Origin of the sequence: Massilia sp. GCM10023247 (assembly GCF_042653325.1) — a bacterium.
Classification (GTDB): Bacteria; Pseudomonadota; Gammaproteobacteria; order Burkholderiales; family Burkholderiaceae_D; genus Telluria.
In genome coordinates this window covers 110,483-327,321 of record NZ_JBHSIB010000022.1, presented here as the reverse complement: position 1 = coordinate 327,321, position 216,839 = coordinate 110,483, and the positions used below count along the sequence as shown (strand labels likewise).

Sequence of the window (216,839 nt, the reverse complement as noted above, 5' to 3'; positions counted from 1 at the left end):
CATCCGCGCCACCCGCCGCGCCGCCGCTGCGCCCCACGCCGCCACCGAGCCCGCGGCCGCCGCAGGCGGCGCCACCCGCGCCGCTGCTCGACAACGGCATCGGCGGCTTCAGCGCCGACGGCAGCGAATACCTGGTCCGCACGGCGCCCGGCCGCGGCACGCCGCAAGCGTGGCCGAACCTGCTGGCCAACCCGGCCTTCGGCAGCTGCCTGTCCGAGAGCGGCGAGGCCGCCACCTGGGGCCCGGCAGGGCAGTGCTTGAGCGCGCCCGGCGGCGAAGCCTTCTACCTGCGCGACGAGGCCAGCGGCGCGGTATGGTCGCCGAGCGCGCTGCCGGCGCCGTCCGGCGGCGCCTACCTGACGCGCCACGGCTTCGGCTACAGCGTGTTCGAGCACAGCGCGCACGGCATCGGCTCGGAGATGACGAGTTTTGTCGCGCTGGCGGCGCCGCTGAAATACACGGTGCTCAAACTGCGCAACGACGGCAGCGCACCGCGTCGCCTGTCCGTCACCGGCTACGTCGAGTGGATGCTGGGCGCGCTGCCGGGCGAGGGGCGGGCGCAACTGGCGCCCCACATCGTCACCGAGCTTGACCCGGCCACCGGCGCCCTGTTGGCGCGCAGCGCCTGGCATGGCGATGCGGACCGCGCAGCCTTCTTCCACGTCGACGCCGAGGCCGCTTTCACCTGCGACCGCCAGGAGTTCATCGGCCGCAACGGCCAGCGCGGCCAGCCGCAGGCGCTGGGCGGCACGCCGCTCTCGGGCAGCATCGGCGCCGGCTTCGATCCCTGCGCGGCGCTGCAGGTGGCCTTGGTGCTCGCGCCGGGCGAAGAGAAACAGTATGTGTTCATGCTCGGCGCCGGCCGCGTTGATGGCATCGGCGGCATCGGCGAGCTCGTTCGCACCCACGCCGACGCCGCCGCGGCGCTCGCCCAGGTGCGCGCCTGGTGGCGCGAGACCCTCGGTGTGCTGCGCATCGAGACGCCCGACCCCGCGCTCGACCTGCTGGCCAACGGCTGGCTGGCCTACCAGGCAATTGCCGGCGGCATCTGGGCGCGCGGCGTGCGAGCCGGCTGGCGCTTCGGCGACTGCCTGCAGGAAGCGATGGCCCTGGCGCAGACGCGCCCGCAACTGCTGCGCGAGCAGGTGCTGCGCTGCGCTGCCCACCAGTTTCTCGAGGACGTGCCGGCGCGCATGGGTGACGGAGCGGTGCCGCGTGCGGTGCGCATGCGCGATGCCGCCGACCTGCTGTGGCTGCCGCTGGCGACCTGCCGCTACCTGGCCGCGACCGGCGACGCCAGCCTGCTCGACGAATCCATCCCCTGGCTCGAAGAGCGCGCGCTCGATGCCGGCGCGCACGCCCACGGCAAGCTCTACGAGCACTGCGTGCGCGCGATCCGTCACGCGCTGCGCGTCGGCAGGCACGGCCTGCCGCTGGCGGACGGCGAAAACGCCGGGGGCGCCGAAAGCGTGTGGCTGGGCTTGTTCATGACCGAGGTGTTGCGCCGCTTTGCCGAGGTGGCCGAACGGCGCGCCGATTACGGTTTCGCGACCACCTGCCGCGCCGGCGCGCTGGCGTTGGCCGCCCGCATCGCGCAGCACGCCTGGGACGGCGAGCGCTATCGCAGCAGGCTCGATGCGCAGGACAAGGACGCGCCGCTCGATGTGGCCGTGCAAGCCTGGGCCGTGCTGTCGGATGCGGCCAGTCCGGGACGCGCCGCCTGCGCCATGGCGGCCGCCGACGCCTGCCTGGTGCGCGACGGCGCCGCGCGCACGCTCGATGCGGTCTGGGCCGCGATGGCCTTTGCGCGCCTGGGCCAGGCCGAGCGCGCCTGGCAACTGCTCGACCAGCTCAACCCGGCACGCCCGGACGTCCACGCGGGCGGTGCCGACGCCGGCCAGGCCCCCTATCTGTTGCGCGCGGCGCTGCCGCCGGCGCCGCTGTTGGGGCCGGCCGGTGCGAACTGGTACACTGGCGCCGCCGGACCGCTGCTGCGCCTGGTCGTCGAATCGCTGCTCGGTGTCGAGCGTGTCGGCCAACAGTTGCTGCTGGCGCCACAGTTGCCGCAACACTGGCCGGGTTTCCGGTTACAGTACCGCTACCGCAGCAGCGTCTATGCGATCGAAGTCAGCGCCGCCGAGGCGGCACTGCTGCTGGTCGATGGGCAGCCGGTGGCCGGCAACGCGGTGCCGCTGGTCGACGATGGCGCCACGCACCGCGTCGAGCTGCATGTCGCGCGCCGGCAAGGGCCCGCCGTTTCGGCGGAACAAGAAGAAACCCAGTCAAAAACCATTCCATGACGAACAAGATCACGCTGGCGGCCTGCGCCACCCTCCTGCTCACCTGCGGCGCTGTACAAACAGCCCAGGCCGCCGACTGGAGCGATACCTCGATCAGCTGGCGCTACGGCACCCGTTTCGCCGAGCCCTTCAATCCCGAACACATCAAGAAGCACATCTTCGCGCTGACCCATGCCAGCGGCTACAAGTACGGCAGCAATTACTTCAACGTCGACCTGCTGCAGTCGGACAAGAGCGACCCGGCTTCGCTGACCCAGTCGGAAGGCGCGCAGGAAGCCTATGTCGTCTACCGCCACACGCTCGACATCGGCGCGCTGCGCGGCCAGGAGATCCGCTTCGGCGCAGTGAAGGGCGTGGGCGCGACCTTCGGCTTCGACTGGAACACGAAAAACGACGTCGGTTACAACTCGCGCAAGCGCATGCTGGTGGCCGGGCCGACCCTGATGTGGGACGTGCCGGCCGGCTTCCTTAATACCAGCCTGCTCCTGCTGCGCGAAAGCAACGCCCCGAGCGGTGCCTTCCCGCCGATCTCGAACGTCAACGGCCGCTACACCTACGACACCCACGCGATGCTGTCCGTCACCTGGGCGATTCCCGTGATGGAGCGCCTGTCCTTCGAGGGCTATGGCAACTACATCGGCGCCAAGGGCCGCGACGAAGTCGGCCAGGACACCGGTCCGGAAACGAACATCGACATGGCGCTGATGTACGACGCCGGTTTCCACTTCGGCCAGCCGAAGAACCGCTTCCGCGTCGGCCTCGAGTACCAGTTCTGGAACAACAAGTTCGGCAATACCCGCGCCACCACGGGCGGGCGCGGCCAGCGCGCCAGCACGCCGATGGTGCGCGCCGAGTACCACTTCTGACCGGCGCCTGATCCTGTCTACCGTGCCGGGCTATTGCGCCTAGGAATGGCATAATACTTCGATAATTTTTCGGGTAGTGCTGTCAGCAATGGCTGGGCCGGTGAGAGGATACAGATGCAAGTCGTAAAAGATATCAAGCGTGCCTGGGCGCACCTGCGCTCGGGGAAGGGCGGGCACGCCTACCTGCCGTTCTGGCGCCAGTCGCTGGAGATGGGCGCCCTGTTCCTGCTGCGCGGGATCGGCCCCGGCTATTACCTGCAGGCGCGCTGGTGGCGCCCCTCGGTGCCGTTTACGGACAAGTGGGAACACGTCAACAAGAAGGAATACAACGCCTTCATCGACCGCTGGAACCGTCCGGGCTACCAGAAGAGCTCGCAGCACAAGGTGATCGAGAAGGCGATCCTGCAACTGGTCGGCGTGCCCACGCCCGCATTCATCGGCTACCTGCACCCGCAGCGCGGCGCGCGTGCCGATGGCGTCGCCTTGCGCGACGCGCGCGACCTCGAACAATTGTGCCGCAGCCTGATGGGCAAACGGGTCTGTTTCAAACCCGTCGAGGGCTATGGCGGCGCCGGCTTCTCCGCCTTCGAGATCGGAGACAAGGGCGGCCAACCCGTGTTGCGCCACCCCTTGACCGGCGCCGAAACGACGATCGGCGACTGGTGGCAACTGGCGAGCCAGAACCGCGAGGGCTATATCGTCGAGCACTACCTGGTCCAGCACCCGGTGTTATCCGGCATTCACCCGAATTCGGTCAACACCCTGCGCATCTGGCTGTACCAGGCGCGCGGCGAATGCCGGATTGCCGGCGCTTTCTTGCGCGTGGGGCGCAAGGGCAGCATGGTCGACAACACCAGCCAGGGCGGCATCTTTTGCCCGGTCGAGCTGGAGACCGGCATCCTGACCCATGCGGCCAACGCCAAGAACCCGCTCGAGACCATGGACGCGCACCCGGACACGGGCGGCCAGATCAGCGGCGTGCAACTGCCGTACTGGAAAGAATGCCAGGAAGTGGCGAAGCAGGCCTTGCGCGCCTTCCCGCACGTCAACCTGGCCGGGGTCGATGTCGCCATTGCGACCGATGGGCCCCGCATGATCGAGCTCAACGTGCGTCCGGACCAGATCGGCTGCGCGCGCCTGAACCTGCCGTTGAAGCAGGTCGATCGCTGGATGCGGGCGGGATAAGAACCGCGTCAGTGCAGGCCGCTGTCCTTTTGTCAAAAAAAGTATAAGTATTAGCAACTTTCGCGGGCGCTAGCGCAAGTTGCCATCATGATGCAATTGCAACAATTGCATCATGAAAACCTCAATCCTGCCCCCATTCCGCCTCGCTCTTCTTCTTCTGTGCTGCGCCCCGGGCGCGTTTGCCGGCATCGACGAACACCGCGAATTCGAAGCCACCCTGCACGCGCCCTACCGCGCCGCCAGCCCCGGCATGTCCGAGGCGCGCACGTTCACGCTGGCGTTCGACTTCCCGAACGCGCAGGCGCCCCAGGTCGTCGACTGGCAGCTCGAGATCATCCACCCGCACGGGCGCGTGGTGCGGCGCTGGCAGGGCAGCACGCCCATGCCGCAGGGGCCGGTGTCGGTGGCGGTGCCCTGGTCCGGGCTCGACGCCGGCAAGCTGAGCCCCGGGAGCTACGCCGTGCGCCTGCGCGCCGCCAGCCGCGACGCGGGCGCGGACACACCCTCTACCGACCTGCACGAGCAGTCCTGGCAAATCGAAATCGGCCCGCCGCGGTCGCCGCGCCTGCCGCGCTTCGCGCCGCTCCCGGTCAACCGCGCGCCGCGTGCCGCCGCGCCGGCAACCGGTTCCCTGCCCTACACCGTCTACTTCGGCAACCTGCACAGCCAGACCAACCACAGCGACGGCGGGGCCGAACTGTCCGACTGCAAGGGCGCCAAGGAACCCCTGAGCGCGAAATATGGCCCGGACGATGCGTTTGCCTATGCGCGCCGGCACGGTCTCGACATCCTCGTTGCCTCCGAGCACAACCACATGTTCGACGGTTCGGACGGCACGCAAGTGGAAGCCGATCCGGCCACGGCCAAGGCCCTGTACCGCAAGGGGCTCGCCAGCGCGGCCGGGTTCAATGCCGCCCATCCGGATTTCCTCGCCGTCTACGGGATGGAGTGGGGCGTCATCAACAAGGGCGGCCACATCAACATTTTCAATAGCGACCAGCTGCTCGGCTGGGAAAAGAACGCGAAGGGAGAATTGCTGGCCGACCTGAACACGCCGCGCAGCGACTATGCGGCGCTGTATACCCTGATGCGCGAGCGCGGCTGGGTCGGCCAGTTCAACCATCCCTCGCTGAGCGGCCAGTTCGACATTGGCGGCAAGGCGCTCGGCTATACGCCCGACGGCGACGAGGCGATGGCGCTGTGCGAGGTCGTCAACAGCACCGCGTTTTCCAGCAACGACAAGGAGGGCGAAACCCGGCGCAGCAATTTCGAGATGGCCTGCAACAAGGCGCTCGAGGCGGGTTTCCACGTGGCCTTCAGCACCAACCAGGACAACCACTGCGCGAACTGGGGCACGGCCTACACCAACCGCACCGGCGTGCTGATCCCCAACGGCCTGCCCTTGAGCCAGGCCAGCTTCATCGACGCATTGAAGGCGCGGCGCGTGTTCGCGACGATGGACAAGGGTTCGCAGCTGGTGCTGACCGCCAACGGGCGGATGATGGGGGAGCGGTTTACCAATCGCGGACCGCTGACGCTGGTGGCGAATTTTGCCAGCAGCAGCGGCAAGCAGGTCGCGTCGGTCGCGATCATGGAAGGGGTGCCGGGGCGGGGCGGGAACGTGACGCAGATGTCGAGCGAGGCGACGCTGACTTTCACCCCATCGATCGGGGCGCATTTTTATTATGCGAAGGTGACGCAGGCGGACGGCAACGTACTGTGGTCGGCGCCGGTGTGGGTGACACAGGAGTGAGGCCGCATCGTATGGCGGGCGCAACCGGCCCGCCATACGGCAGGGTGTTTATTCCACCATCTGGCTCTGCAGGTAATTCTGGATGCCGACCTTGGTGATCAGGTCGAGCTGGGTTTCGAGCCACTCGATGTGCTCTTCGGTGTCTTCCAGGATTTCGAGCAGCAGGTCGCGCGAGACGTAGTCGGCGGCCACTTCGCAGGCGGCGATGCCTTCCTTGACGGTCAGCTGGGCGGCGCGCTCGAGCTTCAGGTCGGCGGCCAGCATTTCCTCGGTGTTCTCGCCGATCAGGAGCTTATGCAGGGCTTGCAGGTTCGGCAGGCCGTCGAGCATCAGGATGCGGTCGATCAGGCGGTCGGCATGCTTCATTTCGCCGATCGATTCGTCGTATTCCTTCTTGCCGAGCTTGAAGAAGCCCCAGTGGCGGTACATCCGCGCATGCAGGAAGTACTGGTTGACGGCGGTGAGTTCGTTGGTCAGCTGCGCGTTGAGCAGCCGGATGACGTTGGGATCGCCCTTCATGATATGCCTTGTTGTGGTTGTTCGTTACCCACCATCATAGCAAAGGGCGACAGGGTGCGCGGCGCGAACGCCGGCACGCCGGGAAAATCGGATCAGGCCAGTTGCGAGGCGCGGAAGCTCAGTTCGGTGACAACGGTCTTGCTGTCGAGCGCCTCGTGCAGCACTTCGCGGGCGTAGCTGACGCACTTGCCGCAGTCGGTGCCCAGGCCGAGCTCCGCGCGCAGTGCGGCGATCGAGGTAATGCCGAGGTCGACCGCCTGGCGGATTTCACGGTCGGAAATGTTGTTGCAAACACAGACGATCATCGAAGTAGTTCCCTGGCATTGTCAGTAGAATAATGAGAATCGTTCTCATTCGTGTTCTATTCTGCTGAATCTTTTGGAGGAACGCAAGCAGTTTTGTCGTGTGATCGATTCTGCAAATAGAAATAATTCGCATTTAGGTTTATGATGTTCGTATCTGTCTCATCAGCGCTACATCACCGGACCGCCGCCATGACCCTAGCCCCAACTTTGACGACACTCGATACCCTGAAGGCCGGGCAGAGTGCCACCGTGATCCACCTCGCGCCGACCGCCCAGGGCGGCGCGGACGTGCCGCGCCGGCTGATGGAGCTCGGCTTCGTGCCGGGCGAGCGCATCCGCATGCTCAAGCGCGGCCTGCCCGGCGGCCCGGTTGCCGTCAAGGTCGGCGAATCGACCTTCGCGCTGCGCAAGTTCGAAGCTGCGCTCGTCTCAATCCAGCCGGAATAATCGATGGGTGTCATGGAACAACAGGTGGCGGCGAAGTCGCCCCTGATCGCATTGCTGGGTAATCCGAACTGCGGCAAGACCGCGCTGTTCAACCGCCTGACCGGCGCGCGCCAGAAGGTCGCGAACTACGCCGGCGTCACCATCGAACGCAAGGAAGGCAGTTTTGTTTCGCCGGCCGGCCGCCCGCTGCGCGTGCTCGACCTGCCGGGCGCCTACAGCCTGTCGGCCCAGACCCCGGACGAAGCGATCACGCGCGACGTGATCGCCGGCCTGCGCGCCGGCGAAAAGGCGCCGGACGCCGTCATCTGCGTCGTCAACGCGACCAACCTGCGCCTGAACCTGCGCCTGGTGCTGGAAGTCCAGCGCCTCGGGCTGCCGATGGTGCTGGCCCTGAACATGGTCGACGTCGCCAAAAAACGCGGCATCGAGATCGACACCGCGAAGCTGGCGCAGGAACTGGGCATGCCGGTCGTCGAAACGGTCGCGATCCAGGCCGGCGGCGAAGCGCCGCTGCTCGCCGCCCTCGACCGCATGCCGCTCGACAGCCCGGTCGCGCCGCAGCCGCTGGCCGCGATCGACGCGGTGCCGGTCGAACAGACCCAGCGCGAAGTGCGCCGCATCCTGGAAGCCTGCACCAGCTACGCCCACGACAAGGGCAACCTGTCCGAAAAAATCGACAACGTGGTGCTGCACCCGGTCATCGGGCCGATCCTGCTGGCCGTGATGATGTTCGTGATCTTCCAGGCCGTGTTCAGCTGGGCCGAGGCGCCGATGGACCTGATCACCTCGACGGTGGAAGGGATCGGCAGCCGGATCGGCGACCTCATGTCGGAGGGACCGCTGCGCAGCCTGCTCGTGGACGGCATCATCGCCGGCGTCGGCGGCGTGCTGGTATTCCTGCCGCAGATCCTGATCCTGTTCTTCTTCATCCTGATCCTCGAGGACATCGGCTACCTGCCGCGCGCGGCCTTCCTGCTCGATCGCATGATGGGCGGCGTCGGCCTGTCCGGCCGCGCCTTCATTCCACTGCTGTCCTCGTTTGCCTGCGCGATCCCCGGCGTGATGGCCGCGCGCACCATCCAGAATCCGCGCGACCGCCTGGTGACGATCATGATCGCGCCCCTGATGACCTGCTCGGCGCGCCTGCCGGTGTACGCCCTGATCATTGCCGCCTTCATTCCCAATCGCGACGTCGGCATCTTCAACCTGCAGGGCCTGGTCCTGTTCGTGCTGTACGCAATGGGCATCGTCAGCGCCATGGGCGTGGCCTGGTTCATGAAGCGCCGCAGCCGCAGCGGCCAGCACCCCCTCATGATGGAACTGCCCGCTTACCACTGGCCGCACCTGCAGACGCTGGCGATCGGCCTGTGGGAACGCGCGATGATCTTCCTGCGCCGCGTCGGCACCCTGATCCTGACCCTGATGGTGCTGGTCTGGTTCCTGTCGAGCTTCCCGGGCGCCCCGGAAGGCGCGACGCAACCGCCGATCTACTACAGCATCGCGGGCATGCTGGGCCGCGCGCTGGCCGTGATCTTCGAGCCGATCGGCTTCGGCTGGCAGATCTGCATCGCGCTGGTGCCGGGCATGGCCGCGCGCGAAGTGGCGGTCGGCGCGCTGGGCACCGTGTACGCGCTGGCCGGTTCCGGCGACGACGTCGCCAACACCCTGGGCCCGCTGATCGCCGGCTCCTGGTCGATCGCCACCGCGCTGTCGCTGCTGGCCTGGTACGTGTACGCGCCGCAGTGCCTGTCGACGCTGTCGGTGGTGCGCCGCGAAACCGGCAGCGCCAAATATGCGTGGATGATGGCGGGCTACATGTTCGCGCTGGCCTACCTGGCGTCCTTCATCACCTACCGCGTCGCGCTGGCGCTGGGCGGAGGCTGAGCATGTGGCAGGAACTCGTCGTCGCGCTGGTCGTGCTGGTGGCGGCCGTGTATATCGGCGCGAAATACCTGCCGGCCGCCTGGCGCCTGCGCATCGTCAACCGCTTGTCGAGCGGCGGCACCGATTCGAAACTGGTGCGCTGGCTCGACACGGGCGGCAGCTGCGGCAGCGGCTGCAACACCTGCAACACCTGCAGTACCGACGAGCCCGCCGCGCCGACCCCGCCTGCCGGCAGCAAGCACCGCGTGATCAAGCTGCACGAGAAGCGCTGAACCCGGTCCGGCCGGGCGAAATCGCGTCCGGATTGACCTGACACATCCGCTGGCGCGCGCCGCCGCACTACGATGCGACCATGACGTCGCGCTCCCGCTCCCCGCTCGCCGGTTCCACCTATTTCTTCACGATCGTCGCCCACCAGCGGCGGCCGATCTTCTGCAACCCCATCATCCGCACCAGCCTGGCCAAGGCGGTGCAACTGGTATGCGCCAGCCGGCCCTTCATCGTCGACGCCTGGGTGCTGCTGCCCGATCACATGCACTGCATGTGGACGCTGCCGGAAGGCGACCTCGATTACGCCGCGCGCTGGCTGGCGATCAAGCGCTATGTCGCGAGCGACGTCGGACGGCGCCTGCAGGAAGCCGCCTTTGCCGACCCGTCTCCCCATCACCGGCGCGAAGTGACCCTCTGGCAGCGCCAGTTCTGGGAACACCCGATCCACGACGACCACGATTTCGAACGGCACATGGATTACATCCATTTCGATCCGGTCAAGCACGGGCAGGCCGAGCGGGTCCGGGACTGGCCGCATTCGACGTTTCACCGCCACGTGCGCGAGGGCAGCTATCCGCCAGATTGGCATGGCTCCGAGGACATCGCCAAGATGCTGCTCGGGTAAACGCTGCACACCGCCTGCCGCCGCCCGATTGAGCTAACGCATCCACCCCCGCGCGCGCCGGCTTTACGATGCCGCACCATGCCACGCTACCGCCGCCAATTCACGGGCTCGACCTACTTTTTCACGGCCGTTTCCTACCGCCGGCGCCCCATCTTTTGCCTCCCGATCTTGCGCGCGGCCCTGCACCAGGCCGTTCACAGCGTGCGCCTGACCCGGCCCTTCGTCGTCGATGCCTGGGTGCTGCTGCCCGACCATATGCACTGCATCTGGACGCTGCCGGCCGGCGACCAGGATTACCCGACGCGCTGGAGCGAGATCAAGCGCGACGTCGCGAGTGCCTGCCGAAGCACCCTGCATGACCCGGCGCTCCTGACCAACGTGGGCAGGCACCGGAAGGAGTCGACGATCTGGCAGCGGCGCTTATTGGAGCACCGGATCCGCGATGAGCGCGATATGGAGCGGTATGTCGATTACATCCACTTCAATCCGCTCAAGCACGGGCTCGTGCGCAGGGTGGGGGACTGGCCGTTTTCGACGTTTCACCGGTATGTGCGCGATGGGGTGTGTCCGGGTGATTGGGCGGGAGCGCCGGAGATTGCGGAGTTGGAGTGGGAGTAGGAGCTGCTGGTACGCGGGCTTTACGCGTGGAGTCGGGGACGCCACCCTACGGCAGGCCGAGGGCCGCGATCAGGCGCAGGGCGTCGTAGGGGGCGTGCACCTTGATGTCGTTGTCGAAGTAGCAGTACACGTCGCGCCCGCCGCTGTGCCAGGCGCGGATGCGTGCGGCCCACAGCGCGATGGCCTCGTCGTCGTAGCCGCTCGCATACAGCTCCTTGTCGCCGTGCAGGCGGATGTAGGTAAAATCGGCCGTGACCTCGTCGATGTAGGGCCAGCGGCCGGCCGTGTCGGCGGCGACCAGGGCGATGTTGTACTCGCGCAGCAGGTCGATGAAACGCGGGTCCCGAAAGCTGTCGTGGCGGATTTCGACCGCATGGCGCATCGGGCGTTTGGCATCCAGCGCCAGCGAGATTTTTCCTTCCATGCGCGGCTCGTAGCGCGAGGCGAGCGCCAGCGCCGCCTCTGTGTCCTGGGGCAGCAGGCGGAAGAAGCGCTCGAAGCGTTCGGGGTCGAAGCGCACCATCGGCGGGAACTGCCACAGGAAGGGGCCGAGCTTGTCGCGCAATTCGAACACGCCCGAGGCCAGCACATTCGCCAGCGGTCCCTCGACCTCGTTCAGCTTGAGCATGTGGGTAATGTAACGGTTGCCCTTGACCGCGAACAGGAAGCCGGGCGGGGTGGCGCGGTACCACGCGGCATAGCTTTCGGGACGCTGCAGCGAATAGAAGGAGCCGTTGATCTCGATGGTCGGCAGCTGGCGAGACGCGTAGTCGAGCTCGCGCGCCTGCGCCAGCCCGTCCGGATAGAACACGCCGCGCCAGGGCGCGTAGCGCCAGCCGGAGATGCCGATGTGGATCTTGCCCATGAACGCATCATAGAAGGGGCTGCCAGGCAGCTCGGTGCGCTGCCGTACCGTGCCGGCGCGCCCCTGCCTTTTTGGAATGCCGTAACAGTGCTAAGCTAGCGTTCTACACCTCCAGTCCAGCCTTTCATGATCACCGTCCATCACCTGAACAATTCGCGCTCGCAGCGCATCCTCTGGCTGCTCGAGGAGCTGGGCGTGGAATACGAGATCAGGAAATACCAGCGCGACCCGAAGACGATGCTGGCGCCGCCCGAGCTGAAGGCCGTGCACCCGCTCGGCAAATCGCCGGTGATCAGCGACGGCGACGTGGTCGTCGCCGAGTCCGGCGCGATCGTCGAATACCTGGTCGAGCGCTATGGCCAGGGGCGCCTGGTGCCGCCTGCCGGCAGCCCGGACAAGCTGAAATACAGCTTCTTCCTGCACTTCGCCGAAGGCTCGGCGATGCCGCCGCTGCTGATGAAGCTGGTCTTCGACCGCATCGAGAACGGCCCCATGCCTTTCTTTGCGAAACCGATCGCCCGCGCCATCGCGCGCAAGGTGAAGGACAGTTTCGTGAACCCGAACATCAAAAGCCAGCTCGACTACCTCGAGTCCGAACTGGCCACGCGCGACTGGTTCGCCGGCAGCGACTTGAGCGCCGCCGACATCCAGATGAGCTTTCCGCTGGAGGCGGCCGCCTCGCGCGGCGGGCTCGATGCGCAGTACCCACGCCTGTCGAACTTCCTGCAGCGCATCCACGCGCGCCCGGCCTATGTGCGCGCCCTCGAACGCGGCGGCGAGTACGCCTACGCCAGGTAAGCCGCCATGCCGAAGCTGCTCGCGATCGACGGCCTGAACATCGTGCGCCGGGTCTATGAGGCCAGCCCGGAGCCCGACTCGGATTTAAAAGCCGGGATCGCCCTGCGCCACGCGTTCTCGTCCTTCCGCAACCTGCTCGAGGCGCACGCGCCGACCCACGTGCTGGCCGCCTTCGACCATGGCGGCGAGACCTGGCGCCACGCCCTGTACCCGCGCTACCGCGAGCACCGCGACGCGATGCCGTCCGAGCTGCGCGCGGCGCTGCCGGAATTCCAGGCGCGCCTGCAGGGCGCCGGCGTGCCGGTGGTGGTGGTGCCCGAGGTCGAGGCGGACGACGTGCTCGCCACCTGCGTGATGCGCTGGCTGCAGGAAAACCGCGGAGAAGCGATCGTCGCCACCACCGACAAGGACCTGCACGGGCTGATCGCGCACGGCGCCCTGGTGTGGGACCATTTCAAGGGCGAGTGGCACGACGACGCCTGGGTCCGCAACAAGTTCGGCGTCGCGCCCGAGCAGCTGCACGACCTGCTGGCGCTGATGGGCGACGCCACCGACGGCGTGCCGGGCGTCTCCAAGATCGGCATGAAGACGGCCGCGCGTCTGCTCGGCGCCTACGGCAGCCTGGACGCCGTCATGGCCGGCGCCGGCATCCTGAAAACCCCGCTGGGCGAGCGCCTGCGCGCCGAGCGCGACATCCTGTATCTGTCGCGCCGGCTCGTCGAGCTGAAAACCGACGTGCGCCTGGGCGTGACGTGGAAGATGCTGGCCTACGAATCCCCATGAATGCACCATGAAACTGACGATGACACCGGGACGGACAAGGCCATGCTCAAGGCAGTAATAGTCGATTCGAGCGCGGTCTCGCGCGGCCTGTTGAACACGGTGCTGCAGGACGGCGGTTACGAGGTCGTCGGCCAGGCCCATACCGCGCACGGCGCGCTGCTGCTGGCCCATAAATTCCGCCCGCAGATCGTGTGCATCGCGCGCGAGCAGGTCGAGGACGGCAGCAATGTCGTCGAGCAGCTGCGAGAAACGCTGCCGAAGACGCTCGTCTTCATGGTCTCCGCCACCTTCGACGCGGCGACCATCGAAGCGGCCATGGCGCGCGGCGTGCACGGCTTCATCGTCAAGCCGTTCAAGGCCGACACGGTACTCAAGACCATCCGCAACACGGTGCTGGCCCTGGTGCGGCGCCAGCAAGCCGGAAGCTCTAGCGGCGCCTGATTTCCTCGGCCGCGATCGCCGCCAGTTCGCCGAGCGCGCGCAGTTCCCGCTCGCGCAGGCGGCGCGGTTCGAGGTCCATCACGCACAGCGCGCCGATGCGCTGGCCGCTGCGGGTGGCCAGCGGAAAACCGGCGTAGAAGCGCACGTGGGGCGCGCCGACGACCAGCGCGCTGTGCTGGAAACGCCGGTCGAGCCGGGCGTCGGGCACCATCAGCGCCCCGTCCTGGGCGATCGTGGCACTGCAAAACGCGTCCTGGCGCGGCGACTCGGCCAGCGCGATGCCGACCCGCGACTTGAACCACTGGCGCTGCGCCGTCACCAGCGTGAGCAGGGCGATCGGGCAGCCGGTGACCTCGGCGGCGAGCCAGGTAAGGCGGTCGAAGACGGCTTCCGCCGGGCTGTCGAGCAGCCCGGTGGCCTGCAGCGCGGCCAGGCGCGCGCGTTCGTGGCGCGGCAGGCTGCCGCCGGACTGCGGCGCAAAGTCGTCCGGCCCGGCCGCCGGCGCGAGGCCGCCCCGTGCCGCCAGCAGCCGGTTGACCTCGCTCAGGCGCACCCGGCGATGGCCGCCCGGCGTCTTCCACGCGGCCAGCGCGCCGTTTTCGATCCACAGCTGGGCCGTGCTCACCGCAATCCCCAGCAGCCTGGCCGCCTCGCGCGTCGTCAGGACAGGATCGCTCGCCTCGTCGGGGTAGGGCGCATGCATGATATTTTTTCACCGAATCAGTAAGTGCCCGCATTCTACTGGAGGAATCAATTAAATGCCGGATTTGATGATGCAGTGTGGGTAAATTTGTCAGGCTGTTCAGAAATCGCCACAATGCGGCGGAAAATACCGAGAAATTAGTTGACTTAAGGAAATTTGACGAACAGAATGTGCGTTATTCGTCATTTTCATCAGTTGATAATCGGCTCGCTGCCGGCAGTTACAAGGACACCCATGAGTCACCAACCGCCGGTGCGGCCGGAAGCGGCCCGCCTCGATGCACTGCACAAGCTCGACCTGCTCGATACGCCGCCGAACGAGGCGTTCGACCGCATCACGCGCATGGCGGCCCAGCTGTTCGGGCTGCCGATCGCGGCGGTGTCGCTGACCGATAGCGACCGCCAGTGGTTCAAGTCGCGCGTCGGGGTCGCGCACTGTGCGATTCCGCGCGAGCGCGCCCCCTGTGCCCAGGTGGCCGGTTCCGCCCGCACGCTGGTGATCCCCGACCTGCAGGACGACCCGTTCTACCGCGCCAGCCACCTGGGCGCGGGCGGCGTGCGCTTCTACGCCGGCGCGCCCCTGATGACGCGCGACGGTTACTGCCTGGGCGCGATGTGCGTGCTCGGCCTCGAGCCGCGCAGCTTCAGCGACGCCGAGCGGGCGGCACTGGCCGACCTGGCCGCGATGGTGATGGACCAGGTCGAACTGCGGCACGCGCTGGGCAGGGTCGATCCGGTCAGCGGCATCCCGAACCGCATCCAGTTCGTGGACGACCTGGCCGACCTGGCGATCGACCGCCCCGCGGGCGAAACGCGCCTGGCCGCGCTGGTCAACCTGGCCACCATCGAGCAGTTGAGCAATGCCGTGCGCGCGATGGGCGTCGGCTACCTCGACGAGATCGCCTGCGAGGCGGCGCGCATGCTGCGCGCTGTGCTGGGCCCCGGGCGCCGCCTGTACCACGTGGGCGTGACCCAGTTCGCCTTCCTGGCCGAGCCGGGCACCGACATCGAGCGCCTGTGCCGCTGGCTGGGCACCTGGCTCGACCGGCGTGCGGCCGACACCACGTCCCGTTTCGTCACCACCAGTACCTTCGGCGTGGTGCCGTTCGAGGTCGGCAGCGTGCGCCCGCCCGAGCTGCTGCGCGACCTGTACGGCGCGGCGCTCGACGCGATCGACGGTCCCGAGCGCGTGCGCGTCTTTTCGGCAGAGCAGAACCTTGCCGCGATGCGGCGTTTTCGCATGGTCAACGAGTTCGGCGGCGCGCTCGAGGACGATACCCAGCTGCGCCTCGTGTACCAGCCGAAGGTCGAGCTGGCGACCGGGCGCTGCGTCGGCGCCGAAGCGCTGCTGCGCTGGCGCCATCCGGACCTGGGCGAGGTGTCGCCCGGCGAATTCTTCCCGGTCATCGAGCAGACCCTGCTGGCGCGCGCGACGACGCGCTGGGTGATCGAGCGCGCGCTGCGCCAGCTGGCGCGCTGGCACCGCGCCGGGCTGGCCCAGCAGGTGGCGGTGAACGTGTCGGCGGTGAACCTGCTCGAGCCCGATTTCTGCGCCTGGGTGCTGGGGCGGCTGGGCGAGCACGGCTTGCCCGCCACGGCGCTGGCCATCGAAATCACCGAGAGCGCCCTGATGAGCAAGCGCCAGCAGGCCGCCGCCACCCTCGACGGCCTCGCGCGCGCGGGCGTGCAGCTGGCGATCGACGATTTCGGCAGCGGTTACAGCAGCCTGGCCTACCTGCAGAGCGTGCCGGCGAACGTGGTCAAGATCGACCAGGGTTTCATTCGCGGGCTCGACCAGGACGCGCACAAACGCGCGCTGGTGGCCACGATGATCAAGCTCTCGCACGAGCTGGGCCACCTGGTGGTGGCGGAAGGAGTGGAAACGGCGGAGGAGGCCGGGTTCCTGCGCGGCGCCGGCTGCGACCAGGTGCAGGGCTACCTGTACGGGCGCCCGATGGCGCCCGAGGACTTCGAGCGCTGGATCTGCGCGAAATGGACGCTGCCGCGCCCGCGCGCCGCGCGCCAGCTGGAAGCAGCCTGCGCTTGATCCGTAGGGTGGACGGCTTTGCCGTCCACGCGTTCAACAAACGGGTGCGCCGCCGCGACAAGACAAGCGTCCTGGTTCCGGGTCTTCGGCGATCAAAAAAGAGGGAGAAAAGTTCAGGCGCTGGCTGAACGCGTGGACGGCCGAGCCGTCCACCCTACGGCTGCATGCGCTTCAGATCCCGCGGGCGCCGTCGATGATGCCGCCGCCCAGGCAGATATCGCCGTCGTACAGCACGGCCGACTGGCCCGGCGTGACCGCCCATTGCGGGTCGGTAAAATCGAGCGCGAAGCGTTCCAGCCCGCTTGCTGCCACCGTGCAGGCGACATCGGCCTGGCGGTAGCGCGTCTTGGCCGACAGCAGGCCCGGTGCCGGCGCCTCGCCCGCGACCCAGCTGGCCTGGCCGGCCTCGAGGCGGCTCGAGAGCAGCCACGGGTGGTCATGGCCCTGCACGATGTACAAGGTGTTGTTGGCGATGTCTTTTCGCGCCACGAACCACGGCTCGCTGGTGCCGTCGGCGTTCTTGTGCGACTTCAGGCCGCCGATGCCGATGCCCTTCCTTTGCCCCAGCGTGTAGAACGACAGGCCGATGTGCTCGCCGACCGTCTGGCCGTTGTCGAGCTTGATCGGGCCGGGCTGGTGCGACAGGTAGCGGTTCAGGAAATCGCGGAACGGGCGCTCGCCGATAAAACAGATGCCGGTCGAATCCTTCTTTGCCGCGTTCGGCAATTTGAGCTTTTCCGCGATCTGGCGCACCTCGGTCTTCGGGATCTCGCCGAGCGGGAACAGCGATTTCGACAACTGCGCCTGGTTCAGGCGGTGCAGGAAATAGCTCTGGTCCTTGGTATGGTCGAAGGCTTTCAGCAGCTCGAATTTACCCGCTGGGTTTTCCCGCACGCGCGCGTAGTGGCCGGTCGCGATCAAATCGGCGCCGAGCTTCATCGCATGGTCGAGGAAGGCCTTGAACTTGATTTCGGCATTGCACAGCACGTCCGGGTTCGGCGTGCGGCCGGCCTGGTATTCGCGCAGGAATTCCGCGAACACGCGGTCCTTGTATTCGGCGGCGAAGTTGACCGCTTCGATGTCGACCCCGACCACGTCGGCCACGCTGGCCGCGTCGATCCAGTCCTGGCGCGACGAGCAGTATTCGGAATCGTCGTCGTCTTCCCAGTTCTTCATGAACAGGCCGACCACGTCGTAGCCCTGTTCCTTCAGCATCCAGGCCGCGACCGAGGAGTCGACTCCGCCCGACATCCCGATCACGACTTTTTTCTTGCTCATGTTACGTCCGGTTGGTTTCAAGCCCGTCTTCGAATACCGACGGGTGGGTGTACAGCAGATCGAGTTCGGTGCGCTTGCCGGCCAGGTAGTCGTCCACGCACTGCAGCACGATCGGGCTGCGGTGGCGATCCGCGCTGGCGGCGATTTCCTCGCGCGTCATCCACAGTGTACGCAGGATGCCGTCGTCGAGCGGCTGGTCGTACTCCCGGCCGGCCGTGCCGCAGAAGGTGAAGCGCAGGTAGGTGATGTCGGCCTTGCGCGACTTCGAGTAATAGCGCGACATGTACATCCCGACCAGTCCGGTGGGGATGAATTCATGGGCCGTTTCTTCCATCGCTTCGCGCACGACGGCCTGCTCGAGCGACTCGTTTTCGTCGAGGTGCCCGGCCGGCTGGTTCAGCTTGATGCCTTCGCTCGTCTCTTCCTCGATCAACAGGAAACGGCCATCGCGTTCGATGACTGCGGCAACGGTGACTGACGGTCTGAAGGTATGGGTCATGCGCGTCCTCGACAAATGAGCCGGTATTTTACAGCGGCGCGCAAAGGGTTGCTCGCAGGTACGTGTGCAATGCAGCAAAAAAGCAGCACTTGTCCTGATTTGATACAAAAAAACGACCCATCTTGCCTCTTCCGTATCGTATCGGCATTAAAAGCCACGGAAGAGCTCACCTGGTATTTTTAGGTAGCTAAAGGAGCATGTTTACGTGTTAGATTGTAAACACAACATAAAAAGCAAGGAGAAAGGCATGAGAATTGGCATTCCGGCCGAAACACGGCCGGGCGAAACCCGCGTAGCGGCAACGCCGGAGACGGTAAAGAAACTGGCAGGCAAGCACCAGGTCGTGGTCCAGACCGGCGCCGGCCTGCATGCCGCGGTGACGGACGAGGCCTACGCGGCCGCCGGCGCCACGGTCGGCAGCGCCGACGACGCGCTTGGCTGCGACATGGTCCTGAAAGTACGCGCCCCGAACGAATCCGAACGGGGACGCATGCGCCCCGGCACGGTCGTGGTGGGCATGCTCAATCCTTTCGACAGCGACAACATTGCCGCCATGGCGGCCAGCAGGCTGACCGCCTTTGCGCTGGAAGCGGCGCCGCGCATCACGCGCGCCCAGTCGATGGACGTGCTGTCTAGTCAAGCCAACATCGCCGGCTACAAGGCCGTGATGCTGGCGGCGAACACGTATCAACGCTTCATGCCGATGCTGATGACCGCCGCCGGCACCGTCAAGGCCGCGCGCGTCTTGATCATGGGCGTCGGCGTGGCCGGCTTGCAGGCGATCGCCACCGCCAAGCGGCTCGGCGCCGTGATCGAGGCTTCCGACGTGCGCCCGCCCGTCAAGGAGCAAGTCGAGTCGCTCGGCGCCAAGTTCATCGACGTGCCTTTCCTCACCGACGAGGAGCGCGAGATCGCGCAAGGCGTCGGCGGCTACGCGCGCCAGATGCCGGCCGACTGGATGCGGCGCCAGGCCGAACTGGTGCACGAACGCGCGAAACTGGCCGATATCATCATCACCACCGCGCTGATTCCCGGCCGCGCGGCGCCGACCCTGATCCATGAGGAAACCGTGCGCGCCATGAAGCCCGGCTCGGTGATCGTCGACATGGCGATCGAGCAGGGCGGCAACTGCCCGCTGACCGAACTGGGCAAGACCGTCGTCAAGCACGGCGTCTACCTCATCGGCGAGCCGAACCTGGCGGCGCTGGTGGCGGCCGACGCCTCGGCCCTGTACGCGCGCAACGTGCTCGACTTCCTGAAACTTGTCTTCGACAAGGAAGACAAATTCTTCATCGATCGCGAGGACGAGATCGTGCGGGCCACGCTGCTCTGCCACGAGGGCGAGGCGTTGCGCGGCGACGCTGCGCGCACATAACAAGGACACCGTCATGGAAATCAGTCATACCATCATCAACCTGATCATCTTCGTGCTGGCGATCTACGTCGGCTACCACGTCGTCTGGACCGTCACGCCGGCGCTGCACACGCCGCTGATGGCGGTCACCAACGCGATCTCCGCCATCATCATCGTCGGCGCCATGCTGGCCGCCGGCCTGACCGAAGGGGCGCTCGGACAGTTCATGGGCACATTCGCCGTGGCGCTGGCCGCCGTCAACGTGTTCGGTGGCTTCCTGGTCACCCAGCGCATGCTCGAGATGTTCAAGAAGAAAGAGCCAAAGTCCGGCGCCAAGACGGCGCCGGTGACGGCCAGCAAGGAGGGGGCATGAACTACATCAGTATGAATATGGTCACGCTGCTGTATCTCGTGGCCTCGGTCTGCTTCATCCAGGCCCTGAAGGGGCTGTCGTCGCCCTCGTCTGCACGCATGGGCAATACCTTCGGCATGGCCGGCATGGCGATTGCCGTGGCGACCACCATCGCCCTGATCTTCAAGATGCAGGCCGAGTTCGCCGCATCGAGCGATGCCGCAAGCGGCGGCGGCGGCCTCGGCTTCCCGCTGGTGCTGCTGGGGGTGGTCGTGGGCGGGGCGATCGGCGCCTATGCCGCCAAGAAGGTCGAGATGACCAAGATGCCGGAACTGGTCGCGGCGATGCACTCGCTGATCGGCCTGGCGGCGGTCTGCATCGCCGTGGCGGCCGTCTCCGAACCCTGGGCTTTCAATATTGCCGAGCGCGGCGGCGCGCTGCCTTTCGGTAACCGCCTGGAACTCTTCATCGGCACCTTTGTCGGCGCGGTGACCTTCTCCGGTTCGGTGATCGCCTTCGGCAAGCTGTCGGGCAAGTACAAGTTCCGCCTGTTCCAGGGCGCGCCGGTGCGTTTCGGCGGCCAGCACATCCTGAACCTGGTGATCGCCATCGCCATCATCGGGCTCGGCCTGGTGTTCTGCTTCTCCGATGCAGTGGAGCCGGCCTGGACGCCGTTCGTCATCATGGCGGTGCTCTCGTTCATCCTGGGCGTGTTGATCATCATCCCGATCGGCGGCGCCGACATGCCGGTGGTGGTGTCGATGCTCAACTCCTATTCCGGCTGGGCCGCGGCCGGCATCGGTTTTTCGCTGAACAACTCGATGCTGATCATCGCCGGCTCGCTGGTCGGTTCGAGCGGCGCGATCCTCTCGTACATCATGTGCAAGGCGATGAACCGCTCCTTCTTCAACGTGATCCTGGGCGGCTTCGGCGGCGAAGCGACGGCCGCCAGCGGTGGCACCCAGGAGCAGCGCCCGGTCAAATCCGGCTCGGCCGAAGACGCCGCGTTCATCTTGCAGAATGCCGAGTCGGTCATCATCGTGCCGGGCTACGGCCTGGCCGTCGCCCGCGCCCAGCACTCGGTGAAAGAGCTGGTCGATAAGCTGACGGAACACGGCGTCAACGTGCGCTACGCGATCCACCCGGTGGCGGGACGCATGCCGGGCCACATGAACGTGCTGCTGGCCGAGGCCGAGGTGCCCTACGACCAGGTGGCCGAGATGGAAGACATCAACGGCGAATTCGGCCAGACCGATGTCGTGCTGGTGCTGGGCGCGAACGACGTCGTCAACCCGGCCGCGAAAGATCCGAAGTCGGCGATCGCCGGCATGCCGATCCTCGAGGCCTACCGGGCGAAGAGCATCATCGTCAACAAGCGTTCGATGGCCTCCGGCTATGCGGGCCTGGACAACGAGCTGTTCTACCAGCCGAACACGATGATGGTGTTCGGCGACGCGAAGAAGGTGATCGAGTCGATGGTGAAAGCGGTGGAGTAAGCCGGTCGTAGGGTGGGCTGCGTCATTGAGGCCACTGGCCTCAATGACCCCACGCGTTACGTATGCATTCCCGCAACGCGTGGACTCGGGAGTCCACCCTACGAACCTAAGCCTGCCGATGCGGCAGCAAGGCCGAGCCGCCCCGTCTGCCGTACATCATGAGTTCGGCCAGCAGGGTGCGCGCCGGTTTCACGGCGTCGAGGGTCGCCAGGCCGAGTCCGAGCACCGATTGCAGCGGCCCGCTGCCGACAAAGGCGCGCGCCATCGCATCGGTCAGCGCGATCGTTGCCTGGCGGTCCCGGGCGCGTTCCTCGATGAAGCGGCCGATCGCTTCCGGTCCGGCGCAGCGCGCCAGCAGGCGGGCCAGCACGGCCGCGTCGCGCAGGCCCAGGTTCAGGCCCTGGCCGGCGACCGGATGCAGGGTCTGCGCCGCGTTGCCGATGGCGACGGTGCGGGTGGTGGCGCGCGGCTCGGCGTTCAGGCCGAGCGGGTAGGCGAAGCGCGCCGACACCCTGGTGAAGCGCCCGAGGCGGGCGCCGAAAGCCTCGTCCAGTTCAGCCAGGAAGCGCTCGTCCTCCATCGCCTGCAGCCGCTCGGCGCGCTCGGGACGCACGCACCAGACCAGCGCATACGCGTGGCCGTCGGGCCCGTCCTGGGGCAGCAGCGCCAGCGGGCCCTCGTCCGTAAAACGTTCGAAGGCGCGGTGCGGAATCGGGCTGCTGGCGCTCACCCGCGCGATCACGGCGCTCTGGCCGTAGTCGCGCGTCTGCGCCTTGTCTTCCTGCGCACCGAACACGCCGCCCTCGGCGCCGACGACGACCTGCGCCGTCAGCGCGCGGCCGTCGTCGAGCGCCAGCGTGACCTGCTCCGCCGTTTCGTCGAGCGCGGTCACGCGCGCCGGCCGGATCACCTGGACGCCCGCGCGCTCCACGGCGCGCGACAGGGCGTCGACCACCTCGCCGTAGCGCGTCACGTAGCCGAGCGCATCGAGCCCGTGTTCGTCGCGGTCCATCAGGCTGCGCCCGAACTGGCCGCGGCGCGAGACGTGGATCGTGTGGATCGGCGTGGCCGAGCCGGCGTCGGGCAAGGGCCAGGCGCCGATTTCCTCGAGCAGCATGCGGCTGCCCCAGGCCAGCGCGATCGAGCGCGGGTCGGAGATGGCCTGGCCGAGCGCGCGCGCGTCGATCAGCGCGATGCGCCGGCCGTCGACGCCGCGCCGCGCCAGCAGCGCCGCCAGCGCCAGGCCGACCGGTCCGGCGCCGCAGATCGCGACGTCGAGATTGTCCTTGTGCTGTTCCATGTTCTTACTTCCTCATCAGCGCTTCGATGTCGCGCACCGTTTTGGGCGCGCCGTCGGTGAGCACGCGCGCGCCGGCGTCGCCGACGATGACGTCGTCCTCGATCCGGATGCCGATGTGCCAGTAGCGTTCCGGCACGCCCGCGGCAGGGCGCACGTAGATGCCCGGTTCGACCGTCAGCGCCATGCCCGGGGCCAGCAGCCGCGAGGGCTTGCCCTCGCGCGTCAGGTCCCGATAACTGCCGCTGTCGTGCACGTCCAGTCCCAGCCAGTGGCCGGTGCCGTGCATGTAGAAGGGGGTATAGGCGCGCTCGGCCAGCACGTTGTCGACGTTGCCCCAGGTCGCCTTGTCGAGCAGGCCGTGGTCGAGCATGCCCTCGGACAGCACCCGCAGCGCCGCCTCGTGCACGCCGCTGTAGGGCCGGCCCGGCACGATCGCGGCCAGTGCCGCCGCCTGGGCGGCGAGCACCAGTTCGTAGAGCTGCTTCTGCGGCTCGCTGAAGCGGCCGTTGACGGGGAAGGTGCGCGTGATGTCGGCGGCGTAGCTGTCGAATTCGCAGCCGGCGTCGATCAGGACCAGGTCGCCGTCCCGGGTTTGCGCATTGTTGGCGCTGTAGTGCAGGATGCAGGCGTTGCCGCCTGCGGCCACGATCGCCGGATAGGCCGGGAACTGCGCGCCATTTTTACGAAATTCGTAGAGCAGTTCGGCTTCGAGTTCGTATTCGAACATGCCCGGTCTGGCGGAGCGCATCGCGCGCGCATGGGCCTGGGCCGAGATGGCGGCGGCGCGCTGCATCAGCGCCTGTTCGCTCTCGTCCTTGAACACGCGCATCTCGTCGAGCAGCGGCAGCAGGTGCTCGATGCGCGAGGGCGCCGCGACGCCGCTGCGGGCGCGCGCGCGCACGGCCTGCAGCCAGCCGGCGGCCCGGGCGTCGAGCGCGCCGTCGCGGGCCACGGCGTAGTACAGGGCGGGCGCGTCGGCCAGCAGGCAGGCCATCTGGGCATCGAGCTCGGCAATCGGATAGGCCTCGTCGACCTCGATGGCGTCGCGCGCGGCCAGCGGGCCGTGCCGGAAGCCGTCCCAGATCTCGCGATCGACATCCTTTTCGCGGCAGAACAGGATCGACCGGGCCGGCGCATCGCCGCGCGCGGCGACGACCACCAGCGCGCTTTCCGGCTCCGTAAAACCGGTGAGGTAATAAAAATGGCTGTCGTGGCGGTAGGGATAGTCGCTGTCGCCGTTGCGCACCACTTCGGGCGCGGTGAGCAGGACCGCCACCGCGCCCGGCGCCATGCTTGCCGCCAGGCGTGCGCGGCGGGCGGCGTGGGGAGTCAAGCGCCGGCCCGCCTGGTCAGCGGCGCGTTCAGTTCCTCGAGCTGCTCGACCGTGCCGACGTTGACCCAGGGGCCGTGATAGAGCTCGCCGCCGACGCGCTTTTGCTCGATGAACTTGCGCATCAGGGGACCGAACTTCAGGAATTCGCCGGCCTTGATGCCCTCGAACATTTCCGGGCGATAGACGCCGATGCCGGCGAAATTCCACTTCGGGTCGCCGTCGTTGGCCAGCGTGTACATGTCGAGGCCGAAGTCGCCGTTCGGGTTGTGCCACGGGTTCGGTGTCAGGTAGAGCCAGGCGATGTCGCGCTGCCCGGCCGGGATCGGCTGGCCGAGCGCATCGTTGTCGGGCAGGGCCTCACGCGCCTGCGCGAAGTCGAAATAGGGCGCGTAGATGTCGCCCGACACGGCCAGGAAGGGCTCGTCGCCCAGCAGGTGCAAGGCGTTGGCGATGCCGCCGGCCGTTTCCAGCGGGGTCGGTTCGTGCGAATACACGATGCGCGCGCCGTACTTGCTGCCGTCGCCCAGTTCTTCCTCGATCATGTGGCCGAGGTGCGAGTGGTTGATGACGATGTCGGTCAGGCCCGCACGCACCAGGTTCAGCACGTGCCAGGTGATGAGCGGACGGCCGCGCACCTTGAGCAGGGGTTTCGGGCAGCTGTCCGTCAGGGGACGCATGCGCTCGCCGCGGCCGGCAGCGAAAATCATGGCTTTCATGGGCGTCTCTGGGAAATGAACTGAGCAGGCTCAGAAGGTATAGCCGACTTGCGGCGCCTTGCCCTCGAAGGCGTCGAGCAGGCGCAGCAGGGGCTTGAGTTCGGGATAGCGGTTGGCGGTCTTGCGCACGTAGTCCAGCACCGTCGGCAGGTCGCCCATGTAGATCGGCTTGTTGTCGCGGTAGTTCAGGCGGCAGAAGATGCCCAGGATCTTGAGGTGGCGCTGCAGGGCCATGAACTCGAAATCGCGGTAGAAGGCGTCGATGTCGGGGTTGACCGGCAGGCCGACCTGCTTGGCGCTTTGCCAGTAGCGCACCACCCAGTCCAGCACGATCTCTTCGTCCCACTGGATGTAGGCGTCGCGCAGCAGCGAGCCGAGGTCGTAGGTGACCGGGCCGTAGACGGCATCCTGGAAGTCGAGCACGCCCGGGTTGCCCTGGTCGAGGAACATCAGGTTACGCGAGTGGAAGTCGCGGTGCATGAACACCTGCTGCTGGGCCAGCACATTGGCGGTGATCGCTTCGAACACCTTGTCCAGTTGCGCCTGCTGTTTCGCATCCAGCGTGACGCCCAGGTGGCGGTTGATATACCACTCCGGGAACAGGTTCATCTCGCGCAGCACGAAGGCGCGGTCGAACTCGGGCAGCACGCCGGGCTGGCTGTGCAGCTGGAACTTGATCAGGGCATCGACCGCGTCCGAATACATGAAGGCGGCGTTGTCGGGATCGAGGCGGGCCAGGTAGGTGGTGGTGCCGAGGTCCGACAGCAGCAGGAAGCCGCGCTCGACATCGCGCGCGACGATCGCCGGCACCGTGACGCCGGCCTCGGCCAGCAGGCCGGCCACGTGGATGAAGGCCGGCACGTTTTCGCGCTCGGGCGGCGCGTCCATCGCGACCAGGGTGTCGCCGAGCTTGGCGCGTAGCGCCGGCACCACATCGAGGCGGAAATAGCGGCGAAAGCTCGCATCGGACGAGGCCGGACGGCGCGAACCGGCTTCCACCAGGCCGAGTGTGCCCAGCCATTCGGTGAGCAAGGCCAGGCGTGCATCCTGAGCGGCGGAAGTGGGGGTGTTTTGATACAAAGAAGACATGAAGCGTCCAGGAGAAGCCGGTTGAGAGAGACAATTCCCATATAATAAGGGATTCAATCCAAAAAATCGCCCTTTATGGTGCAGCCACAGATTCCATGAGCTGGTTTACGGCCCTACCATTCCCACGGCGGCGGGCATTTGCCTTGTCCGCCCTCGTTACCGTGGCCGCGGGGCCGGTGCATGCGCAAGTTGCGCCGGCCGCGTCTCCGGCCGACGAAAAAGACCTTCCGATTACGGTCAGCGCGGAGGAGATCGACGGCCGTCCCGACCGCGAAATCAATCTCAAGCGCAATGTCGAGATCACGCGCGGCCAGTCGAGGCTGGTTGCCGACACGGCCTGCTACCGCCTGGTCGAAGACGAAGTCACGGCCAGCGGCAACGTGCAGATGTGGCGTTTCGGCGACCGCTACCAGGGCGATTCGCTGCAATTGAACCTGTCGACCCAGCGCGGCTGGCTGCTCAACCCGCAGTACAAGCTGCAGGCGAATAACGCCCAGGGCCGCGCCGACCGCATCGACTTCCTCGGCGAGGGGCAGGCGCTGGTCCTGGACGGCACCTACAGCACCTGCGAAGGCACGAACCCCGACTGGTACCTGAAATCGAGCACGCTGCGCCTGGACTCCGGGCGCGACGTCGGCACCGCCGGCAAGACCGTCATCTATTTCAAGGACGTGCCGATCCTGGCCACGCCGGGGATGTCGTTTTCGCTGTCGGGCGAGCGCCGCTCGGGCTGGCTGCCGCCGACCATCGGTTTCGGTTCGAAGGGCAATTCCGAGATCATGGTGCCGTATTACTTCAACATCGCGCCGAACCGCGATTTGACGGTCTTCCCGCGCCTGATGTTCGACCGCGGCCTGCAGATGGGCGCCACCGGACGCTATATCGGCGAAACCGCGCGCGGTCCGTATGGCGGACAGACCCACCTCGAGTACCTGAGCAACGACCGCATCACCAGGACCGACCGCTGGCTGGTCAATTCGGTGCACAACCAGACGATCGGGCCGGGCTGGAACTATGGCTGGAACGTCAACGGGGCCTCGGACGACGAATACCCGAGCGACTTCTCGCGCACGGTGGCCATCAGCGCCGAGCGCCAGCTGGTGCGCGAGCTGTTTACGAGCTACGGCACGCCATACTGGAGCCTGACCGCGCGCGCCCAGGGCTACCAGATCCTGCAGGAGCCGGCGGCGGTGGCCAATCCGGCGCTGCGCATCCCGCGCCCCTACGACCGGCTGCCCCAGATCCTGTTCCACTCGGGCCGCTACGACGTCAAGGGCTTCGACTGGGCGTTCGACGCCGAGGCGACCCGCTTCGCGCACCCGACTTTCGACAACGGCAACCGCCTGGTCGCCGTCGGCCAGGTCAGCTATCCGTGGATCCGTCCGGGCTATTACATCACCCCGAAGCTGATGCTGCACGCGACCAAGTACAGCATGGACACGAATGCGCGCGGGGCGACCAGCCTGTCGCGCACGCTGCCGACCTTTTCGATCGACAGCGGGATGGTGTTCGAACGCGATGCAAAACTGTTCGGCAGCGCCGTCACCCAGACCCTCGAACCGCGCCTGTTCTACGTGCGTACGCCGTACAAGAACCAGGACGAGTTCCCGATCTTCGACACCAGCGAGGCCGGCTTCAGCTACGCCCAGTTGTTCAGCGAGAACCGCTTCGTCGGTCCCGACCGCGTCTCGGACGCCAACCAGCTGACCGCGGCCGTGGTGTCGCGCTTCATCGAGGCCGACGGCGCCGAGCGCCTGCGCATGGCCTTCGGCCAGCGCTTTTACCTGACCGAGCCGCGCGTCGGCCGCGTGCAGGGACAGCAGCAGGGCCGCTCCGACCTGCTGCTGGCGGCGTCGGGCCGCATCGTCAACAACTGGAACTTCGACAGCAGCGTACAATATGACGCGATCGGCGACAGTTTGTTTAGCCAGAGCCATGGCGTGCGCTGGACGCCGGGACCGATGAAAGTGCTCAATGCGGAGTACCGCTACGTGCGCGACAGCTTCCGCAACGCCGATATTTCGGCCCAGTGGCCGCTGTCGAAGCGCTGGTACGGCGTCGGCCGCGTCAGCTATTCGCTGCGCGACCGCAAGGTGCTCGAGAGCCTGGTCGGGCTCGAGTACAAGGCCGATTGCTGGGTGTTCCGGATGGGCGCGCAACGCTTCGTCACGACGGCCCAGCAGACCTCGACGCCGATCTTCTTCCAGCTCGAGCTCAACGGCCTGTCGCGCCTCGGCCTCGGCAATCCGCTGGAGTCGTTTTACAAGAGTATTCCCGGCTATACGCGGTTGAACAATAATATTGGCCGTCCCTGACCGGGCGCCCCAGCCGGGCGTCCCGCATGACCAGAACCATGGATTTTGACCTGAATGAGTGCCTTCCAGATTATGCGTACTACCCGTTTGCATCACTTTAAGCTCGCAGCGGCGCTGCTGTGCGCGCTCTCGGCGAATGCCGCCCTCGGCCAGGCAAGCACCGGCACTGCCGCGGCCAAGCCTGCAGCCGCGCCCGTCGCGACTGCCGCCAAGCCTGGAGCCGGTTTCCTGCCGCCGGCGGCGAGCAGCGCCAACGTCATCGATTCGATCAAGGTCGTCGTCAACGACGAAGTCATCACGGCCAACGAACTGCGCAATCGCGTCGGCCAGATCACGGCCCGCCTGCGTGCCCAGAACGCCCAGCTCCCGGCCATGGCCGACCTCGAGCGCCAGGTGCTCGAAGCCATGATCGTCGAGCGCGCCCAGCTGCAGCTGGCGCGCGAGATGGGCGTGCGCGTGTCCGACCGCGAACTCGACATGGCCATCATGCGCATCGCCGAGGGCCAGAAGATGACGGTCCAGGACATGCGCAACCAGATGGAAAAAGAGGGCCTGACCTTCGCCCAGTTCCGCGAAGAGATCCGTAACGAGATCATGATGCAGCGCCTGCGCGAGCACGAGGTCGACAGCAAGATCCAGGTCTCCGATGCCGAGGTCGACACCTATCTCGCCGCCGAAAAGGCGGCTGCCGCCGAGAAGGTCGAGATGGACCTGTCGCAGATCTTCGTCGGTATCCCGGCCAATGCCACGCCCGAGCAGATCGCCGCGCGCCGCGCCCGCGCCGACGAAGTGATGCGCCAGCTGCGCACCGGCGCCGACTTCGCCCGCATCGCCACCACCTATTCCGACGCGCCCGACGCGCTCAAGGGCGGCGCCATCGGCTGGCGCGACGCAGACCGCCTGCCGCCGCTGTTCGCCAACGAACTGCGCAAGCTCAGCCCGGGCCAGGTGACGCCCGTGATCCGGACCAATACCGGCTTCTACATCCTCAAGATGGCCGACAAGCGCAGCCTGGCCAAGACCGCGCCGGAAGAGGCCGTTGTGCAGCAGACCCGCGCGCGCCACATCCTGCTCAAGGCGACGCCGACCATGCCGGCCGCGGAAGCGAAACGCAAGCTGGCCGAGATCAAGGCCAAGATCGACAGCAAGGCCGCCACCTTCGAGGACATGGCGCGCCAGAACAGCGTCGACGGCTCGGCCATCAAGGGCGGCGACCTCGGCTGGCTGGAGCCGGAAGACGTCCCGGCGGAATTCACGGCCGCGATGAATGCATTGCAGCCGGGCCAGCTGTCGGACGTGGTCGAGACGCCGTTCGGCTTCCACCTGATCCAGGTTACGGAACGCAAGACCCAGGACGTATCGAAGGAAAGGGAGCGCCTGCAGGCACGCCAGGTGATCCGCGAGCGCAAGCTCGGCGAAGCCTTCGAGGACTGGGCACGCCAGGTGCGCGACCGCGCCTACGTCGAGTTCCGCGAGGAAGGGTAAGCCGTGGCGGGACCGGCAGGCGTTCGCCGCAGCGTGCGTCCGACCCTGGCGCTGACCGTCGGCGAGCCCGCCGGCATCGGCCCCGAGATCGCGATCCGCGCGGCCTGGGCGCTGCGCGAGGCGGCCAACTGCGTGCTGGTCGGCGACGCCGCCTTCCTGGCGCTCACCGCCAGCCTGATCGACCCGTCGATCCGCCTGGCGGCCCTGTCGACCCAGGCGCTGAGAAACGGCGGCCTGCCGCACTTCGGCCACGACCGGCTGGCCGTGATCGACGTGCCGCTCGCCGCGCACGTGGTGCCGGGCACCCTCGACGCCCAGAACGGCCGCGCCGTGCTGGCCACGCTCGACCTGGCGATCGAGGGCGTCGCTGCCGGCTGGTTCGACGCCATCGTGACCGCCCCCCTGCAAAAAAGCACCATCAACGAGGCCGGTATCGCGTTTTCCGGCCATACCGAATACCTGGCCGAGAAAACCGGCACGCCGAAGGTCGTCATGATGCTGGCCGGCCAGCCGGCCAACGGGCAAGCCTATCTGCGGGTGGCGCTGGCGACCACCCATTTGCCCCTCAAGGAGGTGCCGGCCGCGATCACGGCCGACGGCCTGGCCCAGGTCCTCGACATCCTCGACGCCGACCTGCGCAGCAAATTCGGCATCGCCGCGCCGCGCATCCTGGTGACCGGCCTGAACCCGCATGCGGGCGAAAACGGCTATCTGGGGCGCGAGGAGATCGAGGTCATCGAGCCCAGCCTGGCGGCGGCGCGCGCGCGCGGCATCGATGCGCGCGGTCCGTATCCGGCCGACACCCTGTTCCAGCCGAAATACCTGCACGACGCCGACTGCGTGCTGGCGATGTACCACGACCAGGGCCTGCCCGTGCTCAAGCACGCGACCTTCGGACGCGGCATCAACGTCACCCTCGGCCTGCCGCTGATCCGCACCTCGGTCGACCACGGCACCGCGCTCGACCTCGCCGCGCGCGGCCTCGGCCTGGCCGACTGCGGCAGCATGGAAGAGGCGATCCGCGCCGCCATGCACATGGTCGAGGCCAGCCAAGCGGCGGCCGCCCGCGCCTGAACCCAATTAACGAAAGCAATAATGAAACACGTCGCACGCAAGCGCTTCGGCCAGAATTTCCTGACCGATAAACTGGTCCTGAACAGCATCATCGAAGCCATCGGCCCGCGCCGCGGCGAAGCGATGGTCGAGATCGGGCCGGGCCTGGCGGCGATGACGGCGCTGCTGCTCCAGGAACTGGACCACATGCATGTGGTCGAACTCGACCGCGACCTGGTGGCGCGCCTGGAAAAAGCCTACCCACGCGAAAAACTCACGATCCACTCGGGCGACGCCCTGAAATTCGATTACGCCTCGATTCCGGTACCGCCAGCGCAGAAGCTGCGCATCGTCGGCAACCTGCCGTACAACATCTCGAGCCCGCTGCTGTTCCACCTGGCCGAGTTCGCGCACCTGGTCGAGGACCAGCATTTCATGCTGCAAAAGGAAGTGGTCGAGCGGATGGTGGCCGAACCAGGCACCAAGGCCTACGGTCGCCTGTCGGTGATGCTGCAATGGCGCTACGACATGGCGCTGCTGTTCGTCGTCCCGCCGACCGCGTTCGATCCGCCGCCCCAGGTCGACTCGGCCATCGTGCGCATGGTGCCGACCCGGCGCCCGCTCGCCGCCGACGGCCCGACCCTGGAAGCCGTGGTGCAGAAGGCGTTTTCCCAGCGCCGCAAGGTGATCCGCAACTGCGTGGCCGGCATGTTCACCGAACAGCAGCTGGCCGAGGCCGGCATCGATCCGGGCAGCCGTCCGGAAACGGTCAGCCTGGAACAGTACGTGGCGCTGGCAAACCTTCTCAAGCCGGTATAAACCCCTCGTCGGGCGCCGCCCGACGGACGCAACCGCCTTTTACCTCATCCGTGATGCGCCGCACAACACGCGTATAACACGGTATATCGCCCCTCCACGCGCTTCGTCGCGCGCTTTTTGCAGTTCGTCGCAGGCCGCTGGAGGACGCATCGGCCGATTGCTAAAGTACTCCCATCGAAAGCCCGAACGCACCCAGCGACGGGCACCAACCAACCGAAGGGAGTACTGAAATGAACGTCCTCAAACACATGGAAGCCCTGTTCGTCGTCGCCGCACTGGTCGTGGGCGTCAGCACCTATGCGAGTGCCGAGAGCTACAAGGCGCAAGTGCGCGCCGATGCGATGGTCGCCGTGGGCAGCGAAAAAGTGGCGGTGGTGAAGGTCAGCGCCAAGCGCCTGGCAACCGATACCAAGATCGGCTGAGGATTTGCGGCATCACTTGGAACCAGCCGGGAACAGCGCGGGCAAAAAAAAAGCCCGCCGTTGCGGGCGGGCTAAATCCAATTCTTTTCTGAGGAGAGTTGGAGGAGACAGAAGCATTATGCTGCACCACAGCATATACGTCTAATTTTCTTTGAGAATGTTCGACATGCTTGTGGTGAATATCTGTCTCTAGCCGTTATCGCGGCAGGTCACGGCAATCGTGTCGACCTTGACGTCGCCCATGGTGCCTGCGCCGTTGGTTACCGTGCAGGTCTGGCCGGCCGGTTGCTCCAGCACCGTCACGCCGAAGGTGCGGCCGTAGGTCACAGGCTGCTCGAAGGCGAAGCTGGTAGCGCCCTTGGCAACCGGGAGCTTGCCGCCGATGCCGCCGGTACTGCCGTTGATGAGTACCAAGCCCTCGCCGGTAAGGCCGGTGACCGGGCCGCCGATCGTGTTGCTGACCAGCACGCACGTAATGACGGCATTGATGACGGACAGGCGTCCTGCCGTGTCGGTGGTGCCGCCGGACTGTCCACATTGCTGGTGCGCCGGAAACGCCTTGATGGTGACATCGTAGGGGTCGCCGTAATCGACCTTGTTTTTGAACGCATAGGTGACGTCTTTCGGTGTCGGCACGGTCGAGCCCGACAGCGTTTCATAGCCGGCCGGGCCAAGTGCCAGGTCTTCGCCATTGTTCGACAGCACCAGGCCAGGATATTCGAGGCCGGTGACGACGCCGCCGATGGTATAGGTCGAACTGCCGCCGCCGCAGGCGCTCAGGCCGGCCGCCAGGGCCAGGGTCAGCGCCGACAGCGCCAGGGTCGATTTCTTCACATTAGTCTCCAGGATCATGGGGTGCAGCGCACGACGATGCTCGCAACGTCGCCTGCCGGCATCGTGCCGCTGCCGTTCTCCACGGCGCAAGTACGCCCAGCCGGCTGTTTCAGGATGGTGACGCCATAGGGCGACTCTTCGGATACCTTGGCCATCTTGAATGCGGTGGCATTCGCCGGGATCTCGACCTTGTCGGTGCCGTTCACGAGGGTGAGACCGGACGCATCGCCCAGCCCGATGATCGTGCCGCCCAGCTCGCGCTGGCGGATCGTGCACTGGACAAACACGTTATTGACATTGAAGACAGCCCGGCCGGTGCCGTTGACCACGACACATTTGTCGATGCCCTCGACATTCGGCGGCACGCTCTTGACCTTGACGTCGTAGCGCGAATCGGTTTCGACGAGGTCCTTGAAGATGAAGGGACCCGATGCGTCGACCGCGAGGTCGGAACCGCCGTTGTTCGTCAGCACCAGGCCCGGCTTGGTAATACCGGACGCCGTGCCGGCGACGTATATGTCGCCGTCGCTGCCGCCGCAGGCCGACAGGCCCAGCGCGCATGCCAGCGCGATGCCGGCACGCAGGGGGGAACGAATCATCATTTCTCCAAACATTAAAAGGGAAGGCTGGCGCGCAACCGGATGGCCACGCCGCACGGTGGAAGTTTGCCCATCATTTTAGAGCATTTGACAAGGCCCGGGCTCATTGGCCTGTGTATCAGGCTGTAACGCTCACGCTGTAACGCTCAGGCCGTAACGCGCGGCACCGCAGGCCGGCTGCGCCCCGCACGCGAGCGCGATTGCATTTCACCGCCGGCCTCGCTATCCTTGGCTCGCCTTCCATACAAGCGCTGACGATGACGCCCACCCACCGCCGCCCCTGGCCCAAAGCCGTTCTGTTCGACCTGGACGATACCCTGTGGCCGATCGCGCCCGTGATCTTGCAGGCCGAGCAAACCCTGTTCGCGTGGCTTGCCAACAACGCGCCGCGGGTGGCGCAGCGCTTCACCATCGAGAGCCTGCGCCAGGCCCGGCTCGAACTGCTGGCGCGCAAGCCCGAGTTCCAGCTCGACCTGGGCGCCCTGCGCCGCGCCGGCCTGGTGGCCGCGTTCGAGCAGGCCGGCGAAGACGCTGCCATGGTGGAGCTGGCCATGACCGAATTCTTTGCCGCGCGCAATGCCGTGATTCCCTACGATGACGTGCTGCCGGGCCTGCTGCGCCTGAAAGGGCGCGTGCTGATCGGTTCGGTTACGAACGGCAATGCCGATTTGCAGACGATCGGCCTGGCCCACCATTTCCACGCCTCGGTGTCGGCGCCGGCCTTCGGCCGCGCCAAACCGGACCCGGCGATCTTCCACGCCGCCCTCGATGCGCTCGGCGTGGCGCCGGGCGATGCCGTTTATGTGGGCGACGACCTGGTGCTGGATGTGCAGGGCGCCCAGCGCGCCGGCATGCGCGGCGTCTGGATGAACCGCACCGCCAGCCGGCGCCACTTGGAAGAGGGCATCGCGCCGGATGCGATCGTGGCCGATTTCGATGGGTTGCTTGCCTGGCTCAAGCGCGAACACGCTTGAGAGCGCCTAACAGAACCGCCATGACGGCGTTGCGTCGTCTCGCCGTACCAGCGTACTGTCTTCGACGACGCGCCTTGTCCTGACTGTTCTGTTAGACGCTCTACGCCCACAGGCGGCGGGCGAACGTGCATAATAGGTGCAGAACCATTCTGCCCGCTTTCCGCCCCCATGCAACTTGAACCCCGTGCCCAAACCCTCCTGAAAGCCCTGGTCGAGCGCTATATCGCCGACGGCCAGCCGGTCGGGTCGCGCGCGCTCTCGAAAATCTCGGGCCTCGACCTGTCCCCGGCCACGATCCGCAACATCATGGCCGACCTCGAGGAAATGGGCTATGTCGCTAGTCCCCATACCTCGGCCGGGCGCGTGCCCACGCCGCGCGGCTACCGCCTGTTTGTCGACACCCTGCTGACGGTCCAGCACCTCGATGGCCAGCATGGGGTCGATCCCGAGCGCATGCGCCTGGCCGCCCAGCACCCGCAAAAGTCCATCGCCAACGCGGCGCAGATGCTGTCCTCGCTGACCCAGTTCGCCGGCGTGGTGCAAAGCCCGCGCCGCGAATCGGTGTTCCAGCAGATCGAATTCCTGCGCCTGTCCGAGCGCCGCATCCTGCTGGTGATTGTCGACCCGCGCGGCGACGTGCAAAACCGCCTGCTGCTCACCGAGGTCGACTACACCCCGTCCCAACTGGTGCAGTCGGCCAATTACCTGAACCAGAACTACGCCGGCCTGAGCTTCGACGAAGTACGCCGGCGCCTGGGCAGCGAACTGCGCCAGCTGCGCGACGACATCGGCGGCCTGATGCAGACGGCGGTGGAGGCCGGCACCGAGGCGATGGCCGAGCAGGGCGACGGCATGGTCATTTCCGGCGAACGCAACCTGCTGTCGGTGTCCGACCTCTCCTCGAACATGAGTTCGCTGCGCCAGCTGTTCGAGATGTTCGAGCAAAAGACCGGACTGATGCAGCTGCTCGACGTATCGAGCAAGGCCGGCGGCGTGCAGATCTTCATCGGCGGCGAATCGAAGCTGGTGCCGATGGACGAAATGAGCGTGGTCACCGCGCCCTACGAGGTGAACGGCAAGATCGTCGGCACTCTCGGCGTCATCGGGCCGACCCGCATGGCCTACGAGCGCGTGATCCCGATTGTCGACATCACGGCGAAATTGCTGTCGAATGCGCTGAGCCATTCCTGAACCGCGTGCGGCATACACCCAATAAAAAACGGCGCCATCGGCGCCGTCGCTCTTTCAAGCAGGACCGGACTCAGTTCCCGCTGCGGTGCGGGCAAGCCGGCTTGACGCAGTTGCCGTAGATCGCCAGCGCGTGCTCGGCGATCTTGAAGCCGCGCTCGACGGCGATCTTGTGCTGACGCGATTCGATTTCGTCGTCATAGAACTCTTCGACGTGGCCGCAATCGAGGCAGACCAGGTGGTCGTGGTGCGAACCGGCATTCAGCTCATAAATGGCCTTGCCGGTTTCGAAGTGGTTGCGGTTGAGCAGGCCGGCTTGCTCGAACTGGGTCAGCACCCGGTAGACGGTCGCCAGGCCGACGTCCATGTTATCGGCCAGGAGGATTTTGTACACGTCTTCCGCCGTCAGGTGCCGGACATCGCTGTTCTGGAAAATTTCCAGAATCTTCAAGCGTGGCAGAGTCGCCTTCAGGCCGCTCGCCTTCAGGTCGGTAGGGCTGTTACTCATGTTTGTTACTCGTAGATGGGCGGAGTGCTTTATGATATAGCGTTTTGGAAGCTCCCGCTTAATCGTTTTGAGGTTACTTATGCGCATCATTGATGCCGTTGTTCATCGTTCCTATGCCCGCGCTGCACTTGCCGCGGGCCTTGCATGCACGCTACTGCTCTCGGGCTGCGCATCATGGCGTCAGCAGGGCGCGCCGGCCGAACCGGTGAGCACCTCCCCTCAGGCAGCGGAAACCGATGCCAATGCCGGCGCGCAAACGGTCCAGGCTACCAAGCTGCAGAAGTTCCTGTGGATCTTCTCGCCCTACCGTCCGGACATCCAGCAGGGCAACTTCGTCTCCCAGGAAATGCTGTCGCAACTGAAAGTGGGCCAGACCCGCGACCAGGTGCGCTTCCTGCTGGGCACCCCGCTGTTGACCGACATGTTCCACGCCGACCGCTGGGACTACCCGTTTTATCTGGCGCGCGGCAACGGCGAGCTGACCACCAGCCGCGTCACCGTGTATTTCAAGGATGGCGTGGTCGAGCGCTTCGACGGCGGCAACCTGCCGACCGAGCGCGAGTACATCGCGCGCATCGCCGGCCCGATCAAGACGGCGAAGAAAGAGGCCGCCGCCGAGAACACCAAGCCGGCCACCGCCCCGTCGGTCGTGCCCGCCACCTCCACCCAGACCCGGTAAGCGCATCATGACGCACTTGAACATCGCGGTTGCCGGCGCCAGCGGGCGCATGGGCCGCATGCTGATCGAAGCGATCGCCGCCGCGCCCGACATGCAGCTTTCGGGCGCGCTCGACGTGCCGGGCTCGCCTGCCGTCGGCCAGGACGCGGGCGCCTATGCGGGCCAGTCCACCGGCGTGACCATCGAGTCCGACCTGGCGCGCGCGCTGGCGGGCGCCGATTGCCTGATCGATTTCACGCGTCCGGAAGGCACGCTCGAGCACCTGAAGTATTGCGCCGCGCACGGCATCAAGATCGTGATCGGCACCACCGGTTTCGACGAGGCCGGCAAGGCGGCGATCCAGGCGGCGGCCGACAAGACGGCCGTCGTGTTCGCGCCGAACATGAGCGTGGGCGTCAACGTCACCCTGAAACTGCTGGAACTGGCCGCCAAAAGCTTCGCCGAAGGCTACGACATCGAAATCATCGAGGCGCACCACCGCCACAAGGTCGACGCGCCCTCGGGCACCGCCCTGAAAATGGGTGAAGTCATCGCCGACGCGCTCGGACGCGACCTGAAGGACTGCGCCGTCTACGGCCGCGAAGGCGTGACCGGCGAGCGCGATCCGTCGACCATCGGTTTCGCCACCATCCGCGGCGGCGATATCGTCGGCGACCACACCGTGCTGTTTGCCGGCACCGGCGAGCGCATCGAAATCACCCATAAATCGAGCAGCCGCGTCACCTACGCCCACGGCGCCCTGCGCGGCGCGCGTTTTATCGCCGCCAAGGCGAGCGGCCTGTACGACATGCAGGACGTCCTGTCCTTGAAAGGATGATGCAATGGCAGTGGCAGAACTGAACGGCGCCGCGATCGTCAACGAAGCAAGCTTCATGGCCGAGAGCCGCCGCGCGTTCGGCTTTCACACCGCAACCGGCGACACCATCGACACCTGGGTCGATTGCCTGAGCTACCTGCGCGACGACGAGAACATGACCAAGTTCCGCCTCAAGCCGGACGAGGTGCTGGAAATCGTCATCACCGAAAGCGCAGGCCTGCGCGCGCGCCTGCCCGACCTGGTCGACGAAATCACCTTCTGCGTCGGCGGCATCAACGAGCGCTACGAGGATTACGGCGAGAAGCCGGCGCTCGAGCTCGTGCTGCGCTAAGCCAGGGGTGAAGCGGTTCGGCAAGACGGCGCTGTGATCCACGGCGCTGCTGCTGGCTTACCTCGCCCTCGCGGCCCTTGTGGGCGGCACTGTCGATTGACGCGCTGCTGGCGCGGCAGCCCGCCGCACCCGAACTGCCGCTGTCGCCCCGCCAGCGCGACATCCTCCTCAACATCGAAGACCCCACTTTCTTTTCCCACCTCGGCTTCAGCCTGGCCGACGGCCAGGGCGTCGCCACGATCTCGTCGAGCCCACCTGCGGCCGGCGCCCTCGGCTGGCGATGGCAAAAACCGGCAGCCAGGCTGCGCTGGCATGGCTTCGCCGCAGTGCAAGACGAAACAGTATAATGTTCTGCTCAACCCCTCCAACATCGTCCGCCGAAGATCATGCAAGATAAATATAGTCCCGCCGAAGTTGAACAGGCCGCCCAGGCATACTGGAAGTCGATCGACGCCTATAAGGCCGTCGAGCATGACCCACGTTTCCCGAAGGGCAAGTACTACGCCTGCTCGATGCTGCCTTACCCATCCGGCAAGCTGCACATGGGTCACGTGCGCAACTATACGATCAACGACGTGATGTACCGCTACCTGCGGATGAACGGCTACAACGTGCTCATGCCGATGGGCTGGGATGCCTTCGGCATGCCGGCCGAGAACGCGGCGATGGCGAACAACGTGCCGCCGGCCGAGTGGACCTATTCGAACATCGCCCACATGCGTGGGCAGATGGAGTCGATGGGCCTGGCCATCGACTGGTCGCGCGAGATGACCGCCTGCAAGCCGGAATACTACAAGTGGAACCAGTGGATGTTCCTCAAGATGCTGGAAAAAGGGATCATCTACCAGAAGACCGGCACCGTGAACTGGGACCCGGTCGACCAGACCGTGCTCGCCAACGAACAGGTCATCGACGGGCGCGGCTGGCGTTCGGGCGCGCCGATCGAAAAGCGCGAAATCCCGATGTACTACGTGCGCATTACCGACTACGCCGAGGAACTGCTCGATTTCGTCGACAACAAGCTGCCGGGCTGGCCGGAGCGCGTGCGCACCATGCAGACCAACTGGATCGGCAAATCGACCGGCGTGCGCTTCGCTTTCCCGCACGTGGTCATGAACGAGTCCGGTGAGCTGATCAACGAAGGCAAGCTGTACGTCTTCACCACGCGCGCCGACACCATCATGGGCGTGACCTTCTGCGCCGTGGCGCCGGAACACGCGCTGGCGCAGCACGCGGCAAAAAACAATCCGGAACTGGCGGCCTTCATCGCCGAGTGCAAGCTCGGTTCGGTCATCGAAGCCGACATGGCGACGATGGAAAAGAAGGGCATGCCGACCGGCCTGTTCGTGACGCACCCGGTGTCGGGCGAGCAGCTGCCGGTCTGGGTCGGCAACTACGTCCTGATCACCTACGGCGACGGCGCCGTGATGGGCGTGCCGGCCCATGACGAGCGCGATTTCGCCTTCGCCAAGAAATACGATTTACCCATCAAGCAGGTCGTCGAGGTCGAAGGCCAGGAATTCTCGCTCGACGGCTGGCAGGAGTGGTATGGCGACAAGGAACAGGGCCGCGTCGTCAATTCGGGCAAGTACGACGGCCTGGACTACATCGCCGCCGTGAATGCCGTCTCGGGCGACCTGGCCGAACAGGGCCTGGGCGACAAGAAGGTCACCTTCCGCCTGCGCGACTGGGGCATCTCGCGCCAGCGCTACTGGGGCACCCCGATCCCGATGATCCACTGCGCCGAATGCGGCGTGGTGCCGGTGCCGGAAGCCGACCTGCCGGTCGTGCTGCCCGAGCACCTGGTCCCGGACGGCAGCGGCAATCCTTTGAACAAGGACGAGGCCTTCCTCAAGTGCGATTGCCCGAAATGCGGCAAGCCGGCGCGCCGCGAGACCGACACGATGGACACCTTCATCGACTCGTCCTGGTACTACATGCGCTATACCTCGCCGGGCTCGAACGACGCCATGGTCGACGCGCGCAACGATTACTGGATGCCGATGGACCAGTACATCGGCGGCATCGAGCACGCCGTCATGCACCTGCTGTACGCGCGCTTCTGGACCAAGGTCATGCGCGACTTCGGCCTGGTGAAATTCGACGAGCCCTTCGTCAACCTGCTCACGCAGGGCATGGTCCTGAACGAGACCTATTACCGCGAAGACGCGTCGGGTAAAAAAACCTGGTTCAACCCGGCCGACGTCGAACTGGTGTTCGACGACAAGGGCCGCCCGCAGAGCGCGACCCTGAAGGCCGACGGCCAGCCGGTCGAAATCGGCGGCACCGAAAAGATGTCGAAGTCGAAGAACAACGGCATCGATCCGCAAGCCCAGATCGAGCAGTACGGCGCCGACACCGCGCGCCTGTTCACGATGTTCGCCTCGCCGCCGGAACAGACCCTGGAGTGGTCGGACAGCGGCGTCGAAGGCGCCAGCCGCTTCCTGCGCCGCGTGTGGGCCTTCGGCTATGCCCAGCGCGAGCGCATCGCCGCCGCGTTCGGCGCCCAGCAACAGGGCAACTTGGAAGAAGCCCACAAGACGCTGCGCCGCGAACTGCACAAGATCCTGCAGCAGGCCGACTACGACCTGAAACGCATCCAGTACAACACGGTGGTGTCGGCCTGCATGAAGATGCTCAATACGCTGGAGTCGAGCAAGCTGCCCGAAGGCGCGGCCGGTGACGCCGTCATCGCCGAAGGCCTGTCGATCTTCCTGCGCATGCTCAACCCGGTGGCGCCGCACATCACCCACGTGCTGTGGCAGGAACTCGGCTACGGCAAGGCGCACGGCGATATCCTCGACGTGCAGTGGCCGGCAGTCGACCCGGCGGCGCTGGAGCAGGCCGAGATCGAGATGATGGTCCAGGTGAACGGCAAGCTGCGCGGCTCGGTCAAGGTGGCCAAGGATGCCGACAAGGCCGCCATCGAGGCTGCCGCGCTGGCGTCGGAGGCGGTCCAGAAGTTCGTGGAAGGCACGCCGAAGAAGGTCATCGTGGTGCCCGGCAAACTCATCAACATCGTGGTGTAACCCATGCGCGCTTTCAACCCCTTCCTGGTGCGCGCGGTCGGCGCCCTGCTGCTGGCCATCACGGTGGCCGCCTGCGGCTTCCAGCTGCGCGGCTCGAACGGCGCCTACGACATGCCGTTCTCGAGCATCTTCCTGGGCTTCCCGGACACCTCGCCGCTCGGCAATGAGCTCAAGCGCAACCTGCGCGCGGGCGACCGGGTGGTGGTCACCCCGACCCAGGAAGGCGCCCAGGCCCGCTTCGAGGTGATTTCGGAAGCGCGCAACAAGGCGATCCTGTCGCTGAACAACCTGGGCCGCGTGCGCGAATACCTGCTGACCTACACGCTGGTGTTCCAGGTGCGCGACGCCAGCGGCCAGCTGCTGCTCGGCCCGACCGAGATCACGCTGCGCCGCAACCTCGCCTTCAGCGAAGAAGCGGTGCTGGCCAAGGAAGGCGAGGAAGCGCTGCTGTACCGCGACATGCAGTCCGACCTGGTGCAGCAGGTGATGCGCCGCCTGGCGGCGATCAAGCCGCAGTAAGGCGGGAAGCATCGATGCAACTTCGGCCTGAGGCGCTCGAGCCCCACCTGGCAAAAGGGCTGGCGCCGCTGTACGTCATCACCAGCGACGAGCACCTGCTGGCGCTGGAAGCGGCGGACAAGATCCGGCGCGCCGCGCGCGCGGCCGGCCACACCGAACGCGAGGTCCTGACCGTCGAGCGCACTTTCAAATGGGGCGAACTGCTGGCGGCGAACCAGGCCTTGTCCCTGTTCGGCGACAAGAAGCTGATCGAACTGCGCATCCCCGGCGGCAAGCCGGGCAAGGACGGCAGCGCCGCCCTGCAGGCCTATGCGAAGGACCTCAGCCCCGACAACCTGACCATCATCACCCTGCCCAAGCTCGACTGGCAGACCGCCAAGGCGTCCTGGGTCGCCTCGCTGCAGCAGGCGGCGGTGTATATCGAGATCCCGAACGTCGAGCGCGCGCAGCTGCCGGGCTGGATCGGGATGCGCCTGGGGGCCCAGGGGCAGAGCGCGGACCGCACCGCGCTCGACTTCATCGCGGACCGGGTAGAAGGCAACCTGCTGGCGGCGCACCAGGAAATCCAGAAACTGGGCCTGCTGCACGAGCCGGGCAAGCTGAGCTACGAGCAGGTGCAGGACGCGGTGCTGAACGTGGCGCGCTACGACGTGTTCAAGCTGTCGGAAGCGATGCTCGTCGGCGACGCGGCGCGCCTGGCGCGCATGCTCGACGGCCTGAAGGGAGAGGGCGAGGCGCTGCCGCTGGTCTTGTGGGCCGTCTCCGAAGAAATCCGCACGCTGTTAAAATTGAAAGCCGGGATGGCGCAGGGGCGACCGCTCGGGGCACTGATGAAGGAATACCGGATCTGGGGACCGCGCGAGCGGCTGATGGAGCCGGCGCTGCGGCGGGTCTCGCTGGCCACGCTGGACGCGGCGCTGCAGGAAGCGGCGCAGGTGGACAAGATGGTCAAGGGCCTGCGCGCCAAGGCGTTTGCCGGCGATGCGTGGGATGCGATGCTGCAGCTGGCCTTGAGGGTGGCACGGTAGGGTGGACGCGGCCGGCGTAGGCGCCTGTGTCCGCGCGTGGACCATGAGCAGACGCGACGCGCAGTGAAGGCCAACACGACGCATGCTTTACGCGTGGGCACAGGTGCCCACCCTACGGTGACGTTGAAACACGTATCCCCCCGCTTAATCGCAACGCTCAACGCAACTGGAATCAACAATGGACATCACCGACTACATGCACACGCTGGGCCGCCAGGCCCGCGCCGCGTCGCGCGCGATGGCGCGCGCCGATGGCGCTACCCGCAACCGGGCGCTGCTCCTGATTGCCGAGGCCATCGAGCGCGACGCGGACGCGCTGACGGCAGCCAACGCGCGCGACCTCGAGGCCGCGCGCGCCGCCGGCCTGGCGCCGGCGCTGCTCGACCGCCTGGCGCTGTCGTCCGGCGCGATCACGACCATGGTCGAGGGCTTGCGCCAGATCGCCGCGCTGCCCGACCCGATCGGCGAAATCTCGAACATGAAGTCGCGCCCGAGCGGCATCCAGGTGGGGCAGATGCGCGTGCCGCTGGGCGTGATCGGCATCATCTACGAAGCCCGCCCGAACGTGACGGTGGATGCGGCCGGCCTGTGCATCAAAAGCGGCAACGCGGCGATCCTGCGCGGCGGCTCGGAAGCGATCCACTGCAACCGCGCGCTGGCGAAACTGGTCACCGAGGGCGTCACCAAAGCCGGCCTGCCGGTGGACAGCGTGCAAGTGGTCGACACGACCGACCGCGCCGCCGTCGGCGCCCTGATCACGATGCCGCAGTACGTGGACGTGATCGTGCCGCGCGGCGGCAAGGGCCTGATCGCGCGCCTGATCGAGGAAGCGACGGTCCCGATGATCAAGCACCTCGACGGCATCTGCCACGTCTACATCGACGACAAGGCGGACCTGGCGAAAGCGCTGCCGATCGCCTTCAACGCCAAGTGCCACCGCTACGGCACCTGCAACACGATGGAGACGCTGCTGGTGGCGCGTGCGATCGCCCCGAGCGTGCTGCCCCGGCTGGCCGAGCTGTACAAGGCGAAGGATGTCGAGCTGCGCGCCGACGGCGAGGCGCAGGCGATCCTGGCCGGCTACCCGCATTTGAGCGCGGCCGTCGAGGAAGACTGGAGCACCGAATACCTGGCGCCGGTGCTGGCCGTCAAAGTGGTGGCCGGCATCGACGAGGCGATGGACCACATCGACCGCTATTCGTCGAAGCACACGGAAGCGATCGTCACCGAAGACTACAGCGCGGCCCTGCGTTTCCTGCGCGAGGTCGATTCGGCCTCGGTGATGGTGAACGCCTCGACCCGCTTCGCCGACGGTTTCGAATATGGCCTGGGCGCCGAGATCGGCATCTCGAACGACAAGCTGCATGCACGCGGGCCGGTCGGGCTGGAGGGACTGACTTCTCTCAAGTACGTCGTGTTCGGCCATGGTGAAATCCGCAATTAGTCAATAACAAGGAACCGCATGTACCTCTGGATCAAAGCCTTCCACATCATTTTCATCGCAGCCTGGTTTGCCGGCCTGTTTTATTTGCCGCGCATTTACGTGAACCTGGCGCAGGAGACCGACCAGGGCGCCATCACGCGCCTGCTCGGCATGGCGCGCCGCTTGTTCCGTTTCACGACGATCCTGGCGGTGCCGGCGGTCCTGCTGGGCCTCTGGTTGTGGATGGGCTTCGGTATCAAGGGCGGCTGGCTGCACGCGAAACTGGCGCTGGTGCTGCTGACGATCGGCTACCATCACGCCTGCGGCTCGCTGCTCAAGAAATTCGAGCGCGGCGTCAACCAGCGCAGCCATACGTGGTTCCGCTGGTTTAACGAAGTGCCGGTGGTGTTGCTGGCGCTGATCGTGATCCTGGTGGTGGTCAAGCCGTTCTGACGGCGCGGTCACATCAGGCGTTGCGGCTCGCCGGGGCATAACCGGCTGATCGTTGCTGGCCGGACCGCACGGCCTTATCGCAAAACAAACGAATTATCGGCCGAAAGCGCAGGCGCTTTCGGCCTTCCTCTTTTTTACTAACGGACAAAGGGTACTCCCATGACCTCCTACTTTTGCCCATGCCCGCGCGGCATGGAAGCGGCGCTGGCCGAAGAAATCGCCGAAATCGCCCAGCAGCACAGCAGCACCCTGAAGGTGCACAACCAGGTGCCGGGCGGCGTGCACTGCTCGGGCACGCTGGTCGATTCCTACCGCATCAACCTGCATTCGCGCATCGCCTCGCGGGTGCTCATGCGCATGGGCCAGCGCAGCTACAACAACGAAAACGACATCTACGACCTCGTGCTCGAGCAGCCGTGGGAAGACTGGTTCGGCGTCGACCACACGATCCGGGTCGACGTCACGGCAGTGAAGTCGCCCCTGAAAAGCCTCGAATTCACGACCCTGAAAATCAAGGACGCGATCTGCGACCGCTTCCGCGACCAGTTCAATAAACGTCCCTCGGTCGACACGCGCGAGCCGGACATGCGCATCGTGGGTTTTCTCGACCAGCGCAACTTCATCATCTACCTCGACACCTCGGGCGAAGCGCTGTTCAAGCGCGGCTGGCGCGAAGAGACGGGTGATGCGCCGCTGCGCGAGAACCTGGCCGCCGGCATGCTGCGCGTGTCGGGCTGGAAGCCGGGCGTGCCCCTGTTCGACCCGATGTGCGGCTCGGGCACGATCCTGATCGAGGCGGCGCAGATGGTGCAGGGCATTCCGCCGGGCGCGCGCCGGCGCTTCGCTTTCGAACAATTCGCCGACTTCGACCGCGCCGCCTGGCAGGAAATGAAGGCCGCGATCAAGGCCAATCCGCTGCCGGCGGAACCATCGATTTTCGGTTCCGACATCTCGGGCGACATGGTCGAGATGACCCGCCATAACCTGAAAATTGCCGGCATCCTGTTCGAGGTGCCGCTGAAACAGATCGAGGCCCAGCACGTGAGCCCGCCGACCAGCCAGCCGGGCATCCTGCTGACCAATCCGCCGTACGGCGAGCGCATCGGCGTGCGCGGCGACTCCACCGTGCCGCAGGACGAGATGGCGGTGAGCTTCTATTCGGCGCTGGGCACCACGCTCAAGCAGCGCTTCGCCGGCTGGACCGTGTTCCTGTTCACGGCCGACCTGTCGCTGCCGAAACTGCTGCGCCTGAAGGAGGCGCGCAAGACGCCGTTCTTCAACGGCGCCCTCGAGTGCCGCCTGTTCCGCTTCGACATGGTGGCCGGCTACAACCGCCGCGAGGAAGCCAAGCCGAAGAGCGCGGAGTAAACACACCCATGCTGCCACCGATCGAACCCGACCAGCTGCCGAAAGACCCGGTGATCCCGGTGCCGCTGCCGGCGCCGCATAAAATCGTCATGCTCTCGGCCGGCGGCCTGGCCACGCTGCTGGCCGCGCTGTCGATGCTGGGCCCGTTCTCGATCGACGCCTACCTGCCGGCCTTCCCGCAGATCCGGGCCAATCTCGGCGCCTCGGCGATCGAAGTGCAGCAGACGCTGACCGCCTACATGCTCGCTTTTTCCGGCATGGTGCTGTGGCACGGCGCGCTGTCGGACGCCTTCGGGCGGCGTAACGTGATCCTGGTGGCGCTGGTCGTGTTCGCGATCGGCACCCTCGGCTGCGCGGCGGCCTCGAACGTGCATTACCTGTGGGTGTTCCGCATCATGCAGGGGGTGTCGGCCGGGGCCGGGGTCGTGGTCGGGCGCGCCATCATCCGCGACCTGTACTCGGATGCGCCGGCGGCGCGCCTGCTGTCGATGGTGACGATGATCTTCTCGATCGCGCCGGCCCTGGCGCCGGTGCTGGGCGGCTGGATCGTCACCTGGTTCGACTGGCGCGCGATTTTCCTGGCACTGTTCGGCTATACGCTGGTGCTGGGCTGGGTGTGCTGGCAGCACCTGCCGGAGACGGTGCCCAAACCTCAGCGCCAGCCCTTCAATCCGCGCTTCCTGGCGCAAAGCTATGGCGCCATCTTCAGCTCCTTCCTGTTCAACCTGAAGGCAGGCATCACGGCGTTCAACTTCGCCGGGCTGTTCCTCTACATTACCGCCTCGCCGGTGCTGCTGCCGGTGCACCTCGGGCTCGGGCCCTCGCAGTTCGCCTGGCTGTTCGTGCCGACCGTGAGCGGGATCTTCCTCGGCTCGATGGCGGCCAACCGGACGGCCGGCAAATGGAGCTTCGCGCGCCAGATCTGGACCGGCTTCGGCTTCATGCTCAGCGCCGTCGCCTTCAACGTCGGCTACCACTTGTTACAGCCGCCGGCGCTGCCGTGGACGGTGCTGCCGATGTTCTTCTTCACCTTCGGCAGTTCCCTGATTTCTCCGGGAGCGACGCTGCTCGCGCTCGACCTGTTCCCGCATATCCGCGGCACGGCCGCCTCCTGCCAGTCCTTCATCACGACCCTGTTCGGGGCCATCGTGGCAGGCGTGATCTCGCCGATGCTGTCGCATTCGGTGCTGGCGCTGGCCCTCGGCCAGGCCGGGTTCGCCGTGATGGCCTTGAGCCTGTGGCTGGCCGCGCGGCGCTACCGCCGGGTGCGGGCACGCCGCGCTGGCTGAAACGCTGGCCGGCATCCTGGTGTGGTGATTATTACATGTTTTTAATGCAATAAAGTGTACCCCGGGTGCATCAATCTTCCGGTATAGGACATACTTTTGATTGAAAGTATTGTTCCTGATCAGAAATGTATATATGCTAAGACGACTTTTTTACGATGGAACAAACGCAGGAAGTTCCTCCTGTTCCAAAGATTGCATGAATGTCATGTCGTGGTAGCCCCGAGGGGGAGCCACCCCACAACCTCGTTCAGTGGCGTCCTCGCTTGAGACAATGCACCAACCAGACCAGGATATCCGCAATCGGCTGCTGATCGCCCGCCTGCCGGCGATGCCGCAGATACTCATCAAGCTGCTCGGGCACCTGCAGGCCGACGACCTCGGCATGCCCGAACTGGCTGCCCTGATCGCGAACGATGCCGGCATCACCGGCAAGCTGCTGGCCGTGGCCAGCAGTTCGGCCTACCACCGGACCGGCCGCGGCGTGAACCTCGAGCAGTCGCTGGTGGCGCTCGGGACCGACATGATCAAGACGCTGGTGATCAGCGATTCGGTGTTCCAGACCTTTAACAGCTTCCCGCATTCCGGCAGCACCGACCTGCGCGCCTTCTGGAAGCGCTCGCTCGCCGCCGCCGTGCTGGCGCGCGACATCGCGCGCCGCATCGACTATCCGCACCTCGAGGAAGCCTATCTGGCGGGCCTGCTGCACAACGTCGGGCGCCTGGCCCTGCTGGCCACGGCGCCGAAGGAATACGCCTTCAATTTCACCGCGCGCGACGACGAAGACCTGTGCGCGGTCGAGCAGCGCACGCTCCAGATCACCCATGCCGAAGCGGGCGCCTGGCTGGTCGAGCGCTGGCAGCTCGATTCCTTCCTGGCCGACGCGGTGCTGTACCACCACGAGTCGAGCGAGCGCCTGGAAGCGGCGCATCCCCTGATCCGCATCGTGCGCCTGGCGCATCTGATGGCCTGCCACGCCGACGACCATGTGGCGCTGCGCGAGGGCGCGGCCCTGTGCGGCATCGAAGAGGGCGAACTCGACGCGATGCTGGCATCGAGCGCGCGCCAGGTCGACAAGGCGGCGGTCCACCTCGGCATCGATCTCGCGGGCGCCGACGACATCCCGACCCCGGCCGCCTATGCCGCGCCGGTGCTCGACCCGGTCCAGCAGCGCCTGTCGGAAGAAGTGCGCAACCTGGTGCTGGTATCCGAAGTCGGCCAGACCTTCGCGCGCCAGCAGGGAGAGGGCGGCCTGCTCGAATCGATGACGCGCTCGGCGCGCATCCTGTTCGACTTCGACAACACCGTGATCCTGCTCGAGAACCCGACCGGCCAGACCCTGGTCGGGGCGCCCGGCGCGGCCATCGGGCGCGTCGCCGAATTCACCATCCCGCTGGGCCGCGGTGGGCGGGTCGCCGAAGCGGTGCAGCAGCGCCGCACCGCGTTCATCCGGCGCGACGCCGAAGCGCTCGCCCTGCCGGAAGAGCAGCTGTTGCGCATGCTCGGCACCGACAGTATGGTCTGCCTGCCGCTGGTGGCGGGCGGGCGCTGCCTCGGCGTGCTGGTCGGCGGCATCCACGCCTGGCAGGAAGGAAGCTGCAAGAAGCAGGAGCGCTTCCTGCAATCGTTTGCCGCGCAGGCGGCCAGCGCCCTGGAAACGGCCCTGTTCGAGAAGAACAATGCGCGCCGCCAGCTGGCCAGCGTGGCCGAGGAATACCGCGAAGCCTCGCGCCGCGTGCTGCACGAGGTGAACAACCCGCTGTCGATCATCAAGAACTACCTGAGCGTCCTCGACAGCAAGCTGACGCGCCAGGAGCCGGTCGCCACCGAGATGTCGGTCCTGAACGAAGAGATCGACCGTGTCGGCCAGCTGATCGGCAGCCTGGCCGAGATCAAGCCCGAGGCCAGCGGCCCGCGCCCGGTCGACGTGGCCAAGGTCGCCGACGAGGTGGTGCGCCTGTTCCGTGCCGGCCAGTTCGTGCCCACCAGCGTGCAGATCGTGACCAGCATGCAGGACGAGGCGCGCCTGGTCGAAGGCGAGGCCGACCTGCTCAAGCAGATCCTGGTCAACCTGGTCAAGAACGCGGTCGAGGCGCTGGCAGGCAACGGCAGCGGCGGCAGCGGCGGCGGACGGATCGAGATCGTCAACCGCGGCATCGTCCATCGCGAGCGCAAGCTGTACCTGGAACTGGCCGTGACCGACACCGGTCCGGGCCTGTCGCCGGAGGTGATGGCCAACCTGTTCTCGGCGGTGCGCAGCACCAAGGACGGGGCGCACCGCGGCCTCGGCCTGTCGATCGTGCACGGCCTGGTGAACAAGCTGGGCGGCCAGATCGCCTGCCGCAGCGGCCGCGGCGGCACTGCATTTGAAATCCTGCTGCCGGCCTGGTCCGGCGCCAACTCCAGTTCCAACCCGGCCCCGGCGATCCCGGTGCGTGCCATCGGTTCTGTTTAAGGTCATCATGAACGAGTACTGCGCCAGTGGCGATCCCGCCGGGCATGCCGATACCGAAGACCAACCACGCCTGCTGCTGGTCGACGACGAGCCGCGCCTGTTGTCTTCGCTCTACGAACTGCTGCGCGACCGCGGCTTCCACCTGACCACGGCCAGCTCCGGCACCGAGGCCATTGCCCACCTGTCGCGCTTCCGCTTCGACCTGGTCCTGCTCGACCTGCGCCTGCCCGACATCGGCGGCCACGAGATCATGGACTTCATGAACGAGCGCGCGGTCGGCGCCGACGTGATCGTGATGAGCGGCGAGGTCGGGATCGAGGCCGCCATCGGCGCCCTCAAGCGCGGCGCCTACGACTACCTGCGCAAGCCCTACAGCCGCGAGGAGCTGCTGAAAACGGTCGGCAACGCGCTCGAGCAGCGCCGCCTGGCAAGCGCCAATGCGCGCATCGCCAACCAGCTCGAGAACTCCGAGAAGATGTACCGCTACCTGGTCGACAGCTCGCCGGACATCATCTACACGCTCAACCACGAAGGACGTTTCACGTTCGTGAACGACCGCGCCTACCAGCTGCTGGGATTCTCGCGCGACGAGCTGATCGGCAAGCACTATTCGATCCTGGTGCACGACGAAGACCTCGAGCGCGCGCGCTATGTCTTCAACGAGCGCCGCGTCGACGAACGCGCCTCGCGCAACGTCGAACTGCGGCTCAAGTGCAGGGGCGCCAAGAGCAGCAGCGGCGAGCGCACGTTCAACAATACGCTGATGACGATTTCGCTGAACTCGATCGGCATGCACGTGCCCGACGGCGAAGTGAGAAAACTCGAGTTCTTCGGCACCTACGGCGTGGCGCGCGACATCACCGACCGCAAGCGCGCCGAGGAAGTCATCTCCTACCAGGCCTACCACGACATCCTGACCGACCTGCCGAACCGGATCCTGTTCAAGGACCGCCTCGGGCTGGCCGTGATCCAGGCCAAGCGCAAGCAGACCGAGCTGGCCGTGATGTTCATCGACCTGGACCGGTTCAAGCTCGTCAACGACACCCTCGGCCATGTGAAAGGCGACGAGCTGCTGCAGCAGGCGGCGGTGCGCCTGAAGGACTGCCTGCGCCGCGGCGACACCATCGCGCGCCAGGGCGGCGACGAATTCACGATCGTGCTGCCCGAACTGCGCGACCGCGACGATGCCCGCATCATCGCCGACAAGTTCCTCGAGAGCCTGCAGCGCCCGTTCGACCTCGACGGCCACGAGGTGCACATCTCGGCCTCGATCGGCATCGCGATCTACCCCGGCGACGGCGAATCGATCGACGAGCTGCTGCGCCATGCCGACATCGCCATGTACCAGGTAAAAGCCCTGGGCAAGAACGGCCACAGTTTTTATCACGACTCGATGCTCGACGTGTCGCACCAGAAGATCGCGCTCGAGCAGGCGCTGCGCCGCGCGCTCGAACACAACGAGCTGGAGATGTATTACCAGCCGCAGATCGACTCGACCAGCGGACGCATCGTCGGCGCCGAAGCGCTGATGCGCTGGAACCATCCGACGCGCGGACTGCTGTCGGCGGGCGAATTTTTACCGTTCGCCGAAGAGAACGGCCTGATGCTGCCGATCTCGGACTGGATGATCGGCGCCCTGTGCCGCGACATGCTGCAGTGGAACCTCGCCATCGGCCAGGCGATCGGCGCGGCCAGCGGCCCGGAAGTCAAGCTGTCGCTCAACCTGTCGCCGCAATACCTCGACCGCGGCGACTTCTTCGAGAAGATGCGCGGGGCGCTGGTGCGCTACGGGATTTCGCCGGCCCAGATCGAGGTCGAGATCACCGAGAACATCTGCATCCGCAATCCGCAGTACGCCATCGAGCAGCTCAATAAACTGTGCCAGCTGGGCGTGTCGGTGGCGATCGACGATTTCGGCACCGGCTACTCGTCGCTCTCTTACCTGCACCGCTTCCCGATCCACACGATGAAGATCGACCAGTCCTTCGTGCAGGAGATTCACGACGCGGACGGCCACTATCCGGTGATCCTGGCGATCATCTCGATCGCGCGCGGCCTGAACCTGAACCTGGTGGCCGAGGGCGTCGAGACCGAGACCCAGGCCGATTACCTGCGCGCCAACGGTTGCGAGACGATGCAGGGCTACCTGTTCCACCGCCCGATTTCGCTGTCGAACTTCATCGGCGTGCTGCGCGCGCAGGCACCGGCGGGCCAGGCGCGCCCCGCGGTGCGCGCGCTGAGCGCCTGAACCCCCGATGAACAGCGTGCCCGCCAGCGGCGAACGCCACACGGCCGAGTACCTGCGCGTGAAAAGCCTGGCCGAGCGCGGCAACGCCAGCGCCCAGCACAGCCTGGGCTTCATGTACGTCAACGGCCAGGGCGTGCCGCGCGACGAAGCGATGGCGGTCAGCTGGTACCGCAAGGCCGCCGGCGCCGGTTTTGCGCAAGCCCAGTACAACCTCGGCGTCATGTACCAGAAGGGGCAGGGCGTGGCGCGCGACGACGCCCAGGCCTTCCACTGGTACGCCGAGGCGGCCGAACAGGGCTATGCCCCGGCCCAGTACAACCTCGGCTGGCTGTATGCGAAGGGCCAGGGCGTCCAGGCCGACGTCGGCCGGGCGCTGCACTGGTTCCGCAAGGCCGCCGAGCAGGGCGATCCCGGCGCCCAGCACAACCTCGGCATGATGTACGAGGGCGGCAAGGGCGTGGCGCAGGACGCCGACACGGCGCTCGGCTGGTACCGGCGCGCGGCCGGCCAGGGCTATGCGCGGGCCCAGTTCGCGCTGGCCCTGCGCTACGACAGCGGCCAGGGCGTCGAGCGCAATCCGGACGAAGCCTTGTCCCTGCTGCGCCTTGCGGCGCAACAGGGGCACGCGGGTGCCCAGTTCAACCTGGCGCTGCGCTACGATAAAGGCGAGGGCCTGGAACAGGACAGCCGCCAGGCGATTGCCTGGTACGAGCGCGCCGGGGCCCAGGGCCACGCCAGCTCCCAGTTCAACCTCGCGCTGATCTACGACAGCGGCCACGGCGTGCCGCGCGACGAAGCGCAAGCGCTCACCTGGTACCGCCGCGCGGCCGAGCGCGGCCATGCGGCCGCCCAGGACAACCTCGGGCTGCGCTACGAACACGGGCAGGGCGTCGAGCGCGATCCCGTCCAGGCCGCGCACTGGTACCGCCAGGCCGCCGCCCAGGGGCTGCCGGCCGCGCAGTATCACCTGGCGCAGCTGTTCGATGCCGGCAGCGGCGTCGAGCAGGACCCGGCGCAGGCCGTCGCGTGGTACGCGCAGGCGGCCGAACAGGGCCACCTGCGCGCCCAGTTCGACCTCGGCCTGCGCTACGAGAACGGCCTCGGGGTGGAACAGGATGCGGCGCGCGCGCTGGCCTGGTACCGGCGCGCGGCCGAGCAGGATTACGCGCCGGCCCAGCACATGGTGGCCACCCTGCTCGACCGCATCGAGACGGCCGACCCGCTCGAGGCGACCGGCTGGTACCGCAAGGCGGCCGACGCCGGCCACGCGCTGGCCCAGTTCGCGCTGGCGCTGCGCTACGACAGCGCGATCGGGGGCGAGCGCGACTACGAGGCGGCCCACTTCTGGTACCTGTGCGCCGCGCGCCAGGGGCATGCGCGCGCCCAGTTCAACCTCGGCGTGATGTACGCGACGGGGCAGGGCGCGCTGCGCGACCCGGTCGCGGCCTGCGAGTGGCTGGCGCGCGCGGCCGGCGCCGGCGTGGCCGCGGCCGGGCCGTATCTAAAACGGGTGGCGGGGCGGATGACGGCGCTGCAGCTGGAACAGGTCCAGGGACTTGTCCAGGAAGCGGCGTAGCGGCTGTCCTGGCGCTGGTCGCATGCATATCCGAAAGGGGGCAAAACCTGTCCCGGCCTCGACAGCGCGCCTGTAAAATACCGCGCACAACAACTACACCGCTCGCCGGAGACCCATGAACAAACCGCTTCTCGCTGCGCTGGCGCTCGCCTTCGCTTCGACCGCCGTGCTGCCTGCGCACGCCGCCCCTGCCACCGCCGCCAAGGCGGGAGGTTTCGACCGCCAGGCCTACACGATCGACGCCAAGAAATTCGTGCTGCCCAACGGCCTGACCCTGGTCGTGCACGAGGACCACAGCGTGCCCGTGGTCGGCGTGAACATGTGGTACCACGTCGGCTCGCGCAACGAGAAACGCGGCAAGACCGGGTTTGCCCACCTGTTCGAGCACTTCTTCTTCAACGGCTCCGAAAACTACCCGCACGGCTTCCGCGAGGCGATGGACGACCTCGGCGCGAACAACCGTAACGGCACCACGAATACCGACCGCACCAACTTCTTCGAGGACGTGCCGGTGTCGGCGCTGGAGCGCACGCTGTTCCTCGAATCGGACCGCATGGGCTTCCTCGGCAACTACATCTCGAAGGAGATGCTCGAGCGCGAGCGCGGCGTGGTGCAGAACGAGAAGCGCCAGGGAGAAAACCAGCCCTATGGCCGCGTGCGCAACGAGATCAGCGCCAAGATGTACCCGTATTCGCACCCGTATTCGTGGTCGACCATCGGCAGCATGGAAGATTTGTCGGCCGCCTCGCTGGAAGACATCCGCGAGTGGTACCGCACCTATTACGGCCCGAACAACGCGGTGATCACGCTGGCCGGCGACATCACGCCGGAAAAGGCGTATGAACTGGTGAACAAGTACTTCGGCGCGATCCCGCCGGGCCCGCCGCTGCCGCGCACGGAACGGTGGATTCCTGCCCTGGACCGCAACATCCGCGACGAGATGGAAGACCACGTGCCGCAGGTGCGCATCTACCGCAACTGGCACGCGCCGGGCTGGCGCGACGCCGACACGCCGCGCCTCTCGCTGCTGGCCGACGTGCTGGCCGGCTCGAAGAGCGCGCGCCTGGACAAGCGCCTCGTCTACGACAAGGGCCTGGCCACGAATGTCTCGGCCTACTTCGACGACCGGGAACTGGCCGGCGTGTTCAGCATCGTCGCCACCGTCAAGCCGGGCGTCGACCCGCTGCTGGTGGAGCGCGAGATCGATGCCGTCGTGGCGGAACTGCTCGACAAGGGGCCGACCGCCGCCGAGCTGGCGCGCGTGAAGACGCGCGGCCTGGCCGGCTTCTCGCGCAGCATCGAACGCCTGGGCGGCCGCGCCAACCTGCTGGCCGAGAGCACGACCTACGGCGGCGCGCCGGACACCTATCTCACGCGCCTCGAGCAAACGGTCAAGGCCGGCGCGCCGGAGGTGAAGGCCGCAGGTAACAAATGGCTGCGCGCGCACCATTACACGATGACGGTGCGCCCGTTCGCGAAACTGGCCGCCGTCCCATCGACGCTCGACCGCAAGCTGCTCCCTAGCCTCGGCGAAGCGCCGGATGTGACGTTCCCGGCGATGCAGCGCGCCCAGCTCAAGAACGGCCTGAAAGTCATCCTGCTCGAGCGCCACACGGCCCCGATCGTCAACGCGACGCTGGCAGTCGATGCCGGCGCCGCCTCCGACACCGTCGCCCGCGCCGGCGCGGCCTCGCTGGCACTCGACCTGCTCGACAAGGGCACGAAGACGCGCGACGCCTTCGCCCTGTCGGACGCGCTGGACAACCTGGGCGCGAGCCTGTCGACCGGCACCAGCGCCGACCAGTCGCTGGTGCGCCTGCAGGCAACGTCAGCCAACCTGGCGCCGTCACTGGCGATCATGGCCGAGGCGGCGCTGGCGCCGAGCTTCCCGCAAGACCAGTTCACGCTGCAAAAGGGCCGCCGCATGGCCCAGATCGGCCAGGAAAAGGCCCAGCCGAGTATCCTGGCGGCGCGGCTGGTCCCGGGCCTGCTGTACGGCCCGGAACACGCCTACGGCAAGCCGGCCAGCGGCACCAGCGCCAGCGTCGAAGGCATCACCCGCGACGACCTCGCCGCCTGGCATGCGGCCTGGTTCAAAGCGGGCAGCGCCACCCTGGTCGTGGCCGGCGACACCACGATGGAGAAGCTGCTGCCGGCACTCGAGGCCTCGTTCGGCCGCTGGGCCCCCGGCACCGCGCCGGCCAAGCAGACCGCGGGCGCAAATGGCGCCGCCGGCCGCAAGGTCTACCTGGTCGACAAGCCGGACGCGCCGCAATCGACCATCGTCGCCGCCCACCTGTCGCAGCCCTACGGCCAGCCCGAGGACCTCGCCATCGAGCCGGTGATGCACAACTTCGGCGGCATCGCGACCTCGCGCCTGAACCGCAACCTGCGGCTCGACAAACACTGGAGCTACGGCACCAGCGCGCGCCTGACCGAAGTGCGCGGCCAGCGCAGTTTCATGACGGTCGCGCCGGTCCAGACCGACAAGACGGTCGAGGCGATGCGCGAAGTGGCGAAGGAGATCAAGGGCGTGGCGGGCGAGCGTCCGCTGGTCGGAACCGAGTACGAGAGCATCATGCGCAACATGACATCGCGCCTGTCCGGCCGTTTCGAGACCCTCGGCGCGCTCGAAGGCGCGGCGCTCGCCAGCATCAACCTCGGGCTGCCGGAAAACTACTGGAACAGCTATTCGGCCAACCTGAAGGCGCTGACGCCGGCCCAGTTGGGCCAGGCCGCCGGCAAATTCGTCAAGCCGGACGAGGTGACCTGGATGGTGATCGGCGACTTGCGCAAGGTGGAGGCGGGCATCCGCGCGCTGGGCTGGGGAGAAGTGATTGTGCTGGACCAGGACGGCAAGCCGGTGCGCTAAACCTGTGTGGCGGCACCGGCGCCCACGGCGCCGGATGGACCGCCACGAACCGCCTTTGTCCCGCTATCCTGCGGGGTCCGTGCCCCGACCCCATCGTGGCTGGTTTATACTGTACGCCCATACAGTTTCGCCACCCCGATGAAACTTTCCGACAAGCTCGAAATCCTGGCGGACGCCGCCAAGTACGATGCCTCCTGCGCCAGCAGCGGCGCGCCGAAACGTGCCTCCGACGGCGCCGACGGCGGCATCGGCGCCACCACCGGGATGGGCATCTGCCACAGCTACACGCCGGACGGCCGCTGCGTGTCGCTGCTGAAAATCCTGCTCACCAATTTCTGCGTCTACGATTGCCAGTACTGCGTCAACCGCCGTACGTCGAACGTGCCGCGCGCCCGCTTTTCGGTGGAGGAAGTGGTCAAGCTGACCCACGATTTCTACCTGCGCAACTACATCGACGGCCTGTTCCTCAGTTCCGGCATCATCCAGTCGAGCGACTACACGATGGAGCAACTGGTCGCCGTGGCGCGCACCCTGCGCGAAGTGCACAATTTTCGCGGCTACATCCACCTGAAAACGATCCCCGACGCCGACCCGCTCCTGATCGCCGAGGCGGGCCGCTATGCCGACCGCCTGTCGGTCAACATCGAGCTGCCGACGCACGACAGCGTCACCCGCCTGGCGCCGGAAAAGAACGTGCACACCATCAAACTGGCGATGGGCTCGATCCGGCGCAAGCTCGACGAAAAGGCCGAGGAACCGAAGGCGCCAAGTTTCGCCCCGGCCGGGCAGAGCACGCAGATGATCGTCGGCGCCGACGCCAGCGACGATCACACCATTTTGAATACCGCCGAAACCCTGTACGGCAGCTATAAACTCAAGCGCGTGTACTACTCGGCCTTCAGCCCGATTCCCCAGAGCCCGGACAGCGTGCCGCTGGCGCCGCCGCCGCTGCTGCGCGAGCACCGCCTGTACCAGGCCGATTTCCTGCTGCGCGGGTATGGCTTTACGGCAGGAGAGTTGATGCCGCAGTCGGGCAACCTGGCGCTCGACGTCGACCCCAAGCTGGCCTGGGCGCTGGCCAACCGCGAGCATTTTCCGATGGACCTGAACCGCGCCGAAGCCGAGATGATCGCGCGCGTGCCCGGCATCGGCCTGCGCAATGCCAAGCGCATCGTCGACCTGCGCCGCCTGCGCCGCGTCCGCTGGGAAGATTTATCGCGCCTGCGCTGCAGCATGAAGAAGATCGCGCCCTTCGTCGTCACGGCCGACTACAAGCCGGCCCAGGGGCTGGCCAGTTCCGACCTGCTGCGGCGCCATCTCGGCGCGCCGCAGGAGCAGATGAATTTGTGGCCGGAGCTGAAGGCGGCATGAGCGCCGCTGCCGCCGCGACCGTCGCCGGCGGCCGGCCGCTGGTGGTTCGCAACTTTGCCGAGTGGCGCGAGGCCGCGCGCGACCTGCTGCTGCACGAGGTGGCGCCGGAGCGGGTCACCTGGAGCGAGCCGGGGGCGCGTGCCGACGACCTGTTCTCGGGTGCGCCGGACGCGGCGCCTTCTGCCGATAATGCTCCTGCCGGGCTCACGCCCATAACACAAGCTGCGCCGCATAGACTATCCGTCCCCCGTGCGCTGATGGAGATGCTGCAGTCGGCCGCCTGCTGCCGGGTGCCCGACCGCTGGGCTTTCCTGTACCGCGTCATCTGGCGCTGGCAGCATGGCGAGCACGACGTGCAATCGCCGGCCGACGCCGACGGCGCGAAACTGCATGCGATGGTCAAGGCGGTGCGCCGCGAGGAGCACGACATGCATGCCTATATTCGATTCCGCGAGCGTCCCGAATCCGCCGGTCCGCCGCGTTTCGCCGCCTGGTTCGAGCCGCGCCACGACGTGCTGCCCCAGGTCGCCGAACATTTTAAGGACCGCATGGGCGGCGTCACCTGGATGATCGGCACGCCCGAGGCCAGCGTCCTGTGGGACGGCGCGACCTTGCACCACGCCGGTCCCTTGATGTCGAGCGCGGCCGACCTGATTGATACCGGCGAGGCGCTCTGGCTCACCTATTACCGCAGCATCTTCAATCCGGCACGCGTGAATGCCCAGCTGATGCAAAGCCACATCCCGTCGCGCTTCTGGAAAAACCTGCCGGAAGGCGCGATCGTCCCCGCCATGGTCAGCAATGCGGAACTGGGCGCGCGCAGCACCGGCCAGGCCCAGGCCGTCGGCAAGAAGAGCGGCAGCACGATCCCGATCGCCCCGGCCGACGCCCAGCCCGAGCGCCAGCAACCCTCGAAGCTCGACGAATGCCGGCGCTGCGAGCTGTGGCAGTTCGCGACCCAGGCCGTCCCCGGCGCCGGGCCGAAGAAGGCGCCGATCATGCTGGTCGGCGAGCAGCCGGGCGACCAGGAAGACCTGGCCGGCGAAGCCTTTATCGGGCCGGCCGGCAAGCTGCTCGACCGGGTGTTCGAGGCGGCCGACCTCGAACGGCGCGCGATCTACCTCACCAACGCCGTCAAGCATTTTAAATGGGAGCCGCGCGGCAAGCGGCGCCTGCACAAGACGCCGGCCCAGCGCGAAGTCGAGGCCTGCCGTTACTGGCTGGAGAAGGAGCTGGCGACGGTCAAGCCGACCGTGATCGTGGCGCTCGGCGCGACCGCCCTGAAATCCGTGCTCGGCACCGGCAGCGCCAAGCTCGGCGACGCGCTCGGCAAGGCGATCCGCCACGAGGGGCGCTGGGTCGTCACCGTCTACCACCCGTCCTACATCCTGCGCGTGCCCGACGAGGAGGCCAAGCGCCAGGCTTTCCACGTGATGGTGGAGGGGCTGAAGCTGGCGAAGAGTTTGTTGGAGCGCCCGCCCGAAGAACCGCCGGCTTGAGGATTACCGGCCCGGCGCCACCGCCACGTCGAAACGCACCATGTCTCCCGCACTCACCTGGCGCGCCGCCGCCGGCGGCGTCATGGTGGCGATCGAAAAGCCCGGTTGCACCTGCACGATCGACACCGTCCCCAGCGGCGACTCGACCGTCCCGAGCGGCACCAGCGGATCGTTCCCGTACACCTGCTGGCGCGGGTCGAGCTTATACATCACCAACTGGTCGCCCGGCGTCACCGCCGAGGTGCTGCCGGCGTCGATGAAGATGCGCTCGCCTTGCACCTGAACCACCTTGGCCATGAAGGGCAGCGGGGCGAGGTCCGCCATGATGCCGGTAACGCCCTCGTCGAGCGCGCGCAGGATGGCGCCGCCGAAGGGCGTGGCCGCGAAGCTGGCGCTGCCGAAGGGCTTGTCGCGCCCGACGCGCTGGGTGCCCACCTGTTCCACGGCGGCAGTGCGGCGCGCCAGCAGGGCGCCGGTCAGGCCGTCGTGGACGAAGAATTCGATCTCGATGCGGCGCGCCTTGCGCCCGGCCAGGCCATACAGGACCGGCTTGTCGAACGGGCTGGCGTCGACGATCTCGCCCGAAATCACGAACTGGCTCTCGTGCATCGATGCCAGGCGGCGCACGGCCGCCGTGTCGCTGCCCGGTCCGCTCGTACCGGGAGCGATCACGTACGGGCTGGTCTTGCCGAGGAATTTGCCGGTGCCGGTCAAGCGGCGCAGCAGTTCCTGGGGCAGGCGGGTGGCGATCTCGTCGACATCGTCGAGCTGGGGCGAGCGGCGCAGGTGGAACGGGGTGACGACGATTTTTTTCTTGTAGCCGAGGTTGACGCTGCCCTTGGGGCGCGCGTCCTGTTCCTCCACGGCGAGGCGCACGTGCAGCATCGGGCCCGATTGCCACTCGCGCACCACGCGGTAGCGCTCGAAATCATAGGCCGGCTGGACGCGGCTGCTATCGAAGGCGGCGCGGCCGGCGCCGGCGGCGAGATCGACGCGGGCGCCGGCGCGCAGGCCGAGCTGCTCGAGCGCATCCTTGATCGCCAGCTGGCGCGCACGCGCGGCGCCGCCGTCGGCAATCACCGCCACGCCCTCGGCCTCGATCGGCGCGGCCAGGCCCGGCTGGGACAGGCCCAGGAACAGCGCCAGCAGGACGGCGCAGCCAGCGTGGAACTTACTGGGCATGGTAGAACGAGGCGCCATAGGCGGCGCCGGGACCGGCGCTGCCCGGCATGGCGCGCGCCGCCATGGCTGCCTGCGCCGGGCGCGCCTGTGCCTGCGGCCGGGCCGCCCGGGTGTCGAAATCCATCTCGACCGAAGTCTCGTAGCTGCCGTCCTCGCGCTGGGCGACGTTGGTGACGCGCGCGCCGCGGATGAAGGCGTCAATATAGACCTTGAAACTGTCGTCTTTCAGCACCAGCGAACCGACCGTGCTGCCGCCTTCGATGCGCAGGCCGTAGACCTGCTCGGCCATCGCCCGATAGGCGTCCAGGCGCGAGGCGCGCATCGCCAGCAGCTTGCGCTGGGCCGTCGAAATGCGCTCGCACTGGCCGGCGCAGACGCTATTGTTGACGGCGCCGTAACCGGTGGCGCTCAGGGTGACGACGGCAGGCTGTGCAGCCTGCCGGGCCGGGCCGGGCGGGTGCATGGTGCCGCAGGCGGACAGCAGCGAGGCGCAGGCGAGGGCGAAGACAGCGACGAGTTTCATGACAGATCCGGTAAAAATGCGGTGCGCGAAGGGCGCGGTATCAGTCAGGATAACGGCCGCCGCCCGCGGATCTTGATGGACGTACGGAAATATTTAGCGCAAACAGCGCGAATCGCGTGGCGTGCCTGGCGTATCGGCCATCCCTGGCGCGCCGGACAAGGCGTCACGACGAGGACAGCACGAACTGGTTGCCGTCCGGATCTTTCATGATGGCGAAGATGCCCCATGGCTGCTTTTGCGGCGGAGACAGGAACTCGACGCCGCGGTTCGACAGCTGGCGGTAGGTCGCTTCCACATCGTCGCAGGCGAGCGAGCCGTTGAAGGCGCTGCCGATCCGGTCTTCCTGCCCGTTCGGCGTGAACAGCACGAAGCGCGTGTCGGACGCGCCGACCCGCAGCTCGATCCAGCGCTGCTTGCCGTCGAAGGGCTGGTCGGTGATGACGCGAAAGCCGAGTTTGTCGGTGTAGAACGCGAGCGCCGCGTCCTGGTCGCGGGTCGGAATGCTGACGAATTTGATATGGGTGATCAAGCGGGTCTCCTCTGGTCTTGTGTGGCCGGCATTCTCGCATGGTCACCGGGTCTGCTATCATCACCATGACTATACTCTTCACGATGACAGTGACCACCCTCGACCCCTACGTGCTCGACGTCCTGATGCCCGACCTGGTCGGCCACGAACATTCGCCGGCCGCCTTCGTCGTCTACCTGTATTTGTGGCACCGGGTCGAGGCGGGAGCGGGCCGTGCCGTGCAGTGCAGCTATGCGACGATCGCCCTGGAAACGGGCCTGTCGCGCGTCACCGCCCAGCGCGCGGTCGCCTTGCTTGAGCGCCGGCAGCTGATCGGCGTCAGTAGCGCCTCGCGCACCGCGGTACCGAGCTACCGGGTGCTGCGCCCCTGGGCGACGCGCAAGCGTCCAGAATAAGCTTCCGGCAACGGCGCGGATAACCAGTCATGCATATCTCGCTGTAACATATTGTTTCTTGCCTATATTGCTAAACGTAAAGACAATACCCTTCAGTCACCAAAACAACCGAAGGGATGTCACGATGTTCAAGCGCGTATGGCCGATCCTGGGCCTGTGTTTGCTGAGCCTGCCTGCCTGGGCACAGGTCGAGGCGCCGTCCGCGGCACCCGCCGCGGACGCCACGGCGGCCACGCCAACGCTCGACAATGGCGATGCAGTTCCGCAAACCATCCTCGTGTCCGGCAGCCGGCCGGGCCCGGGATTGTGGAAGGTGTCGAAGGGCGAGCATGTGATGTGGGTGTTCGGCGCCTATTCGCCGCTGCCCGCGGAGATGGAATGGCGCTCGACCAGGGTCGAGAAGATCATCGCCAATTCCCAGGAATACCTGAAGCCGCCCGGCGTGTCGATAGGCGTCGGGTGGGGTGGCCTGGCTGCGGTCCCCTTCCTGATCGGCATCAAGAAAAATCCGGACGGCGCCGAATTGAAGGACGTATTGCCGCCCGAGGTGTATGCGCGCTGGCAGCCCCTGCGGGAAAAATATTTTGGTAAAGACAGCGGGATCGAACGCGAGCGTCCCACCTTCGTGGCCGGCGAACTGTACAGCCGTGCGCTGAAGGAGGCCGGGCTCTCGAAAGGCGACGAGGTGCGCGCCACGATCGGAAAGCTGGCAGAAAAACACAAGCTGAAGTTCACGGATGCGACCTATCACGTCGCCATCAAGGACCCCGCCAAGGCGGTGCGCGAGTTCAAGAAGTCGGCCATGGACGATGCTCCTTGCTTGATGAAAACCATCGAAAGTCTCGACACCGACGTCGAGGTCATGCGCAGGCATGCGAATGCCTGGGCCGTCGGCGATCTCGACGAGATCCGCAAGCTGAACTTCGATGACCGGGCCAATGCCTGCATCCACGGATTTTCCACCGGCTCGCTCGGCAAGAACCAGCCCGAACTGAAAACCGCGCAGGAAACGGCGCTCGCCCGATGGGTCGAGGCCGCCGAGAAGGCGCTCGCGACCAACGCCAGCACCTTTACGGTCGTGCCCATCAAGGAGATCCTGAACCCGAAAGGCGTCATCGCCACCCTGCAAGGCAAAGGCTATACGGTCGAGCCACCGAAATGAGCGGCAGGGGCCTTGGTCGTCAGCGCGCAACAGGCGGTGGAAATGCCATTTCTCGTGCGCCCAAAAAATTGATAATTGGATATTATCTGAGGCGCTGTTGCTGGTAGACCGATAACAAACCGCAGCGCTCAGGCCAAAAAATCAGTTCACAAAGGGATGCACGATGAAGTTGTCACACGTACTGAATGTCGCCTCGGAATACATGCGTGCCGAGTTGTATGCGATTTCGTCAATCAAGCGACTGTCGGACGTGCACTTGCTGTGGGGCCCGATCCATGCGCGGCTCAACCTGGGCCTGGGCGCCAAGTTCTTTTCCCTGTATAGCCTGGCGGAGGTGCCGAAGCGTACCTGGGGCGACTACCTGGACAACGAGCCGATGAAAAAACGCTATGCCGCCATCACCCCGAACGAGGCGCGCCTGCTGGCCGACGACAAGATCAAGTTTTTCGAACACTGTAGCGCGCACGGCATCGCCACCGCCAACATCGTTGCCCTGATCACGAAGTCGGACCCGAATGGCAGCACGATTCCGCATGTGCTGGCGCCGGACGAACTCGAAAAGCTGCTGGTGCCCGGCGAATACTTCGTCAAGCCGAGCCACGGCTCGCACGGCAAGGGCACCTTCTCCCTGAGCGTCACCCCGTCCGGCCTGCGCTGGAGCGGCGGCAACACCGGCTCGTTCGCCGACCTGGCCCGCTATTGCGAGGCGGCGCTGCAGTTTACGCGCGCCCTGATCGTGCAGCCCAAGCTGTCGAACCACCGCGTGATCACGGACATCACCCAGGCGAAGGGGCTGTCGACGATCCGCGTCGTCACCATCCGCAAGGACGGCCAGATCGAAGTCATCGCGGGTGCGGTGCGCATCGTCGTCGGCGAATCCGATGTCGACAGTTTCCAGCATGGCGCCAGCGGCAACCTGGCGGCCGGCGTCGACGTCGAGACCGGCAAGATGATCACCTCGATCGGTTCCAAATCAAAGACCTGGCCGGTCATGAAAGACGTGCCGGTCCATCCGAAATCGGGCGCCTCGATCATCGGCGTGCAACTGCCGTGCTGGCCGCAAGTGCTCGACCTGGTCAAGCGCGCCCACGCCACGATCACCGGCCTGCACACGGTCGGCTGGGACGTTGCCGTCCTCGAAAGCGGCCCGGTCATCGTCGAAGCAAACTGGCGCTACGATATGGACCTCCTGCAAGTGGCCTACAAAAAAGGGTTTAAACCGGTGATCGAGGCCAAGATCGCCTGCTGATCCTGCCGGCCTGCCGGCCTGCCGGGCAGGCCAATGCCATGTTGTCATTGCCGGGCAAAACCGCGTAGAATGCGACACACGCGGGTGTAGCTCAATGGTAGAGCAGAAGCTTCCCAAGCTTACGACGAGGGTTCGATTCCCTTCACCCGCTCCAGTCAAACGGCGCACCGAGCGCATCCCTGCGGCACCCTCCCTCCCCAACACTGATTAAAACGGCAGCGGCTCGTCCTTCGCCGGCGGCGGCAGCGCCAGGTCGATCTCGCGCAGCGCCAGGCTTTCCAGTTGCAGCAAGGCCAGCAGCTGCCCCGTCTGGAACGGCGCATAAGCCCGAAAACCGTTCGGCTCGAGCGAGACCAGCATCACCGGGCGCGTCGGGAAGTGCGCCTCGACCTGGCGCAGCACGGCCTCCCCGGTGCCGTCCAGCGTATAGCGCGACTCGACGATGGCGACCACGATGGTCGAGCCATGCGGCGCGAATTCGGTGACCTGTACCTTCATCAGATGCGATCGCTTTCCCTGCGCACCACGCGGCCGATGATCAGGCAGCTGTCGCCCTCGCAGGCGCGCCGGTAATAGGTGCGCTGGTCCGGGTTGTCGGAGGCAAGCCACCAGCGCCCGCCATCCTTCTGCATGCGCTTGACGACCGGCTCGCCATTGAAATTGACGGCGAACACTTCGCCGGCCACCGGCTTGCGGTCGGCGGTATTGATCACGACGATGTCGTCTTCGTACAGCGTCGGCTCCATGCTTTCTCCCTTGACCAGGATCGCCAGCAGGTGGGCGGGATTCAGGCGCTTGCGTTCGATCCAGTCGCGGCGCATGCCGACGGTGCCGCCGTCGTGGTGCTCGGGCTCGGTCTGGAAACCGGTGACGCCGGCCGACAGGCGCAACTTGACCATCGGTACCTGCACGAAGGCGTCGTCGTTGGTGTCCGAGATCACGACGCGCATCGCGCCCGGGAGCAGGGCGGCCGGGCTTGAACCCTGCAGGCCGGCGATGATGGCCGGCGGCAGGCTTTTGCCGGTGACCTTGGCAATCGCCAGCAATTGCTGCAGGTTCGGGCTGTGCTTTTCGGTTTCCCAATGCGAGATGTTGGCCTTGGTATGGCCACGCACCGTGCCCAGCTCGAAGGCGAGCCTGGTTCCGAGCGCTTCCCCGGACAGGCCGGCATCCTTCCTGGCTTCCTTGAGCCAGTTCGCAATCATCGTTTTGAGTTCCATCGCAGTAGTGTATAAGAAGGGGCGCACGAATGTATAGAAAAACTTGACCTCAAAGTATAGAATAACTATACTAAGTTTAATTAATGTCAATGTTTCACGTTGCTACAGCCACACAAGTGAGGAGACCATGCGCACCCCAACCTTTCCCGACATAACGCACACTACCGGCGCGCTCGCCTCCTTCTTTACCTTCTTCACCCTGGCCGAGTGGAGCGTCCTGGCCGGCATCGTGACCGCGCTCGTCACCTGCATCGCCAACGTCGCCTACATGCGGCGCAAAGACGCGCGCGAGCAGCGCCAGGCCGAGCTTGCCGAGCGCGAAGCGCTGGCGCGGCTGGGGGGCGAGAAGCTGAAATAGGGTCAAACCTGGTCCGGCAGGGCGAGCACGCTTGAACCGCGCCCCGAACTGTGCTGACATGGGCTCATGATCGGTTCAGCTCAGACGGAGTCCACCATGGGAATTGTTTCCCGCCAACGCCGCCTGTTATTGCAGGCCTCGCTCGCCGCGGGCGGCTTGGCCGTGACGGCACGCGGCGGCGCGGCGCCGTCGGCACAGCCGGGTAGCCTGCTTGTGCGCCCGATCCCGTCCTCGGGCGAACTGCTGCCCGTGGTCGGCCTCGGCAGCTGGATCACCTTCAATGTCGGCGACGACCCGGCCGCGCGCGCCACCTGCACCGAGGTCATGCGCGCCTTTTTTGCCGGCGGCGGGCGCCTGGTCGACTCTTCTCCCATGTACGGCTCGGCCCAGGCCGTGATCGGCGACGCCCTGGCGCGCCTGCGCCACCCGAACGCCCTGTTCTCGGCCGACAAGGTCTGGATCGGGTCCGGTGCGCGCGGGCCGGGCCAGGTCGAGACCTCGCGCAAGCTGTGGCGGGTGCCGCGTTTCGATTTGCTCCAGGTGCACAACCTGCTGGCCTGGGAAGCGCATCTGCCCACCCTGTTCGCGATGAAGGCGGACAAACGCCTGCGCCATGTCGGCATCACCACCTCGGAAGGACGCAGGCATGGCGAGCTCATGAAAATCATGCAGACCCAGCCGATCGACTTCGTCCAGGTCAGCTACAACGTCCTCGACCGCGAAGTGGAGCAGCGCATCCTGCCGCTGGCGCGCGAGCGGCGCATCGCCGTGATCGCCAACCGGCCGTTCCGCCAGGGCGCGCTGACGCAGGCGCTGGCCGGCAAAGCCTTGCCGGGCTGGGCCGCGGAGATCGGCTGCACGACCTGGGCCCAGGCGCTGCTGAAATTCATCGTGTCGCATCCCGGCATCAGCTGCGCCATCCCCGCCACCGGCAACCCGGCCCACGCGCGCGACAACATGCTGGCGGCGCGCGGCCCCTTGCCGGACGCGGCGCTGCGGCGGCGCATGGTCGCCGACGTGGAGAGGCTGGCATGAGCGAATGGTGGACGTATTCGTTGTCGGACCTGCTGATGTTCTCCAGCAGCACGTATTTTCGCCTGTTCGAACTGCACAACCTGGCGCTGTGGCCGGCGCAATGGTTCGCGCTGGGGGCCGGCATTGCGCTGCTCTTGTGCCTGCTGCATGGCGGCGAGCGGGCAGGGCGCCTGGCGGCCTTGCTGCTCGCGCTGGCCTGGATTGCCGTCGCCTGGAGTTATTTTGCCGGGCAGTATGCGACCATCAACACGGCCGCGCCGTATTACGCGATCGCGTTCGCGCTGCAGGCCGTGCTGCTGCTGTGGCTGGCGAGCCGGCGCGCCGCCCCGCGCCTGATGCCACCCGCCGGCACCCTGGCGAAACTGGCGCTGGGCATCGCGCTGCTGGCGCTGGCCGCCTTTCCCTTGCTGGCGCCGCTGGGCGGGCGGCCCTGGACCCAGGCCGAGCTGTTCGGCCTGGCGCCCGATCCGACGGTGGCGTTCGCCTTCGGCGCCTTGCTGTTGTGGCGCGCGGCCTGGCCGTTCTGGATCGTGCCGCTGCTGTGGTGCGCGGTCACGGGCGCCACGCTGATGGAACTGCGCTCGTCCCAGGCCTGGGTGCTGCCTTTGATGGGCCTGGCGGCGGTGGCGATCGGGCTGACGGCGAGACTGCGGGCGCGCCGTGCTGCTCGCCCCGTCACGAACCGAGCAGGTTCCCCGCCCTGAACGCCGTCTCGCCTGCGATCTTGCAGACATGCATGCCGCGCAGCAGGTGGCGGTGCGCAGTGCTGGCGAACAGCACGCCAGGGCGTTCCGGCTGCACAGGCGTGATCCTGCCGCTGACCGGATTGACGATCTCGGCCACGGTCTCGCCGGCCTCGACCCGCTCGCCGAGCCGTTTCAGGAACACCAGCACCCCCGAATGCGGGGCCGACAAGGGCTCGACCGCTTCCAGCGGTGTCGGCGCGCACAGCGGTTGCGGCAGCGGGGTCAATGCAATGTCGAGCACGCCTTCGTGCGCCAGGTATTGCAGCAAGGCGTCGGCGTCGGGCCGGGCCAGCTCGTAGCGCACGTCGTTCTCGCCGCGCAGTTCGACAGTAATCGCAGCGCAGGCCGGCGGGATCGCGACCTCCGGCCCGAAGTGTTCCTGCAAATCCCACCACAGGCGGCTGCAGGCTTCGTCGAAAGGCTCGCCGCCGGATTCGCGCGCCAGCAGCACGGCGTGCGCGCCCATCAGCGTGGCCAGCGGCTGGACGGCCTGTGCCAGGGGTTCGCCCGCGTACATGTGCAGCACCGCTTCGTTGTCGCAGTGCAGGTCGAGCATGATGTCGGCATCGATCGCCATCGACAGCAGGGTCTTCTTGAGCAGCCCGCCGCTGGTCGAGGGCGCCCACTCGGCCAGCGACTGGCGCGCGTGTTCGCGGATCAGCGCGACGTTGGCCTCGGCATCCTGGCCGAGCTTGCCCGCGAGCGATTGCTTTAAATCCTCGGCCACGTGTTTGTAGGCGCGGTTGAAATTCACGCCGGTGGACAGGTCGTAGCGCCCGAAGGGCGTGCCGTGGATAGTCTGCGACAGCCCGATCGGGTTGGCCGCCGGCACCAGGATGATTTCGCCCTTGACGCGGCCTTCGCCATCGAGCCGCTCCAGTTCCTGGCGCAGGAAATGGGCGACGAGCATCGCCGGCACCTCGTCGGCATGCAGCGAGGCCTGGATATAGACTTTCTTGCCGCTACCCGGTGTGCCGTAATGAAACGAGGTGAGCTGGAAGGTGGCGACGTTGTCTTCGATCGCGATCGGGTGTTTGGTCGAGTGCATCGGGAATCTTGGGAGGGATGGCTTGCGAGAGCCGATTATCGCGCAGATTGCCTTTCTGATCACATTCCAATGCGGCGACGCAACAGCCGGCCGGGCCTGCCCATCCGGCGCAGGGCGGGCGAAAAGCCGTAGGCTATAATGTCCGCCGTTCTTTCCTCACTCTCATTTCCCATGTCCGAAGACACGACCAACAACGGCCCGGCCCGTACGATGCTGTACGACCCTACCGAACATCGCATCCGCAGTTTCGTCACCCGCGCCGGCCGCCTGTCGACGGGGCAGGCGCGCGCGCTCGAGGAATTCGGGCCGCAGTTCCTGGTCCCGTACAAGAAGGAGATGCTCGACTACGCCGCCGCCTTCGGGCGCCAGGCGCCGACCATCCTCGAGATCGGCTTCGGTATGGGCGATACCACGGCGCACATCGCGCGCCAGATGCCGGACAAGGATTTTATTGGCGTCGAAGTGCACACGCCGGGCGTCGGCAGCCTGCTCAAGCAGATCGGCGAGCAGGGCATCCAGAATCTGCGCCTGATCCAGCACGACGCCTTCGAAGTGCTCAACAACATGATTCCGGACGGCTCGCTGGCCGGCGTCCACATCTTCTTCCCGGATCCCTGGCACAAGGCGCGCCACAATAAACGCCGCCTGATCCAGACCCCGTTTGTCCAGTTGCTGTGCCAGAAGCTGGCCGTTGGCGGCTATATCCACTGCGCCACCGACTGGGAAGATTACGCGGTGCAGATGCTCGAGGTGCTGGGCGCCGAGCCGCAGCTGGCGAATACCGCCGAGGGCTATGCGCCGCAGCCGGCCTACCGGCCGCTGACCAAGTTCGAGAACCGTGGCCTCAAATTGGGGCACGGGGTGTGGGACCTCGTGTTTACGAAGAAGTAGGGTGGGCGGCTTCGCCGCTCACGCGTTCAAATCACGTATGGAATGCCCGCTCAACTGATCTCGCATTGGTTGAACGCGTGGGCGGGAAACCCGCCCACCCTACCGGTATATCGTTGAGGTTACGGCAAATCCACGCCGATCAGCCTACACCATCTCGCCGATAATCCCGACAATCTCGTCCCCATACGACACCAGTTTCTTCTCGCCGACGCCGGTCACGCCGCGCAGCTGGTCGAGCGAGGTCGGCTTGACCTTGGCGATTTCCCGCAGCGTTGCATCCTGGAACACGACATAGGCCGGCACCCCGTGCTCGCGCGCGCAGCCCATGCGCCAGGAGCGCAGGCGTTCGAAGATGGCCTGTTCCGACTTCGACAACTCCATCTCTTCATAGCCCTTGGACGAGGCGAACGAGCGCTTCGGCTTGACCGGTTTCTGGTACTGGCGCAGCTGCACCTTCTGGCCGCCTTTGAGTACCGGACGCGCGGCGTCGGTCAGCTTCAGGGAACTGTAGGCTTCGTGGTCGACCGTCACCAGGCCGAGGGCAATCACCTGGCGCACGATCGCGCGCCATTCCTGCTCGCTGCGGTCGTTGCCGATGCCGTAGACCGACAGCGCATCGTGGTGCCACTGGCTGATGCGGTCGGTCTGCACGCCGCGCAAGACATCGATCACGTGGCCGGCGGCGAAGCGCTGGTCGACCCGGTAGATGGTCGAGAGCAGCTTTTGCACCGGCACCGTGGCATCGAAACTGACTGGCGGAATCAGGCAGGTATCGCAATTGCCGCAGGGCCCTGAGCGCTCGCCGAAATAGTCGAGCAGGCGCATGCGTCGGCAGGACAGGGTCTCGCACAGTCCAAGCATGGCGTCGAGCTTTACGCCCAGCACGCGCTTGAACGTTTCGTCGGCTTCCGACTCGTCGATCATCCGGCGCTGGAGCACCACATCCTGCAAGCCATACGCCATCCAGGCCGAGGCCGGCATGCCGTCGCGTCCGGCGCGTCCCGTTTCCTGGTAATAGCCCTCGATGCTTTTCGGCAGATCGAGGTGGCAGACGAAACGCACGTCCGGCTTGTCGATACCCATGCCGAAGGCGATCGTCGCCACCATCACGATGTTCTCTTCGCGCAGGAAGCGGGCCTGGTTGGCGGCACGCTTGGCGTGCTCCATGCCGGCGTGGTAGGCCATCGCGCGGATGCCGTGTTCGTTCAGGAAGTCGGCCGTTTCTTCGACTTTTTTGCGCGACAGGCAATACACGATGCCCGAGTCGCCCGGGTGCTCGGTGGTAATAAAATCGAGCAACTGCTTGCGTCCGGTCGTCTTTTCGACGATCTGGTAGCGGATGTTCGGGCGGTCGAAGGAGGAGACGAACTTGCGCGCGTCGTCCAGTTGCAGGCGGTGCGCGATCTCGTCGCGGGTCTGCTGGTCGGCCGTGGCCGTGAGCGCGATGCGCGGCACGTCCGGGAAGCGCTCGTGCAGGATCGACAGGCGGATGTATTCGGGGCGGAAGTCGTGTCCCCATTGCGACACGCAGTGGGCTTCGTCGATCGCAAACAGCGAAATGCGCGAGGACTCGAACAGGTCGAGGCAGCGCTGCGTCATCAGCCGTTCCGGCGCCACGTAGACGAGGTCGATTTCGCCGGTGCGCACCAGGCGCTCGATGCGCAGCGTTTCCTCGAAGGTCTGGGTCGAATTCAGGAAGGCGGCGCGCACGCCGACCTCTTCCAGCGCATCGACCTGGTCCTGCATCAGCGCGATCAGCGGGGAAATGACGACGCCGACGCCGTCGCGCAGCAGCGCGGGAATCTGGTAGCACAGCGACTTGCCGCCGCCGGTCGGCATCAGGACCAGGGCGTCGCCGCCGCCGGCGACGTGGTTGACGATGTCGGCCTGCTGCCCGCGGAAGGCGGGATAACCGAAAACGGTTTGCAGCAGGTGAAGCGCGCGCGCTTCCGTGTCTTGAGCGACTGGCTCGGTGTTCATTGGATTGCTTTCGGCTTATTCCGCCCAGTTCACCAGCCCGTAATGCGCGGTGACGAGAACGATCACGCCAAACACAATACGATACCAGGCGAAGATCGTGAAGTCGTGCGAGCTGATGTAGCGCAGCAGCCAGCGCACGCACAGGAAGGCCGACACGAAGGCGGCCAGGCCGCCGAGGCCGAACATCGGCAGGTCGGCCCAGCTCAGCAGCTCGCGTTGCTTGATGACCGAATAGGCGGTCGCGCCGAGCAGGGTAGGAATGGCGAGGAAGAACGAAAAATCGGTGGCCGCCTTGCGCGACAGGCCAAACAGCATGCCGCCGATAATGGTCGCGCCGGAACGGCTGGTGCCCGGGATCAGGGCAAAGGTCTGGGCGCAGCCGACCTTCAATGCATCGAGCATCGTCATGTCGTCCACGGTTTCGACGCGCACAGTGCCCGGCATGCGCTTGTGGCGGCGCTCCGCATACAGGATCACGAAGGCGCCGATGATGAAGGCCATGGCGACCGGGACCGGCTTGAACAGCTCGGCCGTGATGGCCTTGCTGAACAGCAGGCCGAGCACGGCGGCCGGCAGGAAGGCGATGAAGACGTTGAGCGCAAACTTCTGCTGCTTGCGGTCCGACCCCAGGCCCGCCAGCAGGCGTCCGATGCGTTCGCGGTATTCCCAGATCACGGCCAACATGGCGCCGGCCTGGATCGCGATTTCAAAGACTTTGACTTTTTCGCCCGTAAAATTGAGCAGGCTGCCGGCCAGGATCAGGTGGCCAGTGGAGGAAATCGGCAGGAACTCGGTGAAGCCCTCGACCAGGCCCATGATGATCGCCTTGACGGCCAGAAGAATATCCATGAATCGCTTGCTGTGTTATTGGAGAGTGCGGTGCGGAAGAACTGCGCGGGGTCGAAGCTTACCATGAGCACGCCTTCAATCGCTGAGTCGGCTGTCTGGCGTGAGGCAATTTTGTACAGGGATAGTTGCTATTCGGTAAAACCGATTCGGCCGTGGCGTGTGGCCGCGGCGGCGCACGATATCGCGCCACGCGCGCACACGCCGCCGTTCGCGTGCTAGACTCGATTGCATGAGTCACGCTGCCCTACATTGATGAGTATTGTCGCCATCCTGGTCTTGCTGGCGCTAGCATGGTGGGTCCTGTCGTATGGGCAGATCCCCAACCCGTTTCGCACCCGGATTTGCCAGGGGCGCCTGTGGCGCCGCGCCTTTCCCTGGGCCTCCAAACGGCAGATTCGGGAATTCCTCTCCGTGTTTGCCGAGGCCTTCGCCTTTGGCGATACCGACAAGCTCAAATTCCGCCCCGACGATCAGTTGCTCAGTATCTATAAGGCGCTGCATCCATCGAAATGGATGGCCGATGCGGCCGAACTCCAGAAGCTCGCCAGCGAACTGCGCACGCGCTACGGTGTCGCGCTCGATGACATCTGGGACGAACACATGACCCTGGGCGCCCTGTTCGCCCATGTCCAGGCCCGCACCACCCCGCGCTAAGTTCCCGCAAATATTTACTTGCACCTCTTGCAAGGGCGGCGCCAATACTTATCTATTGGCAATGCTAAAACGCAAACTCAACTGGCGCCGTCCCCTGTTTTTCCTGCTGCTGCCGGTCTTCCTGATCATGGTGTTCCTGGGCTTTCCCTTGCCGGTGGCGCCACCGCCCGCGACCAAGCCGGCCCAGGAGATCTCGGTGACTGTCAAAAAGAAGAAAAAAGCCAGGCTGAACGGTGTTGAGCCGGATGAGCCGCCGCCCTAGGCCGGGCCGGCAGGGCGGGGCTGCTCAGCCGGGGGCCGTGGCCCGTTCCAGCGCGTCCAGCCAGAGCATCGCCTGCGCGCGGCTGTCGCCGCACATCTCGAATGAGGGCTGCAAGCCGCCGCAAAAGGCGGGACGTTCCGGCTTGCCGAACACGCGGCAGCGGTTGTCCCCGTCCAGCTGCACGCAGCGCACGCCGGCCGGCTTGCCGTGCGGCATACCGGGAAGCGGGCTGGTGATCGAAGGGGCGGTGCAGCAGGCACCACAGTTGTCGCGGCAATTCATCGGGCGTGCGGGGCGGCGTCTGGGCCGCGGACCTGGAGGGGGGACTGCGCAGTATAGCCAAACCGCCGCAGCGCGGCCAGCCCCTGGGCGGAGGCGCGCGCTGCCGGGCGGGCCTTGCTGCTATGTTCGAGGCATCCCCACCACACGCAGAACGGAGCATCGGATGGCCGCCTCCCTGAAACCGCTCGACCAGCAAGTCATCGTCCTTACCGGCGCCTCCAGCGGCATCGGCCTGGCCACCGCCCAGGACGCGGCGCGCCGCGGCGCGAAGCTGGTGCTGGTGGCGCGCAGCGCCGACGTGCTCGAGGCGATCGTGCAGGGCCTGGCGGCAAGCGGGCACGAGGCCATCCACGTGGTGGCGGACGTCGCGGACCGCGCGCAGGTCGAGCAGGTGGCGCGCGAGGCGATGGCCCGCTTCGGCCGCATCGATACCTGGGTCAATTGCGCGGGGAGCACGATCTACGGCCGGCTGGACCAGGTCACGGAAGCGGACAGCCGGCGCCTGTTCGACGTCAATTTCTGGGGCATGGTCAACGGCAGCCTGGCGGCGCTGCCGCACCTGCGCCTGACGGGCGGCGCCCTGATCAATGTCGGCAGCGAAGCGTCCGAGCTGGCGATTCCCCTGCAGGGCATGTATTCGGCCAGCAAGCATGCCGTGAAAGGTTTTACGGACGCGCTGCGCATCGAGATCGAGCATGTCGACGGCGCGCCGGTGTCGATCACCCTGATCGAGCCGACCGCGGTCGATACGCCGCTGCCCCAGCATGCGCGCAACTACCTGGCGCACGAACCGAAGCTGCCGGCGCCGCAGATCGACCCGCACCAGGTGGCCGAGGCGATCCTGGGCGCGGCCACCACGCCGGCGCGCACGGTCCAGGTCGGCGCCATGGCCAGCCTGGACGTGGCCATGGAAAAGCTGGTGCCGGGGCTGGTGGACGTGATGTCGGTATTCCAGGTGCCGCGCCAGCAGACGGACGCCGCCCCGCTCAATCCCGAAGGTTCTCTCTACCAGCCCGGTTCGGAAGGGCGTATTTATGGCGACGGCGGCCGCAGCGGGCGCTGAACGGCATGGCGGGCAGGCTGCCGGCGCCAGGTGTTGCAAGTCTATGCACCGCAAGCGGGAGTAGCCCTTGACTGACCCCGAGTGCAGGTCTATATTCGATGACTTATTATCAAGTTGTCGGGTGGAAGCATGGAATGCTCAGTTGACGCCAAGCCGCGCTGGGAGCGCCGCAAGGATGCCCGGCCGCAGGAACTGCTGGCAGCGGCCATCGACCTCTTCGTCGAGCGGGGCTTTGCCTCGACCAGGCTGGAGGATGTCGCCCGCCGCGCCGGGGTCTCGAAAGGCACCCTGTATCTCTACTTCGAAAACAAGGAAGAGCTGTTCAAGGCGGTGGTGCGCAACAGCATCGTGCCCGTGATCGGCGACGCCGAGTCCTCGGTGGCGGAATTCGACGGCCACAGTGCCGAGCTGCTGCGCAACGTGATCATGGGCTGGTGGGAGCGGATCGGTGCCAATAAAGTGTCGGGCATCATCAAGCTCGTCACGGCTGAAGCGGGCAATTTCCCGGAGCTGGCCGCGTTCTACCAGGACGAAGTCATCAACCGCGGCACGCGCATGATCTCCAGCATGCTCGAGCGCGGCATCGACCGGGGCGAATTCCGGCCGGTCGATGTTGCCCAGATCACCCAGGTGCTGATCGCGCCCATGCTGATGCTCGTTACCTGGAAGCATTCGGTCGGCCCTTGCGAGCGCGACATGCTCCAGCCGCAGGCCTTCCTCGACGCTTTCCTGGACCTCGCGCTCAATGGCCTGCTTCCAGTCGGGAACGCCCGCTAAGCCTGCCATGGCGGCCTTGCACCGGCAGCCTGGCCTCGCTTGCCCTGCAGTGCCAGGTGATCGTTTCCGCGGAGCATTTGCGACGCAGCCGAATTTGCGTACGTTCAACCCCCTCAAACTGCAGACTGTCGCAATTCCACGCGATCTCGATGCCGTCCCGATAAGATATACGTGTTGAGGCAGTTCAACGATAAAATATCGGATTATTTCCTTTCCACCGAGTATTGAGATGAATATCGAACAAGCCCGCTTTAACATGATCGAACAGCAGATCCGGCCGTGGAACGTGCTGGACCAGGACGTGCTCGATTTGCTGCATGTGGTCAAGCGCGAAGAGTTCGTGCCGGCAGCCTACCAGAACCTGGCGTTCGCCGATGTCGAGATCCCGCTGCCGGGCGGCGAAGTGATGCTGAATCCGAAAGTCGAAGCGCGCATCCTGCAGGAACTGAACCTGAACAAGAACGAAAACGTGCTGGAAATCGGCACCGGCTCGGGCTACATGGCGGCCCTGATGGCGCACTGCGCACGCCACGTCACCACGGTCGAGATCTCGCCGGAAATCAAGGCGCTGGCGGAGCAGAACATCGCCCGGGCCGGCATCGACAATGTGACCGTGGTCGAAGGCAACGGCGCAGCCGGCTGGGAGCAGGGCGGACCGTACGACGTGATCGTCATCTCGGGCGGCCTGGAAAGCGTTCCGGAAGCCTTCCTGAAGCAGGTCAAGGTCGGCGGGCGCATCGCCGCCATCGTCGGCCGTTCGCCGGCGATGAGCGTCGTGCTGGTGACGCGCGTCTCGGACGCCGCCTACGACACGGTCAAGCTGTTCGAGACCAACGTCAAGCCGCTGGCGGGTGCGCCGGCCGTTTCGCGCTTCACGTTCTAAGGACCGGCGATGCAGCACATGACCGCGCCCCAACTGGCCGCCCGCCTGGCTGACGACACCCAGCCGCGCCCCTTGCTGCTGGACGTGCGCGAGAACTGGGAATTCGAGACCTGCCACATTGCCGGCTCGACCCAGATCCCGATGCACCTGATCCCGATCCGCGCGGGCGAGATCGACGACGGGCAAGAGATTGTCTGCATCTGCCACCACGGCGCGCGCAGCATGCAGGTGGCCGCTTTTCTCGAGCGTAACGGCTTCGAGAACGTCACCAATTTGACCGGCGGAATTCACGCCTGGGCCGTACAGGTCGACCCGGCGATGCCGACGTATTGACCTGCGTTTTTTTCCTTCCAACTTTTGATGACTCCGACGGAGACCGCAATGCAGAAATCCCTCATCGCCGTGCTGCTGGCCAGCGCTTTCGTGTCGCTCAATGCGCACGCGATCGACCTGATCCAGGTGTACCAGCAGGCCGTGGCCAATGACGCCACCTTCGCCAGCGCACGCGCTTCGCTTGCGGCCGGGCGGGAACGCGTCACCCAGGGGCGGGCGGGATTGCTGCCGACGGTCGGCCTGTCGGGCTCGGTCGTCAAGAACGATAGCGAGTTTTCGCCGTTTAACGAGGGCGAACTGGTGGACGGCGTCCCGATCGGCGGCCGCGGCACCAACCTGCGCACCAACGAGTACACGCTGGCGCTGAGCCAGCCGCTGTTCCGCTGGGACCGCTGGCAGACCTATGAACAAAGCAAGCTGGCGCAGGCGATCGCCGAAGCCCAGTTCGCGCAGGCCCAGCAAGACCTGATCACGCGCGTCGCCCAGGCCTACTTCGACGTGCTGTCGGCCCAGGATACGCTGGAATCGACCCGCGCCCAGAAGAGCGCCGTCACCGAACAGCTGGCCTCGGCCAAGCGCAACTTCGAGGTCGGCACCCAGACCATCACCGACACCCACGAGGCGCAAGCGGCCTACGACCTGGTGGTGGCGCAGGAATTTGCCGCCGTGAACGACCTGGACAACAAGCGCGCCGCGCTGCAGGCGATCATCGGCACCGAGCCGGGCGCGCTGGCGCCGCTGCAGTCGGGCATCAACCTGGCCCCGCCGCAACCGGCCGCAGTCGATGCCTGGGTGTCGTCGGCCGAAAACCAGAACTACGGGGTGACGGTGTCGCAACTGGCGCTCGAGTCGGCCAAGCGCGACATCCAGCGCAACCGCGCCGGCCACCTGCCGACGCTCGACCTGGTCGCCGCCTCGACCCGCCGCGACGTCAACGGCCGCATCGCCGGCACCTCGGGCGATAGCCGCAACAATTCGATCGGCGTGCAGTGGTCGGTGCCGATTTTTAATGGCTTTGCCGTGACCAGCCGCGTGCGCGAATCGATCGCCCTCGAAGACCGCGCCCGCAACGACCTCGAAACGACGCGCCGCAACGCCGCGCTGCAGGCGCGCCAGGCCTTCCTCGGCGTCAACAGCGGCCTAGCCCAGGTCAAGGCGCTGCAGGCAGCGGAAGTGTCGAGCCAGTCGGCGCTCGAGTCGAACAAGCTCGGTTACCAGGTCGGCGTGCGCATCAACATCGACGTCCTGAATGCCCAGCGCCAGCTGTACTCGACCCGCACCGACCTGGCGCGTGCCCGCTACAACACCATCCTGAACGGCCTGCGCCTGAAGGCCGCGTCCGGCTCGCTGCGCGAAGCCGACCTGCTGCCGGTGAACAACCTGCTGCAGAAGTAAGCCTGCAAAGGATATGTGCATCCCGAGCTTGGGAGGCAAATAATCAACGGCGCCGAATCGGCGCCGTTTTGCATTGCAGGGCAGTGCCTTGCCTTGCCCTCAACGGCGCGGCCGCAGCAGTCCCAGTCCCTGGTTGGTGCGCACCGCAATGCCGCCATCGTCGGCCACCGCCAGCGCACTCACCAGTTCTATCCCTTTCGGCAAGTCCTTGACCCGCGTATTCAGGTCGACCATGCCGTAGCTGGCCGACCAGGCAATCGCGTGCTCGGCGCCCGCGGCCGGGTTCACCGACGAACCCACCACCAGCCCCGACCCGTTGATCGCGCGCGCGTCCGAGAAGCGGCTGCCGTTCAGGGTGCCGAGGTCGCGCATGGTGGTGCCGTCGTGCAGGAAGGCGACCTGGCGCCCGTCGGGGTAGACGACGTAGCCGACCGTGTGCCCGGCGCCGTTGATGGCGCGCGCTTCCGCGCCTTGCGCGCCCGGCAGCAGGCCGAGGTCGTGCATGGTGCCCGCCTCGTAGCGGAAGGCGCGCAGCACACCGGCGGCATCGCGCGTGTAGCCGACGACCTGGCCGGCGTCGTTGATGTCCTGCGCCAGCGAGTTCAGGCCCGGCGCGCCGATGTCGCGGATCGGGGCCCCGGTGCGGGCATCGAACAGGAAGGCGTGGAACCAGGCATTGCCGGGGCCGTAGGCATAGCCGGCGACCTGCCCGACCGAGTTCAGGGCCAGCGCAAAGGAGCCGGTGCCGCCGAAGGTGCCGAGGTCGCGCATGGTCTTGCCGTCGTGGTAGAAGGCGTGGGTTTCGCCGCCCGCGGTGCCCGACCATCCCGCGACCTTGCCGCAGGTGCTGATCGCAAAGCCGAACGATTCGGCGCCGCCCAGCGTGCCGAGGTCGTGCAGCGCCCCGTCGTAATAAAAGGCGCGCGCCAGGTTGCCCGGCGCCTGGGCCCAGCCGGCAATCTGGCCACAGCGGTTGATCGAATAGGCCTGGGCAGCGGCGCCGCCGAAGGTGCCGAGGTCGATGTTCTGCTTGCCGTCGTAATAAAAGGCGCGCACGTTGCCGGCCGCGTCGCGCGACGTGCCGGTCACGCGCGCGCTGGTGGCGATGCCGCGCCGGTCGACGTCGCCGAAGGTGATGCCGGGCAGGCCGATCGCGGTGAAATCGTAGAGCGGGCCGAGGTCGACCGGCGGCGGAGGCGGAGGCGGAGGCGGCGGCGCCGGCGCCGGATAGCCGCCTGCGCCCCCGCCGCCTCCGCCTCCGCAGCCTGCAAGCAGTGCCGCCAGCGCGAACGCCGCCGCCGATGCCGCGCGCTGCGGCCTGGTCAAGGACTGGGTGGAACGGGATGTGGACATGACGCGCCTCCGTGGAAGAGTTGACGGTTCAGTCTAGAACCGGGGCGCGGATTCGTTCGCTTAAAGATGAGCTAGCTTAGCCTCGGTCAAACGGATCGTTGACCGCCGGCATGGGCGAGAATTTGTTCCGAAAAGAAAAACGGCGCCGGAGCGCCGTTCATTCTGCCGGAGCGCTCTCAGGCGCGTGCCTGGCGCCAGGCGATCAGCTCGGCGATGGTCAGGATCGGGAAGCCGCGCTCTTCGGCGAAGCGTTCGATCGCCTCGCCGCGCATCATCGTGCCGTCCGGGTTCATCAGCTCGCAGAGGACGGCGGCCGGCTGCAGGCCCGCCATGGTCGCCAGGTCGACCGATCCCTCGGTATGGCCGGCGCGCGCCAGCACGCCGCCCGGCGTGGCGCGCAGCGGGAACACGTGGCCCGGACGCACCAGGTGCTCGGGTTGGGCGTCCGCGGCGATGGCGGCGCGCACGGTGGTGACCCGGTCCTGGGCCGAGACGCCGGTGCTGATGCCGTCGCGCGCTTCGATCGAGACCGTGAACGGGGTGCCGTAGCGGCTGCCGTTCTCGGCCGCCATGGGCGGCAATTCCAGGCTGCGCACCTTGTCGGCCGACAGGCACAGGCAGACGATGCCGCTGCATTCGCGGATCATCAGGGCCATGCTTTCGACAGTCAGTTTCTCGGCGGCGACGACCAGGTCGGCCTCGTTTTCGCGGTCGAAATCGTCGAGCAGGATGACGGGAATCCCCGCCCGGGTCGCGGCCAGTGCTGCTTCGATGCGGCCGTCCAGGTCAGGACTGTAAAGGGAGTAGGTATTGACTAACATGTGAAACGCTCCTCGCGGTAAGTTGGCGAAAAACGCATCAGGGCAAGCGAAGGCACGCGTGGAGACATGCCGCCGGCCGCCAGGCAGGCTGGCGTACGGACGCATGCTACACGCGCAATCACGCACATCTTCTTTCATCCGGACTATGACCGTCGGCTCTGGCATCGCACCAGATCTGCTGACCCTGTTTCAAGAAAACAGGCGCTCGCGGGCTCGACCGTTGCCGGTCCTACCGCCGGTGGGGAATTCCACCCCGCCCCGAAGACGTATTTTGTTGCCTGGGAATCAGGCAAGGAGATTGTAGCAGCATCGTTTCGATGCTGCCGGGAAGCATCAGCTGTTCAGGCCAGCGCCCATTTCACTGTCCTTGCGCTGGATGAACTCGATCTTGTAGCCGTCCGGATCGGTCACGAAGGCGATCACGGTGCTGCCGCCCTTGACCGGGCCCGGCTCGCGCGTGATGTTGCCGCCGGCCTTGCGCACGGCGTCGCAGGTGGCGTAGATGTCGTCGGCCGAGAGGGCGATGTGGCCGTAGGCGGTGCCCATCTCGTAGCTGTCGACGCCGTAGTTGTAGGTCAGCTCGAGTTCGGCATGGTCGGGATTGCTGCCGTAGCCGAGGAAGGCGAGCTTGTACTTGTATTCGGGATTGTCGCTGGTGCGCAGCAGTTTCATGCCGAGCACGTTCGTGTAGAAGTCGATCGAGCGCTGCAGGTCGCCGACGCGGAGCATGGTGTGCAGGAGGCGCATGGGTTGTCTTTCTGGATAAATCGGAAAGGGGGAATTTTATGCGGTCGCGGCGATCTTTGCCGGGCAGGTGTTCGTGGTTGGCGAGCGTGCGTTGAACGCGTGGACGGCCAAGCCGTCCACGCTACGTCGTCCAGAGACGCCGCTGTTTGTATAAAACTAGTTTTCCAGCCGCGAGCTCATCGTGATGTTCGCGTTGAGGAGCTTCGATACCGGGCAGTTTTCCTTGGCCGTGTTCGCTGCCTGGTCGAAGGCCTCCTGGCTGGCGCCCGGGATCCTGGCGACGAGGTCGAGGTGGACGGCGGTGATCGTGAAGCCATCGCCTTGCTTCTCCATCGACACCGTGGCCGTGGTGCGCAATTCCTGGGCCGTCATGCCGGCCTTGCCGAGCTGGCCGGACAAGGCCATCGTGAAGCAGCCGGCGTGGGCCGCGCCGATCAGTTCTTCCGGGTTGGTGCCGGGGCCGTCCTCGAAACGGGTGTTGAAGCCGTATTGCGCATCCTTCAGGGCGCCGCTGCCGGTCGAGACGGCGCCTTTGCCGTCCTTGATGCCGCCGCTCCAGACGGCGCTGCCGTTGCGTTTGATGGTCATGGGTTTCCTTTCAGCGGTTCTTGCCCGGTACGGGCTCGACCGAATCGTGATCGCGCATCGAACGATGGCGGTCGGGTTGTGGGTTGGCCTGGCCGGTCGCGCCCGGCTTCGGGTCGACGGCTTCGCTGATGCCAGGCGTGTTGCGCAGGTCGGTGTCGACCAGTCCCTGCGCCAGGTCTTCGGCAGCCTGCTTCATGACGCCGCGCGGCTCGGTATCCTGGCCGTCCGGTGCCTCGTCGCGCTCGTGCGGCTGGCGCTTGACGCCGTCGTTTTCGATCTTCGCATCGGTGTTGACGAAGCGATCTTTGGTTTCGGTAACCATTGCTTTCTCCTCTGCTGACTCTTGCATGAATCCTAACCCGTCGAACCGGGCGCAGTCGCGCAATTGGATGATGCTTTTTTGCAATGAAATCGCTACCATGACGGCTTCGACCTTCCTGCCGGACATACGCCTTGAAAAACGCTCCCGAATTGCAGCACGCCGCCGTTTCCTGCCCCAACTGCGGCACCCTGATTGCGGGCAAGTTCTGCCAGGGCTGCGGGCAGCCGGCGCATCTGCACGTGCCGAGCGCGCGCGAATTCCTGCACGAATTCATCGCCCACTATGTCGCGCTCGAGGGCAAGCTGTGGAAGTCGCTGACCCTGCTGCTGTTCCGTCCCGGCCGCCTGACGCGCGACTACATCGAGGGCAAGCGCGCCCGCTATGTCGAGCCGCTGCGCCTGTACCTGAGCTTCAGCATCATTTTCTTTGCGATTTTCAAGCTTGGCGGCGTCAATGTCGGCACCAACGAAGCGGACACGCGCCCCGTGCCGCAGGTGGAAGCGCCGGCGCCGGGCAAGGCGGCCGTGCCCACGCCCCGAGAGGACAAGCAGGCGCGGCTCGAAGCGCGCGCTCCGCAGGACAAGAAACACGACGGCCTGGTCACCTTCGACGAGGGCGACGCCAGCAGGGGAGTGGCATTCGCAGCCTCGATCCATCCGGCGCTGGGCAAGAAGGTCGAGAAGTTCAACGCACTGCCGGGCAAGGAGCGCAGCGCCGCGCTGCTGCGCGCGCTCTCGAGTTATGCGCCGTATGCGATCTTCGCCTTGATGCCGGTGTTCGCGGCCCTGCTCAAGCTGCTCTACCTGGGCTCGGGCCGGCGCTATGGCGAGCACCTGCTGTTCGCCCTGCACACGAATGCCTTCGCCTTCCTGATGCTGAGTTTGCTGCTGATCCTGCCGGACTTCATCCCCCTGCTGGGAGCGGCGCTCATGCTGTGGCTGACCTTCTACCTGCCGACCGCCATGCGCAAGGTGTATGGGGGAGGGCGCCTGCTGACGGCCCTGCGCTGGATCGTGCTGATGACCCTGCACCTGCTGTGCATCGCGATGGCGATCGCGGCCGCCGCCGCACTGGCCGTGATCGCCTGATCTTGCCGGATCACACCCCGTGCCTCTATACTGTGATTTTGTACAGTATTTGATGCGCGGGCGGGTGGCAGGCGCTGGGATTATCGGTTAATCTCCAGCGTGTCCGCCCATCCATCGCCGAGAGACTTATGCCCCTGACACCCGAATCGCAATCGATCATCGCGCTCGTGGTGCGGCAAAACACGGCCGGCATCGAAGAACCGGTGGCGAAGATCGTCGCCTTCCTGCAAGACGCCGGGCGCCGCGTCGTGTTCGAGGCCGACACGGCGGCCCATCTCGGCATGACCGGGGTGGAGTCGATGACGGTTGCCGAAATCGGCGCGCTCGGTGCACTGGTCATCGTCATGGGCGGCGACGGCACCATGCTCGGCATCGCGCGCCAGCTCGCCAAGTACGACATCGCCCTGATCGGCATCAACCTGGGCCGGCTCGGTTTCATCACCGACATCCCGGTCGAGCGCATGCTGCCGGCGCTCGGCGAAATCCTGGAGGGCAAGGGCCGTACCGAAAAACGCACGCTGCTCGAAGGGCGCGTGCTGCGCGGCGGCGAGATGATTTTTTGCGGCGTGGCCGTCAACGACGTCGTCGTCGCCCGCGGCAGCGGCGCCGGCATGGCCGAGCTGCGGGTGACGGTGGACGGCCACTTCATGTACAACCAGCGTTCGGACGGCCTGATCGTCTCCACGCCGACCGGTTCCACGGCCTATGCGCTGTCGGCCGGCGGGCCCTTGCTGCATCCCAGCCTGCAGGGCATCGTGCTGGTGCCGATCGCGCCGCACGCGCTGTCGAACCGGCCGATCGCGATTCCCGACACCAGCGAGATCGTGGTCGAGATCGTCAGCGGGCGCGACATCTCGGTCAATTTCGACATGCAGACGTTCGCCAGCCTGCAGCATGGCGACGAAATCGTCATCTCGCGTTCACCGAACACCATCACCTTCCTGCATCCGGAAGGCTGGAGCTACTACCACACGCTGCGCGAAAAACTGCACTGGCACGAATACCCGTCCCACGACGGCAAATTAAAGTAAATAACAAACCACCCCCGGGAGACCCGTCTTTTCATGCTGCGCACTCTGACCATTCGCGACTTCGTCATCGTCGACGCCATCGAACTCGAATTCGCCCGTGGATTCTCGGTTTTCACCGGCGAGACCGGGGCCGGCAAGTCGATCCTGATCGATGCCTTGCAGCTGGCCCTGGGCGGGCGCGGCGACGCCAGCATGGTGCGCGAGGGCGCGGCCAAGGCCGACATCACGGCCGACTTCGCCCTGACGGACGCCGCCAGCGCCTGGCTCGAGCAGAACGAGTTCGCCGTCGAAGAGGGCGGGGCGCTGCTGCGCCGCGTGATCGACAACGCCGGCCGCTCGAAGGGCTATATCAACGGCACCGCCGCCACCGCCGGCCAGATGCGCGAGCTGGGAGAAATGCTGGTCGACATCCACGGCCAGCACGCGCACCAGAGCTTGTTGAAGTCCGACGCCCAGCGCGCGCTGCTCGACAACCAGATCGCCGTGCGCGATCCCGCCGCTGCGGCCGAGGCGCAGGAAGTGGCCGTCGCCTGGCGCGCCTGGCGTGCGTTATCTCGCCAGCGCGAGGAATACGAAACGAATGCAAAGAACGTGCTGATCGAGCGCGAACGCCTCGAGTGGCAGGTGAGCGAGCTCGACAAGCTGGCGCCGAAACCGGGCGAGTGGACCGAGATCTCCAACGAACACAGCCGCCTGTCGCACGCCGCCAGCCTGATCGAAGGGGCGCAGGAAGCCCTGGCCGCGATTTCCGAATCCGACCACCCGATCCTGTCGCAACTGAGTTCGCTGAACACGAAGCTCGGTAAACTGGTGGACGTCGACGCCGAGCTGCAGACCGTGCTCGACTGCATGGAGCCGGCCCGCATCCAGCTCCAGGAAGCGGTGTACGCGCTGAACCAGTACATCGACAAGGTCGAGCTCGACCCGGACCGCCTGCGCGAAGTCGACGCCCGCATGGACGCGCTGCACAGCGCCGCCCGCAAGTACCGCGTCACGCCCGAAGACCTGCCGGAAGAGCACGCCACGCTGGCGGCCAAGCTGCGCCAGCTGGCCGACGCTTCCGACATGGAGGGATTAAAACGCCAGGAAGCGAAGGCCGAAGCGGCCTACCGCAAGGTAGCCGAGCGGCTCTCGGGCCGGCGCGCCGCCGCCGCCCGTTCGCTGGGCGAGCAGGTCACCAATGCGATGCAGGAGCTGAGCATGGGGGGCGGGCGCTTCGAGGTCGCGCTCAACGCCGGCGAGCCGGGCGCGCACGGCCTCGAGCAGGTCGAATTTTTAGTCGCCGGCCACGCCGGCGTGGCCCCGCGTCCGCTGGCCAAGGTGGCCTCGGGCGGCGAACTGGCGCGCATCTCGCTGGCGATCTCGGTGATCACCTCGAACGCCACCACCACGCCGACCCTGATTTTCGACGAGGTCGACAGCGGCATCGGCGGCGGCGTCGCCGAAGTCGTCGGGCGTTTGCTGAAACGCCTCGGCCAGCAGCGGCAAGTGCTGTGCGTGACCCACTTGCCGCAGGTGGCGAGCCAGGCCAACCAGCACTTCCAGGTGGCGAAAGGCACCACCGGCGAGGGGCGCACCGTCTCGCGCATCGAAGTGCTGAACAACCGGGCGCGCGTGGAGGAGGTGGCGCGCATGCTGGGCGGGATCGAGATTACCGAGACGACGCGCAAGCATGCGCGGGAGTTGCTGGCGTCCTAGCCATCGTCTACCGAATAGTGAGGATGTTCGGCGGGTGCGCTACCTGCCGGCCATCCTCAGGCCTGGCCATGCACGCCCTGCGCCAGCATCAAGCGCTCGAACTGCTCTGCCGGCCCAGGGAGGTGGAAGAAATAACCCTGTCCAAAGTCGCAGCCTGCGCTGCGCAGCAGATCCGCTTCGTCTTCGTTGCCGATGCCCTCGGCGATGACGCGCATGCCCAGCGTGTGCGCCATGTCGATGATGGTCTTGCATAGCGCCAGCTGGCGGCTTCCCGACTGCATGTTGTCGACAAACGCACGGTCGATTTTCAGGAATTCGAAGCGGTATTGCTGGAGATAGGACAGCGAGGAATAGCCGGTGCCGAAGTCGTCGAGCGACAGCGCAAAACCGTGCTCGGACAGTGCGCGCAGGCGGCTTTCGACGTCCAGGTCGTGTTCCAGCAGCGATCCTTCGGTCACCTCGATGACGATCGCGTGAACCGGCAAACCCTGGGTCGCGTGGAAGGCGATGCAGCGATCGATGCTGTCGCCGCCTTTGGCGATCTGCAGTGGCGAGACGTTGATACCGACCTGGATCGGCTGGCCGAGCTCGCGTATCCAGCGCACGGTGTCGCTCACCACGGTATGGAACACCCATTCGCCAATCTCGAAAATCAGGCCGGTTTCCTCGGCCAGCGGAATGAATTCGAGCGGTTGGACCCAGCCGCGCTGCGGATGACGCCAGCGCACCAGCGCCTCCGCCTTGACGACCCTTCCGGTCTGCATGTCGACGATCGGCTGGTAATGCACCTGCAGCTGATGCCGGGCGACGGCCAGGCGCAAGTCGTCGCTCATGCGCCGCCGTTCCTGGGCCCGGTCCTGCATGGCCGGCGAAAAATACGCGTAGCGGTTGCGCCCGAGGCGTTTGGCCTCGTACATTGCCTGGTCGGCGTGCTTCAGCAGGCTGTCGGCGTCGGCCGCATCGCCCGGGAAATGGGTGATGCCGATACTGGCCGACAGGTGCAGGCTCTCGCCGTCGATGCGAAAAGGCTGCGACATCGTGCCCATGATGCTCTGTGCGACCCGGTCGATGACATACGCGTCCTCGTTCTCCAGGTTGTGCATGTTGACGAGCAGGACGGTGAATTCATCGCCGCCCAGGCGCGACACGGTGTCGCTGTCGCGGGTGCAGCGCAGCAGGCGCTGGGCTGCCTCCTTCAGCAACTGGTCGCCGACGTTATGCCCCAGCGTATCGTTGACCTCCTTAAACTGGTCGAGGTCGATGTACAGCAGGGAAAACGCCGGATGCTCGCCACGATGGCTGCTCTTGATCGCCTGGCGCAGGCGGTCGAGGAACAGGTGGCGGTTGGGCAGGCCGGTCAGGCTGTCGTAATTCGTCTGGCGCCACAGCAGTTCCTCGTCCTTCTTGGCGCGGGTGATGTCGCTGGCGATCTCGATGAAATTGCGCACTTCCCCACCGGGCGACTTGATCGCGGTAACGGAGCGCTCTTCGGCAATCAGTTGCCCGTCCTTGCGGCGGCTCCAGATTTCTCCTTTCCAGTGCCCCGCCGCCTGGACGTGGGCGCGCAGGGTTTCGTGCGCGCTACCGCGCTCCAGGTCCGCATCATAAAAGCCGGCTGGGCGGCCGATGACCTCATTGGCTTCATAGCCGCGCATGCGCGTAAACCCCGGGTTGACCATGATGATGTGCCCGGCGGCATCGGCGATGGCGATCGCGTCGCTGCTATGGGCAAACACCAGCGAGGCGCGCGCCATCATCTCCTCGGCTTCCTTGGCCCGGGTGATCTCGGCAAGGGTGCCGAACGCCCGGCTGACCTTGCCGTCGTTGCCTTTGACTGCGCGCCCGTGGCAGCGCAGCCAGATCCAGTGACCGTAGAGGTGACGGATGCGCAGCTCGATCGAGAAAGTAGACAAGTCGCCCGCCCGGATCTGCCGCAGCGTCGTCGCGGCCAGCAGCACATCGTCCGGATGCACAAGCCGGTCCAGCCGGGACGTGTCGAGGTCGAGCGTTTCCGCCACATGGCCCAGCAGCTGCTTGCAATGCCTGGAGAGCAGCACCTGGTTGGTGCCGGCGTGCCAGTCGAAGGTGCCCGATCCGGACGCTTCGAGCGCGAGGCGCGACCGTTCCTCGAGTTCCGCCAGGCGTTCCTGGGCGCGGTAGCGCTCGGTCACGTCGTGCACGGTGCCGATCAGGAGCGGGCAGGTGCCGTCGGCAGAGAAGACCGGCGTGACGGTGACTTCGCCAACCTTGGTGCCGGTGGGATAGTTCGACACCTCGTCCCAGTGCATGCTCTCGCCTGTCTCGATGGCGCGCCGGTACTTGGCGCGCACCAGGTCGACCGATTCGGGCGGAATGACTTCATGGACGAATTTGCCGACCACGGCGTCCGGCGGCAGACCGGTAGTGATTTCGAAGGCGCGATTGACATGGACGAAACGGTATTGCTCGCTGCCCTGGCTGACCTCGAGGACGAAGATCACATCCCGGATACTGTCCTGCAGAAACGAAAACACATTCCCTTCGACGCTGTCGTGCAGTCCCAGCGAGGCCAGCAGGCTGTGGATCTGATCCGAATCGGAGGGGAGAGAGGGAACAGGCATCGGCTCGTGAAAGTAGGTGGAATCGATCCTGCCGATTCGGATGTCCTCTCATGCAGGGCAGTGGACAATTTAACCCATTTCGGGAGTACGGGATACACGGGACGGTGCCGCTAGCGGGCGCGGCATCTCTCATGCATCTGCCACAATCTCCGTCCAACCCAACCATGGAGGAACCCATGAGCATCGAAAAAGTCCTGTACCGCGCCAAGGCCACCTCGCAGGGCGGCCGCGAGGGCAGCTCGCGCAGCGATAACGGCGTGCTGGACGTCAAGTTGACGACGCCGAAGGAACTGGGCGGCAATGGCGCGACCGGCACCAATCCGGAGCAATTGTTCGCCGCCGGCTATTCGGCCTGCTTCCTGGGCGCGCTGAAATTCGTCGCCGGCCAGCAGAAGGTCAAGCTGCCGGAAGAGCTGACGGTGACCGGCGAGGTCGGCATCGGCCAGATCCCGACCGGCTTCGGCATCGAAGTCGACCTCACCGTCCACGGCCCCGGCATGGACCAGCAGCAGCTACAGGCGCTGGTCGACAAGGCGCATATTGTCTGCCCGTATTCGAATGCGACGCGCAACAACATCGACGTGCGCCTGAAGGTCACGACCTGAGCAGTTGAGGCGTCTGCGGCGCCGGATCGGCGCGGCCGTCCGTGGCGGCCGCGCGACACCGGCATGCCGGCAGGCGCGTATGGGCCTTGCCGAACGGCCGCGTTAGTTGGCCGATCGCAAATATCGGTTCGATGGGGTATCCGGCACACATATAATGGAGGCCCCAGCCGCCTCCTGATTGCCCATGCCTTTTAGAAAAGAACCACCCCATACCCACGGTAGCATTGCCCAGAGCGCCATCGTCCTCGTCAACCTCGGCACGCCGGACGCGCCGACCCGTGCCGCGGTCAAGCGCTACCTGAAGCAATTCCTGTCGGACCCGCGCGTGGTCGAGATCCCGCGCCTGGTGTGGTGGTTCATCCTCAACATCTTCATCCTGCCTTTCCGGTCGGGTGCCTCGGCGAAGAAATACCAGACGATCTGGACCCGCGAGGGCTCGCCGCTGAAGGTGCACACCCAGAAGCAGGCCAGCCTGCTGGCCGAGGCGCTGCAGGAGCGCGGCCACGAAGGCGTGCAGGTGCGCATGGCGATGCGCTATGGCTCGCCTTCGCTGCCGGAAGTGCTGGACGCACTCAAGGCCGAGGGCTGCGACCGCATCGCGATCCTGCCCGCCTATCCGCAATATTCCGGCACCACCACCGCCTCGATCTGGGACGCCGTGTTTGCCCACTATAAAAACGTGCGCAACGTCCCCGAGCTGCGCCTGGTCAAGCACTACCATGACCACGAGGGTTATATCGACGCGCTGCACGACATCGTCGAAGCGCACTGGGATGCGCACGGCCGCGGCCAGAAGCTGGTCATGAGTTTCCATGGCGTGCCCAAGCGCACGCTGTTGCTGGGCGACCCGTATTACTGCGAATGCCAGAAGACTGCGCGCCTGCTGGCCGCCCGCCTGCGCCTGTCGCCGGACGACTACGTCGTCACCTTCCAGTCGCGTTTCGGCAAGGCCGAGTGGCTGCAGCCGTACACGGCGCCGACCGTGCAGCAGCTGGCACGCGAGGGCATCAGCCGCGTCGACGTGATCTGCCCCGGTTTTACCAGCGACTGCCTGGAAACCCTGGAAGAGATCTCGATGGAAGTGAAACACGATTTCGAGGCCGCCGGCGGCAAGGAATTTCACTATATTCCTTGCCTGAACGAGTCGCCGACCTGGATCGTCGGCATGGCCGAGATCGCCGAACAGCACCTGATCGGCTGGCCGACGATGATGAGCCCGTCGCAGCGGGAAGCCGAGCGGCGCGATGCCGAGCTGGGGCGCGAGCACGCGGTGCGGCTGGGGGCGTAGCGTCGCCAATACCGGTACCGTCGAGGTTGATTGAGGCCAACGATCGACGCGTGGACGGGGAACCCGTCCACCCTACAGGCAAGCGCTGACCCGTAGGGTGGACGGCTCCGCCGTCCACGCGTTCGACGGACATGCGCACGCTGCTCCATTGCGCTCTGCCGCTCGCATCCGACCCTGGGCCTTAACCTGCTAAAATTGCACGTTTTGGCAACCCAGGCCTACACCCCCGCGTAGCAAATACAGACGGTGGCAAGTGCGGTGTAGACCACGACGGCGCTGCTGATCAAATGCAATTTCATGATGGACTCCCTGGTACGGTCGTTGTTCTAAGGACGACTTCACGCGTCTGGAGACCATGGTAAAACTTCCCGTTATAGAAAGAATCAGCTCAGCGGTAAGTGTTGTAACAAATGTTGTCAAACTTTCCGCTGACAGAGTGGTAATACCCCTTGAAGTTGTAGGAGATCACCCCATATGGGGCGCTGTACGACAAGCAGTTTCCGTCTAATTATTCAGCCAAGTACTTGATTTCAGGAGTTTTTCGATGCAAGACCAAGAAAATCCAGAGGTGATTCCCCAGCCAGAAGGCGAAGCCGCTCCCGCCGCCCAGGCAGCACCTGCCAACGGCGAACCGAGCCTCGAAGAACAGCTGAGCGCGACCGAAGCCAAGCTGGCTGAAATGCATGACGCGTTCATGCGTGCCAAGGCCGAGACCGAAAACATCCGCCGCCGCGCCCAGGAAGACGTCAGCAAGGCGCACAAATTCGCTATCGAAAGCTTCGCCGAGGCCATGGTGCCGGTACGCGACAGCCTCGAGATGGCGCTCAAGGTCGAAGCCCCGACGGTCGAGTCGATCAAGGAAGGCGTCGAAATGACGCTCAAGCAGCTGACCACCGCGTTCGAAAAGAACCGCCTGGTCGAAGTGATGCCTGCACAGGGCGAGAAGCTCGACCCGAACAAGCACCAGGCCGTCGCTGTCGTTCCGGCCGACCAGGAGGCCAATACCGTGGTCTCGGTACTGCAAAAGGGTTACATGATCGCCGACCGCCTGCTGCGTCCGGCCATCGTGACCGCTGCACAGGCAAAATAAGAAAAACACCTGTGCTGATCGGCGAACCCTTGAAAGCACATCGTTTTTCCCAATATTACAAAACATCCGAAACTTAGCATTCAAAGGAAAAAAATCATGGGCAAAATTATTGGTATTGACCTGGGCACCACCAACTCGTGCGTCGCGATCATGGAAAATGGTCAGCCCAAGGTCATCGAAAATGCCGAAGGCGCGCGTACCACGCCGTCGATCGTCGCTTATCAGGAAGATGGCGAGATCCTCGTTGGCGCGCCGGCCAAGCGCCAGGCCGTCACCAACCCGAAAAACACCCTGTTCGCCGTCAAGCGCCTGATCGGCCGCAAGTACGACGAGAAGGAAGTCCAGAAAGACATCGCGCTGATGCCTTACTCCATCGTCAAGGCCGACAACGGCGACGCATGGATCAGCGTGCGCGACAAGAAGCTGGCACCGCCGCAAATCTCGGCCGAAACCCTGCGCAAGATGAAGAAGACCGCCGAAGACTACCTCGGCGAAGAAGTCACCGAAGCGGTCATCACCGTGCCGGCCTATTTCAACGACTCGCAGCGCCAGGCAACCAAGGACGCCGGCCGCATCGCGGGCCTGGACGTCAAGCGCATCATCAACGAGCCGACCGCGGCCGCGCTGGCATTCGGCCTGGACAAGACCGACAAGGGCGACCGCAAGATCGCCGTGTATGACCTCGGCGGCGGCACCTTCGACGTGTCGATCATCGAGATCGCCGACGTGGACGGCGAGAAGCAGTTCGAAGTGCTGTCGACCAACGGCGACACCTTCCTCGGCGGCGAAGACTTCGACCAGCGCGTCATCGACTACATCATCGACGAGTTCAAGAAGATCAACGGCCTCGACCTGTCGAAGGACCCGATCGCCCTGCAGCGCATCAAGGCTTCGGCCGAGCGCGCCAAGATCGAACTGTCGTCGTCGCAGCAAACCGAAATCAACGAGCCGTACATCGCCATGGCGAACGGCGCGCCGGTCCACCTGAACCTGAAGATCACCCGCGCCAAGCTGGAAGCGCTGGTCGAGGAACTGGTCGCCCGCACCATCGAGCCATGCCGCATCGCCATCAAGGATGCCGGCGTGAAGGTCTCGGACATCGACGACATCATCCTGGTCGGCGGCATGACCCGCATGCCGAAGGTGCAAGAGAAGGTCAAGGAGTTCTTCGGCAAGGATCCACGCAAGGACGTGAACCCGGACGAAGCCGTCGCCGTCGGCGCCGCCATCCAGGGTTCGGTCCTGTCGGGCGATCGCAAGGACTTGCTGCTGCTGGACGTGACCCCGCTGTCGCTGGGTATCGAAACCCTGGGCGGTGTGATGACCAAGATGATCCACAAGAACACCACGATCCCGACCAAGTTCTCGCAGGTGTTCTCGACCGCCGACGACAACCAGCCGGCCGTGACCATCAAGGTCTACCAGGGCGAGCGTGAAATCGCAGCGGGCAACAAGGCCCTGGGCGAATTCAACCTCGAAGGCGTGCCACCGGCACCACGCGGCACCCCGCAGATCGAAGTGACCTTCGACATCGACGCCAACGGCATCCTGCACGTCGGCGCGAAGGACAAGGCCACCGGCAAGGAAAACAAGATCACCATCAAGGCCAACTCGGGCCTGACCGAAGAGGACATCCAGAAGATGGTGAAGGATGCCGAGCTGAACGCCGAGGAAGACAAGAAGGTCAAGGAACTGGCGGAAGCGCGCAACCAGGCCGACGCCCTGGTGCACTCGACCCGCAAGTCGCTGACCGAATACGGCGACAAGCTCGATGCCGGCGAGAAGGAAAAGATCGAGGCAGCGATTGCCGACCTCGAAGGCTCGATCAAGTCGGGCGACAAGGCCGACATCGACAACAAGACGGCCGCACTGTCGACCGCTGCGCAAAAGCTGGGCGAAAAGATGTACGCCGATATGCAGGCGCAGCAGGCTGGCGGTCCGGGCGCTGAAGGCGGTGCCCAGCAGGGCGGCGCCGACGCCTCGGCCCAGGCTGACGACGTCGTCGATGCCGACTTCAAGGAAGTGAAAGACGCAAAATAATTTTGCGTGGAAGGGAGCCCGGCTTATCGGGTTCCTGAAGGACCGAGCCGACGCAATCGTTTTATGCGCGGCTCGGTTTTTTTGCTCAGACAGTTCGTATTAGCAGATAACAGCAAGGTGCCAAATGGCAAAGCGTGATTTTTACGAGATCCTTGGGGTCGCGAAGGGTGCGTCGGAAGACGAGATCAAGAAGTCGTATCGCAAATTGGCGATGAAGTACCATCCTGACCGCAACCCGGACAACAAGGAAGCGGAAGAGAAGTTCAAGGAGGTCAAGGAAGCCTACGAGATGCTGACCAATCCGGAAAAGCGCGAGGCCTATGACCGTTACGGTCACGCCGGCGTCGATCCGAACATGGGCGGCGGCGGCGGCTTTGGCGGCGGCGGGTTCGGCGATGCTTTCGGCGACATCTTTGGCGACATCTTCGGCGGCGGCCGTGGCGGCCGCGGCGGTGGTCCGCAGGTGTACCGCGGCGCCGACCTGCGCTACAACCTCGAGATCACGCTGGAACAGGCGGCCAACGGCTTCGACACCACGATCCGCGTGCCGAGCTGGGACAAGTGCGACACCTGCCACGGCAGCGGCGCCAAGCCCGGCACCCAGCCGGTCACCTGCACCACCTGCGCCGGCCACGGCCAGGTGCGCATGCAGCAGGGTTTCTTCAGCATCCAGCAGACCTGCCCGAAGTGCCATGGCAGCGGCAAGATGATCCCGGAGCCTTGCCCATCGTGCAGCGGCGCCGGACGCATCAAGCGCAACAAGACGCTGGAAGTGAAAATCCCGGCCGGTATCGACAACGGCATGCGCATCCGCTCGACCGGCAACGGCGAGCCGGGCACGAATGGCGGCCCGTCGGGCGACCTGTACGTGGAAATCCACATCAAGCCGCACGCCGTGTTCCAGCGCGAAGGCGACGACCTGCATTGCGAAATGCCGATCTCGTTCTCGAAAGCGGCCTTGGGCGGCGAGATCGAAGTGCCGACCCTCACCGGCAAGGTCTCGTTCACCGTGCCCGAAGGCACGCAAACGGGTAAAACCTTCCGCCTCAAGGGCAAAGGCATCAAGGGCGTGCGTTCCGGCTACGCGGGCGACCTGTTCTGCCACGTCGTCGTCGAAACGCCTGTGAAACTGACCGAGAAGCAGAAGGACCTGCTGCGCGAATTCGAGCGCAGCACCAACGAGGGCGGTGCCAAGCACAGCCCGCAAAGCAAGGGCTGGATGGACAAGGTCAAAGACTTCTTCGAATAAGCGATCCGAGATCGACCGCTGATGGCGCAAGCCCTCAGCGGTTTTTTTTTGCCCGGTGCGCCCGGCGTGTTGCGTTTACAATACGCAATGTTCACGAAAACTCACGGAGCGGTGCCGCATGGCATCCTTCCCCAGCAGGAGAATCCCATGGCAAAAACACCGACCGGCCTGACCGCAGCCGATCTCTTTCAACGCAACCGCGAATGGGCGGCCTCGATGGTCGAAGAGGATCCTAATTTCTTCAAAGATCTCGCTTCCCAGCAAGCCCCGGAATACCTGTGGATCGGCTGTTCGGACAGCCGCGTGCCCGCCAACGAGCTGGTCGGTATGGCGCCGGGCGAGCTGTTTGTCCACCGCAATATCGCCAACGTGGTCGTGCACTCGGACTTGAACTGCCTTTCCGTGATGCAGTTCGCGGTCGACGTCCTGAAGGTCAAGCACATCATCATCTGCGGCCATTATGGCTGCGGCGGCGTGCAAGCGGCGCTGACCAATACCCGCGTCGGACTGGCCGACAACTGGCTGGGCCACGTGCGCGACGTGCGCGACAAGCACGGCAAATACCTGGGCAACGTGGCAGGCCAGGCCGCGACGAACCGCCTCGTGGAACTCAACGTGGCCGAGCAGGTCATCAATGTCGCCCACACGACGGTCGTACGCGATGCCTGGGAGCGCGGCCAGCCGCTGACCATCCACAGCTGGGTCTACGGCGTGCACGACGGCCGGCTGCGCGACCTCGGCATCACGGTCAGCAGCTTCGAGGAAATCGCGCCGAAACTCGCGGTCGTGCTCGAAGCCTACGGCGACAAGGGCGCCGGCCAGTGAACGCTGACGGCGTGAGCGAAAACGGCGACCTGGCACGGCTGCGCGCCATCGTCCGCCAGTTCGTGGACGAACGCGACTGGGACCAGTTCCACACCCCGAAGAATTTGTCGGCGGCGCTGGCGGTCGAGGCGGCGGAATTGCTGGAACACTTCCAGTGGCTGCAGACCGGCCGCGCCGATGAACTCGGCGCGGACAAGCTGGCGCAGGTGCGCCACGAGATGGCGGACGTGCTGGTCTACCTGGTGCGCCTGGCCGACAAGCTCGACGTCGACCTGCTGGCGGCGGTCGAGGAAAAGATGGTGCTCAACCGCGCCAAGTACCCGGCCGACAAGGTGAGGGGCGACGCGCGCAAGTATCACGAGTACAAGGACGCCTGAGCGGCCCGGTGCACGGTAGGGTGGGCACGAGTGCCCACCCTACGTAAAACCCAGCGCGGCATCCGCGTTGGCCACGCCAAGAATTTCCATCAGCTTCTCGAGTTCGATACGCAGCTGCTGCCTTGCCGCCGGTTCCGCGACCCCAAGCGAATCGAGCGTCTTCCGGCACTGCGTCAGCACCCAGAACCGGGTCGGATGCGCCTCGACTCCCGCCAGCAGGCGCTCGGCCAGCCCGTCGATTGCCGCCCTCAGCCGCGCAGCGTCCGGGCCGGATACGTTTTTCTGCGCCGTTCGGTAGGCCCGCAAGCCCTCCAGCACGCGCGGCACAATGAACAGCGGGGCATCGACGATCGGTGCCAGCGGATCTCCCGCCATCAGATCCCGCCCATGCAGATGTATTTGATGACGAGATAATCGTCGATCCCGTAGCGGGAACCTTCGCGTCCCAGGCCCGACTGTTTCACGCCGCCGAAGGGCGCCACTTCCGTCGAAATCAGGCCGGTGTTGACGCCCACCATCCCGGTTTCGATCTGCTCGGCCACGCGCCAGACGCGGCCGATGTCGCGCGAGTAGAAATACGAGGCGAGGCCGAACTCGGTGTCGTTGGCCAGCGCGATCACTTCGTCTTCGGTCTGGAAACGGAACAGGGGTGCCAGCGGACCGAAGGTTTCCTCGCGCGCGATGGCCATGCCGGCCGTCACGTCGGCCAGCACGGTCGGCTGGAAGAAGCTGTGGCCGAGTGCGTGGCGCTTGCCGCCGAGCAGCAGGCGCGCGCCTTTCGACAGCGCATCCTCGATGTGCTGCTCGACCTTGGCCACGGCCTTTTCTTCGATCAGCGGGCCCTGGTTGACGCCGGGCTCGACGCCGTTGCCGACTTTGAGCTTCTCGACGGCGGCCACCAGTTTTTGCGCGAATTCCTCGTAGATGCCGTCCTGCACATAGATGCGGTTGGCGCAGACGCAGGTCTGGCCCATGTTGCGGTATTTGGAGGCCATCGCCCCTTCGACCGCGGCGTCGACGTCGGCATCGTCGAACACGATGAAGGAGGCGTTGCCGCCCAGTTCCAGCGACAGCTTCTTGATCGTTGGCGCGCATTGCTCCATCAGCAGGCGGCCGACGGCGGTCGAGCCCGTAAAGCTGAGCTTGCGCACGAGCGGGTTGCCTGTCATTTCGCCGCCGATGGCTTTCGAGTCGCCGGTGACGACGGAAAACACGCCTCGCGGCACGCCCGCGCGCTCGGCCAGCACGGCCAGGGCCAGCGCGGAAAATGGCGTCAGCTCGGCGGGTTTCAGGACGATCGGGCAGCCGGCGGCGAGCGCCGGCGCGACCTTGCGGGTGATCATCGCGGCCGGGAAGTTCCAGGGCGTGATCGCGGCGCACACGCCGATCGGTTCCCTGGTGACGACGATGCGGCGGTCCGGCCACGGGGACTGCAGGGTGTCGCCGGCCACGCGCTTGGCTTCCTCGCCGAACCACTCGAAGAACGCCGCCGCATAGGCGACTTCGCCCTTCGATTCGGTCAGCGGCTTGCCCTGTTCGGCCGTCATCAGGAGCGCCAGGTCGTCGGCGTTTTCCAGCATCAGGTCGTTCCACTTGCGCAGGATCAGGCTGCGCTCGCGCGCCGTCTTCTTGCGCCAGGCCGGCCAGGCCGCGCTGGCGGCTTCGATGGCGCGCCGCGTCTCCTGCGCGCCCATGTGCGGCACGCTGCCCAGCTTGTCGCCGGTGGCCGGGTTGATCACGTCGACGCTGGCGCCGTCCTGGCCGTCGCACCATTGTCCGTCGATGTAGGCCTGCTGGCGCAGCAGGCTGGGGTCTTTCAGGTTCAGCATCGCATCCTCGTCATGTCCGTCGTATGCCAACGGACATGCTAGACCTTTTTCGGAATGCGCCGCGCCCCTCAGTTGCCCCCTCAGTTGCCTCGGTAGGTCGAGTAGCCGTAAGGGCTCAGCAGCAGCGGGATGTGGTAGTGCTGGGTCGTGTTCTCGATCTTGAACTCGACCGGAATCTGCTCGAAGAAGGTCGGCTGGCGCAGCTTGGCATAGTGGTCGCCGGTCTTGAACACGACCCGGTAGGCACCGGCGGCAAGTGGCTTGCCGGCAGGGTAGAGCGCGCGTATGCGGCCCTGGGCGTCGGTGACGGCGCTGCCGAGCGCGCGCCATTGCGGGCCGTCGCGCTGCTCGAGCGTGACTGCCACGCCCGCGGTCGGCTGGCCACTTTGCAGGTCGAGGATGTGGACGCTGAGCGGATTGTCGGCCGGGGCGGCGGCGCTGGCGGCCAGGCAGGTGGCGGCCAGGGTGAGGGCAAGCAGGGAGCGGGTGATGGTTTTCATGGGATGGTTCCTTTTGTGAATAAATCAGTTGGTGCGCGCTGGCGCGAAGTCGGGATTGGTGGCGATCGCCGCCAGGGCGCAGGCATGGTCGTTGGTCGCGCCGCCGCCACCGGCGACGCCGATCGCGCCGACGACTTCGCCCTGAGCGCGCAGCGGCACGCCGCCGCCGAGCAGCAGCAGTTCGGGCAGCGTGGACAAGTTGCGGGCGTCCGGGTTGGCGGCGGCATTCCGGGCCAGCTCGAGCGTCGCGCTGCGGGTCGACAGCGCCGTATAGGCCTTGCGACGGCTTGCCTCGGTATTGTGGGGACCGACGCCGTCGGCGCGCTGGACGGCCACCAGGTTGCCGCCGCGGTCGACGACCGAGACGACGATGGCGCGGCCTTGCGCGCGGCAGGCGGCAATCGCGGCGCCGGCCAGGCCATTGGCCGCCTCGAGCGAGAGGTCGGCGCTGCGCGGCAGGGCAGCGAAGGCCGGTTGCGCCAGCAGGAGGGCGCACAGGGCGAGGGTGCTGCGGGTCATGGTCTTCCTTCGGTAACGGTGAGCCGCCAGTCTAGGATGCCGATCCCGACGCCAGCCTGACGCGCAGATGACAATCCTGTCATGTTGGGCGCCGCCCGCCCGGCTTAGAATGGGCGCCATGCACATCCTCATCATCGAAGACGAGCCGAAGACCGGCGACTACCTGCAGCGCGGCCTGCGCGAGTGCGGGTTCACGGCCAGCCTGGCGCGCAACGGCCGCGACGGGCTGCACCTGGCCAGCGAGGAAGAGGTCGACCTGGTGGTGCTCGACGTGATGCTGCCGCGCATGGACGGCTGGGAGGTGCTGGCGGCCCTGCGCGCCCGCCACGAGACGGCCCAGTTGCCGGTGCTGTTCCTGACCGCCCGCGACGAGGTACAAGACCGCGTAAAAGGACTCGAACTGGGCGCCGACGATTACCTTGTGAAACCCTTCGCCTTTGTCGAACTGGTGGCGCGCATCCGCACCCTGCTGCGCCGTGGCCGGGTGCGCGAGGACGAGGTGCTGCGCATCGGCGACATGGAGATCGACGTCATCGGCCGCAAGGTGCGGCGCCAGGGGCGGCCGGTGCTGCTGACGGCCCAGGAATTCAACCTGCTGCACCTGCTGGCGAGGAGGGAAGGGCAGGTGCTGCCCCGTTCGCTGATCGCCTCCCAGGTATGGGACATGAACTTCGACAGCGATACCAACGTCATCGACGCCGCCGTGCGCCGCCTGCGCCGCAAGCTCGACGATCCCTTCGAGCAAAAGCTGATCCATACCCGGCGCGGCATGGGCTATGTGTGCGAGGCCGTGCCCGAGGCGGCGCAGGATCCGCGGGAGCCGCAGGCGTGAAACAGTCGCTGACCCTGCGCGTGAGCCTGGCCTTCGTGCTGATCGTCGCCCTCAGCGCGGCCGGCCTGGGCTGGTACCTGTACCACTCCTTCACCGAGGAGATCGTGCGCCGCGACGACACCGCCTTGCTCGGCAAACTGCGGCAAGTGCAGCAACTGCTCGGCAGCCCGGGCGCAGCGGGGCTGGTGCATGAGCGGCCGCAATATTTTCGGGACACCATGAGCGGGCAGGAAAATTCCCTGGTGCGGATCAGCGATGCCGGCGGCCAGGTGCTGCTCGACATCAATGCGCTGGGCGAACGCTATCCGCTGCCGCGTGCCGCGCCGGCGCCCTCGCGTGCGAGCATCGTCGCCTGGACCAGCAGCGCCGGCTATCCCGCGCAGGTGGTCTCGGGCAGCGCGCGCCTGGGTGGCGAGCGTCCGGTGCAGGTCACGGTGGCGCGCGTGTACGCCGACCGCAGCGCCATGTTCGAGCGTTACCGGCGCCAGATCGTGCTGGCCTGCACCCTGAGCGCGCTGCTGGCCGGCTTGCTGGCGGCCATGATGCTGGCGCGCGGCCTGCGTCCGTTGCGGGCGATCGCCGCGCATGCGGCGCTGGTGCGCCCCGGCCGGCTCGACCGCCAGATCGACGGCGCCGACGTGCCGCGCGAACTGCAGCCCCTGATCGCGGCCCTGAACGCCATGCTGGCGCGCCTGCACGACGGCTACACGCGGCTGTCGGGCTTTTCGGCCGACCTCGCGCACGAACTGCGCACGCCCCTGAACAACCTGCTGGGCCAGACCCAGGTGGCGCTGGCCCAGCCCCGAAGCCCGCGCGAAGTCGAAGACCTGCTGGTCTCGAACGTGGAGGAACTCGAACGCCTGTCGGGGATGGTCGACAGCATGCTGTTCCTGGCCCGGGCGCAGCAGGAAGACGTGGTGCCGGTGCGCACCACGCTGGCGGTCGGGGACGAGTTCGCGCGCATGGCGGAGTTCTTCGAGGGCATGGCCGAGGAGCGCGACTTGACCCTCGAGTATGCGGCGGCGGGCGAGGTGCGGGCCGACGCCCAGTTGCTGCGCCGCGCGCTGGCCAACCTGTTGTCGAATGCGATCCGTCACGCGTACCCGGGCAGCGTGGTGAAGCTGGCGGCTGCGGCGCGCGGGGAATGGATCGAACTGGCGGTCACCAACGAGGGCGAGGCGATCGCCGCGCGTGACCTGCCGCACCTGTTCGAGCGCTTCTACCGCGCCGATACCGCGCGCAGCGAGGGCGCCCGTTCGACCGGCCTCGGGCTCTCGATCGTGAGTGCGATCATGCACTTGCACGGCGGGCGCGCCGAGCTGCGTCCCGGGGCCGGCCGCAATACCTTCGTGCTGCTGTTCCCGGCCGCCTGAGAACGCGTTCTGCGCCGGGCAGGACAGTAGCCGGGCCGTTGCCCAACGGTTTCGTGTTGGCACCCTTCCTCAGTTGCCGTTAAGCTTTTGTTACGAAATCAAGGATGCAGTAGCAGATCGAGGCTAGGCATGCGCGCCACCTGCGCGTTGTTTGATCTGGATTAATGGCCCCTCGCGCTCGGACCAGATTGCTCGTATGATGGTCTTCAGTGCGCCCACGACAAGGTATTGACTATGCGCCCCATCGTAATCGTTCCGGCATGCACGCGTGACTTTGGCGAACACCCGTATCACGCGGCCCAGCACAAGTATGTCGACGCCATCGTCCTTGGCGCCGACTGCGCTCCCATGATCCTGCCTTCGCTGGGCAAGGATCTCGACCTGGAAACGATGCTGCAGCTCTGCGATGGGATCATGCTCACCGGCTCGGCATCGAACGTCCATCCCAGCTATTACTCCGAAGAAGTGCTCGACCCCTCGCTGCCGCAAGATCCGGCGCGCGACGAGACCACGCTGCCGCTGATCCGGGCGGCGGTCGGGCGCGGCATTCCGATCATTGCGATCTGCCGCGGTTTCCAGGAAATGAACGTGGCCCTCGGCGGCTCGCTGCACCAGGCGGTGCAATTGGTGGAAGGCAAGTTCGACCACCGCGAAAACCCCGAACTCGGCATGGACGAGCAGTACGGCGACGCCCACAAGGTCAGGCTGACCCCGGGCGGCATCCTGCACGGGATCGTGGGTGCCGACGAAATTCCCGTCAATTCGCTGCACGGACAGGGCGTCAACGAAATGGCGCCCGGCCTGGTGGTCGAGGCGGTCGCCGAGGACGGCCTGGTCGAGGCCTTCTCGGTCGGCGCCGCGCCCGGCTTCACGCTCGCGGTGCAATGGCACCCGGAGTGGCGCATCACGCAGAACCCGTATTCGATGAAGATGTTCGGCGCCTTCGGCCAGGCCTGCCGCGACTACCGTGCCAAAAAACTGGGGCTCACATGACCGCCTGTAAGCAAGACGTTTGCTGCGGTGCGGCCGGCGCCGTCCCGTAGCTGCCTCGATCCCTCCCGCATAAGCTGCAGGCGTCGTTGCGCCTGCGAAGATGAAACCAGACTGAGGCAATCATGGCAATCCGCGAGAATTTTTCTTATACCGACATGGACGAGTGGCTCAATGCCAAGCGCGTCACCGAAATCGAATGCCTGGTGCCGGACCTGACCGGCGTGGCGAGAGGCAAGATCCTGCCCCGCATCAAATTTACCGAAGAGCGGGGCATGCGCCTGCCTGAAGCCGTGCTCGGCATGACCGTCACCGGCAACTCCCCGATCGGCGACGACGCCTATGACCGGGCCATTTCCAGCACCGACCGCGACATGATCCTGAAGGCCGACCCGACCACCATCACGATGGTGCCGTGGGCGGTCGACCCGACCGCGCAGGTGATCCACGACTGTTACTTTGCCGACGGCACGCTGGTCGACTTCGCCCCGCGCTCGGTATTGCGCCGCGTCCTGAAACTGTACCGCGAGAAGGGCTGGAAGCCGCTGGTTGCGCCCGAGCTCGAGTTTTACTTGACCGCGAAAAACATCGACCCCGACCTGCCGCTGGCCGCCCCGATCGGCCGCAGCGGCCGCGCCGAGACCAGCCGCCAGGTCTACAGCATCGATGCCGTCAACGAATTCGACCCGCTGTTCGAGGACATCTACGATTATTGCGACCTGATGAACCTCGACGTCGACACCCTGATCCACGAGATCGGCGCCGGCCAGATGGAAATCAACTTCCAGCACGGCGACCCGCTGGGCCTGGCCGACAAGGTGTTTTATTTCAAGCGCACGCTGCGCGAAGCGGCCTTGAAACACGACATGTACGCCACCTTCATGGCGAAACCGATGGCCGGCGAGCCGGGCTCGGCGATGCACGTGCACCAGAGCGTGGTCGATGCCGAAACCGGGCGCAACATCTTCAGCAATGCCGAGGGCGGCGAATCGCCGCTGTTCCGCCAGTACATCGGCGGGCTGCAACGCTACATGCCGTCGGCGATGGCGATCGTCGCCCCTTACGTCAATTCCTACCGCCGCATCGTGCGCAACACGGCCGCGCCGATCAACCTGCAGTGGGGCGTCGACAACCGCACCGTGGGCTTCCGGGTGCCGGTATCGGGCGCCCAGGACCGGCGCATCGAGAACCGCATCATCGGCGCCGACGCCAATCCCTATCTCGCGCTGGCCGTGACGCTGGCCTGCGGCTACCTCGGCATGGTCGATGCGCTGGAGCCGACCCAGATCGTCGAGGGCAGCGCCTACAAGATGCCGGTCGCATTGCCGCAGGGCCTGCCGGAAGCGCTGCACCACCTGCGCGGCGAGGCGCGCCTGCGCGAAGTGCTGGGCGACCGTTTTATCGATGTGTATTCCGCGATCAAGGAACTCGAGCACCAGGAGTTCATGACCGTCATCAGTCCATGGGAGCGCGAACACCTGTTACTGCACGTTTAAAAGTTTCAACTCCAAAACCAGGGTTTCATAACTAAAACGAGGTGCCATCATGGCAACCGACGATACGGCGGTGCTAGCCGCCAGCTTGACCTCCGCGCGCGTGCCGAATGTGGAAACGTTCGACACCCGTGCCCTGCAACAACTCGATTCCGCCCACTTCCTGCACCCGTTCACCGACCACGCCGCCCTCAGAGACAAGGGCGCGCGCGTGATCGTGCGCGGGCAGGGCGTCCACCTGTGGGACTCGGACGGGCACCAGCTCATCGATGGCATGTCGGGGCTGTGGTGCGTGAATGTCGGCTATGGGCGCACCTCGATCTCCGACGCCGTCTACCGGCAAATGGAAACGCTGCCCTTCTATAACAGTTTTTTTAACACGACTAACGTCCCGGCCTTGCGCCTGGCGGCCGAACTGGTGGCGCTGGCGCCGGCCCGGTTCAGCCACGTGTTCTTCACCGGTTCCGGCTCGGAAGCGAACGACACGGTCGTGCGCATGGTGCGGCGCTTCTGGGACATCCTGGGCCAGCCCGAGCGCCAGGTCGTCATCAGCCGCCAGAACGCCTATCACGGCAGCACGATGGCCGGGGCCTCGCTGGGCGGGATGGCGGGCATGCACGCCCAGGGCGGCCTGCCGATCCCCGGCATCCGCCACATCGGCCAGCCGAACCATGCCGAGTCCGGCCACGGCATGAGCGAGGACGCATTCGGGCTGCTTGCGGCCGGCTGGCTGGAACAGGAAATTCTCGCCATTGGGGCGGACAAGGTCGCGGCCTTCATCGGCGAGCCGGTGCAGGGCGCGGGCGGCGTCATCATCCCGCCCGCGACCTACTGGCCGGAAGTGCAGCGCATCTGCGACAAGTACGGCATCCTGCTGGTGGCCGACGAAGTCATCTGCGGCTTCGGGCGCCTCGGCACCTGGTTCGGCTCCGAGCTGATGGGGTTCACGCCCGACCTGATCAGCTTTGCCAAGGGCGTCACCTCCGGCTATGTGCCGCTCGGCGGCGTCCTGATCGGCAAGCGGGTGGCGCATGCGCTGGTCGAGCAGGGCGGCGACTTCAACCACGGCTTTACCTATTCCGGCCACCCGGTCGCCTGTGCGGCGGCGCTGGAAAACCTGCGCATCCTGCGCGAAGAGCGCCTGGTCGAACAGGTGGCGCTGGAAACCGGGCCGTACCTGAAGGCGGCGTTCGAGCGGCTGGCGACGCACCCGCTGGTCGGACATGCCGAAACTTGCGGCATGGTGGCGGGGCTGACATTGGTCAAGGTCAAGGGTGCAAGCGCGCACGACTGCGTCCCCTTCGAGCGCGCGCTGCAGGTCGGGATGCTGTGCCGCGGGCACATGTTCGAGCAGGGCGTCATCATGCGCGCCGTGGGCGACCGGATGATCGTGGCGCCGCCGCTGGTGATGACGAAGGAAGAGATCGACGCGATGGCCGCGCGGATCTGGACTTGTTTGGATTTAACGCTGGCCGATGTGCGTAGCCGGGGGTGGGTGTGACGTAGGGTGGGCGGCTCTACCCTGGTGCCTGCATTTACGCGACACTGGCGCCGCCCACGCGTTCAACCGCCATGTGATCTACCGCGAATGATCGACCGTGCGTTGAACGCGTGGGCGGCATCGGACGCCGCGGATCGGCAAACGTTCGGGTGGAGCCGCCCACCCTACGCCCCTCGCTCGCAGATCAACCGAATCAGGCACTGGCCGGGATCGACTTCGACGGCTCGGTCCGGTTCTTGAGCACCTGCGGCGCCAGCGAACCGGCGAACATGCCGGCAAACGCGGCCAGCAGGCCGGCCAGCTGGCCGGGGAAGGCTTCGCCCAGGTTCGACACCTGCGGGAAGAACAGGATCCAGACGAACAGCCCGGCACCGATCGAGAAGATTGCGCCTTGCGTGGTGGCGCGCTTCCAGTACAGGCCCATCACCAGCGGCACGAAGGCGCCGACCAGGGTGACCTGGTAGGCCGAGGACACCAGTTCGTAGATCGAGGTGCCTTCCATCATGATCGCGTAGGCCAGCACCAGGGCGGCAAAGACGACGATGGTCACGCGCATCGCGAACAGTTGCTGACGGTCGGACATGCCGGGACGCAGGTTTTTCAAGATGTTTTCCGTAAAGCTGGTCGACGGCGCCAGCAGCGTGGCCGACGAGGTGCTCTTGATCGCCGAGAGCAGGGCGCCGAAGAACAGGATCTGCATGATGAGCGGCATCTTGGTCATCACGAAGGTCGGCAGCAGCTGCTGGTAGTCGTTCTTGGCGATCGCCATCGCGTTCTCTCCCATCACGACGACGGCGGCGGCGACGATGAACATCGGCACGAAGGCGAACAGGATGTAGCTGGCGCCGCCGACGACGGCGCCGGTGCGCGCGGTCGGCGCGTCCTTGGCCGACATCACGCGCTGGAACACGTCCTGCTGCGGAATGCTGCCGAACATCATGGTCACGGCCGCACCGATGAAAAAGGCGATCTCGGTGAAGGTCGGTTCCGGCCAGACGCGCCACAGGTCGGCGCTGCTCGCCATGTCGAGCACGCGGCCGGCGCCGCCGGCCAGGTCGGCGGCGAAGAAGGCGATGATCGACATGCCGATCACCAGCACGATCATCTGGATGAAGTCGGTCAGCGCAACGGCCAGGAAGCCGCCCACCACCACATAGATCAGCACGGCAAGGGTGCCGATCACCATGCCCGTGGCCGGCGACATCGCGCCGCCGGTCAGCACCGAGAACACCAGGCCGAGCGCCGTGATCTGGGCCGCGACCCAGCCGAGGTAGCTGAGGATGATCGCGACCGAGCAAAAGATTTCGATGCCCTTGCCGTAGCGCTCGCGATAGTAGTCGCCGATGGTGAGCAGGTTCAGCTTGTAGAGCTTGGTGGCGAAGAACAGGCCGACCAGGATCAGGCAGGTGCCGGCGCCGAACGGGTCTTCGATGATGGCGTTCAGGCCGCCCTGCACGAACTTGGCCGGCACGCCCATCACCGTCTCGGCGCCGAACCAGGTGGCAAATGTGGTGGTAATCACCATGATCAGCGGCAGGCTGCGCCCTGCCACGGCGAAGTCGCTGGTATTCTTGATACGCGAGCCCGCCCAAACCCCCAGCGCCAGCGTGCCCAGCAGATAGAGCACGACACAGGTAATCAAGGTGTAGTTCATCATGGTGACGGCGGCTCCGGGGTAAATAATTATCGGGCGGAAAATCGGCGATTATAGCGGCAGAAGTTGGCCGCAGGATGCAGTTTGCGCCGTTTTTCGTGGGGTTTTCTTCACTTTGGGAGGAACGCTGGCATGCCAACAACAACCTGGCACGAACGTGCCGCCGAACTGTCCATCGACGGACGCGCCTTGATCGATGGCGAACGCCGCGACGCGCGCGCCCAGGCGCGCTTCGACTGCCTGTCTCCGGTCGACGGGCGCAAGCTGGCCGAGGTCGCGCGCTGCGACGGGCTCGATGTCGATGCGGCGGTGGCCGCCGCGCGCGCCGCCTTCGAGGACCGGCGCTGGGCGGGCAAGGCGCCGGCCGAGCGCAAGAAGGTCCTGGTCCGCATGGCCGACCTGATGTTGCAGCACCGCGACGAGCTGGCGCTGCTCGAAACCCTCGACATGGGTAAGCCGATCCGCTACAGCCGCAGCGTCGACGTCCAGCTGGCGCAGAACTGCATTCGCTGGTACGGCGAAGCGATCGACAAGCTCTACGACCAGGTCGCACCGACCGCCGACGATAGCCTGGCCTTGATCACGCGCGAGCCGGTCGGCGTGGTGGCGGCGATCATCCCCTGGAACTACCCGATGCTGATGGCCGCCTGGAAGATTGGCCCGGCGTTAGCAAGCGGCAACAGCCTGGTGCTGAAGCCCTCGGAAAAAGCGCCCTTGAGCGCGCTGCGCCTGGCCGAACTGGCGCTGGAAGCCGGCGTGCCGCCCGGCGTGTTCAACGTGGTGCCCGGCTACGGCGAGGAAGCCGGACGCGCGCTCGGGCTGCACATGGACGTCGACTGCATCGCGTTTACCGGCTCCACGCGCACCGGCAAGCAGATCGTGCAGATGGCCGGGCAGTCGAACCTGAAACGCGCCTGGACCGAACTGGGCGGCAAATCGGCCAACATCGTCTGCGCCGATTGCCCCGACCTCGATGCGGCCGTGCGGGCCGCGATCGGCTCGATTTATTTTAACCAGGGAGAGAGCTGCAACGCGCCCTCGCGCCTGTTCGTGGAAAGCACGATCAAGGACGCCTTCCTCGACAAGGCCCTGAGCATGATCCCGCAGTTCGCGCCGGGCGACCCGCTCGACGAGGCGACCGTGATGGGCGCCATCGTCGACCCGGCCCAGATGAAAACCGTGCTCGGCTACATCGAATCGGGCAAGCAGGAGGGGGCACGCCTGCTGGCCGGCGGCGCGGCGGCGCGCGTCGAGTCGGGCGGCCTGTACGTCGAGCCGACCCTGTTCGACGGCGTCGACGCCACGATGCGCATTGCCCGCGAGGAAATCTTCGGGCCGGTGCTGTCGGTGCTGTCGTTTACCGACCTGGACGAGGCCGTGCGCCAGGCGAATGCCACCCCTTATGGCCTGGCGGCGGCCGTGTGGACGGCGGATGTCACAAAGGCGATCCGCACGGCGCGCGCCCTGCGTGCCGGCACCGTGCACGTGAACCAGTACGACAACGACGACATCACGGTGCCCTTCGGCGGCTATAAACAGTCGGGCAACGGCCGCGACAAGTCGTTGCATGCGTTCGATAAGTACACGGAACTGAAAACGACCTGGATCCAGGTCGGATAGGCGGCAACAAAGGAAAGGGCGGGAACGCGCCGGTGCGTTGCCCGCCCGTCCATGTTGCGCGAACGATGCTTACGGCTTGTAATACTTGACGGCACTCATCGCCGCGCCGGCCCCTTCCAGCTTGATCGGCGAGCCTTCAGGCAAATAGAAGGTATTGGCCGAGCCGGTGACGGTAACGGTCACCGGGACGGCACTTGGGCGGAAGACGATCGTGTTGTTCGCCCCGGAAACCGTGACGGTTCCGCCGGCCTGGGCTGCCGCTACCCAGATGCGGTTGAGGTTGCCGCTCACGGTCAGGTCGGTGGCGCCGCTGAAGGTAATCGGATAATCGCTACCCGAGGTGCCGACCGTCATGCGGTTGGCGTTGAAGTTAATACCCGGCGCTGCAGGAGGCGCTTCCAGCACGACCGCTGGCGTCGTCGCGGCCGGCGCCGGGGCGGCGGCATGTGCCGGAGCCGCAGCCGCCGGTGCCGAGGCACCGCTCGCTCCGCCGCCACCGCCACAGGCGGTCAGCAGGCTGGCGACGAGCACACACATGAGAGGTTTGTTCATGATCGGTACGGGGTTGGTGAAGGAAATTGAATCGTAGCAACTTCGTTTTCACCAAAAAGCTGCTCTTCTTGTTAGATGATCTGTAACAAGCACGATGCGGCACGCGAGAGACAGTTGCGCAGACCGGGCATCCTTGGTGGCGCCACCGCCGCTAAGGCCAGTCAAGCCTGCCCCTCGGTCTCCGCCACCGTGCTACATTCACCGGTCCGTCCCGGCCGGAGAGTGAGATGAACGATGCGATGCGCACCTTTCTGCGCGACCACAACATTCACGAAGTCGAGTGCGTCATCGCCGACATGACCGGCATCGCGCGCGGCAAGATCCTGCCCAAGGACCTGTTCCTCGACGGCGGCGACATGCGCCTGCCGAAGAGCGTGCTATTAAATACCGTGAATGGCGAGCAGCCGGACAACCTGCCGTATGTCGGCGCCACCGATCCCGACATGGTCTGCGTGCCCGATCCGGCGACGATCCGCGTCGTGCCCTGGGCTTCGGAGGCGGTGGCGCTGGTCATCCACGATTGCGAGAAGTTCGACGGCAGCCCGGTCGAGCTGGCGCCGCGTTCGGTCCTGCGCCGCGTGCTGGGCCTGTACGCGCAGCGCGGCTGGAAACCGGTGGTCGCGCCGGAGATGGAGTTTTACCTGGTGGCACGCAACGTCGACCCGCATGTGCCCCTGATGCCGCCGCTGGGCCGCACCGGCAAGATCGAGCTGGGCCGCCAGTCCTATTCGATCGACGCCGTCAACGATTTCGACCCTTTTTTTCTTGAGCTGTCGAGCTTCTGTAAAACCCATGAGCTGGGCGTGGAAACCCTGATCCACGAAGCCGGCGCCGGCCAGATGGAGATCAATTTCGCCCACGGCGACGCGCTCGAACTGGCCGACCGCGCCTTCCTGTTCAAGCGCGCCGTGCGCGAGACGGCGCTGCGCCATGGCATCTTCGCCACCTTCATGGCCAAGCCCATGGAAACCGAACCGGGCAGCGCGATGCACGTGCACCAGAGCGTCGTCGATACCGCGACCGGCCGCAACATTTTTACGGCGTCCGATGGCGGACCGAGCCGGCTGTTCTTCCACTTCATCGGGGGACTCGAGAAATACGTGCCGCCGGCACTGCTGATGTTCGCGCCCCACGTGAATTCCTACCGGCGCCTGTCGCGCTTCCAGTCGGCGCCGACCAATGTGCGCTGGGGCTACGACAACCGCACCTGCGGCATCCGCGTGCCGAACTCCTCGCCGGCCAACCGGCGCGTCGAGAACCGGGTGCCCGGCGTCGACGTGAATCCCTACCTGGCCATGGCCGCCACCCTCAGTTGCGGCTACCTCGGCATGGTCGAAGGGGTGACGCCGTCCGCGCCCACGCTCGAGAGCGCCGAGCACATCCATGACGGCCTGCCGCGCAACCTGGAAGACGCGATCCTGCGCATGCGCCAGTGCGCGCCGCTATCGGACATGCTGGGCGCGCTGTTCGTGCAGGCATTCTGCGAAGTGAAGGAACTCGAGTTTGCGACCTTCAGCCGCGTGATCAGCTCGTGGGAGCGCGAGCATTTGATGTTGCTGGTGTAGGGTAGGCTTGGTCATTGAAGCCCCGGCTTCAATGACCCCACGCGCTTCACGGGCGACGCAATGTCTGCTGCGGCGTCCGGTTTGACATATCGATTTTCCGCCGTGATACCGCGTGGGCGGAGCCCACCCTACGAAAAACGCTGGAGCACGGTATAGCCGCCATTGTCCGGCGTCGACTGCACCAGCGCATAGCCGTCGACGTCCCAGACCAGCTTTTCGGATTCAGGCGGGACGACGGCATGCTTGGCGCGCCGCGCCAGGGTGACGTGGGGGCGGAAGGGGCGCGCTTCCGGCGTCAGTCCGAGCGCGACCAGCGCATCCGACAAATCCGCATGCAGTTGCAGCAGTGCGGGCGGCTCGGCATGCGGTTCGAGCACGGCGATGCCGTGCGGCCAGAGCGTCGGGATGCCGAGCGAGAGGGAAAAGGGGGTAAATGGCAGCGCCAGGCCCGCTTGCAGTGCGGGCAGCCGTTCGGTCGGGATGGCGCCCAGGAAATGCAGCGTCAGGTGCAGCTTGGCGGCGTGGACCGGGCTGGCGCCGCGCGGCCAGGTCCAGCAATCGCGCCGCGCGCGCAGCGCGTGGCGGATCGCCGGATCGGGCCAGAGGGCGATAAACAGGCGCGCCGTGGAAGCACTACCGGGAACGCTGCTCATCGCCGTCTCCCTTTAAAAGCAGTGTTCCTGGGCCGGGAAACTGCCGTCCTTCACGCCGTCGACATAGGCGCGCACGGCGCCCTCGATGCTGGTTTGCCCCTCCATGAAGTTGCGCACGAATTTCGCCTTGTGGCCTGGGAAGACGCCCAGCATGTCGTGCATCACCAGCACCTGGCCCGAGCAGTCGGGGCCGGCGCCGATGCCGATCGTCGGCACGGCCAGCAGTTCCGTCGTTTCCTTGCCCAGCCGGGCCGGCACGGCTTCGAGCAGCACGATGGCCGCGCCCGCGGCCTGCAGCGCCAGGGCATCGCTTTTCAGGCGCTCGGCGCCTGCTTCGGTTTTACCCTGCACCTTGAAGCCGCCGAGCTGGTGCACGAATTGCGGGGTCAGGCCGATGTGGGCGCAGACCGGGATGCCGCGCTCGGTCAGGAAGGCGACGGTCTCGGCGACCCAGGCGCCGCCTTCGATCTTGACCATCTGGGCGCCGGCGCGCATCAGCGCGGCTGCGCTCTCGAAGGCCATTTCCTTGGTGGCGTAGCTGCCGAAGGGAAGGTCGGTCACCAGCAGGGCATTCTTGTTGCCGCGTGCGACAGACGCCGTGTGGTAGACCATGTCGCCCAGCGTCACCGGCAGGGTCGAGGAATGGCCGGCGCAGACCATGCCGAGCGAATCGCCGACCAGCAGCATGTCGACCCCGCAGCGGTCCATCAGGGACGCGAAGCTGGCGTCATAGCAGGTCAACATGGTGATCCTGTTGCCGGCGGCGCGCATCGCATGCAGCGCGGGAATGGTCACGGCCTTGGCCGCGGCCTTGGGTGCCGGCTGGACAGGCGCAGGGGGCTCGCCGCCCGTCATTTCCTTGCCCTGCAAATAAGCGGTCATGGTGCTCCTTTGAAAACGAGTTAAATCGATCGCGTAGTGTAATGCGGCCACAAAAATCGTGCCGAAACGACTATTTTTTAGCTACGGAAGATGAAGTAGACGGCGCCGACCAGGCACAGCGCCGCCCACACATAGTCCAGCTTGAACGGCTGGTTCATATACAACATCGCGAACGGCACGAACACCGTCAGCGTGATGGCTTCCTGCATGATCTTCAGTTGGGCCAGGCTGTACTGGGTGGCGCCGATGCGGTTTGCCGGCACTTGCAGCAGGTATTCGAACAGGGCGATGCCCCAGCTCACCAGCGCGGCGACATACCAGGCGCGCGAATGCATGTTCTTCAGGTGCCCGTACCAGGCGAAGGTCATGAACACGTTCGACAGCACGAGCAGGCCCGCGGTCTGGACAAAAACGGGGATCTGCATGTCAGTCGAGGCGGGCGATGGCCTGATCGGCGACGGCCGGCAGGAAGCCGGCGGCAGGGCCCAGGCCGGGAATCACGGCGCCGGGCGCGATTTCGAGCAGGGGCGCCAGCACGAAGGCGCGCTCGTGCATGCGCGGATGCGGCACCACCAGCTCAGGGGTATCGATCGTTGCATCGCAAGATTCAGCGCCGTACAGCAGCAGGTCGAGGTCGAGCGTGCGAGGGGCGTTGCGGTAGGGACGCTCGCGGCCATGCTGGAGTTCGATCGCCTGCAGCAGTCCCAGCAAGGCGTGGGCGTCCAGGCTGGTATCGAGCCGGGCCACGGCGTTGATGTAGTCGTCGCCCGAGGAGTCGATCGGCGCCGTGCGCCACAGGCTGGAACTGGCCGTCAGCCGGCAGCCGGGCTGCGCGGCCATCAGGGCCAGGGCGTCGCGCACGTTCGCGCGCGCATCGCCCAGGTTGGCGCCGATGCCGACGAAGGCGATCATTCCTCGCCTGGACCCTGGCTCGCGGCAGCGCTCGACGGTGCCGCGGCCACGCCGGCCGTGCCTTCGCCAGCGCGGTTGCGCGGTGCGCGGCGCGGCGGACGCTTCTTCTTTTCGCCGCTGGCCGGGCGCGCGTTGGCCTGGGTCACCAGGCGCTCGCGCTCGCCCGCTTCGGCGTCGTAGAAGGCGGTCCACCATTCGCCGATCTCGTTGTCGAGTTCGCCCGAGGCGCAGCGCAGCAGCAGGAAATCGTAGCCGGCGCGGAAGCGCGGGTTTTCCAGCAACTTGTACGGCGCACGCCCGGTGCGGCGCTCGAAGCGCGGCTGCATGGCCCAGATGTCGCGCATGTCGGTGGCGATGCGGCGCTGCAGGGCCAGGTTCTCGGTCTGGGTGTCGAGCACGGCGTCGGCGGCCAGGTGCAGGGCCGGGATCGGCGCTTCGCCGGCGGCCCGGTAGGCCGTCCACTTTTCGAGCACCTGGTGCCACAGTAGCGAGGCGAACAGGAAGCCGGGCGACACCCCCTTGCCGGCCTTGACACGCGCATCCGTGGATTCCAGGGCCAGGGTGACGAACTTCATGCCGATTGGCTGTTCCAGCACCACGTCGAGCAGCGGCAGCAGGCCGTGGTGCAGGCCGGCCGAGCGCAGTTCTTTCAAACAAGCCAGGGCGTGGCCCGACAGCAGCAGTTTCAGCATCTCGTCGAACACGCGCGCGGCCGGCACGTTGTCGATCAGCGGCGCCATCACGGGGATCGGCGCACGGGTGGCCGGTTCGATGGTAAAGCCCAGCTTGGCGGCGAAGCGCACCACGCGCAGCATGCGCACCGGGTCTTCGCGGTAGCGCGCTTCCGGCATGCCGATGATGCGCAGGGTCTTTTCGCGGATGTCGGCGATGCCGCCATGGTAGTCCAGCACGGTCTGGGTGGCGGGATCGTAGTACATCGCGTTGATGGTGAAGTCGCGCCGCGCCGCATCTTCGTGCTGCGGTCCGAAATTGTTGTCGCGCAGGACGCGGCCATGCTCGTCCTTGGGCGCGTTGTTGCTGCCGTTGCCGCGGAAGGTCGTCACCTCCAGCAGTTCCTGGCCGAACATCACGTGCACGATCTGGAAGCGGCGGCCGATAATGAAGGCGCGCCGGAACAGCTTTTTCACTTGCTCCGGCGTCGCATCGGTGGCGATGTCGAAGTCTTTCGGTTTCACGCCCAGCAGCAGGTCGCGCACGGCGCCGCCGACAACAAACGCCTTGAAGCCGGCGTCCTGCAGGGTCTGGGTCAGGCGGATGGCGTTCGGCGACACCAGTTTCGGGTCGATGCCGTGTTCTGCCTGGCCGAGGATGTTCGGTTCGCTCGGGTTGCGCTCGTCTTTCACGCCAAGGATTTTACGAATGAATTTTTTAATCATTGAAGAGATGGAGTAAAGGCCAGCCTTGGGCGTGTGCGTGGTTGGCGAGCGCGGCGCTCGGGTTGGTCGCGACCGGATGGGAGACGCTAGAGAGCAGCGGGATGTCGTTGTGCGAATCGCTGTAGAAATAACTGCGCTCGAAGCTGTCGAATGGCAGGCCCAGTTCGTCCAGCCAGGCGTGCATGTGCACCACCTTGCCCGGGCCCGAGGTCGGCGTGCCGTCCAGCCTGCCGGTGAGGCGGCCGTCGGCATCGTATTCCGGTTTCGCCGCGATCAAGTGCTCGACGCCGAAGATGCGGGCGATCGGCGCGGTGAGGTACTGGTTGGTGGCGGTGATGATGGCCACCAGGTCGCCCGCGTCCTGGTGGCGCTCGACCAGCGCGCGCGCCTGCGGGCGGATTGCCGGCTCGATGACTTCCATCATGTAGCGCTCGTAGAGGGCGTCGAGCCGGTCCGGCGAATAACTGGCCAGGGTGGACAGGGCGAATTCGAGGTATTCGACCGGGTCGAGCACGCCGGCCTGGTACTGGGCGAAAAATTCCTCGTTGCGGCGCTGGTAGCTGGCGGCGTCGATTGCGCCGATGCGCACCAGGAACTGGCCCCACTCGTAATCGGAGTCGATCGGCAACAGCGTGTGGTCGAGGTCAAAGAGGGCGAGATTCATGGTTTGGTTTCTGACTGCGTGGATTCCGACTGCGGGTGCGCCAACAGCAGGTCGCGCAGCAGCGGCAGCGTGACCGGGCGTTGGGTTTCGAGCGAATACTGGTCGAGGGCGTCGAGCATGGTCGCGAGCGAGCGCATGTCGCGCTTGAAATGCGACAGCAGGTAGGGTAGCACGCTGGCCGACAGGGTCAGGCCGCGGGCCTCGGCCGCCTGGGTCAGCGCGGCGATCTTCTGGTCGTCCGACAGGCCGTGGATCAGGTAGATCAAACCCCATCCCATGCGGGTTCGCAGGTCTTCGCGCACCGGCAGCACCGCCGGCGGCACCGGGCCGGTCGAGACCATGTAGGCGCCGTGCTCGCGGATTTGATTGAACAAGGCAAAGGCGTCGATCTGGGCCGCGGCCGACAGGCGGTCGCAGTCGTCGAGCAGGTACAGGGTGGTGTCGGGCGAAAACACGAAGTCGGCGCCCGGCGCGTCGGCGCCGATGTAGCGCGAATGCGGGGTCGCGGCCAGGGCTTGCAGCAGGTGGGTCTTGCCGGCGCCGGTGTCGCCCCACAGGTAGGCGAAATGCTCGCGCGATGCACGCTGCGCGAACTGGTGCATCAGGTGCGCCAGTTCGGCATTTTCCCCGACCTGGAAGGTATCGAGGCTGTGCGCCGGGTCGGCGCCTAAGTCGAGCACCAGCTGTTTCATCGCGTCGGGGTCATCCTGGAGTGGTCATACATGGGGTACGCATGCGGCATTATAGGAGCTGCCGGGCTGACAATGGAAACGCATGCACCCGGCGCGCCGATGACCGGGCCGGACCCGTCGCTGCCAGTGCCTCCGGAAGCGCCGGCGCGATGCACGGCGGTAGGGGCTCCGGATGGCGGGAATGAGGGCATGTTTTTGTTGTTGTCTCGGATAAGCGGGTTGGGGCCGGGCCGTTTTGCTAGAATAGCGAATTGACCAGAATCAGCGATGAATCCGGTCCACGCCTTCTATTTTACCGCCTCCGCTGCCAAATACCATGAGCCAACCATCTAATGTTTCTCTCTCCTATCGCGACGCAGGTGTCGACATCGACGCCGGCGATGCCCTGGTCGAAGCGATCAAGCCGTTTGCCAAGCGCACCATGCGTGAAGGCGTGCTCGGCGGTATCGGCGGTTTCGGCGGGCTGTTCGAGATCAGCAAGAAGTTCAAGGAGCCGGTGCTGGTCTCCGGCACCGACGGCGTCGGCACCAAGCTGAAGCTGGCCTTTGAACTGAATCGCCACGACACGGTCGGCATCGACCTGGTCGCGATGAGCGTCAACGACATCCTGGTGCAGGGCGCGGAACCCCTGTTCTTCCTCGATTACTTTGCCTGCGGCAAGCTCGACGTGGCGACCGCCACCGCGGTGGTCAAGGGCATCGCCCAGGGCTGCGAGCAATCCGGCTGCGCGCTGCTCGGCGGCGAAACCGCCGAAATGCCGGGCATGTACCCGGATGGCGAATACGACCTGGCCGGCTTCGCCGTCGGCGCCGTCGAAAAGTCGCAGATCATCGACGGCAGCAAGATCGTCCCGGGCGACGTCGTGCTGGGCCTGGCTTCGTCGGGCATCCACTCGAACGGCTATTCGCTGGTGCGCAAGATCATCGATGTGGCCAAACCGGACCTGGAAGCCGATTTCCACGGACGCAAGCTGTCGGATGTCCTGATGGCGCCGACCCGCCTCTACGTGAAACCGCTGCTGGCGCTGATGGCGGCGATGGAAGTCAAGGGCCTGGTCCACATCACCGGCGGCGGCCTGGTCGAAAACATCCCGCGCGTGCTGCAGGATAATCTGACGGCAGTGCTCGACAGTAAATCGTGGACCATGCCGCCGCTGTTCCAGTGGCTGCAGCAGCACGGCGGCGTGGCCGATTCCGAGATGCACCGCGTGTTCAACTGCGGCATCGGCATGACGGTCATCGTATCAAGCGAGAACGCCGACGCGGCCATGGCCCAGCTTGCCGCTGCCGGCGAGACCGTCTATCGGATCGGCGAAATCCGCGCCCGCGAAGAGGGACAGGCGCAGACCGTCGTGCTGTAAAAAACACGCCGTTCGTTCAAGGTAAACAGGCCGCTCCCGGTATCCGGAGCGGCCTTTTTCATGCGTGCATGATCAGGTGCCGTACCACGCGCGCACCCTAGGTCTTGTGCAACACCTTCGGGACCATTGCCCCACGCAGCCGGAACGCGTCCGGCATGCGCGAGCCGAGCAGGGGGCGCAAGTACAGGCGGAAGGCGTCGGTGACGTCGGTGCCGGACTCGCTGATGAATTCGTCCTCCATGGTGCGCGTCCTGCCGGCCACCTGGTCGAGCGGCTGCAACTCGTAGTCGACCGAATAGAAACCGGTGCGGCGGATCGCCACCGACCCGTCGCGGTCGCCCCACATGGCGAACTGGACCGCCTTCTCGCCGACCTCGCGGGCTTCGCGCTGGTCGACGTCCGACACGCAGCCGATGAAGGAGCGCTGCAGGTAGCCGAAGGTATCGCCGCGCACCCGCTTGATGCCGAGTTTGGCCTTGATCTCGTCGCACAGCAGGTCGGCCAGGGCGCCGGTGCCCGACAATTGGACGTTGCCGTGGTCGTCCTTCTCGATTTCCTTGGCCAGCAGGGTGGCGACCGGCTCGCCCGAGGCATCGTGGATGCCTTCCGAGACGGCGATCACGCAGCGCCCGTGGCGCGCGTACATGGCTTTGACGTCGGCCAGGAAACGTTCCAGTTCGAACACGCGCTCGGGCAGGTAGATCAGGTGCGGGCCGTCGTCGGGAAATTTTTTACCCAGGGCCGAGGCGGCCGTCAGGAAGCCGGCGTGCCTGCCCATCACGACGCCGACATACACCCCGGGCAGCGCCGCATTGTCGAGGTTGGCGCCGGCAAAGGCCTGGGCCACGAAACGCGCGGCCGACGGGAAACCCGGCGTGTGGTCGTTGCCGACCAGGTCGTTATCGATGGTTTTCGGAATATGGATCGAGCGCAGCGGATAGCCGGCGGCGCGCGCCTGATCGCTGACGATCTTCACGGTGTCGGCCGAATCGTTGCCGCCGATGTAGAAAAAGTGTTCGATCTCGTGCGCGCGCAGCACCTCGAAGATGCGGGTGCAGTAGGCCTCGTCCGGCTTGTCGCGCGTCGAGCCGAGCGCGGAAGAGGGCGTGGCGGCGACCAGTTCCAGGTTGTGGCTGGTCTCCTGGGTCAGGTCGAGGAAGTCCTCGTTGACGATGCCGCGCACCCCGTGCAGGGCGCCGTAGATGCGGGTGACGTGCTGGAAGCGGCGCGCTTCCAGCGTTACCCCCACCATCGACTGGTTGATGACGGCGGTCGGACCGCCTCCTTGTGCAACGAGGATTCTGCCTGACGACATGTACACCTCCCTTGATCGAAGCGACGGATGACCGGCTGCCAGTTTACACCGCCGTTACTGCTGCACCGCTCCCTTGCCGATATGCTTGTCGAGGAATTTTTCGACCCGGCTCCAGAAATCGATGTTGTTCTTCGGCAGGTAGAAGCCGTGCCCTTCGGCCGGATACTCGATCCACTCGACGTTCGGGTTGGTGCGCTTGACGGCCGCATACAGCTTCGTGCCGTGGTCGATCGGCACGCGCCGGTCGACGCCGCCATAGGCCAGCAGCAGCGGGCGCGTGATGCGCGCGGCCTGCTCGATCGGCGAGGTGGCCTTCAGCTGGGCGGCGTCCTTGACGCGGTCGCCGATCATCTCCGGCATGCCGTAGCGTTTCCATTCGTCCGACATGTCGCTGGGATGGTGCGCGCTGCCGTACATGAGGTTGATGTCGGAGACGCCGACCCAGTTCACGCCGCAGCGGTACAGGTCCGGGTCGTTTACCAGGCCCATCAGGGTGGCATAGCCGCCATAGCTGGCGCCCGCGATGCAGACGCGTTGTGGATCGGCATAGCCCTTCTCGACTGCCCAGCGCACGCCATCGGCCAGGTCGTTCTGCATGGCCAGGCCCCATTGCTTGAAGCTGGCGCGCATGTGTGCCGCACCCAGGCCGCTGGTGCCGCGGAAGGAGGGCTCGAGCACGGCATAGCCGCGCGAGGCCAGGAACTGCGACTCCGCGTGCCAGCCCCAGACGTTGCCGCGGACCCAGGGGCCGCCGTGCACCAGCACCACCAGCGGCAGGCCGCTGCGCTTGCCGCCCGGGGGCAGCGTCAACAGGACGGGAATGTGCAGGCCGTCGCGTGCCTTGTAGTTCAGTACCTGCTGGCGGCCCATCTGTTTCGGGTCGATGCCGGGATAGGTCTCGCCGACCTTGTTGAGCAGTCTGGTGTCGCGGTTGAACAGGTAATAGGTCAGTGGAATGGTGTCGGAATAGGCCCCGACCAGCAGCCAAGGCGTCTGTGCATGCTGGGGCGGCGCCGACACGAGGTTGACCGTCGCCGGCAGCAGCTGGTCGACGGTCTGCTGGACGGCCTTCATCGCCGGGTCGAACCATTCGGTCGACAGGGCGTCAGTGGTGAAGATCATGCCCAGCACCTTCTCGCGGCTGGTCATGATGTTGCCGTTGAAGTCATATCCTTTTGTGCTCAGCAGCGGTTCCGGGTTGAGCGTGCCGCTGGCGATGTCGAAGGTGTGCACGGCGCTGGTGTCCCGGCCCTGGCGCGTGCTGACGTACAGTTTGCCGTCGGGGCCGAAGGCCAGCGGCGTCATCGCGTTCTTGTCGCCGTACAGTTTATAGCTGACCAGGGAGCGCCATTCCTTGGTCGCCGGGTCGAAGTAATGGATGGTGCCGGTGTCGTCCTTGCTGCCGAAGGCGATACGCGGCTCGCCCTTGTGATCGAGCATCCAGCCCGTCACGTCCTCCCTCGGGCGCGAGACTTCCTGAGACTGGCCGGTGAGCGTGTTCAGGCGCAGCAGGGTCGACCTGGTCGAACGCCCGTCGGTCTTGACGATCAGGTTGCGCACATAGACGTACTCGGAATCCTGTGCTCCCCACCCCGGGAGCATGAAGGTATGCCAGGGGAGGATGCGGCGTCCGGCCTGCTTGCTCGATGGGCCACGGCCGTTGGTGGCGGCCAGTTGCACCAGCTGGGAGCCGTCGCGGTTGACGGCAAACAGGCCCGGTACATCAGTGGCGTCGCCCTGGGCCACGCTACGGTCGACGACATTGAAGATCAGGCGCTCGCTGTTGACCCATTGAAAGTTGCCGATGTCGGCGTCGTTGTACGAGGCCACCACCTTGCCGCTGTTGGTCTGCAGATCGACCACGACCAGGAAATCACGCTGTCCCGGCGCGCTGCCGCGCGCGGCGATCGCACGCCCATCCGGCGACAGCAGGCCGCCGTTGAAGGCCGGGCTGGCGAAGAAGCGCTCGATCGGCGGCAGGGCGGGCGCAGCCTGCGCCTGGACGGCCGGCCCGGCGCACAGCGACAGTGCGAACAGGGCGGCGTGGAAGAGTGAAGCACGGGCAAAGGACATGCTGGGTTTCCGGTAGAAAAAAAAGGCCGCCCGCAGGCGGAACAGTTATTTCTCAAGAATAACATTTATGCATGCCAAAAAACCATGCATGGTGCATGTTTCCGGTCCTTGTCGTATCGGCGCAGCTCCTTCGCCTACTCGGGCGCCCGGATATGGTCGACCAGCGCATCGCTGGCGCGCGCCGGCGCCGGGCTCAGCAGGCTGGCGATGACGATCGCCGCCAGCCCCGCCGGCACCCCGAAAATGCCGGCCGACATAGGCGCGATGTCGAACCAGGCCGCATCGAGGCGCCCGCCCAGGCTCGGATTGACCCGGATCATGTAGTACAGGCAGACCATGAAGCCGGCCACCATGCCGGCGATCGCGCCGATGTGGTTGGCGCGTTTCCAGAACACGCCCAGCACCAGCGGCGGGAACAGCGTCGAGGCGGCGAGCGAAAACGCGGCGCCGACCAGCGACAGGATGTCGGCCGGTTTTTGCGAGGCGGCGTAGGCGGCAATGAAGGCCACGGCCAGCAGCAGCAGCTTGGAGATCGTCACCCGTTTCTGGGTGGAGGCGCCCGGATCGACGATCTTGTAATAGCCGTCGTGCGACAGCGCATTCGAGATCGCCAGCAGCAGGCCGTCGGCCGTGGACAAGGCCGCCGCCAGTCCGCCGGCCGCGACCAGGCCCGAAATTACATACGGCAGGCCGGCGATTTCGGGCGTGGCCAGCACCAGCACGTCGCCGTCGATCGCGATTTCCGCCAGCTGCACCAGGCCGTCGCCGTTGATGTCGACCACCTGGATCAAGGGATTGACCTTGTCGACGTTGGCCCAGTACGAGATCCAGGTCGGCAGCGAACGGAAATCGCTGCCGACCAGGCTCGTATAGATGTCGTACTTGGCCAGCACCGCCAGCGCCGGGATGCTCAGGTAGATCAGCAGGATGAAGAACAGCGTCCAGAACACCGAGACCCGGGTGTCGCTCACCGAGGGCGTGGTGTAGGCGCGCATCAGGATGTGGGGCAGGGCGGCGGTGCCGAACATCAGGCAGAACACGAGCGCGAGGAAATTATTGCGGCGCGCATCGGACTCGGCTTCGGTGGCGCCGGGGAAGGGCGTGGCATGCGGCTCGGGCGGCTGGGCCCGTGCCAGCAGCCGCCGGCGCTGGTCGCGCCAGAGCACTTCGGCGTCTTCCGGCGATTTCGGATAAGCCGCCAGCGCCCGCTCGGCGCTGCGCACGTCGGCCAGCGAGACGTTGCGCAGGCGCGCCGTATCGAGGCGCAGCTGGGCGGCGCGCCGGCCGCTCTCCCAGGAAGCGGGCAGGCCCGCCAGGCGCGCGCCGACCTCGTCGGCCTCGCGCTGGAAGCTGGCGCGCACTTCCTGCTCGCGCGGGTCGCGCACCAGTTGCGCTTCGCGCTGGGCCAGCTTCGGCAGCACCGAACCGTAGGCCACCTGGGGCACCGGATTGTCGGCGTGCTTGACCGACAGCCACATCGTCGGGATCAGGAAGGCGACCAGGATGATGATGTACTGCGCCACCTGGGTCCAGGTAATGCCGCGCATGCCGCCCAGGAACGAGCACACAAGAATACTCGCCAGCCCGAGGAAGATGCCGACCGAAAAGTCGACGCCGGTGAAGCGCGACGCGATCAGGCCCACCGCATAGATCTGCGCGACCACGTACACGAAGGAGACCACGATGGTCGCGCCCATCGCCAGCAGGCGCACCGGGCCGCCGCGCCCGCCGCTGCCGCCGCCGTAGCGCACCGCCAGGTAGTCGGGGATCGTGTACTGGGCGAACTTGCGCAGGTAGGGGGCAATCAGGAGTGCAACCAGGCAGTAGCCGCCAGTCCAGCCCATGATGTAGGCCAGGGCATCGAAGCCATACACGTACAGGCCGCCGGCCAGGCTGATGAAGCTGGCCGCCGAGATCCAGTCGGCGGCCGTGGCCATGCCGTTGAACATGGACGGCACGCGGCGTCCGGCCACATAGTATTCGGTCACGTTCGAGGTGCGGCTCACCACGCCGATGGTGGCGTACAGCGCAATCGTGGCGAACATGAACAGGTGGCCGATCCACAGCCGCGGCATGCCTTCGTTTTCCAGCACCGTCAGGGTCAGCAGGAAGCCGGCGAAGCAGACGCAGAACCAGGCGTAATAACCGGACAGGCGGCGGAAGTAGCGGGCGTTGCTGCTCACGCGCCGTCCCCGGCCGGGGCGGCGAGGGCCTGCTGGTACGCGCGGTCGTAGCTGCGCATGCGCCATGCATAGGCGCCGATGATGGCCAGGAAGACCAGCGCCGCGCCCTGGGCCGCCATGTAGAACGACAGCGGCCAGCCGAACACGGTGATGCGGGCCAGTTCGCGCGCGAAGTACACGGTGACGAACGCGGTGGCCAGCCAGCACGCCAGCAGCAGGGCGGTGAGGCGGCGCGTGCGGCGCCAGTGGCGGGCGCGCGCCGCGCGCAGGCGCTGCTGGTGTTGCGGGTCGGTGGCGGGCGGCGGGGATTCAGGCGGCATCGGGTGGCGTGGTGACGGGTGGAGGGAAGGTCAGGCGGAACAGGCTGCCCGGGTATTTGGGGAGAATGCTGCGCGGGTTGTTGAAGATGTCGATCTCGGCCCCGTGCTGCCCGGCGATCTCGCGCACGATCGCCAGCCCCAGGCCGCTGCCGGTCGTGTTCGAGCCGAGGATGCGGTAGAAGCGTTCGAACACGTGGACGCGCTCGTGCGGCGCAATCCCGGGACCGGTGTCTTCGACTTCGAGCAGGGCATGCTCGCCGTCGCGCCGCACGCGCACCGTGACGCTGCCGCCGGCGGGCGTATAGCGCAGCGCATTGTCGATCAGGTTCGACAGCAGTTCGCGCAGCATCAGCGTGTTGCCGGCGATGACGACCGGTTCGTCATGCGCTTCGTAGCCGAGGTCGATACCGTGGGCGAACGAGGCCTGTACCCAGTCCTGCACCGTGGCGCGCGCCAGCGTGCCGAGCTCGACCTCTTCGAAAGCGAGCCCCGCGTGCGGCTGGTTTTCCGCACGGGCCAGGGCCAGCAGCTGGTTGACGAGGCGGGTGGCCGACTCCGAGCTTTTCGCCAGTTGTTCCAGCGAGCGGTGGATCTCGTCCGGATTGACCTGGCGCAGCGCCAGTTCCGACTGCATGCGCATGCCGGCCAGTGGCGTCTTCATCTGGTGCGCGGCATCGGCGATGAAGCGCTTCTGCATCTCGATGGTCTGGGCCAGGCGCCCGAGCATGTCGTTGAGCGAGCCGACCAGCGGCGAGATTTCTTCCGGCACCTGGCGCGAATCGATCGGCGACAGGTCGTCGGAGGGGCGCGCGCGGATGCGTTCCTGCAGCTCCGCCAGCGGCGACAGGCCGCGCGACAGGGCGAACCAGACCAGGGCCAGGATGATCGGCAGGATGATGAACTGCGGCAGGATCACGCCCTTGATGATCTCGTTGGCGAGCAGGGCGCGCTTGTCGAGCGTCTCGGCCACCTGGACCAGGGCCTTGCGCTGGACCGTGCCCGGCGCCGCCAGCGGATCGAGGTTGACGTAGAGGTAGGCCACGCGCAGCGGGCGGCCCTGCAGCGCCGCATTGCGAAAGTGCACGGCGCCGTCCATCTCGGCCTCGTCCGCGCGCGGGCGCGGCAGCTCGCGGTCGCCGTCCACGTGGCGGCCGTCGGCATCGAGCACCTGGAAATACACGCTGTCGACATCGTCGGCGCGCAGGATGTCGCGCGCGCTGGCGGGCAGGCGGGTATCGATCGCGCCTTGTTCCACCCGCACCTGCTGGGCCAGCACCGTGACCCGGTTCTCGAGCGCGTGATCGAAGGGCTGGTTGGCGATCGATTTCGCGACCAGGTAGGTGATCGCGATGCTCATCGGCCACAAGAGCAGCAGCGGGGCCAGCATCCAGTCGAGGATCTCGCCGAACAGCGAATGCTGGATGTTTTCTTCCGGCTCGGGATTGGGCGGGACGTACAAAGGCTCGGGCACGCCCGCATCGACCGGCCGCAGGCTGCGTTCGCGCTTGTTCACGTGCCCCGGTTCACTTCGCGTCGAGTGCCTGCCCGGCGGCGCCGCCGCCGGCACGCAGATCCGAATATTTTTCCAGGCAATAACCAAGCCCGCGCACGGTGGCGATGCGCACCCCGCCCACCTCGATCTTCTTGCGCAGGCGGTGCACGTAGACCTCGATGGCGTTGTTCGAGACTTCCTCGCCCCATTCGCACAGGTGGTCGACCAGCTGCTCCTTCGAGACCAGGCGCCCGGTGCGCGCCAGCAGGATTTCGAGCAGGCCCAGTTCGCGCGCCGACAAATCGAGCATCTGGTCGTCGATGTAGGCGCTGCGCCCGACCTGGTCGTAGGCCAGCGGGCCGTGGCGCACCACGGTCGGGCCGCCGCCGGCGCCGCGCCGGGTCAGGGCGCGCACCCGCGCCTCCAGTTCGGACAGGGCAAACGGCTTGGCCATGTAGTCGTCGGCGCCGAGGTCGAGCCCTTCGACGCGCTGCTCGACCGAGTCGGCCGCGGTGAGGATCAGCACCGGCAGCAGGGAAGAGCGGGCGCGCAGGCGGCGCAGCACTTCCAGCCCCGACAGCCTCGGCAAGCCGAGGTCGAGGATCAGCAGGTCGAACTCCTGGGTCGAGAGGGCGGTGTCGGCCTCCTGGCCGTTGCGCACGCAGTCGATCGCATAACCGGACTGGCGCAAGGAACGCGTCAGTCCATCGGCGAGTACGCTATCATCTTCCGCAAGCAAAATTCGCATAAGATCACCCTGTTTTTCGATTAGACCGCTTGGCCGCACCTATTGTGTTTGATTTAGCGCAACAATGCGAGCCTTCCACAACATCCGGTGAAGAATTCGTCCAGATACCGCTTGCAAAAACCACTGGATTTTTATACAGTACTACCTATTGAAATGCGTGAGGGTGCCACTACCTAGGTACCTCCAAGACTGAGAGAAAATTATGGACGACAAAAAAGTTGCAGTAAACGCCTCCGAAAAAGGCAAAGCGCTCGCGGCGGCCCTCGCGCAGATCGAAAAGCAGTTCGGCAAGGGTTCGGTCATGCGCATGGACGCGAACATGCCGGTCGAAGAAGTGCAGACCGTCTCGACCGGTTCGCTGGGCCTGGACATTGCCCTCGGCGTCGGCGGCCTGCCGCGCGGCCGTATCGTGGAAATCTACGGTCCGGAATCGTCGGGTAAAACCACGCTGACCCTGCAGACCATCGCCCAGATGCAAAAACTGGGCGGCACCTGCGCCTTCATCGACGCCGAGCACGCGCTCGACGTGGGTTACGCACAGAAGCTGGGCATCAAGCTCGACGAACTGCTGATCTCGCAGCCGGACACCGGCGAGCAGGCACTCGAAATCACCGACGCGCTCGTGCGTTCGGGTTCGGTCGACCTGGTGGTCATCGACTCGGTGGCGGCACTCACCCCGCGCGCCGAGATCGAAGGCGACATGGGCGATTCGCTGCCTGGCCTGCAAGCGCGACTGATGTCGCAGGCACTGCGCAAGCTGACCGCCTCGATCAACCGCACCAACACGCTGGTCATCTTCATCAACCAGATCCGCATGAAGATCGGCGTGATGTTCGGCAGCCCGGAAACCACCACCGGCGGTAACGCGCTGAAGTTCTACGCCTCCGTGCGCATGGACATCCGCCGTACCGGTTCGATCAAGTCGGGCGACGAGGTCATCGGTAACGAAACGAAGGTCAAGGTCGTCAAGAACAAGATCGCGCCACCGTTCCGCGAAGCCCACTTCGACATCCTGTACGGAGAAGGCACCTCGCGCGAAGGCGAAATCCTGGATCTGGGCGCCGACAACAAGATCGTCGAGAAATCCGGTTCCTGGTACAGCTACAACGGCGAACGCATCGGCCAGGGCAAGGACAATGCCCGCCAGTTCCTGAAAGACCGCCCAGCCCTGGCGCGCGAAATCGAGAACAAGGTCCGTGCAGCACTCGGCGTGCGCGAGCTGCCACCGCCGGTCGGCGGCGACGCCGAAGACAAGGCGCCGAAGCTGAAGGCCGTGTCGGAGTAATGCCGGCGTGCCGTATGCGCTTGCAGTCGTCTCATGCGCCAGCCAGTTCTGAGCCTGAAGGGCCGGGCCCTGCGCTACCTCTCGATGAGGGAGCACAGCCGGCTCGAGCTCAAGCGCAAGCTGGCGCGCCATGCCGAGGAGGGCGACGACATCGATGCCCTCCTCGATTTCCTTGAAAAGAACAACTGGCTGTCGCAGGAACGCTTCGCCGAATCGCTGATTCATCGTAAGGCTGGGCGCTACGGCAACAGCCGCGTCATGGCCGAGCTGCAAAGCCATGGCGTCAGCGGCGAGGCGCTGGCCGAACTCAAATCCGGCCTGGCCGAGAGCGAGACCGCCCGTGCGGTCGAAGTCTGGCAGCGCAAGTTCGGCACCGTCGCCCAGGATGCGGCCGAACGCAGCAAGCAGATGCGCTTTCTCATGGCGCGCGGCTTCTCCAGCAGCGCCGTGCGTGCGGCGCTCAAGGGCGCGCCCGAAGACGACGAGTATTGACTCGTCTCGTTACAGACTCCCGTTCATTTACGGCGCAGCGCTAGCCTTATCCAGGTGCCAGGTGCCAAGTCCGCAGGTCCAGCTTCCAGGCGCCAGCGCGGAGCGCCATCCGGCGATATGCCTGTGCATATTCCTCAACGCCGGATGGCGCTGCGCGCTGGCGCTTTTGTTGTTAATAAGTCACTATGAAAACGCTGCTTGCCGTTTTGCTCCTCACCCTTGCCGCCTGCACCCGGCAGCCCGCCGATGCGACCGGCGTCTACCGCCTCAGCACGCCGGAAAAATCGATGGTGCTGCAAGTGCGTACCAGCGGCGTGTATGTGCTGCAGATCGACGGCCCCGACCGGAACCCGGACGAGATCCGCGGGCGCTGGGAAGAGGGGCGTGGGGCGGGTCCCGGCCTGGCTTTCCACGGCGTCGTCTGGCACGGGACCGAGCCCGCGAGCGGCCAGGGCGTCTGGGCCGCCACCTTCCGCCGTAATGCCGAGCTCTGTCTCGATGCCGAGGGCCTGGCCTGTTTCTCGAAGGAGGACGGGGCCTGAACCGGCCGCGCCGATTCAAACCGCTTGCTGTAGCGCGGCAAACCACGCTTCCCTTGCCGCGCTGCTCCAACCCCCGCGAGCGTGTCGTCTGCTCCTGCCTCGCCCTTGCGATGGCCATCCCAACATCATGTTGCAGTGCAACCGGTTTGCGCCTGTGCTAAACTTTCACGGTTTAAGTAGCGCCGCATCAGCGGTTGTTGCCGCGGAAGCCGCGGCAACGTGCATCAGCACACTGGCTGCCACCTTGATTGCCGATGAATCGGCACGTTTGCTTTATGCCCCTGTCCTCTCCCGCCCCGCGCTCCTTGCGGCATACTCGCGCCATCACGGTCGAAGCGTACGCGCGCGACGATGGCCTGTGGGATCTCGACGCGCGCATTCGCGACATCAAGGCACGCGACATCGTCCTCGCCTCCGGCAAGCGCCCCGCCAACACCGCCGTGCACGACCTGAGCCTGCGCATCACGATCAACCGCGCGCTCGAGATCGTCGACGCCGAAGCGTCGTCCGATGCGGTGCCCTATCCCGGGTACTGCGACACGATCGGCCCGGCCTATCAAAAGCTGGTCGGACTGTCGCTGACCAAACATTTCCGGTTGCACTTGAAAGACCGCCTCTCTGGCGTGCTCGGCTGCACCCACCTGACTGAACTGGCGCAGGTCTTGCCCACCGCGGCAATCCAGGCCTTCGCCGATGACGAATTCGAGACGCGCAGCGCCGCCAACGATGGCGACGCCGTGCGTCCGTACGAGATCGACCGCTGCCACGCGCTGCGCGCCGACGGCCCCGCAGTGGCAAAGTATTACCCGCGTTGGGTAATCAAGGCCGTGACGGGTTGACACCGATTGTCGAAGTTTTTCCAATTTAACTCACTAAATCAGTAACAGAAGAAGGGACGCCAGCATGAAAATCCATGAGTATCAGGGCAAAGAAATCCTCCGAAAATACGGAGTGACGGTTCCGCGCGGCATTCCGTGCATGTCGGTCGACGAGGCTGTCAAGGCAGCCGAAGAGCTGGGCGGCCCGGTCTGGGTAGTCAAGGCACAGATCCATGCTGGCGGCCGCGGCAAGGGCGGCGGCGTGAAGGTTGCCAAGTCGCTCGAGCAGGTCAAGGAATACGCACAGCAGATCATGGGCATGCAGCTCATCACGCACCAGACCGGCCCTGAAGGCCAGAAAGTGCGCCGCCTGCTGATCGAAGAAGGCGCCGACATCAAGAAGGAACTGTACGTCTCGATGGTCACCGACCGCGTCTCGCAGCGCGTCGTGCTGATGGCCTCGTCGGAAGGCGGCATGGACATCGAAGAAGTCGCGCACAGCAACCCGGAAAAAATCCACTCGATCGCGATCGACCCGGCCGTCGGCCTGACCGATGCCGAAGCCGACGAGATCTCGACCAAGATCGGCATCCCTGCCGAATCGCTGGCCGAAGCCCGCCAGAACCTGAAAGGCCTGTACCAGGCTTACTGGGAAACCGACGCCTCGCTGGCCGAAATCAACCCGCTGATCCTGACCGGCAACGGTAAAGTCATCGCCCTCGACGCCAAGTTCAACTTCGACGCCAACGCCCTGTTCCGCCAGCCGGAAATCATGGCTTACCGCGACCTGGACGAAGAAGACCCAGCCGAAGTCGAAGCATCGAAGTTCGACCTGGCCTACATCTCGCTCGACGGCAACATCGGCTGCCTGGTGAACGGCGCCGGCCTGGCCATGGCCACCATGGACACCATCAAGCTGTTCGGCGGCGAGCCGGCCAACTTCCTGGACGTGGGCGGCGGTGCGACGGCTGAGAAAGTCACCGAAGCATTCAAGATCATGCTGAAGAACCCAGGCCTGAAAGCCATCCTGGTCAACATCTTCGGCGGCATCATGCGTTGCGACGTCATCGCCGAAGGCGTGATCACCGCATCGAAGGCCGTCTCGCTGCAAGTGCCGCTGGTCGTGCGCATGAAGGGCACCAACGAAGACCTGGGCAAGAAGATGCTGGCTGACTCCGGTCTGCCGATCATCGCTGCCGATACGATGGAAGATGCAGCCAAGGCCGTCGTCGCCGCTGCAGCTGGTAACGCCTAATTCGAAGGAATAAACAAATGTCGATCCTGATCAACAAAGATACAAAAGTCATCACCCAGGGTATCACCGGCAAGACCGGCCAGTTCCATACCCGTATGTGCCGCGACTACGCGAACGGCAAGGCTGCCTTCGTTGCTGGCGTGAACCCGAAGAAAGCCGGCGAAGATTTCGAAGGCATCCCGATCTACGCCAACGTCACCGAAGCGAAAGCGGCGACCGGCGCGACCGTGTCGGTCATCTACGTGCCGCCAGCAGGCGCTGCTGCCGCCATCTGGGAAGCCGTCGAAGCCGAACTGGACCTGGCAATCTGCATCACCGAAGGCATCCCTGTCCGTGACATGATGGCCCTCAAGGACCGCATGGCCAAAGCCGGCTCGAAGACCCTGCTGCTGGGCCCGAACTGCCCAGGCCTGATCACCCCGGACGAAATCAAGATCGGCATCATGCCGGGCCACATCCACAAGAAGGGCCGCATCGGCGTCGTCTCGCGCTCGGGCACCCTGACCTATGAAGCAGTCGGCCAGCTGACCGCACTGGGCCTGGGCCAATCGACTGCAGTCGGCATCGGCGGCGACCCGATCAACGGCCTGAAGCACATCGACATCATGAAGATGTTCAACGACGATCCTGATACCGACGCGGTCATCATGATCGGCGAAATCGGCGGTCCGGACGAAGCCAATGCCGCGCATTGGGTCAAGGACAACATGAAGAAGCCGGTCGTCGGCTTCATCGCCGGTGTCACCGCGCCTCCGGGCAAGCGCATGGGCCACGCCGGCGCGCTGATCTCGGGCGGCGCCGATACCGCGCAAGCCAAGCTGGACATCATGGAAGAGTGCGGCATCAAGGCCACCAAGAACCCGTCGGAAATGGCACGCCTGCTGAAGGCCATGCTGTAATACCGGCAGTTCCGGTGGTCTGAAAAAGGGAAGCCGCGTGCTTCCCTTTTTTTATTTCCGCCCGTCTGTTCCAGTCCCTTCGGCAAGCCCGAACCCGCTACGGCGGGTTTTCTTTTTCCTGCGGCGAGCGCGTCGCGCGCACGATTCTGCTAGCGCAAAGGACAGCTCCACAGCCCATCCATACTCTGCCCGCGCGACCGAGGCCCGGCTCACGGCGCGACCATTCCACACCTTGATATGGAGAATCCATGAAATCGCTGAAGGTTGTTACGAAGGCAGAAGCAGGCTTTACCCTGGTCGAACTGATGGTCGTCATCGCGATCATCGGTATCCTGACCGCCATTGCGCTCCCGACTTACCAGGAGTACATGGCGAAATCGAAGTTCGGCGCTGCCCTGGCAGAAGTCTCTGCGGGCAAGGTAGGGTTCAACACGCGGATCAACGATGGCGAGGAAGTCAAGGCGCCGGAGGAGGTCGGCCTGGCCGCGGCCGACAAGCCGACCGCCAACTGCAGCTTCGGCGTCACCGCCGATTCCCTGGCCTGCAAGATCGTCGCCGGTCCGGCCAGCGTGAAGGACCAGACCATCACCCTGAAGCGCGACGCGACGACCGGCGCCTGGAGCTGCAGGGCCGACACGGTGCCGCAAACCGTGATCGGCCCCAAAGGCGTGTGCCAGGGCAAGGCCTAGAGCGGCTGCAAGCGGGGTTTCAGACGATCTTCTGGCGGTCCGCCAGCAGCGCCTCGTAGGTCATGTTTTGCAGCAGCGTGTAGTGCACCGGGTCGAGGCCGATGAATTGCATGCCGTAGGTGAAGAGATCGGAGTCGTCGGCCGCCTTCGATACGTTGACGTTGCGGATCGCCGCGCGCGCCGCGATGCGCACTTCCTGGTCGTCCGGCGGCGCTTTCAAGGAAAACTGCAGCATGATCTGCTCTTCGTCGGACGGCAGCCGGCTCGGGGAGACCACCAGCGCGCCGCTGACCGACAGGTTCAGGATCGTGCAGGGGAGCGGGCGGCCGTGGGTGCCGCTGCCCGCGAGATGGGCCGGCAAGTCGACCTTGACCCGCATGGCGGTGCGCAGGCTGGTGCCCTGCACCGTTTTCGGGAACGACACGTGCACGTAAAACAGGGGACGCGCGAAGATGCGCTCGACGGTGCAGGCGAACGAGCAGACCTTGACGCCCGAGAACACGCGGATCGTCAGGCGCTCGCCTTCGGCCAGTGCGATCGGTGCGCCGTTTTCCACCGGAATCTTGAGGATGATGTACTCGTCCTTCGCGTACCCGATGAGGGTCGAGAAATGCTGGACGGGCTTGACGCGACGGTGCGTGATGAGCTGCAGCCGGGTGCCGACTTGCAGGTTCATCGTCTCGAAGTCGTAATCTTGCGCTTTGAGTTCCGGAGTGGGGGCTTGCATTGGCTTGTAGTAGGGCATCCGGCAACCATGCCAGGGTCGTCATGATACCAGCGTTATCCGAAGAGAAATAAACTGACAGTCGACAACACAAAAAAAGCCCGCGTTTGCGGCGGGCTTTGTTGTTTCAGTGAAACGTTCAGCGTTTCAGGTGCTGGTCGAGCCAACCGATCACGGTGTGGTGCCACAGCACCGAGTTGGCGGGCTTGAGCACCCAGTGGTTCTCGTCCGGGAACATCAGGAACTTGCTCTCGATCCCGCGCCGCTGCAGGGCCGTGAAGGTGGACAGTGCCTGGGCGGTCGGGATGCGGAAGTCGAGGTCGCCCTGGATGACGAGCATCGGCGTCTTCCACTTGTTCACGTGGTGCACCGGGTTGAAGCGCTCATGCTGGTCCGGCACCGCGAAATACGGGCCGCCGCTTTCCCAGTCGGTGAACCATTGCTCTTCGGTCGAATAGGCCATGCCGCGCGTGTCGAACACGCCGTCGTGGTTGACCAGGCACTTGAAGCCGTCCGCCCAGTTGCCGGCGATCCAGTTCATCATGTAGCCGCCGTAGGAGGCGCCCAGCGCGCAGCTGCGCTCGCGGTCCAGCCAGGGGAATTTTTTCACGGCCGCATCGAGTCCCTTTTGCAGGTCTTCGAGCGGCTTGCCGCCCCAGTCGCCGCTGATCGAGTCGGTGAACTTCTGGCCGTAGCCGGTCGAGCCGTGGAAGTCGATGAAGACGGCGGCGTAGCCGGCGCCGGCATACACCTGCGGATTCCAGCGGTAGCTCCAGGCGTTGCCGAAGCTGCCCTGCGGGCCGCCGTGCACCAGGAAGGCGACCGGGTACTTGGCGCCCGGCGTCGCATTCCACGGCTTCATCACGTAGCCGTACACGGTATCGCCGTTGGCGCCGGCAAACGAGAACTGCTCGAACTGGCCGAAGCGCACGTCGGCCAGCTTGTCGGCGTTGTTGTTGGTCAGCTTCTGCGGCTTGCCGCCGCGCAGGGACGTGGCGTACAGCTGCGCCGGCGAATCCAGCGCGGCCAGCGTATAGACGAGGGCATCGCGGCGCAGGTCGAAGGCGCCGACCGAACCCTTGTCGGTCAGCGGGTTGACCTTGCCGCTGGCGACGTCGATCGCGAACAGGCGGTGCTGGCCGACGTCTTCCGCGTCGACGACGAGCGTCTTGCCGTCCGCGCTCCATTGCAGTGCGCCGGGCGAGCGGTCCCAGTGTTCGGCCAGGCGGCGCTTCTTGCCGCTGGCGACATCCATCAGCATGACCTGGTAGCGGTCGGCCTCGAAGCCGGGACGTGCCATCGCCAGGTAGGCCAGCGTGCGGCCGTCCGGCGAGAACACGCCTTTCGTATCCCAGGCCGGGTTGTCGGCGGTCAGGTTGCGCGGGGCGCCGCCTGCGGCCGGCACGCTGTAGAGGTCGAAGTTGGTCGACCAGGCCTCGGTCTTGCCGGCAATCCGGGCCGAGAACACGACCGTCTTGCCGTCCGGGCTGAAGCGGTATTCCTCGCGGTCGCCGAAGGGCTTCGAGGGCACGTCGCCGTCGAGCGAGCCGGACAGGCTGACCGGGGCGGCGCTGACGCGCCCGTTGGCGTCGAGCGGGGCCGAGAACAGCACCGCGTTGCGCCCGTCCGCCCAGGTATCCCAGTGGCGCACGAACAGGCGGTCGTAGACGCGCCCGCTCGCCTTGTCCTTCGCCTTCGCCTCCATGCGGTCCTTGGTGCAGGCCAGGTCGGCGCAGTCGCGGAACACGGCCAGGCTCATGGCGATGCGCTCGCCCGTCGGCGCGACGCGGAAGTTATCGACGTCGAGCGGCAGGTTGGTCACCTGCACCGGCTCGCCGCCGGCCGCGCTTTGGCGCCACACCTGCGAGCTGCCCGAGCGGGTCGACAGGAAATAGACGGCGTCGCCGGCCGGCGCCCACTGCGGATCGGTGCTGCTGCTCTCGTGATGGGTGAGCGCGCGCGGCCCCGCCTTGCCGTCCAGGCCGGCAATCCAGAGGCTGGTATGGCCGCGGTTCTTGGCCATGTCGGTGGCGCGCACCGTATAGACGACGCGGCTGGCGTCCGGCGAAACGGCCGGGCTGCCGACCCGTTCCAGGTTGACCAGGTCTTCCACCGTCAGGCCGCGCGGGGCGGCCACGGCACTGGTAGCAGCCAATGCCGTCACCAGTAAAGCTAAGCGTAATGTCATCGATTCCTCTTCAAGCGTCTCTCGAAAATGATTGGGTGCGCGGCCCTGCCGCGGCAAGCCAGCAATTTAACACGCCATGCGAGGCGAATGGGGCAGGCGCAGGGCCTAGGGGTTCCCCTTAGGCAGAGTGCGGATGCGCTGCCGGGCCGTATCGGCGATACTGTCTTTACTAAATCAAGCGTGCCGGCGACAAGCCGGCGTTTTCGTCCCGCACGGGACGATGCCCAGCTGCCGCTGACTAGCGGCCGAACCTTTGCCCATGACCCTGAATTTCGACAACTCGACGCGCTGCCCGACGAGCGCTGCATTGCCGGACTTGCTGGTCTGTCAGGTGGCGCACCACCTGGCAACATGCGCCAGCCGCCCGCGTACGCAGCGGCGCGGGTCACGCTGCGTATTCGACTTATCGCTGAACCTCGCCGGCCTCCATTAGGCTCGGCGAGTGCCGCGGGGCGCCTGCCCGGGCCTTTCGCATTCGCCGAGCCAATCCCTCCAAGCGCACATGCCGTCGTCGCACCGACCGACGGCGATTCATTGATTGTCCGGCGCAAGCCGTACTGGAAGGGAGACCGACATGAACCAACCATTGACCATCCATACCGATGCCGCCACCTTTGCGAAATCGCGCATCCAGCGGCGCAGCAAGCGGCGCCTCGTGAAAAGCATCCTGATGCGCCGCCGCCGGGGCTGGCAACTGCTCGTCAAGCTGGCGCTGTCCGGCGCCGCCGCCACCGTGGCCGGTGTCGCGGTAATCTTCGGGCAGGGCGCGATCCTGTAAGCCAGGCCCCCGATCAAGGCCCGTGCTGGAGATGCTGGCGCACCAGGTCGGCGACCGAACCGACGTTCAGCTTCTCCATCATGCGTCCCTTGTGTACCTCGACGGTACGGGTGCTGATGCCCAGGTCGAGGGCAATTTCACGATTGTGGCGCCCTGCCACGACCAGCAGCATCACCTCGCGCTCGCGCGGGGTGAGCGTTGCCTGGCGTTCGATATAGTCCATTTGCGCCCGGGTATTGCGGCGCTTGTCTGTCTGCCTGGAAAAGGCTTCCTCGATCGCACGGATCAACTGCTCTTCCTGGAGCGGCTTCTCGAGGAAATCGACCGCGTTCGAGCGGAACGCGGCCCGTGCCGAATCCACATCCCCATGTCCCGTCACGATCAGCACCGGCAGGTTGCAGCCGCGTTCGAGCAGCACTTTTTGCAGGGTCAGGCCATCCATGCCCGGCATCCGGATATCGAGCACGATGCAGCCGTACAGGTTGGGCGACAGGGTCTGCAGGAAGGCCGCGGCATCGGCAAAGAACGCAGTCCGGTAGCCGTTCAGGCTGAGCATCAGGCCCAGCGCATCGCGCACGGCGGCATCGTCGTCGACGATGAACACGGTGTTTTCGTTGAGCGTACTCATTCGCTTCCCTCCTCGATATGCCATTGTGCCGGCAAGGTGATCTTGAACACGGCGTGCGGACTCGGCTCGACGCTGAGCGTCCCGCCATGGGTCTCGACGATCGCCTTGCTGATCGCCAGGCCCAGCCCCAAGCCGCTCGACTTCATCGATACATACGGCTCGAACAGGCGCGCGCGGACCGGCTCGGCGATGCCCGGCCCATTATCGGCGATCCGGATCCAGACCAGGCCGTCGCCGGCCCCGGCATCGACGCTGATCCGGCGTTCCACCCCTTCCGGCAACTCGGCCAGCGCCTGCAAGGCGTTCGACAGCAGGTTGCGCATCACCACTTCCAGCTGCACCCGGTCTGCCGAGAGCATGGCGTCGGCCGAGCGCTTGAGCTCGAGCTTCACGTTCCCGTCGCGCAATTGCTGGGCGAACGGTTCGATCGAGTCGTCGATCAATTCGGCCAGCGACAGCTGTTCGACGGTGATGGTTCCGCTGCGGAAGAATTCGCGCAAGCGCTTGAGGACGTTCGAGGCGCGCTGCGATTCGGTCGCCATCGATTCGATGGTTTTCTGCAGCAGGGGATCGCCGCCGTTGCGCGCCACCAGCTTGCGGCAGGCGCTGCCGTAGGCGGCAAGCGCGGTCAGCGGCTGGTTCAGTTCGTGCGCCAGGGCGGCCGCCATTTCTCCGGCGGCGGCCAGGCGCAGCGAATGGCGCAGCTCCTCGCTGGCGCGCTGGGCCATGTCGACGGCAATCCCGATCAGGAAGCCCGACAGGGTCAGCGTGAGCACCAGCATCTGCACGTTGTCCATCTGCGCCGGATGGGCGATCGGCCGCAGCGCGGTGACGGTGACGCTGACCTCCAGCACCACGGCGGCCGTCAGCGCGCCGGCCGTGCCCTGGCGCGCCGCGGCCCAGGCCAGCGGCAGGATCAGCAGGTAATACGCCAGTTCCGAGGGCGCCGGCGCCTGCAGGGCAATCGACAGCACCAGCGCGATCAGGGCAGTGTAGGCGGCGGTGTCCCGGTTCAGGACGCGCTGCGCGAACACCGCGCGCAGTTCGCGGTCGAGCAGGAAGGTGGCCACCGGGACGGTCACCAGGATGCCGGCGATGTCGGCGATCGTGTAGCGCGTCAGCGTCTCCATCCAGGGGCCGTGCACGGCGACGTCGGGCCCGTGCAGCACGCTGGCGTACAGCGCCGCGTTCAGGAAGCTGCCCAGGGTGACCGCGGCGGCCCACAGCAGCAGGCCGCGGTGGGTGGCAAAAAAGGCCGTCCCCGGCAAATAGCTGCGCATGAAGAAACCGACGGCGATATACATCGGCAGCGGCAGCAGGCCGACCAGCAGCGACAGGCCGGCATTGGCCGGCAGCGCCGGCGTGATGGTGGCCGCCAGCAGGGCGGCGATCAGGAGCGGCAGCGTGGCGCGGGCGCCGAGCCGGAACACGGCATACGCCGCCAGTCCCGCCGCCGGATGCCAGACCGGCGCGATCGTCTGGTAACGCGCCTCCGGGCCGCTGAGGATATCGCACACCAGATACAAGGCCAGGAAGACACAGCCGTGCCAGATCGACCTGGTCGCACCAAGCTTGTTCATACACTCCTTCGAGCAGCGACAACGATGAGGGGCCGCATCGGCGGCGCGATGGGCGGGACAAAACGGGCAGCGCAAGGGCCGGCGCATCCTACGCATCGGGCGCGCATCTGGCGATTCCTGCGGCCCGGATTGTACACCGCCCAGGCGCATTGTCGCCGCCTGCCGGCCCCGTCGCAAGCTTGCCCGCGCGGGCCGTCAAAGCGCCTGTTTTTTCGGCAGGCCGGCCTGCCGTAAGGGCTTCCCGTAGGGGCGGCGCCGAATAGGCAAGTCATCCGTAATGGCCGATACTTGCCGTTGCACTTCGCTGCCCCGGGGCGCTCCGCCGCTCCGGGCTCAAACCGATCGGGTCACCCGGCCCGGTCCACCTGAATGAGGCTCTCCCATGACTGAAGCAGCAGCCCTGCTGGGCGCCATGAGCATGTGCGTGTTCTGGACCGCCTGGAAGGAAAAGAAGAACGAGAACCCGCGCGACAGCCGTTTCATGACGGTCGCGGCCGTGGTGATGATGGCCGGCGCCGGCGCCTTTGGCCTGGCCGCCCTGTAACTGTCAACAGAACAGCGCGCGCCTGCCGGCACGGCCCATGCGACTCTCTTGTGGAAGGGGATGTCATGTGGTCGACCGTGAAACGTATTCGGAATGTGATGGACCTCACCAAAGATTTCATCAAGGCGAAACAGCCTTGCGCCAGCGGCCTGCGCTGGTTCCTGCGCCACTACGAAAATGGCTCGGATTACCAGCCCCTGCTCGACTCCCTGGTCGACGCCGGGCGCATCGACGACGCCTGCTGGTTGTTGAACCAGTTCGGGCCGACCAATGAAGTGCGCACCGTCGACAGCATCGACGCCCACGCCGTGGTCTTCGCCGGCCACCTCGAAGTGCTCGGCAATATCGACGTCGAAACGGTCCTTCATACGGGGCGCGCGATCAACGCGCGCGGAGCGATCCGCGCCGGCACCACGATCACCTGCGGCGGCGACCTGGTCACCGGCGGCGGCATCCATTGCGGCGGCGCGATCGAGGCCGGCGAAGGCATCAACGCCCAATGGGGCATCGAAGCTGCGGGACCGATCCGCACCCGCGGCGACCTGCGCTGCGGCTGGTCGCTCGTCTGCGGCGACGGCCTGTATGTCGGCGGGAACTGCCAGGCCGGCGCCGACATCGAGGTCGAAGGCCTGCTCGCCTGCACCAAGGGCATCCGGGCCGCGGGCGCGATCACCGGCCGCGACCAGATCCGCGCCGGCCACGGCATCGAATCGGGCGCCGACATCCTGTGCGAAGGCCACCTCGAGGCCAACTGGGGCATCAAGGCGCGCGACAGCATCAGCGCCCAAGGCGCGATCCGGGTCGGCGAGGGCCTGCTTGCCGGAGGCGAGATCCGGGCCGGCGACGGCCATCCGGTATTTGCCGGCTTGAGCGTGCGGGTCGACGCCTGGCAGGCCAGCGCCCAGGTACACGCGCGCACGAAACCGGAGCGCCTGCTGAGCGGCTGGTGGTACGGCACATGACGCCGGCCCTAACGACCTCCAGCCTGGCGGCATGCCTGGCACCGATCCAGGGCCGCTGGCCCGGCCTGGCGCTGCCCTGGACCGACCGGCGCCCGAGCGAGTTGCGGGTCGACGTCGAGCAGAAACCGGAGCAATTGCAGGCGGAGCTCGAGGAGCTGTTCCGGCGCATGATGCGCCAGGGCGACTCGCTCTACGGCTTGCCGGCGCTCGACATCGGGCTGCCGGGCTTCGCCTTCCGTTACCGCGAGGCCGACGGCGAGCATTATGTCTACGTGCAGGACCTGGCGGCCGGCTGCCTGGCCGGCTATACCGTCTTCAACCGCCTGGTCGAACTCGACCGCCGCACCGAGCGCCACCTGCGCGCACCCCACTCGAAATACGCCCCCGGCTACCAGCGCCGCGGCTTCGCCACGGCCATCTACCGCTGGTGGCTCGACGCCGGCAATTGCCTGATCACCGGTGCGCGCCAGTCGGCCGGCGCTCACTCCTTGTGGCGCTCGCTCGGCAGCCGCTACCCGCTGGTGTGCGTGGAACTGCACAACAAGACCCTGCGCTACCTCGGCAACGACGTCGACGCCGACATCCGGGCCGACCTGCACACCCGGCTGGTGCTGGTCGGGGCCGGCTGCACGGCCTGCCATCTCGAAACGCGCCTGCGCCTGCAACTCGGGGACACGGCCTTGTCGGCGCACAGCCACGACTGACAGGCCGCGCCGCACCGGCCGGCGCTAGGCGAAACCCGTAGGGCTTTGGCGAATGGCCAAACTGCAGAGAATGGCCGATACTTTCCGACGTACGGCAGGCACACTACGGGGAGCACGAATGCGGCAAGCGTAACTGCGCTTTAAGGCAAGGCCGCGCCATCGAAAGGAGATCGACACCGAACCGTACCGCATCCGCGGGTCATCGCGAGCACACCGCCGGCATGGCGCACGCGCCTGCCGTTCCATGCCAGACCTGCGCCCGCGACCGGATGCTCCAGTCGCGGCGCCGGCTGGTACTGTCAACGCGCTTGTGAAAAGGAGGGGAGCCTTGTTCTACGGAATCCTAGTAGCGACCAAGTCATCGGACCAATCGGGTCACGCGCCCGAACGCGCCGCCATGCTCGCCGCGGCCTCGACCACCGCCCGCCTCGATGTGTTTTCCGTGATCCCGCCCAAGGGGGAACGGCGCCTCGTGTCGTGGATGCGCAGGAAAAGCGTGCACGAGGAGCGCAGCCTGCAACAGCAAACCATGCATCGCCTGGCGCAGCAATCGTCGCAGCTGCAACGCCTGTTCGGCGTGCACTGCACGGTGGCCTCTGGCATCGGACCGCTCGACATGCAAACCATGGCGCGGGTCCGCGCCACCAGGCCGGACCTGATCGTCGTGGCCGAAGACGCGGACTGGTTTTGCGAATCCCACGGCACCCACGCCGCCGCCATGACGGCCCGCATCAGCGGCCGGCCGGTGCTGGTCGTACGCAGCGCCCCGCGCGGCCAATACACGCGGGTCGGCATCACCGTCGATTTCTCGCACGCCTCCGCGCGCACCCTGCGCACCGTGATGCGCCTGCTGCCGAAAGCGCAACTGACTTACCTGCAGGTGTCCGGCGCCGACCTGGCTCCGGACGGCGCCGAGGCAGGCGGGCAGGGCAGCGCGAATGCCGGCTTCCCCGTGTTTGCCGACCTGATCGACGCAGGGAAGGCCGCGATTCCGGCGCCCAGGCCGGCAGGCACGGCGCCAACGTCCAGTCATGCCGCGCATGCCGAGCCGGACCTGGTCGTGCTGAACGACCGCCAGGAAAGCCTGCTCACGCGGCTGCTGCAAAGGAAGCCGAGCGCCAGGCTCGGCAAAATCAGCCTGAGCGACATACTCGTCGTTCCGACGCTCGAGGCCGGGGTACCGGCCTGATACGCTTTTTCCAATGATGGGTGCCCTGTGCCTGCCTGTGCAGCCGGCCGGGCAGGGCACGTTGACAGGAGGAGTGATGGATCAGCTGACCAGGTATTTCACATCGCGGCTAGTCGGGCACGGCGTCGTCACGGTCGCGCTCGACCAGGACGGCAGGGGCAGCGCCGACATCCGCTGCGGCGAAACGGGTGAGGCACATCGCGCGCGCTATGCGGTCGACCTCGCCAGCCGCCCACTGCCGGCCGCCTCGCGCGAGGATTTATTGTTCCAGGTAGGCCGGCGCGCGATTTCCCAGTTTCAGCAAGAGGTGAGAAAGTTCCGGCCGCGGAGACGCAGCAGCGTGCTGGACCTGTCGATCCTGCCCTGGAATGGGGATTTATATAAAAGCCCACCGCTGGCGGTAATCGGGGGCGCGCTGCCGGTGAATGCGGGGCGACTCTGTGCGTGATGGACACGCCGCCTGAGTGATCAGGCGGCCACAGGCGGTGCCGGCTTGTCGACATTCCTGACAGTTTTCCTGGCGGCGACTTCTCGCATACCCATAACCCGCTGTAATTAAAGGGAGTTTTATTTTGGGTACGCTCCATGCTTGCATTCGCTATGACCTTCAACAGGTCATCGCTGAGCTGATGTCCAGCCTGCCCTTTATATGTCTTTACAGACGAGGAATGCCATGAACATCTTCCGTTCTTTGCGCAAGCTCCTTGCGGTTTGCGCTATCTCTGCTACTACCGGGGCCGGCGCCGCGCCTGTCCTTCTCGTCAATGGCGAAGGCATCCTGACGGGCGCCAACAGTGTCGATATCGCAGGCACACTCTACGACATCAGGTTTTCCGAGGGCTCCTGCAATAGTTTGTTTGGCGGAAACTGTGATCAGCGACTATTTGCGTTCGCAAACGCGGCGGAGGCGTTCGTAGCCGGCCAAGCGTTGCTGGAACAGGTATTCGTCGATAGTCCGGCAGGCCAGTTCGACAGCCGGCCGGACACCATCTTCGGTTGCACGAATCTGCAAAACTGCCATTCATTCATTCCTTTTCAATTCGCCGAAACAGTTGAAATGGACGGTCTCATTGCGATCCAGGATGTCGTGAACAATGCGAGCGGCAGTGACGTGATCAATGAGATGGTGTTCGCGGAAGAGACGCTGGCGAGCGATTTCGATAATTACAATTACGTGTTATTTACGCGCGTTTCGGGTGGCAGCGACATACCCGAACCGGGTTCTGCCGCACTGGTAGGGCTTTCACTGGCAGCATTGGGATGGTCGCGCCGTCGCAAGACCAAGGCATGACGCTCGGATGCCGCGACGGCCGGACCAGCCTGCGGGCCGGACCGTCGTCATCCCATGAACGCTGTTCTTGCGAAGGCGGTCAATTGTCGAGGTCGGCCGTCCAGTCCCCACTCTTGCCCCCATGCTTCTCCAGCACCCGGACGTTGGTCATCACCATCCCCCGATCCGCCGCCTTGCACATGTCGTAAATCGTCAGCAAGCCGACCTGCACGGCCGTCAGCGCCTCCATCTCGACCCCGGTCTTGCCGACAGTTTCCACCTGCGCCCGGCAGTGGACGCTGCTGGCACTCAGCTAAGAAAACCGTTCTCGTCCCACTAGTTGGGACAGAATTGGGACAGGATTTCTCCTGTCTACGTCAAGTTTACGGGCTAACTCTTCAGGGAGCAACCGTACGGTATTTCTATGCATATCAGTTGTGATCGTTTGCGGCGGCATAGCGAAACCTCTACACTGCGAACGTTCTTTGACCCTTGAGCAATCTAAAGTGTTTCGTGCCTACTTCGTGGCAAGTCGCACGAGTGCAGCCCGTCCGCTTTCGGTAACCCACATATCCTCTCTACCGCTGTCACAGGAAACGTACCCCAATTCCTCTGCCTGATCTAGTGCATGATCGAAAAACAGCTTAGAAGTTTTCAACTCACGCTTTACCATCATAATGGGCAGGGCACCGTTCTCGGTCGACCGTTCGTAAAGTTTAGAGATAGCTTCCAAAAGCTGATTCACAGGGGTAGGGATGGATGGCTCGGCTGTTCCAGTCACAACCTTAAATGGGTCCGCTCCCAGTGGCGGTTTAACGAACAGCGGAGCATTAAGAAGCGCCCTAAGAAGCTGGTCCATGCCAGATTCAAATAGATCGTCCGTCGAAAGATCAATGTAGAATTTGGAGGCTAGAAAAGTAGGGAGGTGAACCGTGCCTGCCTGACGGACGATAGGTATAACGCGGTTCGAATCAATACTCTTTAGAAGATCGCCAGTGACGATCATCTTCTCGTATCCTACCCCGCCTTTGCTTCCATTTGCTTTTTCAACATAGCGTTCTGTGCAGATCATCAGGACACGTGAAGCGCGGGCAAGACTCTGCTCCATGAAATGAGGAAGGTCGCTCCCCGGACCTAGGTCCCATTGGTCAAGGATTGCGTCAACACCGCTTGACCGCAAGCGCGTCGCTAAGTCGAGGACCCATTGCTTATGTTCTTGCGAATCATGCGAATAGGAAATAAATACAACTGGTGGGGTCATGCTGGCTCCTAGCGTTACTGGCTTCCTATGATAGCGGTTTTGGACTGTGAACGCTGCCGCATCGGGCGTACTTGGAGGGGCGAGAAGCGTGCAGCCGATTTGGCTACCAAAAAAAAAGATGGGTACACGGCCTAAGACGGAAACGGCTATGGCGGATTAAAAATCATATCTATGGGAGTTCGGGTAAATTGAAAAATCCCATGTTTCGAACTCGGTTGTTAATACGGAAAACTGAGTACGGTAGGAAGGCCATAGGGCTGGCTAAAATAGGAGAAGCACTTTCCCGCACAGGTCAGCCGTTCGGGCCGTGGCGGGGCTGTACAAGGCTCAGGCGGCGGCTTTAATGGCCGTGTAGAGAGTAGCCCGGCTGATGCCGTATTCGGCGGCTAATTCGGTCTTGCTTTCGCCCACTGCGATACGCTTACGGAGCGTTTCGGCTTGGTCGGCGGTGAGCTTTGGATGACGGCCCATGTGCTTCCCAGCTTCGCGGGCTTTGGCTTGGCCTTCGGCCCGGCGTTCGTTAATCATTGCAAGCTCGAAGGCGGAGACAGCGCCTAGCATTGTCAGAAGCATCTGATTCATGGCGTTCGCTTTGTCGCCTGTGAAGGTCAGCCCTTCTTTCTGGAACGTGATAGCTACGCCCTTGTCGGTCAGTTGCTTGACGAGTGCAAGAAGGTCAGCCGTGTTACGTGCGAGGCGGCTGATTTCGTGGACTACTACGGTATCGCCTTTGCGAACGTGGGAAAGCATCGCTTTCAGTGCTGGACGGTCGGTATCGCCACCGCTGCATTTGTCGGTGAAGACCTGATCCAGCATTAGGCCGTCAAGCTGGCGGGCGGTGTTCTGGGAAATCGAACTCACGCGAACGTAACCGACCGTTTGACCACTGCCCATTTCTGCTCCCTATCTGAATATGTAAAATAAGTATATAGAACTTTCTGGAATCCGTCTAGAAAGTCGTTTTGAATACTTATTAGACAGTCACGCACGGGACAAACGATGAGCAAGCGGGCGCGTCTGAAATGTATGCCTTGTTGGACAGCATCCAACTTACGTGCTTCGATTCCCTTAGCATGTGCAGTCGATTGCTAACAGATGTTGATGCTGTGATAATGTAATCTGGAATTTTTGGGGGGCACATGCTTAACGTCGCACGATCAATGCGCGTTCATTGGCGGGTATGGGCTTACCTTGCTTTAACACTTATTACTGTCGGCATCGTGTTTTTCTATCCGCCTCCGGCAACCAACGGGCCTGAGTATGACCGTCATGTAAGGCTGTGGGCATTGACGCTTCAATTATTAGGAACAGCGACTGTCTGGTGGGACCTAACGCATACAGCAGAGGGGTATGGAGCCGGACCATCGTTTCGCAAGGCGTGGGAGAGCATCAAATCCGCACTAGGAATGCGTCCATCCGTACCCGGCCGTGCACTCATTGCAGTTGGAGCCGAAATGAGGATATCGGGAGGGCGTGTCAGTGTTTGGGTGCAACCACAGACAGTCGAGGCACGTTTAGCCAACTTAGAGCAGTTCGTCCGACGGCTCGATAGTGAGCTTGGAACCATTCATGGAACGATAACCCAGCAGAACGATAAACAAACCGCCGACTTGAAACGACTAAACGAAGAATTACATCGTGAAGTCAAGAGGCTGGAAGGCAAACTTCAAGAGGCACTAATTGGTAATTTCGCTACCCTGCACTTTGGCGTTATTTGGTTGGTTGTCGGCATGCTGCTTGCCAGCGCTCCGGTTGAGATTACAAACTTATCCGCATGGTTGGGCCTGTTCAATTTGTTTCAGTAGAGCGCTACATAGATCGGGAAAATGATGTTTATATGTAGCACCTGCATACCTAACAAGCATTTAAGCAAAGTTGTCGATGCTGAGGGATTGGAAGGGCATTGCCTTAATTGCAAGCGTCAGAAACCGAGAGTTTTTGAGATGAAGCAACTGGCCGCCTTGGTCGCTCCTGTCATTCAACAGCATTTCTGGACAAGCGATGACACTTACAGGCTGACTAGGGAAGATTGGGACGCTGAAGCTCCGACAGTGTTTGATCTCGGTGAGATAGTTATGGGGATGATGAATGCCGACATCGATTTCCGAGATGAGCTAGTCGAGGCTATTGTCGAAGGAGAAGATTGCGATATAAAAAATGGGGAAGTGCCCTTTTTTGAGCATGGCGGAGCATACAAGCAAATCCCTGATGAGAAACCCGTCGATTACTTCACTCCCCGATGGAATGATATCGTAGAGGAATTGAAATACAACAGGCGGTTTTTCAGTGAAGCGGTACGTGAGTTCTTCGACGGGATTTTTAGCGGAGTCGAGGACATAATTGCTTTCGAAACGTCCCCGATAAACATTAGGAAAGTTGTCCGCAACGAACCCGAAGGATTTACGGTATACAGAGGGCGCATTATAGATTCAAGTGAGATTGCGAAAGTACAAGGTAATCCATTTAAGGAGGTTGGCCCAACTCCGAAAGAAAAGGCAAGGGCCGGCCGAATGAGTCCAGAAGGCGTAGTAGCACTGTATTGCGCAACAGAGAAGGAAACCGCAATTGCAGAACTTCGACCTGCTATCGGACAAACCTCCGCAGTAATAGCGCTGCGCTTCTCCAAAGAGCTAAGGCTTCTCGATTTTAGACGGCTTGAAAGCGCGTTGGATGACGGGTGGAGTGCGTACTTCGATCCAAGGTACAAACAGAATGCCGATGCCCGAGATTTTCTCCGTAAACTTCATTACCTTATTTCTCAACCAGTGATGCCGGGAAAAGAGGCTGACTACCTGATAACTCAAACTATGGCTGAATACCTCGCACACGTTTATGAGCCAGGATTCGATGGCATTGTGTTTGGCTCATCTCAATTTAAGAAGGGTACGAATATTGTCTTATTCGCTAGGCACGACCCTTTGCTAGATTCTCGGGAATTTCCTGTCGACTATGTTCCCGGCACTTTAAGTTTTCATCGTACTCAAAAAGTCGCCTACACACATCGGGAAATCGGCCGAGATGTACAAGCGTCACTTTGGGAGGATGAGTGACACTTCCAGTTGTAGCGCTTACTATGCTCGTTTGACCGTTGAAGTGACGATCGTTAGCGGTAAGGCAGCATTAAAGCCAGAGTCGATAGAAAATCTCCGGATACTGAGCATTCTTGGCGGTAACTTATTAATGGCTACAAGAAAATACATGAAATACGCACGGTGGGGTATACCTTTTGTTCTTGTTATTGCCGGCTTTCTTTCGTATGCGAAGTGGATTGGGATGTCAATAGAAGCACCCACTACGGCAGGCGACAAAGGCTTGCTTGGAGATAGCTTTGGCGTCCTCAACTCATTGTTCTCTGGGTTAGGATTTGCGGGAGTGGTTTTAACCATCTGGATACAACAAGGTCAAATCAAGCGTCAGGAGCAGGAAAGACTTGACGAGGTAAATGAACGACGGTCCCTGTTTAACTTGGAGGCAGCGCTAGAAGCGACAGAACAAGCACGTATTCTTCTGAGGGACGCTAATAACGACCGGAGAATATGGATCGAAGCAAGTCGTCTTTTAGGTCATGCGAAGGTGCTTGGGGAGGGCGTAACTGTCGATTGCCATCAACGCGTTTTAGAAGCGAATAAGCTTAAATACCGAAGTTTCTTCAGCGATTTACTCGCAAACAAAACAGCCGCATTCTTTTATGGCGTCGATGAGGCGTTAGACATAGACAGCGCTGCACGGGCATCAAGTGCACCAGCACGTAGAGGTGGAGTAATGTCGTTATCGGAGACCCGTCATTTGGAAGAGGCATCGATTTACAGAGTCTGGGAGGCCGCGCAATGGCCGTCAGATTTTGAGGACTCAGTAGGTCCGACTTTCACGCCAGCGGAGGCCGACACTCTCATGTTCGATGCACAGGGGTTACGTGAATATCTTCTCCATAAGGAGCTGTATTACTCGGTAGGCGGAGACCTAAGGGTTCGACGGCCCGTCGTTGCAAATTCCGAGAGCAATTAGCAATGGCAGGACTAGCGCGCAATCGTCGTCGCAAGGTGTAAGAAGCAGCATGTTTAAGTTGTGGAATTGTTGGGATACCCTTGTGGCTTGACGTTCCTTAGCTTGGATAGCGTGTGTCAGACGATTGTGAGTGTAAATAGTAAGCGTAAGTGACCTTACGATACATCTACCAAACAGCCCAATGCGTTACCATTTTGCATCATTACCGAAGGAAATTTATGGCTATTCCCAATCTCTTTTCTCGGCGTCAGCGGTTGGAACGAGGTGAGTTCCCAGACGTGTACCAATACGATTCTGTTCCGGACACCTTCCGCGTGCAGGTATGGCACATGATCGAAGATGCTTTAGGGGAAGAAACCTATGGGCCATCAGCAGTGGAAGAGATACACATGTATGTTGCACGGGAGCTAAAGCGTGGGTACGGCATTAGGGAAATTAGTCGTCGTCACCACGACGGCGCGAAGGCACTGTCCGAATTTTTCTTCGACACAACGTTAGCAGAACAGGCCCTAGACATAATCGAACTTTACTTCCGAATTATCACTGGCCCTTACGTCGCAAGTCAGGATTTTAAGAATCGCACGAAGAACCATCATCTTTCCCCGGAAGAAGCGGTAGAGGATCTGAACCAACTTTTTAAGGAAAGCGGGATTGGATACCAGTTCGAAGACAGCCAACTGATACGGCTAGATTCGGCGTTTCTCCATGCGGAAGCCGTGAGGCCCACCCTGAGAGTGCTTTCTGATGAACGTTTTCAGGGAGCGAACGCAGAATTTTTGACCGCACATGAACACTATCGCCATGGCAGATATGAGGCGTGTTTGGTCGAGTGCTGCAAAGCCTTCGAAAGCACCATGAAGACAATCTGCACCATACGCGAATGGGATTTCAAAGCTTCCGACACCGCAAAAAATCTGATTAACATATGTTTTGCGAAAGGTTTGATACCAAATTATCTAGAGAGCGAAATGAGTTCATTGCGAACGCTTTTTGAAAGCGGAATTCCGACTGTTAGAAATAAGGCCGCTGGACACGGACAAGGTATTGAGCGACGTGTTGTGCCGGGATTCTTAGCGCGATATGTCTTGAACCTTACAGCCACTACAATTTTATTCTTAACCGAGGCAAACGCTTCCGCTGAGCAAGCTTAACAAAAATTTTTACGGCTCTCAGGCGAAGTAAAAATAATAACTGAAAGATGATGATGATCCTCAAAGACGCTTCACGGCGGGCAGCCCTCGCCATACTGATGACACTGCCTATCGCAAGTAGCGCAGCAGTGGCACTGCAAGGCAAGAACTACGTTTGTCGAAACGCTTCATATATGCAGCTTTGGGACTCTGCATCAAGTCAACTCGTCAAGCACCAGATGCTACTTGACGAGAATTGCTGGAAGCCGATGAAAGGCATTCATGTAGAAGTACTAGATCGCATCGGGAAATTCTCGCGTATTCAGTACGCAGGGAATGGGATCGTCGCATATGCTTATAGTAGCGATATAGCGAAAGTGTTGCCTCCGCCGCCAGAACCGGCCAAGACGAACATCGTGCGTACACTCGACAAGGTGAAGCAAGTGAGCAGCTTGACGGAGGACAAAGAAGTTATGCTGATGAAGGGGAAACCCACCGTGAATCTCTACCTAACGCCCAAGGGTGATTCTACCCTAGAGCTAACTGTAGTTAAAGACGTTCTCAAATCCGGCTTTAAGATTCACGCCGAAAATCAGCAAAACGGATCGCTTCAAGTGTCGATACGTCACAAGAAGGATACCCGTGGTTTCGGATCGCCTGATTATGTTGACTTCGAAGTTTTGGAACGAAACGACGGAAAGAAGTACATCGACATTCGCGTTGCGGCGTACTTCAACAAGTTTGACCGCGAACGAAACAAGGATTTTGAGCTAAAGCCAGCTATACTCCGGATTTCAGGTAAGCAATACGAAGAGGCAATAAGACCACATACCCCGAAAGAGTTGGCTAATCCGTTTCGGGACTCAGCCGGTCGAACCACATAAGAATGCGACTTGAACTTGCCACGTGAGTAGTCATTTAGACCGAGCACCAGCGCCATACGCCAACTGTAGTTCGACCATGCTGGCGAACCGGACAAGGCTGTAGGCTTCAACGCCTTGCTTGGTGATGCGGCCTCGAAAGGCGTAGCTATGATGCAATTGCGATGCAAGCGTTAGGGAGTACGACTGCTACCCCATTGTCCCTGCATGAGATGAGATACTCTAGAGCGTGGTACACATGGCTACGCCATGGCTGTGCACCGGGTCAGAATTCCCGTAGGGTGTAGTAGGGGGGATTTGTAGATTTAGAATACCCATGAGATGGGGGCCGGAGAAAGCAGAGCAATGATTCTCAACTGCCTACCGGCTCCTGCTTCCCGCACTTCCTACGCGAACCCTGAACAACCAGCCATAACGTATTGCTGCCTCGCTTCCGCACGGCTTCTTATAGGTGTCGTTAAATCGCTACCTCGCTAACGCACGGTTGTCTTGCACGACTGAGCATTACGCCAGCCTCGCTTCCGCACGGCTTCTTATATGGGTGAGGTTAGGACTGGCCTGCCGGCGTCTAGTTCAGCAGACCTTGCATATGCTTGCCTCGCTTCCGCACGGCTTCTTATAGGTGTCGTTTAATCCGAAGCTTCGCCGAACATTGACCAATCCTCCGTCGAGAATGCGTCTGTGTCGGTGTCGAATTCAGTGTCCTCGACTGCAAACATGGTGGCCCTGCTCTCTCCGGAATCATCGGATTCAGCGGGCAGACTCCATGCTGAGGCTACGGCCCCACCACTGCGACAAACCGTGCAACTGGCGTTGCCACACGGCGTAATTTGCAACACTCCGCTTCCGCCATCTTCTTCGATTTGACGCGGTTCAGGCCACTGCGTTCGGGCCAACTTCGCGGCTGCCCGTTCGATGACACGCAGGCATTGTGCAAGCCGTTGAGCGTGTCGAAGAGTGCACTGTCTCAAGGAACAATGCATGTAGGCTTGTATCTCGGCTGACGAGATAACGTCGATTCGTCGCAGCAGTACCAAGACTAGCTTTTTACTCAACGGTCGCGTGTTGTCGCCGTAATCGAGATTCACTGCCCCAGTTACGACAGCATCCAATCCCGGGAGCTTAGACAGGGCGTGACCGGGCGCACTGAAGCTCGCTAGGTACGCTTTAATCGAATTTGGATAGAGGATCGCTGGCCTACCTCTTGCGCGGGCCTTGGGCGTCGTCGGTGAGGTTTTTAGGCGACGAGAAGGGACCTTAACAACCGCTGGAAGCGGTCTATACGAAGCGTACTGTGGAGCCTCGTAGAAGTTCAATGGCAGAAACGGAGGATAGTCTCCACGTTGGGGGGGGAATGCAGTCTTGATCATATGTTTCCTTACGGGTTGTGCCGCGAACGGCGTTAGGTGACTTGTGCATAGGAGCTTTCAAGGCGAAAAAAAACCGAACCGTCCAGTCAAGGAGGCGGTTCGGGCCGGTGAGAAGAAGGTAGAGGCAATGTGCTGCCGTGCTACCTCTGCCACGAGAAGTTGCATTCTCGCACGTCTTGGCTGGCACGTCAAAAAAAACTTGACGCCACGCCAGAAGTGTGATCAAAACACTAGATGCTGGTCTAGAGTCTTGAACGACGACAGGTGCAGGCGTTGACGAACGTGAAGCTAATGCATATGAAACAGGGTAAAAAAACGACGAGAGACCGTCTTACAAAGTTCCGTTTTGTTAAGCCCGGAAGTGTTTTTCTATGGTCGTGATAGAGCTTGGCCGAACGGTACCGGAACTGGCTTCAAGACTGCATAGGAGGTCACTGGCGCTGCTCTGCGATTTATTTGCAAGAAGCCCTTCGTGATGGGAGCCATGGCCTTACGGGTTGTCTAAGGCCCGTTGCTGACGGAAATTGCACGTGCCGCTGTTGTGATAGCGGCGTACAAGGGATGCGCCTTTACTCGTGTCTAAAGATCAGCCTAGCTTTCGGGCTAACGCTTCGGCCTTCGGATGGTAGTAACGTTTCAGCATTTGTATCGTTTGGTGGCCCGTAACAGTGGCCAACTCAATGACATTGGGAAGTTTTTCGGCTAAACGGCTTGTCGCAGCGTGTCGAAGATCGTGGAACGTCAGATCGTCAATTCCGGCTCGGTCGCATGCAGCCACGAAGCAGTTGTGCAGGGTCATGTGCGAAATTGGGAAGACTGGCCCGAATGCTCCGCAGTTCGGCAGACCCTCCAGAATCGCTACTGCCTTACGAGAAAGCGGGACGGTTCGTGCTGTGCCGTTCTTAGTGAGCGGAAGGTAAGCCGTTTGAGCCGCAAGATTGATGTGCTCCCATCGTAATGCCAGTAGCTCCCCACGTCGCATCGCGGACTCTAGCGCCAGCATCACCAGTGGGACCATCCAAGGACTTCTGCGCTGAACAGGTTTGAGTTCGCTGAGCAAACGTGTCTCTTCCTCCATCGTAAGGAGTCTAGTTCGACCCGGTGGCGTTGGGGGCTTCCGAACAAGAGCACAGGGGTTCGCTATTGGGAGGCCCCATTCCTTTCGGGAGTGGCTGATGATGCCTGAAAGGATGCTCAGTTCGCGAATGATCGTGCCCGCACCGACAGTCTTGAGCCGGTCATCTCGGTAGCCAGCAATGACCGCTGGCGTCAGGTTCGTCATACTATAGCTCGCGATCTTCTGACGCAGCATGAACTTGATACCTTCGGCTTCTCGTTGTGCTCCACGCTTCGAAGGCGTTACCTCGTGCATGTACCGCTGTAGTACATCTGCAAGCAGAATGTCTTTTGCAGACTGAGTGTTTTGGTACAACCCTTGGTCCATTGTGGACTCAACGCTTCGTCCCCATGCCTGTGCTTCGGCCTTGGTCTTGAATGACGCTACCTCGTCCGGGTAGCCCTTGCGTCGTACGCGAACTTGCCATGTACCTGATCGTTGCCTAATTGATGCCATACGCTTTTCCTTTGGGACGAGCGTGGGACAAGAACCAGTTTTCTTCGCTGTTGGCCGGGCTGGCGCTGCTAGGCGAGCGTGTGCTGCATAACGTTATTGTCGAGTTGGGGAAAAGCATTTTCCTGACAGATCAACGACTTACACGTCAGCTGTCCAATCCCCTGACTTCCCTCCGTGCTTTTCCAGCACCCGCACATTGGTCATGACCATCCCCCGATCGGCCGCCTTGCACATGTCATAGATCGTCAGCAGCCCCACCTGCACGGCCGTCAGCGCCTCCATCTCGACCCCGGTCTTGCCCACGGTTTCCACCTGCGCCCGGCAATGGACGCTGTTGTTGGCGGTATCGATCTCGAAATCGACCGCGACCCGGGTGATCGGCAGCGGGTGGCACAGGGGGACCAGGTCGCTGGTGCGCTTGGCGCCCATGATGGCGGCGATGCGCGCGATGCCGAGCACGTCGCCCTTTTTGGCGCTGCCCGACTGGATCAATTGCAGGGTTTCCGGCCGCATGCGGATGGTGCCGGCGGCGACCGCCACGCGGTGGGTGTCGCTCTTGGCGCCGACGTCGACCATGTGGGCCTGGCCGGTGGCGTCGAAATGGGTCAGCGGGCCGGCGTCGGCTGGGGCGGAAGGACTCGTCATTGTCGTGTTGGTATGCTCGGGTAAGAAAGTGTTTCAGGGCGCGGCAAAGGGCGCGTGGATGCGGTTATCATAGCATTGTGAAACCGATGACCCATCCTGCGATCTTGTCCGTTTGCAGCCGCTGGCGCCGCTCGCTGGCCGTGCTGTGCGTGTCGGCGGCGGCCGGGCTGGGCGCGGCACACGCGCCGGCCCAGCAGCTCAATAATGTCCCGAATTCGATGCGCCTGCCGACCCTGGGCGATAGCGCGAGCGAGGATTTGTCGCCCGTCGTCGAGCGCAAGCTGGGCGAGGAGATCATGCGCCAGATCCGGCGCGACCGCGACTATCTCGACGACGATGCGATTTCCGAATACCTGAACAATTTCGGCGGCGCCCTGGTCGATGCCGTGCCCGGCGCGCGCGGCGAAATGAATGCCGACTTCCACTTCTTCCCGGTGCGCGACAGCGCCATCAACGCGTTCGCGCTGCCGGGCGGTTTCATCGGCATCCATTCGGGGCTGCTGGTTGCGGCCCAGACCGAGTCCGAGCTGGCCTCGGTGGTGTCGCACGAGATCGGCCACGTGTCGCAACGCCATATCGCGCGCATGCTGGGGCAGCAGCGCCAGGACGTGCTGCTGCCGCTGGCCGCGATGATCCTGGCCGCGCTCGCGGCCAAGTCGAGTCCCGATGCGGCCATGGGCGTGCTGATGGGCGGGCAGGGCCTGGCCGTGAGTCGCCAGCTCAGCTTCAGCCGCGATGCCGAGCGCGAGGCCGACCGCGTCGGTTTCCAGATCATGAGCGCCGGCGGTTACGATACCTCGGGCATGGTGGCCTTTTTTAAACGCCTGCAAGGCGCGACCAAGGTCTACGGCGAAATTCCGGCCTTCCTCAGCAGTCACCCGCTCACCAGCGAACGCATCGTCGACATCCAGTCGCGCATCCGCGAAACGCCGCACCGGTTCCGGCCCGATTCGATGGAGTTCCACCTGGCCAAGGCGCGTGCGCGGGTGCTGCAGGACCTGGGCACGACGGCGCGCCGCGATACGCGCACCGCGCTCGAGACCCAACTGGCCCAGCAGCACCGGCAGCAGCAGGTGGCGGCCCAGTACGGCCTGGCCGTCCTGGCGCTCAAGGAAGGCGACCTGGCCGGCGCCCGCAGCTGGCTCGACAAGGCGCGCGCCGCCATGCAGCCGAAGCCGGGGGTGTTCTCGAGCGCGCCGGCCAGCGATGGCGGCGCCATGTTCACCATGCTCGACCTCGAGATCAAGCTGGCGCCGGGGCAGCCGAAGGAGCTGGCGCAACAGGCGGTGAAGGATGCCCAGGACGCGACCTACCGCTACCCGCTGTCGCGCGCGCTGGCGCGCCAGTACGCGAGCGCCATGATCAATGCGGGCAAGTTCGACGATGCCACCCGTTACCTGCGCGACCAGGTGCAGCTCTACCGCGAGGATCCGAAGCTCTACGACCTGCTGGCCAAGTCCTATTCGAGCCAGGGCAAGATCGCGCTGCAGCACATGGCGCTGGCCGAGTCGTATGTGCTGGCCGGCGCGCTGCCGGCGGCCGTGGCCCAGCTCGACATTGCGCGCAAGGCCAAGGACGTGTCCTTCTATGACCAGTCCGTGATCGACGCGCGCGAACGCGCGATCAAGGCCCAGCAGAAGGAAGAGCAGGAAGCGGAGAAGGGCAAGTAAGGCAAGCGGGCGCGCCGGCCGCTGCGCAAGGCCGGCCTCAGGCCGGCGCGGCCGGCGTGCGCACGAAGCCGAAGCGCGCGGGCAGCGTGTCGCGCGCGATGCGCTCGGCCGGCACGGTGGCGCCGCGCCAGCGCAGCGTCAGCGTGCCGGGGCCGCCGTCCAGCCAGGCCAGCAAGACCTCGTCGCGCGCCGGCTTGCCGTCGATGTCCAATCCCTCGAACAATTGCGCCACATCCCGGTCGTCGACCTGGGCGACGATCTCTCCTGCCTGCACGATGGCCTCGCCCGTTTCGGTGAGGTACAGCCGTTCGATCGATGCCAGTGCCGCACCGGTCTGCAGTACCAGTCCCTGCGCGGGATCGGTGCGGGCGATGAAGGGCGTGCTTTCCAGGTTCACGAACACGCGCTGCGGGCCGTTCTGGAAAAACCAGCGGCCGTCCTCGTCGTGCTGGTAATTGCGGTTGATGAAGCCGACCAGCGCGGGGTTGGCCAGCCGGTCGCCGGGTGCGTTGGCCGCCTGCGCGGCCTCGTCGCGCATGCGCCAGCCGCCGCGCGCATCGAGCGCGAGCCAGCCGTAGCAGTGCGGCACGTTTGGCCACTTGGCCATTGCCTGTTTTACGATGTCATCCATGGGTGGCAGCTTCGCATAGTTCGGATGCTTGCGGCGCGCAGCGTGCCGCGTCGAAGAAGGAGAGGATGCGCGCGGGCAGCCAGTCGTTGTGACCGGGGAAGGCGCCGCTCGGGAAACCGACGTGGCCGCCCTCGGCCGGGTACTCGAGCGTGACGGCCTTCGATGCGCTCGCCGGCAGGTATTGGCCCGGCAGGAAGGGGTCGTTGCGGGCGTTCAGGACCAGGGTCGGCACGTCGATGTCCATCAGCACGTGGCGCGCGCTGGCGCGGTGCCAGTAGTCGTCGGTGTCGCGGTAGCCGTGCAGCGGGGCGGTGACGACGTTATCGAAAGCGTAGAGGTCGCGCGCGGCGAGCAGGGCGCGCTTGTCGAAGAGGCCGGGGAATTGTTCCAGCTTGGCCAGGCACTTCGGCTTCAGGGTGTTCAGGAACATGCGGGTGTAGAGCAGGTTCAGGCCCGAGGACAGGGCGGCGCCGCCGCGCGCCAGGTCGAGCGGGGCCGAGATGGCGGCCGCGGCAGTGACAAAACCGGCGTTCACGCCGGTTTCACCCAGCCAGCGCAGCAGCGCATTGCCGCCGAGCGAGACCCCGGCCGCAAACAGGGGACCCAGCGCCGCACCGGCCGCCCGCTCGCGCAGGCGCGCCATGATCCAGCCGATCTCGGCGGCGTCGCCGGAATGGTAGAAGCGCGCCGTCAGGTTCGGTTCGCCCGAGCAGCCGCGGAAATGCGGCACCGCGCCCGACCAGCCCCGTGCGGCCAGCGCGGCCATCAGGGAACGCGCGTAATGGCTGTTCGACGAACCCTCGAGTCCATGGAACAGCACCACCAGCGGCTTGCCGGGTTCGCCGTCGACGAAGTCGACGTCGACGAAATCGTCGCCCAGCAGCGGATCGTGCACGTTCCAGCGCTCGCGCCGGTAGCGGACCGGCGGTTTATGCATGAGCGTGGCCGGATAGATCGTCTGCAGGTGGCCGCCGGGCAGCCACTTGGGGGCGCGATAGGTCATGGCCGACATCGGAGCAAGGGCGAGGACAAGCGGCAGGCCGGGCCCGCCGCGAGGAAATCAGTGGTGCTTGAAGGCCACGCCCGGGGCCAGGCGGTACTGGGTGCCGCAGTAGGGGCACTTGGCGGTGCCTTCATGGTCGAAATCCAGGAACACGCGCGGGTGCGACGACCACAGCGGCATGGCCGGGTTCGGGCAATGGGCCGGCAGATCCTTGGCTTCGAGTTCCACCACAGGCATCGTCTTTACGTTCATCGCAATTCTCCGTCGAGCTAAGTTAGGCAAAGACTGGATTTTAACGGATTCGGGCGGCGCTTCGGAATGATCGGTAGAATGGCGGATTGATCACGGACGGGCTGGCGGTGACGCCGTACCGCGTGGGGTTCTTGAGGCCGGGGGCCCCAAGGACGTGCCCATCCTACAAATGCACCGTTGCTCACGCCGCCACTCATATTCTTGCTTCATGCCCTATCGCTTTCGTTTCATCCAATTTCTCCCACTCCGCTGTTGCAGGAAGGCGACATGAACGCGCCTGATCCTGTCCAAGCCGCCCCCCTGACCGAACGGCACGATCCAGCCCTCTGGCAAGAGGGGCTGCGCACCGGCTTGCCGACCCTGTTCGGCATTGCCGCCTGGGGCCTGGTGGTCGGGGTCGCGATGGTCAAGACCGGGCTGACGGCCTTCCAGGCTGTCGGTATGACCCTGCTCGTGTTCGCAGGTTCCGCCCAGCTGGCCTCGCTGCCGCTGATCCTGGCGCAGGCGCCGGTCTGGGTGATTTTCGCCACCGGCCTGGTCGTCAACCTGCGCTTCGTGATCTTCTCGGCCTTATTGGCACCCCATTTCTCGCACCTGCCTTGGCGCCAGCGGTTGTTGTACGGCTATATTTCCGGCGACATGACGGTCGCCATCTTCCTGCAACGCTTCCCGACCGCGGCCCCGATCGCGGGCAAGCTGTCCTACCTGAAGGGCCTCGTGTTGCCGAACTGGGCGGCCTGGCAGGCGGGCTCGCTGGCCGGCATCTTCCTCGGCAGCGCCGTGCCAAGCGAATGGGGACTGGGTTTTGCCGGCACGCTGGCGATCCTGTGCATCACGATTCCGCTGATCGCCAACAAAGCGGCCCTGTGCGGCGTGCTGGTGGCCGGCGCCGTGGCCGTGCTGGCCAACGGCTTCCCCTACAAACTGGGCCTGCTGGCGGCGGTGTTCGCCGGCATGCTGAGCGCGATGACGGTCGAAGGCCTGATTGCGAAGAAACGAGTAAAAAATGTCTGATTGGGAAATCTGGGCCACCATCGTCGTGCTGGCGCTGTCGACCGTCATTACCCGCAGCGGCTTCTGGCTGGTCGGACACCGGGTGACGATTCCGCCGCGCATCCAGGACATGCTGCGCTATGCGCCGGCCTGCGCGCTGGCGGCGATCATCGGGCCCGACCTGCTGCTCGATACGGGTGGCCAGGTCCACCTGGAATTGTCAAATCCAAAACTGCTGGCGGGCATCGCCGCAGTCGGCTTCTACCTGTGGCGCCGCAATATGCTGCAGACCATCGTGTTCGGCATGCTGGCCTTCACACTGTTGCGAATCCTGCACGTTTTTGGCGCGGCGTAACAGGGGGGCTAAGGTAGAATATTGTTTTTTCACTTTTTCACTGTTGAGCCGACATGGACGCCGTTCTCAGTTTCACCCGTTTGCAAGACCTGATCGACCGCGACGCGCTGAAAGGCAAGCGCGTTTTCATCCGTGCCGACCTGAATGTGCCGCAGGACGACCAGGGCAACATCACCGAGGACACGCGTATCCGCGCCTCGATTCCCGCTATTTCCGCCGCACTGAAGGCCGGCGCCGCCGTCATGGTGACCTCGCACCTGGGCCGTCCGACCGAGGGCGACTTCAAGCCGGAAGACACGCTGGCGCCGGTCGCCGCGCGCTTGTCCGAGCTGCTCGGCCAGCCGGTCGAACTCAAGCAGAACTGGGTCGATGGCGTCGACGTGGCGCCGGGCCAGGTCGTGCTGCTGGAAAACTGCCGCGTCAACAAGGGCGAGAAGAAGAACGCCGATGAACTGGCCCAGAAGATGGCAAAACTGTGCGACGTGTACGTGAACGATGCCTTCGGCACCGCCCACCGCGCCGAAGCGACCACCCACGGCATCGCCAAGTTCGCGCCGATCGCCTGCGCCGGCCCGCTGCTGGCCGCCGAACTCGATGCACTGGGCAAGGCCCTCGGCCAGCCGGCACGTCCGCTGCTGGCGATCGTGGCCGGCTCGAAAGTGTCGAGCAAGCTGTCGATCCTGCAAAGCCTGGCCGGCAAGGTGGACAACCTGATCGTCGGCGGCGGCATCGCCAACACCTTCATGAAGGCCGTCGGCCTGAACATCGGCAAGTCGCTGGTCGAGAACGACCTGGTCAATGAGGCCAAGCAGATCATCGACATGATGAGCGCGCGCGGCGCCTCGGTGCCGATTCCCGTGGATGTCGTCTGCGCGAAAGAGTTCTCGCCGACGGCGGCCGCCACCGTCAAGGACGTGGCCCAAGTTGCCGACGACGACATGATCCTCGACATCGGCCCGAAGACGGCCGCCATGCTGGCCGAACAGGTTGCCAAAGCCGGCACCATCGTCTGGAACGGCCCGGTCGGCGTGTTCGAGTTCGACCAGTTCGCCGAAGGCACCAAGACCCTCGCGCTGGCGATTGCCGCCTCGCAGGGCTTCTCGATCGCAGGCGGCGGCGACACGCTGGCGGCGATTGCGAAATACGACATCGGCGACAAGATCGGCTACATCTCCACCGGCGGCGGCGCCTTCCTCGAATTCCTCGAAGGGAAGACCTTGCCGGCAGTCGAGATCCTGCTTCAACGTAACGCCGAGTCAAGGTAATATCGAGCGCAGCCCCGGGGGCTGCGCTTCTCTTTTCAAGATCAAGGATCCACATGTATTGCGCCACCAAGATCGTTGCCACCATCGGCCCCGCGTCGAGCGACTTCGATACCCTCGTCAAGATGATCCACGCCGGCGTGGATGTCGTGCGCCTGAATTTCTCGCACGGCCGCGCCCAGGACCACATCGACCGCGCGGCGCTGGTGCGGCGCGCCGCCGAAGCCTGCGGCGTGGAAGTGGCGCTCATGGCCGACATGCAAGGCCCGAAGATCCGCGTCGGCAAGTTTGAGGACGGCAAGGTCTTCCTGAACAATGGCGACAAATTCGTCCTCGACGCCAAGTGGGGCGAGAATGGCGAACTGGGCAACCAGGAGCGCGTCGGCCTCGACTACAAGGCGCTGCCGCGCGACGTCAGGCCGGGCGACAAGCTGCTGCTCAACGACGGCCTGATCGTGCTGATCGTCGACAAGGTGGTCGGCCACGAAATCTGCACCACGGTCAAGGTCGGCGGCGAGCTGTCGAACAACAAGGGCATCAACCGCATGGGCGGCGGCCTGACCGCGCCGGCCCTGACGGCGAAAGACATGGAAGACATCAAGACGGCGATGAGCTTCCAGGCCGATTACCTGGCGATCTCTTTCCCGAAAAGCGCGACCGACATGGAAATGGCGCGCCAGCTGGCGAACATTGCCGGCGAACCGTATGCGCACAAGCCGATGTTGATCGCCAAGATCGAGCGTGCCGAAGCGATTCCTGTGCTGCAGGAAATCCTGGACGCCTCGGACGGCATCATGGTCGCGCGCGGCGATCTCGCCGTGGAAGTGGGTAACGCTGCCGTGCCGGCACTGCAAAAGCGCATGATCCGCATGGCGCGCGCCTCGAACAAGCTGGCGATCACCGCGACCCAGATGATGGAATCGATGATCGTCAACGCGGTCCCGACCCGCGCCGAAGTGTCGGACGTGGCCAATGCCGTGCTGGACGGTACCGACGCCGTCATGACCTCGGCCGAGACCGCATCGGGCCGCTACCCGGTCGAGACGGTCGAGATGATGGCCGCGATCTGCCTGGAGGCGGAACAATCCGAATACAACAAGCTCGACACGGACTTCCTGAACGTCGAGTTCACCCGCATCGACCAGTCGATCGCCTACGCCACCCTGTTCACGGCCCACCACCTGCCGGTGAAGGCGATCGTGGCCCTGACCGAATCGGGTTCGACGGCACTGTGGCTGAGCCGTCATAACATCGACACCCCGATTTTCGCCCTGACCCCGTCACGCACGACGCAGCGCAAGGCCTCCCTGTACCGGAACGTGCGAGCATTCCCGCTGGTGCAGGAAGGCGGCAGCCATGCCGTGTTGCGCAAGGCCGAAGAGCTCCTCATGAAGGAGGGCATGGTGCAGAAGGGCGATACCATCGTCGTCACCTGGGGCTCGCCGATGGGAGAAGCCGGCGGCACCAATGCACTCAAGATCGTGCGGGTCGGCGACACTTATAAAGATTGAAGGCGGCTTCGCTTCAGCGAAGTCCCAGAGCAGGAAAGCTTGATAGCCTAGCGAGCACCGCCAGCGCAAGTGCAAGGCGCAGCAGCTTGAAGGCTTTCCCGAAACGGTTTTTTTTTATTGCTTGGAGTACTCATCATGGCACTCGTATCACTGCGTCAACTGCTGGACCATGCTGCCGAGAACGGCTACGGCCTGCCGGCGTTCAACGTCAACAACCTCGAGCAGGTGCAGGCCATCATGGCCGCGGCCGATGCCACCAACAGCCCGGTGATCATGCAGGCCTCGGCCGGCGCGCGCAAGTACGCGGGCGAAGCCTTCCTGCGCCACCTGATCGACGCCGCCGTCGAAGCCTACCCGCACATCCCGGTCGTCATGCACCAGGACCACGGCCAGTCGCCGGCGGTCTGCATGGCCGCGATCCGTTCGGGTTTCTCGTCGGTCATGATGGACGGTTCGCTGGAAGCCGACGGCAAGTCGGTCGCTTCCTATGAATACAACGTCGAGGTGTCGCGCGAAGTCGTGAAGTTCGCGCACTCGATCGGCGTGACCGTCGAGGCCGAACTGGGCGTGCTCGGCTCGCTCGAGACGATGAAGGGCGACAAGGAAGACGGCCATGGCGCCGACGGCACCATGACCCGCGAGCAGCTGCTGACCGACGTCGCGCAAGCGGCCGACTTCGTCGCGAAGACCCAGTGCGACGCGCTGGCGATCGCGATCGGCACCTCGCACGGCGCCTACAAATTTACCCGCAAGCCGACCGGCGACATCCTGGCGATCGACCGCATCAAGGAAATCCACGCGCGCATCCCGAACACCCACCTGGTGATGCACGGTTCCTCGTCGGTGCCGCAGGAGCTGCTGGCGATCATCCGCGAATTCGGCGGCGACATGAAGGAAACCTATGGCGTCCCGGTCGAAGAGATCCAGGAAGGCATCAAGCACGGCGTCCGCAAGATCAACATCGACACCGACATCCGCCTGGCGATGACGGCCGCGATTCGCAAGTACATGTTCCAGAACCCGTCGAAGTTCGACCCGCGCGACTACCTCAAGCCTGCGCGCGAAGCGGCGACCGAGATCTGCAAGGCGCGTTACATCTCCTTCGGCTGCGAAGGCATGGCCGCGAAAATCAAGCCGATCCCGCTGGAAAAAATGGCCGAGCGTTACAAGGCCGGCGAGCTGGCCCAAGTCGTCAAGTAAAATAGACGTGTCGAACGGGCTGCTGCGGCAGCCCGGTTTTCTTATCGGCGGACCTGGTCCGCCGCTTCGCTGAAGGCGGACTTGTTCCGCCGAGTTCATTACCCTGATAGCCCTCCCATGAACAGCCTCTACCAATCCACGATCCAGTCCCTGCCACTGCTCGGCCGCGGCAAAGTGCGCGACAACTACGCCGTCGGCGACGACAAGATCCTGATCGTCACCACCGACCGCCTGTCGGCCTTCGACGTCGTCATGAACGAGCCGATCCCCGGCAAGGGCATGGTCCTGAACCAGATGAGCGATTTCTGGTTCGCGAAGCTCGGCCACATCGTGCCGAACCACCTGACCGGCGTGGCGCCGGAAAGCGTCGTGGCACCAGACGAGGTCGAGCAGGTGCGCGGCCGCGCCGTGGTCGCCAAGCGTTTACAGCCGATCATGGTCGAAGCCGTCGTGCGCGGCTACATCATCGGTTCCGGCTGGAAGGACTATCAGCAAAGCGGGTCCATCTGCGGTATCGAACTGCCTGCCGGCCTGCGCCAGGCCGACAAGCTGCCGCAGCCGATCTTCACCCCGGCAGCAAAAGCCGACATCGGCGAGCACGACGAGAACATCTCGTTTGCCGACATGGAAAGCCGCATCGGCGCCGAACTGGCCGCCAAGATGCGCGACATCTCGATCGCCCTCTACACCGCCGCCTCCGAATACGCGGCAACCAAGGGCATCATCATCGCCGACACCAAGTTCGAGTTCGGCCTGGACGACCAGGGCGTGCTGCACCTGATGGACGAAGTGCTGACCGCCGACTCCTCGCGCTTCTGGCCGGCCGACTCCTATGCACCTGGCATGTCGCCGCCGTCCTTCGACAAGCAGTTCGTGCGCGACTACCTGGAAACCCTGAGCGACTGGAACAAGACCGCGCCGGCGCCATCGCTGCCGCAGGACGTCATCGACAAAACCCAGGCCAAGTACTTCGAAGCCATCGAACGCCTGACCGGCGACAAGCTGAAGGCCTGAGATGACGATGAATGAAGAAAAAACGGCGAATGTGGCCAATGCGCCCCTGGTCGGCGTGGTGATGGGTTCCTCGTCGGACTGGGACGTGATGCAGCACGCCTGTGTCGTGCTGGAGCAATTCGGCGTGTCCTTCGAGGCGCAAGTGATCTCGGCGCACCGCATGCCCGACGAGATGTTCGCCTACGCGGAAAGCGCGCGCGCGCGCGGCCTGCGCGCCGTCATCGCCGGCGCCGGCGGTGCGGCCCACCTGCCGGGCATGATCGCTGCCAAGACCATCGTCCCGGTGCTGGGCGTGCCGGTGCCGTCCAAGTACCTGCGCGGCGAGGATTCGCTGCTGTCGATCGTGCAGATGCCCAAGGGCGTGCCGGTGTCCACCTTCGCCATCGGCGAAGCGGGCGCCGCGAATGCGGCGCTGACCGCGGTGGCGATGCTGGCCGCCACGGACGATGCCCTGGCCGCGCGGCTCGAGCAGTTCCGCCTCGACCAGACCGCTGCCGCCCGGGCGATGATCCTGCCTGTCTGAAGAAGTCATGAGTAACGAACGTCATAATGCTTTTCTTCCCACCGCCAACCCGCCGACCTGGCTCGGCGTGATGGGCGGCGGCCAGCTCGGCCGCATGTTTGCGCACGCCGCCCAGGCCATGGGCTACAAGGTCGCCGTGCTCGAGCCGGCGGCCGACTGCCCGGCCGGCCAGGTGGCCGAGCGTCTGATCCAGGCCGGCTACACGGACAGCATCGCCCTCGGCCAGCTGGCCGCGCTGTGCTCGGCCGTGACCACCGAATTCGAGAACGTGCCTTCCGACAGCATGAAGCTGCTGGCTCAAGGCAGTTTTGTCGCACCAGCCGGGGCCTGCGTCGCCATCGCCCAGGACCGGGTGCTGGAAAAACGCTTCTTTGTCGACTGCGCGCCGCAGTCCGGCGTGATGCCGGCGCCGCACAAGGTGATCGCCTCGCACGAGGACATCGACGACGTCAAGGACGACTTGCTGCCAGGTATCTTGAAGACCGTGCGCATGGGCTATGACGGCAAGGGCCAGGTCCGCGTCAAATCCCGCGAGGACCTGCGCGCCGCCTTCGAGGGCATGCAAGGGGTGACCTGCCTGCTCGAAAAAATGCTGCCGCTGGCCTACGAGGTGTCGGTGCTGACCGCGCGCGGCCATGACGGAGAATCGGTGGTCTATCCGATCGCCGAGAACGTGCACCGCGATGGCATCCTGTTCACCACCACCGTGCCGGGCCCGAACGTTTCAAACGAATGCGCGCAGCGGGCGCAGGACGCGGCGCGCGCCATCGTCGCCCAGCTCGGCTATGTGGGCGTGCTGTGCATCGAATTCTTCGTGCTGGAAGACGGCACCCTGGTCGTCAACGAGATGGCGCCGCGCCCGCACAACAGCGGCCACTACACGATGGACGCCTGCGTGACGAGCCAGTTCGCGCAGCAGGTGCGGGCGATGGCGAAGCTGCCGCTGGGCGATTGTCGTCAGCATTCGCCGGCCGTCATGCTCAACATCCTGGGCGACGCCTGGTTCGACGGCGCGGGCGACGATGCGCCCCTGCGCGAGCCGGCCTGGGACCGGGTGCTGGCGCTGCCGGGCGCTTTCCTGCACCTGTACGGCAAGGACGACCCGCGGCGCGGCCGCAAGATGGGCCACGTCACCTTCGTCGCGCCGACGCTGGCCGAGGCCCAGCACAGCTTGCGCGCCGCCTGCGCCATCCTGGGAATCGCACCGTGAGCAGCATCGAAGCAATCGACGCCGCGGCCGTGAACGCGGCCGCGCGTGCCCTGGAAGGCGGCCAACTGGTCGCCTTTCCGACCGAAACCGTCTACGGGCTCGGGGCCGATGCCGAGAACCCGGCGGCGGTTGCCGCGATCTATGCGGCCAAGGGGCGCCCGCAAGACCATCCGGTGATCGTCCACCTGGCGCCGGAAGCGGACATCGCCCACTGGGCCTGCGCCATCCCGCCCGAGGCCCACGCGCTGGCCGAGGCCTTCTGGCCGGGCCCGCTGACGATGATTTTGAAGCGCGCGCCGAATATTCCGGACGCCGTCAGCGGCGGCCAGGACACGGTCGGCCTGCGCTGCCCCTCGCATCCGGTGGCAATCGCGCTGCTGCGTGCCTTCAAGGGCGGGCAGGGGGGCATCGCGGCGCCCTCGGCCAACAAGTTCGGCCATGTCAGCCCGACCACGGCCCAGCATGTGCGCGACGAATTCGGCGCCGACGGTTCGGTGGCGCTGGTGCTCGACGGCGGCGCCGCGCAGGTCGGGATCGAATCGACCATCGTCGACCTGTCGCGCCTCGGTACCCACGGCCCGGTGCTGCTGCGCCCCGGCCACGTGAGCGCGGAAGCGATCGCCGCCGTGATCGACCGGTTGCCTGCCGCACCCGACGCCGCCGCACCGCGCGCCTCGGGCACGCTCGAATCGCACTATGCGCCGCATACACCGGTGGCGATGCAGGACACGGCGACGCTGGTCCAGACCCTGGTGCAGATGGCGGAGGCCGGTCGAAAAGTCGCCCTGATCCATTATTCCGACCTGTGGACGGCGGATGTCGCCCAGCGCCTGCCGGCCACGCCGGACGGCTTTGCCCACGCCTTGTACGCGGCGCTGCGCGCCATGGATGGCACCGGCGCCGACCTGATCCTGGTCGAGGCGCCACCGCAAGGCGGCGCCTGGCTCGGCGTGAACGACCGCCTGCGCCGCGCCGCCCACGGTTCCACCGGAATCGTGCACGGCCTGCTCAACCGCGACGCATTCCCGCCGGCGTAGGGTGGACTCCCGAGTCCACGCGTAACGTATGCGTCAACGCGGCGCATGGTTCTTCCGAGTCCACGCGTAACGTATGCGTCAACGCGGCGCATGGTTCTTCCGAGTCCACGCGTAAGGATGCGTCGACGCGGCGCACAACGATGCGTCGACGCGGCGCACGCTTTACGCGTGGAGTCGGGACTCCACCCTACGCGCCGTCCCGAGCCGTTCCTCCGCGCCCCTGCCACCCCTGCCGCATACCCTGTTGTTTGTGCATGACGCACAACAATTCTCCGATGTACAAGAGGAAAGAACACTGGCAATATTAGTTCCAGATACGAATAGCACGGGCGTTCGTTTCACTGATAAAAAAACCTATTTCCTCTCAGGAGACACAATGCGTCAAACGAAATTCGCGCTCGCGCTGCTGACTGCTGCTGTGCTGACCGCCTGCGGCGGCACCGGCAGCAGCGGCGGCGACCAGACCCATGCCGTCAAGTTCAGCCAGCAAGTGAGCTTCGGCGACAGCCTGTCCGACGTCGGCACTTATGCGGTCGGCGCGGTCGCGGCGGCCGGCGGCGGCAAGTTCACCATCAACGGCAGCAACACCTCGGCGAATGCCGCCTACACGGGCCTGAACTGGACCGAAGTCCTCGCCGCCGAGCTGCAGCTGCCGGCGCCATGCGCCGCACAGACCGGCTTGCAAGGCGCCGACAATGCCAACCCGGCACTCGACTTCAACGTCCCGATCGTCAACAACGCCGCCTGCTTCAACTACGCGCAGGGCGGCTCGCGCGTTACCGAGAAGGTCGGCGCCGGATATCCTGTACAGATGACCCTGCCGGTCGTGGCCCAGGTCCAGAACCACCTGGCCAAGACTGGCGGCAAGTTCAGCGGTACCGAACTGGTCACGATCATGGCGGGCGGTAACGATGTCCTGGTGCAGCTCGGCCAGCTGAGCGCGAATGCGACCGCTGCCGGCACCAAGGCAGGGCAGGCCGCCTTCCCGACCCTGCTGATCGGCGGCCTGGTGCCGCTGGTGTCGCCTTCCAACCTGGCGATTGCCCAGCAGACCATTGGCCTGGAGGTGCAGAAAGCGGCCCTGGCCGGCGGCAACCAGACCGCCATCGCCGGCGCCGCGGTGATTGCCGCCGTGAACCTGGGTGCATCACCAACGGCCGCCCAGGCCGCCGCGGCGAAAGCCGGCCTTGACGCCGCCGCCGCCGGCGCCAAGGCGGGTGCCGATTATGCCGCCCAGCAGGGCCCGATCATGGTGGCCGCCATGGGCAAGGCCGGCGTCGAGCTGGCCGGCATCGTCAAGACCGAACTGGTCGGCAAGGGCGCGAAGTACGTGATCGTCAACAACTTGCCGGATGTCGCCAGTACCCCGTCGGGCAAGAAGCAGAGCGCGGAGATCCAGGGCCTGATCAAGACCATGGTCGATACCTTCAACGCCCAGCTCAAGTCCAACCTCGGCGACGACCCGCGCATCCTGTACGTCGACCTGTTCTCGATCAGCCGCGACCAGGTGAGCAACCCTGCCATCTACGGCCTGACCAACACGGCCGTGCCGGCCTGCACCAGCGAGTCCTCGCTGACCTGCACCAGCAAGACGCTGTCGGGCCCGGACGTGAGCCACTACATGTTCGCCGACGATGTCCATCCGACCCCGTACGAAAACTGGCTGGTCGCCCGCTATGTCCTGAAGGACATGGCAGTCAAGGGCTGGCTGTAAAAAAACAGACGGCCCGCAGGGCGGGCCGTCGTACTAATAAGAACCAGGAGAAATAATGAAAGTACGTTTCAATCGCGTCGTCAAGATGCTGGTCGCGGCCGGCGCGCTGGCCTGTGCCGCAGGTGCCTCGGCGCAATCGGCCGGGCAGTGGACCGCCAAATTCGGCTTCAACGAGCTGACCCCGAAAGTCGACAGCGGCAATCTCTCGGCTCCGGCCCTGCCGTTCACCAGGGCGGACGTCAAAAGCGACATCCAGCCGGTGCTGATCTTCGCCTACGGCCTGACCGACAACATCTCGCTCGAAGCGGCGCTCGGTACCCCGTACAAGCACAAGATCATCGGCGCCGGTTCGATCGCCGGCACCGGCGAGCTGGGCACGGTCCAGGCGCTGCCGCCGACGCTGTTCGCGCAGTACCGCTTCTTCTCGCCGAACGCCACCTTCCGTCCTTTCGTCGGCCTCGGCGCCACCTACGTCTACTTCATGAAGGAACGCGGTTCGGGCAAGCTGACCGCCCTGACCAACCCGGGCGGCGTGCCGACCACCTTCGACATCGACAACAAGTTCACCTACACCGCCCAGCTCGGCGTGGCGATGAACTTCAGCGAGCGCTGGTTCGGCGACGTCACGGTCAACAAGAGCCGCCTGCGTACCGACGTGCACTTCTCGACCGGCCAGAACCAGCACGTGAAGCTCGATCCGGTGGCCGTGGTGCTGGCGGTGGGCTACAAGTTCTAAGGACGCGCGGCGGCGCTGCGACCCGCCGGCACGGCCTTGCAGCCGTGCCGGCTTTTCTTTTTTGATGTCTGCCGATGAACGACGACCTGTTGACGATCGTATGTCCACGCCAGATGCGCGCCGAACCGGTCATGTTGAGCTGCACGATGCTGCTCTTCCTCATCGCCACCCTCGTCGCTAATCGGGAGGCGCTTCTGGCCCCCCGCGCATGGCTGCCCCTGGTCGTGATCGTCTTCATGCTGGGCCTCGCACTCGGCATCCTGTATCGCAACCTGCTCTTCCGTGACCGGCTGTACATCGCCAGGGACAAGCACGCATGGCGGGCGCCGGCGCCGTTCGGCGTCGACGAGATCGTGTCGGTGCGCCGCCTCCCGCATCCCGACTTCTACAGCATGGAAGCCAGTTGTGCCAGGCTCGGCCTGGGCCAGGGACTGATCGAGATCGAAACGAGCACGGAACGTTTCCGTTTCGGCGTGGGCCTGCACGAGTACGCCATCGAGCCGACCATGGAACGCATTGCCGCATTCTGCTCGCTGCAAACGCGGCTGGGGGAATAGCACGCTCAGTGCAGGCTGGACGCGTAGGCCGCGAAATGCTCGCTGCTGAGCGCGCGTTCGTACAGGAAGCCCTGGTAGACAAAGCAGCCGGCCTGCGACAGCCATTCGCGCTGGCCTTGCGTCTCGACCCCTTCGGCGATCACCTGTAGCCCGAGGCTGCCGCCGAGTGCGATGATCGAGCGCACGATCGAGGCGTCGTTGCGGTCGGTGAGCACGTCGCGCATGAAGGAATAATCGATCTTGAGCTGGTCCAGCGGCAGCTTGCGCAGGTAGGCCAGCGACGAGTAGCCGGTGCCGAAATCGTCGAGCGAGAAGGTGATGCCGAGCCGGCGCAGGGTTTCCATCGTCTGCACCGTGTGCGCGAAGTCGGTCACCACCAGGGTTTCGGTCAGCTCGAATTTCAGGCCGTGCGGGTCGACGCCGGTGGCGGCCAGGATTTCCTGCGTCATCGCGACGAAATCCGGCTCCATGAACTGGCGCGCACTGACGTTGACCGAGAGCGACAGGTGGCGCGTGGCGGCATTGCGCTGCCACTTCGCCAGCTCGACGCAGGCCGTGCCCAGCACCCAGCGCCCGATGTCGACGATCAGGTTGGTCTCCTCGGCCGCCTTGATGAATTCGGTCGGATAGAGCACCTCGCCGCCCGGCAGGTGCCAGCGCAGCAGCGCCTCGGCGCCGATCACGCGGCTGTCGCCGTCGAGCTGGGGCTGGTAGTTCAGGACGAACTCGCGGTTGCGCAGGGCGCGCCGCAGGCCGCTCTCGAGTTCCGAGCGCGCATTCCACTTGGCCTGCATGTCGGGATCGAAAAAGCGGAAGGTGTTGCGCCCCGCCGCCTTGGCCTGGTACATCGCCGTGTCGGCCTGCTTGAGCGCCGACTCCACCGTGTCGATGGCGCCGCTGATCATCGTCACGCCGACGCTGGTCGAGACCGAATACGCGAAGTCCGCCAGCTGGAAGGGCGCGCGCATGTTGGCCACCACCTTGGCCGCCACGGTTTCGGCCTGGTGGGCGGCGGCGTCGATGGTGTCTTCCTCGGGCTGCACCAGGATCACGAATTCGTCGCCGCCCAGGCGCGCCACGATGTCGGTCTCGCGCACGCTGTGCTCGAGGCGGCGGGCGACGGCTTGCAGCAGCATGTCGCCGGCCGCATGCCCATGGGTGTCGTTGAGCGTCTTGAAGTTGTCGAGGTCGAGGAACATCAAGGCCCCGAACTTGTGCGAGCGCGCGCTGCCGATCAGGGCGCGGCGCAGGTGGTCGAGCAGGCTGGCGCGGTTCGGCAGTTCGGTCAGCGCGTCGAAATAGGCGAGCCGGTGGATGCGCGCCTCGTTGTGCTTGCGCTCGCTGATGTCGGTGCTCATCACCAGGATCTTTTGCGGCACGCCCGCGCCCGGGTTGGCCGGCACCACGGTCCAGCGCGAATCGGCCTGGAACATGCTGCCGTCGCGCCGGTGCTGCGACAGCTCGCCGGCCCATTCGCCTTCGTGGATGGCGTGCAGATAGGCTTCGCTGTAGGCGGCGTGGTCATCGCACAGCAGGTCCTGCATGCGCTGCCCGACCACCTCGTGCGCTTCCCAGCCGTAGAGGCGTTCGGCGCCCTTGTTCCAGTAGGTGATGCGCGAGGCCATGTCGATCACGAAGATGGCGTCGCGCGCCTTGTCGAGCAGCGAGGCCTGTTCCAGCGCCACCAGGTCGACCCGGCGCAGCACCGTGATGTCGGCAATGAAGCCCTCGAGCGCGATCACCTGGCCGTCCTCGTCGTAGACGGCCGAACCCTGTTCCCAGGTCCAGCGCAGCTTGCCGGCGGCGGTGGTGATGCGGTAACTGAGCTGGAAGGGACGGCGCTCGCGCACCGCGGCATTCGTGTCGGCGGAGACCTTGGCGCGGTCCTCGGGGTGGATCAGGCTCGCGTACGACATCGCGTGCTCGCCCGTAAAGGCCGAGACCGGGTAGCCGGTAAGCTTCTCGATGCCGGCGCTGAGGAACTCCATGGTCCAGTTTTCGTCGTTCAGGCAGCGGTAAACGACACCCGGCAGGTTGCTCAGCAATAAGTCGAGCGACAACGCGGCGGCGCCGCGCGATCGCAAATTCGTCGATACCTGATGGTCGGATGAGTGCATGTTCCGCGCGCTTGAGTTTGGTGGAACATCGGCAGGGATACTTGATCTTCGACAGATGGTAACGCGAAATTTATGCCGATCCGTTATGTAAATACAAGTTTATTTCATGTGTTGTCAAAATAACACGCTACTAAGCAGCGCGCCCACCGGCCGCTGCTGCGGTCGGTGGGCGCGCTTATCGGGCGTACGGGGCGTAGCGGAAGCGGGCCGGTCAGAACGCGGCGATGCCGGTCTGCGCGCGGCCCAGGATCAGGGCGTGGATGTCGTGCGTGCCTTCGTAGGTGTTGACCACCTCGAGGTTGACCATGTGGCGGATGATGCCGAACTCGTCCGAGATGCCGTTACCGCCGAGCATGTCGCGTGCCGTGCGGGCCACGTCGAGCGCCTTGCCGCAGGAGTTACGCTTCATCATCGAGGTGATCTCGACGGCGGCCGTACCCTCGTCCTTCATGCGGCCCAGGCGCAGGCAGCCTTGCAGGCCGAGCGTGATCTCGGTCTGCATGTCGGCCAGCTTCTTCTGCACCAGCTGGTTCGCAGCGAGCGGCTTGCCGAATTGCTGGCGGTCGAGCGTGTACTGGCGCGCGGTGTGCCAGCAGGCTTCGGCCGCGCCCAGCGCGCCCCAGGCGATGCCGTAGCGTGCCGAGTTCAGGCAGGTGAACGGACCCTTCAGGCCGCGCACGTCCGGGAAGGCGTTCTCTTCCGGGCAGAACACATTGTCCATCACGATTTCGCCGGTGACCGAGGCGCGCAGGCCGAACTTGCCGTGGATCGCCGGTGCCGACAGGCCTTTCCAGTCCTTCTCGAGCACGAAGCCACGAATGGCGCCTTCGTCGTCCTTGGCCCAGACCACGAACACGTCGGCCACCGGCGAATTGGTGATCCACATCTTCGAGCCGGTCAGTGCGTAGCCGCCCTCGACCTTGCGCGCGCGGGTGACCATCGAGCCCGGGTCCGAGCCGTGGTTCGGTTCGGTCAGGCCGAAGCAGCCGATCCACTCGCCGGTAGCCAGTTTCGGCAGGTATTTCTGCTTGGTGGCTTCATTGCCGAATTCGTGGATCGGCACCATCACCAGCGAGGACTGCACGCTCATCATCGAACGGTAGCCGGAGTCGACGCGCTCGACTTCGCGCGCGATCAGGCCGTAGGCCACGTAGTTCATGCCGGGGCCGCCATACTGCTCGGGAATGGTCGGGCCCAGCAGGCCGAGTTCGCCCATTTCGCGGAAGATCGAGGTGTCCATGCGCTCGTGCCGGAAGGCCTCGAGGATGCGCGGCTGCAGCTTGTCCTGGCAGTAGGCGCTTGCTGCGTCGCGCACCATGCGCTCCTCATCGCTCAGTTGGCTGTTGAGCAACAGCGGATCGTCCCAGTGGAAGGCGGCCTTACGTGGCGAATCGGAGTGGTTCATGGATCGTCCTGGTCTCTGTCGGTTTTAATTGGAAGCGTGCGCAGGTAATGCCGCCGCGCCGGGCCGATTCATTATAGAAAGGACATGGCGGGTCATCTTTTCAAACTGCGACAGCCATTTTCGTTTTTTGTTCGGGAAGCCGGAACCGGCAGCCTGTCAATCCTGGCCGGTGCTGCCGAAGCGCCCTCCGTGGAACAGCAGGCCCGGCTGTGGCTGGACGGCGCAATCCTCGACCTCGCCCACGAAAATCACGTGGTCGCCTTCCGGATAGCGGCTGCGGTTGTGGCATTCGAACCAGGCGGCCACGCCCGGCAGGATCGGCAGGCCGGTACGCGAGAGGCCGTAGTCGATCCCGTTGAAGGGATCGTCGGCGCTGCGGCGCGAAAAGCGCAGGGCCAGTTCTTCCTGGCCGGCCGCCAGCACGTTGATGACGTAGTGCGAATTGCCGCTGAAGATAGGCATGCTGTTGGCGCGCGCACCCAGGCTCCACAGCACCAGCGGCGGGTCGAGCGAGACGGAATTGAAGGAACTGGCGGTCAGGCCGCGGAAACTGCCGTCGGGCAGGCGCGTCGTGATGACGGTGACGCCGGTCGCAAACTGCGACAGCGCCTGGCGGAAATGCGCCGAATCGAAACCGCGCGCGGCGGCGCGGGGAGAGCGTGTGTTCATCGGCGCATTATGCCACTGCCGACTGGCGGGCGCCGCCACGGGTTGCTTCCACTTATCACCACTTCCCTAGTGCGCCTGCACCGGATGGCGCTTTGCGCTAGCATAAGACCATCAAAGACAGCGACGGGGAGATGCAATGAGCGAGCAAGGGCAAAGGGAAGTAGCGGTCCTCGGTGGCGGGTGTTTCTGGTGCCTCGAGGCGGTCTACCTGGAGGTGCGCGGTGTCACCCGCGTCGAATCGGGCTACATGGGCGGGCACGTCGTCAATCCCACCTACGAACAAGTGTGCGGCGCCGGCACCGGGCACGCCGAAGTGGTGCGCCTGGAATTCGACCCGGCCGTCATCAGCTACCGCGACATCCTGGAAATTTTCTTTACGATCCATGATCCGACGACGAAAGATCGCCAGGGCAATGACGTCGGGCCGCAATACCGCTCCGTCATCTTTTACCAGGATGCGCAGCAGGAGGCGACGGCGCGCCAGGTGATGGCGGAAATGGCGTCGGTGTGGGACGCGCCGCTGGTGACGCAGCTGGTCCCGGCCGAGACCTGGTACAAGGCCGAGGCCTACCACCAGAATTACTATGCCCAGCACCCGGAACAGGGGTATTGCGCCTTCGTGGTGGCGCCGAAAGTGTCGAAGTTCAGGCAGACCTTCGAGCACTGGCGGAAGTAGGTCAAGGTGCACGGGCGTAGGGTGGACGGCTCCACCCTGGCGCGGGCGGGCCAGCAGCGCGAACGCCGTCCACGCGTTCGAGCAGCTTCAGAAACGTCGCCGCTGTGCATGCGGGGGTGAACGCGTGGACGGCGTCCAGGCCGCGTTAACGCTGGCTGCGGGGTGGAGCCGTCCACCCTGCGTCCCTTCGTCACGGGTACATGTACCTGCGCGACCACGGGATCTGCCCCGGATCCTGCCCCGCCTTGCCACCCACGATCTGGTACAGGCTGATCCAGTCGTGCGCGAAGGCGTAGGCGCAGCCGGCCAGGTAGACGTGCCAGATGCGCAGGCGCCTGGCGTCCGTCAGGCGGCCGATGTCCTCGAAGCGGCTCTCGAAATTCTCGGTCCACAGGGCGCAGGTGCGCGCGTAGTGGCGGCGCAGGTTTTCGACGTCGCGCACTTCCAGTCCGCCCTGCTGCATCGCTTTGACCACCGCCGACAGGTGCGCCAGCTCGCCATGCGGAAACACGTACTGGTCGATGAACTCGCCGCCGCCATAGGGGGTCGAACGCTCGTCGACATCGGTCGTCGTGATGCCATGGTTCATCACCACGCCGCCGGGTGCGAGCAGGCCCGCGATTTTCTCGAAATACGCAGGCAGGTGCTGGGTGCCGACATGCTCGAACATGCCGACGCTGGTGATGCGGTCGAATTCGCCGTCGACGTCGCGGTAGTCTTGCAGGCGGATCTCGACTTGTCCTGCCAGGCCCGCGGCCGCGACGCGCTCCTCAGCCAGCCGGGCCTGGTTTTCCGAGAGCGTGATGCCGACGCAGCGGGCGCCGAAACCTTGCGCCGCGCGGATTGCCAGCGCGCCCCAGCCGCAGCCGATGTCGAGCAGGCGCTGGCCCGGCCGCAGGTCGATCTTGCGCAGGATGTGATCGATCTTCTTGCGTTGCGCCGTCGCCAGGTCCTCGTCGCCGTGCTCGAAATAGGCGCAGGAATACACCATGTCCGGGTCGAGCCAGGCCGCATAGAAATCGTTGGAGACGTCGTAGTGGTAGCGGATCGCCTCGGCGTCCTTGCGGCGCGTGTGCGGCGAGAGCAGGCGCAAGGGATTGGAGCGGCGCGCCGGCTTGCCGCTCGAGGCCGACAATTCGCTGCCGATGCGGATCATGTCGGCGGCGCGCCCGCTGATCTCGAGCGCGCCTTCGACATAGGCACGCCCGAGGTTGTACAGCGAAGGAGAGAGCAGGTAGCGCAGGCCCGAGGGTTGGGGAACGCGGATGGTAACGCGCGGCGGCTCGGACGACAGGTCGATATGTTGACCGTTCCACAGTTCCACGCGCAGCGGCAGGGCCGTCTTGCTGCGCACCCCCGAGCTCCAGGCGTTGAGCTTTGCTTCGGTGAACATGATTTCCTCCGGCTATCAACGAACCGGCGGCGGGATGACAACGCTGCCGGCTAGGGCTGCAATCGGTGCCGCGTCCAGCTGCCGTCTTCCTGCCGCGTGTAGACGATGCGGTCATGGAAGCGCGAACGGCGCCCCTGCCAGAACTCGATGCGTTCGGGGACCAGCCGGAAGCCGCCCCAGTTCGCCGGGCGTGCCGGCGCGTCGCCGGCCTGCGCCTCGACCGCTTCGTAGTTCTGTTCCAGGGCCGCGCGGTTCGCGATCGGCGCGCTCTGCTGGGAAGCGATCGCCGACAGGCGGCTCTTCAACGGCCTGCTGTGGAAATACTTGTCGCTTTCGTCAGCCGAGGTCAGCTCGACCCGGCCTTCGATGCGAACCTGGCGTTCAAGCTCGCTCCAAAAGAATAGCAGGGCTGCATAGGGATGGGCGCGCAGTTCCTCGCCTTTCCGGCTGTCATAGTTGGTGTACCAGGTGAAGCCGCGCTCGTCGAACTGCTTGACCAGCACGATGCGCGAGCTGGGCCGGCCATCGGCTCCCACGGTGGCGACATTCATCGCGTTCGGCTCGTTCACCTGGGCTGCCAGGGCCTGCTCGAACCAGCGTGTGAATTGCAGCATCGGGTCTTCCAGCACCTCGTCTTCGTTCAGGCTGGCCTGGCCGTAATCCTTGCGCAGGCCGGCGACCGCATCGCCGACCGGGGCGGCAGCGGGTGCCGCGGCGGCGCTGTCGCCGATCCCGCGCCGGCGCTGCATCGCTTCTCCGAGTTGGCGCATCTGCTCGCTTGAAAACAGGCGCAGCGCCATCGGCGCCATCGTGCTTTCCTCGCGCTCCATGTGTGACGTATAGCGCTGCGCGAAGCGTTGCACGGTCGAGCTCGAGAGGGCGGTGGCGCTGCCGTCGGCAATGGCCGTGAGCTGCTCATGCAGGTCTTGCCAGAGCGCATCCATGTCCTTGTGGTCTTGCAGGATCACCGGTACCAGCGCCTGCAAGGTGGCGGCGTCCTCGCCCTGGGCCACTGCCCTGAGCATCGGGATCAGGTCCTGCTCCTCGTCGTCGTGGTGCAGGTGCGCGGCCTTCTCGAAATACTGCAGCACGGCGCTGGCGGCCTGGCGCGCCTGTTGGTCGGCGCCATGCTCGGGCAGGTGCGACAGCAGCCGCTCGAGCGTTGCCAGTTGCTTGCGGATGCGTCCGTGGCAATGCTTGAGCACGGCGACCGGCTGGTCGAAACCGGGCGCGGTGTCGGGAAGGAAATCGTTCATTTGCGTATTTTTGACAGAGGGAAGTTTTTTGATTGACTAAGAGCTATTTTAGTGCAGTTACTAAAGACGGGTCCGTTAAAATGGGGGGATGAACACGATCGAACCCCACATCTTTGCCCCTGAACATGAAGCCGAAGACGAAGTCGACTTCCAGCGCCGCTTCGGCGGCATCGCGCGCCTCTACGGCGAGCGTGCACTGGAACGCTTCCGTGCGGCGCACGTTTGCGTGATCGGCGTCGGCGGCGTCGGCTCGTGGATCGTCGAGGCGCTGGCCCGCAGCGCGGTCGGCCACCTGACCCTGATCGACCTCGACAACGTGGCCGAGTCGAACATCAACCGCCAGATCCAGGCCTTGAGCTCGACCATCGGCCAGCCGAAGATCGAGGCGCTGCGCGACCGTATCGCCCAGATCAATCCGTTCTGCAAGGTGACCCTGGTCGAGGATTTCATCGATCCGGACAACCTTGTCCAGATGATCGACGGTAAAGCCCCTGGCTCGCCGCGGTTCGACTACGTGGTGGACGCGATCGACAGCGTCAAGGCAAAGGCGGCCCTGATCGCGTTTTGCCGCGACCGGGCGCTGCCCTTGATCGTCATCGGCGGCGCCGGCGGCCAGCTCGATCCGACCAAGATCGAGGTGCGCGACCTGGCCCGCACCGAGCAGGAGCCGCTGCTCAAGAAAGTGCGCAAGCTGCTGCGCGCGCAATATGGTTTCTCGCGCGGCGAGAAGCAGAAATACCATATCGACGCCGTGTTCTCGATGGAGCCGCTGCGCTATCCGGAAGCAGAGGACGCTTGCGAGATCAGCAACAGCGTGACCGGCCTGAACTGCGCGGGTTTTGGTTCGAGCATGGTGGTGACGGCCAGCTTCGGCATGATCGCGGCCGGCCACCTGCTGCGCAAGATGGCCGAGGCGGCCGAGACCGCGGCAGCGGCGCCCGCGCCGGAACTGCCGGCGGCCGCTTAGGGGCAACTGAGTGGCAACTTAGCGGCAACTTAATCCGAGCGCACCGCAGCGCCGCGGCCGCTCCCGGGCTACCGCTAGCCTGGCAGCCTTGCTATCATAGGTTCATTGAAATCCTGTCATTGAAAGAACCTCATATGATGCGTCGCACCACCTTTGTCGCCTTGCTGCTGGCTGCAGCCGCCGCCAACGCCCAGCAAAATCCACAGCCCGCCGTGACCCCGGCCAACGCCCCCCAGACGACTGCCGCACCGGCAAGCAATGCCGACCAGGCCGCGGTCGCCGGGCGCCAGCAAGGCGTGCAGAGCGCCGCCGACCAGGCGGCAGCCGGCTCGCAGCAGGCCGCCGGCCAGGCCGCCGCGGGCAGTGTCGATGCCGCCGGCAGCGCGGCCCAGGCTGCCGCCACCGCGGCCGCGGCCCAGCCGGTGCCGCCGGCCGCCAGCGGGCCCCAGCTCGAGATCATCGACCGTGTCGTGGGTAAAGGCAAGGAAGCGGCGCCCGGCATGGAAGTGCGCGTCAACTACACCGGCTGGTTCCACAAGCCGTTCGCGAAGAACGCGCGCGGCCGCAAGTTCGACTCCTCGCTCGACGCCGGCCGCGAGCCGCTCGAATTCCGCCTCGGCGCCGGCTCGGTCATCAAGGGCTGGGACCAGGGCGTGGCCGGCATGAAGGTGGGCGGCAAGCGCACCCTGATCATCCCGAGCCAGCTCGCCTACGGCAAGCGCGGCGCGCCGGGCGGCATGATTCCGCCGGATACGGACCTGATCTTCGATGTCGAACTGCTGGGCGTAAAATAAGTCAGTCAGGTTTGTTACCAACGGGGGAAACGATGCGAGTCGCAAACGACGTCACTGAGCTGATCGGCAACACACCGCTGGTCAGGATCCGCAAGCTCGGACAGCAGCAAGGGGGCGCGGAAATCCTCGCCAAACTCGAGTTCCACAACCCGGCGCACAGCGTGAAAGACCGCATCGGCCTGGCCATGATCGAGGCGGCCGAGGCGGCCGGCAAGATCGGGCCCGACACCGTCATCGTCGAGCCGACCAGCGGCAACACCGGCATTGCGCTGGCCATGGTGTGCGCCGCGCGCGGCTACCGCTGCAAGCTGGTCATGCCCGAAACGATGAGCAACGAGCGGCGCATGCTGCTGCGCGCCTACGGCGCCGAACTGGTGCTCACGCCGGGACCGGAAGGCATGCTCGGCGCGATCCGCCGCGCCGAGGAAATCGTCGCCGCCGATCCGAAGGCCTTCATGCCGCAGCAGTTCAACAATCCCGCCAACCCGGAAGTCCACCGCCGCACGACGGCCGAGGAAATCTGGCGCGACACCGACGGCAAGGTCGACATCCTGGTGGCCGGCATCGGCACCGGCGGCACCATCACCGGCGTGGGCGAAGTGCTCAAGGAACGTAAACCCGGCTTCCAGGCGATCGCGGTCGAACCGGAAGCCTCGCCGATGCTGTCGAAAGGCACCAAGGGGCCGCACCCGATCCAGGGCATCGGCGCCGGTTTCGTGCCGCAGGTGCTCAACACCGCCATCTACGACGAAGTCATCACCGTCAGCAACGAGCATGCCTTCGAGACGGCCCGCGCGGCGGCGCGCGAGGAGGGGCTGCTGGTCGGTATCTCGTCGGGCGCGGCGCTGTGGGCCGCGCTCGAAGTGGCCCGGCGCCCGGAGAACGCGGGCAAGCTGATCGTGACGATCATTCCCTCGTTCGGCGAGCGGTATTTGTCGACGGCGCTGTTCGCCAACCTGGCGGGGTGAGACAGGGCCGCTTCGATCTGCATCGGCGCGGCCTTTTCCTTGGTTTGCAAGCGGATCTATCCGGGCTGTCCGCTCTCATCGGCCCGGTCCTGGCCGAAGGTCCGGCGCCAGTCTCGCGGGCTCACCTGAAAACGCTTCTTGAAATGCTGCCGAAACGACACCGGCGTCTGGACGCATATGGATGCGATCAATCACATGACGCTGAGCCGCAAGGAACTGCGGGAACACGTCAGGCAACATGGCACCCAGGACCGCGTGCGCGTTCCCGCAGACGGCGAGCTCCTCACGTTCTGATCGCCGGTCCCTGGCGGCCCTGGAGGGAGGCGGCCTGCGCTCTTAATGGGCCGCCGCTTCGTGCAGCGCACAGCCGTGGTTGGTCGTTCCTTCCTCCACCTGCAGCGTGCAATGGTGGATCGCGAAATCCTTGCGTAACTGCATCACGATGTCGTCGATCGCGGCGTCGCCCGGGTAGCCGCCGGGCATGACCAGGTGCGCGGTCAGCGCCGTTTCCGTCGTGCTGATCGCCCAGATGTGCAGGTCGTGCACCTCGGCCACGCCGGGGCGCCCCTCGAGGAAGCCCTGGATGCCGGCCGCGTCGACGCTGTCCGGCACCGCCGCCAGGATCAAGCCGGCCGACTCGCGCAGCAGCGACCAGGTACCGATCACGATCACCAGCACGATCGCCAGGCTCACCGCCGGGTCGAGCCAGGTCCAGCCGGTGCCCATGATGACCAGGCCCGACACCACCACCCCGAGCGAAATCGCGGCATCGGCCGCCATGTGCAGGTAGGCGCCGCGGATGTTGATGTCGCCCTTGCTGCCGGCCATGAACAGCCAGGCCGAGAAGCCGTTCACCGCCACGCCGATGGCGGCCACCACCGACACCGTGACGCCTTCGACCGCCGGCGGCGCGGCAAAGCGCTGGGCCGCTTCCCAGGCAATTGCGCCGCAGGCCAGCAGCAGCAAGAGCGCATTGGCGAGCGCTGCCAGGATCGAGGAACTGCGCAGGCCGTAGGTATAGCGCGCATTCGGCGTCGTCTTGGCCAGCACCGCCGCCCCCCAGGCCAGCATCAACCCCAGGACGTCCGACAGGTTATGGCCGGCATCGGCCATCAGCGCCGTCGAATTGGCGATGAAACCGTAGATGAATTCGATTGCCACGAACACCACGTTGAGGCCGATCGCCAGCGCAAAGGCGCGCCCGTGCCCCGGCACCGGGTGGTGGTGGTGGTGATGGTGGCCGTGGCCGTGGTTGTGATCGTGATGGTCGTGGTCGTGGCTCATGGGTCGATTCCGTTGGGGGTTTCCGCGATGTGCTCGAACATGTTGGCGAGCAGGGTGCTGATGTGGGCGTCGGCGGCCGAATAGAACACCTGCTTGCCCTGGCGTTCGGCCTTGACGATGCGCGCCGCGCGCAACAGGCGCAGGTGGTGGCTGACCAGCGAGCTCGACAAGGCAAGCGCGGCAGCGATGTCGCCCACCGCCGTCGGCTGCGCCAGGCAGGCGAGCACGATGCGCAGGCGGGTCGGGTCGCCCAGCAGGTGGAACAGGTCCGCCACCTGGGCGACGGCGTGATCGGATTCGTCGGGTCGGGTCATCATAAACATGTGAATAGTTGTTCACATGTTAGTTGAAGCGCGCGATTTCGGCAAGGCGGACGCATTCATGAGGCAGCGCAAACAGGCGCGCCCCGCAGCCTTCGACAGGGGCTTGCGGGCCAGTCTATCGAACGGGGGGTAAATCGCAGTGAAGACTATAATTATCGATGTATTAATAAATGCAAACAGTTGACATCACTGACAGAGATGAAACGTTGAATTAAATAAAATATTTCTCTGGCTCAGCTCCAGTTGTTTTTGGGAATGGCCAACGGGGACAAATCGTTATACGGAATGCAGTCTGATACTTGGGCCAGGGGCGATTGCGCCGGGCGCCAAGGGACAACCAATCATCGTTAGGATAGATCAATGAAAAAAAATATCGCCATCGTTGGCGCGGGGTTTTCGGGAGCTGTGATTGCCAACCAGCTGGCCAAGGCCGGCTATACCGTCGAAGTGTTCGAGTCGCGCCCTCACGTGGCTGGTAATTGCCATTCGGAACGCGATGCCGAAACCGGCGTCATGTTGCACGTGTATGGTCCCCATATTTTCCACACGGATAATGAACGCGCATGGGAATTCGTGAATCGCTATAGCGAATTCAAGCCGTATGTGAATCGTGTGAAAGCAATTACCAATGGTAAAGTTTTCACTCTGCCAATTAACTTGCTGACCATTAACCAGTTCTTCAACAAAACCTTCCGTCCGAAAGAAGCGGAAGCGTTCCTGATGACGCTGGGCGATAAATCGATTGAAAACCCGCAGACGTTCGAAGAGCAGGCGCTGCGTTTCGTCGGCCGCGACCTGTATGAGGCCTTCTTTAAAACCTATACGGTCAAGCAATGGGGCCTGCAGCCGAGCGAATTGCCGGCAAGCATCCTCAAGCGCCTGCCGGTGCGCTTCAACTACGACGACAATTATTTCAGCCACAAATACCAGGGCATGCCGGCCGAGGGATACACGGCGCTGGTGCAGAACATCATCGACCAGCCGGGCGTGACCGTGCACCTGAATACCCGTTTCGACCCGGACCTGAAAGCGGACTACGACCACGTCTTCTACAGCGGCCCGATCGACGCCTGGTTCAAGCACGCCGAAGGCCGCCTGCCTTACCGCACGCTCGATTTCGAAACCTTCCGCGATACCGGCGACTACCAGGGCAACGCGGTCATCAACTACTGCGACAACGCCCAGCCCTACACCCGCATCACCGAACATAAACATTTCTCGCCCTGGGAACAGCACGAGAAGTCGATCATGTACGCGGAATACAGCCGCCAGTGCGAAGAGAAGGACATTCCCTACTATCCGATCCGCATGGCGCGCGACAAGGAGCAGCTCGAGCGCTACATCAACCTCGCGCAGCAGGAAAGCAACGTGACCTTCGTCGGCCGTCTCGGCACCTACCGCTACCTCGACATGGACGTGACGATCAACGAAGCGCTGATCACGTCCGACAAGTTCCTCGAGTGCGCGCGCGACAAGGCGGCGATGCCGGCGTTTACCATCAACCCCCTCGGCTGATATGCGCCGCAAGGCGCATCCGGTAGCGCAAAGCCCGCCGCATGGCGGGCTTTTTTGTTGACGCTCAGTTCGTAGGGTGGAGTCCTGACTCCACGCGTTTTGCGTTCAGCCCGGCAGCTCACCCACCAGGATCAGCGACACCGGCTTGCCGGTGTCCGGATGCACCGGTTCGCGCATCTCGGCCAGGCGCAGGCCGTGGTCGGTGAACAGGGCGATCCAGCTGGCGATGGTGCGGAAATACCAGGGTGGGGCGTCCATGAAACCGCTGTTGAAGCCGGCCCAGCTGCCTTCGCGCCAGCCGTCGGCATAGGGCGCATCGCCGCAGGACGCCAGCGGGTGGACGGTCTGCACGACCAGGCTGCCGCCCGGGCGCAGGTAGCCCGGCGCCGCCTTGAACAGGCCGCTCACCGCTTCGTTCCCGATCAGCGAGAAATTGCAGATGGCGACATCGACGGCCAACTGCAACTCGCCCGCGGCGATCTCCTCGTAGGACATGGTCCGGAACTCGCCGCCGCCCGCCTCCCGCGCCGCATCGACCAGGCCGGGCATCGCATCGACACCGATCATCTCGACCTCCGGCAGCGCGCGCACCAGCCAGCCCTCGCCGCAACCGAGGTCGACGCCGGTACGCGGCTTGCGCGCGCGCACCGTCTCGACGATGGCCGCATCGGTCACCAGTGCCCGGCTCGCGATCTCGCGGCCGCGTACCGCCGTGATCCAGGGAGCGCTGTTGCGCGACCAGGAATCGAGGATGCTTGCATCTGTCAGGTCCGTCATCGGGTCTCCATTGTTGAGCATGATTATCAGGGCTGCGCCTGGCCTGCGCGCACTTGTCCTTCGCTGTCGCGCACTTCGACCGGCCCCAGCTTGAGCTTTTGCAGCTGCGGCAGGATGCGTTTTTTCTCGCCCACCGCCACCACCACCAGGCGGCGCGGATCGAGGTAGCGCCGGGCGGCGGCCTGCACGTCGTCGGCGGTGACGGCGGCCAGGCGGGCGGGCAGGGCGCTGTAGTAATCGAGCGGCAAGTCGAAAACGAAGGCCTCGGCCAGGCTGGCGCCGATGTCGCTGTTGGTCTCGAAACGGTTCGGCAGCGACAGCAGTTCGGCGTTGCGCGCGCCCGCCAGTTCCGCCGGATCGAGCGGCTGGTCGACCATCGCCTGGGCCTCGCGCAGCAGCTCCGCGACCGAGGCGCCGGTGACGTTGGCGCGCACGCTGCCGGCGATCACGAACGGGCCGGGCGTGCGGTCGTAGCGAAAGCCCGAGTAGACGCCATAGGTATAGCCTTTCTCTTCGCGCAGGTTCTGGTTGATACGGCTGGTAAACAGGCCACCAAAGGCCGCGTTCATGACCTCGAGCGCCGGATACAGTGCCGTCTTGCGCTCGGCGCCGATGGTGGTCAAGCGCAGCGCCGTCTGGCCGGCGCCGGGCTGGTCGACCAGCACCACGCGGGCGCGGCTCGGTGCCGGCTCGCCCGGCTTGATCGGCGGCGCGGCGTCCCCTTTCCAGCCGAGGAAGCGCGCTTCGGCCAGGGCCTTGAGTTCGCTGCGGGCGATGTCGCCCGCCACCACCAGCGCGGCATTGGCCGGCACGTAATGGCGGCGCCAGAACGATTGCACATCCTCGCGCGTGACGGCGCGGATCGCGGGCTCGGTGCCGAGCTGGCCGAAACCGTAGGGGTGGCGCGGGCCGTACAGGGCGCCGGCGGCGGCCAGCGCCGCGACCAGTTCCGGGTCGTCGCGCTGCTGCATCAGTTCGCCAAGGCGGCTGGCGCGCTGGCGCTCGATTTCGGCGCTCGGGAAGGCGGGATGGCGCACCACGTCGGCCAGCACGTCGAGCGCGGCGCCGAAGTTGGCGCGCAGCGCCAGCAGCGACACGCTCGAGGCGTTGGTGCCGCTGTCGGCGTCGATGAAGGCGCCCAGCTGCGCCACCTCGTCGGCGATGCGCGGCGCGCTGCGCGTGGCCGTGCCCTCGAGCAGCATCTGCGCCGTGAAACCGGCCAGGCCCGGCAGCGCGTCGGGATTGGCGTCCGACCCGCTTTTGATCACCAGTTCGGCCGACACCAGCGGCAGCGCCGGGTTGTAGTGGTGGATCACGGTCAGGCCGTTGGCGAGCGTGAATGCCTCGCCGCGCGGCAGCTCCAGGCGCGGTGGCGGCCCGGCCTTCGGCATCTGGGCGCGCCAGGCCTCGGCCTGGTTGATGCCGCGCGCAAGCGCCTTGGCGGCCTTGACGCCGCGCGCTTTCGGCAGCGGCGGATCGGGCGGCAGTTCCGGCACGCCCGGCACCCCGGCCACCAGCACCCGCGCGCGCTCCTGCAGCCAGGTGCGGGCGGCATGGCGTACATCCGCCGCGCTGATCTGGCGCAGGCGCGCCACGTCCTTGGCGAGATAGCCGGGATCGCCCGTGTACTGGTTGTAGTGGTTCAGCTGGTCGGCCAGGCCGTCGCCGCCCAGTTTTTCCAGCGAGCTCAGCATCGCCGTCTCGATCTGGTTGCGGGCGCGCTCGACTTCGGCATCGGTCGGCCCGTGCTCGCGCAGCGCGGCCAGCTCGGCGTCGATCGCCTGTTCCAGCTCGAGCGGCGTGTGGCCGGCGCGCGCGGTCGCCTCGATCAGGAAGGCCGAGGTCAGGGCGCGCGAGTCCTGGTTGGCGTCCACGTCCTGCGCGATCTGGCGCTCGTAGACGAGCGACTTGTACAGCCGGCTCGACTTGCCGCCGGCCAGGATCTGGGCGGCGACCGCGAGTTCCACATCGCCCGGCTGGTAGGCCGGCGGCGTCAGCCAGCCCATGTAGACGCGCGGCAGTTCGACCCGGTCCGGCACCACCAGCCGCTTTTCCTGGGTGATCGGCGGCGTCGCCACCTTCGGACGCACCACGGCCGGGCCGCGCTGCAGGCTGCCGAAGTACTTCGCCACCAGGGCGCGCGTCTTGACCTTGTCGATGTCGCCGGCGATCACGATGCTGGCGTTGTTCGGCCCATAGTAGCGGGTAAAGAACTCGCGCACGTCTTCGAGTTTTGCATTCTGGATGTCGATGTGCGAACCGATCACCGAGGCCCGGTACGGGTGGTCTTTCGGGAACAGCGCGTGGTTCAGCGCTTCCTCGACGATGCCATAGGGCTCGTTTTCGACGCTGTCCCTGCGCTCGTTGCGCACCACGTCCTGCTGGTTCGCCAGCGACTTCTGGTCCAGCACGTCGAGCAGGTAGCCCATGCGGTCGGCATGCACCCAGAGCGCCAGCTCGAGCTGGTTCGAGGGTACCGTGTCGTAGTAATTGGTGCGGTCGTAGTCGGTACTGCCGTTGCTGTCGCTGGCGCCGGCTCCTTCCAGCAGGCGGTCGGCCAGGCCGCGCGGCAGGTGCTTGCTGCCGGCGAACATCATGTGCTCGAACAGGTGGGCAAAGCCGGTCAGGCCGGGCACTTCGTTGGCCGGGCCGACGTGGTACCAGACGTTGACGGCGACCAGGGGCAGCCGCTTGTCTTCGACCAGGATCACCTGCAGCCCGTTGGGCAGCGTGTATTTGTCGAAGGCGATGGTCGGGATGCCAGGCAGGGTGTTGCGGGTGCTGGCCTTGGCGGCGGGTGCGGCCGCGCCGCCGGCTTGCGCGCCGGCGCCATTCAGGGCCGCCATCAGCAAGGATGCGGCGACCAGCGGGCGGGTTTTCATGTGATGCTCCTGGCGATGAGGTGTCGTGTGTTTCAGTGGCAGCGCGCGCTGCCGCGGTCGGGCGGAGAAGCGTTCGGCAGGGAAGGTGGGGTCGCTTCGAGCAATTCCCAGTCGTAGCCGCCGGCGTACAGGCGCAGGCGCAGCACGGCGTTGCGGCTGGCGTCGCGCACTTCGCTGTGATCCACCGGTAACAGGAACGGCGTGGGGTAGGCGCCGCCGGTGCCGACCACGAACTGGCGCACGCCGTCTGCCACTGCCCGGCCCTGCGCGTCCTGCGGCGCGAAGCGCTCGTAGTCGTGGTCGTGGCCGGACAATACCAGTTCGGCGCCGGCCGCGTACAGCAGTTCCCAGGCGTCCTTCATCTTCGGCACGCTGCCGTGCCCGCCCGAACTGTACAGCGGGTGGTGCCAGAATGCCAGCGTGCAGGGCCGCGCCTGCGGGCTTGACGCGGGCGCATGCCGCGCGAGTTCCTCCTTCAGCCAGGCCAGCTGGGCCGCGTGCGCTGGCGGCGCCAGGTTGCTGTCGAGCGAAATCACCTGCCACTGGCCCAGTTGGATGCTGTAGTAGCCGCGCCCGGCGCGCGCGCCGAAATAGGCGAAATACGGTGCCGCGTCCTTCGTGTAGTACTCGTGGTTGCCGGGCGCCGGCCAGGTGCGGTCCTTGAAGCGGCCCCAGGTCGGGTCGTAGCAGTTGGCAAATTCGGCGGCGGTGCCGCGCGGGTAGGTATGGTCGCCCAGGGTCAGCACGACGGCGGACGGGTCCGGGGCCAGGCCGGCGGCCACCACCGCGGCCGTGTCGGCCGCGCCCGACCAGCGCGGATCGGGGTGCCGGCAGCGGGCGATGTCGCCGGCGGCGAACACGGTGACGGCCGCCTGGGCATCAGGGGCCGCGCCGGGTTCGGCCGCGGCGGCGGCGTGCAGCGCGCAGGCGGCCAGCAGCAGCGCTGTCCCGCGCAGCAGGCGCACCGGCGCTCGCGGGCGCGGCACTATTCGATGAAGCGCAGCAAGCCGCGCAGCGCATGCGCCACCGTCTGCTCGCGCACCGCCTGGCGGTCGCCCTGGAAGACCAGCCGCTCGGTATAGGTGCTGTCGGCGCGCGCCCAGCCGAAGCACACGGTGCCGACCGGTTTGCCCGGCACCGCGCCGGTCGGGCCGGCGATGCCGGTGGTGGACACCGCGACGTCGGCGTTGCTGTTGGCCAGCGCGCCCTCGGCCATGGCGCCGGCGACTTCCTCGCTTACCGAGCCGAACTGCGCGATGAGCGCCGCCGGCACGTCCAGCATCTCGGTCTTGGAGGAATTCGAGTAGGTCACGAAGCCGCAGTCGAACCAGCCGGTCGAGCCGGCGATTTCGGTGACGGCCTGCGACACGCCGCCGCCGGTGCATGATTCGGCCGTGGCCAGCACCAGGCGCTTGGCCTGCAGCGCCGCGCCCACTTTCGTTGCAAGTTCGATCAGGTCGTTCGTCACGTGCGGCTCCTTCAGGTGAGGGGCGCCGGCGGCATCGGATGGCAGCCGGCGGCGGCGGCAAGGGTTGCCGCGCATGGTCCATTCTAGCGCGCCCCGGTCGTGACCGGTGCGCCAAACTTGCAGGGGAAGCGGGCGCGCGCTACCCAAATACGACACGGCGCGGTAGAGTGGCGGCCGGGTGCGGCGCAGAAGAAATTTCCTATGCATAATCAGTTGTGCGACACGACGCCGACCCGGACTGCTATCCTGCATCGCGGCATTTCCTGCCGCGTTTTTTTTCAATAGAGCTCATGTCGTGTGATTCTTTCACGCGCTTCCCCGCACGGGTGGCGCGACCGTGATGACCTTCGCCTGGCGCGCCATGCGCGCAGTGCGCTGCCGCGTTGCCGGACCGGCCGGATGGCCGGCCGGCGCGCGGCGCGCGACGAGGGCGGCATGATCACCTTGCCGTCGATCCGCAAGAAGCTGGTGGCCGTCGTCATGCTCACCACGCTGGCCGCGGTCCTGACCTCGGTCGGCCTGATCATCGCCTACGACCTGCGCGCGTTCCAGCGCTCGCTGGTCAACGACCTGTCGACCCAGGCCGAGCTGGTCGGGCACATGAGCGCTGCCGCGCTGGCCTTCGACGACCCCCGCCTGGCCGGCGAAAACCTGGCGCTGCTGCGCACCCGGCCGACGGTCGACGCCGCCGCCATCTACGACGAACGCGGGCGCCTGTATGCCTCCTACGTGGCAAGCGGCGCGCCGGCGGCGCTGCCGGTGCGCGCGGGCGCGCCGGGGACGCGCAGCCTGGGCAGTTACGTGACGCTGTTCCGCCCGATCGTGGAGAACGGCGAAACCGTCGGCACGGTCTGGCTGCGCGCCGAGAACCGGCTGCTGGCGCGCACGCTCGACTATCTCGGGATCGCGCTCGGCGTGACGCTGCTGGCGCTGGCCGTGGCCTGGCTCCTGATGCACCGCCTCGGGCGCGTCATCACGACGCCGATCGTGGCCATCACCGACATTGCGCGCGAGGTCGTCGCCACGCGCGACTATTCGCGCCGCGCGCCGCGCATCGGCAACGACGAGGCGGCCGAGCTGGCCGATTCCTTCAATGCGATGCTGGTCGAGATCGAGCAGCGCACGCGCGAGCTGGAAGGCTCGAATGCGGAAATCGTGCGCGAGGCGCACGAGCGCGCCCGCGCGCAGCAGGAAATCATGCGCCTGAACGAGCAGCTCGAGCACCGGGTCGACGAACGCACGCTGCAGCTGGCGCTGGCCAATGCGGAACTGGCGAACGCGATCGACGAGGCGCGCAACGCGAACCAGGCCAAGTCGGCCTTCCTGTCGTCGATGAGCCACGAGCTGCGCACGCCGCTCAACGCGATCCTCGGCTTTGCCCAGATCCTCACCTCCGAGTCGCTGCCCACGACCGACGCCCAGAAGAAGGAATTCGCCAGCCACATATTGAAAAGCGGACGGCACCTGCTGACCCTGATTAACGAGATCCTCGACCTGGCCAAGGTGGAGTCGGGCACGATTTCGCTGTCGATGGAGCCGGTCGAACTGGGAGAGATCCTCAAGGAGTGCCGCGCGATGGTCGAGCCGCAGGCGGCGGCGCGCGGCATCCGCGTGCTGTTCCCGGAGCAGGCGCAGGCGATGCTGCTGGCCGACCGCACCCGCCTCAAGCAGGTGCTCCTGAATCTGCTGTCGAACGCCATCAAGTACAACCGCGATGCCGGCGCCGTGGTGCTCGACTGCGCCCAGGCTGGCCCGGCGCGCCTGCGCATTTCGGTGCGCGACACCGGCATGGGCCTGCGCCCCGACCAGGTCGACGCCTTGTTCCAGCCGTTTAACCGGCTGGGCCAGGAGGCCGGCGCCCAGGAGGGCACCGGGATCGGCCTGGTGGTGACGCGCCGCCTGGTCGAGCTGATGGGCGGCACGATCGACGTCACCAGCAGTCCGGGCGTGGGCAGCGTGTTCTCGATCGAGCTGGCCAGCACCGCGCCGCTGGCGCCGATCGCCGCTCCCGCGCAGCCGCTGCTGCCGCCTGCGGCCGGCCGCGCCGACGGCGCGCCGCACCTGCTGCTGTATGTGGAAGACAATCCCGCCAACCTGAAACTCGTGGAGGAAATCGTGCGCTTCCGGCCCGACCTGCGCCTGCTGGCAGCCGGCGACGGCCCGCTCGGCCTGTCGCTGGCGCGCACCCACCGTCCGGAGATCATCCTGATGGACCTGAATTTGCCCGGCATGAGCGGGCTCGACGTGCTCAAGGAGCTGCGCCGCGACCCGGCTACCCGTGCCATCCCCGTGATCGCGCTGACCGCCAACGCCATGGCCAGCGACGTCGAGCGCGGCATCGAGGCCGGCTTCTTCCGCTATCTCACCAAGCCGATCGACATCGACCGCTTCAACCAGGCAATCGACGGCACGCTGGCCTCGCTGCGCAGCGAGCTGCCCATGGCCGGGGGCGCCGCCTCATGATCACGCCGGCCGACATCCGCCGCGCGCGCGTGCTGGTCGTCGACGACCAGGCAGTCAACGTGCAGCTGCTGGAATACCTGCTCAAGACCACCGGCTACGAGAACGTCTACAGCACGCTCGATCCGCGCCAGGTCGTCTCGCTGCACCTGAAATACCGCTTCGACCTGATCATCCTCGACCTGCACATGCCGGGCATGGACGGCTTCCAGGTGATGGAGGCATTGAAACCGCTGGAGAGCGAATCCTGGCTGCCGGTGCTGGTGGTGACGGCCGAGCCGGACAAGAAGCTGGCGGCGCTGGAAGCGGGCGCGCGCGACTTCATCGGCAAGCCGCTCGACACGGTCGAGGTGATGACGCGCATCCGCAACCTGCTCGAGATGCGCCTGATGCACCGCGAGTCGCGCGAATACGGCGTCCAGCTCGAGCGCACCGTGCGCGAGCGCACCGCCGCCCTGGCGCGCTTCAGGAGCGCGATGGACGCCACCACCGACGGCATCTTCCTGGTCGACGCGGCCAGCCTGGCCCTGGTCGACGTCAGCGACGGCGCCTGCCGCATGCTCGGCTTCTCGCGCGAGGCCCTGCTGCGCATCGATCCGGTTGCGCTGGGGCTGACCACGGCCGCCCAGCTCGAGCGCCACCTGGCCACCAAGGGCGCCGCCCACGAGGCCGACATTACCGAGACCGAGCTGCTGCGCGCCGGCGGAGAGGGCGCGGTGCCGGTCGAGATCAGCTGGCAGTGGCAGGAGGCGGGCACCAGCAAGCTCCTGATCGCGGTGGCGCGCGACATCAGCGAACGCCTGCAGGCGCAGCGCCGCCTGAAGCACGCGGCCAGCTTCGACGCGCTGACCGGCCTGCCGAACCGCACGCTGTTCTTCCAGAACCTGAGCGAGACGATCGAGCTGGCGAAGGACAAGGCCTGGCGCGTGGCGGTGCTGTTCATCACGCTCGACCGCTTCAAGATCGTCAACGATTCGCTCGGGCCGCTGCTCGGCGACGAACTGCTGCGCCAGTTCAGCAACCGCCTGGTGCGCGTGATGGACCTGCGCGACGCCGTCGGCCGCCTCGGGGGCGACGAGTTCGCCGTGATCCTGAACATGACGCGCGGGCAGGGCGACGAGCCGGCGCACGTGGCCAACGAGATCCGCGAGGCCCTGAGGACGCCGTTCGAGCTGGACGGCCAGCAGGCGGTGCTCACCGCCAGCATCGGCATCGCCGTCTACCCCGACGACGCAATCGACCCGGGCACGCTCGTGAAATACGCCGACACCGCGATGGTGCGCGCCAAGGAGGCCGGGCGCGACGGCTACCGCTTCTTCACGGCCGGCATGAACGTGCAGGTGCTGGCGCGCCTGGACCTCGAGATCGCCCTGCGCGGCGCCCTCGACGGCAGCCAGTTCGTGCTGCACTACCAGCCCAAGCTGGACCTGTCGACCGGCCGCGTGTGCGGGGTGGAGGCGCTGCTGCGCTGGGAACGCCCCGGTTACGGCCTGGTGTACCCGGCCGAATTCGTGCCGGTGCTGGAAGAGACGGGGATGGTGGTGCGGGTCGGCGACTGGCTGATCGACGAGGCCTGCCGCCAGATCGCCGAATGGGATGCGCAAGGCCTGCGCGACGTGCGCGTGGCCGTCAACGTGTCGAGCCGCCAGTTCGTCGAGGGCGACCTGGAAGCCGTGGTGCGCGCGGCGATCGAACGCCATGGCACCGAGCCCGGCATGCTGGAACTGGAACTGACCGAAAGCGCGCTGATGACCAATGCCGAGCGCACCATCGAGGTGCTCGAGCGCCTGAAAGCGCTCGGCATCCGGATTGCGATCGACGACTTCGGCACCGGCTATTCGAGCCTGGCTTACCTGAAGCGCTTCCCGATCGACAAGCTCAAGATCGACATCGCGTTCGTCCGCGACATCGTCACCAATCCCGACGATGCCGCCATTGCGCTGGCCATCATCAGCATGGCGCACAGCCTGCACATGCAGGTGATCGCCGAAGGCGTCGAGACGCGCGCGCAGATGGCCTTCCTGCGGCGCCACCGCTGCGACGAGATCCAGGGCTTTCACTTCGCGCGCGCGCTGACCGCCTCGCAGCTGGCGCAGCTGGTGCGCGAGAACCGGGACAACCCGAGCAAGCCGGCGGGCGACGACAGCAACGTCCAGACCCTGCTGGTGGTGGACGACGACGCGGACACCCTGAGCGCGCTGCACCGCCTGTTCAGGCGCGACAATTACCGGGTGCTGACGGCCTCGACGCCGGCCGAAGCGTTCGAACTGCTGGCGCTGTACCGGGTGCAGGTGGTCATGTGCGACCAGCGCATGCCGGCCATGAGCGGCACCGAGTTCCTCAGCAAGGTCAAGGAGATGTACCCGGACACGATGCGCATCATCCTGTCCGGCCACACCGGGCTGCGCACCGTGCTCGACTCGATCAACCGCGGGGCGATCTACAAGTTCTATACGAAGCCGTGGAACGACGCCGAACTGCGCGACAACGTGCGCCTGGCGTTCCGGCATTACTGGATGGAGCATGGGCCGTACGACGACCGCAAGGTGCCAAGGACGGGGTAGGGTGGACGGCTCTACCTGATACGTGTGAGTACACGCTGCCTTGACGCCGCCCACGCGTTCAACGCACGGATGCATGTCGCGAGGTATTTGGAGCCGGTTGAACGCGTGGGCGGCGTCGATGGCGCGGCTATTCACCCGTCAGGGTGGAGCCGCCCACCCTACGCCTCCGAGTCGCCGAAATGGTCCCAGGCCTTGACGTCCATCTGCAGCGGCTTGCCGGCGGCATCGACCAGGCGCAGGCCGGGCTGGGCGTCGATCGTTCCCACGCGCGCCACCGGCGTGCCGGCCATGGCGGCCGCCGCCAGCACCGCCTCGCGCAGGGCGGAGGGCGCCGTGAAGCACAGTTCGTAGTCGTCGCCGCCGGCCAGGGTGAAGCGGCGGCGCAGCGCCAGCGGCTGGCGCGCCAGCGCCGGGCCGGCCGGCAGCGCGTCGACGCCGAGCGTGGCGCCGACCTTCGACGCGTCCAGGATGTGCTGGAGGTCGCCCACCAGCCCGTCCGAGATGTCGAGCGCGGCGTGCGCCACCGGCAGCGCGGCCAGCGCGCGGCCCAGTTCGATGCGCGGCGTCGGCATGTGCAGCCGCGGCGCGGCCAGCGCGAGCTGGTCGGGCGCGAGCGTCAACTCTTTCCAGTAGCCGGCCAGCGCCAGGCGGGCGTCGCCGAGCGTGCCCGAGATCCAGATGTCGTGGCCGGCTCGCGCGGTGTCGCGCCGCAGCGCGTGGCCCGGCGCGACTTCACCGAAGACGGTAATCGAGACGGCCAGCGGCCCGCGGGTGGTGTCGCCGCCGACCAGTTCGCAGTCGTGCAGGTCGGCCAGCGCGAACAGGCCGCCGGAAAACGCCTCCAGCCATTCCGGGTCGGCGCCGGGCAGGGACAGGCCGAGCGTAAAGGCGACCGGGCGCGCGCCCATGGCGGCCAGGTCGGACAGGTTGACGGCCAGGCACTTATGGCCGAGCATATGGGGGTCGGCGCCGGCGAAGAAATGCCGGCCCTCGATCAGCATGTCCGTCGAAATCGCCATCTGCATGCCGGGCGTGGGCGCCAGCAGCGCGCAATCGTCGCCGATGCCGAGCACGGCGTGGCCGGCCCGGGCGCGGCGGAAATAGTGTTTGATGAGGTCAAATTCGGAAAGCATCCCTGATTCTATCGTGCACGCAGGCCAAGCAGATCGGATTTCGCAACGCAGGCCTAGAAGCCAAGCTAATTCGAGGGCCTCGCCTATTAGCTAAGCTGATGGAATTGCGGCGAGTGGAAAATACGTAGCCGACAGCAACAGTGGGTCTGATAAAATTGGAAGTTCCCCTCTAAGTTCAGGAAGGCTGCCTAGCATGGATTCGTCATCGGATAAAAAAGAAGAATTACGCCAGCAACTGCGTGCCGCAGCGCTCGAATACCACCAGTTTCCTCGCCCGGGCAAGATCAGCATCGCGGCGACCAAGGGCCTGCTGAACCAGCGCGACCTGGCGCTGGCCTATTCCCCGGGCGTGGCCGCGCCTTGCGAGGAAATCGTCAAGGATCCCGCCGCATCGTTCAAATACACCGCGCGCGGCAACCTGGTGGCCGTGATCTCGAACGGCACGGCAGTGCTGGGCCTGGGCAACATCGGCCCGCTGGCATCGAAGCCGGTCATGGAAGGCAAGGGCGTACTGTTCAAGAAGTTCGCCGGGATCGACGTCTTCGACATCGAAATCAACGAGAACGACCCGGACAAGCTGGTCGACATCATCGCCGCGCTCGAGCCGACCTTTGGCGGCGTGAACCTGGAAGACATCAAGGCGCCCGAGTGCTTCTACATCGAGCGCAAGCTGCGCGAGCGGATGCGCATCCCGGTCTTCCACGACGACCAGCACGGCACCGCCATCATCGTCGGCGCCGCCATCCTGAACGGCCTGAAGGTGGTCGGCAAGGACATCAAGAACTGCAAGCTGGTGGTGTCCGGCGCGGGCGCGGCGGCGGTGGCCTGCCTCGACCTGATCGTCGACCTCGGCTTCCCGATCGAAAACATCTTCGTCACCGACCTGGCCGGCGTGGTCTACAAGGGCCGCGTCGAGCTGATGGACCCGGACAAGGAGCGCTTTGCCCAGGACACCGAGCTGCGCACCCTGAGCGAAGTCATTCCGGGCGCCGACATCTTCCTCGGCCTGTCGGCCGGCGGCGTGCTCAAGCCGGAGATGGTGGCGGCCATGGCGCCTAGCCCGCTGATCCTGGCGCTGGCCAACCCGACCCCGGAAATCCTGCCGGAAGACGCCAAGGCCGTGCGCAGCGACGCCATCATCGCGACCGGCCGTTCGGACTACCCGAACCAGGTCAACAACGTCCTGTGCTTCCCCTACATGTTCCGCGGCGCGCTCGATTGCGGCGCCACGACCATCACCCGCGAAATGGAAATCGCGGTGGTGCACGCGATCGCCGACCTGGCGCATGCCGAGCAGTCGGACATCGTGGCCTCGGCCTACGGCATCGCCAACCTGTCGTTCGGCCCGGAATACCTGATCCCGATGCCGTTCGACCCGCGCCTGCTGACCCATATCGCCCCGGCGGTGGCAAAAGCCGCGCAGGAAGGCGGCGTCGCCAGCCGTCCGATCGCCGACCTCGCGGCTTACGCCGAGAGCCTGCAGCAGTTCGTCTACCGCAGCGGCACCTTCATGAAGCCGCTGTTCTCGGTGGCCAAGGCGGCCCAGGCGGAAGTGAAACGCATCGTCTACGCCGAAGGCGAGGACGAGCGCGTGCTGCGCGCGGTGCAGGTGGTGGTCGACGAAAAGCTGGCGCGCCCGATCCTGGTGGGCCGCCCGGAAGTGCTGGAAAAGCGCATCGAGAAATTCGGCCTGCGCCTGAAGCAGGGCGTGCATTTCGACGTCATCAACCCCGACTTCGACGAGCGTTACCGCGATTACTGGCAGACCTATCACCAGATGGTGATGCGCAAGGGCGTCACCGCCGACATGGCCAAGCTGGCGATGCGCCGCCGCCATACGCTGATCGGCGCCATGATGGTGCACAAGGGCGACGCCGACGGCATGATCTGCGGCACCTACGGCACCACCTGGACCCACCTCGAGTTCGTCGACAAGGTGCTGGGCAAGCGCCCGGGCACCAACGTGTATGCGGCGATGAACTTCATCATCACGCCGGAGCGCCAGCTGGCGATGCTCGACACCCACGTCAACGACAACCCGAACGCCGAGGAAATCGCCGAGATGACGATCATGGCGGCCGAGGAACTCGAGCGTTTCGGCATCACCCCGCGCGTGGCGCTGCTGTCGCATTCGAACTTCGGTTCCTCCAACAGCGAGTCGGCGCAGAAGATGCGCGCCGCGCTGGCGCTGGTGCAGCAGAAGGCGCCGAACCTGGAGATCGACGGCGAGATGCACGGCGATGCGGCGCTCGACGCCAAGCTGCGCGCCAAGATCATGCCGCAGTCGACGCTCAAGGGCGACGCCAACATGCTGGTGATGCCGAACATCGAGTCGGCCAACATCGCCTACAACCTGCTCAAGACGGCGGCCGGCAACGGCATCGCGATCGGCCCGGTGCTGCTCGGCTGCGCGCGTCCGGTGCACATCCTGACGCCGTCGGCCACGGTGCGCCGCATCGTCAACATGACGGCGCTGTGCGTGGTGGATGCGGTGTCGAGCCGGTAACGAAAGACCAGCTTGCAGGCACGGCCGCCGGAAGTCCGGTGGCCGCGCTTGCCCTTGCTGCAAGAAACAGGCGAGCATGCTCGCCTGTTTTTACGTCCGGCATACGTAACAATCCGTAAGGATCAATAGACAGGTTGGCATTTTCCATAATAATGCCCTGTTCAAGACGATGGGCGGGGTGATCCTGCCCGTGTATCGTGCGGCCTCGACACCTCTGTTACAATATGGGGTTGTCAGAAAAGCACTGGCTGTGCGCCGACACTCATCCGGAATTTTCATACTATGCAGAACACAATAAAACGAGCCGTCATCACGGGCATTACTGGTCAGGACGGTGCTTATCTGGCCCAGTTGCTCCTTGAAAAGGGCTATCTCGTTACCGGTACCTTCCGTCGGGCGAGCTCCACCAATTTCTGGCGCATCGAGGAACTCGGCATCGATGCCCACCCGAACCTGTCGCTGGTCGAATACGACCTGACCGACCTGGCGTCGAGCATCCGCCTGATCCAGAACGCGCAGCCGGACGAGGTGTACAACCTGGCGGCGCAAAGTTTCGTCGGCGTGTCCTTCGACCAGCCGCTGACGACCGCCTCGATCACCGGCCTGGGCGCCGTCAACCTGCTCGAGGCGATTCGCCTGATCAATCCGAAGATCCGCTTCTACCAGGCGTCGACCTCGGAAATGTTCGGCAAGGTGCAGGCCATCCCCCAGGTCGAAGAGACACCGTTCTACCCGCGCAGCCCCTATGGCGTGGCCAAGCTGTACGCGCACTGGATGACCATTAACTACCGCGAGAGCTACGGCATCTTCGGTTCCTCGGGCATCCTGTTCAACCACGAGTCGCCGCTGCGCGGCCGCGAGTTCGTCACCCGCAAGATCACCGACTCGGTCGCGAAGATCGTCCAGGGCAAGCTCGACGTGCTCGAGCTGGGCAACCTCGATGCCAAGCGCGACTGGGGTTTTGCCAAGGAATATGTGGAAGGCATGTGGCGCATGCTGCAAGTCGACCGCCCCGACACCTATGTGCTGGCGACCAACCGCACCGAAACCGTGCGCGACTTCGTCACCATGGCGTTCAAGGCGGCCGAGGTCACGCTCGACTGGAACGGCAGCGGCGAGGGCGAAACCGGGCGCTGCACGAAGAGCGGCAAGACCCTGGTGCGCATCTCGCCGAAGTTCTACCGTCCTGCCGAGGTGGACCTCCTGATCGGCAACCCGGAAAAAGCCCGGCGCGAACTGGGCTGGGAGCCGAAGACCACGCTCGAAGAGCTGTGCCAGATGATGGTCGCGGCCGACCTGCGCCGCAACGAGCAGGGCGCCTCGTTCTGACATGGGCGCAGCGAGCACCGAAGACCTGCCCGGCGGCGGCGCTGCGCGTGAAGGCGAGGGCAAGCGCGCCCTGATCACCGGGATGCGCGGCTTTACCGGCCAGTACGTGGCCAGCGAGCTGGCCGCGGCCGGTTACCGGGTGTTCGGCACCGTCATGCCGGGTCCCGGACGCGCCATCGAGCCCGGCGCCGACCTGCTGGCGGTCGACCTGTGCGACCGCCCGGCGCTGGCCGCGATGGTCGAGCAGGTGCAGCCGGATGTCGTCGTGCACCTGGCCGGCATCGCCTTTGTCGGGCACGGCGATGTCGAGCAGATCTACCGCGTCAACGTGGCTGGTACGCGCAACCTGCTCGAGGCGCTGGCCGGCACCCGCCACAAGGCCTCCAGCGTGCTGCTGGCCTCGTCGGCGAATATCTACGGCAATGCACCGGTGCCGGTGATCGACGAGAGCGTTCCGCCGGCGCCCGCCAACGACTACGCCGTCAGCAAGCTGGCGATGGAATACATGGCGCGCCTGTGGATGGACAAGTTGCCGATCATCATCGCGCGCCCGTTCAACTATACGGGGCCCGGGCAGGGCGAAAATTTCCTGTTGCCGAAGATCATGGGGCACTTCCGCCGCCGCGAACGCCGCATCGAACTGGGCAACCTGGCGATTGCCCGCGATTTTTCCGACGTGCGCATGGTGGCCCGCAGCTACCGCCGCCTGCTGGCGGCCGCACCGGCCGGCGAAGCCTTCAATGTGTGTTCGGGCCGCAGCCATTCGCTGGCCGACGTCATCGACATGGCCTCCGAGATTGCCGGCTACCGCATCGAAGTCGAGGTGAATCCGGCCTTCGTGCGTGCCAACGACGTGCTCACGCTCACCGGCAGCAATGCCAAACTTGCCGGCGTGATCGGCCCGGTCGCGTCGCCACCGCTGTTCGAGACCCTGCGCTGGATGTACCAGCAGTGAGGCTGCCCATGCTGGGCGCTGCCCCGGGAGCGTCCAGGAGCGCACCCGGACCGGCGGGCAGCGTCCCGTAGCCCGGGCTTTCGTCCGCCTGAGCCCAAGGCGCCGGTATCGCGCGCCGGATGCTATGCTTGTGTCGACGCGCGGCACGCCAGGTCCATGCGACCGCTGCGGTGACTCCCCTACGTTTTTCGATCGTTTCTATGCGCGTGCTACATTTCTGCAAGACCTATTATCCGGACACCGTGGGTGGCATCGAACAAGTCATCCGCCAGATGTGCGTAGGCACCGGCCGCCTCGGCGTCACCAACACGGTGCTGGCCTTGTCGCGCGAAAAGAACCTGGCCCCGATCACGTTCGAGGGCCACACCGTGCACCGGGTGCCGCTCGACTTCGAGCTGGCATCGAACGGCTGCTCGCTGGCGTCGTTCGGCGCGCTGGCGCGCCTTGCGCGCGAGGCCGACGTCGTGCACTACCACTTCCCGTGGCCGTTCGCGGATATGGCCCATTTCGTGGCGCGCGTGCGCAAGCCGACCGTGGTCAGCTACCACTCCGACATCGTGCGCCAGAAAAAGCTGCTGCGCCTGTACCAGCCCCTCAAGCGGCGTTTCCTGGGCAGTGTCGACGCCATCGTCGCCGCCTCGCCCAACTACATGGAATCGTCCCCGGTGCTGGGCCGTTACCGCGACAAGACCCGCGTCATCCCCTACGGCATCGACGAGTCGACCTACCCGCAGCCCGATCCGGCACGGCTGGCCCGCTGGCGCCAGCAGATCGGCCCGAAATTCTTCCTGTTCGTCGGCGTGCTGCGCTATTACAAGGGCCTGCACGTGCTGCTCGAGGCCGCCGCCGGCACCGGCTATCCGGTGGTGATCGTCGGCTCCGGGCCGGAGGAGGCGGCCCTCAAGGAGCAGGCGCTGAAACTGGGGCTCACGAACGTGGTCTTCACGGGCGCCCTCGGCGAAGAAGACAAGGTCGCGCTGCTGACCCTGTGCTATGCGGTGGCCTTCCCGTCGCACCTGCGCTCGGAGGCATTCGGGATGTCGCTGCTGGAAGGGGCGATGTTCGGCAAGCCGATGATCTCGTGCGACATCGGCACCGGCACCACCTATATTAACGTCGATGGCGAAACCGGCCTGGTGACGCCGCCGTCGGACCCGCGCGCGCTGCGCGCGGCGCTGCGCACGCTGTGGGACAACCCGGACATGGCGCGCGCGATGGGGGCACGCGCCGCCGCGCGCTACGAAGAATTGTTCACCGCATCGCGAATGGCGGCCAGCTATGCCGGCCTGTATCACGAACTGGTGGCGCGCCGCGCCGCCACGCCGGGCATGGCCGCCCCAAACCTGGCCACGTCGGCCAAGGCGCCCGACTAGGAACCTATCTCAGTAGGGAATGAGGTGCTGTCGGCGCGCCTGACAAGCGGGGGCGGCGTTGCTCGTCGTTGCATGGCTCGCCATGCGGCCTCCTCGCGCCTTGCCCGCGCTTGTCATGCATCACCGCCAGCCTCCTCCTCCCTACTGGGATAGGTTCTAAGCCGCAACTGCCTCGGGCACGCCGGGCGCTTCGGCCCAGCGCTGGCGCACGGTGCGGATCGCCGGCATCTGGGCGACGAACAGGTCGACCAGCGCCGGGTCGAAGTGCTTGCCCTTTTGCTGCACCAGGTAGCCGACCGCTTCTTCCTCGCTCCAGGCGCGCTTGTAGGGACGGATCGAGGTGAGGGCGTCGAACACGTCGGCAATGGCGACGATGCGCCCGGTCAGCGGAATCGCATCCCCGGCCAGCCCTCTCGGGTAACCGCTGCCGTCGTACTTCTCGTGGTGGGTCAGGGCGATGTCGTGCGCCAGGCGCAGCATGCCGGCCCCGTGTTCGCCGATGATTTCGGCGCCGATCGTGGCGTGGCTCTGCATGATCTTCCATTCCTCGGCATCGAGCGGCCCGGGCTTTTGCAGGATACGGTCCGGGATCCCGATCTTGCCGACGTCGTGCATCGGCGCCGCATGCAGCAGGTCGTCCGCCTCCTGCTCGCTCATGCCGGCCGCCAGGCCGAGGATGCGCGAGAAGTGGCTCATGCGGATCACGTGCAGGCCGGTCTCGTTGTCCTTGTATTCGGCAGCCAGGCCGAGGCGCTGCACGATCGCCAGGCGCGAGGCCTTCAGTTCGTCCATCCGCACCAGCGACAGGTGGGTGCGCACGCGCGCGCGCACCACGGGCGGGCTGACCGGCTTGGTGATGTAGTCGACCGCGCCGGCCTCGAAGCCTTCGAGCTCGTCGGCGGTGTCGTTCAGCGCCGTGACGAATACCACCGGGATCGGCGCCGTCGCCGGATTCGCCTTCAGGGCGGCGCACACTTCGTAGCCGCTCAGTCCGGGCATCATCACGTCGAGCAGGATCAGGTCCGGGGACTCCTTCTGCGCCAGTTCCAGCGCGCGCGCGCCGTCCTTGGCGAACAGCAGGCGGTAGTGGTCTTGCAGGATCTGGCGCAGCAGCTGCAGGTTGCTTGCTTCGTCGTCGACTGCCAGGATCAGCGGGCGATTGCTGGTCGTACTCATTTACATCGTTTCCTGTGGTGTTGGGTCATCCTGCCCGCCGAGGGCGTGCAGTGCATTGAGCACGGCGTCGAGCTGCTGCTGGGCGAGGTCGAAATCGAAATCGGCGAGCGCCGCCTGCACCTGGGTGACGCGGGCTGCCAGCGGGTGGCCGGCCAGCGCGGCAGCCAGGCCCGCCAGCGCGGCGTCGTCGAGCGCGCCGCGATTCAAGGCTTCGTGCAGCACGCGGCCGGCGCGGCGCGCGCGCGGGAGGTCGTACGCCGCCGCCAGGGCCGCCGGGGCCGGCGCCTGCAACGGGCGCTCGGCGCGGATCATCAGGAGCGCCGCCTCGTGGGCGGCGTCGACCTTGGCCAGCGCTTCCGGCAGCAGCGCCAGGCTGGCCAGCCCGCTGCCCTTGTCGCCTTCGGCCAGCAGCTCGAGTTCGCCGAGCGCGTCGGCCAGCAGTTCGAGGGCGATGTTGGCCGCCACCCCGCGCGCCTTGTGCGCCAGCATGCGCAGCGACGGGTAGTCGCTCGCGCCGGCAAAGCCGCGCAGGAACTGCGGCAACAGCGCGTGCTGGCTATGGAAATGTTCGAGCGCCTCGCGGTAGGCATCTTCGTTGCCGCCCCAGCGGTGCAGGCCGGCCGCGCGGTTCAGCACCTGGCGGTCGAGCTTGGGCGCCGCGTCGGCAGCGGCGATACCGGCTCCGAGTCCGAGCACCCGCGCGATTTCGTGCGACAGGGCGGTCCAGTCGACCGGCTTGGAAGCGAAACCGTCCATGCCGACTTCGGCGGCGGCGCGGCGGTGCTCGGCCAGCACGCTGGCCGTCATCGCAATCACGGGAATGCGCGCGCGGCCGGCCGCTTCGGCCTGTTCCCGGATCAGGCGGGTGGCGCGCAGGCCGTCGATGACCGGCATCTGGAAATCCATCAGGATCAGGTCGAAGTCCTGGCGCGCGGCCATCTCGACCACGGCGGCGCCGTCGGCGACCGCCGTCATCGTGTGGCCGCGGCGCGCCATCAGCAGCTGCAGCAGCTCCAGGTTCTGCGGCACGTCGTCGGCGGCCAGCACGCGCAGCGGCGGCAGCGCCGCGGCGCTGCGCACGCGCGCCTGCTGCGGCACGAAGCGCGCCACCATCAGCGGCAGCAGCACGTGGAAGGTGGTGCCGGCGCCGACCACGCTCTCGGCCCAGATCTTCCCGCCCATCAGCTCGACCAGCTGCTTGCTGATCGTGGTGCCGAGGCCGGTGCCGCCGAAGCGCCGCGTCATCGAGGCATCGGCCTGGGTGAAGGGGTCGAAGATCGCGTGCAGGCGTTCCGGGGCGATGCCGATGCCGGTGTCGGTCACGGAAAAATGCAGCTGGTCGCCCTGCGGCTCGGCGCGCAGGGTGACGCTGCCGGTGGCAGTGAACTTGATCGCGTTGTCGAGCAGGTTGGTCAGTACCTGGCGGATGCGCAGCTCGTCGCCGCGCAGGTTGGTCGGCAGGGCCGGGTCGTAATGGATGTCGACCTGCAAGCCCTTGGCGCGGGCATTCGCGGCCAGCGTCGAGGACAGCTCGTCGATCAGGGAGAGCAGGTTGAAATCGTTGATCTCGAGCTCGACCGCGCCTTTTTCCAGTTTCGCGGTGTCCAGGATTTCGTTGAGCAGGCGCAGCAGCGAGCGGCCGGCGTTGCGCACGGTGTCGAGGTGGCGGCGCTGTTCCGGGGCCAGCTCGCCGTCGAGCAGGACGTCGGTGAAGCCGAGGATCGAATTCATCGGGGTGCGGATTTCATGGCTCATGTTGGCCACGAAGGTGGCGCGCGCGGCGGCCGCCTGTTCGGCCGCTTCCTTGGCTTCGCGCAGCGCTTCTTCGACCGCACGGCGTTCGCTGATGTCGAGGATCACGCCGTCGAGCCAGGTCAGCACGCCGGCGTCGTTGCGCACGCCGGTGCCGTTTTCCCACAGCCAGCGGGTGCTGCCGTCGGCATGCAGCAGGCGGTATTCGACCAGGTAGGGGCGGTCTTCCGCCAGCGCGGCCTGGATCGCTTCCGACACGCGCGCGCGGTCGGCCGCGTGCACCAGGGTGCCGAACGAGCGGCGCGGCGGATTGCCGGTGAAGTCGCGCGCCGGGTAGCCGGCCACGCGCTCGACGGCATCGCTGATGAACACCATCGGGTGGGCGCCTTCGATGCGGGCGCGGTAGGAAATGCCGGGGATGGTGCCGATCAGCGAGCGGAACTGGTTTTCGCTGGCGCGCAGCGCCCCCACCATTTCGCGCCGCTCGGTGATGTCGGTGACGAAGCAGACGAACAGCTCGCGCCCTTCCATGCGCGCGTGGCCGACGGCGACGCGGATCGGCACCAGGCTGCCGTCGCGGCGCAGCGCGTCGACTTCGGCGTTGTTCGGGGCGGCATGGGCGCTGCTGTCGCGCAGGTAGCTGAGCAGGTTCTCGTTGCCGACAGGCTCGGTTTCGGTCATCAGGAGGCGGATGTTGCGGCCGACGATCTCGTCGCGGCGCCAGCCGAAGATCCGCTCCGCCGACGCATTGAATTCCTCGATCGTGCCCGCGCGGTCGACGGTGATCACGCCGTCCACGGTGGTGGTGAGCAGCGCGCGCATCCACGCTTCGCTGCGCGACAGTTCGACGTACAGCTGGCGGTAGCGCAGCAGGCCGTTGGCGGCCAGCACCACGCCCGTCAGCAGCACCGTGATCAGGGCAATGCCGAGCGCCAGGTAGGTGGTGTCGGAGGCGGCGGCCGTGTCGGCGCCGACGCTGCCGACGAAACGCGCGGCGGCCATCCCGGTGTAGTGCATGCCGGCGATCGCGCAGCCCATGACGCTGGCCGCCAGCAGCAGGCGGCGGCCTTCGCTCATCGACGAAAAACGGGTCAGGCCGAAGCGCACCCACAGGGCGAGCGTGGCCAGCACCACCGCCACCACGATCGACAGGCCGAAGGTCAGCGGGTCGTACAGCAAGTCCAGGCTCATGCGCATGCCGGCCATGCCGGCGTAGTGCATCGCGCCGATGCCGGCGCCGACCAGCACGCCACCGAGCAGCAGCGCGTCGGCGCCGATGCGCTCGCGCGCGATCAGGTTGAGGGCCACGAAGGAGGCGCCGATGCTTGGCAGGCTCGACAGGATGGTGATCATCGGGTCGTAATCGACCTTGGTGCACAGGTTGAAGGCGAGCATCCCGATGAAGTGCATCGACCAGACGCCGGCGCCGAGGGCCACGCTGCCGGTCAGCAGGAACAGCGTGCGCAGGCGGGTCTGCTGGCGCGCCTGGCCGGCGATCTGCAGGCCCATCCAGGAGGCAAAGATCGCCATCAGGATCGAGAGCATGACCAGTTTCGGGTCATAGATGCCGTAGCTCAGGAGCGACGGGTCGTCGGGCAGCAGGAATAGCGACATGGGGATCCGGGCAGGAGGGCGCCCAGGGCGGACGCATGCATTTCGTCAGTATGACACTTTCCTATTGGAAAGTCTTGTTCCAAATTGCCGAAATTGTCGATAAGACACCTTTAATACACATTTATGTAGCGCAGTTACCACCATCCCCGGCCCGGTTTCCGGCGCCAATTCACTGCCGTGTCCGATAGGGGTATGCTGGATGCATGACGGGCGCATTTGCGCGGCCGGACAGGTGCAGGATGCTGATCCAACCTATCGTATTTGCCATGTGCGCCTTCGCCGTGGCGGCAGAGGCGGCAGGTGCCGCGGTTGCCGATCCGCGCGCCCCGGCAGCGCCGCTGCGGCCGCTCTACATCACGACCGAGCGGGCGGCGCCCTCGAGCATGCTGGACGACACGGGCCGGGTGGTCGGCATTGCCACCGACAAGGTACGCGCGGCCTTCGAGCGCGCCGGCCTGGCCTACACGATCGACTTGCTGCCGTGGAAGCGCGCCTATGCCGCGGCGCGCACGCGGCCCGACGCCTGTGTCTACTCGACCACGCGCACGCCCGAGCGCGACGCCCTGTTCAAATGGGTCGGCCCGACCGACAGCGCCGAATGGGTCCTGATGGCGCGCGCCGACCGCCAGATCGCCTTGCGCACGCTCGAGGACGCGCGGCCCTACCGGATCGGCACCTATCACGGCGACGCCCGCGACGCCTACCTGCGCAGCCGCGGCTTTCGCGTCGACCCGGCCCCGACCGATCTCGTCAATCCCCGCAAGCTCCTGCTCGGCCGCATCGACCTGTGGGCCGCCTCCCTGCGCCGCGACAGCCCGGTGCTCGACCAGCATGGCTATGGCGGACGCATCGTCCCGGTACTGGTCTTTAACCGGCTCGATGTTTTCCTGGCCTGCAACCGCGCCGTGCCGGATGAGGTGGTCAAGCGCCTGAACCAGGCTTTTGCCAGCCTCGAGCGGGACGGCGCACTGCGCCGGATCGAGCGCGCGTATGACGGCTGGCACGGGCCGGCGGGCGGCAGGTAGCGGGCCAGAAAGCAAAAACCCGCGTTCTCCAATGAAGAACGCGGGTTTTTCGGATTCGTGCGTGGTGCCGGGAACCGGAATCGAACCGGTACGCCTCGCGGCGCGGGATTTTGAGTCCCGTGCGTCTACCTATTCCGCCATCCCGGCGACGCGCTCCGCATTATCGCTGATTTGCATTGCACCGGCAACAGTTTCCCGGCTCGGCAGCGCGTTCGGGGCCGGCGCGGCCGGGGCGGCGGCCGGGCCGGAGAGTGCCTGCTGCAGCGCGCGCAGGGTCGGGATCGGGCCGATGATGTCGAGCGAGTGGGGGCGGATCCTGACGTTGACCAATTGGCCGCGTGCGCGCCAGGCGCCGCTGCCTGCCTTGCTGACATAGCGGACCTGGCCCGCGCAGGTGCCGGCCTCGACGTAGCCGAGCGCCGCCAGGACCTCGTCCAGCGTCGGGCGCATGTGGATCGCGTCGAAGCGGGTGTTGACCTCGAGCCGGCCCGGCGTGCCCGCCCACAGCGGCAGGGCCAGCCCGGCCAGCATCGGCAGCACGATGACGGCCAGCGGCGCGCCGGGGTCGAGGGCGCGCAGCGCCAGCACCAGCAAGGGCATGCCGATCGCCACCGTGAGGCCGTAGGCCGTCAGGGGCGACAGCGAGCGCAGCATGCTCCCGCCGCGATGCGTGCGCACGATTTCCGAGAACATTACGCTTTTCATGGTGTCTCCTGATAGGAGGGCGGACTGCCGCTCTAAGGCATTGTCGGCCCCGCTTGCGCCCCGGAGTTGACGTGACTCAAATAACATGACTGGGAGCATTTGCTCATGCGGTGAGGGAGCCCCGTCGGCGTCACGCCGACATTTCCCTGACCTTGTTCGGACTGTCCGAGGGAGACACCATGAAACGACAAGCCTTGCTACTCGGTGCCGTGTTCTCGGCACTGCTCTGCGGCGCCGGCGCCAGTGCGCAAACGATCGCGCGCACGACGGCCCTGGATGCCGGGGCCGACGGGAAGGGCGGCTTCAGCGTCTTCTTCGGGGATGGCTTCACGGCCGCGGACAGCGGCCGCGCCTTCGCCAGCGTGTTCACCTTCAAGGTCGCCGGCATCCCGTTCGATGCCGCGGCCTCGGTCACCTCGTCCTATCTCGATTCGCCCGCTACCCGCGACCTGCGCATCACGGGCCTGAGCCTGTACCGCTACGACCCGGCGACGCTGGCGGTGCTCGGCAATGCGGTGGCCGGTGTCGATTTGACCGGATTCGGACCCAACCCGGTCGATTCGTGGTCGGTGACGGCCTTCGACTTGCCGGTCGGGTCGTATGCGGTGCGGGTCGACGGCCGGGTGGCGGGGAACGCGGGCGGCAGTTTCGGCGGCGACCTGAACGTCTCGCCGGTGCCGGAAGCGCCGTTGTATGCCCTGCTGCTGGCGGGCCTGGCGGGCGGCGCGCTGGTGCTGGCAAAGAAAAATCGCCCTGCGGACCTTGCCGGAGGGCGATTCTTGGTAGCCTGACGCGGGTGTCTCAGCGCGCGCGGCGGTACAGGCGGAAGCGCTCGTCGCGGTCGGAGGCGCGCCGGCCTTCCCATAGCAGCGTGGCACCGTCCGTGCGCCAGGTGCGGCTCAGGTCGTGGTCGTCGCGCGTCTTGACGCTATCTTGCAGCAACACGTAATCGCAGCGGCCGCCCTCGACGCCGACGAAGGGCAGGCGCCCGTAGTAGGCGAACGAGGCGCGCTGCGATGCGCCGACATTCGTGTCGATGCAGTTGGCGTTCGGCGGCAGCTTGGCGGCGATGGCCTGGGCCACGCCGGCATAGCTCTTGCTGTAGTTCAAGTCCGGCAGGAACAGGGTCATCAGCAGTACCCACAGCAGGATCAGGCCGCCCGAAGACAGCACCACCGCGCGCCACAGCACGGTGCGCTGGCGCGACACCCTCCAGCGCACCAGCCAGATCCAGCCGATCGACACGGCGGCTGCCACCGTGAAGCTGACGATGCCGAATTCCGGCGTGAAGCCGGGCACCAGCTTGAGCGCATTGTGCGAGAGCTTGGCCGGCCAGCCGGTCAGCTTGGCGATCCAGAACAGCCAGACCAGGGCCGCCAGCGTGGTCAGCGCCATCACCGAGAACCAGTCGATGGCGTTGATCGCGCCGCGCTTCATGGTCGGCAGGCCGAAGGCGGCCATCAGGGCCAGCGGCGGCAGCAGTTTCAGCAGGTCGCCGTTTTCCGGCGTCGGGTCGCACAGGGTCAAGGCCGTGAGCGCGCCCAGGAAAGTCAGCGGCAGGACGATGTGCAGCATGTGCTGCTGGCGCCGCCAGGCCCAGATTGCCCAGCCGGCGAACGGCCAGGCGGGCCAGAAGAACCACAGGCCGACCCGGAAGAAGGTCTTGATCGAGGTCCAGCCGGGCAGGGCCAGCTGATCGGCGTTCCAGGCCAGCCAGGCCGGCACCGGCGACTGGCCGAAGGGCTGCACCAGGATGGCCGGCACGATCCAGACCAGGGTGAGCAGCACGGCGGCGAGCGCGGCCAGCCCCATGTGGGGCAGGGCGGCGCGCGCCGGGATGCGGAAGAAGCGGGTGCACAGGAACAGGGCCAGCAGCAGGGCGATCGGCGCGAGCGGCCCGCGCGTGAGCGTCAGCGCCCCGAGCGACAGGCCGACCAGGGCGGCGTTGCGCAGGCTGGCCGTCTCGATGTAGCGCACCGCGCGGTACAGGAAGTAGGCCAGCAGCGAACCTTGCAGGGTGACGGCAAGGGTTTCGTGGCTGTACAGCAGCAGGCCCAGCGAGCCCAGATAGACCAGCACCGCCGTGTCGGCCAGGGTGCGGCCATAGTCGTCCGGCTCCGGCTGGCCGCCGAAGGCCAGGCGCAGCGGCTGGGCCTCGGGACGGCGCCCGAGGTGGAAGGCGGTGTACCAGAGCGACATGCCGCCGGCGACGAACATGCCGATGTTCGATACCCGCGCAGCGAGCACGTCGCCCAGCAGCCAGCCGAACAGCTTGATGCACAGCGCGCCCAGCCAGAAGGCGAGCGGCCCCTCGTCGAGCGACGGCAGGCCCGCGACATGCGGGAACAGCCAGTCCTCGAGGCCGCCGCGCGACATGGTCCACATGATGCCGAAGCTGTCGGCATCGTCCTTCCACGGATCGCGGCCGATCAGCCCCGGCAGGATGTACAGCAGGCCAAGTGCGAACAAGGCCCAACGCGGCAGGGCGAGGGTGGCGGCGGCGGGAAGGCGGACTGGTTTCATCGATAAGTCTGATGGAGGAATAATGGTCGCGCTAGTATAGCGGGTGATAAAGGAGGCGTTACGGCGAAAAAAAAGAAGCCGGGAACCGGCTTCTTTTTTTGAAGTCCCTTGCGGGTTTCCAGGGAAGCCCGCAAGGGGCTCCTGTACTGACTGGCTTAGCCGTTGGCGACCGAGGTCTTCGAACCAACTGCGCCGAACTTCTGGCGGAACTTCTCGACGCGGCCGGCGGTGTCGACGATCTTGTGCTTGCCGGTGTAGAACGGGTGCGATTCAGCCGACACCTCGATCTTGATCAGCGGGTAGTCCTTGCCTTCGTGGTTGATCGTCTCGCGGGTGGCGATGGTCGAACGGGTCACGAATTTGAAGTCGCACGACACGTCGTGGAACACGACTTCGCGGTAATCTGGATGGATTTCGTTTTTCATGGTTCTGCCTTGGTAGGTTTGGTAGCCAAACAGCACTTCGTCGGTCGCCTTGCTTCTTGACCCGATTGCCGATCACTTGCCGGGGTTGTGGTACTGCTGAACCCACGATTATAAAACGGCTGGAGCGGCGTGGCAACCGTGGATACGTAGGGTGGACGGCTTTGCCGTCCACGCGTTCAACCGGCTTTTGGGACTGCGCGACATGCATCTGTGGGTTGAACGCGTGGGCCGCGCATCGGACGCAGGCTCATCAACTGCCCGGGTGTCGCCGCCGACCCTAGGTCCGAGCAATAAAAAAGGGCAGCCTCGGCTGCCCTTGATCGATGCTTTTGGTGGTCTTAGCCGCCGCGGCGCATCATGTCGAAGAACTCGATATTGGTCTTCGTCGCACGCATCTTGTCGAGGATGAACTCCATCGCTTCGATCTCGTCCATCGAGTACAGCAACTTGCGCAGGATCCAGATCTTTTGCAGCTGGTCCGGCTTGATCAGCAGTTCCTCGCGGCGGGTGCCCGACTTGTTCAGGTTGATCGCAGGGTAGACGCGCTTCTCGGCCAGGCGGCGCTCGAGGTGGACTTCCATGTTGCCGGTGCCCTTGAATTCCTCGTAGATGACGTCGTCCATGCGCGAGCCGGTTTCGATCAGGGCGGTGGCGACGATGGTCAGCGAACCGCCTTCTTCGACGTTGCGGGCCGCGCCGAAGAAACGCTTCGGACGCTGCAGCGCGTTGGCGTCGACACCACCGGTCAGCACCTTGCCGGAAGCGGGGATCACGGTGTTGTAGGCGCGCGCCAGGCGGGTGATCGAGTCGAGCAGGATCACGACGTCCTTCTTCATTTCGACCAGGCGCTTGGCCTTTTCCAGCACCATCTCGGCAACCTGCACGTGACGGGTGGCCGGTTCGTCGAAGGTCGAGGCGACGACTTCGCCGCGCACCGAACGCTGCATTTCCGTCACTTCTTCCGGACGCTCGTCGATCAGGAGCACGATCAGGGTGACGTCGGGGTGGTTCGCGGTGATCGCGTGGGCGATGTGCTGCAGCATGACCGACTTGCCGGACTTCGGCGAGGCCACCAGCAGGCCGCGCTGGCCCTTGCCGATCGGCGAGATCAGGTCGACGATGCGGCCGGTGATGTTCTCGGCGCCGTTCATGTCGCGCTCGAGGCGCAGCGGCTCTTGCGGGTGCAGCGGGGTCAGGTTCTCGAACAGGATGCGGTGCTTCGATGCTTCCGGCGATTCGCCGTTGACCTTGTCTACCTTTACCAGCGCGAAATAGCGTTCGCCGTCTTTCGGCGTGCGCACTTCGCCTTCGATCGAATCACCCGTATGCAGGTTGAAGCGGCGGATCTGCGACGGCGAGATGTAGATGTCGTCGGTCGAGGCCATGTAGCTGGCGTCAGGCGAGCGCAGGAAGCCAAAGCCGTCCGGCAGCACCTCGAGGGCGCCGTCGCCGAAGATCTGTTCGCCGGATTTGGCGCGCTTCTTCAGGATCGCGAACATCAGTTCCTGCTTGCGCAGGCGTGCTGCGTTGTCGATGTCGAGGCCGATGGCCATCTCCAGCAGCGCGGAGACGTGCATTGCCTTCAGTTCAGATAAGTGCATGTTGTGTGGGTGTCCCGTGACGGGAAATAAAGGTAGGGGAGGGAGCTGCGTGGATAAAGTTAAACTGCGTCAGGCTGGGAAGCGGCCGGAGCCGACCGGATTCCCTTCCGGACAATGGCGGCAGTGCGGGCGCGCTGCCGCCGCTATGCGTTTTTTTTAGATGTTGCTGTCGATGAAAGCGGTCAGCTGACCCTTGGCCAGTGCACCGACTTTTTGTGCAGCGACGGCGCCATCCTTGAACAGGATCAGGGTCGGGATGCCGCGAATGCCGAACTGGGCCGGTACGGCCTGGTTGGCGTCGACGTCCATCTTGGCGATCGTGATCTTGCCGTCGTATTCCTTGGCCACTTCTTCGAGGATCGGGGCGATCATCTTGCACGGACCGCACCACTCGGCCCAGAAATCGACCAGTACCGGACGCTCGGACTTGAGCACGTCGGTTTCGAAAGAAGCATCGCTGATGTGTTTAATGTTTTCGCTCATTTTTTCCTCAAAGAAGAGGTAAGGATCAAGGTACGCCTGGAACTTATGCCGACCTCGTCGTTCGACTGTGTCGTTCGACCTGTCGGCAGCTCGTCCGGCTTCCGCTTTTCGGGCTCGAACTCGAGTTCCCTTTGGTAAAGCTGGTTGCAACGCAATGGTGGAGACAATGCGCGCGAACTCAATATTGGAAGGGCGTCCAGAGGACGTCAGGCGGGGGATTTAGGCCGAATAATACCTTATTTTCCCAAAAAGTGTTCAGACGTTTGTACAAAATCTCAACATGCGACGGCGTTGCGCAACTGGTCGAGCGCGATCGGTTTGCGGAAGATGCCGGCCACGCGCAAACCCAGCACCCGGGCCAGTTCGCCGGCCGCGTTGCGTACGCCGGAATCCATGCCAGAGAGCAAGATCACGCCGCCGGCGTAACCCCGCTGCGCGGCGGCTTGCAGGAACTCGATGCCGTCCATGTCGGGCAGCGCCAGGTCGCAAATGAGCATGTCGGGGCTGGTTTCGGCCAGCGTCGACAGCGCATGGCGGGTGCTCGCTTCAGTATAGATGTCGCGCACGCCGATTTGTTCCAGCATGTCCTTGAGTATCTCCAGCATGAAGCAGTCGTCGTCGAGGACCAGCACGCGCGGCGGCTGGCCCGTGCCTGCCATAGCGAGGTTATTCATACAAATGGTTCAGGCAATATGTTGACTGGAAGGGGATTATGGGCGAGAACCGGCCCGCGTGGCGCATGCCGCTTAAAATTTTCTGCCGCGCGTTGTATTCGGGCGCCACGGCGCGCCTGCGCGGCACGCGAGCGCCGGTTCAGCCCAGGCTGCCGGTGAGCTGGATCAGGTGGCCGGGGTGCCACATCGTCACCACCGAGGCGACGCGCCCCTGCGATGTGGTCTTGCGGTTGAGCACGAGACAGGCGGCACGGGCGTCGATGCCGAGCGTCTCGGCGACCTCGCGCGGCGCGCCGAGCGCTTCGATGCTGTAGGTGGCGCCCTGCAGCGGGGCGACCGCCATCAGGTGTTCGTTCGGCGTGATGCTGCCGAAATCCTGTTGCAGGTAGCCGGGCGCGCACTCGGGGTTGACCCAGCGGTCCTCCAATTGGATCGGCAAGTCGTTCTCGAAGTGGACGATCACGGAATGAAACAGCGGGCTGCCTTGGGCCAGCCCGAATTGCAGCGCCAGTGCTTCGCTCGCCGGCGCTTCCTCGAGCAGGCGCAGGCGACTGCCGTGGCGGTGCCCGCGCGCGCGCACTTCGTCGGCGATGTTGCGGATCTCGACCAGCGTCGCCTGGTATTTGCGCGGCGCCACATAGGTGCCCGATCCCTGGCGCCGGGTCAGCACCTGTTCGGCGGTGAGCTCGCGCACGGCGCGGTTGACCGTCATGCGCGAGACGCCGAACTGGCGCACCAGCGCCTGCTCCGACGGCACCAGGTCGCCTTCTTTCCAGCGTCCGGAGGCGATCTCGCCGACCAGGTAATCCTTGATACGCTGGAAAATAGGGGTGCTCGCTTGCGCGCTGAATTCGTCCAAACTGTTCTCCGACCGGGCGATAATGATGACTGAAATAAGCCGATTCTAGCATCGCCCATTCGAAAGCAAGGATCGGGGTGTCTTGACGCCCTCCCTGTGTCAGGATGCAGGCATTGCCCCCCTCGACGCAATCCGTGCCATGAAAATCGACACCATCGCCGAACCCTATGCCAGCCTGGACGCGCGCTGGGCCGCCGTGCAAGGCCGCGACCCGCAAGCCGACGGCGTTTTCTATTATTCCGTGCGCAGCAGCGGGGTGTACTGCAAGCCATCGTGCGGGGCGCGTACTGCGTCGCGCGCGAATGTCGCCTTCCACGCCAGCTGCGCGGAGGCGCAGGCCGCCGGCTTTCGCGCCTGTCTGCGCTGTAAACCAGACCAGCCGCCGCTGGCCGAGCGCCAGGCGCGCGCCGTGGCCGAGGCCTGCCGCCTGATCGACGCCTGCGTCGACGCGCCCGACTTCGACGCCATCGGCCATGCAATCGGCATGAGCCGCTTCCATTTCCAGCGCGTGTTCAAGCTGCACGCCGGGGTCACGCCGAAAGCCTGGGCCGCCGCGCGCAGGGCCGAACGCGTGCGCGCCGCGCTGGCGCAGGGAACCACGGTCACCGAGTCCCTGTACGCGGCCGGCTTCAATTCCGCTTCGCGCTTTTATGCCGGCGCCGGGCAGATGCTGGGCATGGCGCCGGGACGCTACAAGGATGGCGGCGCGGGCGAGGCGATCCGGTTTGCGGTGGGCGCCTGCTCGCTCGGCGCCATTCTCGTGGCCGCGACCGGGCGCGGCATCTGCGCGATCCTGATCGGCGCCGATCCGGAGGCCCTGGTGCAAGACCTGCAGGACCGCTTTCCGAAGGCACGGCTGATTGGCGCCGACGGCGATTTCGAGCGCCTGGTGGCGCAGGTGGTGGGTTTCGTGGAGGCGCCGCGCATCGGCCTCGACCTGCCGCTCGACGTGCGCGGCACCGCCTTCCAGCAGCGGGTATGGGAGGCGCTGCGGGCGATCCCGGCAGGCGAGACGATCAGCTACACGGAACTGGCGCGGCGCATCGGTTCCCCGGCGGCGGTGCGCGCCGTGGCGGGTGCCTGCGCGGCCAATCCGGTGGCGGTGGCGATTCCCTGCCACCGGGTGGTGCGCACCGATGGCGGCTTGTCGGGCTACCGCTGGGGGATCGAACGCAAGGCAGCACTGATCGAGCGGGAGAAGGGGTAATTCAACCAACGGTTGTCAACCGTGCGCGGGTTGAACGCGTGGACGGGGGACCCGTCCACCCTACGGGGCTGTGCGTCAGATCGCACTGAAAAAACACACCTGCCAACCGCTCTGCCAGTGCCAAACCCGCAAGGACTTCGCTACACTCACGTTTTGCATTTCAAACATAAAACGGAGAGTCCATGCAGCCCACCCTCAAGCAGTGTTCCGCGTTCGTCCTTGCCGCGTTCGCCATCGCCGGCGCGCAGGCTGATACGGTGATCGTCAACGCCAACGGCTATACGCTCGACGGCAAGGGGGACCTGGTGCAGTTCGATGCGCTCGCCTTCGACGACAAGGGCAGGATCCTCGCCGTCGGCCGCGCTGCCGAGGTGACCGCCAGGGTACCAGGGTCGCGCCGCGTGGACATGAAAGGCAAAACCGTGCTGCCGGGCCTGATCGACGCCCATGGCCACGTGTTCGGCCTGGGCCAGATGCTGACCCAATTGGACCTGTCGCAGGCCACCTCGCTCGACGGTGCGTTGAAGGCCATCGGCGACTACGCGCACGCCAACCGGAACCAGGCCTGGCTGCGCGGACGCGGCTGGAACCAGGAAAACTGGAAGCTGGGCCGCTTCCCGACCGCCGCCGACCTCGACCCGGTCGTGGGCGACAAACCGGTCTGGTTCGAGCGGGTCGACGGCCACGCCGGCTGGGCCAACAGCCGCGCGCTGGCGGCGGCCGGCATCACCGATAAAACGCCGGACCCGGCCGGCGGCAAGATCGTGCGCGATGCGAACGGGAAAGCGACCGGCGTGCTGGTCGACGCGGCCCAGGAGCTCGTCACCAAAGTGCTGCCGGCGCAGACCGAGGCCGAAGGACGCATGGCCCTCGACCGTTCGCTGCAGGCGATGGCGCGCGTGGGCATCACCAGCGCCCACGACGCCGGCCTGGGCGTGTTCGAGGACCGCCTGTTCCGCGCCTACGCCGACCAGGGCAAGCTGACCGCGCGCATCTACGGCATGATCGGCGGCACCGAAGCCGACTTCGACGCCCTGTCTAAGAATGGCCCGCTTAAAACCTACGGCAACGACATGTACGCGCTGCGCGCCGTGAAACTGTATTCGGACGGCGCCCTGGGCAGCCGCGGCGCGGCCCTGTTGAAACCGTATAGCGACGAACCGCATTCGCACGGCCTGCTGTTCTATAAAACCGCGCAGATGGACGCGATGATGAAAAAGGCGATGGCGCGCGGCTACCAGGTCAACGTGCATGCCATCGGCGACGCCGGCAACAAACAGATCCTCGACATCTACAAGAAGGAAGTGGCAGCGACGAAGAGCGCGGCCCAGCGCCATCGCATCGAGCACGCCCAGGTGGTGGCCCTGGGCGACATCCCGCGTTTTAAAACGCTGGGCATCATCCCGTCGATGCAGCCGACCCATGCGACCTCCGACAAGAACATGGCCGAGAGCCGCGTCGGCGCCGAGCGCATCAAGGGCGCCTACGCCTGGCGCAGCTTCCTGCACCAGGGTTCGCGCGTGGCCTGCGGTTCCGATTTCCCGGTCGAGTCGCCGAACCCCTTCTTCGGCATCCACGCCGCCGTCACGCGCCAGGACGCGTCGGGGCAGCCGGTCGCCGGCTGGTACCCGAACCAGGCGATGTCGCTGAAGGAAGCCTTCCGCTGCTTCACGCTCGACGCCGCCTATGCCGGCCATGCCGAAACCACGCTCGGCTCGCTGGAGCCGGGCAAGTGGGCCGACTTCATCGTCATCGACCAGGACCTGTTCAAGATGCCGACCTACGACATCCACAAGACCGGCGTGCTGCAGACCTGGGTGGCGGGCCAGCGCGTGTACTCGCGGTAGGCCGGGCGGCTGCGCCGCTCGGTGGTGATCGTTACCGTTCGCGGTTTGGGCCCGACGATCTCGCCACATGACAAAATGGATTGACGAGCTTGTATAGACAAGCCTAGACTCTCGGAGAGTCGAGGGTTTGCGGAAGGGCCGCGGCCCTTCCATTCCTATCAGGAGCTGCCATGACCCAAGAGTCGTCCAACGCCGTGAAACCACCCGTCGATCCGCGCTTCGATCCGACGCGCACCATCCGCGCCCCGCGCGGCACTGAACTGAGCTGCAAGAGCTGGCTGACCGAAGCGGCTTACCGCATGTTGCAGAACAACCTGGACGCCGAGGTGGCCGAAGACCCGCAGCGTCTTGTCGTCTATGGCGGCATCGGCCGCGCCGCGCGCAACTGGGAGTGCTACGACCAGATCCTCGCGTCCCTGCGCGAACTCGAGGACGACCAGACCCTGCTGATCCAGTCCGGTAAACCGGTCGGCGTGTTCCAGACCCACGAAAACGCCCCGCGCGTGCTGTTGGCGAACTCGAACCTGGTGCCGAAATGGGCGAACTGGGAGCATTTCAACGAGCTCGACCGTAAGGGCCTCTTCATGTACGGCCAGATGACGGCCGGCAGCTGGATCTATATCGGCACCCAGGGCATCGTGCAAGGCACGTATGAAACCTTTGCCGAAGCCGGGCGCCAGCATTTCGGCGGCGACTGGGGCGGGCGCTGGATCCTGACCGCCGGCCTGGGCGGGATGGGCGGCGCGCAGCCGCTGGCCGCTACCTTCGCCGGCGCCGTGTCGCTCAACATCGAATGCCAGCAGAGCAGCATCGATTTCCGTTTGCGCACGCGCTACCTCGACAAGCAGGCGAAGGACATCGACGAGGCGCTGGCCCTCATTCAAGAACACACGAGCAGGCGCGAGGCGGTGTCGATCGGCCTGCTCGGCAATGCAGCGGACGTGCTGCCGGAACTGGTGCGCCGTGCCCGCGCAGGCGGCCTGGTGCCGGATCTGGTCACCGACCAGACCTCGGCCCACGACCTGATCCACGGCTACCTGCCGCAGGGCTGGACGGTGCAGGAGTGGAAGGCGGCCCAGGCCGACCCGAGCCAGCATGCACGCTTGAAAGCGGCCGCGGCGGCCTCCTGCGCGGTGCACGTGCGCGCCATCCTCGACTTCAAGGCGATGGGCGCCTACGCTGTCGACTACGGCAACAACATCCGCCAGGTGGCGTTAGATGAGGGTGTCGCGAACGCCTTCGATTTTCCCGGTTTCGTGCCGGCCTACATCCGCCCGCAGTTCTGCGAAGGGCGCGGTCCCTTCCGCTGGGTGGCGCTGTCGGGCGATCCGGAAGACATCTATAAAACCGATGCCAAGATCAAGGAGCTGTTCCCGCAGCACGCGCAGGTGCACCGCTGGCTCGACATGGCGCGCGAACGGATCGCCTTCCAGGGCCTGCCGGCGCGCATCTGCTGGCTCGGACTGGGCGAGCGCCACATCGCCGGCCTCGCCTTCAACGAGATGGTCAGAACGGGCGAACTCAAGGCGCCGGTCGTGATCGGCCGCGACCACCTGGACACCGGCTCGGTCGCCAGTCCGAACCGCGAAACGGAAAGCATGCTTGATGGGACCGACGCCGTTTCCGACTGGCCGCTCCTGAACGCCATGCTCAACACCGCCGGCGGCGCCACCTGGGTCTCGCTGCACCATGGCGGCGGCGTCGGCATGGGCTACTCGCAGCACTCCGGCGTCGTCATCGTTGCCGACGGCACCGAGGCCGCCGCCAAACGCCTGGCGCGCGTGCTGGTCAACGACAGCGGCTCGGGCGTCATGCGCCACGCCGACGCCGGCTACGACTCCGCCATCGCCTGCGCCAAGCGCACGGGCCTGAATCTCCCGATGATCAAGTAAGGTTTTCACGAAGGTTGTAACGAATATGAAAAACGAATCGCACCACGGCTGGACCCTGCAACCCGGCGCCTTGACGCTGGCCGACCTGCGCGCGGCCTGGGCCGCCCACTTCCCGATTGCCTTGTCAAGCGAAGCGGCGGCGCCGATTGCACAGTCGGCCGCACTGGTTAAAACCATCGTGGACAAGGGCGACCCGGCCTATGGCATCAACACCGGTTTCGGCATCCTGGCCAAGGCCCACATCCCGAACGACCAGCTCGAGCAACTCCAGCGCAACCTGATCCTGTCGCACGCGGTCGGCACCGGCGAGCTCATTTCCGACGCCGTTGTGCGGCTGATCCTGTTGACGAAGATCGGCAGCCTGGCGCGCGGCTATTCCGGCGTGCGCCCGCTGATCATCGACACCTTGGTCGCCATCTATAACGCCGGCATCATGCCGGCCATCCCGGCCCAGGGTTCGGTCGGCGCCTCGGGCGACCTGGCGCCGCTGGCGCACATGACGCTGGCGATCATGGGCGTCGGCCCGGTA

At 65.4% G+C, this 216,839-nt stretch carries 200 protein-coding genes, 2 tRNA genes, 1 pseudogene and 1 riboswitch (1 of these 204 cut by a window edge); of the genes and pseudogenes, 122 read left to right on the top strand and 81 right to left on the bottom strand.

The annotated features are described in order from the left end of the window. The 4 genes from ACFPAH_RS18305 to ACFPAH_RS18290 all read left to right on the top strand — a co-directional run. A partial coding sequence (locus ACFPAH_RS18305) for a GH36-type glycosyl hydrolase domain-containing protein (RefSeq protein ID WP_379748163.1) occupies positions 1 to 2,300 on the top strand: 2,300 nt, incomplete at its 5' end. Then, positions 2,297 to 3,166 carry an outer envelope protein gene (locus tag ACFPAH_RS18300; protein WP_379748161.1) on the top strand — a complete coding sequence of 290 codons (870 nt, stop codon included), beginning with the start codon at positions 2,297 to 2,299 and terminating at the stop codon, positions 3,164 to 3,166. The genes ACFPAH_RS18305 and ACFPAH_RS18300, both read left to right, overlap by 4 nt. Before the next feature lie 114 nt (positions 3,167 to 3,280). Continuing rightward, a complete protein-coding gene (locus ACFPAH_RS18295) occupies positions 3,281 to 4,351 on the top strand; it encodes a sugar-transfer associated ATP-grasp domain-containing protein (protein WP_379748159.1) in 1,071 nt (356 codons plus the stop codon). Positions 4,352 to 4,463: 112 nt separating this feature from the next. Continuing rightward, entirely contained in the window at positions 4,464 to 6,104 is a 1,641-nt protein-coding gene (locus ACFPAH_RS18290; RefSeq protein ID WP_379748157.1) for a CehA/McbA family metallohydrolase, read from the top strand. A 48-nt stretch (positions 6,105 to 6,152) separates the two neighbouring features. On the opposite strand, the gene bfr is transcribed toward ACFPAH_RS18290, so the two are convergent. Both bfr and ACFPAH_RS18280 read right to left on the bottom strand, forming a co-directional pair. Further along, positions 6,153 to 6,623 carry a bacterioferritin gene (bfr, locus tag ACFPAH_RS18285; RefSeq protein ID WP_379748155.1) on the bottom strand — a complete coding sequence of 157 codons (471 nt, stop codon included), beginning with the start codon at positions 6,621 to 6,623 and terminating at the stop codon, positions 6,153 to 6,155. Between the two features lie 92 nt (positions 6,624 to 6,715). Beyond that, on the bottom strand, positions 6,716 to 6,928 hold the full coding sequence (locus ACFPAH_RS18280; protein WP_379748153.1) for a (2Fe-2S)-binding protein: 213 nt from the start codon (positions 6,926 to 6,928) through the stop codon (positions 6,716 to 6,718). Between the two features lie 189 nt (positions 6,929 to 7,117). Between ACFPAH_RS18280 and ACFPAH_RS18275 the strand changes: the two genes are divergently transcribed. The 5 genes from ACFPAH_RS18275 (at position 7,118) to ACFPAH_RS18255 (ending at position 10,772) form a co-directional block, all read left to right on the top strand. Beyond that, entirely contained in the window at positions 7,118 to 7,375 is a 258-nt protein-coding gene (locus ACFPAH_RS18275; RefSeq protein WP_379748151.1) for a FeoA family protein, read from the top strand. A 3-nt stretch (positions 7,376 to 7,378) separates the two neighbouring features. Further along, entirely contained in the window at positions 7,379 to 9,259 is a 1,881-nt protein-coding gene (gene feoB, locus ACFPAH_RS18270; RefSeq protein ID WP_379748149.1) for a ferrous iron transporter B, read from the top strand. 2 nt (positions 9,260 to 9,261) lie between these two features. Continuing rightward, positions 9,262 to 9,531 carry a DUF6587 family protein gene (locus ACFPAH_RS18265; protein ID WP_379748147.1) on the top strand — a complete coding sequence of 90 codons (270 nt, stop codon included), beginning with the start codon at positions 9,262 to 9,264 and terminating at the stop codon, positions 9,529 to 9,531. Positions 9,532 to 9,611: 80 nt separating this feature from the next. Further along, positions 9,612 to 10,154, top strand: coding sequence for an REP-associated tyrosine transposase (locus ACFPAH_RS18260; protein ID WP_379748145.1), 543 nt, complete (start codon positions 9,612 to 9,614; stop codon positions 10,152 to 10,154). 78 nt (positions 10,155 to 10,232) lie between these two features. Continuing rightward, positions 10,233 to 10,772: an REP-associated tyrosine transposase gene (locus ACFPAH_RS18255; RefSeq protein ID WP_379748143.1), complete on the top strand. Its 540-nt coding sequence runs from the start codon at positions 10,233 to 10,235 to the stop codon at positions 10,770 to 10,772. A gap of 46 nt (positions 10,773 to 10,818) precedes the next feature. On the opposite strand, the gene ACFPAH_RS18250 is transcribed toward ACFPAH_RS18255, so the two are convergent. After that, entirely contained in the window at positions 10,819 to 11,637 is an 819-nt protein-coding gene (locus tag ACFPAH_RS18250) for a DUF72 domain-containing protein (protein WP_379748141.1), read from the bottom strand. A gap of 126 nt (positions 11,638 to 11,763) precedes the next feature. Between ACFPAH_RS18250 and ACFPAH_RS18245 the strand changes: the two genes are divergently transcribed. Genes ACFPAH_RS18245 through ACFPAH_RS18235 form a run of 3 tightly spaced genes read left to right on the top strand, consistent with a single transcriptional unit; the run spans position 11,764 to position 13,659 of the window. Further along, positions 11,764 to 12,435, top strand: coding sequence for a glutathione S-transferase (locus ACFPAH_RS18245; protein WP_379748139.1), 672 nt, complete (start codon positions 11,764 to 11,766; stop codon positions 12,433 to 12,435). 6 nt (positions 12,436 to 12,441) lie between these two features. Next, the gene (locus tag ACFPAH_RS18240; protein ID WP_379748137.1) at positions 12,442 to 13,218 is read left to right on the top strand and encodes a 5'-3' exonuclease; all 777 of its coding nucleotides are present in this window, start codon (positions 12,442 to 12,444) and stop codon (positions 13,216 to 13,218) included. Between the two features lie 42 nt (positions 13,219 to 13,260). Continuing rightward, on the top strand, positions 13,261 to 13,659 hold the full coding sequence (locus ACFPAH_RS18235) for an ANTAR domain-containing response regulator (protein ID WP_379748135.1): 399 nt from the start codon (positions 13,261 to 13,263) through the stop codon (positions 13,657 to 13,659). Here the strand turns inward: ACFPAH_RS18235 and ACFPAH_RS18230 are convergent. After that, positions 13,646 to 14,362: a GAF domain-containing protein gene (locus ACFPAH_RS18230; RefSeq protein ID WP_379748133.1), complete on the bottom strand. Its 717-nt coding sequence runs from the start codon at positions 14,360 to 14,362 to the stop codon at positions 13,646 to 13,648. The genes ACFPAH_RS18235 and ACFPAH_RS18230 overlap by 14 nt on opposite strands. Before the next feature lie 234 nt (positions 14,363 to 14,596). On the opposite strand from ACFPAH_RS18230, the gene ACFPAH_RS18225 reads away from it, so the two are divergent. Then, a complete protein-coding gene (locus tag ACFPAH_RS18225; RefSeq protein WP_379748131.1) occupies positions 14,597 to 16,408 on the top strand; it encodes a putative bifunctional diguanylate cyclase/phosphodiesterase in 1,812 nt (603 codons plus the stop codon). A gap of 171 nt (positions 16,409 to 16,579) precedes the next feature. On the opposite strand, the gene mnmA is transcribed toward ACFPAH_RS18225, so the two are convergent. After that, complete coding sequence (gene mnmA, locus ACFPAH_RS18220) at positions 16,580 to 17,686, bottom strand: tRNA 2-thiouridine(34) synthase MnmA (protein WP_379748129.1); 1,107 nt, start codon at positions 17,684 to 17,686, stop codon at positions 16,580 to 16,582. Position 17,687: 1 nt separating this feature from the next. Then, on the bottom strand, positions 17,688 to 18,185 hold the full coding sequence (locus ACFPAH_RS18215) for an NUDIX hydrolase (protein ID WP_379748127.1): 498 nt from the start codon (positions 18,183 to 18,185) through the stop codon (positions 17,688 to 17,690). 247 nt (positions 18,186 to 18,432) lie between these two features. Between ACFPAH_RS18215 and ACFPAH_RS18210 the strand changes: the two genes are divergently transcribed. Genes ACFPAH_RS18210 through ACFPAH_RS18200 form a run of 3 tightly spaced genes read left to right on the top strand, consistent with a single transcriptional unit; the run spans position 18,433 to position 21,387 of the window. Further along, complete coding sequence (locus tag ACFPAH_RS18210; RefSeq protein ID WP_379748125.1) at positions 18,433 to 19,560, top strand: Re/Si-specific NAD(P)(+) transhydrogenase subunit alpha; 1,128 nt, start codon at positions 18,433 to 18,435, stop codon at positions 19,558 to 19,560. A 13-nt stretch (positions 19,561 to 19,573) separates the two neighbouring features. Beyond that, positions 19,574 to 19,912, top strand: coding sequence for an NAD(P) transhydrogenase subunit alpha (locus ACFPAH_RS18205; protein WP_379748123.1), 339 nt, complete (start codon positions 19,574 to 19,576; stop codon positions 19,910 to 19,912). Continuing rightward, complete coding sequence (locus ACFPAH_RS18200) at positions 19,909 to 21,387, top strand: NAD(P)(+) transhydrogenase (Re/Si-specific) subunit beta (RefSeq protein WP_379748121.1); 1,479 nt, start codon at positions 19,909 to 19,911, stop codon at positions 21,385 to 21,387. Before ACFPAH_RS18205 ends, ACFPAH_RS18200 begins: the two co-directional genes overlap by 4 nt. 106 nt (positions 21,388 to 21,493) lie before the next feature. Here the strand turns inward: ACFPAH_RS18200 and ACFPAH_RS18195 are convergent, their stop codons facing one another. Genes ACFPAH_RS18195 through ACFPAH_RS18180 form a run of 4 tightly spaced genes read right to left on the bottom strand, consistent with a single transcriptional unit; the run spans position 21,494 to position 25,825 of the window. Beyond that, on the bottom strand, positions 21,494 to 22,687 hold the full coding sequence (locus ACFPAH_RS18195) for an FAD-dependent monooxygenase (protein ID WP_379748119.1): 1,194 nt from the start codon (positions 22,685 to 22,687) through the stop codon (positions 21,494 to 21,496). Positions 22,688 to 22,691: 4 nt separating this feature from the next. Then, complete coding sequence (gene pepP, locus ACFPAH_RS18190) at positions 22,692 to 24,020, bottom strand: Xaa-Pro aminopeptidase (RefSeq protein WP_379748117.1); 1,329 nt, start codon at positions 24,018 to 24,020, stop codon at positions 22,692 to 22,694. Beyond that, positions 24,017 to 24,736, bottom strand: a complete 720-nt coding sequence (gene murU / locus ACFPAH_RS18185; protein ID WP_379748115.1) for an N-acetylmuramate alpha-1-phosphate uridylyltransferase MurU — start codon at positions 24,734 to 24,736, stop codon at positions 24,017 to 24,019. The genes pepP and murU overlap by 4 nt, the downstream gene beginning before the upstream one ends. Before the next feature lie 30 nt (positions 24,737 to 24,766). Continuing rightward, the gene (locus tag ACFPAH_RS18180) at positions 24,767 to 25,825 is read right to left on the bottom strand and encodes an aminoglycoside phosphotransferase family protein (protein ID WP_379748113.1); all 1,059 of its coding nucleotides are present in this window, start codon (positions 25,823 to 25,825) and stop codon (positions 24,767 to 24,769) included. 95 nt (positions 25,826 to 25,920) lie between these two features. Here ACFPAH_RS18180 and ACFPAH_RS18175 point away from each other — a divergent pair, with 95 nt between their 5' ends. From ACFPAH_RS18175 to ACFPAH_RS18155, 5 genes are all read left to right on the top strand, one after another. Beyond that, positions 25,921 to 28,140: an LPS-assembly protein LptD gene (locus ACFPAH_RS18175; protein WP_379748111.1), complete on the top strand. Its 2,220-nt coding sequence runs from the start codon at positions 25,921 to 25,923 to the stop codon at positions 28,138 to 28,140. Between the two features lie 72 nt (positions 28,141 to 28,212). Further along, the gene (locus ACFPAH_RS18170) at positions 28,213 to 29,625 is read left to right on the top strand and encodes a peptidylprolyl isomerase (protein WP_379748109.1); all 1,413 of its coding nucleotides are present in this window, start codon (positions 28,213 to 28,215) and stop codon (positions 29,623 to 29,625) included. 3 nt (positions 29,626 to 29,628) lie between these two features. Next, positions 29,629 to 30,699, top strand: coding sequence for a 4-hydroxythreonine-4-phosphate dehydrogenase PdxA (gene pdxA, locus ACFPAH_RS18165; RefSeq protein ID WP_379748107.1), 1,071 nt, complete (start codon positions 29,629 to 29,631; stop codon positions 30,697 to 30,699). A gap of 21 nt (positions 30,700 to 30,720) precedes the next feature. Next, positions 30,721 to 31,497 carry a 16S rRNA (adenine(1518)-N(6)/adenine(1519)-N(6))-dimethyltransferase RsmA gene (gene rsmA, locus ACFPAH_RS18160; protein WP_379748105.1) on the top strand — a complete coding sequence of 259 codons (777 nt, stop codon included), beginning with the start codon at positions 30,721 to 30,723 and terminating at the stop codon, positions 31,495 to 31,497. A gap of 230 nt (positions 31,498 to 31,727) precedes the next feature. Continuing rightward, positions 31,728 to 31,919, top strand: a complete 192-nt coding sequence (locus ACFPAH_RS18155) for a hypothetical protein (protein ID WP_379748103.1) — start codon at positions 31,728 to 31,730, stop codon at positions 31,917 to 31,919. 189 nt (positions 31,920 to 32,108) lie between these two features. Here the strand turns inward: ACFPAH_RS18155 and ACFPAH_RS18150 are convergent, their stop codons facing one another. Next, complete coding sequence (locus ACFPAH_RS18150; RefSeq protein ID WP_379748101.1) at positions 32,109 to 32,753, bottom strand: hypothetical protein; 645 nt, start codon at positions 32,751 to 32,753, stop codon at positions 32,109 to 32,111. Positions 32,754 to 32,767: 14 nt separating this feature from the next. Further along, positions 32,768 to 33,355 (bottom strand): hypothetical protein, encoded by a 588-nt coding sequence (locus ACFPAH_RS18145; RefSeq protein ID WP_379748099.1) that lies wholly within the window; start codon positions 33,353 to 33,355, stop codon positions 32,768 to 32,770. 254 nt (positions 33,356 to 33,609) lie between these two features. Between ACFPAH_RS18145 and ACFPAH_RS18140 the strand changes: the two genes are divergently transcribed. Next, positions 33,610 to 34,326 (top strand): HAD family hydrolase, encoded by a 717-nt coding sequence (locus ACFPAH_RS18140; RefSeq protein WP_379748097.1) that lies wholly within the window; start codon positions 33,610 to 33,612, stop codon positions 34,324 to 34,326. A gap of 168 nt (positions 34,327 to 34,494) precedes the next feature. Then, positions 34,495 to 35,517, top strand: a complete 1,023-nt coding sequence (gene hrcA, locus ACFPAH_RS18135) for a heat-inducible transcriptional repressor HrcA (RefSeq protein ID WP_379748095.1) — start codon at positions 34,495 to 34,497, stop codon at positions 35,515 to 35,517. Between the two features lie 70 nt (positions 35,518 to 35,587). Here hrcA and fur read toward each other — a convergent pair whose 3' ends face one another. Beyond that, the gene (gene fur, locus ACFPAH_RS18130) at positions 35,588 to 36,022 is read right to left on the bottom strand and encodes a ferric iron uptake transcriptional regulator (protein WP_379748093.1); all 435 of its coding nucleotides are present in this window, start codon (positions 36,020 to 36,022) and stop codon (positions 35,588 to 35,590) included. 79 nt (positions 36,023 to 36,101) lie between these two features. Here fur and ACFPAH_RS18125 point away from each other — a divergent pair, with 79 nt between their 5' ends. The 17 genes from ACFPAH_RS18125 to ACFPAH_RS18045 all read left to right on the top strand — a co-directional run bounded on the left by ACFPAH_RS18125 (position 36,102) and on the right by ACFPAH_RS18045 (position 58,976). Continuing rightward, positions 36,102 to 36,701, top strand: coding sequence for an outer membrane protein assembly factor BamE (locus tag ACFPAH_RS18125; RefSeq protein ID WP_379748091.1), 600 nt, complete (start codon positions 36,102 to 36,104; stop codon positions 36,699 to 36,701). A 7-nt stretch (positions 36,702 to 36,708) separates the two neighbouring features. After that, positions 36,709 to 37,518: a 4-hydroxy-tetrahydrodipicolinate reductase gene (gene dapB / locus ACFPAH_RS18120; protein WP_379748089.1), complete on the top strand. Its 810-nt coding sequence runs from the start codon at positions 36,709 to 36,711 to the stop codon at positions 37,516 to 37,518. Between the two features lie 4 nt (positions 37,519 to 37,522). Continuing rightward, the gene (locus ACFPAH_RS18115; RefSeq protein ID WP_379748087.1) at positions 37,523 to 37,849 is read left to right on the top strand and encodes a barstar family protein; all 327 of its coding nucleotides are present in this window, start codon (positions 37,523 to 37,525) and stop codon (positions 37,847 to 37,849) included. Between the two features lie 77 nt (positions 37,850 to 37,926). Then, positions 37,927 to 38,196 (top strand): hypothetical protein, encoded by a 270-nt coding sequence (locus tag ACFPAH_RS18110; protein ID WP_379748085.1) that lies wholly within the window; start codon positions 37,927 to 37,929, stop codon positions 38,194 to 38,196. Between the two features lie 39 nt (positions 38,197 to 38,235). Beyond that, positions 38,236 to 40,878, top strand: coding sequence for a leucine--tRNA ligase (gene leuS, locus ACFPAH_RS18105; RefSeq protein ID WP_379748083.1), 2,643 nt, complete (start codon positions 38,236 to 38,238; stop codon positions 40,876 to 40,878). 3 nt (positions 40,879 to 40,881) lie between these two features. Continuing rightward, the gene (lptE, locus tag ACFPAH_RS18100) at positions 40,882 to 41,397 is read left to right on the top strand and encodes an LPS assembly lipoprotein LptE (RefSeq protein ID WP_379748081.1); all 516 of its coding nucleotides are present in this window, start codon (positions 40,882 to 40,884) and stop codon (positions 41,395 to 41,397) included. A 14-nt stretch (positions 41,398 to 41,411) separates the two neighbouring features. Continuing rightward, a complete protein-coding gene (gene holA, locus ACFPAH_RS18095) occupies positions 41,412 to 42,425 on the top strand; it encodes a DNA polymerase III subunit delta (RefSeq protein WP_379748079.1) in 1,014 nt (337 codons plus the stop codon). Between the two features lie 178 nt (positions 42,426 to 42,603). Beyond that, a complete protein-coding gene (locus ACFPAH_RS18090) occupies positions 42,604 to 43,869 on the top strand; it encodes a glutamate-5-semialdehyde dehydrogenase (RefSeq protein WP_379748077.1) in 1,266 nt (421 codons plus the stop codon). Positions 43,870 to 43,887: 18 nt separating this feature from the next. After that, positions 43,888 to 44,301 (top strand): CopD family protein, encoded by a 414-nt coding sequence (locus ACFPAH_RS18085; RefSeq protein WP_379748075.1) that lies wholly within the window; start codon positions 43,888 to 43,890, stop codon positions 44,299 to 44,301. A 159-nt stretch (positions 44,302 to 44,460) separates the two neighbouring features. Beyond that, positions 44,461 to 45,669 carry a THUMP domain-containing class I SAM-dependent RNA methyltransferase gene (locus ACFPAH_RS18080; RefSeq protein ID WP_379748073.1) on the top strand — a complete coding sequence of 403 codons (1,209 nt, stop codon included), beginning with the start codon at positions 44,461 to 44,463 and terminating at the stop codon, positions 45,667 to 45,669. A gap of 8 nt (positions 45,670 to 45,677) precedes the next feature. Next, a complete protein-coding gene (locus tag ACFPAH_RS18075) occupies positions 45,678 to 46,958 on the top strand; it encodes a multidrug effflux MFS transporter (protein WP_379748071.1) in 1,281 nt (426 codons plus the stop codon). 271 nt (positions 46,959 to 47,229) lie between these two features. Continuing rightward, entirely contained in the window at positions 47,230 to 49,410 is a 2,181-nt protein-coding gene (locus ACFPAH_RS18070; RefSeq protein WP_379748069.1) for an HDOD domain-containing protein, read from the top strand. Between the two features lie 7 nt (positions 49,411 to 49,417). Beyond that, positions 49,418 to 51,658, top strand: coding sequence for a putative bifunctional diguanylate cyclase/phosphodiesterase (locus ACFPAH_RS18065; RefSeq protein WP_379748067.1), 2,241 nt, complete (start codon positions 49,418 to 49,420; stop codon positions 51,656 to 51,658). Positions 51,659 to 51,665: 7 nt separating this feature from the next. Beyond that, positions 51,666 to 53,234, top strand: coding sequence for a hypothetical protein (locus tag ACFPAH_RS18060; RefSeq protein ID WP_379748065.1), 1,569 nt, complete (start codon positions 51,666 to 51,668; stop codon positions 53,232 to 53,234). A 115-nt stretch (positions 53,235 to 53,349) separates the two neighbouring features. Continuing rightward, positions 53,350 to 56,106, top strand: a complete 2,757-nt coding sequence (locus ACFPAH_RS18055; RefSeq protein ID WP_379748063.1) for a M16 family metallopeptidase — start codon at positions 53,350 to 53,352, stop codon at positions 56,104 to 56,106. A gap of 138 nt (positions 56,107 to 56,244) precedes the next feature. Further along, entirely contained in the window at positions 56,245 to 57,477 is a 1,233-nt protein-coding gene (locus ACFPAH_RS18050) for a putative DNA modification/repair radical SAM protein (RefSeq protein WP_379748061.1), read from the top strand. Next, a complete protein-coding gene (locus tag ACFPAH_RS18045; RefSeq protein ID WP_379748059.1) occupies positions 57,474 to 58,976 on the top strand; it encodes a UdgX family uracil-DNA binding protein in 1,503 nt (500 codons plus the stop codon). The genes ACFPAH_RS18050 and ACFPAH_RS18045 overlap by 4 nt, the downstream gene beginning before the upstream one ends. A 3-nt stretch (positions 58,977 to 58,979) precedes the next feature. Here the strand turns inward: ACFPAH_RS18045 and ACFPAH_RS18040 are convergent, their stop codons facing one another. The 3 genes from ACFPAH_RS18040 to ACFPAH_RS18030 all read right to left on the bottom strand — a co-directional run bounded on the left by ACFPAH_RS18040 (position 58,980) and on the right by ACFPAH_RS18030 (position 61,210). Then, a complete protein-coding gene (locus ACFPAH_RS18040) occupies positions 58,980 to 60,158 on the bottom strand; it encodes a flagella assembly protein FlgT middle domain-containing protein (RefSeq protein WP_379748057.1) in 1,179 nt (392 codons plus the stop codon). Beyond that, entirely contained in the window at positions 60,148 to 60,681 is a 534-nt protein-coding gene (locus ACFPAH_RS18035) for an LPP20 family lipoprotein (RefSeq protein WP_379748055.1), read from the bottom strand. Before ACFPAH_RS18035 ends, ACFPAH_RS18040 begins: the two co-directional genes overlap by 11 nt. 163 nt (positions 60,682 to 60,844) lie before the next feature. After that, positions 60,845 to 61,210, bottom strand: coding sequence for a VOC family protein (locus ACFPAH_RS18030; RefSeq protein ID WP_379748053.1), 366 nt, complete (start codon positions 61,208 to 61,210; stop codon positions 60,845 to 60,847). A gap of 65 nt (positions 61,211 to 61,275) precedes the next feature. Here ACFPAH_RS18030 and ACFPAH_RS18025 point away from each other — a divergent pair, with 65 nt between their 5' ends. The 4 genes from ACFPAH_RS18025 to ACFPAH_RS18010 all read left to right on the top strand — a co-directional run bounded on the left by ACFPAH_RS18025 (position 61,276) and on the right by ACFPAH_RS18010 (position 64,170). Continuing rightward, positions 61,276 to 61,605, top strand: coding sequence for a hypothetical protein (locus tag ACFPAH_RS18025; protein WP_379748051.1), 330 nt, complete (start codon positions 61,276 to 61,278; stop codon positions 61,603 to 61,605). A gap of 124 nt (positions 61,606 to 61,729) precedes the next feature. Further along, a complete protein-coding gene (locus ACFPAH_RS18020; RefSeq protein ID WP_379748049.1) occupies positions 61,730 to 62,767 on the top strand; it encodes a TraB/GumN family protein in 1,038 nt (345 codons plus the stop codon). 163 nt (positions 62,768 to 62,930) lie between these two features. Then, a complete protein-coding gene (locus ACFPAH_RS18015; protein WP_379748047.1) occupies positions 62,931 to 64,016 on the top strand; it encodes a sugar-transfer associated ATP-grasp domain-containing protein in 1,086 nt (361 codons plus the stop codon). Positions 64,017 to 64,096: 80 nt separating this feature from the next. After that, positions 64,097 to 64,170 (top strand) — tRNA-Gly (locus ACFPAH_RS18010). Positions 64,171 to 64,223: 53 nt separating this feature from the next. On the opposite strand, the gene ACFPAH_RS18005 is transcribed toward ACFPAH_RS18010, so the two are convergent. Together ACFPAH_RS18005 and ACFPAH_RS18000 are read right to left on the bottom strand one after the other, a co-directional pair. Beyond that, positions 64,224 to 64,514, bottom strand: coding sequence for a hypothetical protein (locus tag ACFPAH_RS18005; RefSeq protein WP_379748045.1), 291 nt, complete (start codon positions 64,512 to 64,514; stop codon positions 64,224 to 64,226). Further along, a complete protein-coding gene (locus tag ACFPAH_RS18000) occupies positions 64,514 to 65,221 on the bottom strand; it encodes a S24 family peptidase (RefSeq protein WP_379748043.1) in 708 nt (235 codons plus the stop codon). The genes ACFPAH_RS18005 and ACFPAH_RS18000 overlap by 1 nt, the downstream gene beginning before the upstream one ends. Before the next feature lie 142 nt (positions 65,222 to 65,363). Between ACFPAH_RS18000 and ACFPAH_RS17995 the strand changes: the two genes are divergently transcribed. The 3 genes from ACFPAH_RS17995 to ACFPAH_RS17985 all read left to right on the top strand — a co-directional run bounded on the left by ACFPAH_RS17995 (position 65,364) and on the right by ACFPAH_RS17985 (position 67,333). Beyond that, positions 65,364 to 65,594, top strand: a complete 231-nt coding sequence (locus ACFPAH_RS17995) for an HP1 family phage holin (protein WP_379748041.1) — start codon at positions 65,364 to 65,366, stop codon at positions 65,592 to 65,594. Between the two features lie 96 nt (positions 65,595 to 65,690). Then, positions 65,691 to 66,629: an aldo/keto reductase gene (locus tag ACFPAH_RS17990; RefSeq protein ID WP_379748039.1), complete on the top strand. Its 939-nt coding sequence runs from the start codon at positions 65,691 to 65,693 to the stop codon at positions 66,627 to 66,629. Next, positions 66,626 to 67,333 carry a DUF6064 family protein gene (locus tag ACFPAH_RS17985; RefSeq protein ID WP_379748037.1) on the top strand — a complete coding sequence of 236 codons (708 nt, stop codon included), beginning with the start codon at positions 66,626 to 66,628 and terminating at the stop codon, positions 67,331 to 67,333. The genes ACFPAH_RS17990 and ACFPAH_RS17985 overlap by 4 nt, the downstream gene beginning before the upstream one ends. On the opposite strand, the gene ACFPAH_RS17980 is transcribed toward ACFPAH_RS17985, so the two are convergent. Further along, positions 67,305 to 68,423: a succinylglutamate desuccinylase/aspartoacylase family protein gene (locus ACFPAH_RS17980; RefSeq protein ID WP_379748035.1), complete on the bottom strand. Its 1,119-nt coding sequence runs from the start codon at positions 68,421 to 68,423 to the stop codon at positions 67,305 to 67,307. The two genes, ACFPAH_RS17985 and ACFPAH_RS17980, sit on opposite strands and share 29 nt — an antisense overlap. Before the next feature lie 210 nt (positions 68,424 to 68,633). On the opposite strand from ACFPAH_RS17980, the gene trmB reads away from it, so the two are divergent. Next, the gene (gene trmB, locus ACFPAH_RS17975; RefSeq protein WP_379748175.1) at positions 68,634 to 69,314 is read left to right on the top strand and encodes a tRNA (guanosine(46)-N7)-methyltransferase TrmB; all 681 of its coding nucleotides are present in this window, start codon (positions 68,634 to 68,636) and stop codon (positions 69,312 to 69,314) included. 144 nt (positions 69,315 to 69,458) lie between these two features. On the opposite strand, the gene recQ is transcribed toward trmB, so the two are convergent. Further along, positions 69,459 to 71,294 carry a DNA helicase RecQ gene (recQ, locus tag ACFPAH_RS17970; protein WP_379748033.1) on the bottom strand — a complete coding sequence of 612 codons (1,836 nt, stop codon included), beginning with the start codon at positions 71,292 to 71,294 and terminating at the stop codon, positions 69,459 to 69,461. A gap of 15 nt (positions 71,295 to 71,309) precedes the next feature. Then, positions 71,310 to 72,143: an undecaprenyl-diphosphate phosphatase gene (locus tag ACFPAH_RS17965; protein WP_379748031.1), complete on the bottom strand. Its 834-nt coding sequence runs from the start codon at positions 72,141 to 72,143 to the stop codon at positions 71,310 to 71,312. Positions 72,144 to 72,395: 252 nt separating this feature from the next. On the opposite strand from ACFPAH_RS17965, the gene ACFPAH_RS17960 reads away from it, so the two are divergent. Then, complete coding sequence (locus tag ACFPAH_RS17960; RefSeq protein ID WP_379748029.1) at positions 72,396 to 72,797, top strand: hypothetical protein; 402 nt, start codon at positions 72,396 to 72,398, stop codon at positions 72,795 to 72,797. 61 nt (positions 72,798 to 72,858) lie between these two features. After that, complete coding sequence (locus tag ACFPAH_RS17955) at positions 72,859 to 73,059, top strand: hypothetical protein (protein WP_379748027.1); 201 nt, start codon at positions 72,859 to 72,861, stop codon at positions 73,057 to 73,059. Positions 73,060 to 73,083: 24 nt separating this feature from the next. Here the strand turns inward: ACFPAH_RS17955 and ACFPAH_RS17950 are convergent, their stop codons facing one another. Then, positions 73,084 to 73,341, bottom strand: a complete 258-nt coding sequence (locus tag ACFPAH_RS17950) for a YkgJ family cysteine cluster protein (protein WP_379748025.1) — start codon at positions 73,339 to 73,341, stop codon at positions 73,084 to 73,086. A 163-nt stretch (positions 73,342 to 73,504) separates the two neighbouring features. On the opposite strand from ACFPAH_RS17950, the gene ACFPAH_RS17945 reads away from it, so the two are divergent. The 5 genes from ACFPAH_RS17945 (at position 73,505) to ACFPAH_RS17925 (ending at position 77,792) form a co-directional block, all read left to right on the top strand. Then, a complete protein-coding gene (locus ACFPAH_RS17945; protein ID WP_379748023.1) occupies positions 73,505 to 74,404 on the top strand; it encodes an SDR family oxidoreductase in 900 nt (299 codons plus the stop codon). A gap of 129 nt (positions 74,405 to 74,533) precedes the next feature. Beyond that, positions 74,534 to 75,181, top strand: a complete 648-nt coding sequence (locus tag ACFPAH_RS17940) for a TetR/AcrR family transcriptional regulator (RefSeq protein WP_379748021.1) — start codon at positions 74,534 to 74,536, stop codon at positions 75,179 to 75,181. Positions 75,182 to 75,410: 229 nt separating this feature from the next. Next, entirely contained in the window at positions 75,411 to 76,064 is a 654-nt protein-coding gene (locus ACFPAH_RS17935; protein WP_379748019.1) for a protein-L-isoaspartate O-methyltransferase family protein, read from the top strand. Positions 76,065 to 76,073: 9 nt separating this feature from the next. Beyond that, positions 76,074 to 76,397: a rhodanese-like domain-containing protein gene (locus ACFPAH_RS17930; RefSeq protein ID WP_379748017.1), complete on the top strand. Its 324-nt coding sequence runs from the start codon at positions 76,074 to 76,076 to the stop codon at positions 76,395 to 76,397. A gap of 48 nt (positions 76,398 to 76,445) precedes the next feature. After that, entirely contained in the window at positions 76,446 to 77,792 is a 1,347-nt protein-coding gene (locus ACFPAH_RS17925) for a TolC family outer membrane protein (protein ID WP_379748015.1), read from the top strand. Positions 77,793 to 77,891: 99 nt separating this feature from the next. Here the strand turns inward: ACFPAH_RS17925 and ACFPAH_RS17920 are convergent, their stop codons facing one another. The 5 genes from ACFPAH_RS17920 to ACFPAH_RS17900 all read right to left on the bottom strand — a co-directional run bounded on the left by ACFPAH_RS17920 (position 77,892) and on the right by ACFPAH_RS17900 (position 81,623). Continuing rightward, positions 77,892 to 79,145 carry a hypothetical protein gene (locus ACFPAH_RS17920; RefSeq protein ID WP_379748013.1) on the bottom strand — a complete coding sequence of 418 codons (1,254 nt, stop codon included), beginning with the start codon at positions 79,143 to 79,145 and terminating at the stop codon, positions 77,892 to 77,894. A gap of 176 nt (positions 79,146 to 79,321) precedes the next feature. Continuing rightward, on the bottom strand, positions 79,322 to 79,966 hold the full coding sequence (ribB, locus tag ACFPAH_RS17915) for a 3,4-dihydroxy-2-butanone-4-phosphate synthase (RefSeq protein WP_379748011.1): 645 nt from the start codon (positions 79,964 to 79,966) through the stop codon (positions 79,322 to 79,324). Between the two features lie 122 nt (positions 79,967 to 80,088). After that, positions 80,089 to 80,236, bottom strand: a riboswitch (FMN riboswitch). Between the two features lie 63 nt (positions 80,237 to 80,299). Next, complete coding sequence (gene gloA, locus ACFPAH_RS17910; RefSeq protein ID WP_379748009.1) at positions 80,300 to 80,713, bottom strand: lactoylglutathione lyase; 414 nt, start codon at positions 80,711 to 80,713, stop codon at positions 80,300 to 80,302. Between the two features lie 156 nt (positions 80,714 to 80,869). Continuing rightward, positions 80,870 to 81,301, bottom strand: a complete 432-nt coding sequence (locus ACFPAH_RS17905) for an OsmC family protein (protein WP_379748007.1) — start codon at positions 81,299 to 81,301, stop codon at positions 80,870 to 80,872. Positions 81,302 to 81,311: 10 nt separating this feature from the next. After that, on the bottom strand, positions 81,312 to 81,623 hold the full coding sequence (locus ACFPAH_RS17900; protein WP_379748005.1) for a hypothetical protein: 312 nt from the start codon (positions 81,621 to 81,623) through the stop codon (positions 81,312 to 81,314). 131 nt (positions 81,624 to 81,754) lie between these two features. On the opposite strand from ACFPAH_RS17900, the gene ACFPAH_RS17895 reads away from it, so the two are divergent. The 3 genes from ACFPAH_RS17895 (at position 81,755) to recN (ending at position 85,440) form a co-directional block, all read left to right on the top strand. Beyond that, positions 81,755 to 82,711 (top strand): DUF3667 domain-containing protein, encoded by a 957-nt coding sequence (locus tag ACFPAH_RS17895; protein WP_379748003.1) that lies wholly within the window; start codon positions 81,755 to 81,757, stop codon positions 82,709 to 82,711. A 128-nt stretch (positions 82,712 to 82,839) separates the two neighbouring features. Further along, complete coding sequence (locus tag ACFPAH_RS17890; protein WP_379748001.1) at positions 82,840 to 83,742, top strand: NAD kinase; 903 nt, start codon at positions 82,840 to 82,842, stop codon at positions 83,740 to 83,742. 33 nt (positions 83,743 to 83,775) lie between these two features. Further along, a complete protein-coding gene (gene recN, locus ACFPAH_RS17885) occupies positions 83,776 to 85,440 on the top strand; it encodes a DNA repair protein RecN (protein WP_379747999.1) in 1,665 nt (554 codons plus the stop codon). 56 nt (positions 85,441 to 85,496) lie between these two features. On the opposite strand, the gene ACFPAH_RS17880 is transcribed toward recN, so the two are convergent. Further along, positions 85,497 to 88,040: an EAL and GGDEF domain-containing protein gene (locus ACFPAH_RS17880; RefSeq protein ID WP_379747997.1), complete on the bottom strand. Its 2,544-nt coding sequence runs from the start codon at positions 88,038 to 88,040 to the stop codon at positions 85,497 to 85,499. Between the two features lie 176 nt (positions 88,041 to 88,216). On the opposite strand from ACFPAH_RS17880, the gene ACFPAH_RS17875 reads away from it, so the two are divergent. The 7 genes from ACFPAH_RS17875 to ACFPAH_RS17845 all read left to right on the top strand — a co-directional run bounded on the left by ACFPAH_RS17875 (position 88,217) and on the right by ACFPAH_RS17845 (position 95,514). Then, the gene (locus tag ACFPAH_RS17875; RefSeq protein WP_379747995.1) at positions 88,217 to 88,645 is read left to right on the top strand and encodes an organic hydroperoxide resistance protein; all 429 of its coding nucleotides are present in this window, start codon (positions 88,217 to 88,219) and stop codon (positions 88,643 to 88,645) included. Between the two features lie 184 nt (positions 88,646 to 88,829). Then, the gene (gene hemH, locus ACFPAH_RS17870; RefSeq protein ID WP_379747993.1) at positions 88,830 to 89,933 is read left to right on the top strand and encodes a ferrochelatase; all 1,104 of its coding nucleotides are present in this window, start codon (positions 88,830 to 88,832) and stop codon (positions 89,931 to 89,933) included. Between the two features lie 544 nt (positions 89,934 to 90,477). Further along, entirely contained in the window at positions 90,478 to 91,023 is a 546-nt protein-coding gene (gene grpE, locus ACFPAH_RS17865) for a nucleotide exchange factor GrpE (protein WP_379747991.1), read from the top strand. A 96-nt stretch (positions 91,024 to 91,119) separates the two neighbouring features. Further along, a complete protein-coding gene (gene dnaK / locus ACFPAH_RS17860) occupies positions 91,120 to 93,063 on the top strand; it encodes a molecular chaperone DnaK (protein ID WP_379747989.1) in 1,944 nt (647 codons plus the stop codon). Positions 93,064 to 93,187: 124 nt separating this feature from the next. Further along, positions 93,188 to 94,312: a molecular chaperone DnaJ gene (gene dnaJ / locus ACFPAH_RS17855; protein WP_379747987.1), complete on the top strand. Its 1,125-nt coding sequence runs from the start codon at positions 93,188 to 93,190 to the stop codon at positions 94,310 to 94,312. 147 nt (positions 94,313 to 94,459) lie between these two features. After that, complete coding sequence (can, locus tag ACFPAH_RS17850) at positions 94,460 to 95,137, top strand: carbonate dehydratase (RefSeq protein ID WP_379747985.1); 678 nt, start codon at positions 94,460 to 94,462, stop codon at positions 95,135 to 95,137. Next, complete coding sequence (locus ACFPAH_RS17845) at positions 95,134 to 95,514, top strand: nucleotide pyrophosphohydrolase (RefSeq protein ID WP_379747983.1); 381 nt, start codon at positions 95,134 to 95,136, stop codon at positions 95,512 to 95,514. Before can ends, ACFPAH_RS17845 begins: the two co-directional genes overlap by 4 nt. 39 nt (positions 95,515 to 95,553) lie before the next feature. On the opposite strand, the gene ACFPAH_RS17840 is transcribed toward ACFPAH_RS17845, so the two are convergent. From ACFPAH_RS17840 to ACFPAH_RS17825, 4 genes are all read right to left on the bottom strand, one after another. Continuing rightward, positions 95,554 to 95,889, bottom strand: a complete 336-nt coding sequence (locus tag ACFPAH_RS17840; protein ID WP_379747981.1) for a hypothetical protein — start codon at positions 95,887 to 95,889, stop codon at positions 95,554 to 95,556. Continuing rightward, entirely contained in the window at positions 95,889 to 97,343 is a 1,455-nt protein-coding gene (locus tag ACFPAH_RS17835) for an NAD-dependent succinate-semialdehyde dehydrogenase (RefSeq protein ID WP_379747979.1), read from the bottom strand. The genes ACFPAH_RS17840 and ACFPAH_RS17835 overlap by 1 nt, the downstream gene beginning before the upstream one ends. Before the next feature lie 80 nt (positions 97,344 to 97,423). After that, positions 97,424 to 97,843, bottom strand: coding sequence for a hydroxyisourate hydrolase (gene uraH / locus ACFPAH_RS17830; RefSeq protein ID WP_379747977.1), 420 nt, complete (start codon positions 97,841 to 97,843; stop codon positions 97,424 to 97,426). Positions 97,844 to 97,867: 24 nt separating this feature from the next. Then, on the bottom strand, positions 97,868 to 98,362 hold the full coding sequence (locus tag ACFPAH_RS17825) for a GlcG/HbpS family heme-binding protein (protein ID WP_379747975.1): 495 nt from the start codon (positions 98,360 to 98,362) through the stop codon (positions 97,868 to 97,870). A 118-nt stretch (positions 98,363 to 98,480) separates the two neighbouring features. Here ACFPAH_RS17825 and ACFPAH_RS17820 point away from each other — a divergent pair, with 118 nt between their 5' ends. The 5 genes from ACFPAH_RS17820 to ACFPAH_RS17800 all read left to right on the top strand — a co-directional run bounded on the left by ACFPAH_RS17820 (position 98,481) and on the right by ACFPAH_RS17800 (position 104,551). Continuing rightward, positions 98,481 to 99,194 (top strand): heavy metal response regulator transcription factor, encoded by a 714-nt coding sequence (locus ACFPAH_RS17820; protein ID WP_379747973.1) that lies wholly within the window; start codon positions 98,481 to 98,483, stop codon positions 99,192 to 99,194. Beyond that, positions 99,191 to 100,567, top strand: a complete 1,377-nt coding sequence (locus ACFPAH_RS17815; RefSeq protein WP_379747971.1) for a heavy metal sensor histidine kinase — start codon at positions 99,191 to 99,193, stop codon at positions 100,565 to 100,567. The genes ACFPAH_RS17820 and ACFPAH_RS17815 overlap by 4 nt, the downstream gene beginning before the upstream one ends. Before the next feature lie 234 nt (positions 100,568 to 100,801). After that, complete coding sequence (locus ACFPAH_RS17810; protein WP_379747969.1) at positions 100,802 to 101,560, top strand: gamma-glutamyl-gamma-aminobutyrate hydrolase family protein; 759 nt, start codon at positions 100,802 to 100,804, stop codon at positions 101,558 to 101,560. A 122-nt stretch (positions 101,561 to 101,682) separates the two neighbouring features. Then, a complete protein-coding gene (locus tag ACFPAH_RS17805) occupies positions 101,683 to 103,053 on the top strand; it encodes a glutamine synthetase family protein (protein ID WP_379747967.1) in 1,371 nt (456 codons plus the stop codon). A gap of 49 nt (positions 103,054 to 103,102) precedes the next feature. Beyond that, a complete protein-coding gene (locus ACFPAH_RS17800) occupies positions 103,103 to 104,551 on the top strand; it encodes an aspartate aminotransferase family protein (RefSeq protein ID WP_379747965.1) in 1,449 nt (482 codons plus the stop codon). A gap of 193 nt (positions 104,552 to 104,744) precedes the next feature. Here the strand turns inward: ACFPAH_RS17800 and ACFPAH_RS17795 are convergent, their stop codons facing one another. Next, positions 104,745 to 106,205, bottom strand: a complete 1,461-nt coding sequence (locus tag ACFPAH_RS17795; RefSeq protein ID WP_379748173.1) for a sodium:solute symporter family protein — start codon at positions 106,203 to 106,205, stop codon at positions 104,745 to 104,747. Positions 106,206 to 106,337: 132 nt separating this feature from the next. On the opposite strand from ACFPAH_RS17795, the gene ACFPAH_RS17790 reads away from it, so the two are divergent. Further along, positions 106,338 to 107,825, top strand: coding sequence for an aldehyde dehydrogenase (locus tag ACFPAH_RS17790; RefSeq protein ID WP_379747963.1), 1,488 nt, complete (start codon positions 106,338 to 106,340; stop codon positions 107,823 to 107,825). A 69-nt stretch (positions 107,826 to 107,894) separates the two neighbouring features. Here the strand turns inward: ACFPAH_RS17790 and ACFPAH_RS17785 are convergent, their stop codons facing one another. Then, entirely contained in the window at positions 107,895 to 108,377 is a 483-nt protein-coding gene (locus ACFPAH_RS17785) for a DUF3060 domain-containing protein (RefSeq protein WP_379747961.1), read from the bottom strand. Positions 108,378 to 108,604: 227 nt separating this feature from the next. Between ACFPAH_RS17785 and ACFPAH_RS17780 the strand changes: the two genes are divergently transcribed. Then, a complete protein-coding gene (locus tag ACFPAH_RS17780; RefSeq protein WP_379747959.1) occupies positions 108,605 to 109,942 on the top strand; it encodes a glutamine synthetase family protein in 1,338 nt (445 codons plus the stop codon). A 128-nt stretch (positions 109,943 to 110,070) separates the two neighbouring features. On the opposite strand, the gene thpR is transcribed toward ACFPAH_RS17780, so the two are convergent. The 7 genes from thpR to hda form a co-directional block, all read right to left on the bottom strand. Next, positions 110,071 to 110,595, bottom strand: coding sequence for an RNA 2',3'-cyclic phosphodiesterase (gene thpR, locus ACFPAH_RS17775; protein ID WP_379747957.1), 525 nt, complete (start codon positions 110,593 to 110,595; stop codon positions 110,071 to 110,073). A gap of 12 nt (positions 110,596 to 110,607) precedes the next feature. Further along, on the bottom strand, positions 110,608 to 111,477 hold the full coding sequence (gene panB, locus ACFPAH_RS17770) for a 3-methyl-2-oxobutanoate hydroxymethyltransferase (RefSeq protein WP_379747955.1): 870 nt from the start codon (positions 111,475 to 111,477) through the stop codon (positions 110,608 to 110,610). A 77-nt stretch (positions 111,478 to 111,554) separates the two neighbouring features. Continuing rightward, complete coding sequence (locus ACFPAH_RS17765; protein WP_379747953.1) at positions 111,555 to 111,902, bottom strand: DMT family protein; 348 nt, start codon at positions 111,900 to 111,902, stop codon at positions 111,555 to 111,557. Between the two features lies 1 nt (position 111,903). Further along, complete coding sequence (gene folK / locus ACFPAH_RS17760) at positions 111,904 to 112,389, bottom strand: 2-amino-4-hydroxy-6-hydroxymethyldihydropteridine diphosphokinase (protein ID WP_379747951.1); 486 nt, start codon at positions 112,387 to 112,389, stop codon at positions 111,904 to 111,906. After that, positions 112,386 to 113,786, bottom strand: coding sequence for a polynucleotide adenylyltransferase PcnB (pcnB, locus tag ACFPAH_RS17755; RefSeq protein ID WP_379747949.1), 1,401 nt, complete (start codon positions 113,784 to 113,786; stop codon positions 112,386 to 112,388). Before pcnB ends, folK begins: the two co-directional genes overlap by 4 nt. After that, complete coding sequence (locus ACFPAH_RS17750; RefSeq protein ID WP_379747947.1) at positions 113,779 to 114,450, bottom strand: HAD family hydrolase; 672 nt, start codon at positions 114,448 to 114,450, stop codon at positions 113,779 to 113,781. The genes pcnB and ACFPAH_RS17750 overlap by 8 nt, the downstream gene beginning before the upstream one ends. Next, positions 114,447 to 115,142, bottom strand: a complete 696-nt coding sequence (gene hda / locus ACFPAH_RS17745) for a DnaA regulatory inactivator Hda (protein ID WP_379747945.1) — start codon at positions 115,140 to 115,142, stop codon at positions 114,447 to 114,449. The genes ACFPAH_RS17750 and hda overlap by 4 nt, the downstream gene beginning before the upstream one ends. 316 nt (positions 115,143 to 115,458) lie before the next feature. Here hda and purM point away from each other — a divergent pair, with 316 nt between their 5' ends. Further along, entirely contained in the window at positions 115,459 to 116,502 is a 1,044-nt protein-coding gene (gene purM / locus ACFPAH_RS17740) for a phosphoribosylformylglycinamidine cyclo-ligase (protein ID WP_379747942.1), read from the top strand. 97 nt (positions 116,503 to 116,599) lie between these two features. Here the strand turns inward: purM and ACFPAH_RS17735 are convergent, their stop codons facing one another. From ACFPAH_RS17735 to ACFPAH_RS17710, 6 genes are all read right to left on the bottom strand, one after another. Continuing rightward, positions 116,600 to 117,817 carry a 6-phosphofructokinase gene (locus ACFPAH_RS17735; protein WP_379747940.1) on the bottom strand — a complete coding sequence of 406 codons (1,218 nt, stop codon included), beginning with the start codon at positions 117,815 to 117,817 and terminating at the stop codon, positions 116,600 to 116,602. Positions 117,818 to 117,871: 54 nt separating this feature from the next. Then, entirely contained in the window at positions 117,872 to 119,890 is a 2,019-nt protein-coding gene (locus ACFPAH_RS17730) for a prolyl oligopeptidase family serine peptidase (protein ID WP_379747938.1), read from the bottom strand. A gap of 134 nt (positions 119,891 to 120,024) precedes the next feature. Then, a complete protein-coding gene (locus ACFPAH_RS17725) occupies positions 120,025 to 122,073 on the bottom strand; it encodes a sodium:solute symporter family protein (RefSeq protein WP_379747936.1) in 2,049 nt (682 codons plus the stop codon). Beyond that, positions 122,070 to 122,393 carry a DUF4212 domain-containing protein gene (locus tag ACFPAH_RS17720; RefSeq protein WP_379747934.1) on the bottom strand — a complete coding sequence of 108 codons (324 nt, stop codon included), beginning with the start codon at positions 122,391 to 122,393 and terminating at the stop codon, positions 122,070 to 122,072. The genes ACFPAH_RS17725 and ACFPAH_RS17720 overlap by 4 nt, the downstream gene beginning before the upstream one ends. Continuing rightward, positions 122,383 to 123,906, bottom strand: coding sequence for a sensor histidine kinase (locus tag ACFPAH_RS17715; protein WP_379747932.1), 1,524 nt, complete (start codon positions 123,904 to 123,906; stop codon positions 122,383 to 122,385). Before ACFPAH_RS17715 ends, ACFPAH_RS17720 begins: the two co-directional genes overlap by 11 nt. A 10-nt stretch (positions 123,907 to 123,916) precedes the next feature. Then, positions 123,917 to 124,633 (bottom strand): response regulator, encoded by a 717-nt coding sequence (locus ACFPAH_RS17710; protein WP_379747930.1) that lies wholly within the window; start codon positions 124,631 to 124,633, stop codon positions 123,917 to 123,919. Between the two features lie 202 nt (positions 124,634 to 124,835). Between ACFPAH_RS17710 and recA the strand changes: the two genes are divergently transcribed. The 7 genes from recA to ACFPAH_RS17675 all read left to right on the top strand — a co-directional run bounded on the left by recA (position 124,836) and on the right by ACFPAH_RS17675 (position 130,613). Then, complete coding sequence (recA, locus tag ACFPAH_RS17705; protein ID WP_379747928.1) at positions 124,836 to 125,918, top strand: recombinase RecA; 1,083 nt, start codon at positions 124,836 to 124,838, stop codon at positions 125,916 to 125,918. Between the two features lie 33 nt (positions 125,919 to 125,951). After that, a complete protein-coding gene (gene recX, locus ACFPAH_RS17700) occupies positions 125,952 to 126,410 on the top strand; it encodes a recombination regulator RecX (protein WP_379747926.1) in 459 nt (152 codons plus the stop codon). A gap of 185 nt (positions 126,411 to 126,595) precedes the next feature. Beyond that, positions 126,596 to 126,952 carry a hypothetical protein gene (locus ACFPAH_RS17695; protein WP_379747924.1) on the top strand — a complete coding sequence of 119 codons (357 nt, stop codon included), beginning with the start codon at positions 126,596 to 126,598 and terminating at the stop codon, positions 126,950 to 126,952. A gap of 275 nt (positions 126,953 to 127,227) precedes the next feature. Then, complete coding sequence (locus ACFPAH_RS17690; protein ID WP_379747922.1) at positions 127,228 to 127,791, top strand: DUF2889 domain-containing protein; 564 nt, start codon at positions 127,228 to 127,230, stop codon at positions 127,789 to 127,791. 64 nt (positions 127,792 to 127,855) lie between these two features. Next, positions 127,856 to 129,025, top strand: coding sequence for an ADP-forming succinate--CoA ligase subunit beta (gene sucC, locus ACFPAH_RS17685; protein ID WP_379747920.1), 1,170 nt, complete (start codon positions 127,856 to 127,858; stop codon positions 129,023 to 129,025). Positions 129,026 to 129,042: 17 nt separating this feature from the next. Beyond that, positions 129,043 to 129,924, top strand: coding sequence for a succinate--CoA ligase subunit alpha (gene sucD, locus ACFPAH_RS17680; RefSeq protein WP_379747918.1), 882 nt, complete (start codon positions 129,043 to 129,045; stop codon positions 129,922 to 129,924). A gap of 248 nt (positions 129,925 to 130,172) precedes the next feature. Further along, positions 130,173 to 130,613: a pilin gene (locus ACFPAH_RS17675; protein ID WP_379747916.1), complete on the top strand. Its 441-nt coding sequence runs from the start codon at positions 130,173 to 130,175 to the stop codon at positions 130,611 to 130,613. Between the two features lie 19 nt (positions 130,614 to 130,632). On the opposite strand, the gene ACFPAH_RS17670 is transcribed toward ACFPAH_RS17675, so the two are convergent. Continuing rightward, on the bottom strand, positions 130,633 to 131,340 hold the full coding sequence (locus ACFPAH_RS17670; RefSeq protein WP_379747914.1) for a flagellar brake protein: 708 nt from the start codon (positions 131,338 to 131,340) through the stop codon (positions 130,633 to 130,635). 136 nt (positions 131,341 to 131,476) lie between these two features. Then, positions 131,477 to 133,525, bottom strand: coding sequence for an LpqB family beta-propeller domain-containing protein (locus ACFPAH_RS17665; protein WP_379747912.1), 2,049 nt, complete (start codon positions 133,523 to 133,525; stop codon positions 131,477 to 131,479). A 574-nt stretch (positions 133,526 to 134,099) separates the two neighbouring features. Here ACFPAH_RS17665 and ACFPAH_RS17660 point away from each other — a divergent pair. Continuing rightward, positions 134,100 to 134,303: a hypothetical protein gene (locus ACFPAH_RS17660; protein ID WP_379747910.1), complete on the top strand. Its 204-nt coding sequence runs from the start codon at positions 134,100 to 134,102 to the stop codon at positions 134,301 to 134,303. 13 nt (positions 134,304 to 134,316) lie between these two features. On the opposite strand, the gene ACFPAH_RS17655 is transcribed toward ACFPAH_RS17660, so the two are convergent. Further along, on the bottom strand, positions 134,317 to 134,931 hold the full coding sequence (locus ACFPAH_RS17655) for a response regulator transcription factor (protein WP_379747908.1): 615 nt from the start codon (positions 134,929 to 134,931) through the stop codon (positions 134,317 to 134,319). After that, positions 134,928 to 136,511 (bottom strand): ATP-binding protein, encoded by a 1,584-nt coding sequence (locus ACFPAH_RS17650; protein WP_379747906.1) that lies wholly within the window; start codon positions 136,509 to 136,511, stop codon positions 134,928 to 134,930. The genes ACFPAH_RS17655 and ACFPAH_RS17650 overlap by 4 nt, the downstream gene beginning before the upstream one ends. Positions 136,512 to 136,893: 382 nt before the next feature. Between ACFPAH_RS17650 and ACFPAH_RS17645 the strand changes: the two genes are divergently transcribed. From ACFPAH_RS17645 to ACFPAH_RS17620, 6 genes are all read left to right on the top strand, one after another. After that, positions 136,894 to 137,055: a hypothetical protein gene (locus ACFPAH_RS17645; RefSeq protein ID WP_379747904.1), complete on the top strand. Its 162-nt coding sequence runs from the start codon at positions 136,894 to 136,896 to the stop codon at positions 137,053 to 137,055. 98 nt (positions 137,056 to 137,153) lie between these two features. Then, positions 137,154 to 138,017: a hypothetical protein gene (locus ACFPAH_RS17640; RefSeq protein ID WP_379747902.1), complete on the top strand. Its 864-nt coding sequence runs from the start codon at positions 137,154 to 137,156 to the stop codon at positions 138,015 to 138,017. Beyond that, positions 138,014 to 138,721, top strand: coding sequence for an N-acetyltransferase (locus tag ACFPAH_RS17635; RefSeq protein ID WP_379747900.1), 708 nt, complete (start codon positions 138,014 to 138,016; stop codon positions 138,719 to 138,721). Before ACFPAH_RS17640 ends, ACFPAH_RS17635 begins: the two co-directional genes overlap by 4 nt. Before the next feature lie 328 nt (positions 138,722 to 139,049). Next, positions 139,050 to 139,910 (top strand): universal stress protein, encoded by an 861-nt coding sequence (locus ACFPAH_RS17630; protein ID WP_379747898.1) that lies wholly within the window; start codon positions 139,050 to 139,052, stop codon positions 139,908 to 139,910. 76 nt (positions 139,911 to 139,986) lie between these two features. After that, positions 139,987 to 140,358: a hypothetical protein gene (locus ACFPAH_RS17625; protein ID WP_379747896.1), complete on the top strand. Its 372-nt coding sequence runs from the start codon at positions 139,987 to 139,989 to the stop codon at positions 140,356 to 140,358. Between the two features lie 225 nt (positions 140,359 to 140,583). Continuing rightward, a complete protein-coding gene (locus tag ACFPAH_RS17620) occupies positions 140,584 to 141,201 on the top strand; it encodes a PEP-CTERM sorting domain-containing protein (RefSeq protein ID WP_379747894.1) in 618 nt (205 codons plus the stop codon). A gap of 79 nt (positions 141,202 to 141,280) precedes the next feature. Here the strand turns inward: ACFPAH_RS17620 and ACFPAH_RS17615 are convergent. The 3 genes and pseudogenes from ACFPAH_RS17615 to ACFPAH_RS17605 all read right to left on the bottom strand — a co-directional run. Further along, positions 141,281 to 141,487 (bottom strand): annotated as a pseudogene (locus ACFPAH_RS17615) (cyclic pyranopterin monophosphate synthase MoaC); the annotation flags it as partial. Positions 141,488 to 141,697: 210 nt separating this feature from the next. Further along, a complete protein-coding gene (locus ACFPAH_RS17610) occupies positions 141,698 to 142,441 on the bottom strand; it encodes a toll/interleukin-1 receptor domain-containing protein (RefSeq protein WP_379747892.1) in 744 nt (247 codons plus the stop codon). 327 nt (positions 142,442 to 142,768) lie between these two features. Then, positions 142,769 to 143,335, bottom strand: a complete 567-nt coding sequence (locus ACFPAH_RS17605; protein WP_379747890.1) for a recombinase family protein — start codon at positions 143,333 to 143,335, stop codon at positions 142,769 to 142,771. Between the two features lie 245 nt (positions 143,336 to 143,580). On the opposite strand from ACFPAH_RS17605, the gene ACFPAH_RS17600 reads away from it, so the two are divergent. The 5 genes from ACFPAH_RS17600 to ACFPAH_RS17580 all read left to right on the top strand — a co-directional run bounded on the left by ACFPAH_RS17600 (position 143,581) and on the right by ACFPAH_RS17580 (position 148,460). Then, positions 143,581 to 144,246: a hypothetical protein gene (locus ACFPAH_RS17600; RefSeq protein WP_379747888.1), complete on the top strand. Its 666-nt coding sequence runs from the start codon at positions 143,581 to 143,583 to the stop codon at positions 144,244 to 144,246. Positions 144,247 to 144,384: 138 nt separating this feature from the next. Further along, on the top strand, positions 144,385 to 145,491 hold the full coding sequence (locus ACFPAH_RS17595; RefSeq protein ID WP_379747886.1) for an RES family NAD+ phosphorylase: 1,107 nt from the start codon (positions 144,385 to 144,387) through the stop codon (positions 145,489 to 145,491). Beyond that, positions 145,484 to 146,446, top strand: a complete 963-nt coding sequence (locus ACFPAH_RS17590; RefSeq protein WP_379747883.1) for a hypothetical protein — start codon at positions 145,484 to 145,486, stop codon at positions 146,444 to 146,446. Before ACFPAH_RS17595 ends, ACFPAH_RS17590 begins: the two co-directional genes overlap by 8 nt. Before the next feature lie 218 nt (positions 146,447 to 146,664). Further along, positions 146,665 to 147,597 (top strand): STM4504/CBY_0614 family protein, encoded by a 933-nt coding sequence (locus ACFPAH_RS17585; RefSeq protein ID WP_379747881.1) that lies wholly within the window; start codon positions 146,665 to 146,667, stop codon positions 147,595 to 147,597. A 47-nt stretch (positions 147,598 to 147,644) separates the two neighbouring features. Beyond that, positions 147,645 to 148,460, top strand: coding sequence for a hypothetical protein (locus ACFPAH_RS17580; protein ID WP_379747879.1), 816 nt, complete (start codon positions 147,645 to 147,647; stop codon positions 148,458 to 148,460). A gap of 1,953 nt (positions 148,461 to 150,413) precedes the next feature. Here the strand turns inward: ACFPAH_RS17580 and ACFPAH_RS17575 are convergent. Both ACFPAH_RS17575 and moaC read right to left on the bottom strand, forming a co-directional pair. After that, complete coding sequence (locus ACFPAH_RS17575) at positions 150,414 to 151,271, bottom strand: site-specific integrase (RefSeq protein WP_379747877.1); 858 nt, start codon at positions 151,269 to 151,271, stop codon at positions 150,414 to 150,416. A gap of 267 nt (positions 151,272 to 151,538) precedes the next feature. Further along, positions 151,539 to 152,045 (bottom strand): cyclic pyranopterin monophosphate synthase MoaC, encoded by a 507-nt coding sequence (gene moaC, locus ACFPAH_RS17570; RefSeq protein ID WP_379747875.1) that lies wholly within the window; start codon positions 152,043 to 152,045, stop codon positions 151,539 to 151,541. 86 nt (positions 152,046 to 152,131) lie between these two features. Here moaC and ACFPAH_RS17565 point away from each other — a divergent pair, with 86 nt between their 5' ends. Continuing rightward, positions 152,132 to 153,715: a M48 family metalloprotease gene (locus tag ACFPAH_RS17565; protein WP_379747873.1), complete on the top strand. Its 1,584-nt coding sequence runs from the start codon at positions 152,132 to 152,134 to the stop codon at positions 153,713 to 153,715. Positions 153,716 to 153,752: 37 nt separating this feature from the next. Here ACFPAH_RS17565 and ACFPAH_RS17560 read toward each other — a convergent pair whose 3' ends face one another. From ACFPAH_RS17560 to ACFPAH_RS17550, 3 genes are read right to left on the bottom strand one after another with little or no spacing between them, the layout of a single operon-like run. Next, positions 153,753 to 154,346 (bottom strand): DUF2946 family protein, encoded by a 594-nt coding sequence (locus tag ACFPAH_RS17560; RefSeq protein ID WP_379747871.1) that lies wholly within the window; start codon positions 154,344 to 154,346, stop codon positions 153,753 to 153,755. Beyond that, the gene (locus tag ACFPAH_RS17555) at positions 154,339 to 155,349 is read right to left on the bottom strand and encodes a YheT family hydrolase (protein WP_379747869.1); all 1,011 of its coding nucleotides are present in this window, start codon (positions 155,347 to 155,349) and stop codon (positions 154,339 to 154,341) included. The genes ACFPAH_RS17560 and ACFPAH_RS17555 overlap by 8 nt, the downstream gene beginning before the upstream one ends. A 57-nt stretch (positions 155,350 to 155,406) precedes the next feature. Continuing rightward, a complete protein-coding gene (locus tag ACFPAH_RS17550) occupies positions 155,407 to 155,601 on the bottom strand; it encodes a zinc-finger domain-containing protein (RefSeq protein WP_379747867.1) in 195 nt (64 codons plus the stop codon). Between the two features lie 267 nt (positions 155,602 to 155,868). On the opposite strand from ACFPAH_RS17550, the gene ACFPAH_RS17545 reads away from it, so the two are divergent. The 12 genes from ACFPAH_RS17545 to ACFPAH_RS17490 all read left to right on the top strand — a co-directional run bounded on the left by ACFPAH_RS17545 (position 155,869) and on the right by ACFPAH_RS17490 (position 167,713). Beyond that, complete coding sequence (locus ACFPAH_RS17545) at positions 155,869 to 156,615, top strand: AzlC family ABC transporter permease (RefSeq protein ID WP_379747865.1); 747 nt, start codon at positions 155,869 to 155,871, stop codon at positions 156,613 to 156,615. Then, complete coding sequence (locus ACFPAH_RS17540; protein ID WP_379747863.1) at positions 156,608 to 156,949, top strand: AzlD domain-containing protein; 342 nt, start codon at positions 156,608 to 156,610, stop codon at positions 156,947 to 156,949. Before ACFPAH_RS17545 ends, ACFPAH_RS17540 begins: the two co-directional genes overlap by 8 nt. A 53-nt stretch (positions 156,950 to 157,002) precedes the next feature. Continuing rightward, a complete protein-coding gene (locus ACFPAH_RS17535) occupies positions 157,003 to 158,214 on the top strand; it encodes a phosphoglycerate kinase (protein ID WP_379747861.1) in 1,212 nt (403 codons plus the stop codon). Between the two features lie 53 nt (positions 158,215 to 158,267). Beyond that, positions 158,268 to 159,722, top strand: a complete 1,455-nt coding sequence (gene pyk, locus ACFPAH_RS17530) for a pyruvate kinase (protein WP_379747859.1) — start codon at positions 158,268 to 158,270, stop codon at positions 159,720 to 159,722. 135 nt (positions 159,723 to 159,857) lie between these two features. Continuing rightward, positions 159,858 to 160,922: a class II fructose-bisphosphate aldolase gene (gene fba, locus ACFPAH_RS17525; protein WP_379747857.1), complete on the top strand. Its 1,065-nt coding sequence runs from the start codon at positions 159,858 to 159,860 to the stop codon at positions 160,920 to 160,922. A gap of 117 nt (positions 160,923 to 161,039) precedes the next feature. Then, the gene (locus ACFPAH_RS17520) at positions 161,040 to 161,936 is read left to right on the top strand and encodes a phosphoribosylaminoimidazolesuccinocarboxamide synthase (RefSeq protein WP_379747856.1); all 897 of its coding nucleotides are present in this window, start codon (positions 161,040 to 161,042) and stop codon (positions 161,934 to 161,936) included. Between the two features lie 7 nt (positions 161,937 to 161,943). Then, positions 161,944 to 162,459, top strand: a complete 516-nt coding sequence (gene purE / locus ACFPAH_RS17515; RefSeq protein ID WP_379747854.1) for a 5-(carboxyamino)imidazole ribonucleotide mutase — start codon at positions 161,944 to 161,946, stop codon at positions 162,457 to 162,459. A 7-nt stretch (positions 162,460 to 162,466) separates the two neighbouring features. Continuing rightward, positions 162,467 to 163,669 (top strand): 5-(carboxyamino)imidazole ribonucleotide synthase, encoded by a 1,203-nt coding sequence (locus ACFPAH_RS17510; protein ID WP_379747852.1) that lies wholly within the window; start codon positions 162,467 to 162,469, stop codon positions 163,667 to 163,669. Next, the gene (locus tag ACFPAH_RS17505; RefSeq protein WP_379747850.1) at positions 163,666 to 164,706 is read left to right on the top strand and encodes an L-threonylcarbamoyladenylate synthase; all 1,041 of its coding nucleotides are present in this window, start codon (positions 163,666 to 163,668) and stop codon (positions 164,704 to 164,706) included. The genes ACFPAH_RS17510 and ACFPAH_RS17505 overlap by 4 nt, the downstream gene beginning before the upstream one ends. A 376-nt stretch (positions 164,707 to 165,082) precedes the next feature. Beyond that, positions 165,083 to 166,420 (top strand): SGNH/GDSL hydrolase family protein, encoded by a 1,338-nt coding sequence (locus ACFPAH_RS17500; protein WP_379747848.1) that lies wholly within the window; start codon positions 165,083 to 165,085, stop codon positions 166,418 to 166,420. A gap of 55 nt (positions 166,421 to 166,475) precedes the next feature. Then, complete coding sequence (locus ACFPAH_RS17495) at positions 166,476 to 167,156, top strand: OmpW/AlkL family protein (RefSeq protein WP_379747846.1); 681 nt, start codon at positions 166,476 to 166,478, stop codon at positions 167,154 to 167,156. Positions 167,157 to 167,230: 74 nt separating this feature from the next. Beyond that, entirely contained in the window at positions 167,231 to 167,713 is a 483-nt protein-coding gene (locus ACFPAH_RS17490) for a hypothetical protein (RefSeq protein ID WP_379747844.1), read from the top strand. A 5-nt stretch (positions 167,714 to 167,718) separates the two neighbouring features. Here the strand turns inward: ACFPAH_RS17490 and ACFPAH_RS17485 are convergent, their stop codons facing one another. From ACFPAH_RS17485 to ACFPAH_RS17475, 3 genes are all read right to left on the bottom strand, one after another. Continuing rightward, entirely contained in the window at positions 167,719 to 169,830 is a 2,112-nt protein-coding gene (locus ACFPAH_RS17485; protein WP_379747841.1) for a putative bifunctional diguanylate cyclase/phosphodiesterase, read from the bottom strand. A 211-nt stretch (positions 169,831 to 170,041) separates the two neighbouring features. Beyond that, positions 170,042 to 171,235 (bottom strand): acyl-CoA dehydrogenase, encoded by a 1,194-nt coding sequence (locus ACFPAH_RS17480; protein WP_379747839.1) that lies wholly within the window; start codon positions 171,233 to 171,235, stop codon positions 170,042 to 170,044. 156 nt (positions 171,236 to 171,391) lie between these two features. Next, the gene (locus ACFPAH_RS17475) at positions 171,392 to 171,904 is read right to left on the bottom strand and encodes a flavin reductase family protein (RefSeq protein ID WP_379747837.1); all 513 of its coding nucleotides are present in this window, start codon (positions 171,902 to 171,904) and stop codon (positions 171,392 to 171,394) included. A 136-nt stretch (positions 171,905 to 172,040) separates the two neighbouring features. Here ACFPAH_RS17475 and msrA point away from each other — a divergent pair, with 136 nt between their 5' ends. Further along, a complete protein-coding gene (gene msrA / locus ACFPAH_RS17470) occupies positions 172,041 to 172,580 on the top strand; it encodes a peptide-methionine (S)-S-oxide reductase MsrA (protein WP_379747835.1) in 540 nt (179 codons plus the stop codon). A gap of 190 nt (positions 172,581 to 172,770) precedes the next feature. Here the strand turns inward: msrA and ACFPAH_RS17465 are convergent, their stop codons facing one another. Further along, complete coding sequence (locus ACFPAH_RS17465; RefSeq protein WP_379747833.1) at positions 172,771 to 173,973, bottom strand: class I SAM-dependent methyltransferase; 1,203 nt, start codon at positions 173,971 to 173,973, stop codon at positions 172,771 to 172,773. 50 nt (positions 173,974 to 174,023) lie between these two features. Beyond that, complete coding sequence (pdxH, locus tag ACFPAH_RS17460; RefSeq protein WP_379747831.1) at positions 174,024 to 175,229, bottom strand: pyridoxamine 5'-phosphate oxidase; 1,206 nt, start codon at positions 175,227 to 175,229, stop codon at positions 174,024 to 174,026. Between the two features lie 88 nt (positions 175,230 to 175,317). On the opposite strand from pdxH, the gene tcdA reads away from it, so the two are divergent. The 3 genes from tcdA (at position 175,318) to cysK (ending at position 177,958) form a co-directional block, all read left to right on the top strand. Next, positions 175,318 to 176,196, top strand: coding sequence for a tRNA cyclic N6-threonylcarbamoyladenosine(37) synthase TcdA (tcdA, locus tag ACFPAH_RS17455; RefSeq protein ID WP_379747829.1), 879 nt, complete (start codon positions 175,318 to 175,320; stop codon positions 176,194 to 176,196). 134 nt (positions 176,197 to 176,330) lie between these two features. Then, positions 176,331 to 176,990: an FKBP-type peptidyl-prolyl cis-trans isomerase gene (locus ACFPAH_RS17450; protein ID WP_379747827.1), complete on the top strand. Its 660-nt coding sequence runs from the start codon at positions 176,331 to 176,333 to the stop codon at positions 176,988 to 176,990. Positions 176,991 to 177,022: 32 nt separating this feature from the next. Next, on the top strand, positions 177,023 to 177,958 hold the full coding sequence (gene cysK, locus ACFPAH_RS17445) for a cysteine synthase A (protein ID WP_379747825.1): 936 nt from the start codon (positions 177,023 to 177,025) through the stop codon (positions 177,956 to 177,958). Positions 177,959 to 178,294: 336 nt separating this feature from the next. Here cysK and ACFPAH_RS17440 read toward each other — a convergent pair whose 3' ends face one another. Both ACFPAH_RS17440 and ACFPAH_RS17435 read right to left on the bottom strand, forming a co-directional pair. After that, entirely contained in the window at positions 178,295 to 179,242 is a 948-nt protein-coding gene (locus ACFPAH_RS17440; protein WP_379747823.1) for a cation diffusion facilitator family transporter, read from the bottom strand. Further along, the gene (locus tag ACFPAH_RS17435; RefSeq protein ID WP_379748171.1) at positions 179,239 to 179,556 is read right to left on the bottom strand and encodes an ArsR/SmtB family transcription factor; all 318 of its coding nucleotides are present in this window, start codon (positions 179,554 to 179,556) and stop codon (positions 179,239 to 179,241) included. The genes ACFPAH_RS17440 and ACFPAH_RS17435 overlap by 4 nt, the downstream gene beginning before the upstream one ends. 369 nt (positions 179,557 to 179,925) lie before the next feature. Between ACFPAH_RS17435 and glf the strand changes: the two genes are divergently transcribed. Next, entirely contained in the window at positions 179,926 to 181,080 is a 1,155-nt protein-coding gene (gene glf / locus ACFPAH_RS17430; RefSeq protein ID WP_379747821.1) for a UDP-galactopyranose mutase, read from the top strand. A 105-nt stretch (positions 181,081 to 181,185) separates the two neighbouring features. Here glf and ACFPAH_RS17425 read toward each other — a convergent pair whose 3' ends face one another. Genes ACFPAH_RS17425 through ACFPAH_RS17410 form a run of 4 tightly spaced genes read right to left on the bottom strand, consistent with a single transcriptional unit; the run spans position 181,186 to position 186,207 of the window. Further along, complete coding sequence (locus ACFPAH_RS17425; RefSeq protein WP_379747819.1) at positions 181,186 to 181,857, bottom strand: class I SAM-dependent methyltransferase; 672 nt, start codon at positions 181,855 to 181,857, stop codon at positions 181,186 to 181,188. A gap of 26 nt (positions 181,858 to 181,883) precedes the next feature. After that, a complete protein-coding gene (locus ACFPAH_RS17420) occupies positions 181,884 to 184,739 on the bottom strand; it encodes a M16 family metallopeptidase (protein WP_379747817.1) in 2,856 nt (951 codons plus the stop codon). A 32-nt stretch (positions 184,740 to 184,771) separates the two neighbouring features. Then, positions 184,772 to 185,725 carry a metallophosphoesterase family protein gene (locus ACFPAH_RS17415; RefSeq protein WP_379747815.1) on the bottom strand — a complete coding sequence of 318 codons (954 nt, stop codon included), beginning with the start codon at positions 185,723 to 185,725 and terminating at the stop codon, positions 184,772 to 184,774. Next, positions 185,725 to 186,207: a CinA family protein gene (locus tag ACFPAH_RS17410; RefSeq protein ID WP_379748169.1), complete on the bottom strand. Its 483-nt coding sequence runs from the start codon at positions 186,205 to 186,207 to the stop codon at positions 185,725 to 185,727. The genes ACFPAH_RS17415 and ACFPAH_RS17410 overlap by 1 nt, the downstream gene beginning before the upstream one ends. A 399-nt stretch (positions 186,208 to 186,606) precedes the next feature. On the opposite strand from ACFPAH_RS17410, the gene ACFPAH_RS17405 reads away from it, so the two are divergent. Then, positions 186,607 to 188,670, top strand: a complete 2,064-nt coding sequence (locus ACFPAH_RS17405; protein ID WP_379747813.1) for an ATP-binding protein — start codon at positions 186,607 to 186,609, stop codon at positions 188,668 to 188,670. Continuing rightward, positions 188,667 to 191,231 carry an EAL domain-containing protein gene (locus tag ACFPAH_RS17400; protein WP_379747811.1) on the top strand — a complete coding sequence of 855 codons (2,565 nt, stop codon included), beginning with the start codon at positions 188,667 to 188,669 and terminating at the stop codon, positions 191,229 to 191,231. Before ACFPAH_RS17405 ends, ACFPAH_RS17400 begins: the two co-directional genes overlap by 4 nt. 158 nt (positions 191,232 to 191,389) lie before the next feature. On the opposite strand, the gene thiL is transcribed toward ACFPAH_RS17400, so the two are convergent. After that, positions 191,390 to 192,364, bottom strand: a complete 975-nt coding sequence (gene thiL / locus ACFPAH_RS17395) for a thiamine-phosphate kinase (RefSeq protein ID WP_379747809.1) — start codon at positions 192,362 to 192,364, stop codon at positions 191,390 to 191,392. Positions 192,365 to 192,557: 193 nt separating this feature from the next. On the opposite strand from thiL, the gene ACFPAH_RS17390 reads away from it, so the two are divergent. The 4 genes from ACFPAH_RS17390 (at position 192,558) to ACFPAH_RS17375 (ending at position 198,527) form a co-directional block, all read left to right on the top strand. After that, positions 192,558 to 194,870, top strand: a complete 2,313-nt coding sequence (locus tag ACFPAH_RS17390; protein WP_379747806.1) for an NADP-dependent malic enzyme — start codon at positions 192,558 to 192,560, stop codon at positions 194,868 to 194,870. 282 nt (positions 194,871 to 195,152) lie between these two features. Beyond that, entirely contained in the window at positions 195,153 to 196,199 is a 1,047-nt protein-coding gene (gmd, locus tag ACFPAH_RS17385; RefSeq protein ID WP_379747804.1) for a GDP-mannose 4,6-dehydratase, read from the top strand. Between the two features lies 1 nt (position 196,200). Next, entirely contained in the window at positions 196,201 to 197,154 is a 954-nt protein-coding gene (locus ACFPAH_RS17380; RefSeq protein ID WP_379747801.1) for a GDP-mannose 4,6-dehydratase, read from the top strand. Between the two features lie 200 nt (positions 197,155 to 197,354). Continuing rightward, a complete protein-coding gene (locus ACFPAH_RS17375; RefSeq protein WP_379747799.1) occupies positions 197,355 to 198,527 on the top strand; it encodes a glycosyltransferase family 4 protein in 1,173 nt (390 codons plus the stop codon). Positions 198,528 to 198,683: 156 nt separating this feature from the next. On the opposite strand, the gene ACFPAH_RS17370 is transcribed toward ACFPAH_RS17375, so the two are convergent. Further along, positions 198,684 to 199,703, bottom strand: coding sequence for a response regulator (locus tag ACFPAH_RS17370; protein WP_379747797.1), 1,020 nt, complete (start codon positions 199,701 to 199,703; stop codon positions 198,684 to 198,686). Further along, on the bottom strand, positions 199,704 to 203,069 hold the full coding sequence (locus ACFPAH_RS17365) for an MHYT domain-containing protein (RefSeq protein ID WP_379747795.1): 3,366 nt from the start codon (positions 203,067 to 203,069) through the stop codon (positions 199,704 to 199,706). A gap of 239 nt (positions 203,070 to 203,308) precedes the next feature. On the opposite strand from ACFPAH_RS17365, the gene ACFPAH_RS17360 reads away from it, so the two are divergent. Next, positions 203,309 to 204,094, top strand: coding sequence for a substrate-binding periplasmic protein (locus ACFPAH_RS17360; RefSeq protein WP_379747793.1), 786 nt, complete (start codon positions 203,309 to 203,311; stop codon positions 204,092 to 204,094). A 62-nt stretch (positions 204,095 to 204,156) separates the two neighbouring features. Here the strand turns inward: ACFPAH_RS17360 and ACFPAH_RS17355 are convergent. Next, a tRNA-Leu gene (locus tag ACFPAH_RS17355) sits at positions 204,157 to 204,241 on the bottom strand. Continuing rightward, the gene (locus ACFPAH_RS17350; protein ID WP_379747791.1) at positions 204,224 to 204,799 is read right to left on the bottom strand and encodes a hypothetical protein; all 576 of its coding nucleotides are present in this window, start codon (positions 204,797 to 204,799) and stop codon (positions 204,224 to 204,226) included. The genes ACFPAH_RS17355 and ACFPAH_RS17350 overlap by 18 nt, the downstream gene beginning before the upstream one ends. A gap of 179 nt (positions 204,800 to 204,978) precedes the next feature. Here ACFPAH_RS17350 and ACFPAH_RS17345 point away from each other — a divergent pair, with 179 nt between their 5' ends. Beyond that, positions 204,979 to 205,590 carry an FxDxF family PEP-CTERM protein gene (locus ACFPAH_RS17345; protein ID WP_379747789.1) on the top strand — a complete coding sequence of 204 codons (612 nt, stop codon included), beginning with the start codon at positions 204,979 to 204,981 and terminating at the stop codon, positions 205,588 to 205,590. A gap of 10 nt (positions 205,591 to 205,600) precedes the next feature. Here the strand turns inward: ACFPAH_RS17345 and ACFPAH_RS17340 are convergent, their stop codons facing one another. From ACFPAH_RS17340 to hutC, 6 genes are all read right to left on the bottom strand, one after another. Further along, positions 205,601 to 207,322, bottom strand: coding sequence for an ArnT family glycosyltransferase (locus ACFPAH_RS17340; protein WP_379747787.1), 1,722 nt, complete (start codon positions 207,320 to 207,322; stop codon positions 205,601 to 205,603). Between the two features lie 155 nt (positions 207,323 to 207,477). Continuing rightward, positions 207,478 to 207,747, bottom strand: coding sequence for a type B 50S ribosomal protein L31 (locus tag ACFPAH_RS17335; RefSeq protein ID WP_379747785.1), 270 nt, complete (start codon positions 207,745 to 207,747; stop codon positions 207,478 to 207,480). Positions 207,748 to 208,085: 338 nt separating this feature from the next. Next, the gene (gene rho / locus ACFPAH_RS17330; RefSeq protein WP_136220912.1) at positions 208,086 to 209,348 is read right to left on the bottom strand and encodes a transcription termination factor Rho; all 1,263 of its coding nucleotides are present in this window, start codon (positions 209,346 to 209,348) and stop codon (positions 208,086 to 208,088) included. A gap of 156 nt (positions 209,349 to 209,504) precedes the next feature. Beyond that, entirely contained in the window at positions 209,505 to 209,831 is a 327-nt protein-coding gene (gene trxA / locus ACFPAH_RS17325; protein ID WP_379720274.1) for a thioredoxin TrxA, read from the bottom strand. Between the two features lie 275 nt (positions 209,832 to 210,106). After that, positions 210,107 to 210,505, bottom strand: coding sequence for a response regulator (locus ACFPAH_RS17320; RefSeq protein ID WP_379747783.1), 399 nt, complete (start codon positions 210,503 to 210,505; stop codon positions 210,107 to 210,109). A gap of 139 nt (positions 210,506 to 210,644) precedes the next feature. After that, entirely contained in the window at positions 210,645 to 211,364 is a 720-nt protein-coding gene (gene hutC / locus ACFPAH_RS17315; RefSeq protein ID WP_379747781.1) for a histidine utilization repressor, read from the bottom strand. A gap of 139 nt (positions 211,365 to 211,503) precedes the next feature. Between hutC and ada the strand changes: the two genes are divergently transcribed. From ada to hutH, 4 genes are all read left to right on the top strand, one after another. Then, positions 211,504 to 212,571 carry a bifunctional DNA-binding transcriptional regulator/O6-methylguanine-DNA methyltransferase Ada gene (gene ada / locus ACFPAH_RS17310; RefSeq protein WP_379747779.1) on the top strand — a complete coding sequence of 356 codons (1,068 nt, stop codon included), beginning with the start codon at positions 211,504 to 211,506 and terminating at the stop codon, positions 212,569 to 212,571. A 182-nt stretch (positions 212,572 to 212,753) separates the two neighbouring features. Further along, positions 212,754 to 214,418: an amidohydrolase gene (locus ACFPAH_RS17305; protein WP_379747777.1), complete on the top strand. Its 1,665-nt coding sequence runs from the start codon at positions 212,754 to 212,756 to the stop codon at positions 214,416 to 214,418. 170 nt (positions 214,419 to 214,588) lie between these two features. After that, positions 214,589 to 216,310, top strand: coding sequence for a urocanate hydratase (gene hutU, locus ACFPAH_RS17300; RefSeq protein ID WP_379747775.1), 1,722 nt, complete (start codon positions 214,589 to 214,591; stop codon positions 216,308 to 216,310). A 25-nt stretch (positions 216,311 to 216,335) separates the two neighbouring features. Next, positions 216,336 to 216,839, top strand: partial view of a histidine ammonia-lyase gene (gene hutH / locus ACFPAH_RS17295; protein WP_379747773.1) — the start only. 1,047 nt of this gene lie beyond the right edge of the window; 504 of the gene's 1,551 nt are visible here — the first part of the coding sequence; it begins with the start codon at positions 216,336 to 216,338; its stop codon lies beyond the right edge, outside the window.

Bases quoted from the DNA above. Each gene is read 5' to 3' on its own strand.
- feoB (WP_379748149.1), top strand. From the start codon at position 7,379: ATGGGTGTCATGGAACAACAGGTGGCGGCGAAGTCGCCCCTGATCGCA.
- ACFPAH_RS18125 (WP_379748091.1), top strand. From the start codon at position 36,102: ATGCGCATCATTGATGCCGTTGTTCATCGTTCCTATGCCCGCGCTGCA.
- thpR (WP_379747957.1), bottom strand. From the start codon at position 110,595: ATGAGCAGCGTTCCCGGTAGTGCTTCCACGGCGCGCCTGTTTATCGCC.
- recN (WP_379747999.1), top strand. From the start codon at position 83,776: ATGCTGCGCACTCTGACCATTCGCGACTTCGTCATCGTCGACGCCATC.
- cysK (WP_379747825.1), top strand. From the start codon at position 177,023: ATGCGAGTCGCAAACGACGTCACTGAGCTGATCGGCAACACACCGCTG.
- ACFPAH_RS18085 (WP_379748075.1), top strand. From the start codon at position 43,888: ATGTACCTCTGGATCAAAGCCTTCCACATCATTTTCATCGCAGCCTGG.
- ACFPAH_RS17665 (WP_379747912.1), bottom strand. From the start codon at position 133,525: ATGACATTACGCTTAGCTTTACTGGTGACGGCATTGGCTGCTACCAGT.
- ACFPAH_RS17425 (WP_379747819.1), bottom strand. From the start codon at position 181,857: ATGACGGACCTGACAGATGCAAGCATCCTCGATTCCTGGTCGCGCAAC.
- ACFPAH_RS18215 (WP_379748127.1), bottom strand. From the start codon at position 18,185: ATGACCCATACCTTCAGACCGTCAGTCACCGTTGCCGCAGTCATCGAA.
- ACFPAH_RS18300 (WP_379748161.1), top strand. From the start codon at position 2,297: ATGACGAACAAGATCACGCTGGCGGCCTGCGCCACCCTCCTGCTCACC.
- ACFPAH_RS17750 (WP_379747947.1), bottom strand. From the start codon at position 114,450: ATGAATCTCGCCCTCTTTGACCTCGACCACACGCTGTTGCCGATCGAC.
- grpE (WP_379747991.1), top strand. From the start codon at position 90,478: ATGCAAGACCAAGAAAATCCAGAGGTGATTCCCCAGCCAGAAGGCGAA.
- ACFPAH_RS17900 (WP_379748005.1), bottom strand. From the start codon at position 81,623: ATGGTTACCGAAACCAAAGATCGCTTCGTCAACACCGATGCGAAGATC.
- ACFPAH_RS17480 (WP_379747839.1), bottom strand. From the start codon at position 171,235: ATGAACCACTCCGATTCGCCACGTAAGGCCGCCTTCCACTGGGACGAT.
- pdxH (WP_379747831.1), bottom strand. From the start codon at position 175,229: ATGAACGATTTCCTTCCCGACACCGCGCCCGGTTTCGACCAGCCGGTC.
- ACFPAH_RS17490 (WP_379747844.1), top strand. From the start codon at position 167,231: ATGAACGACGACCTGTTGACGATCGTATGTCCACGCCAGATGCGCGCC.
- ACFPAH_RS17660 (WP_379747910.1), top strand. From the start codon at position 134,100: ATGAACCAACCATTGACCATCCATACCGATGCCGCCACCTTTGCGAAA.
- recA (WP_379747928.1), top strand. From the start codon at position 124,836: ATGGACGACAAAAAAGTTGCAGTAAACGCCTCCGAAAAAGGCAAAGCG.
- bfr (WP_379748155.1), bottom strand. From the start codon at position 6,623: ATGAAGGGCGATCCCAACGTCATCCGGCTGCTCAACGCGCAGCTGACC.
- panB (WP_379747955.1), bottom strand. From the start codon at position 111,477: ATGACCGCTTATTTGCAGGGCAAGGAAATGACGGGCGGCGAGCCCCCT.
- ACFPAH_RS17595 (WP_379747886.1), top strand. From the start codon at position 144,385: ATGAAGCAACTGGCCGCCTTGGTCGCTCCTGTCATTCAACAGCATTTC.
- ACFPAH_RS17795 (WP_379748173.1), bottom strand. From the start codon at position 106,205: ATGAACTACACCTTGATTACCTGTGTCGTGCTCTATCTGCTGGGCACG.
- folK (WP_379747951.1), bottom strand. From the start codon at position 112,389: ATGATCGCCTTCGTCGGCATCGGCGCCAACCTGGGCGATGCGCGCGCG.
- hrcA (WP_379748095.1), top strand. From the start codon at position 34,495: ATGCAACTTGAACCCCGTGCCCAAACCCTCCTGAAAGCCCTGGTCGAG.
- ACFPAH_RS17650 (WP_379747906.1), bottom strand. From the start codon at position 136,511: ATGAACAAGCTTGGTGCGACCAGGTCGATCTGGCACGGCTGTGTCTTC.
- ACFPAH_RS17465 (WP_379747833.1), bottom strand. From the start codon at position 173,973: ATGTTCACCGAAGCAAAGCTCAACGCCTGGAGCTCGGGGGTGCGCAGC.
- ACFPAH_RS17550 (WP_379747867.1), bottom strand. From the start codon at position 155,601: ATGAACGTAAAGACGATGCCTGTGGTGGAACTCGAAGCCAAGGATCTG.
- ACFPAH_RS17435 (WP_379748171.1), bottom strand. From the start codon at position 179,556: ATGACCCGACCCGACGAATCCGATCACGCCGTCGCCCAGGTGGCGGAC.
- ACFPAH_RS17880 (WP_379747997.1), bottom strand. From the start codon at position 88,040: ATGCCTGTTCCCTCTCTCCCCTCCGATTCGGATCAGATCCACAGCCTG.
- lptE (WP_379748081.1), top strand. From the start codon at position 40,882: ATGCGCGCTTTCAACCCCTTCCTGGTGCGCGCGGTCGGCGCCCTGCTG.
- ACFPAH_RS18210 (WP_379748125.1), top strand. From the start codon at position 18,433: ATGAGAATTGGCATTCCGGCCGAAACACGGCCGGGCGAAACCCGCGTA.
- ACFPAH_RS17735 (WP_379747940.1), bottom strand. From the start codon at position 117,817: ATGTCGTCAGGCAGAATCCTCGTTGCACAAGGAGGCGGTCCGACCGCC.
- ACFPAH_RS17835 (WP_379747979.1), bottom strand. From the start codon at position 97,343: ATGCTGAACCTGAAAGACCCCAGCCTGCTGCGCCAGCAGGCCTACATC.
- fba (WP_379747857.1), top strand. From the start codon at position 159,858: ATGGCACTCGTATCACTGCGTCAACTGCTGGACCATGCTGCCGAGAAC.
- ACFPAH_RS18155 (WP_379748103.1), top strand. From the start codon at position 31,728: ATGAACGTCCTCAAACACATGGAAGCCCTGTTCGTCGTCGCCGCACTG.
- ACFPAH_RS17790 (WP_379747963.1), top strand. From the start codon at position 106,338: ATGCCAACAACAACCTGGCACGAACGTGCCGCCGAACTGTCCATCGAC.
- ACFPAH_RS18140 (WP_379748097.1), top strand. From the start codon at position 33,610: ATGACGCCCACCCACCGCCGCCCCTGGCCCAAAGCCGTTCTGTTCGAC.
- ACFPAH_RS17785 (WP_379747961.1), bottom strand. From the start codon at position 108,377: ATGAACAAACCTCTCATGTGTGTGCTCGTCGCCAGCCTGCTGACCGCC.
- tcdA (WP_379747829.1), top strand. From the start codon at position 175,318: ATGAACACGATCGAACCCCACATCTTTGCCCCTGAACATGAAGCCGAA.
- ACFPAH_RS17390 (WP_379747806.1), top strand. From the start codon at position 192,558: ATGGATTCGTCATCGGATAAAAAAGAAGAATTACGCCAGCAACTGCGT.
- ACFPAH_RS18200 (WP_379748121.1), top strand. From the start codon at position 19,909: ATGAACTACATCAGTATGAATATGGTCACGCTGCTGTATCTCGTGGCC.
- ACFPAH_RS17485 (WP_379747841.1), bottom strand. From the start codon at position 169,830: ATGCACTCATCCGACCATCAGGTATCGACGAATTTGCGATCGCGCGGC.
- trmB (WP_379748175.1), top strand. From the start codon at position 68,634: ATGCTGTACGACCCTACCGAACATCGCATCCGCAGTTTCGTCACCCGC.
- ACFPAH_RS17600 (WP_379747888.1), top strand. From the start codon at position 143,581: ATGCTTAACGTCGCACGATCAATGCGCGTTCATTGGCGGGTATGGGCT.
- ACFPAH_RS17350 (WP_379747791.1), bottom strand. From the start codon at position 204,799: ATGAAAAGCGTAATGTTCTCGGAAATCGTGCGCACGCATCGCGGCGGG.
- ACFPAH_RS17840 (WP_379747981.1), bottom strand. From the start codon at position 95,889: ATGGCGGGAGATCCGCTGGCACCGATCGTCGATGCCCCGCTGTTCATT.
- ACFPAH_RS18025 (WP_379748051.1), top strand. From the start codon at position 61,276: ATGACTATACTCTTCACGATGACAGTGACCACCCTCGACCCCTACGTG.
- ACFPAH_RS17675 (WP_379747916.1), top strand. From the start codon at position 130,173: ATGAAATCGCTGAAGGTTGTTACGAAGGCAGAAGCAGGCTTTACCCTG.
- ACFPAH_RS17635 (WP_379747900.1), top strand. From the start codon at position 138,014: ATGACGCCGGCCCTAACGACCTCCAGCCTGGCGGCATGCCTGGCACCG.
- ACFPAH_RS18080 (WP_379748073.1), top strand. From the start codon at position 44,461: ATGACCTCCTACTTTTGCCCATGCCCGCGCGGCATGGAAGCGGCGCTG.
- ACFPAH_RS17780 (WP_379747959.1), top strand. From the start codon at position 108,605: ATGAACGATGCGATGCGCACCTTTCTGCGCGACCACAACATTCACGAA.
- ACFPAH_RS17440 (WP_379747823.1), bottom strand. From the start codon at position 179,242: ATGAGCCACGACCACGACCATCACGATCACAACCACGGCCACGGCCAC.
- ACFPAH_RS17995 (WP_379748041.1), top strand. From the start codon at position 65,364: ATGCGCACCCCAACCTTTCCCGACATAACGCACACTACCGGCGCGCTC.
- ACFPAH_RS18225 (WP_379748131.1), top strand. From the start codon at position 14,597: ATGAGTCACCAACCGCCGGTGCGGCCGGAAGCGGCCCGCCTCGATGCA.
- ACFPAH_RS18275 (WP_379748151.1), top strand. From the start codon at position 7,118: ATGACCCTAGCCCCAACTTTGACGACACTCGATACCCTGAAGGCCGGG.
- ACFPAH_RS17450 (WP_379747827.1), top strand. From the start codon at position 176,331: ATGATGCGTCGCACCACCTTTGTCGCCTTGCTGCTGGCTGCAGCCGCC.
- ACFPAH_RS17540 (WP_379747863.1), top strand. From the start codon at position 156,608: ATGTCTGATTGGGAAATCTGGGCCACCATCGTCGTGCTGGCGCTGTCG.
- ACFPAH_RS18180 (WP_379748113.1), bottom strand. From the start codon at position 25,825: ATGTCTTCTTTGTATCAAAACACCCCCACTTCCGCCGCTCAGGATGCA.
- ACFPAH_RS18295 (WP_379748159.1), top strand. From the start codon at position 3,281: ATGCAAGTCGTAAAAGATATCAAGCGTGCCTGGGCGCACCTGCGCTCG.
- ACFPAH_RS18250 (WP_379748141.1), bottom strand. From the start codon at position 11,637: ATGGGCAAGATCCACATCGGCATCTCCGGCTGGCGCTACGCGCCCTGG.
- ACFPAH_RS17810 (WP_379747969.1), top strand. From the start codon at position 100,802: ATGCGCCCCATCGTAATCGTTCCGGCATGCACGCGTGACTTTGGCGAA.
- ACFPAH_RS18060 (WP_379748065.1), top strand. From the start codon at position 51,666: ATGAACAGCGTGCCCGCCAGCGGCGAACGCCACACGGCCGAGTACCTG.
- ACFPAH_RS17730 (WP_379747938.1), bottom strand. From the start codon at position 119,890: ATGTCCTTTGCCCGTGCTTCACTCTTCCACGCCGCCCTGTTCGCACTG.
- ACFPAH_RS17365 (WP_379747795.1), bottom strand. From the start codon at position 203,069: ATGTCGCTATTCCTGCTGCCCGACGACCCGTCGCTCCTGAGCTACGGC.
- dnaJ (WP_379747987.1), top strand. From the start codon at position 93,188: ATGGCAAAGCGTGATTTTTACGAGATCCTTGGGGTCGCGAAGGGTGCG.
- ACFPAH_RS17610 (WP_379747892.1), bottom strand. From the start codon at position 142,441: ATGACCCCACCAGTTGTATTTATTTCCTATTCGCATGATTCGCAAGAA.
- ACFPAH_RS17640 (WP_379747902.1), top strand. From the start codon at position 137,154: ATGGACCTCACCAAAGATTTCATCAAGGCGAAACAGCCTTGCGCCAGC.
- ACFPAH_RS17920 (WP_379748013.1), bottom strand. From the start codon at position 79,145: ATGTCCACATCCCGTTCCACCCAGTCCTTGACCAGGCCGCAGCGCGCG.
- ACFPAH_RS18055 (WP_379748063.1), top strand. From the start codon at position 53,350: ATGAACAAACCGCTTCTCGCTGCGCTGGCGCTCGCCTTCGCTTCGACC.
- ACFPAH_RS17625 (WP_379747896.1), top strand. From the start codon at position 139,987: ATGGATCAGCTGACCAGGTATTTCACATCGCGGCTAGTCGGGCACGGC.
- ACFPAH_RS17335 (WP_379747785.1), bottom strand. From the start codon at position 207,747: ATGAAAAACGAAATCCATCCAGATTACCGCGAAGTCGTGTTCCACGAC.
- ACFPAH_RS17585 (WP_379747881.1), top strand. From the start codon at position 146,665: ATGGCTATTCCCAATCTCTTTTCTCGGCGTCAGCGGTTGGAACGAGGT.
- ACFPAH_RS17800 (WP_379747965.1), top strand. From the start codon at position 103,103: ATGGCAACCGACGATACGGCGGTGCTAGCCGCCAGCTTGACCTCCGCG.
- ACFPAH_RS18090 (WP_379748077.1), top strand. From the start codon at position 42,604: ATGGACATCACCGACTACATGCACACGCTGGGCCGCCAGGCCCGCGCC.
- ACFPAH_RS18065 (WP_379748067.1), top strand. From the start codon at position 49,418: ATGAACGAGTACTGCGCCAGTGGCGATCCCGCCGGGCATGCCGATACC.
- hda (WP_379747945.1), bottom strand. From the start codon at position 115,142: ATGAAACAGCTGGTGCTCGACTTAGGCGCCGACCCGGCGCACAGCCTC.
- ACFPAH_RS18235 (WP_379748135.1), top strand. From the start codon at position 13,261: ATGCTCAAGGCAGTAATAGTCGATTCGAGCGCGGTCTCGCGCGGCCTG.
- ACFPAH_RS17955 (WP_379748027.1), top strand. From the start codon at position 72,859: ATGCTAAAACGCAAACTCAACTGGCGCCGTCCCCTGTTTTTCCTGCTG.
- sucC (WP_379747920.1), top strand. From the start codon at position 127,856: ATGAAAATCCATGAGTATCAGGGCAAAGAAATCCTCCGAAAATACGGA.
- ACFPAH_RS17360 (WP_379747793.1), top strand. From the start codon at position 203,309: ATGCTGATCCAACCTATCGTATTTGCCATGTGCGCCTTCGCCGTGGCG.
- ACFPAH_RS17575 (WP_379747877.1), bottom strand. From the start codon at position 151,271: ATGGACCAAGGGTTGTACCAAAACACTCAGTCTGCAAAAGACATTCTG.
- ACFPAH_RS17950 (WP_379748025.1), bottom strand. From the start codon at position 73,341: ATGAATTGCCGCGACAACTGTGGTGCCTGCTGCACCGCCCCTTCGATC.
- ACFPAH_RS18205 (WP_379748123.1), top strand. From the start codon at position 19,574: ATGGAAATCAGTCATACCATCATCAACCTGATCATCTTCGTGCTGGCG.
- ACFPAH_RS17905 (WP_379748007.1), bottom strand. From the start codon at position 81,301: ATGACCATCAAACGCAACGGCAGCGCCGTCTGGAGCGGCGGCATCAAG.
- ACFPAH_RS17560 (WP_379747871.1), bottom strand. From the start codon at position 154,346: ATGGATGACATCGTAAAACAGGCAATGGCCAAGTGGCCAAACGTGCCG.
- ACFPAH_RS18035 (WP_379748055.1), bottom strand. From the start codon at position 60,681: ATGAAACTCGTCGCTGTCTTCGCCCTCGCCTGCGCCTCGCTGCTGTCC.
- ACFPAH_RS18075 (WP_379748071.1), top strand. From the start codon at position 45,678: ATGCTGCCACCGATCGAACCCGACCAGCTGCCGAAAGACCCGGTGATC.
- ACFPAH_RS18005 (WP_379748045.1), bottom strand. From the start codon at position 64,514: ATGAAGGTACAGGTCACCGAATTCGCGCCGCATGGCTCGACCATCGTG.
- ACFPAH_RS17405 (WP_379747813.1), top strand. From the start codon at position 186,607: ATGGCCGGCCGGCGCGCGGCGCGCGACGAGGGCGGCATGATCACCTTG.
- ACFPAH_RS17695 (WP_379747924.1), top strand. From the start codon at position 126,596: ATGAAAACGCTGCTTGCCGTTTTGCTCCTCACCCTTGCCGCCTGCACC.
- sucD (WP_379747918.1), top strand. From the start codon at position 129,043: ATGTCGATCCTGATCAACAAAGATACAAAAGTCATCACCCAGGGTATC.
- ACFPAH_RS18020 (WP_379748049.1), top strand. From the start codon at position 61,730: ATGTTCAAGCGCGTATGGCCGATCCTGGGCCTGTGTTTGCTGAGCCTG.
- ACFPAH_RS17500 (WP_379747848.1), top strand. From the start codon at position 165,083: ATGCGTCAAACGAAATTCGCGCTCGCGCTGCTGACTGCTGCTGTGCTG.
- ACFPAH_RS17960 (WP_379748029.1), top strand. From the start codon at position 72,396: ATGAGTATTGTCGCCATCCTGGTCTTGCTGGCGCTAGCATGGTGGGTC.
- ACFPAH_RS17690 (WP_379747922.1), top strand. From the start codon at position 127,228: ATGCCCCTGTCCTCTCCCGCCCCGCGCTCCTTGCGGCATACTCGCGCC.
- ACFPAH_RS18255 (WP_379748143.1), top strand. From the start codon at position 10,233: ATGCCACGCTACCGCCGCCAATTCACGGGCTCGACCTACTTTTTCACG.
- fur (WP_379748093.1), bottom strand. From the start codon at position 36,022: ATGAGTAACAGCCCTACCGACCTGAAGGCGAGCGGCCTGAAGGCGACT.
- ACFPAH_RS18000 (WP_379748043.1), bottom strand. From the start codon at position 65,221: ATGATTGCGAACTGGCTCAAGGAAGCCAGGAAGGATGCCGGCCTGTCC.
- ACFPAH_RS17400 (WP_379747811.1), top strand. From the start codon at position 188,667: ATGATCACGCCGGCCGACATCCGCCGCGCGCGCGTGCTGGTCGTCGAC.
- ACFPAH_RS18240 (WP_379748137.1), top strand. From the start codon at position 12,442: ATGCCGAAGCTGCTCGCGATCGACGGCCTGAACATCGTGCGCCGGGTC.
- ACFPAH_RS17305 (WP_379747777.1), top strand. From the start codon at position 212,754: ATGCAGCCCACCCTCAAGCAGTGTTCCGCGTTCGTCCTTGCCGCGTTC.
- ACFPAH_RS17370 (WP_379747797.1), bottom strand. From the start codon at position 199,703: ATGAGTACGACCAGCAATCGCCCGCTGATCCTGGCAGTCGACGACGAA.
- holA (WP_379748079.1), top strand. From the start codon at position 41,412: ATGCAACTTCGGCCTGAGGCGCTCGAGCCCCACCTGGCAAAAGGGCTG.
- ACFPAH_RS18260 (WP_379748145.1), top strand. From the start codon at position 9,612: ATGACGTCGCGCTCCCGCTCCCCGCTCGCCGGTTCCACCTATTTCTTC.
- ACFPAH_RS18145 (WP_379748099.1), bottom strand. From the start codon at position 33,355: ATGATGATTCGTTCCCCCCTGCGTGCCGGCATCGCGCTGGCATGCGCG.
- ACFPAH_RS17670 (WP_379747914.1), bottom strand. From the start codon at position 131,340: ATGCAAGCCCCCACTCCGGAACTCAAAGCGCAAGATTACGACTTCGAG.
- dapB (WP_379748089.1), top strand. From the start codon at position 36,709: ATGACGCACTTGAACATCGCGGTTGCCGGCGCCAGCGGGCGCATGGGC.
- rsmA (WP_379748105.1), top strand. From the start codon at position 30,721: ATGAAACACGTCGCACGCAAGCGCTTCGGCCAGAATTTCCTGACCGAT.
- gloA (WP_379748009.1), bottom strand. From the start codon at position 80,713: ATGCGCCTCCTGCACACCATGCTCCGCGTCGGCGACCTGCAGCGCTCG.
- pcnB (WP_379747949.1), bottom strand. From the start codon at position 113,786: ATGATTAAAAAATTCATTCGTAAAATCCTTGGCGTGAAAGACGAGCGC.
- ACFPAH_RS17345 (WP_379747789.1), top strand. From the start codon at position 204,979: ATGAAACGACAAGCCTTGCTACTCGGTGCCGTGTTCTCGGCACTGCTC.
- ACFPAH_RS17590 (WP_379747883.1), top strand. From the start codon at position 145,484: ATGAGTGACACTTCCAGTTGTAGCGCTTACTATGCTCGTTTGACCGTT.
- trxA (WP_379720274.1), bottom strand. From the start codon at position 209,831: ATGAGCGAAAACATTAAACACATCAGCGATGCTTCTTTCGAAACCGAC.
- ACFPAH_RS17940 (WP_379748021.1), top strand. From the start codon at position 74,534: ATGGAATGCTCAGTTGACGCCAAGCCGCGCTGGGAGCGCCGCAAGGAT.
- ACFPAH_RS17930 (WP_379748017.1), top strand. From the start codon at position 76,074: ATGCAGCACATGACCGCGCCCCAACTGGCCGCCCGCCTGGCTGACGAC.
- pyk (WP_379747859.1), top strand. From the start codon at position 158,268: ATGTATTGCGCCACCAAGATCGTTGCCACCATCGGCCCCGCGTCGAGC.
- ACFPAH_RS17520 (WP_379747856.1), top strand. From the start codon at position 161,040: ATGAACAGCCTCTACCAATCCACGATCCAGTCCCTGCCACTGCTCGGC.
- ACFPAH_RS18265 (WP_379748147.1), top strand. From the start codon at position 9,262: ATGTGGCAGGAACTCGTCGTCGCGCTGGTCGTGCTGGTGGCGGCCGTG.
- ACFPAH_RS18290 (WP_379748157.1), top strand. From the start codon at position 4,464: ATGAAAACCTCAATCCTGCCCCCATTCCGCCTCGCTCTTCTTCTTCTG.
- ACFPAH_RS17925 (WP_379748015.1), top strand. From the start codon at position 76,446: ATGCAGAAATCCCTCATCGCCGTGCTGCTGGCCAGCGCTTTCGTGTCG.
- ACFPAH_RS17545 (WP_379747865.1), top strand. From the start codon at position 155,869: ATGAACGCGCCTGATCCTGTCCAAGCCGCCCCCCTGACCGAACGGCAC.
- ACFPAH_RS17420 (WP_379747817.1), bottom strand. From the start codon at position 184,739: ATGAAAACCCGCCCGCTGGTCGCCGCATCCTTGCTGATGGCGGCCCTG.
- rho (WP_136220912.1), bottom strand. From the start codon at position 209,348: ATGCACTTATCTGAACTGAAGGCAATGCACGTCTCCGCGCTGCTGGAG.
- ACFPAH_RS17340 (WP_379747787.1), bottom strand. From the start codon at position 207,322: ATGAAACCAGTCCGCCTTCCCGCCGCCGCCACCCTCGCCCTGCCGCGT.
- ACFPAH_RS17510 (WP_379747852.1), top strand. From the start codon at position 162,467: ATGAGTAACGAACGTCATAATGCTTTTCTTCCCACCGCCAACCCGCCG.
- ACFPAH_RS18195 (WP_379748119.1), bottom strand. From the start codon at position 22,687: ATGGAACAGCACAAGGACAATCTCGACGTCGCGATCTGCGGCGCCGGA.
- ACFPAH_RS17820 (WP_379747973.1), top strand. From the start codon at position 98,481: ATGCACATCCTCATCATCGAAGACGAGCCGAAGACCGGCGACTACCTG.
- glf (WP_379747821.1), top strand. From the start codon at position 179,926: ATGAAAAAAAATATCGCCATCGTTGGCGCGGGGTTTTCGGGAGCTGTG.
- leuS (WP_379748083.1), top strand. From the start codon at position 38,236: ATGCAAGATAAATATAGTCCCGCCGAAGTTGAACAGGCCGCCCAGGCA.
- ACFPAH_RS18175 (WP_379748111.1), top strand. From the start codon at position 25,921: ATGAGCTGGTTTACGGCCCTACCATTCCCACGGCGGCGGGCATTTGCC.
- purM (WP_379747942.1), top strand. From the start codon at position 115,459: ATGAGCCAACCATCTAATGTTTCTCTCTCCTATCGCGACGCAGGTGTC.
- ACFPAH_RS18230 (WP_379748133.1), bottom strand. From the start codon at position 14,362: ATGCATGCGCCCTACCCCGACGAGGCGAGCGATCCTGTCCTGACGACG.
- ACFPAH_RS17805 (WP_379747967.1), top strand. From the start codon at position 101,683: ATGGCAATCCGCGAGAATTTTTCTTATACCGACATGGACGAGTGGCTC.
- ACFPAH_RS17475 (WP_379747837.1), bottom strand. From the start codon at position 171,904: ATGAACACACGCTCTCCCCGCGCCGCCGCGCGCGGTTTCGATTCGGCG.
- ACFPAH_RS17765 (WP_379747953.1), bottom strand. From the start codon at position 111,902: ATGCAGATCCCCGTTTTTGTCCAGACCGCGGGCCTGCTCGTGCTGTCG.
- gmd (WP_379747804.1), top strand. From the start codon at position 195,153: ATGCAGAACACAATAAAACGAGCCGTCATCACGGGCATTACTGGTCAG.
- ACFPAH_RS17985 (WP_379748037.1), top strand. From the start codon at position 66,626: ATGAGCGAATGGTGGACGTATTCGTTGTCGGACCTGCTGATGTTCTCC.
- can (WP_379747985.1), top strand. From the start codon at position 94,460: ATGGCAAAAACACCGACCGGCCTGACCGCAGCCGATCTCTTTCAACGC.
- ACFPAH_RS17535 (WP_379747861.1), top strand. From the start codon at position 157,003: ATGGACGCCGTTCTCAGTTTCACCCGTTTGCAAGACCTGATCGACCGC.
- ACFPAH_RS18040 (WP_379748057.1), bottom strand. From the start codon at position 60,158: ATGCCCAGTAAGTTCCACGCTGGCTGCGCCGTCCTGCTGGCGCTGTTC.
- ACFPAH_RS17710 (WP_379747930.1), bottom strand. From the start codon at position 124,633: ATGCGAATTTTGCTTGCGGAAGATGATAGCGTACTCGCCGATGGACTG.
- ACFPAH_RS18045 (WP_379748059.1), top strand. From the start codon at position 57,474: ATGAGCGCCGCTGCCGCCGCGACCGTCGCCGGCGGCCGGCCGCTGGTG.
- ACFPAH_RS17825 (WP_379747975.1), bottom strand. From the start codon at position 98,362: ATGACCCGCAGCACCCTCGCCCTGTGCGCCCTCCTGCTGGCGCAACCG.
- moaC (WP_379747875.1), bottom strand. From the start codon at position 152,045: ATGACGAGTCCTTCCGCCCCAGCCGACGCCGGCCCGCTGACCCATTTC.
- ACFPAH_RS18070 (WP_379748069.1), top strand. From the start codon at position 47,230: ATGCACCAACCAGACCAGGATATCCGCAATCGGCTGCTGATCGCCCGC.
- ACFPAH_RS17565 (WP_379747873.1), top strand. From the start codon at position 152,132: ATGACCCATCCTGCGATCTTGTCCGTTTGCAGCCGCTGGCGCCGCTCG.
- ACFPAH_RS17580 (WP_379747879.1), top strand. From the start codon at position 147,645: ATGATGATGATCCTCAAAGACGCTTCACGGCGGGCAGCCCTCGCCATA.
- murU (WP_379748115.1), bottom strand. From the start codon at position 24,736: ATGAAAGCCATGATTTTCGCTGCCGGCCGCGGCGAGCGCATGCGTCCC.
- ACFPAH_RS17645 (WP_379747904.1), top strand. From the start codon at position 136,894: ATGACTGAAGCAGCAGCCCTGCTGGGCGCCATGAGCATGTGCGTGTTC.
- uraH (WP_379747977.1), bottom strand. From the start codon at position 97,843: ATGAAAACCATCACCCGCTCCCTGCTTGCCCTCACCCTGGCCGCCACC.
- ACFPAH_RS18280 (WP_379748153.1), bottom strand. From the start codon at position 6,928: ATGATCGTCTGTGTTTGCAACAACATTTCCGACCGTGAAATCCGCCAG.
- ACFPAH_RS17945 (WP_379748023.1), top strand. From the start codon at position 73,505: ATGGCCGCCTCCCTGAAACCGCTCGACCAGCAAGTCATCGTCCTTACC.
- ACFPAH_RS18245 (WP_379748139.1), top strand. From the start codon at position 11,764: ATGATCACCGTCCATCACCTGAACAATTCGCGCTCGCAGCGCATCCTC.
- ACFPAH_RS17980 (WP_379748035.1), bottom strand. From the start codon at position 68,423: ATGCACTCGACCAAACACCCGATCGCGATCGAAGACAACGTCGCCACC.
- thiL (WP_379747809.1), bottom strand. From the start codon at position 192,364: ATGCTTTCCGAATTTGACCTCATCAAACACTATTTCCGCCGCGCCCGG.
- ribB (WP_379748011.1), bottom strand. From the start codon at position 79,966: ATGTTAGTCAATACCTACTCCCTTTACAGTCCTGACCTGGACGGCCGC.
- ACFPAH_RS17890 (WP_379748001.1), top strand. From the start codon at position 82,840: ATGCCCCTGACACCCGAATCGCAATCGATCATCGCGCTCGTGGTGCGG.
- dnaK (WP_379747989.1), top strand. From the start codon at position 91,120: ATGGGCAAAATTATTGGTATTGACCTGGGCACCACCAACTCGTGCGTC.
- ACFPAH_RS17320 (WP_379747783.1), bottom strand. From the start codon at position 210,505: ATGAATAACCTCGCTATGGCAGGCACGGGCCAGCCGCCGCGCGTGCTG.
- recX (WP_379747926.1), top strand. From the start codon at position 125,952: ATGCGCCAGCCAGTTCTGAGCCTGAAGGGCCGGGCCCTGCGCTACCTC.
- ACFPAH_RS18015 (WP_379748047.1), top strand. From the start codon at position 62,931: ATGAAGTTGTCACACGTACTGAATGTCGCCTCGGAATACATGCGTGCC.
- hemH (WP_379747993.1), top strand. From the start codon at position 88,830: ATGCCTTTTAGAAAAGAACCACCCCATACCCACGGTAGCATTGCCCAG.
- msrA (WP_379747835.1), top strand. From the start codon at position 172,041: ATGAGCGAGCAAGGGCAAAGGGAAGTAGCGGTCCTCGGTGGCGGGTGT.
- ACFPAH_RS17875 (WP_379747995.1), top strand. From the start codon at position 88,217: ATGAGCATCGAAAAAGTCCTGTACCGCGCCAAGGCCACCTCGCAGGGC.
- ACFPAH_RS18170 (WP_379748109.1), top strand. From the start codon at position 28,213: ATGCGTACTACCCGTTTGCATCACTTTAAGCTCGCAGCGGCGCTGCTG.
- ACFPAH_RS17655 (WP_379747908.1), bottom strand. From the start codon at position 134,931: ATGAGTACGCTCAACGAAAACACCGTGTTCATCGTCGACGACGATGCC.
- ACFPAH_RS18115 (WP_379748087.1), top strand. From the start codon at position 37,523: ATGGCAGTGGCAGAACTGAACGGCGCCGCGATCGTCAACGAAGCAAGC.
- ACFPAH_RS17935 (WP_379748019.1), top strand. From the start codon at position 75,411: ATGAATATCGAACAAGCCCGCTTTAACATGATCGAACAGCAGATCCGG.
- ACFPAH_RS17990 (WP_379748039.1), top strand. From the start codon at position 65,691: ATGGGAATTGTTTCCCGCCAACGCCGCCTGTTATTGCAGGCCTCGCTC.
- ACFPAH_RS18050 (WP_379748061.1), top strand. From the start codon at position 56,245: ATGAAACTTTCCGACAAGCTCGAAATCCTGGCGGACGCCGCCAAGTAC.
- recQ (WP_379748033.1), bottom strand. From the start codon at position 71,294: ATGAACACCGAGCCAGTCGCTCAAGACACGGAAGCGCGCGCGCTTCAC.
- ACFPAH_RS17965 (WP_379748031.1), bottom strand. From the start codon at position 72,143: ATGGATATTCTTCTGGCCGTCAAGGCGATCATCATGGGCCTGGTCGAG.
- ACFPAH_RS17720 (WP_379747934.1), bottom strand. From the start codon at position 122,393: ATGCCGCCTGAATCCCCGCCGCCCGCCACCGACCCGCAACACCAGCAG.
- ACFPAH_RS17555 (WP_379747869.1), bottom strand. From the start codon at position 155,349: ATGACCTATCGCGCCCCCAAGTGGCTGCCCGGCGGCCACCTGCAGACG.
- ACFPAH_RS17375 (WP_379747799.1), top strand. From the start codon at position 197,355: ATGCGCGTGCTACATTTCTGCAAGACCTATTATCCGGACACCGTGGGT.
- ACFPAH_RS17380 (WP_379747801.1), top strand. From the start codon at position 196,201: ATGGGCGCAGCGAGCACCGAAGACCTGCCCGGCGGCGGCGCTGCGCGT.
- hutU (WP_379747775.1), top strand. From the start codon at position 214,589: ATGACCCAAGAGTCGTCCAACGCCGTGAAACCACCCGTCGATCCGCGC.
- mnmA (WP_379748129.1), bottom strand. From the start codon at position 17,686: ATGAGCAAGAAAAAAGTCGTGATCGGGATGTCGGGCGGAGTCGACTCC.
- purE (WP_379747854.1), top strand. From the start codon at position 161,944: ATGAATGAAGAAAAAACGGCGAATGTGGCCAATGCGCCCCTGGTCGGC.
- ACFPAH_RS17620 (WP_379747894.1), top strand. From the start codon at position 140,584: ATGAACATCTTCCGTTCTTTGCGCAAGCTCCTTGCGGTTTGCGCTATC.
- ACFPAH_RS17495 (WP_379747846.1), top strand. From the start codon at position 166,476: ATGAAAGTACGTTTCAATCGCGTCGTCAAGATGCTGGTCGCGGCCGGC.
- ACFPAH_RS17605 (WP_379747890.1), bottom strand. From the start codon at position 143,335: ATGGGCAGTGGTCAAACGGTCGGTTACGTTCGCGTGAGTTCGATTTCC.
- ada (WP_379747779.1), top strand. From the start codon at position 211,504: ATGAAAATCGACACCATCGCCGAACCCTATGCCAGCCTGGACGCGCGC.